Here is a 230686-nt window from a genome sequence, read left to right on the forward strand (position 1 = left end):
CTGACCGATCATATTCATGACTCGCAAGATACTTCAGAAACTAATCGCTGGGTTAAGATATTGCCTTGAATTCTATGCCCTGCGATTCAAGTTTGAGCCGAGCCATTATCCTCAAGAACTCATAGTTACTGAACCAAGCAAATAGTCATTCAACTGTTTTCAGAAATTTAAGTATAATAATTAATTTGTACCGGTATTTAAATTGCGAATATATCGTCTTAAAAGAGCATAAATGGTTAAGCCTTGAAGTCACGATCGCCTTTTTCCGATCCCAAATAAAAATCCGTTAGGGTTTCAGCTTATGAGACACTATTAATTACTACAAGGAATTTATGGGGGAGAATTGTCCATTTCGAAACTTGCTGAAATTACTTCAGAAGATGACATGGACGACGCAGTAAAAAGTTTGCACATTTTTGTGTAGGGTATAGTAGTTCAATTAGTAATCGTAAGGTTTATGATACGTTGAACGACCTTCTTAAAGTTGAGGTCTCGCTTGAGAGGATGGAAGAAGGGGATGTTTATGAACAAATTCGGCATCTTGAATCGCTTAAGGAAAAAATGACGAAATCTTTAGCTAATAATCTAGTGGATTTAATCGGAGAGCTTGATCTTCAAGACGAATCTAATCATATTGATGATACGATTGATGAGGTTGGAATTTCAACATTTCATGCTGCCAAAGGTTTGGAGTATAAGGCTGTCTTTATCATCGCTTTGGAAGATGATATTATTCCCTCTAGGAACGATGAGGCTGAGGAGCGACGTGGACTTTATGTTGCAATGACCCGATCGGAAAGCAAATTGTTCCTGTCTTCTTCACAGCAACGTGAAAGTCGCCGTGGGGGCAATGATATCGAAAAGCAACCCAGTCGATTTCTTAGTGAAATATTATTGTAAGTGCAATAAAGTCTTCGAATTAGGCCCGGTCTCGAATCTCATCGAAGTATGCTGCAGTATCGAGGGATTGAAACTAGAATAGATAAAAATTTAATACTATTTATCTTCATTATATTGATTTTATTTGATCAAGCATCTAGGAGTAGTCATCAAAAGGTCACTCAGGGGTCACCAGAAGATCACCCAAAGGTCACTCGTGGGTCATCAAAAGGTGACCCTTATCACTTAAGTGACGAGGACTTTTCTATCCCTCCAACTCTTTGCTAACCCACACAATATGAGTTTGTAGTAATGATGCAGAAATTGACGGATAAATTTTTGGGGTAAAGGGATGGTTGGTATTGTCAAACGGAGTTCAATCATAAAAGATTGCTGTTGGAGTGAGTATAGCTAATCTTATGTTATAGTGCTGCTACCGGTAACATAAAGATAAGACGGCTTACGGATGATACAACTCTAAAAATTGCAGAAGTTTTTCTTTTTCCACATTTGCCATAGCCCCTATTTTCTTTTGAATCATTACACCTGCAACATCTGAATCAATTGTGTCCGAGTTGTAAGGTATCATCTTGAAAAATTCAACTAAGGTCAGATTCAAAACTGAGGTTATCTTCTCTAGGCTTTCAACGGATGGACTTATTTCTCCACGTTCGATTTTTCCAATATGAGTAGAGTGTAGTCCGCAAAGATGTGCTAACTCTTCAATAGTATAACCGCGATGTTTTCTTATAGTTCTAATAATATTTCCAATAGTTTTTTTTGATGTTTTCATGAGTCTTACACCTCGGGATTAACATAACGTAATCAAGATGTAGCACCAAGAGATTAAATGGTATATGGATATACCAAATATGGTTTATTTTCTACGAGATATAGTCTATATTAGGAAAAAGAAGAAGTACTCTTTAGGTAAGTGTCTAGGGTAATCGGTTCTTTGTCGGTACTGCTTATATTGGGTAACTCGAGATTGAATAAATGATTGGGGAATGATGATGAGAATTGTACTTAGAGACATACCATCAAGTGCACTCTTTTATAGTGAAAAAGATGGGTCATATACTGTCTTTTTGGAGATGGAGAACGGATGTGTAAAGGATCCCATTACGTGTTTGCGCCAGAACTCTAATGGAGATAAAGAATTTATGGAAAAATATTACGAAGACATGCTTCCGTATATTGATGATGTAGTAATTAAACGATTGTTAATAGAATCAATGATTATTGATACTAAAATCGCCATTGAGCACTACATAGACGCAATAAATGATGCAACGCCGGAGGAATTAAATCGAAAAATCGGAGAGATTGACCCAACAAAATGGTGGACATCGCTTTATCCTACTCGATTAGAGTTATATACCGAGCATATTTCTAATGAAAAGAAAGCACTGAAAAAATACAAGGAAATGTTAAATAAGCTAAAGGGGAAAGAGGAGTCGGTTGATAACAACAATTTTAAGTTTTCTTAGCTAGGCAAGAGAAAGCACTCTCGGTTAAATTTTTATTAATGTAAAATGAAAAAACGCTTCCGCTTATGTTAAAATGTCTAATGGGGACTAAGCGTGGTCACCGGAAACAAGCGATCTACGAGAGGGCGGTTAAACCTTTATCTCGACAGGTCGCTTGTTTTTTAGAACTAAAGTAGGAATTCAATTTGAATCTTTGATGGAACACCACTAAGGAACAGAACAGTTGGTACACTGTTTTAATCAATACCCGATCCTAAATAATATTTACGTATTTTTAGAAGTTCAGTTTTAAAAAAGCAGTTGCCAAAGGAGATTGTGGGATGATTTTTGAGATAACTAGGGAAATGGCTGAGAAGATAAGAAAGTGGGACTCATGCCTAGCAGTTGATGTGTCAGGAGGGAAATTTGCTTATATATTCATCCCGACGAGTATTGGACTAGTCATCAAGGTTCGATGCGACGTGTGCAACAGGGAATTGGATCTTACGGAAGATTGGGGGTAAACTTTTTTCAACTGTTCATGCCGAAATAATGCTAAAGAGTTTCGAACAGAAATTAGAAATACGGGGATTGAAAATGATAATTTACTTATCCGAACTTGTTGAAAACGTGTCGAGAGTAGTTTGATGACAATTTAACAACAACTGCATATGGGTGTAGAATTGGTAAGCGTTATCCTTTGTGTGATATCGAAAATTTCTTAATAAGATAGATATTCATAGCCTGTCTTATTGAAAAAGAAGATGTATGCTGTATAATAAGGTGAAGGGTTTAGCCTCGATGCGAGGCGGAACTTTGCAGAATGAATTAAATCAATTAATCTCATATGGAAGTAGCTATGGTCATTTTTTACCCTATGGGAGACTTTAGCGGTACAACTTCAAGTCACGCGACGCATGAAGAAAATAAGAACGGAACTCGTGAGAGACCGTCTTTTTCCTCATGCGTCTTTTGTTTTTAACTTTTGGAAGTTTCGAAAATACCGAAGCATTCGACGAGATGGCGATCCGAGATATTCCGCTATTGCAAAGTAAGTAGGTTAAGTTGACCTTTTATGTACCTACCTGAACAAATGGACTAAACTTTAAAAATATTTAGGGGGGAAGTGGCTATTAATGAAAGTTCAAACAATCCAAACCGGTACAGGCAAGCGATATATAGTACTGGATAACAACTATAAAGTTATTGAACCAGTATTGAAGTATCTTAAGTATTTGGACTCTTTGGAAAAATCGCCATATACTTTGAAAACTTATGCTCATTTTTTGAAAATATTTTGCGAGTATTTGGAGGAAAAAAGACTTACCGTTTATTCAATATTTGATGCAAAACAAGGAGTTATTGAAATTCTTGTTGATTATATTGGATGGCTTAAAGGTAGTAACACCCAATCAAATATTAAGGCTTTTCAACGTAATAGAAAGACAAGATCGAATGCGACTATTAACAATATGATGGTAGCAGTACAGGGTATGTACACATTTCTAGCTAATAACAAAGAGATACCTAAGGTGGAATTTTACAGAGAAAAGATGAAAACTATTACAAGTTATAAAGGCTTCTTACATGAGACTACTAAGAAATCTACAATACGCGAAAATATTCTGAAACTAAAAACAGTTCAAGATGAAAGCTATGAGTTTATTACACGGGAACAATATAATAGTTTATTCAGAGCTTGTAATAACCGTAGAGATAAATTGATTATAGCATTGATGTTTGAGTGCGGATTAAGGATTGGTGAAGTGATAGGTTTACATATTGAAGATTGTAAACCACAGGATGGTAGCATTTACATCAGACATAGGGATAACTTACCCAATGATGCGAGAGTGAAAAACCATTCTGAAGGAGTAGCGTTTATGCCGGATTACGTTATAAGTTTATTGATAGACTATTTGACAGAAGATATCCTGAATATCAGCAATGATATGCTATTTGTAAACCTTTATCGCGGAAATATTGGTGAAGCAATAAAAGTAAATACAGTAGAGGATTTATTTAAACGTTTATCGCTGAAAAGTGGAATAAAAGTACATCCACATATGCTGAGACATGGTTTTGCAACTGAACGTAAAAAATCTGGTATGGACATGATAAGCTTGAAGGAACTGTTGCGACATGATCAAATACAAAGCACAATGATTTATACACATGTAACGAATGAGGAAAAACGGGATATGGCAATTGAGTTTTACGAATCTAAGCAAGAGTCTGCAGAATACATGAAGAGATTTACTCAAGGGGTGTCTGGATGATAGAGAAAAAAATTATTAATCTTGAAAATGAGCGGTTTTGGAAACAAGATATTCTCAAAATGTCGGAATGCCCCCAAAATAATGTGCGAGTGTATTTTTGTGATCCAAGGTACATCGAGTTATCAACATTTGATCTACAAGGATTAATAAGCGAAGAACTAAAAAAGGAGATTAAAGGGTATTTAAAATCTGTAACCACTGAATTAGATATGTCTAGTAAAAATAATAGAAGAAAATATATATATCCGATTCGCCATTTGATTGAATACTTTAGCTATAAAGATATTTTAACAATCAAGAACATATCAGGGGAAGTCATCAAAAAATACGAAGACTTTTTAATAAAAATTGGTGTTGAAGATGGATATAGGGATAAGACAAACAGAGCTTCGAATAATCAAAAGATTATATGGCGTGTCTTTAGGTTTGCGTTAATAAGCTTGTCTGAGAAAGAGCAATTTACTTATGATAGATGGCTTATTGACAAGCAAAATGTATACTTGGGAAATGATAGCGGCATAGTTTCTTTTGCGGGTCTATCGGAGAGCATAAAAAATGATCTCAAAAATTTTTTCGTTCGATTCGAAGAAAGATATACACAAAAAAATACATTTAAAGCTCGAATTTTGTATCCAATTAGACTTTTAATAGATTACTGCATAGATTATGAAATAAATGAGATTAATAAAATAAACATGGACCATTATAAAATATATCTAGAGCGAAATGGTAGGGAAGTTTACCTAAGTAAATCAGACAGAAAGAAAATCGGGCCGAATGTTAATATTCTAAATTTATTGTGGGTTTTTCAAGATGAAAAAATTAACCCATTTTTTTATGATCGTGATTTTTGGGATCTAACAAAGTTGAAAATAGAAGAGAGCAGGATTAATCTGATTTCTCTAAAGGAAAGCATTTCCTTTCGTGACATTACAAATGAAAAAAATAAAAAATTACTGCAGATATACATTAGGCATCTATTAGAAAATACCTCACTCACATTAAGCACCATTCTAAAAAAGCACTACATGGTTAAACGAATTATGGTTAATTTCGAAAATGGGATCGAACTGCCAAGAGAAGAAATAATTAATTTCATTAAAACGGAATATGGGGAAAAAATGCAAGGGTCAATTTTAAATGATCTTAAGGATATGCTTTTCTATTTATATGAAACAGGTAATATTAATGATCCGATACTATACCAAACGGATTTAATAAAGGCTAATAGAAAGCATGTGAACCGGACTGTCGATGAATATGTTGTTAACCAAATTTTTAATATTCTAGACAAGATTCCAGACGATCTAAGGTTAATTTATTTAATTATTTATTGTACTGGGGTCCGTGTCAGTGAAGCTCTAACAATTAAATCAGATGCATTATTCATTAATTCGAAAGGATGCTTACTAAAAACTTATTCTACAAAAATGAAAAAGTGGCAGTTCAGTGCTATACCTATTGAATTGTATGTCATGATAGATTCCTATATAAAAGAAAACTGTTATGAAAATAACGTGGAATACGTTTTTAAGTCAAAAAGGAATCCTGATTTGCCAATGAAATCGGGTTATTTTAGGGAGAAAATACACAAGCAATTTGAAGATCATGAAATAAAATCCTCAACTGGGGAGCGCTATAGAATCGATATTCACGGATACAGGCATAGGCTAGGAACAGAGATGCATGAACATAGAATTTCACCGTTTATTATCCAGAAAGCATTACATCATGAATCAATTGAAATGACTATAGCATATATCGATATTATAGAAAATGAAATTAAAGAAAGCTACAAAGACTTTTATGACAAAAATGGTGATAAGATAGTTCCTGATCCTGAAAGTGAAAGGATTGTTTTGAATTATTTAGACAAAGCGTTTAATATGCAGGCCCTTCCGAATGGAATTTGCACACTCCCAGTAAAATTAGGCAAATGTGAACATGCAAATGCATGTCTTACTTGCAATTATTTTGGTACAAATGAAAAATATTTGGATATCTTAAGACAACAATTAATAGAAACAGATCATATTCTTGATGAGTCATATAAAAATGACTGGGTAATGCAGATAGCTACAAATGAAGAGGTGAAAAAGAACCTCGAAAATTTAATTGCAAAGTTAGGGGGATAAGCTTTGAAGACTGCGGTTAATAGCAATGGGGATATATCGTTTTTATACGAAAAATTGATGGATAGTTTAGAATGTGAATCGTACCTTAAAAAAGATACGTGGATATTTATGGAAAGTGATGTATTAAAAAAGAACATGAAAAATAATGAAAGAATTATTACCATCAGCAAAAACAGATCTTTTGATTTTACTATAATACAAAACGATAAAATTAGAGATGAAGTAAAATTCTTTTTTGCAAAACAATTGATGCAGGACAAAATGTGCCCCGAAATAAATTATCTTTATAGTGAGTTCAAAAGAATTTTTCAATACCTTTCAAATGAAAAATTTTCGCATGCACAGAGCTTACTTAACTATGACAAAGAGGAACTGCTGAGCGATTTTAGAAATACTCTTGAAAGAAATCAGCAATCAACCACGACAATCGCTAAAAGGATAAATAAAAATATTAAAATGGACATTTATTTTGTAGACTCTGGAATTTTGAGATCACTAAAAAAAATGTATGATTATTTATACCAAGAAATAGTTGAAAATAAGAAAGAATACTTTGAGCGCGATAAGTGGGTATTTTCAGAAATGCCTTTTAAGGTTAATTTGGAAGACTTCTCTGCAAATAAAAGCATTTCTTTTACTAAAATAGCCCAACCAGGAATAAAGAAGATGATTAAGAAATTGTGCTGGCATGAACTAAAAATGACAGTAGTTCGTACGGCAATAATGCGCGTTTATTCTTTTACTAGTTTTTCTAGATATTTAACGAAGAAGTTTCCGTTTGTAAACAACGTAGAAGATATTACTTATGACATGCTGCATAATTATGTAGCGTATTTAAAAACAGAAACTGGGCTAGGACCTGCAACAATTAAAGGGAGAATAGAGGCTGTCCATAAACTATTTGAAACGATTAGGTTTATGAAGTGGGCCGAAATAGATCCTAATGTAAGGATAAAAAGCGACGATATTGTAAAAGTGATAGATAAAACTGGTGACCCATATACAGAAGAAGAATTAAGGGAAATAAATCGTCATTTAGACCAAGTTCCAATACAGATTGCAAGATTACTATGTGTTCTTCAATACACTGGAAGTAGAATTAGCGAAATATGTTCATTTAAAATTGAAAATCTCAGAAAGAGTGAAGATGGAAGAGATTATTTGACTTATAGACAGTTCAAAACAAATAAATATAATGTTATTCCCGTAGAAGGAATAGTTTTGGAACTATTAACGGCGGCTATAAAGACCTCTCGTGAGTATCACGGAGATAGAGCTATATATATTTTTTCATTAGAGAACAACAAAATCATTAAACCAAATTTAATTGATCAAAAACTAAAGCGTTTATCGTATAAGTGGGAACTAAAAGACAAGAGTGGAAAGCCTCTTAATATTAAAGCACACAGGTTTAGAGATACGGTTGCTACTAACTATGCTGAACTTGGAATTGATCCAATTGCGATTTCAAGATTGCTTGGTCAAAAAAGCGTAGGTGTTTTAAAACATTATGTCGAGATTCACAACGATATATATTTAGATGCTATGCAACCGCTTTTGGAAAAACAAAGCCAAATGATTAAAAATATTGGACACATTGAAGATGTGCCTAAAGCTGAGGTAGAAGACACTATCGCCATTCCATTGCCGAATGGTTCATGTTATAAGCCCGCAAGCAGTGGATTATGTCAGCATGCAAATTGCTGTTATAATTGCAAGATGTTTCAACCGGATTCTAAGTATATACATGTCTATAAGAACCACTTATTAAGAGCGAGACAAGATTTGGATATTGCGAAGCTTAATGGCTACGATAGGATATTGCAAATAAATCAGGATCTTGAAAAATCCCTTATTAGAATTATTGAGAAAGTAGAAGAGGAAGGAGTATTATGACGAAAAGAAACACTTCTGCTATAGTAGCAATGGCAAAAGATAAAACATCTAAAAAAGTAGAATTGGTATTACTGGAAATTAATAAGATGCAAAAGAAAAATGAGAAGGTTACAATCTATTCTGTATCAAAAAAAACAGGTGTCTCTCGTTCCTTTTTGTACAATAACCAAGTTTTGTTTAATAAGATTGATTCAATTCGTAACAATGACACAAGATCCGAAGATACAATTCAAACTATTGTTGAGGCACAGAAGCTTAAAATAACAAAGCTTGAAAAGGAAATTGCTGAATTAAAAAAGAATGAAAACTTCAAAAAAAAATACGAAGATCTTTTAGCCCGAAATAGGGAATTGAAAAAACAACTGGAGGTTGCTTACTCATACTAAGTCAGCGCTTTATCTTTATAATAATAAATCTAGGTGGATGAAAAAATGTGCGTGAGCAAATTATGGCAGGGTAGTTGAAGAATTCGCATATAGTAATTAACAGAATAACGATACTGAATTAACTCAAAAGGCGGGTGATAAAATGAGGATGTTTAGCAAGCTTTTTGGGAATAAAAAACAAGAAAAGCAGAATGATAGTCAAAAAGTTTTAAAAGAAAAAAAGGAATCACGAAAACGGGATAATAAACCAGTTAATGAAGTAAACGATGTTGGCATAGGTATGGGATTATCTTTTAATATCTCATCTGACGAAAACGAAAAATATGGGATCTCTATTTCTTCATCGCCTGTGGGCGTTTCTACTGATAGTACAGCCACAGATTTTTATGTATATGAATGGTTTATCAAAGATACCGGTGAAATCTTTTATGTCGGAAAAGGGCGTGGCAATCGCTATAAAACGTTCCACGAACGAGCATACGAAGCTGAAAAAATTCGTAAAATGTATGATACTGCCTCTCGCTTTATTGGAACGGGATTAACTGAAGAACAAGCAATAGAATTAGAGAGCAAAGAAATAACGCGAATATTAAACGAAACAAACGATAGACTAACTAACCGCATAATCCCGCTCTTCACTAAAAGGGATAACGGATACGGTCGCAGTCCTAAAACACCTGAATTACAATTTGAAACAGCTCCCCATTTTTACGCAAGTGAGATAGAAGAACATTACTTTGGAATAAAACCCCGATCATTTGATGAAGTTAAGTGTGAAAATTTAAAAGCGGTAGTCTTCATCACTCGAAATGTAAGAGATGAAATTAGTATTATTTATGGCGGGAAGTTTGACAAATACCAAGATGAAACAAAGGCATTATTGTCAATAAACGGCAGCAAAATACTTAAAAGCAAATTTGCGAAATCAGTTACTGCTTGGGTATACATTGGTGATGATTACGTGATGAATTATGAAAACGACCAAGAGCAAGCATTAGAAAAGCTAGGGCGGAACATACCAACTTATCATTTAATTGATGTTTGGAAGTTTTTAAAAGAAAACTTTGGCGAAGTTAATACAGTTTTAGAAGAAGAGAACCCGATTATTCCAATCCACAATAGGGTTTCACTAAAAGAAATAAAGAACCTATACGATTGGGAAAAGGGATTTGACGAAGGGATGCCATATTGGGAAAAAGGCGATAAGGAACGAAAAGCCGGCAACCTTGAAAGAGCTATTGAGTTATTTGATATAGCACGATACAACGGCTACAATGCCCCAGCATTATATACATCGTATGCAATGGCATATCGAAAACTTAAAGACTACGAAAATGAAATTGCTATCATTGACGAAGCGATTGAACGTTTACGGTCAGAAAAAATTAACGCAAATGAAATTACTATTATGGGATTAAAAGAACGTCGGGCAAAAGCTCTCGTATTAAAACAAAAAAATAGTTCGGAACGTTAAAAGAGTTTCTTCAAATAAGACAGGTCGCTGAAAAACCAGCGCCATTTGCTTTTGGTGAAAAGAATTAAGAAAAAACAAGACGGGTCTGTATTCTTGGTAAATAATATTGAGTATTCCATTAACGGGCGCGACTGCGGAATACCAAGAGCCTAATTACTCATCCAATTCAGCAGGGATTAGGCTCTTCTATCTTTCAAAAATCCTAACGTTGTAAAATCCGCTGCATTTTCCTGATGATACTCCTATAGGGGGCTATTGATGCTATAATTTCATGGGAGAAGGGAGAGAATCTCTATGTCTTTAATTTTTAATATAACAAGTTTTGAAGGCTCGCTTAATTTTTTGAAAGATTATTTGGAGATAGATCCTAAAAGTGTGATTGAGTACGTAAAATCAGATGACAATGATGTTGATGTAGATGATTTTATTGATATATTTAAAATTTCATTAGATAAGTTAGAACATGAGAATATAGAAGCCGTAGCACTTCATGTAACTTCTAATGATGACGATTGTAAGTCTATAAAAAATACCGGTTTACTAAATTTACAACAGGCATTAACTATGAATACACCAATAAAGAAGTATCTAGGAGAATTTCAAATTGAATTTGATGTGTCTAATAAAATAATGTGGGTTAAGGGTAATCAGTTCGATATTACTTATAGCAGCAGTTGGTCTGATGATAAGGATGAAAAATTAGACAGTGTTGCTAGAAAAGTGTATTTTGATCACCAAATAAACGGCTTCTTTAGTATACAAGATGCTAAAGATTATGGTGGAAGAGTTCATGAGAGACCAGAAATATTGCATAATCTGAAAGAATTATTTAAAGCTGATGTTTTAGAAGATCGCTGGAAACAGATTTGTAAACCATATGTTATTAAATATAAAGCACCATTAGATTACTTTACTTACTACTCCTTTTATTCAGAAAAGCACGAGTATGAGGAAGACTATGCAGAAAAAACAGCTTTGAAGGTCTGGTTAATTAATAAGGCGCTTTATGTTGTTTGGAACATGGCTCACAAAAGAATGATGCCAAAAATATTTGCTTACATGAAGCCAGAGGTTAGTATTATTCCGAAAAACTTATTAGGGATTATTCCACTTGATGTTAGTAATTAGATGGATAATTTTATAAACTAGGGTTTATTAAGTAAAGAATGAATCGAATGAATCGATCATGCCGGAGTGAGCAATTTGACGATGCTTTAAGTGTGGAATATTCAATAACGAGAGAAATTCGAAAAAGGACCGCGTAGCGTAGCCGGTAGTATAATTAAATTATACTATGAAACAATAAGAAACTCATTTTCCACAATCGGGCCCGGTTGGATTATGACATTTTATCTTTCAAAATCCTTATTAACGTATACCTGCATTTTCCAAGCGTAAAAAGCTCAAATAGCAAGAAGCTTAAAGAAGGACGTGCTAGAAGTCCGTGCTTGCCAACATATTCTGGGCTTCTATATGATATTAAAAGAAACGCTTTCCATGTGAAGACGAATCTCAGGTCTAACTATTCGTTTAATTTTTGGTTTGACTTTCTTTTCCCCGCCAGTAAAGTCGCCCGAAATCTGCGATAACCGCATAAGGTGGTAAAAATCATCCGCCGTATTCATTCATTACTAATACAGTGAATACATGTATTTAAGGATACTATGCCGGTTACATTTGATTTCTTAGTATGTGACCTATATATAACGATAGATCTTTATTTCGCATAGAGGGAGTCTCCGACATTTCGTCATCACCTGAGGAACATGGCTGGCATGAGGAAGGCTGTGGTGTGCCAGGCGGACAAATATGGGGCACTTATCTGCATGGTTTGTTTGACAATGATCTGTTTCGCAGAGCCTGGTTGAACGGGATTCGCATGACCAAAGGCCTGCCCGCCGTTTCCGTTTCCTTCAACGCCAGGGAGCGCAAGCAGCAGGAGTTTGATCGTGTCGCCAACATCGTCCGCGAGCATCTGGATATGAACCGGATTTATGAGATTATCGGGATGAATAAAGCGACCTAACCTTTGAAGGATGCCGAAGAGCAACGCGCTTGGGCATTCTTTTTTGTTGCATTTATATGTGGAGAATGATAGTAAAACTTGTTTATATATAGGATAGGGGGGTATACTGTGTGATGTAAAAGTGCTATTTCGTAGCGAGATCAGGGCGATAACAGCACGAGAACAGTATTGATAGGGAGGTCGCAATGATAAAAAAATTAACGCTCATGGCAGTCGGTTTTTTACTTGTTTCTGGTTTGTTGACGGCATGCAAGGGGCCGGGCACGAGCGACGATCATGCCGAAGGGCATGTCGGATCCGATCAGGAAAATACGGCGGTCATATCACCAACGCATGACGATGAACATGAGGAAGGCTCGGCAGATCATAAGTCTGGCAGTCATGGAGACAACAGTCATGCCGGGCACGATAGCCACTCGGATATGCACAGCGCTGCGGGCGACAATTACACGGTGGATTTTTCGTTCAACGGGCCTGTCAGAGCAGCCGAGAATGCGGAGCTGACGCTGGAGGTAACTGACTCGGAGGGGAATCCGGTTCAAGATTTTGATATCAGTCATGAGAAACTGATGCATCTGATTGTAGTCAATGAGGACCTGTCGTTTTTTGAGCATATTCACCCTGATTATGAGGAGAACGGCAGATTTACGGTGACAACCGAATTTCCGTATGGAGGAAGGTACAAGCTGTTTGCCGATTTTGTACCGAAGGGCCAAGGTGGCATGACCGTCAGTGACTGGATGGAGGCGGATGGAGAAGTAGCGGAGCTGCAACCGCTAATGGCTGACGAAAGCCTGATCGCAGAGGTCGACGGCAAGGAAGTTGAGCTGACGCTCAGCAATACCCTCTCGAATGAGGAAGTAATTCTGACCTTTGATATCCGGGATGCGGCAACTAAGCAAGGAATCCAGGATCTGGAGCCGTATCTGGGCGCAATCGGGCATGTGGTCATCCTATCCGAAGATGCGGAGCATTATCTCCATGTGCATCCGCTTGACGGGCAGGACACCGGGCCTAAAGCCGAGTTCGTTACTTCGTTCCCAGAGAGCGGTGTTTATAAAATATGGGGGCAGTTTCAACATAATGGTGAAGTGTTCACCGTATCATTTGCAGTGGAAGTGCAGTAACGAATAGCAGCATCCGGAAATTATACAAAAGCCTCCCTCGTCTATGGCGTCACAGCCATGGACAGAGGGAGGCTTTTTGTACCGCAAGAAGCTCGCCCGCAAGAAGCTCGCCCGCCTGCCTATGCGTCAGCGGGCCCTATGCATGTTCACGCGGCAGCTCCAAGATCTCCACGCCATATGGCGGAAGGGTCAGCTCCCGCCCGCTAACCTCACCGGTCAGCAGGCTCGGATACGCTGCTTCAAGCTCGACAACAGCTTCCTCTCGGCTCAAATTGAGCACGAATAGATAGGATGCTTGTTCACCTGTACGCACGGTGAGCTGCACGCCTTCCGGGAGCTCCTTGTCGAAACAGCTGAGACCGGCGACCGAGGCGGCTTCACGGAGAAGCCGAATCAGGTATGCTTCCTCCGGCTGGGTTCCGGTATAATACACCGTTCCTTCTCCGAAGCGGTTGCGCGTAACTGCCGGAGTGCCGCAGTAAAAGTCATCGTTGTACCATGCAATCGGTTCAGCGGTCTGCGGCACGAGCAGATCATTCCACTGTGAGCAAGCATAAGAAGCATCACCGGTCGTGATGATATGGGCATCCTTGCCAATGGGGTCATACTCGGAGACGGTTACCCCGGCACAGCGCGAGAGGAGCGCAGGCAGCTGCTCCATATGACAAATATTGTTCATCTGCTTCACCCCGGATCGCGTGGTCAGAATGACGGTGCCGCCCGAAGCGGCGTAGGACTCCAGCCGCTCGGCCAAGGCTTCGTCCATCAAATAGAGATGAGGGGCAATGACAAGCTTGTAGCTGTCCAGCTGGGCATCGGTATGAATGACATCGACCCCGATGCCAAGCTTGGTTAGCGCCTTGTGCCACTGCTTTATATTTTCATAATAATCGAGCCCCTCGGACTGTTTCTGAATGCCCATGGAGAGCAGCTGGTCGCTTGCGTACAGTATGGCCGCCTCGCTCTGTACGGTGGTGCCTGACAGATTAGCCGCGGCCTTGTTGACCTCCTCACACAGCTGTGTGAACTCCTCGAAGCGACGTCCCGGCACGTTGCTGTGGTCGATCAGGCCATGCCAGTACTGTTCAGCCCCTTGAAGCGCGCTCCGCCAGCGGAAATGAACGACGGTGTCCGCGCCTCTGGCGATCGTCTGCCAGGCAAAAGCTCTAATAAAACCGGGCTGCGGCGTCCGCCACATCGGGAACCAGCAGCCGGGAGGTCCGCTCAGCTGCTCCATAATCCAGAAGCCCCGTTGTTTGATCCCGCGCGTCAAATCCAGGGACAGCGCGCCGCTATAAGGGCCAGTAGAGGTCTTGTCCGGCGATGTATTCGGATAATAATCGAAGGAAGCAAAGTCCAGCTCTTCGCCAATTTGATGCAGATCGAGCTTCTGCGGATAGCTGTGGAAGTTATGCGTGATGTAATGCTCCGGTGCAAGCTTCCGTATCAAAGCGATTTGCTCCTGTTGGAATTGGGCAGCCGAAGCCGACTGAAACCGGTAATAATCCAGCAGGTAAGACGGATTCTGGAATGGAGATCCGCCAAGCGGTGTCGTAATTTGAGTCCAGTCATTGAACTCGCCGCTCCATACGACCGTTCCCCAGGAACGGTTCACCTCGTCGAGTGTTTCATATTTCGCTTTCACCCACTCGCGAAAACGTTCATTACAGGCGGTGCAGTGGCATTCCAGCAGCCAGTATTCATTGTCGATCTGCCATCCCTCCACGGCCGGGTGGCCCGCATAATGTTCGGCAAGCCTGTGCACGATGCGGCTGGCATACGTGCGCATGGAAGGGCTGTTGAAGCAGCGGTGGCCGCGGACTCCCGCATGTACAGGCTGTCCGCTGGCGGTGATCGGCAGCACGTCCGGGCAGGAATCGGTTAACCACCGCGGAGGGGTGTTCGTGGGCGTGCCCAGGACTACCCCGATGTCGTGATGATGAAATAGATCTACGGCCTGGTCCAGCCAGGTGAAGTCAAATTGACCTTCGGCAGGCTCCAGACGGCTCCATGCAAATTCGGCTAATCGCACAATTTTGACACCTGTTCTCTTCATTAGAAGAGCATCTTCCTCCCACATTGACACATCCCAGTGCTCGGGATAATAATCTACACCCATTCGAAGACGGGACCAAGGTTGCAAATCCGGCATATGATCATAGCTCCTCTCGCGCTTTATTCGCGCCTGTTCTGTCTCTTTTATTGTATCGGAACGAAGCTTGTGGACCTAACAAGATTTTGTTGCTTAATAGCACAATATTGCGGTTTAGGATAAAAGGGGGACATCCTTTATCATCCTTGCGCTGGGGCTGCTCCTTCAAGAACAAGGAATGGGGCAGCCGTTTATGAAGGTTCGCCGTTATTTAACCCAGCCTCTAACTCCAGTGGTTGTTTATGTTATGTGAATAACAGGACCTGATGGTGGGATCAGGAAATGATTTTAATGAGAATCATAATTATAAAATGAATTTCAGGGTCTCCGTCGTAAGCAGTTTGCGCGGAAAATTATCATTTTTGTAACTAATTGAGACACCCATTTCATCACTGAAGAAACAGGTTCCTAAAAAAATAGGCGATACTTACCACTTGAACGCGAAGGTCGTTGTTTTAAAATAATACCCATCCCGGTACGGGACTCCCTTCTTATTTTGATCAAAAGGCGATTTGTGGAAACCCTATGCAGGACGCGGTTTTCCCTCGTTTCTCTGTATGACTTTGGTATCAATTTTGTAATATATATGGATAATGATGTAAAAACGACCGTAACTTTAGAAATTTTCTTGCGTTTAAATAATCGATTCGCTTCCGTCCGAGCGTGTTCATATGCAAGCTCGCAATACGGGCCGGCCCTTACATGTTCTGTCATCCATAGCCTTTTAAACTTACATAAGGGGCCAGCGCTACAGACGGCGTTAGAACGGTTTCAAGCGGACGAATACAGAAGAATAAGACGAGCAGACGCCTTTTATGAAAAAAGAGTGGAAAATTCCATATTCGATTCTTTATGACTATTATTGTCAAAATAAAAGTTGGTAAAGAAGGAATATGGCAACGGGACGATATCGGCTATAGAATGGCGATGTAGCTCAAACGTCGATTCAGCCGGTATGTGGCCATGAACATGTCACAGAAGGAGAAGGTGAAAGACGAGACGATGAGCAAACGTAAATGGATAGTCGCAGTATGCTTGCTTACGGTGATGCTTCTCTGCGGTGTCGCTGTAATATTCGGATGGATGCGTCCGTCATTGCCCGCTTATGCGGATGCAGATGGAGTCCAGATGAAGTTCAAAACCGAAGGCACAGAGTTTCAGGTGTATGACGAACATGGAAACTGGCAGACGATGTTTGCCAAGGGCGTCAACCTGGGAGCGACGGTACCGGGGCATTTTCCGGGCGAGATGCCAATTCGTGAGGAGGACTACCTGCGCTGGTTCCGGCAGATCGATGAGATGGGAGCGAATGTGATCCGAATTTACACGGTCCATAACCCGGTCTTCTACAAAGCGCTTGTGAAGTACAACCATGATAAGGGAGAAGACGCCCTCTATTTCATGCAGGGCATCTGGTCCCCGGAGGAGCAGCTGATTGAACGTCAGGATGCCTATGATCCGGAAATTGTCGAGATGTTCAAGCAGGAGATTGAAAAAGCAGTCGCAGCGGTATACGGGGACATCACATTGGAGGAGAAGAAGGGCAGCGCCAGCGGCAAATACACGGTAAACGCAGGCAAGTATTTAATGGCCTGGCATATCGGTACCGAATGGGACCCGGCGATGGTGGACAATACGAACCGGCTCCACGAGGATATGCCGCGTTATGAAGGGGCCTACTTCTCGGCCGTGGAAGGAGCAAGTCCGTTCGAAAGCTGGCTTGCCTCGATGCTGGACCACACCGCTGCCGCAGAGCGGAAGTACGGCTGGGAGCACCCGATAACGTTTACGAATTGGGTGACTACCGACGTGCTGGAGCATCCCGGAGAGCCGCTGTTTGAAGAGGACATGGTGTCCGTGGACGCCAGACATGTACAGCCGGTCGACTGGGAAGCAGGTTATTTTGCTTCTTATCACGTGTATCCGTACTATCCGGATTTCTTCCGGACAGATGAGACGCTTTGGACGATCCCGGATGACAAAGGGGGCTACAACACCTACAAAGCGTATCTTCGCAGACTGAAGGCCGAATTCACGGACATGCCGATTATGGTTACCGAGTACGGGGTCCCATCCTCCATCGGAATTTCCCATTATGGGCCGGGAGGACGCGACCAGGGCGGTCATGATGAAATCGAGCAGGGCAAGGTGAATGTATCCTTGACTGAAGACATATATGAGGAAGGTTATTCCGGAGCCATCCTGTTCATGTGGCAGGACGAATGGTTCAAAAAAACATGGAATACGATGCCGTTTGAAATTCCCGATGACCGGCGTCCATTCTGGCTCAATGTGCTCACCAATGAAAAGATGTTCGGCCTGCTGGCCATGCAGTCCGGCAAGGATGGGGACATCGTCATTGACGGTGATTTGTCCGACTGGGACCAGCTTCCCGAGGAGGAGGTGCAGCTATGGGGCGGAGAGGCGCCAGGCATTCGCAGCATGCGCCTCACCCATGACGAAGCTTACCTGTATATCGGCATGGAGCTGGAGCAGCCCTTTGATCCGCAGCGGTCCAGATTATTCATCGGTGCCGACACCATTGAGGGCGGGGACGTGCCTGAGAAGGAGCTGGGCGGAATCCGGATGGACGGCGGAGGCCTCGAGGCTTTGATCCAGCTTGGCAAGGACAGCGAGTCCCAGGTTGCGATTGCTCCATCCTATGATTTTCACCAGCGTCTGTATGGCAAGGAAGGATACTGGATGCTGCCGGAAGATCCGGCAGAAGGGTCCAAGGACGACCCGAAGGTGCCGGGCGGAAGCTTCCATTCCTGGAAGCTGGCGATCAGCCTGCTGATGAATCCGCCGGATACCCGCTTCTCCCATCCCTTCCTGGATGAAACCGTAGGCCTGCTCAAGCGGGGCATCAGCGATCCCGGCTCGCCGGAATTCAATTCGCTTACGACGTGGCAGTATGAGGGAAATACCGTGGAAATGCGGATCCCTTGGATGCTCTTGGGCTTTGGCGATCCAAGCTCGCTGCAGGTCATTGACTACAGTCCGCTTGGGGACAACCGGGAATTCACCACCACAACCGCGGAGGGCGTACGGCTGATTCCGTGGATTGCAGAGAGAGCCGCCGATCCGGCGGGCGAAGAGGTGCCGGACATCCCGTCAGATGCCGAAAGCACCATAAATTTACAGCATATTCCACTGTACACATGGGAGCCTTGGGAAACGGTTGGATATCAAGAGCGGCTTAAGAAAAGTTATTACGAGATGCAGGAGCTGTTCCAGCGGCTGCCTTAACGCCTATACCTAACGCTGCACCTAGATCCTATCAAAAGGAGGAAGCATCCGGATATGTTTTCAAATATAGCCTTGGCTTATGGATTTATCTATATCTGTCTGGCGATGATCACAGCAGGCATTATTCTGTTGTTCTGCATGAAAATCAAGCATAATGCAGCCCTTCGCAAAATAGAGGCATACACGGCGAAGCATCGCGACTATTTCGTATACGTGCAGATGCATCTGCACGATGATGTCAAACTGCAGCTCCCCCCCGGCAGGCTGGACCGCATCGAGGCCGACGTCATCCAGGCCAAGCTGATGGAGTGGATTGAGCAACTGAAAGGGGAAGCAAGAGAGAAGCTGCTGCTGTTGTGCCGGGAAGCCGGTTTTGTTGAGCGGGACATTCGCAGCCTGTCCAGCTTCCGGAAGGGCAAGCGGATTGAGGCGGCCTACCGTCTTGGCGGGATGCGGGCATCGGAGGCGGTGCCGCAGCTGCTCAAGCTGCTCGCCCGCACGAACTATGGCCCGCTGGCGATCATCATCGCCAGGGCGATTGCGAAGAGCGCCGATCAGCCGGAGCAGATTCGGGACATGCTGCTGCAGCTGCTGGCCAGCGGCAAGCCGATTCACGCGCTGGCGGCTGACATATTGCTGGAGACGAGGCTGGATTCGGCAAGTCTGCTGCGGCGCTTCCTTGACGACCCAGAACCAGGGCTGGTCAAGGTGGCGCTGGTGGCGATGTGGGGGCAGGCGGTGCCAAGCGCCGTCCCTACCCTGGATCGGCTCGTCGGATCGAGCGAGAAGGATGTGCGGGCCGAGGCGGTCAAGCTGTACCTTAGCTCGAATCCGGTGCTCAAGGATGCGACGATTGCCCAATTGATGAACGATCATGAATGGGAGGTTCGGGCCGCTTGCGCGCAAGCGCTTGGCCGTCTCCATGCGGCAGGCAGCATTCCGCTGCTGGCAGAGGCGCTGAAGGACGACAATTGGCATGTGCGCAACTATAGCGCAGAGAGTCTGGCCCTTCTCGGTGAGCAGGGATTTGAGACATTATGCCAGGCGGCCCTTCACGGTACGGGCCCGGCGAGGGAGACTGCCCTGTACCGGATCGAACGGATCATGGCGAAGGAAGGGAACCATGAGGAAGTGGAGCAGATGGTGGATTTCAACAAGAAAAAGCTGCTGTATGACCGCTATTTCGGCGGGGCGAAGCCGAGCAAGCGCATCGGCAAAATGGCAGGGGTAGGAGGCGATTACACTGCTTAGGGACATCCTGCTCGTTTATGGCATGACGGCAATTTATTACGTCATGATCGTTAGTGCACTTTATTTTGTAATTATGATGCTATCTTTCAGAAATATTTGGAACATTTCCAGACGTGCTGCCTATTCGGCATACAACACATTATCCGGCTCCGAGCTCGTTCCGTCGGTGTCGCTGCTGGTGCCAGCCTACAACGAGGAGCTGACGATCACCGAGAACGTGCGGTGTCTGATGACACTCAATTATCCGAATTACGAGGTCATTGTCATCAATGACGGCTCTTCTGATGACACGCTGGACGTGTTGTTGAAGGAATATGAGCTAGAGGCTATTCCGAACCCTGAAATCCGGGGGCGTCTGGATACGCAGAGAATTCGCGGCGTTTACCATAATCCGCAGTATCCGCATCTGTATGTGATTGACAAGGAAAACGGCGGCAAGGCCGATTCGCTGAACGCCGGCATTAATCTGTCGCGCTATCCGCTCATCTCGTCGATTGACGCCGATTCTTTGCTGGAGAAGGATGCTTTGATCCGGATGGCGAGAATGTACATGGAAAATCCGGAGGAGACGGTGGCGATCGGAGGAGACGTTCGGATTGCCAACGGCTGCATCATTGAGAACGGAGCGGTCAAGGAAGTTTCGCTTCCCCGCAAGATGTGGCCCATGTTCCAGTCCATTGAGTATTTGAAAGCTTTTCTGGGCGGCCGCATCGGCTGGAGCCATATCAACGGTCTCATCATCGTCTCGGGAGCGTTCGGCATGTTCCGCAAGGATTATGTCATTGCCGTTGGCGGCTACCGTGGCGGATATCCGGGTGAGGATATGAACATTATCATCAAGCTTCACCGCTATATGCTGAAGAATAAAATTCCGTATCGTGTAGCCTTCTGTCCGGAAGCGGTGTGCTGGACACAGGCGCCAGACTCGTATCATATTCTCTCGAACCAGCGCAAACGCTGGGGCCGGGGAAACCTGAAGAACATGATCGAGAATCGCGACATGCTCTTCAACCCGAGATACAAGGTGATGGGCTGGCTTACGATGCCTTACAACGTCATTTTTGAAGCGCTGAACCCTTACTTCAGAATTACGGGCCTGCTGGCTCTGCTTGGATATGTGTTGATGGATATGACCAACTGGCATGTGCTGCTTGTATTCGGACTTGTCAATTTCCTGGGCGGCTACCTGCTCAGCATCGGGGCGCTGCTGCTGGAGGAGATGGCGTTCAGACGGTACAACAAGCTGTCAGATCTGGTGAAAATGCTGCTGTTCTCGGCGCTCAAGTTTGTGGGATACCACCAGCTGGGCGTGCTGTGGAGAGTGCAGGGCCATATTCAATATTTGCAGAACAACAACACATGGGGCACGATGACCCGGCAGAGCTGGAAAGAGAAGTCCAAGACAGCTTAGACCGCAGCCAGGCCCGGTTCAATAAGATATACATTCAATAATTAAAGAGAGGTGGAGTGGATCATGTCTCAAGCTACATTGCAGCGTGTACAGTCAACAGATTTATACGACGAGCTGGAACAAGAAGCTCGCCAGCATCGAGGCAGCGGTTTTGCGCTGATGTTTCTGTACAGCGCCGACCGTCTGAGCGAGATGAAGGATGCTGTCCGCGGTTATGTGGAGCAGCTGTCCGCATCAGGCGCACAAGTTCGGGAGGATGCGGCAATGCGGACGCTGGCGGTGACGCTGCCGGGCTATTCTCTGGATGCTGCCCATTATGAGGCGCTTCTGCTGAAGCAGCTGCTGGAGGAGCAGAGGTTGGGCGAGCCTCGGATTACGCTTGCTGCCCTGACAGAACCGCCAGCTTCGTCTGTGATCAAACAGATGGCGGAAGCGACTCGCCTGAGCACCAGCTCGGATATTTATATTTATACAGAGCAGGAATCTGAAAGGGGCCGCGGCCGGATATTGATCGTCGATCAGGATGCGGCCGTGCGCGATTTTCTGCATATTCGGCTGGCGATGCAAGGATATGAAACGCTGCAGGCTGCAGATGGCCTGGAGGCGCTTGACCTGATCGTGAAGTGGGAGCCGGATCTGATGATTACGGAGCTGAACCTGCACGGGATCGACGGGCTGCCGTTCATTCATCATATCCAGCAGCTTGCGGTGAAGCATCCGCCCAAAATTGTGGTGCTGACCGAAAAACGGGTGGAGCAGACGATAAGCCAGTGCTTTGAAAGCGGCGTGGACGATTACGTAACGAAGCCGTTCTCGCCCGTCGAGCTGGACGCCCGCATCCGCCGCTGCTTGCAATAAATCGATAAGAAGCTTGTTGTCGCTGATGCTGGAGCTGGAGCAACAGACTATACACATCCAATGGAGGTTGAGTGCTTGTGAATGAGGAATACAAAACGTTATTGAACGCAATTGAAAGCAAAAAGGCTGTTTTGGGTGTCGTTGGCTTGGGGTATGTCGGGCTGCCGCTGGCCGTAGAGATGGTGAAGCAAGGATTTACCGTGGTGGGCATTGATCTGGACGCGGATAAAATCGAACGTATTTACCGTGGCGAATCCTATATCACCGATATTTCATCCGAAGAGCTTGCCGCCTGCATCGATACCGGACGTTTCAAGCCGACGACCGATTACAGCATGCTCGCGGTCATTGATGCGGTCAGCATTTGTGTTCCTACTCCGCTGAGCGAGAATCAGGACCCGGATACCTCTTACATTACGATGGTGGTGGACCAGCTGAAGCGGTTCATGAAGCGGGGAGCGCTGATCACACTCGAGAGCACGACCTATCCGGGCACAACCGAGGAGCTGATTCAGGGCGAGATGGAAAGGCTTGGATACAAGGTTGGCCAAGACTTCTTCCTGTGCTTTTCGCCGGAGCGTGTCGACCCGTCCAACAGCCGGTTTAATACGCGGAACACGCCGAAGGTGATCGGCGGAACGACCGAAGCATGCCTGAAGCTGGGCGAGGCGCTGTACAGCCAATATGTGGAGACGGTGGTGCCGGTGAGCAGTCCGAAGGTTGCGGAAATGTCCAAGCTGCTGGAGAACACGTTCCGCAGTGTCAACATCGCCTTTGTGAATGAAATGGCGATGATGTGCGACCGCATGGGGATTGACGTGTGGGAGGTGATCAACGCAGCGGCGACGAAGCCGTTCGGATTCATGCCGTTCTATCCGGGACCGGGCATTGGTGGCCACTGCATTCCGCTTGATCCAATGTATCTGTCCTGGAAGGCGAAGGGCTATCGCTTCTACAGCAAATTTATCGAGCTGGCCCAGTCGACGAATGACAACATGCCTTATTATGTCATCAATAAAACAGCCACCATTCTGAATGAATACGCCAAATCGGTCAAACGATCCAAAATTTTGCTGCTCGGCATGGCGTACAAGCCGGATATCAGCGATCTGCGGGAATCACCGGGGCTTGAGGTCTATGAACTGTTCAAGGAGAACGGAGCTGCGGTGGATTATTATGATCCTTACGCGACCTCCTTTATGAACAAGCAAGGGGAGACGGTCCGCAGCATTGAATACGATCTGTCGGCATTCAGCCGGTATGATTGCATGGTGCTTATCACCAACCACAGCCGATTTGATTATGGCACCATCGCTTCCCTTGGGGTTCCGATCCTGGATACGCGGAATGCGTTTAAAGCACATGCCAAGCCGCATATTTATAAAATCGGTCATTCCGTCCAGCACATCCCTGAGCCTGGCGAGGCGGTATTAGCCTAAAAGAATGGAGGCGAGGAATGAAGAACGTATCGGCAAGGGCAAGGTTGTTCATCTTGGCAGGGCTCACCGGACTTTTGCTGCTCGTCCTTCTTCCTCTTCTTCTCCCTTCGCCTTCGGTGAATGAGAACAAAGCGACCTGGGTGTGGGAAGCGAAGCTGATCCGCAGCCAAGCCGAGGAGATCGTCTCCTTCAGTATGAATGAAGGGATCACGACGATCTTTCTGCAAATTCAGCAGGAAGTCCGGGATGAGGACTATCGCCGTTTCAATGCGCTTGCGCATCAGGCTGGCATTGAGGTTCATGCGCTGGACGGGCATCCCGAATGGGCCTATTCGCAGGGACTTGATGAGGGGATGAAGCTGCTCTCCTGGCTGGAGCGATTTCACGCGGCATCCCGGCAGGAGGAACGGTTTGACGGCATTCAGTTTGATGTGGAGCCCTATGTGAGAGAGCGATGGGAGCAGGAGCAGCAGCAGGTCGTCGCGGAATGGAGCATCAATATGTCGGCATGGGCAAGGGAAGTGTCCCGGCAAGGGCTATATATCAGCGCCGCGGTTCCATTCTGGCTCGATAGGATTCCTGGCCCGTCCGGTTCCGGATCGTTCAGCCGCTGGATCATATCCAGAATGGATGCCATTGCCGTCATGGCCTACCGTGACGATGGGGAGCTGATGTACGAACTGTCCCGCCAGGAGCTTGAACAGGCGGATGAGCTTGGCAAGCAGGTATGGATTGGCATGGAGCTCGGCAACACGGACGAGGGCGACCATCTGACCTTCTATTCCAAAAGCGAGCAGGCGATGGAGGAGGAAGCACAGCGGGCGGCAACGCTCGGCAGCGGGCATCCGTCGTTCGCCGGTCTGGCCGTTCATCACTATCAGGCGTGGATGGATCGAAGGATGTCCATGGCGGAAGAAGAACGTTGATGTCAGTTGTGGACCCTTTGCTGCACCGTACTGAACATCACAAGCATACAAGAAATGTACATTGTTCATAAAAAAAACATAAAAGGCCGAAGACTGGCTCTTACCGAGCTGGTTTTCGGCCTTTTTTTGCGTGTTCACGGGCTTTTTCGCGCATGGGCATGAAATGAAAATGAGCACCTTTATCATTTCTGCATCAATGACCCCTGACAGCATGCTGTCAGGCTGTATAGGAATTGTAGAGAAGCCGGTCGTATACTATGAGTCGCTATGTCAAACTTCCTAGGCTGGAAAGGCGGCTCCGGTTACATTGACAGCATAGCAGGTGATTCTTTGGCGGTATATTCCATTTCTGAAATAAGTCAAAAGACGTGGTTATTGGTTGAGAGAGAGGCGTGGAAATGAAAGTTAAAGTAAAAGAGACAATGTTTTCAGGATTCCGGTTTTTAATATTGCTAACCATTATTCCGGTGTTTGGAGGATGCAGTCTGCTGGGCCATCCATCAGGCACGATCAAGGGCGAGGTCAAAGCGCCGGCCCCGGCAGTGGAACGGTATGAAGGGGATAAGAGCAGGGAAATTTCCTATGTGTACACCGCCCGAAAGGAGCTGTCCCTTACCTTTAATGGCATGGGGGACCAGAAGACGATGACAGCGCTGTTGGATGAGCTGGATGCACACGGGGTGAAGGCGACGTTCTTTCTCCCGGGCGTCAGGGTCGCGGAGGAGCCGGATATCGCCAAGGAGATTGCGGCCCGCGGGCATGAAATTGAGAATAATACGCTGAATCAGCTCGATATGAGCACGCTTGATTATGACGGCATATATAAGGAGATCCAGCTGGCTAACGAGGTCATTGAGCGCGAGACGGGCGTGAAGCCCCGCTATGTTCGCACACGATCTGGAGACTACCCAGAGGACGTTCCGCTAGCGGCTGCACATCTGGGAATGAAGGCTGTGGTCAGCTATAAAATTAATCCGCGGGACCGTGACATGCAAAGCGCAGAGGAGATCGGGGAATATGTCGCCCGGTATATGACCCGGGGCGGTATTATTTCCATGAACACGGACATCAATCCGGAAGTTGTGGCCGCGGTGAAGTATATTGCTCAGGCAGCGGAAGACATCGGATACCGGCTGATCACACTGGATGAGCTGGTTGAGAATGGCGGCGAACGCAAGCCGCTTGCATCCATTCCGGGTTATGATGCGGCCAAGATCAACCCGGACTATCACGATGCTGCTTATGAGCTGGTGTATAAAGCGAGAACGGACCGCAAAGAAGTCGCGCTTACGTTTGATGATTTCGGAAGCGACAAGACGGTAACGCAGATTCTGGATATTTTGGAGGAGCATGATGTACAGGTAACCTTCTTCCTTCGGGCAAAAGGGGTGGAGGACAATCCGAACCTGGCCCGGGCGATGCTGGAGGGCGGCCATGATGTAGCCAACCATACCTACAGTCACCCTGTTGTCACAACGCTGACTCCCGAGGAACTGCAGGAGGATGTGGTCAAGGCCCATCAAGTCATCACCGAAGCGATACAGGAGCAGCCGGTCATGCTGTTTCGGCCGCCAACCGGCGTGGTCGATGATTTGCGTGCCAAGGCCATTGCGGCAACCGGCTATCCGATCATGGCCATGTATGACGTGACTACGCTTGACTGGGATACGAGCAATACAGCGGATGACATCGTGAACGGCATTATGACCAAGACGGAAGAGGGAAGCGTCATTCTGCTGCATATGCTGGATGGCCTTCATACGATTGAAGCGCTGCCGCGCGTGCTGACAGGACTGAAGGATAAGGGATATACCTTTGTGAAAATGGCGGATATGATCGAGCATCAGAGCGGTGCCAGGGAAAGGAATTAGGGATGGGACTATACAACAATATTGTGAACCGTACCGACAAGGTTGCGGTGGTGGGGCTTGGCTATGTCGGGCTGCCGCTGGCCGTTGCCTTTTCGAGAAAGGTGGATGTTATCGGTTTTGATTTGAGCCAGGAGAAGATTGCGCTCTATCAGCAGGGCATTGATGCTACCGGCGAGCTTGGGGTGGAGCTGGCTGATAGCACCGTGGCGTTCACCTCCGATCCGGACAAGCTGAAGGAGGCCCGCTGCTTCATCGTCGCTGTTCCGACACCGGTGAAAAGCGGCAATGTGCCGGACCTGAAATTTTTGCGCGGGGCTAGCCAGATGGTCGGTCAAGCGCTGACTCCCGGATCGCTGGTGGTATTCGAATCCACGGTATATCCCGGGGTCACCGAAGAAGTATGTGCGCCGATTCTGGAAGAGGCGTCCGGGCTGCGTCTTGGCGAGGACTTCAAGGTCGGCTATTCGCCGGAGCGCATCAACCCGGGGGATCAGGTGCACCGTTTGGAGAATATCGTGAAGATTGTGTCTGGCAGCGATGGGGAGGCGCTGGATACGGTGGCCCGGCTGTACGAGCTCATTATCGAGGTCGGTGTTCACCGGGCGGAGAGCATCAAGGTCGCGGAAGCGGCCAAGGTGATCGAGAATGCCCAGCGCGATATTAACATCGCGTTCATGAACGAGCTGTCGATGCTGTTTCACCAGATGGAGATCGATATGAACGCGGTGCTGCGTGCGGCGGAGACGAAATGGAATTTCCTCAAGTTCAGGCCCGGCCTGGTGGGCGGGCATTGCATCGGGATTGACCCGTACTACCTGACCTACAAGGCAGAGGATCTCGGATATCATTCCAAAATTATTCTAGCCGGGAGGCACATCAATGACGGCATGGGTAAGTATGTGGCGCAGCAGGCGATCAAGCTTGCCGTGAAGTATCGCCTGGATCTTCGAAACGCCAAAGTGGCCGTCATGGGGCTGGCTTTCAAGGAGGATTGCCGCGATATTCGCAATTCCAAGGTCATTGACCTGATTCGGGAGCTTCGGGAATACGGAGTTCAGCCGCTGGTAGTAGATCCTTATATCGAACCGGCACACGCGTATGAAGAGTTCGGCATCGAGCTGTCGGAGATGACCGATCTTCACAGCCTGGACATGGCCATTATGGCGGTGCCGCACCGTCAATTCAAAGCTTTATCCCTCGCTGATGTGGAGCGGATGTTCGGCTCGGCGGACGAACGGATTCTGGTTGATGTGAAGGGTGCCTATAACCGGGCGGAATGCGAGAGCAGAGGCTTCCGCTACTGGAGCTTGTAAGCTGATAGATTGGAGAAATTGCTGTGATATTTAATAAACGACGCCAAAAAATGAAAGAGGTTCTGACACAGCCGCGAGCCGACCGGAGACGGTTGTCCTATGTTCCGGACCCGGAGCAGATTCGGGTGTCGGCAGATCGAAGAGGCCGACATGTCCTGGATGCTGATCTGTCCGATACCGAATACTTGGAGAAGCTCCGGATGCTTAGCCTGCGGTATGCCGCCGACTTTGACGTGCTGGTGCAACGTGAAGGGCAGTGGAGGCGGCGTGAAGGCATCCGCGCACAAGCATCGGATATTTCGGCCACCGGGCTTCTCCTGAGGCTGCCGTCCGAACATCCGGAACTGAAGCCGGGGGACAAGATCAGGGCGAGGTTCAACATTCCGCCAGGCGCAATGCCGGAGGGCTTCGAATCCGGGGTGAAGATCGACGCGACGGTCGTGCGCAGGTTCGAGGCCCAGGGCGAGGCGGGACAAGTGGAATATATGCTGGCGATGGAGTTCGCGAAGCCGCTCACGGAATACATGCAGCGCAAGCGCTGGGGATACTCGGTGTATTCCGCCAGTGCGCTTCTGCTCGGCACCGTGCTGTTCATTATGCTGCTTCGGACCGAAAGTCTGATCTATTTCAAATATAATATGGTGCTGTACTTGTACAGCTTGATTGCGGCGGCCTTTTTGCTGACTCGCTACCTGTTTGGCGCATTGTACCGGGATGTTCCGATTAACCCGAGCTATACGCCCGGCGTATCGATCATTATCCCATGCTTCAATGAAGCGGAATGGATTAAGCGAACGATTCTGAGCTGTATGAACCAGGATTATCCGGTCGATAAGCTGGAGGTCATCGTGGTGGATGACCGCTCGACAGACCAGTCGGTGGAGAGAATCAGGGATATGATCGAGACGATCCACAACGAGGCAGAGCGCTATGCAACGAAGGATCGGCTCTTCTATACAGTGCTGCCTGAAAATGCGGGCAAGCGGGCCGCACTTGTCAAAGGGGTAGAGATGGCGAAGCATGATCTGGTCGTGTTTGTGGATTCGGACAGCTTCCTGGACCCGACGGCGATCCGCCATCTGGTCCAGCCTTTCCAAGACCCGAAAATGGGCGGTGTGGCCGGACGGACCGATGTGGAGAACAAATATACCAACTCCATTACGAAGCTGCAGACGGTCCGGTATTATATCGCGTTCCGCATTATGAAGGCTGCGGAATCGTGGTTTGACAGCGTCACTTGTCTGTCCGGGCCGCTGTCCTGTTACCGCAAGGATCTGGTGCTGAAGTATGCCGACGACTGGCTGAACCAGAAGTTTCTTGGCAAGCCGGCGACATTCGGTGATGACCGAAGCATGACCAACTTTATATTGAAGGAGCATCGCACAGGCTATCAGGATTCCGCGGTCTGCTCGACAATCGTACCTTCGCGGGTCGACGTGTTTCTGAAGCAGCAGATGCGCTGGAAACGCTCCTGGCTGCGGGAGTCGCTTCGGGCCGGCGGATTCATATGGCGCAAGGAGCCGTTCATGGCGCTGTTCTTCTACGTCGGCCTGATCGTTCCGATCGCCGCCCCGATCGTTGTTGCCTACAACCTGATGTATGTGCCGATTGTGCACGGCATCTTCCCGGGAACGTTCCTGCTGGGGCTGTTGATGATGGCGATGCTGATGAGCCTGGCCCATCTGCTGCTGCGCAAGAGCAGGCTGTGGATATTCGGTTTTGTATTCTGCCTGTTCTATGAGTTTGTGCTGCTGTGGCAGATGCCGGTCGCCTGGTTTACGTTCTGGAAGTCCACCTGGGGGACCCGGGACACGCCGCAGGATGTGGAAGCCAGACTGAAGAAAGAAGCGCGCAAGCGCAAAGGCGGATTAACCGGATAACGGCATCAACCGGTGTCCGAGGATATTGAAATGAGGATGACGGTAATGGATAACAAGCGCAATCCGGCGCTCAATGTGGATAGAAAAAATCGCAGGAAAAAAATGAAGGTCGTTGTGCAGGTATTCCTGCTGGTGCTGCTGACCGCTATTTTGGTCAATACCGTATTTGATTTGAAAACGCTTGACCAGGGGATGAACAATCTGGTTCGGGACGCCAATGTGTCACAGATTGAAGATTTGTTCAAGCTGAACTTCAGCCGCGAAGGGAGTGCCTGGAACACGAAGGACAGCGGACCGCACAACCTGACGCGGGTCCAGCCTGCTCCTTACTGGTCGACCAATCATCTCCTGATGAAGCTTCGCAAGGATACCGGCGAGCGTCTGCAGTTCGTTCGCGGTGATGAAGCGCTCGCGGAGAAATGGAGCCTGCTCGACGGAGCCGCCGAGTTCGCGGGCAGCCAGATCATCGTCACTTCGCCTCCGTCCGGCAAAGGGACGGTGTATCTGAACGGCAGCGAGCAGGCGGCGTTTGATGCGACAACAACCGTCTCGGCAACGCTGCTCGGCAACGTCGTTGGAAAGCAGTCGATCTACATCCGGCATGACAGAGCAAAGTCATCATATCTCCGCGTACTGCTGGACAATAACGTCATTCGGCTGGAGCAGAAGAAGGAGGGCGAGCTTCCGAAGGAGCTGTTCACCTACAAGCTGTCGGATGTGAAGTGGGGCGAAGAAGATCTCCGATTTGATAAAGCGACGGTCTATTCCAAGGCACAAACCCAGTCCGGCGCCCGTCAGGATGAGCCGGAATACCCGATCAATATTCCGGGCAAGCGGCAGCTGGAAGTTTCGGTTACCGGCAATTCCGTACGCATTATCGCGGATCAGCAGGTCATTCTCGAGCGTTTGTCCATCGACCCTTCGATCCGCACTGGCGGCGTAGCCCTTGAAGCGCAGTATCACGAGCAGAATGAGAAGGATGACATTTATGATGCGATATTTGATCAGGTGACGGTGACCACGGAAGAGCTTCCGGATCACAAGCGTACCGTGCTGTTCACAAGCAAGCAGACCGGGATGAAAGGCGCGGCGGTGAAAGCAAGAAACATGTTTGACACCGTAGTGGATTGGGCCATTGATAACTTCTGATAAGCAGCGCGAAAGGAATGGTCCGATGAGCAAGCAGGCTATACGATGGGCTGTTGCCGCAGCTGCTCTGGCAGTGTGCATATTGGCCGTGGTCTTTGTCATATGGGGTGGAGAACAGCGAGGAGACGCCGGGGAGCCTGTAGGCTCATCGGCAGCTTCGATTTCGCTGTCCGCCTGGGTCACCGACTGGCAGTGGGAGGCAGGTGCGGAGGATTTGCAGCTTCTAGGCTCCCAGCTGGAAAGTGTTCGTTTTTTTGCGGCTTATTATGATGCGTCGGATGCGCTCCATTTTACGCCGGCATTTGCAGAGGGGCTGCCCCGCGTGCGGGAGACGGCCGTGGAGGCGGGAATACATGGCATGCTGCTGACGATTGTCAATGATTACTTCCAGGACGGCGGTGTGATCGTACAGAAGGACCCCGGGCTCGTATCCCGCCTAATCTCTTCGGAGGAGTCGCGCAGCCGCCATATCGAGGAGATCGCTGCGACAGCGGTAAGGTACGGATTCTCCGGGGTGGAGATCGATTACGAAAAGGTGCAGCCGACAGACTGGAGCCGCTTGTCCCGATTTTATAAGGAATTGTACGAGCGTCTGCGGAAGGAAGGACTGAGCCTGCGGGTGGTGCTTGAGCCTGGCGCAGATCTGGATGCAATGCGGTTGCCGGAAGGGCCGTCCTATGTCATGATGGCCTATAATTTGTATGGCGGTCACAGCGGGCCCGGACCGAAGGCGGATCATGAATTAATCCGGAAACTGGCGGGCAAGCTGAACGGTCTTCCGGGGGAGCATGAACTGGCGCTGGCTACAGGCGGGTTTGCCTGGAGTGAAGACGGCAGCGTTGTTGCCGTCACCGAGAAGCGGGCAGGAGAGCTGGCGGAGCTGAGCGCAGATGATCCGAAGCGGGATCCGGATAGCGGAGCGCTGTTTTTTGAGTACAACGATGAGCAGGGGGCGAAGCACACGGTATGGTATGCCGATGGTATTACGCTTGCGGGATGGATCAAGCAGGCGGAGGCTGCGGGCATTTCGGATATCGTGTTGTGGCGGCTGGGTGAACTGGACCCGGAAACGCTGCGGATACTGGCCGAGGACTCGTCAGGATGGCACGAAGCGGGTGATGAAGGAATGTAGCGTTAACCGAATGACACCATTGCTCGGTTACACGCCAGCCTGGACAAGGCATCCCGGACAAGACATCCGTTTTAAGGGTGGAGTTGTCCTCCGCCTTGAGGCTGTGACAATAACATATGTGGTGCTACACGCCCCGATCCTTTCTGCCTGAGCAGGAGTGAGCGGGGCGTTTTGTTATATCATCCGCTATCCATTAGGCCTGTCGCATGGAGCTGTTCAGGTAGTGAATTATGCCTATAGCGTACTGGAGCTAGATCGGATTTCTGTCGAAATTCGGTTTATCCAGCCATATCAGCCCAGGTTCATGTCGTTATTTGTCATAACAAATTTCGGGAGAATGATACTAAAGTAACGTTTTTTCAAGGGATATTGACGGTAAAATGAGTTCTCACTAGAATGTGTTATAACAAATATGAGAGTCGCAAAAAAATGGTAGTACAAATTAAGAGGCGGAGGTGATCGCGCATATGGTGGATAAGGATGCGTTGTTCTTCCCATAGAAACCATCCGGTCACAGGAGATTGGCCTGCTTGAAGGCAGGCGGTCGATTTCATGATTCCATGCACAAAGGAGGTCAAATTCTGTATGAGCGTCCCGCTAAAACCGTTAAACTCGGCGTCCGCGGAGCCGGCAACAAGCCCGGGGAGATGGACATATGCGAAGAAGCAGCTGAAACGAAATCTCGGGCTGTACATCATTATTACACCGGCGGTGCTCTATTTTCTGATCTGGCATTACTGGCCGATGTACGGCGTGCAGATCGCCTTTAAAGATTTTATGCCCGGGTTAGGCATCTGGAACAGTCCATGGGTCGGCTTCGATCATTTCGAGCGGCTGTTCAATGCTTATTACTTCTGGACTATCTTAAAAAATACACTCGGGATCAGCTTGTACGGGCTGCTTGTCGGCATACCTGCACCGATTCTGCTTGCGCTTCTGTTCAACGAGCTGCGCAGCCGCAAATTCCGCTCCTTCGCCCAAACGATCTCCTATGCGCCTCACTTCATCTCGGTCGTTGTTGCGGTCGGCATTCTGTTTTTCTTCATCTCTCCAACCAACGGTGTCTTTAACTCCATTCTCGTTGCACTCGGCGGTCAGCCGAAAGATTTCCTGGCCGAGCCTTCAAACTTCTGGCATCTGTATGTATGGTCGGGCGTATGGCAGGGCATTGGCTGGTCCTCGCTCATCTACAGCGCGGCGATCTCCGGCATTTCTCCAGACCTGTATGAAGCGGCCTATATGGACGGGGCAAGCAAGCTCCGCCGCATCTGGCACATTACGCTTCCCGGCATCATACCGACGATTGTCATTCTGTCGATCCTGAGTGCCGGCGGCATTATGAGTGTTGGCTTCGAGAAAATTCTGCTCATGCAGAACGCCATGAATCTGGAAACCTCGGAGGTCATCTCCACTTATATGTACAAAAGCGGTTTGCTGAATACGCAGTACAGCTTCTCTGCAGCCGTCGGGCTGTTCAACAACATCATTAACTTTATCATTCTGATCATCGTGAACGCGGTGGCCCGGCGAGTGGGCGAAACAAGCCTGTGGTAGAAGGCAAAGTTCATTCAAGAAGGGAGTGTGAGCCGTGCTGCTGAACATCAAGCGCACACCGGGGGAGAAGCTGGCCGATGCGATCCTCCTCGTGCTGGCGATCCTCATTACAATTGTTATTTTGTACCCGCTGCTGTTCGTGTTGTTTGCCTCGTTCTCCGATCCGCGTCAGCTTTGGGACAAGCCGCTGCTGCTGTATCCCGCGGGCTTCAACCTGGACAGCTATGCCAAGCTGTTCGAGAACAGCGAAATCTGGCGGGGCTATGGAAATACGCTCCTGTATGCGCTGACCGGGACCGCGATCAATATTGGGATGACGGTGCTCGGCGCTTATCCGCTGTCAAGAAAGCGCTTTTATGGGAAAAGGCTGTTTACGATGCTGTTTGCTTTTACGATGTTTTTTGGCGGAGGCCTCATTCCGCTCTATCTGGTCAACAAGCAGCTTGGCCTGCTGAACACAATGTGGGCACTTGTTCTGCCCGGCGCGATCAGCGCCTACAACATGATTATTATGCGCACCTACTTCCAGACCCGGATTCCGGATGAGCTGGAGGAGAGCGCGTATGTGGACGGGTGCAATGATTTTCAGATGCTGTACAGGATTGTGCTGCCTCTGTCGATGCCGATCATTGCCGTCATGATTCTGTTCTACGGTGTAGGCCACTGGAATTCCTATTTTGATGCGATGATTTATTTAACGGACCGAGAGAAATTTCCGCTTCAGCTTATTTTGCGGGAAATTCTGGTCCAGAACGATTTCAAGGAGATGGCCGGGATATCGGTGGGCGCGGAGTATGCGGACCAGATGATGGTGAAGGAAGGTCTGAAATATGCGATTGTGGTCATCTCTGCGTTGCCGCTCTTGTTGCTGTATCCGATGCTGTCCCGTTTTTTTGAGAAAGGCATTATGGTGGGTGCAATTAAAGGCTGAGGCCGGATTCATCACCGCCGGTGCGCCAAGGCTGCGCTTGCCTTATGATCATGAACGAAAGAGGGGTTAAGAGAATGATGAGAACAAGATGGTTTGCTTTGCTTGCCTGGACAATATCGTGTGCTCTGCTGCTTGCGGCATGCAGCGGCTCGGACAATACGGCAACGCCGGAGCCGGGAGAGACGGACGATCCAGGAACGATTACGCTGAAAATGGTCAAGCGCGGATACACCGACGTCCATCCGCCTGCAGACCAGCTGTGGATGTGGCAAAAGTATGAGGAGATATCCGGCATCCATGTCGAGTTTGAGGAATTGGCTGGCTCAGCGGTCACGGAGCGAAAAAATGTGATGCTCGGCTCGAATGATCTGCCCGACGCCTTCTACCGGATTGCCTTCGGCACAGACGAGCTGATGAAATACGGCAAGCAGGGGCTGTTCATCCCGCTTGAGGATCTGATCGAGGAGCATGCGCCCAACCTGCAAAAGCTGCTGAATGACAATCCGGACATTAGAGGCGCCATCACGATGTCGGATGGGCATATCTATGCCCTGCCTTATGTTGATTTCTCGAAGGCGTTCAACTCTGTCCGCCTGTATATCAACAAGAGCTGGCTCGATGAGGCCGGGCTGCCGGTGCCGGCAACGACGGAGGAATTCCGTCAGGCGCTAAAGACCGTGCGGGAGAAGGATCCGAACCGCCTCGGCTGGGTTCTCGAAACGCAGTATTGGACATTCCTGGAGAGCTTCCTGGCCGGCAGCTTCGGCATGGGCGAGGGAGGTGCCAAGGCGTTTGGCCAGTATCTGTATAAGGATACGGACGGTCAGGTGAAAACGACGTTTAATGATCCGAAATACAGGGAGCTTCTGCGGTATATGCATGAGCTGTATCAGGACGGCTCGCTGGCGCAGCAGAACTTCACGACCGGCTATGATTACGCCAAATGGTCCACCGACGGCGCGAATAACCTGATCGGCTCCTTCGTATGGGAGGGACCGGGGTATATCGGCAAGGAAGCGTCCGAGCACTATGTCGGCATCAACGCCCTGGAAGGTCCGAACGGGGATAAGGTGGCCAGTACGCTGGGGCCGCCGGCCAAAGGCATCTTCGGTTTTATTATCACCAATAAAAACAAGTATCCAGTCGAAACGATCAAATGGATTGACTACTTCTACGGGGAAGAAGGGATTAACTTCGGCACCTTCGGCCTGGAAGGGGAAACGTATGAGATCGTGGACGGCAAGCCGAGATACAAGGATGAAATTTTGAACTACAAGGGCGGTGTGCAGCTAGGGGCATTCCAATATGTAGACAATGTATATGGCGCTTATTATCCGTATGTCGAGCCGGACGACGACTTGCGGATGGCTGCAAGAGGCACGACGGTGGAAAATGAGATTAAGGCCGATCCTGCCGAGCTGGACGAGCTGGCGCCGAAGGAGCTGTGGCCGGATTTTGTGCCAACCGACGAGGAAGCGGGAACAACGAGCGCGATTCTCACCGACATCAACAAGTATATTGAAGAGATGCGCGTGAAGTTCGTGACCGGCAAAGCGAGCCTGGATACGGATTGGGACACCTATGTCTCCACCTTGGAGAGGATGGGAGCAAGCAAATATTTGGACATCAAGAGAGCGCAGTATGAGCGGTATATAAATGTAAAGTGAGCCATGATTGCAGGGAGGCAAGCTGCCCCTCAGTTTACACGGCAATGCGGAAAACGCTATAATTTACTATAACAAGGATGCAGCGTCGTCCGAATTTTGCAAGTGTTAATACCGGGAGAGATACTGAAAAAGAGAACCGTAGATGGGATGAGAACGAAGTTGACTAAAGACAATAAACCGCTGTACAGCGTGATCATGGATCAGTTGAAGTCGGAAATTTCATCGGGCCTGTATCGTCCTGAATCCCAGCTGCCGACCGAGGCAGAGCTGAGCTCTAGATTCGGAGTCAGCCGCATCACGACGCGCAGAGCGCTCGATGAACTGGAGCGGGACGGATACATTTACCGGATCAAGGGAAGCGGCAGCTTCGTCAAGCCCAGAAACCGGGGACAGGAGAACAGAGCTGAGGGAACCGGGAAGATGATATCGCTGATCCTGCCGTCAGAGGATGACCGGGGGACGATGGGGTATATTCGCGGGGCCTCGGACTGGCTGAACGCTAACGGCTACTATTTGAGCATCCATCAAAGTGATTACGATTCGCAGAAGGAGCGCGATCTGCTGGAGATGCTGACCCGAAAGGGCATCGCGGCCATCATTTTATATCCTCGGAATGACCAGACGAATTACGATATATTGCACCGGCTCTGTCTGGACGAGTATCCGATCATCACGATAGATAAATATTTTGAAAGCTTGCCGCTCGGGGCTGTCGTATCCGACAATTTTAACGGCTCTTACCAGGCGGTTTCGCGGCTGATAGAGCTTGGCCACCGCAAGATCGCTTTCCTGACCGCGGTGACGATTGAATCGACCTCCTCCGTCAGAGACCGGTATTTCGGTTACTGCCAGGCGCTGAAAGACCACGGCCTTCCGATTGACAGCCGCTATATCCGGCTCAATATGAAGGGATATCGGGAGCAGGTCGGAGGGGAGCGGTTCTATAAGGAGCTGCTGGACTCGTACAGCGCGGATGGCGTGACGGCGGTCCATACCGAAAATGATCTCATTGCCGCATCGCTGCTCAATTTATGCCTGGACAGAGGCATCCGGATTCCGGAAGAGTTCTCGATTATCGGCTTTGACAATAATCCGGTAACCGAGCATGTGCTTATCCCGCTCACGACGATTGAGCAAAATTTCTATGAAATCGGGCGTCAGGCTGCCGAAATCATTGTCGAGTGGCTGGAGAAGGGAAGACAGACGCCAGGCCGCGTGCTCGTTCCGGTCAAGCTGGTGGAGCGAGGAACCACGGCCTTGGCCCCGGAGGGCAGCGTGGTCGAATAGCGATGGAGCGCCATGCTGCATAATGACTGCTGATAGCGGATGTCCCCGCTGTCAGCAGTCTGTTTGTGTTCCGGGAGACACTTGGTTCATGATGTGATTCATCATAAGATGAATCCAGATCGGCTTCATCTCGGCCCATTCCGCGACAAGGCTGCACGTGAAGCCTCGGCACAAGTAATGGGCTTCTATGCCATAGGCACACCGCTCTTCACGATACAGCCGAATGCCGTGCCGGCGAAGCTGCAGCTGGATGCGGCGTCTGTGTTCCGTTATGTCCTTCTTCACTTCATCCAAGCTGTGGATATACAGGCTGGACAGCTTCAGATCGAGGGTGCGCAGCGTCCGGAGATCCCGGTTCGCACAAGCGAGCAGCACCGAGTAAGTGACATAGTCTCGAACCAGGGCGGCGTCTTCCTCCGATGGAGGGGGAGGCGTCTTGGATAGTCTTGTCATAGCGGCACATCCTTGATTCAAGTGATGTAGATGCAGCGTGATACCTTATACATATACAGGAACATACGTTCCTTTTCTTTCATCTTAGAACTTCATCCATTGAAAAACAATCCACAAATTCTGGTTCTTCCAGGGATGTTGAGCGCATTCATCTGTTATAGTTACGGTAATCGCATTGTGTGATTCATGGCTCCATATCGTTATGGAGAATTTCGTTGTCTTTAGCATAAACCTACGCGACAAAGGAGTGTGATCGGGAATGAGACTGAACAAGGGAGAAATTTTGTTTCGGCAAGGGGATAGCGGGAAGTATTTATATCGTATCGAAAGCGGTCTGTTCAAGGTCACGCGTCTGCACGAGAATGGCAATATGGTTCTTTTCAACATTTTATATCCGGGTGAAACGGTTCCTCATCATTCGCTCATCAGTCCGAAGGAAACGCATGGAACCGCTACGGCGCTGATGCAGAGCGAAGTGGAAGTGATCCCGGCGGAGACCTGGTACCGAGAGCTCCGGGAAGATCCGGAGAAACCGCTGGAGGTGGCGCGTCTGCTTCAGGAGAAGCTGCGCTTTATGCAGACCCGGCTGGACCACTTGACCGTGGGCACGCCGCAGGAGCGGCTGACACTGCTAATGCGCTGGCTAGACGAGCACTCCGACGGCAGGCATCTGACCGAATATTTGACCCAGGAGGAAATCGGACAGCTGATCGGCGTACGGCGGGAAACGGTTAATCGGCTGCTGCGTTCACCGGAATTTAACGAACGGGGCTAGGCAGGCTTATGCTGAATCATAAAGAGGCTGCCATCCCAGCGCGCAGATGCTATGTACGCTGAGCGGAGCCTCTGAAGGAAAACAGATTATTGCTCGATCGTTCCGGCAGGTCCAAAAAATTCGTAATGCGCCCGATCCGCAGGCACGCCCATCGCTTTCAGGTGGCTGTATACGGCGCGCATGAACGGCACCGGTCCGCAGAAGTAGAAGTCGGAGCCCGGATCGGTTGTTTCCTGCAACAACTCAAGGTCAATGTAGCCTGTCTTATGGCACTGGTCTTCCTGCTCTGGAGATTCATAGATCACGTAAGAGCGGAGCTGCGGATGCTGGACAGTCAGTTGCTCAATATGATCGCGCATCGCATGCTGGCTTCCACATTTGGCGGCATGAATATATACGACTGGACGGGAGGGCTGCTTGGTGAGCGCCGTTTCCAGCATGCTCACCAACGGGGTCAATCCAACCCCGCCGCTAATGAGAACCAGGGGCAACTCCGAATCGGAATTTAAAGTGAAGGAGCCGGCTGGCGCGCTGACTTCAACGACCGTTCCTTCCTCAGCCTGGCGGTGAAGCCAGGTGGATACGACGCCGGCGCCTTCGCCATTCACCCCGTCCTCGCGTTTGACTGTAATGCGGTAGTAAGGCTTTCCGGGAGCCGTGGACAAGCTGTAATGCCGCAGATGAGAATACGAGTCTCCCTCTGGCTTCACCCGCAGTGTAATATACTGTCCGGGTTCGTAGCTCGCGATTTCCCCGCCATCCTCCGGCACGAGATACAATGAGGTGATCAACGGGCTTTCCTTCACTTTCCGATTGATGACAAAACGCCGAAAGCCGGACCAGCCGCCAGGCACACGGGCTGCCTTCTCGTACATTTCCGCCTCCACGCTGATGAACGCATCAGCAATCACCTGGTAGGCATCCGCCCAAGCATTCAAAATTTCAGGTGTCGCCGCATCTCCCAGCACTTCCTTCATTGCCGCAAGCAGGGTTGTGCCCACGATGGGATAATGCTCCGGCAAAATGCCGAGCGCGCGATGCTTCTCGCCGATCTGCTTGACGACAGGCACAATCTCCTCCAGGCGGTCAATATGCGCTGCGGCGGCATATACGGCGTTGGCCAGCGCAGTTTGCTGACGCCCTTGGCGCTGGTTCGCATGGTTGAATATGTTCAGCAACTCGGGATGATTGTCGAACAGTCTTGTGTAGAACACAGACGTAATCTCGGTCCCGTGAACTTCGAGTACCGGCACGGTGGATTTGATGATCTCAATCGTTTCTTTGTGCAGCATAACACGGCCTCCCTTTTTTCCAGATACTGTTTCTCGTGAATAAGCATTGTAAATCATTCGTATGTGTCAAGTATAGGGATGGCCCGAACATCCATTTGTGATTATCGTCACACTGGATTTTTCGAATATGTGAACGATGCTGGTCGTATACATAGAGGGAGCATGAGCCAATGAGGGGGAGCCGGCGTGTATTTTACTGCTTGATTGCCCAAATATCTCCAGCCCCTGTTTAGTCGGCCTTCACTTTGTGGTATAATACAATTGGAACTTGGCAAACAACTAAATAAAGAAAGGATCAGGATACCATGTGTCCCCGAAGGACAATTCCCCAAAGGACGATTTGGAAACGTTATGATCTGTCATACACATAGCTTCCTCCGTAGAGCGATGTCGGACGTCTGAAGACAAGGACGGTCTCTACGAAAGGAAGGATAGGATGATTATCCGAAGGATGAGCTCCTCCAGGATGCCTGTGCGTAGAGATGGGCCTTTGTCTGACCAATCTACTACGACAAGAGGGATCCTGTATGAGGAAAAGACAAGACTTCATTATTGAAATGTCAGCGATGTTATTTGGTACGTTATTAATGGCTTTTACCTACTATCATATTAATTTTCAGAACCATTTATCCGAAGGCGGATTTGTAGGCCTGGCACTGCTGGGCAAGTATGTGCTGGACATTCCGCCAGCGCTCGGCATGATTTTGCTGGATATTCCGGTGCTGCTGGTTGCCCTGTTTTTGAAGGGAAAGAAGTTCATCATTAACACGGTCGTGGCAGCGGCGATGTTCTCTTTGTTCTATGCGTTGATGGAGCGTTATTCGACCCTGGTGATCGATCTTCACCATAACCTGCTGGTTGCGGCTCTAATCTCCGGTGTGCTTACCGGCTTTGGAGCGGGAATCGTTCTGCGTTATGGCGGTGCTACGGGCGGGGATGATGCGATCTCCGTACTGATCAGCGAATGGAGCGGACTTAAGGTCGGTACGGTCATTCTGATCATGGATGCCGCGGTGCTGCTTCTGTCGCTGGCGTATCTGCCGCTGATGGAGACCATGTTCACCATTCTGGCGGTTACGATTGCAGGGCAGGTCATTTCGATGACGGTCGCTTATGGCCGGGAGAAGCAAGTCGCGAAACCGAAGCCGCTCAAGCCGATATTCAAACGTGCATCGGCCCGGCGAGCTGCTGTTGCCGCCAAGCCTGGCAGCGCCCATCCCGTGAGCGGGAGGTCGGTGTAACCCTTGAATCATAACCGAATCGGAAATAACAATAAGCGGTCACTCGTGAGTCTTATCACGAATGACCGCTTTTGATTATTCAAGCTGCGCATGGTCGTAAGTCAGCAGCCGCTTACGCATCTGGTCCCCCGTGCGGGTACTCGCGTTTGTCTTGGTATAATCAAGATGAATCCCGGTTATTCCTCGTCCTCCGGATGGTTCTCGTCCCATTCCTGGGCTTTGGCAGTGGCGATGGCAATCGCTCTGCCTTCCTCGTAGTTTTCCTCGAGCAGCGCGTTGGCGATCTCAACCGCCTTTTTGCGGACACGCGGCTTCAAGTATTTCATGGACGGCGGATAATCATTCGCACTCCAAGGCATGGATATCCCTCCATTTCAGCATCGATTTCAGCAGCTGCTTCGTTACAGACCTATTACCCGTGAGAACATGGGCTTAACCGACCTAAGCCAAACTTCGGGCGACCGAGGATAAGAAAGCATCCAACAGCAAGTTAGAAGGCGAGCGCGGCATACACAACAAAAAAAAGAAGGGGAGTTATCCCCTTCTTCAGCCGAATATCAGGCAGTTGTAGAATGGCTCCGCCTTTATTCAAACAGCATTAAATATTGTCCATAGCCTTCCTTCTCAAGGTCTTCCTTCGGCACAAACCGCAGCGCGGCAGAGTTAATGCAGTAGCGCAAGCCGTCCGGACCCGGGCCGTCGTCAAAGACATGACCGAGATGGGAGTCGGCGCGGCGGCTGCGAACCTCGGTACGCACCATCATGTGGCTGAGGTCGATCCGCTCTTTAATGACATGATCCTGAATGGGACGGGTAAAGCTCGGCCATCCGCATCCGGCATCATATTTATCCAGCGAGCAGAACAGCGGCTCGCCGGAGACGATGTCCACGTATATTCCTTCGCCTTCATGATCCCAGTATTCGTTCCGGAATGGAGGCTCGGTAGCACTGTTCTGGGTTACCTCATATTGAAGGCGGGAGAGACGGCGTTTCAGCTCGTTCTTGTCAATCGGCTCACTCCAGTGGGATTCGATAAAATCCTCGCGCCCGGAGCCTTTGCGATACCGCTTGTAGTGAACGGGATTTTTCTTGTAGTAGTCCTGATGGTATTCCTCTGCCTCGTAGAACGTGCTGGCCGGCAGGATCTCGGTCACGATCGGCTTGTCAAAACGTCCGCTTTGTGCCAGCGCCTGCTTCGATTGCTCCGCCAGCTCGCGCTGTTCATCGGTATGATAGAAAATTGCGGTGCGGTAAGAGGCGCCCCGGTCATAGAATTGGCCGCCTGCATCGGTAGGGTCGATCTGCTGCCAGAACAGCTCCAGCAGTCGCTCATAAGGAAAAATGTCCGGATTGTAGGTGATCTGGACAGCCTCGTAGTGGCCGGTAGTATCGGAGCATACCTCTTCATAGGTCGGATTCTCGGTATGGCCGCCAGTGTAGCCGGATACGACCTTCACGATGCCGGGCAGCTGATCGAACGGAGAGACCATACACCAGAAGCAGCCTCCGGCAAATGTCGCCAGTTCATTCGTTGAGTGATTCATATTATCCCTCCATAATAGGGTTAGAATTTAAACGCTGTGCATTATATTATAAATCATTTGGTTCCATGAAGCCAAAAAGGCAGGAGGAAAGTTTCATCTTCGGCTGCCTTTCTTTTGATAGGCGATCATGAGCAGTGTGGACAGCAATATGATGATGGCGGCCACAGTACCGAACAGCGCGGGGTTCAAGGACAGGCCGTGACCGAGGTAGGCATAGATGAGAATGGACGGGATTTTGCCAATGCCAGAAGCGATCACATAAGTCCAGAAAGGGACAGGCGCCACCCCGGCATAGATGTTGACGGCCGTCTGCGGGATGACCGGCAGCAGCCTCGCGATGATGACTGCCCGAAATGGGTAGGTCTGCACCGCCTTGGTAAACGAGGCCAGAGCCGGATACCGCTCGATCAGCCTGTGGCCGGAGTCGCGGTACACCACTCGGGCTACCGCATAAACCACGATGGCTGCGATGGTGGTGGCGACCCAGGCGATAACCGCTCCCCCCATCGTCCCGTAGGTATACCCGAGCACGGCGATGACCGCCTTGTACGGCATCAAGGGAAACAGAGCGAACACCGTTGCAAGCAGCATCATCAGTGGAAATGCCGGGGACTGCTCCAGCCAGATGAAGATGTCTTGCCTGTATATAAAGGCGATAACGAGCACACAGAGATAGACTGCAGGAACGAGCCATTTCATGATCATAATTTCCTTTCTTGCTGAGCTGGCGAATATATCTATCATACCAGAAAAGAGCCGCTGCCGTCCGTTTACGTACGGGTTGAAAATATGCAGTCCTGGCCCCAAGAAAGAAGTGGTGCTCATGTCAAAACTTATATATACAACATGTTGGTCATGTGCTATAATGTGTCCAGCCGAATAGTTCCCAAAGGGGAGTAGCTCCAGCAGTAAAGTCGTCATTACGAGTTCACCGAACTCCGGCTTTACTGGCAACGAACCAGTTGTTTAGCGAGACCTTTGCCTGCATTTATTTATTGATGAGGTAAAGGTCTTTTTTGCGCTTATAAAACGTTGTTGAACTGCTTAGAAAAAGGAAACAACGTTTTTGCATGGTGGACGTCGGTATCAGGAAAACATATCGATATCAAGAAAGAAGGAGTGAAGAAGCATGGATATCATGTCAGTAGAATTTTGGACCGCGCTGTTGTCCATTATCCTCATTGACCTGGTGCTGGCAGGCGATAACGCGATCGTCATCGGTCTGGCTGCACGCAACGTTCCGAAGGAAGACCAGAAGAAGGTCATCATCTGGGGAACGGTCGGCGCCATTGCCGTTCGTGTCGTTGCGACGCTGCTTGTTGTATATCTGCTGATGATTCCAGGCTTGCGACTTGTTGGCGGTCTGGCATTGCTATGGATTGCCTACAAGCTGATGGTGGATGAGAAGGATCATGAAATTTCGGCAGGGAACCAGATGTGGGCAGCCATTCGGACCATTATTATCGCGGATGCGATGATGGGTCTGGATAATGTGCTTGCGGTTGCCGGTGCAGCGGGCGAGAGCTTCCTGCTCGTTATTCTCGGTCTGGCCATCTCGGTGCCGATTATGGTATGGGGAAGTACAATTATTTTGAAGCTGACCACACGTTATCCGGTAGTCATTACGATCGGTGCAGCCGTTCTGACATGGACCGCTTCCAAGATGATCGTAGAAGAGCCGCTCATTCATCACTGGTTTGCAAACAACGTGTTGAAGTATGGATTTGAAATTATTGTCGTTATCCTTATTATCGGTCTAGGCTTGTGGACGAAGAAAAAGAATGATGACAAGCAAAAACGCAAGCCTGTGCAAGTGAAGATGGCGGATTAATCCGCGGGTTTTGTCTCCTGGCGAAGATGCCGTTATAATGTGCTCATGAGGAAAGGGTCAACATGCGGTTGATGCTGGGTCAATCCGCATCCTTCCCTGCGCGCTTGGAGCTGCACGCGGGTGAAGCCCTTGGATACATGAGGAGGAGACCGATCATATGGATTCAGAATCAAAATCCCTAGAAGAGCGGATTGTGGAAAGCTACAGGCAGGATGAGGATATGATGATCCTGGTGTTCGCCCAGTGGTGCGTGAATCAGGGGCTGGACCCTGCGGAGCTTTACCGCAAGGCATATCCCGATCAGCCGGTGAATGAACCGTTGGCCAGAGCGCTTGCGCTGACTGTGCCGAAGGAGGAAGCCGGGGATATTGCGGATCATACCGTTCTTGGCGTTTTGTCCCTCTACGGGAATGACGATCTGGCCGCGGTGGTTACCGAGGCGATGGAACAGATCGCTGCCGCCCGCAAGAGCGGTACATAGAAGGCGGACGGCTTGCAAAGACTGTGGGTAACAGTCGCTTGCGAGCCGCTCTTGTATTCTGAGGTAAAGCATGCTGTTGAGGCATGTCTGGATTCTTCTTTAAAAGGATCTTTGTAAGGAATATGGAGATATGGAAGTGAAGGGAGCGCGTTAGAGGATGCTAGTCTTTGACCTGTTAAGCTGGTGAAGCGTCATCTGAACTATCGCGTGAATCCTAACAAGCCCGGAGGAAGGAGTGGATCCTTGCCCGGGCTTGTTTAGTAATAACAGTCTGATGCGGTTCACTCCACTGTTGCCTTTGGAACTGCTGCCTACGCCTATGCGATTATCGTCCGAAGCGGCATTCGCACAGCGGCAGACACAGGCGCTGTTAGAATGTGCAGCTAAAGTCAGACTCTAAGCATCAGCTGCTCAGGTAGGCGTGCGGCTGGCCATGCGGTATTGTTTGGGCGATACGCCGAATCGGGACCGGAATACCCGGTGAAAATAAGTATAGTTGGCAAAGCCCGACGTCTCCGCCACATCTTCAAGCGAGAGCGGGCTGAATACGATCCGTTCCTTGGCCATGTTCAGCCGCACTTCCATCGTGTACTGCATGATGGTGGTGCCAAACGCCTCTTTGAACAGATGCACTGCCCGGGAGACGCTGATGCCGACATGCCCGGCGACATCCTCCAGCTTGAACATCGAGGAGGCGTTCTCTTCAATATAGTTCTTCATGCGGTATGCCAGATAGGTCTTCGGCGTTGTGGATGGCTGCTCGGACAGCAGCCGGTCCACCTCAAGACACAGAATCCGGACCGTATAGTCGGCGATCTGGGGATAGGGGTTGGTGATGCGCCGCTGCTCCAGCACGAGCGAGCGAAAATGGCTCAGGTAGCGTTCTTCCAGCGGCATCCGGATTTTGGCCGGGCGCTTTAAAGCGTTCCACCATGCATCAACCCAATCGCCTTTGATAAAGATATGATAATCGCCGCTTTCAATCGTCAGTTCTCCATGGGCGTTAAGTTCATCGTCAATCTTAAGCTCGTAAGGCTGACCGGGACGGCATATAAGCAGATCGCCGGGCTCGATATGGACAAGTTCGCCGTCGATGATCGCACGGCAGCGTCCGTTGGTTTGAAGCCGCATTAAGTAGGAGTCAAAACCGTCGGGGAGCGTCATCTCAAAAGGCTTACGGTGAAAGGAAAAATCTGCTGCGACGACTTGGCTTGTAAAAGATGGTTCCATGACGAAATGTCTCCTTCAAAAAAGAAAATAATGACCAGATAGTTCATGTTTCAATCATATTATTCATTTTAAACGAAAGCGTTTCAGAATACCATGGTTACTAGACCGGGCATATCCAATGGGTCAAGGAGTGACAACGATGACAAAAATGAAAGCAGGCATTATCGGCTGCGGCAATATTAGCGGCATATACTTCACCAACCTGAAGAACAGCCCGTGGGTTGAAGTGATCGCGTGCGCCGATCTGGTTATGGATTACGCAGAAGCAAAGGCCAAGGAATACGGCATACCGGGCGTATGCACGGTAGAAGAGATGCTGGCGCGTCCTGACATTGATCTGATTATTAATTTGACGATTCCGGCCAGCCATGCAAGTGTCGATGTAGCGGCGCTTGAGGCCGGGAAACACGTATACAGCGAAAAGCCTCTGGCGATCACGCTTGAAGAAGGACGAGAGGTGCTGAACAAGGCAGACCTGAAAGGGCTGCGCGTCGGCTGTGCGCCGGATACGTTCCTCGGCTCCGGCGTCCAGACAGCCAAGGCAGCCATTGAATCCGGGCTGATTGGCCGTCCGATTGCGGCGACCGCATTCATGATGGGTTCCGGGCCGGAGGCCTGGCACCACAATCCTGAATTTTTCTATGCGCCGGGCGGCGGGCCGATGCTGGACATGGGGCCGTACTATCTGTCGGCTTTGGTCGAGCTGCTGGGTCCTGCAAGCCGGGTGAGCGCATCGGCAGGCATTCAGATTCCTGATCGCAGCATAGGCTCCGGTCCGCTGCAGGGCAAGCCGATTACGGTGCAGACCCCGACGCATCTGGCAGGCACGCTCGATTTCGAGAACGGAGCGATTGCCACGATGATTACCAGCTTCGATATTTTCGGCGGGTCGTCGCTGCCGTGGCTTGAGATTTACGGCACGCAGGGCACGCTCAGCCTCGGCGATCCGAACTACTTCAATGGTGAGGTTAAGCTGCGCAAGCAAGGATCCGATGAATGGAAAACGCTGGATCCTGTGTTCGAGTGCGGGCAGAATGAGCGCGGGCTCGGCATTAATGACATGATTGAATCGATCCACAGCAACAAGGATCATCGCGCAAGCGGACGCCTTGCGTACCATGTGCTGGAGATTATGCAGTCGTTCCAGCAGTCGTCTCTGGAGGGCCGCCATATCGTGCTGCAGAGCACTTATCATTACGGCAAGCTCCCGGCTCCGCAGCAGGCCGATTTGGGCTAATCCGCCAAGCAGAGGGAAGCATGACACAAGATGGTGTATATGCACGGCTGTTCAGTAAAAGATACTGCCTGATAACATCTCCTCGTGAAGCAGGAGCACAGGGAGTGCTTGTCGAAGAAAGTTACTGCCCGGATTTATTGTGGTAATTACAGCAAGGGAAGTTCCCGAATCAATTCGAATCAATTCATGGAAACAGGAGGAGATCCAACAATGAAACTTGGAGTATTTATGGTACTGTTCAGCGGGCGCAAGCTGGAAGATGCGCTTGACTACGTTGCAGCCAAAGGGCTGAAAGCGGTTGAAATTGGAACCGGAGGTTACCCGGGGAATGCGCACTGCAACCCGGCGGAGCTTCTTGAGAATGAAACGGCATTGAAGAATTTCAAAAATGCGGTGGAATCGCGCGGGCTGATCATCAGTGCGCTAAGCTGCCACGGCAACCCGCTTCACCCGCAAAAAGCGATCGCAAAAGATTTTCACGATGCCTTCGTAAAAACAGTTGAGCTTGCTGAGAAACTGGAAGTGCCTGTCGTTAACACGTTCTCCGGCTGCCCAGGTGACCATGAGGATGCCAAATATCCGAACTGGCCTGTAGCTCCTTGGCCGAACGATTACCAGGAAATCCTGGACTGGCAATGGGAAAACAAAGTGATTCCTTACTGGACCGAGTGGGGTAAATTCGCTGCTGACCGCAATGTGAAGATCGGTCTTGAGCTGCATGGCGGCTTCTCCGTTCATACTCCAGGCACGCTGCTGCGTCTGCGTGAGGCTGCCGGCGAAGTGATCGGGGCGAACCTTGATCCGAGCCATATGTGGTGGCAGGGCATTGATCCGGTACAAGCGATTCAAATTTTGGGCCGCGCCGGAGCGATTCATCACTTCCATGCGAAGGACACCAGCATTGATCCAATCAATGTTAACAAGCACGGTTTGACGGATATGCAGTCCTACACGAATATGCTGGATCGCGCTTGGCAGTTCCGCAGCGTCGGATTCGGTCATGATGTGAAGGAATGGGCAGATATGATGAGCGCTCTGCGTCTCGTCGGGTATGATTATGTGGTCAGCATCGAGCATGAGGATGGCTTGATGTCTGTAGAAGAAGGCTTCTCCAAAGCGGTGGATAACCTGAAACAAGTGCTTATCGAAGAGCCGCTCGGAGAAATGTGGTGGGTATAAGTTATTTGATCCGCTGTGCAAGCTAACGACTAAATGCATTTCTAGGGGGAACAGCTACATGCTTAATGTAACGATTTGGAACGAGTTCGTTCACGAAAATATTCATCAGGAGGTTAAAGCCGTGTATCCGACAGGGATTCATATGGCTTTGGCCGAGGGTCTGGCTCATCCGGATTTTATCATCCGGACGGCAACGCTGGATCAGCCCGACCATGGACTGACCCAGGACGTGCTCGATTCCACCGATGTACTGCTGTGGTGGGGACATATGGCTCATGACAAGGTTAGCGACGAGATTGTAGATCGAGTGGTAAAGCGCGTGCTTGACGGTATGGGGCTGATCGTTCTGCACTCCGGCCATTTCTCCAAGCCATTCAAAGCTCTGATGGGCACAAGTTGCGATTTGAAATGGCGGGAAGCCGGGGAGCAGGAATTGATGTGGAGCGTCAACCCGACGCATCCGATCGCTGAAGGAATTACAGGTCCGATCATTATCGATCAAGAGGAGATGTACGGGGAGTTCTTTGACATTCCAGCCCCGGATGAGCTGATCTTTATCAGCAATTTCTCCGGAGGAGAGGTGTTCCGCAGCGGATGCACATTCAAGCGCGGACATGGCAATATCTTCTACTTCCGTCCAGGTCATGAAACCTATCCAACCTACCGCAACCCTGAAGTGCTGAAAGTCATTTCCAATGCGATTCGGTGGGCACCATCCAAAGCGGGTAAACAGGTGTTCGGAAACAGTCAGCCGATCCGTCCGCTGCAGATTCCGGTCGTATAAGTTAGCTTCCGCATTCATAATAGCGGCAGAACCGGTCAAGGATTATATATTCTTGACCGGTTTCTTTGCATCTTAGGGTAATATAATGTATGAAAGGGTGGATAACCTGGAAGGAGGGGAACCGAATGCTGAGTGGAATCCGAAGCGCGCCGGTGGATCCATCCGTCATTGCCGTCTGCAGAGCCCGGCTGAGCGGGCACCCGGTGGAAGGATTTCTGCTTGGGGGAGGCACGTATCCGGCACAGGTGATGTTTGTCGGTGAAGCGCCGGGAGCGACAGAGATCCAGGAAGGACGGCCGTTTTCCGGTCAGGCCGGGGAGGAGCTGGACGGGTATTTACAGCGGCTTGGGCTTACCCGTGATGAGGTGTATATCACCAGCGTCATCCGCAGCAGACCGTATAAGGAGAAGCCGCTGACCCGGGCGTCAGGGGAGACGGTGATCAGCCGTTCCAACCGAACGCCTACCAAAACTGAAATCTTGGCGCATGCGCCCATACTGGATGAAGAGATTCGCTGGGTTCAGCCGCAGATCATTGTGCCGATGGGCAATACGGCGCTGCACAGACTGATTGGCAGTCACGAAACGATTACTTCACTGCACGGCAAGCTGATTGAAGGGCCAGTTCAGCAGGCGGCCGATCCGGCAATGCCGGATAAGGGCTATATCTTCTCAAGGGAAATCTATCAAATATTCCCTTTGTTTCATCCGGCTGCTATACTATATAACAGGAAGCTGACCGATATTGTTATGTCTGATCTGGATCATTTATCTCAAATTTTAAGAAGAAACAGCTGATTTTATGAGGAAAAAGGGCTAAAAGGTTTTCAGAAGCCTAAAAATATGCTAAAATGAAACATACTAACTAATCGTAAGTTTCACATGTTAGTGTTTACCCGTATAATGATGAGTACAAGGTGACTTCGCAAAGAGGTGAAGGATATGGGAGCTACAAACATCAAGCTCTGTCCCCGGTTTGAGTCGGCGTTTGCATGCCTTGGCAAGCGATGGAATGGACTGATCATTCAGGCGCTGATGAGCGGACCGAAGCGGTTTAAAGACATCTCCAGTGTCATACCGTCCATGAGTGACAAGATGCTGTCCGAGAGAATGAAGGACTTGGAATGTGAGGGCATTTTGGTACGACATGTTTACCCGGAGACTCCGGTTCGTATTGAATACGAATTAACTGAAAAGGGGAAAGCGCTTCGTCCCGTAATGGATGAAATCTCCAGTTGGGCGGAGCAATGGATTGAAAAATGACGGTGGTTCATTCGGCACTTCCACAAAAATAGACCCTGACCTGAGACATGTTCTCAGTCAGGGTTTATTTTCGTATGAATAATTAAATTTTTAACTATATTATGTGAAAAATATCACAAAAATAAAAGGGCTCAAACGATATAATTGACATGTAAGGGAAGAGATAAGCTGCATAACGAGCGGGGAGGAATGCATCGTGACGAATCGAAAAAAACAAAAATTAGTTGTCATAGGAAACGGCATCGCCGGAATTGGCACGATTGAACAAATTATTAAACTGGGCGGAGCCTATGATATTACGGTCATTGGCCAGGAGCCACACCCGAACTACAACCGGATCATGCTGTCTTACGTTCTGGAGGGCAGCAAAACGATCGATGATATCGTATTGAATGACTGGCAATGGTATGAAGACAATCAGATTACGCTTCACACCGGTACGGCAGCGACAGCCATTGATGAGGCAAACAAAGTGGTGGTCTGCGACAATGGCTTGAACGTGCCTTACGACAAGGTGATTATTGCGACCGGCTCGCGTCCGTTTATTCTTCCGGTTCCAGGCAGTGATAAGGAAGGCGTCGTTGGCTTCAGGGATATTGCGGATTGTACCCGCATGCTCGAAGCGTCCAAAATCTACAAGAAGGCGGCTGTCATTGGCGGCGGTTTGCTCGGACTTGAGGCAGCCAAAGGGCTGGTGAGTCTCGGTATGGAGGTCACTGTCGTTCACCTGATGGACGACTTGATGGAGAGCCAGCTCGACTCCCATGCGGCCCGGATGCTGCAGCAGGAGCTTGAGCGCCAGGGAATTCGTTTCCTGCTCGGGAAACAGACGACTGAAATATGGGGAGATACCCGGGTGAAAGGGTTGCGCTTCAAGGATGGGGGCGAACTGGAGGCCGAGCTGGTTGTGATGGCGGTCGGCATTCGCGCGAATACGGCGGTGGCTCAAGCGAGCGGCATTGAGACCGGACGCGGGATTGTCGTCAATGACTATATGGAAACGTCGATGCCAGATGTATATGCGGTAGGCGAATGCTGTGAGCATCGCGGCGTATGCTATGGCCTGGTGGCTCCGCTGTTTGAGCAGGGACAGGTGCTGGCCAAGCATTTAAGCGGGGTGGACACTAAGCCGTATGAAGGATCGGTGGTATCGACCAAACTGAAGATCAGCGGAGTTGATGTGTTCTCGGCCGGCGAGTTCCTGGAGCAGCCGGAGCATACCGTGATTACCGCTAAGGATGAGTGGAAGAAGACATACAAAAAAATTCTGATGCGGGACGGGCGCATCGTCGGAGCGATCCTGTTCGGCGACGTAAGCGAATCGGCCAGCTTGCAGTCTTTGGTCAGACAGAAGGCGGAAATGACGGATGAAATCTATGCTTCCATCATGGGAACCGGGTGCGGAGGACACGGGGGCAGCAAAGCCGCGATGGTGGAGAACATGCCGGATGACGAGATTGTGTGCGGCTGTAACGGGGTGACGAAAAAGGCGATTGTGGACGCCATTAACGGTGAGGGCTTAACGACAGTAGATGAAATTAAGGCCTGCACGGGAGCGACCCGCTCTTGCGGCGGCTGCAAGCCGGTGGTGGAGCAGATTCTCCAGAGCGTGCTCGGGGCCGGCTATACAGCCAGTGCCAAGCAGGGAATATGTCCGTGCACGACGCTCGACCGGGATGAAATTGTGGCACAGATCCGGGATAAAGGACTCACCTCCACGAGAGAGGTCATGCATGTCCTGGGCTGGAGCAATCCCGAGGGCTGCTCGAAGTGCCGGCCTGCCATCCATTACTACCTCGTCATGCTGAATCCTGAAACGCATCAGGAGGAGCGAGAGTCCCGCTTTGTGAACGAGCGGCTGAGCGCAAACATTCAGAAGGATGGCACGTTTACGGTAGTGCCGCGGATGTACGGCGGGGTGACGACACCGGAGGATCTGAAGAAAATTGCGGATGTATCGCTGAAATATAATGTGAAAGTCGTCAAGGTGACGGGCGGTCAACGTCTGGATCTGATCGGCGTGAAGAAGGAGGACCTGCCGAAGGTGTGGGAGGAGCTGGATATGCCGTCAGGCTATGCGTACGCCAAGTCGCTGCGGACGGTGAAGACCTGTGTAGGCTCCCAGTTCTGCCGCTTCGGCACACAGGACTCCATGAGCATGGGCGCCTTGATCGAGAAGAAGTTCGAGCGGCTGGACTTTCCGGCGAAATTCAAGATGGCGGTTAACGGCTGTCCGCGGAACTGTGCCGAAGCCTGCACCAAAGATATCGGCATCGTTGGCAATGACGGCGGCTGGGAGATCTTTGTCGGCGGCAACGGGGGAACGAAAGCTCGCCTTGCCGATTCTTTCTGCAAAGTGAAGACGGATGAAGAGCTGATTGAGATCTGTGCGGCGCTGATGCAGTATTACCGCGAGACCGGCAAATATTTGGAAAGAACATCGGAATGGGTGGAGCGTCTGGGCCTTGATTCTATCCGCGAAGCGGTGCTGAGCAATGACGGCGAGCGGAAGGCGCTGGTCGCAAGAATCGAGCTTGCCCTCAAGCAGGTCGAAGACCCTTGGAAGAAAGTGCTGAAGGATGAGACGCTGCGGGAAACGCTGTTTGAGGACGTCAAACCGGTCACGATGAGCTGATTTTATAAAACCTGAACGGAGGATGACACACATGGAGAACGGAATGTTTACACCTGTTGGCCGGCCGGAGGATTTCCCGACATTGCTCGGAAGGAAGGTGTCAGTATGCGGCGAGGAAATCGCCGTTTTCCGAACCTCGGATCATCGCTGGTTTGCACTGGAGAACAAAAACCCTAACCCCAAAGGAGGAACGCTGGCCGAGGCCATCGTATCCGGCCACTATATATATGATCCGCTGTACGACTGGAAAATTGATCTGACGACGGGCCTTGTGCAAGCGCCGGATACCGGCCACGTGCGAACGTTTCCGGTCCGGGAGGCCGATGGAATGATTGAGGTAGGCGTGGCGGCAGGCGGCCAGCAGACGGAGCACCCGGGAGGTGAGGTCCGTGTTCGCTGAAGATGTGGAAGCCGTCGTCCAGGCGGCGGTCAAGAAAAAGGAACAGATGAAGACCAATTTTCTGCGTTACTTCGTATCCGCGATGCTGGCGGGCGCTTATGTCGGAATCGGCATCATGCTGATATTCAGGCTGGGCGCTCCGCTTGCAGCGGAAGGTTCGCCGCTTCAGTCTCTCGTGATGGGAGCGGCCTTCGGGATTGCGCTCACACTCGTTGTGTTTGCAGGATCGGAGCTGTTTACCGGCAACAATATGTTTTTTACGATGAGCACGCTGTCCGGACGGACCACCGTATCGGATACGTTGAAGAACTGGGTGGTTGTGTTCATCGGAAATCTTGTCGGAGCCATTGTGCTCAGCAGTCTGATCTATGGCTCCGGACTGTTTAAGGGCATTCCGGCTGATCACCTGATTTTTACCGCGGCCGCCAAAAAGATGAACGATCCGTTTATGGAACTGTTTTTCCGGGGGATTCTGTGTAACTGGCTCGTCTGTCTCGCTTTATGGATGGGCATGCGCACCAAAGGGGAGACGGCGAAGCTCATTCTGATCTGGTGGTGCTTGTTTGCCTTTATTGCAACAGGGTACGAGCATAGCGTAGCGAATATGTCGCTGCTTACGCTGGCGGTCATGCTGCCCGGGCATCCGGAGACGGTGTCGATTGCCGGTTGGATCGGCAACATGGTGCCGGTGACGCTTGGCAACATTGTCGGGGGCAGTGTGTTTCTCGGGATGGCTTATTGGTTCATCTCTTCGGCGAAGACGAAGACAAGCACGAAGACGCAGGACAGCGGCCAGGAGAAGACGCTGGCTAAATAAACATAACAAGAAAGCGGACTTTACAGGCTAGCCAGCTGCATAAGTCCGCTTTTGTGACAAAAGAAAAAGGCCATCCTCGATATCGTTGATCTGAAGGATAGCCCAGCCGGGTGGGGGAGGCTCATGCTATGGTATTGCTCGCCTAGATCCTGCAAATTTCCTCCGGGCACAGCTCGCAGTGGCAAATATCCTGCAGCATCGTCATATCTTTGATCAGAATCATGCCTCCGATATATTCGATGGCGTCTTTTCTTCGCAGGTCGCTCAGCATCCGGTTTACGCTTTCCCGGGTTGCGCCAATCATGTTGGAGAGGTCGGTGTGCGTAATCTTTTTGTTGATCAGAACGGTATCGTCCTCTTGCTGCTGACCGTAGCTGTTGCTCAGGCGGATGAGCGTGGAGGTGAGCGCCCCCGGCTTGCCGTACATCATCAGGTCTCTGAATTTGGTTTGGGTGATGCGGTGATGGATGCCCATCCATTTCATGAAATCAATCGCAAAATCGCAGTGTTGGCAGATCAGCATTTCCAGCTCTTTTTGATCGATGACGCCGACCACCGTGTCCTCTACCACTTCGGCCGAGAAGCTGTGATTCGTTCCGAAGAACGGATCGGCCTGGCCAACCATGTCGCCGGGATGATACATATAGAGGATCAGTTCTTTGCCTTCATCGGTCGATTTCGTTAATTTGACACAGCCGCTCTTGATGTAATAAAGTTTGTCGGAAAAATCGCCTTCCCAAAACAGATGGGAGCCTTCAGGGAGCGTTCTATCTTTCATGGCAACGAGCAGACGGTTCAAGTTCTGCTCCGAAAAACAGCGTGTGTTTCCTTGGGCTTGCATTGTCAGTTCCATCGTTTTCATTGTTGGCATCTCCTAACATCCTATTTTTAATACATTCAATCTTTAAATACATTATAACGTGAAAAAATTCACTTGTGACGCGACAAAAGTGTCTAAATTTCAAACATTGTGATCATTTTCACTTAAAAGGGGTGATAAACGGGGAAGAATAGCATAGTGGGGCGGATCGTGATTGGAATGAAAAGGCACAGGTATAGGTGTTTTAACGAAATATTTCGTTATTTTTTATATTGTGAAAAAATTCACATGATTTTGGTTTGGCGCATGATATGATCAAACCGTAAGCAGCGTGAGGATGCGCTGAACATAGAAACGAATACCATTAGGAGGCGAAGAGAGATGGCTGTAACGAAAGAAAACGCGGATAACAAAAAGCAAACGGCAACCGGTTATATTGATCAATTGATTGCAAAAGCGAACCGGGCGCGGGAGAAGTTTATGGCTCTCGATCAAGAACAAGTAGACCGGATCGTGCAGGCGATGGCGATGGCCGGGCTTGAGCAGCACATGCAGCTGGCCAAAATGGCCGTGGAGGAAACGGGAAGAGGGGTATATGAAGACAAAATTATTAAAAACCTGTTCGCTACCGAATATATTCACAACAGCATCAAATATGACAAGACGGTAGGTGTCATTGAGGATAATCCGTACGAAAGCTATCAAAAGATTGCGGAGCCGGTCGGCATCATTATGGGCATTACACCGGTGACGAACCCGACATCCACCACGATATTCAAGGCGCTGATCTCGATCAAAACGCGCAATCCGATCATCTTCGGGTTCCATCCGTCAGCACAGGCCTGCAGCCGCGAGGCAGCCAAAATTTTGCTGGAGGCTGCAGTGAAGCATGGGGCGCCTGCCGATTGCATCCAATGGATTGAGGAGCCTTCCATGGAAAAAACAAATCTGCTGATGAACCACCCGGATGTGGCGCTCATCTTGGCCACCGGCGGTTCGGCAATGGTGAAGGCGGCATACAGCTGCGGCAAGCCAGCGCTCGGCGTCGGTCCCGGGAATGTGCCATGCTTTATTGAGAGAACCGCTGATCTGGATCAGGCGGTGTATGATTTGATCCTCTCGAAGACGTTTGACAACGGCATGATCTGCGCATCCGAGCAAGCGGTCATCATTGAAGAGCCGATCTATGACCAGGTGAAGAAGAAAATGATCGAGAACGGCTGCTATTTTGTAAGCAAAGAGGAAGCAGCGAAGCTGACGGCCGGGGCAATGGTTGCCGATAAATGCGCAGTGAACCCTGCGATCGTCGGACAGCCTGCGGTCAAGATCGCCGAGGCATGCGGCTTTACAGTGCCGGAGAACACCAAGATTCTCGTGGCCGAGCTGGCCGGGGTTGGACCTGGCTATCCGCTGTCTGCGGAAAAACTGAGCCCGGTGCTGGCCTGCTATAAAGTGAAGAATGCGGAAGAGGGGATCAAGCGGGCAGAGGAAATGGTTGCCTTCGGCGGGATGGGTCACTCCTCGGTCATCCATTCGAATAACGAAGAGGTCATTGCCAAGTTTTCCGATCGCATGCAGACCTGCCGCATTCTCGTGAATCAGCCGTCCTCCCAGGGAGGCATCGGGGATATCTACAATACGAACCTGCCGTCGTTGACGCTGGGCTGCGGCTCTTACGGACGGAATGCAACGTCTTCGAACGTAACGGCTGTCAACCTGATTAATGTGAAAAGGGTGAACCGACGTACCGTGAATATGCAGTGGTTTAAAGTGCCGAGCAAAATTTATTTTGAAAAAGGCGCAACGCAGTACCTTGCCAAAATGCCGGACATTCAACGTGTGGCCATCGTGACCGACCCCGTGATGGTGAAGCTCGGTTACGTGGAGCGGGTGGAGTATTACCTGCGCCAGCGCCGGACGCCGGTTGCGATCGAAGTGTTCTCGGAAGTGGAACCGGACCCGTCGACTACGACGGTCGAGCGCGGAACAGAAATGATGGCGCGCTTTCAGCCAGACTGCATCATCGCCCTTGGCGGCGGTTCGCCAATGGATGCCGCGAAAGCGATGTGGCTGTTCTACGAATATCCGGACACCGAGTTCAACAGTTTGAAGCAGAAGTTCATGGATATCCGCAAGCGGACGTTCAAATATCCGAGACTTGGCCAGAAAGCCCAATTCGTGGCGATTCCGACAACCTCGGGTACAGGCTCGGAAGTGACCTCGTTTGCGGTCATCACGGACAAAATCCAGGGCAATACCAAGTATCCGCTGGCGGATTATGAGCTGACGCCGGATGTGGCGATTATCGATCCGGAATTCGTATACTCGCTGCCGAAAACGGCGGTTGCCGATACAGGGATGGATGTGCTGACCCATGCGATTGAAGCTTACGTATCGGTCATGGCCAACGATTATACAGACGGCCTCGCCATCAAAGCGATCCAGCTGGTATTCGAATATCTTGAAGCATCGGCATTGACGGGTGACAAGCTTGCGCGGGAGAAAATGCACAACGCCTCGACCCTGGCGGGCATGGCCTTCGCCAACGCCTTCCTCGGCATCAACCACAGCCTGGCGCATAAATGGGGCGGTCAGTACCATACCGCGCACGGTCGTACCAATGCGATTCTGATGCCGCATGTGATCCGCTACAATGCCAAGAAGCCGACCAAGCATGCCGCATGGCCGAAATACAAGTCGTTCGTGGCGGATCAGCGGTATGCAGAGATCGCCCGCATTCTCGGACTGCCAGCGCGCACGACCGAGGAAGGCGTGAACAGCCTGATCCAGGCCATTCGCGATCTCAACCGCAAGCTGGGCATTGAAGAATCGTTCCAGCAGCTGGGCTTCGATCCGGCCGATTTCGAGAGTCGGGTAGAACAGCTCGCTGACCGGGCATTCGAGGATCAGTGCACCACGAGCAATCCGAAGCTGCCGCTGGTCAGCGAACTGGCAGACATCTATCGCAACGCCTTCTACGGCCGGTTCTAATCGGCTGCGGCGGGCTCCCGAGGCGGATGTCAGACGGGGGTCGGCACCGCAAGGCGAGGCGAAGCTTGAATGATGGCGGCTAGTGCGTTTCGAGGAGCGGAGTCACAGGTGATAAAAATCACGTTCAGGCCATGATTTGTGATCATTATCACAGATTGAGGCTGGCAGCAGGTCTACAATAAAGGTGTAGCAGGATTTAAGCATTCTGGAGTCCCAGATCAAGTGAAGAAAAACGGAAGCTTGCAGCTTGTGAGCGGGATAGCAGCATCCACATTTGTGAAATATGTCACATAAGCGGATCTGGGATGTCGCCCGTGGATTTCCCGCTCCGGGCTCAAGTTGCCTAAAAAAATATTGGAGGGATTCAATATGTCGGTGATTACACAGGAAGTCGGCTGGAGAAGCTTCACGACCGGTAAATGGGCGAAGGCTGTTGATGTCAATGATTTTATCGAGCGCAACATTACACCTTACTATGGGGATGAGCAGTTCTTGGCGGGTCCGACGGAGAACACCAAGGCGCTGTGGGAAATTATATCCGAGCTGAGCGTGAAAGAGCGCGAGCGCGGCGGCGTTCTGGATGTGGACGTCAACACGCCATCCACCATACTGTCACATGGGCCAGGCTATCTGGATAAAGACAAGGAGCAGATCGTCGGATTGCAAACCGATGAGCCGTTCAAACGCTCCATTCAGCCGTTTGGCGGTATCCGGATGATGATCGACGCATGCAATGCTTACGGCTTCGAGCTTCCGCAAAGCATCGTGGACATGTTCACTCACATTCGCAAGACGCACAACCAAGGGGTGTTTGATGCCTATACCTCCGAGATGAGAGCAGCGCGTAAAGCGGGCATTATCACCGGTCTGCCGGATGCTTATGGCCGCGGCCGCATTATCGGCGACTATCGCCGGGTGGCGCTGTACGGCGTGGATTTCCTGATCCGCGATAAGCAGCGTGAACTGCAGGAGCTTGAAGTGGATCATATGGATGAAGCGGTCATTCGTCTGCGTGAAGAGGTGTCCGAACAGATTCGAGCCCTTCAGGAATTGAAGGAAATGGCCAAGATGCACGGCTATGACATTGCCAAACCGGCCAACAATGCCAAGGAAGCATTCCAATGGCTGTACTTCGGTTATCTCGCTGCGATCAAGGAGCAGAACGGAGCGGCGATGTCGCTGGGCCGGGTATCCTCCTTCCTCGACATTTACGTACAGCGCGACCTGCAAGAAGGAACGCTGAACGAGCAGACAGCCCAGGAGCTGGTCGACCACTTTGTCATGAAGCTGCGCATCGTGAAGTTTCTGCGCACCCCGGATTATAACGAGTTGTTCAGCGGGGATCCGACTTGGGTAACCGAATCGATCGGAGGCATGTCCGTCGGCGGCGAAACCCGCGTGACCAAGAACAGCTTCCGCTTCCTGCACACCTTGTACAACCTGGGACCTGCACCGGAGCCGAACCTGACTGTATTGTGGTCTGAGAAGCTGCCGGAGGCGTTCAAGAAGTACTGTGCCAAAGTATCGATCGAAACAAGCTCCATTCAATATGAGAACGATGACCTGATGCGTCCGATTTATGGCGATGATTATGGCATTGCCTGCTGCGTATCCGCCATGCGGATCGGCAAGCAGATGCAGTTCTTCGGCGCTCGGGCGAACCTGGCGAAGGCGCTGCTGTATGCGATCAACGGCGGCAAGGATGAGAAATCCGGCGCCCAGGTTGGACCGGAGTACCCGGCAATTACGGCAGGGGTGCTGAATTACGACGAAGTGATGAACCGCTTCAAGCCGATGATGGAATGGCTGGCGAAGCTGTACATGAACACGCTGAACGTCATCCATTACATGCATGACAAGTACAGCTATGAGCGGATCGAGATGGCGCTCCATGACCGCGACATTCTGCGCACGATGGCCTGCGGCATTGCCGGCTTGTCCGTTGCTGCCGACTCGCTAAGCGCGATTAAATATGCGACGGTGAAGCCGATCCGTAACGAGCAAGGCGTTGCCGTTGACTTCGAGATCGAAGGCGATTTCCCTTGCTATGGCAACAACGATGACCGGGTAGACAGCATAGCCGTTGAGCTTGTGGAAACCTTCATGAGCATGCTGCGCAAGCATAAGGCGTATCGCGACGCGCTGCCGACCCAATCGGTGCTGACGATCACGTCGAACGTTGTATATGGCAAAAAGACCGGCACCACGCCGGATGGCCGCAAGGCAGGAGAGCCGTTCGCACCGGGCGCGAACCCGATGCACGGTCGTGACCGCAAAGGCGCGCTCGCCTCGCTGACCTCGGTAGCGAAGCTGCCGTACGAGGACAGTCTGGACGGCATCTCCAACACCTTCTCCATCGTGCCGAAGGCGCTTGGGAAGGAGGAAGACGTTCGCCGGAACAACCTCGTTTCGATGATGGACGGATATTTTGGCAGCAAGGCGCACCATCTGAACGTGAACGTATTCAACCGTGAGCAGCTGATCGATGCGATGGAGCATCCGGAGAACTATCCGCAGCTGACGGTGCGTGTATCGGGTTATGCGGTCAACTTCATCAAGCTGACCCGCGAGCAGCAGCTCGACGTCATTAACCGGACCTTCCATGCCTCGATGTAACACGGCAGACCAGTACAGCCAATAACAAAGCGGATACAGAAAGGATGACTTCCTATGATGAAAGGCCATGTCCATTCCCTAGAAACTTTCGGTACGGTTGACGGTCCGGGTATCCGCTTTGTACTCTTCATGCAAGGCTGCCTGCTGAAATGCCAATACTGTCATAATCCGGACACCTGGGGACTGAATGAAGGACGCGAGATGACGATCAATGAGGTGCTGAGCGAGATCGAATCGTATCTGCCCTACTATCGTTCATCCGGCGGCGGGCTGACCGTGTCTGGCGGCGAGCCGACGCTTCAGTATCCGTTCGTAACCGAGCTGTTCCGGGAGGTTAAGCGCCGGTGGAATTTGCACACTGCCCTGGACACGAACGGCTACAACGAGCCGGAGAAAATTCGTGAGCTGCTGGAGGTCACAGATCTGGTGCTGCTGGATCTGAAGCATATCGACGATGAGAAGCATATCGTTTTGACCGGCAAATCGAATGAACGGACGTTAAAGACCGCGCGCTGGCTGTCTGACCATGGCCGGAAAATGTGGGTCCGGCACGTCTATGTTCCGGGCATCCATGAAGATCAGGAGGACCTGCACCGGCTGGGCCAATTTATCGGCACCCTGCAAGGGGTGGAGAAGTTCGAAATTCTTCCCTACCATCAGATGGGCGTCTATAAATGGGAGGCTCTCGGCAAAGCCTACCCGCTGGAAGGCGTGCCTTCGCCAACCGAAGCCGAGGTGGATCGTGCCTACCGGCTGATCGAGGAAGGCAGGGCGCTTGCGAGCGTATAGCCTGGAAGTAGCGGCAGAGCCGCGCACGGAAGATGCGCCACCACGCGGGGAGAATCGGTCATTTGTTTTCTGACAATCCAATAAGCCATGATGAGCACTTAACCACAAGCTTGATCCCTGTTCGGGCTAGTCCGTACAAGGGGAGCTTCGGTTAAGTGCTCTTTATTATGTGCAAGGCCGTCGTCCTGCAACGAGCGACTTGACGACTGACTGGTGCTTGACGCCCGTACCGGTCTTCTTCGGGCTCTGCAGGCAAGCTATCACGTTAGAGCCCCTACCGGAAGCAGGCAATGGCGCGAGAGCTGTGGACGATTTTATCCCTGCTATAGCCAAAAGTGACCTTCCGCAAACCGAAATCGCTTTCTATAATGGGATATAAACAGAGAATCAGGGGACTGAAAGCTTACAAAATACCGGTTATTGTTGAAGGGGTCATGAACGATGAACGATAAACGCGCCGCGATCTGGATCGCTTGGTGGCTGGCAGCCTCCATACTTCTCGTTTCCTGCAGTGTTCCCGGCGGCGAGCCTGCACAGCCTGGGGAAGAAGCAGGCAGCGTCAGCTCCGATCCGTTTGAAATGACCGTCCGTCATACACAGGTGGGCGACTCCAAGAAGTTTCGCCTCGCCCTGCTTAATGAGGTAGTACGCAAAACGGAAGCGGCCGTACCTGGCCTGACCATCCGGCTGGATGCGGTGGATGCCGAGGTGAACCGCAAGGAGAAGCTGAGAGGGGAGATGGCTGCGGGCAAGCCACCGGACATCTTTGATGTGTTCGGGAGCCCGGAAGCCGGACTGTATGCCAAGGAAGGGCTGATGCTCGATCTGACGCCGATTCTGGATGAGCTGGAGCTGAGGGACAAATTCACGACGCTGGACCCGTTCACCCATGACGGGAAAATTTACGGCTTGCCGATCGGAAGCACGATTGAGGGCATTTATTACAACAAACCTTATTTCGAGGAAAAAGGATTCAGCGTTCCCCGTACGCTTGCGGAGCTTGAGCAGATTGCCGATGCGATCAAAGCGGACGGGAAGGTGCCCTTTGCCCAGTCTTCCAAGGATGCCTGGATTCCGCTCATGCTGACCAACAACCTGTGGAGTTACTACGCCGGCCCCGGGGTCACCTACGGCTTCAAGACCGGCGATACGAAATGGACAGACCCGCAGGTGGTCGAAGGGGTAGAGAAGCACCAGGAATGGGTGGAGAAGGGATATTTCAAAAAAGGGGAGCTTGGCCTTGATTATGCCGACATGAGAGAGCAGCTCATCTCCGGCGAAGCGGTGATGATGATGGACGGCTCCTGGGCCAACTCCATCTTTCGTGATCCGGAGCAGGCGGGTGAGCTGGTGGGGCAGATCGGGTACTTTAACCTTCCACCGGTCCATGAAGACGACCCGATTGTCGTGATGCAGGATGCGAATAACGGGTACGGTTTTTCTGCCGCCGTTGCCAAAGACCCGCGGAAGCTGCACGCGGTCAAGCTCTTTATCAAGCAGATGTGGAATGAGGAGATGCAGCTTAGAGGATTGAAGGAGGACGGCGTGCTGCCGGCGATGAAGATGGACCTGGCCGTGATGAATTCCACCTCGGATGATCCGTTGCTGCAGGACATTTTCAAGGCGTTGAACGACATCGACAAGTCGTACCCGGCCTTTGACGCCCTCGTCCAAGCTGAGGTCAATACGGAACTGAGCATCGGCATCCAGCAGGTGATTGGCGGCAAGATCGGGGCCAGGGATATGCTGATGCGGGTTCAGGAGGTACAGGAGGCAGCCAATGCGGGAAGGGAATGAGTGGATGCGGTTAGTCATGTTATCCGGCAGCAGCATTGTTCCGGCAGACGGAGTGGATTTCACCAATCGTGGCGTGGGGCTGGCCCGCTATAACTTGAGCATTACGGGAGCAAACACATGAATCTAAGGAACAAGCTGTTTACCGCATTTTTGGGATTGATCATCATTCCGTTATTTGCGCTTGGCTTATTTACATTTTTCATCACCTACAATTCGATCGAGAAAAAATACAGCCAGCAGGCCGAATATTCGCTAAAGGCGATCAGCTACAGCATATCGAGCGTGTTTAAGGAGATGGAGTATGTCACCGACAACGGGATTGCCACCTCGGTGTTTGCGATGGCGCTCAGCGCCAAGGATCCGGATTCCCAGAACCTGATCACCGATTCGGAGCTGCTCAACCTGAACGAGCGGCAGCGCAGCTTCCGCAACCTTCTGTACAATCACCCAGCGATCAACTACGCTTTTTTGTACCATTTCAACCGCGAGTCCGCGCCGATTCCGATTTTCAGCAAAGAAAATTTCCAGGCGCTTCCGTTTGATGATTTCAAGAACAACCGGCTCTATCATGAAGTGATCGAACTGAACGGGATTCCGAAGTGGCTCGCGCCGCATGAATTCCCGGAACTGACCGGCACGGAGCCGGTGTTCACGCAGATCCGGCTCGTCAAGGATGTCAACACGCTGCGCAAGCTCGGTTTTCTCGTTGTCCAGATCAAGACCTGGGAGTTCGAGGATATTTTTCGCAACTTGACACTTTCCAACAATCATCAGAACACCTCCTTCATGCTGGTCAACAACGACGGGCTTATCCTTTTCGACCCGGGCGGCACGATGGACGGGCAGAACATTCGACAATATTTGAGGCAGAATGTGGAATTCAGGGAGGGATACCAAAGTTTCAAGGCGAATTTTAACGGAGAGGAAAATATCGTTTCCATCTATCATCTGGATGATTATGCCTGGAATCTGGTGTCTTTCACGGACTGGAATTCCTTGTCTCAGGAAGTCACCTCATTTGCCAAATGGTTTTTGGTCATTATCGGCGCTTGCCTTGTAACGGCAATTGTGTTCAACCGCTTGTTCATGAACCGGATTACCGGCACCATTGCCGTCATCGTCAGGTTTATGCGCCGGGTTGAAGACGGGGACCTGAATGCCCGGGTGGAGGAGAAGGGCGAGGATGAGCTGCTGCTGCTGTCCAAGGGCTTCAACAATTTAATGAACCGGATCAACGGCCTGTTTGCCCAGATCAAGCAGGAGCAGAGGCAGAACACCGAAGCCCAGATGCGCCTGCTCCAGGCCCAGATCAAGCCGCATTTTCTGTTTAATACGCTGGAGTCGATCAACGTTCTGGCTGTGCAGAATGAGGGGCGCAAGGTGAGCGAGATGGTGTACCGGCTGGCCAGCATATTGCGGATCAGCATCCAGGAGCGGGAGGAAATCACACTGGAAGAGGAGATCAAGCATCTGGTGAGCTATCTGGAGATCCAGAAATTCCGTTTTGAGGACGTGTTCGATTACGAGATTGATATCCCGAAAGAGCTCAGAATGAGCCGAATATTGAAGCTGACGCTGCAACCGCTGGTGGAGAACAGCATCCAGCACGGGTTTGAAGGCATCCCGTACAAGGGTATGATCCGGGTCACGGCCTGGAAGGAGCGGGGCAACGTCATCATACGTGTGGAGGATAACGGACTCGGGATGGACGCCGAGCAGCTGGCGGCTTTTGAATACATGGCGAGCGATGATCCTGTGGACAATCACGTTGATGAAGCGCCGGATCATGTGATGGAGAACCGGGAACAGCGGGGGCTGGGCATAAGGAGTGTTGCCGACCGCATAAGGATCCAGTACGGCGATTATTACGGGCTGTACATCTGCTCCAGCCGTCCTGGCGGCACGGTCATTCAATGCGTAATCCCTTATCACGATGGAAGGCGGTGGGAACATGCTGAAAGTACTGCTGGTTGACGATGAAGCTCCGATTCTGCGCAACCTTCACCAGGTATTGCCGTGGAGCGAGATGGGGATGGAGGTGTCCGGACTGGCGCGAAGCGGTATGGAGGCGCTGGATCTGGCTGCCCGGTATACGCCCGATCTCGTGCTTAGCGACATACGCATGCCGGTCATGGACGGCTTGACGTTTATAGCGAAGCTTCGGGAGCAGGGTTGCCATGCGGAGATCTTTCTGCTGACCGGTTATGAGGAATTCGAATATGCAAGAGAAGCGATCAAGCTTCGTGTGAAGGATTATATCAGCAAGCCGATCCATTACGGGGAGCTTGAGATGAAGATTCGGGAGACAGGCGAGGAAATTCGCATCAAACAGGCGAAGGAACGATATTACGGCCATCTTCCTCTATTCGACGATACGCCGGAGCCGGATGACACGGGCAAAAGAACACCCGAGCAGATGATGACCGCCGCTCTGGAATATATCAACACGCATATGGGCCAGGACCTTGGCATTGAGGAATTGTCAGAGCTGCTTGGCATCAGCCCGAGTTATTTCTGCCTCCTGTTTAAGAACCATGTCGGGCAGACATTTGTGGAGTACTTGACCGGCAAACGGGTGGAGGCAGCCAGGTTCCTGCTGGAGAACAGCGATCGAAGCATTACCCAGATCGGCGCATACGTCGGTTATCATGAACGGCGATATTTCACGAGAGTGTTCCAGAAGGCGACCGGAATGACGCCATCCGAGTACCGGGAGCTGACGGGGAAGAGCCATATAACCAAATCGACTATAGGAAAGCAGGTGCCCAATTGATGAAGTGGACGTTGCAATCGTTGAGCTTGGAGCAAAAGGTAGGACAGTTGTTTATATGCGGCTTTGATGATATTGAAGCTAATGAGCATGCCCGGGCACTGGTGGAGCAACATCAGGTAGGCGGAATCATCTATTTTCGCCGCAATGTTCGTTCGTTAAGCCAGCTGTCGGCCTTATCCGATTCCTTGCAGGAGCTGGCGGCCGCCGGCGATCAGCCGCCGCTGTTTATCGCGATTGACCAGGAAGGCGGGATGGTGGCGAGGATCGACCAGGACGGAGTCAGCCGGGTTCCGGGCAGCATGGCCCTGGGGGCGTCCGGCCGCGAAGAGGATGCGTACATCGCCGCCCAAATCTGTGCGCGCGAGCTGCGATCGGTAGGCGTCAACATGAATTTTGCGCCATGCCTTGATGTCAATAACAACCCTCGCAACCCGGTGATCGGGGTGAGATCCTTCGGCGAAGACCCTGAAGCGGTTGCCCGCCTTGGCTGCGCCGTTATCCGCGGCTACCAGGAGGAAGCGGTGTCGGCAACAGCAAAGCATTTCCCGGGACATGGAGACACAAGTGTGGATTCCCATCTGGGCAGAGCCTCCGTGCCGCATGACCGGGAGCGGCTGAACCGGGTGGAGCTGGTTCCGTTTGCACAAGCGATCCGCGAGGGCGTTGATGCGATTATGACCGCCCATGTTAGCTTCCCGGCGATCGAGGACAGCGGCTATCCTGCTACATTGTCGCGCCCGGTATTGACCGGCCTGCTGCGTGAGGAGATGGGATTCCAAGGGCTGATCGTTACCGATTGCCTGGAGATGCATGCCATCTCCAAGCAGTATGGCGTGGCGGAAGGCGCCGTGCTCGCAATACTGGCGGGAGCCGACTGCGTGCTGGTCAGCCACACCTATGCGGAGCAGGACGCAGCCATTCGGGCGGTTGTGGAAGCGGTCCGGAGCGGAAGAATTCCGGAGAGCCGGATCGACGCATCGGTGGAGCGGATTCTCGCTTTGAAGCAGCGGCAGATTAAGCAGCGTGAGCAGCTTCCGCTCTCGGCATCCGGTGTGCCACAGGAGGAAGTACAGCAGCTTCTGTATGCCATCGCCGGAAGAAGCCTGACACTGGTGAAGGATGAGGGGCAGCTGCCGATCCGCAAGGATGTGGATACGCTGGTCATCTGGCCGGAGCTGCGCCAAGCGACCCAGGTCGATGAGGCCTGGAGCAAAAGCTACACCCTTGGTGACGCCCTGAAGGACTATGGCGTGCCCGTGCGCGAGCTGCGTATCAGCACTGATATGACGGACGAGGAAGTGGCGCAGGTCGTCCAAGATGCCGACGGGTACAAGCAGATCATCGCCGTCACCTATACAGCCGAGAGCAGATTGCCGCATGGCCAGCAGCAGCTGGTGAACAAGCTGGCTTCACTGCAGCGCGGGTCTCTGGTTGTGCTGGCTTCGCGCAACCCGTATGACATCGAATTTCTTGAAGGAATCAAAACCTATCTGTGCAGCTATGAGAACACGCCGCCTCTGATGCAGGCGGCAGCGGCCGCCTTGATTGGGAAGCTCAAGCCGAAAGGCAAGCTGCCGGTGGCGCTTGGCGAAGAGTACCCGCTCGCTCATAGCTCCTAACCTATCCATAGATATGGACATACGGATGTGAGAACCCATGCCCCTGTAGATCTGATAAAGCGTTTCAAGCAGATGCAGGGGCATATGTCCGTTTTTTTGACATCATCATTCACATCTTCGACATAAACATTCCACGTGTGGTTACCGATATATAGATGAACAGAATACCATTGCCTCTCTGACGATGAAGTCCCCTCTATCGATTTCTCACCATTGAACGTCCCCGCAGACCGAGTGCTGGTCTATGACTTTCGATTCAGAATAGGATATCCATGGATTCTCTCAGATTGCTATTTTCGACATGATAATAGCAACTTTTTCGCATTTTCTGCGTCTAATGATATGATTTCGCAGTTATTCTTAGCTTAAGTCAACTATAACGTGCAATAAAGGAGCAAATGATGAATTTTAGAAGATTTACGATGATTACCGTGCTTGCTGCGGCCCAGGTCATGAGCACTGTACCCGTAGTAGCAGAATCACAGGATTGGACAACAACGACGGTATCATCAAGCAATACCGTGCCTTCATCTCTTGAAGAAGATCCGAGCAGCTTGACCGGGGAGTCCGGCCTTGCGGATGGTGTGTCAGCAGATATGGAGTCCCCGGCCAGTGAAGGGTTCACGGCTGTCGATGGAGCAGAAGTTGTGTCACACGATGGCGATCTGTCCGGCGGAGAAACGGATGAAGCATCTGTGAGCCATTCGGACGCTACGGAGCAGGAGTCGATCACCTCGGAGCCAAGCGAAGGAGAGCCTGCAACGGAGTCCGGTCAAACGGAAGGGACCGCGGCGAATTCTCAGGCAGTGGCCACAAGCTCTGCAAGCGGTTTAGCGGCAGCGTCTGCCCCTAATAGCCTGGTGCTGCTGATGAACAGCGACGTCATGTACCACAATGGTGAGAAGTTTACGGCCGGCCAGCCGATGGCAGTGAAGAACGGCGTATCCTATGTAGCGATCCGCGCGATGGTAGAACGGGCCGGATTGACGTTAAGGTATGATAACCAGACGAAAGAAACAATCATTCTGAAAAATGGCAATGAGCTTCGCTTCACGAACGGAAGCAGCAACTATAAAGTGAACGGCGAGACCCGTGCGATGAGGGGCACAGCCTATATGTCGAACAATGTGTTCATGGTGCCGCTGACGGCGATTACGCAGGCACTTGGCATTCCGTACTCCGTTGATCAGCCGGGCAAGCGGGTCATTCTGGACCTTGCGCGAATGGAAAGCGGCAGTGGACAGCCTGGGGGAGGCACGGCCAACCCGGGAACCGGAACGCCGAATATTCCGGGCGTTGGACCGCATGATTTGGTTCTGTATATGAACAGTGCCAGAATGGTGCAAAACGGCCGGGAATACACCGCCGGTCAACCGATGGCAGTCACAAACGGCGTGTCCTACGTGGCGATTCGGGCGCTGGTGGACCGGGTTGGCTTGCGGCTAACCTACGACAACACCACGAAGGAAACGATCATTACACGCGGCAATGACGTGCTGCGCTTTAAAACGAACAGCAATGTGTACACCGTCAATGGTCAGCAAAGAACGATGAAAGGCGCAGCATACCAATCGAACAATGTGTTCATGGTGCCGCTGACCTCCATCACGCAAGCGCTGGACATTCCGTATCGGGTGGATCAGCCGAACAAACGGGTCATTCTCAACGTTTCTACCAAGCCGATCGCCTCCTTTACGGTTCAGCCGGGCGGGATTTTTGCCGGACAGACCCGGGTGCGGTATTCCACTAGCGCACACTCTCCAGTCGGCTTGGATATCGTGGATGAGCGCTGGGAAGGACGTCAGGACCTGTTTCATGAACCGGGCCTGCATACCGTTTCCTATTCCGTTCAGGATTCGAGCGGACAGTGGAGCGATCCGTACTATGTGAACATTGAAGTCAAGGCGCCGAATACACCGCCTGTCGCCATGTTTATGACAGACAAGAAAGAGTATAAAATCGGCGAGAAAATTACGTACATCAATCAAAGCTATGACCGCGATCCTGGCGATGAGATCACCTACCGCTGGGAGAATAACGAACCAGCCTTCTTTACGGCTGGACGTCATACGGTAACGCTTGTCGTCACCGACAGCCATGGAGCGACCTCCAGCTATCAGCAGGTTATTCAGGTCTCCAGCGAGGTGATGTACACCCGCGATGAATTCAATCATATGTTTACCGAAATCGGGGACAAGTTCACATTCAACGGGCTGGAGGTTCCGTCGATGAATCTCGTGCCGATTACCCGAAGATCGGAGCCTGCGCTTCTGATCCGAAGCAATTCGCCTGAAACGGTGTACCGGGAGGGTATCGTGTACCGTGAGGTTGGCGTTGGCAACACGCGGTTCATGATCCACCATTTGAACGCTACAGGCAAGCGAATGAAAATGTACGTGGTGGCCACCAACATCAACAACACCCCAGCACGGATCACTACCCAATACACCGGCATGGGCGGTCCGATTGATATTCCGACGGCTACTGGGCGGGCATCCGTTCAGCGCTATCTCGAGTCGATGCAGTCCGCGGACAGCTTCAAGACCATCTCGCTGGCGCCGGGTGAGAGCAGAGTTATCCTGGATGATTTGAGCAGACAGTCGCTTGCGAACGGACATGTGGTCTCCATGTTTGCCGATCTGTATACCGACTCGCCGATCCGTTACGATGTCATTATGATCGATGAGGCGAAGGACCCGATCCAGAAGCTGCCTCATCTCATTTTGCAGCCGGTTGACGGCGTGCATAACAGAGGAACCTATGCGGATGCAACGCGCATCATTGAGACTTATGAACGGGTGGGCGATACGCCGGCCAGAATTGCGATCGGCGATCGCGTTAATGATCCGAACCTGGAAGGCTTTGATGGCATCACTGGCGTTCCGCAGTCCAATTCCGGCAACTTTGGTGTGCTGTACAAAATCAAGCTCCATCGCGTCGCCCCGAACACGCTGATCACGCTGAATCCGCGTGGAGGCAGATACATGGGCGCAGTGATGGTCAACGGCAACATTATCAACGTGCCGAACAGCGGGGCGGTAGCCGCACCGCATGAAGCAACCGTGCTCTATCGCACAGGGGATTATGAGCGGAGCGTAGAGATTCTGTTCACTGCTGCCCCAGGCAGCAGCTTGCCGGTCAATCTGCTGCTCCAGCCGCTTCCGGAAAGCAAGTAAGCGCTGGTAGGTATGAGCCGCCTGCGGTGATAAGAACTGTACGCATGCCCTTTTACCTTTATCCTAGGATAGAATTCCGCACCCTCCGTTACAGAACGGGGGGTGTTTTCGTATTTTCGAGATGCCCGGCCATCAGGCAATAAGGCCGTTCATTGACGATACTATCATTTTCAGGCATTATTAAGGGAGAATTGTGCACGTCTTTTGGTGCGGCTTTCTACTTGTAATTGAGCGTTCATGCCGATTTGGTAGACGGGTTGCTTTAAAAATCGGAAGAGGCCGGTACCGAAATTGATAATAGTCTGAAAGAACGAGCATCGACAGAAATGGAGGTCAGCCGCGTATGCTTACGACAGATCAGATCATCGAAGCCATGTCGGAACACGGGCTGCGCATTACCGATCAGCGGAAGACGCTCGCCAAGCTGTTTGGCGAACATTCGGGATATTTGACGGCCAAGGATGTATATGAATATATGGGGCAGAAGTACAGCGGGCTCAGCTTTGATACCGTCTATCGCAATTTGCGCGTTTTGAACGATCTGGGAGTTCTGGAGCAAGTCGTCTTCGAAGAAGGGGTCAAGTTCAGAGGTCGCTGCAGCGAAGATCATCACCATCATCACATGATCTGCCTGCAATGTCAGAAGACGTATCCGATTACGTTCTGTCCGATGCAGCTGACAGACGCTCCGGATGATTTCCAGGTTGTACAGCATAAATTCGAGGTGTTTGGCTACTGCCGCGAATGCGGACAGGAAGAGGGGGGCAAGCCGATGTCAGGCGTCGGCGCGGCCAGACGGGATGAGCGGGGATGAAGGCGGCGCGCAGGGTGGTTCAAGTTCCAATCCATGTATACCGGAAATACATTTCGCCGCTCAAACCGGCGACCTGCAGATTTTACCCGACCTGTTCGGCCTATGCGCTGGAAGCCATTGAGGTGCACGGAGCGCTGAAGGGCTCCTGGCTGGCGGCCAAGCGAATCGCCAAATGCCATCCATTCCATCCGGGCGGAATCGACCTGGTTCCACCGCCCGGCGGCCAGAAAACACGGGTGGAAGCGGAATAGTACGGCATCGCTTGACATCGTGGATAGAGCTTTAATAAAATAAATATAATAAAAATATCGATATCCGAGGAAGAGATAAGTACGAAACGACAAGCCTTGTACAGAGAGCCGGGGAAGCTGCAAACCGGTCTTGGCTGATTTCGGAAAATGGTCTTGGAGGATCCGCTTTTGAGCGCTTGCAGCATCTGCCTGAAGCTGCCGTAAAGGAGCGGCGTGATCCAGCGTTAATGGACAGCCGTTATGCGCGGCTGATGAGCCTGCGGTCTGTCAAGGACGCAGGGAAATTGGGTGGTAACACGTGAGATCAACTCTCGTCCCATAGGGGGCGGGAGTTTTTTGCTGTTCTGCAGCAAGCAGGTCAAATTTCACAATCAATTCAATTCAGCGCAAAGGGATGGTGCCAAGTGACAGACAAGAAGACGTTTTATATTACGACGCCGATCTATTATCCGAGTGACAAGCTCCATATCGGGCATGCTTACACAACGGTGGCGGGGGATGCGATTGCCCGGTACAAGCGTCTGCGCGGCTATGACGTCCGTTATCTGACGGGGACGGATGAGCATGGACAGAAGATCGAGCGCAAAGCGCAAGAGGCTGGCAAGACACCGCAGCAGTTCGTGGATGACATCGTGGCTGGCATCAAGGAGCTGTGGAAGAAGCTGGATATTTCGAATGAAGACTTTATTCGGACGACGGAGAAGCGTCATACGAGCGTCGTACAGGACGTGTTCGAGCGGCTTCTGAAGCAGGGCGACATTTATAAAGGCGAATATGAAGGCTGGTATTGTACCCCGTGTGAATCGTTCTTTATGGAGCGGCAGCTTGTGGACGGCAAATGCCCGGACTGCGGCCGCCCAGTAGAACTGGTCAAGGAAGAAAGCTATTTCTTCCGGATGAGCAAATATGTCGATCGTCTGCTGCAATATTATGAAGAGAATCCGGACTTCATTCAGCCGATTTCCCGCAAGAATGAAATGATCAACAACTTCATCAAGCCGGGGCTGGAGGATCTCTCGTTTTCCCGTACAACCTATGAATGGGGCGTCAAGGTCAAGAGTGATCCGAAGCATGTGATCTATGTATGGATCGATGCATTGCTGAACTATGTGACGGCGCTTGGCTACGGTTCAGAGGACAGCTCGCTGTATGAGCGGTACTGGCCGGCGGATGTTCATCTGATGAGCAAGGAGATCGTCCGTTTCCATACGATTTACTGGCCAATCATCTTGATGGCGCTGGATATGCCGCTGCCGAAGAAGGTGTTCGCACACGGCTGGCTGCTGATGAAGGATGGCAAAATGTCCAAGTCTAAAGGCAATGTCGTTGATCCGGTCACGATGATCGACCGTTATGGCCTCGATGCGCTGCGCTATTACTTGCTGCGCGAGGTTCCATTCGGGGCGGACGGCACGTTTACGCCGGAAAGCTTTGTAGAGCGCGTGAATTCCGATCTGGCCAACGATCTGGGCAACCTGCTGAATCGTACAGTCGCTATGGTAGATAAATATTTCGGCGGAGAGGTTCCGGCTTTCCGCGCGGGAGTTACGGCGTTTGATGCGTCGCTGGAAGAAGCGGCGCAGGCTGTCTATGACAAAGTGGAAGCCGCTATGGAGAATATGGAGTTCTCCGTGGCCTTGACGGCGATCAGCCAATTCGTGAGCCGCAGCAACAAGTATATTGATGAGACACAGCCTTGGACCTTGGCGAAGGATGAGAGCAAGCGCGAGGAGCTGGCTTCTGTCATGAGCCATCTGGTGGAGTCGCTGCGGATTGCCTCGATTCTGCTGCAGCCGTTCCTGACCCGCACCCCTCGCAAAATTTGGGCGCAGCTCGGCATCGAGGAAGGCGAGCGGACCGCATGGGACAGCGGCCGCACATTGGGGGCTATTCCGGGCGGCACTAAGCTGCACAAGGGAGATCCAATCTTCCCGCGCCTTGACCCGGAAGTCGAAGTGGCCTACATTGCCAGCGCCATGACCGGCGGGGCGGCAGCTTCTGCATCCGAAGGTGAAGGCGGCAAGAATCCGGCTGCTGGCAGTGAAACAGCAGCGGAGCCAGTGGAGCTTAAAGAGGAGATCGGCATCGAGGATTTTGCGAAGGTGGAGCTGCGTGTCGCCCAGGTTATCGCCTGTGAGCCGGTGAAGAAGGCGGATAAACTGCTCAAGCTGCAGCTGGATCTCGGCTTTGAGCAGCGCCAGGTGGTATCCGGCATCGCGAAATTTTACAAGCCGGAGGAGCTGGTCGGTCGCAAGGTGATCTGTGTGACGAACCTGAAGCCGGTCAAGCTGAGAGGAGAGCTGTCTCAGGGCATGATTCTGGCGGCCTCCGAAGGAGAACAGCTGACGCTGGCTACGGTGCCGGACAGCATGCCTAATGGCGCGGTTGTTAAATAAACGGCTCATCGTGAAGCCTTATATGGAAGCGGAATGCCTTGGCCAAGGCATTCCGCTTTTTTTGCCGGAGGCAGCTCTGGCTATGAATGAGCATTAATAGTAACCGTTACGATTTATGTTGACTTGGCTCATGTTTGCTCTTATAATCTTGATAGTAATCATTACGATTAGTTGATGGGAGCGGAGTTTGAGTTATGAAGAGACAGAAAAAAGCAACATGGATGTCAGCCATCCTGCTGACGATTATCCTCGCGATCACCGGCTGTGGAAACAGCTCGGGAGGCATTGTGGAAGGCAAAGTCAACGTGATTACAACATTTTATCCGATATATGAGTTTGCCAAGGAAATCGGCGGCGAAGATGCGAATGTAATCAGTTTGCTGCCTACGGGAGTGGAGCCCCATGATTGGACGCCGAAGAGTCAGGACATCCTGAACACGTCCAAAGCGCAGCTGTTCCTGTACAATGGAGCCGGGCTGGAGGGCTGGGTTCCAGGGTTCCTGAAAGGGCTGAACAAGGATTCCGAGGTGAAGGCGGTTGAAGTCAGCCAAGGGATCCAATTGATTAACGCCGAGGGAGACGACGGTCATAATCATGGCGGAGCCGTAGAGGATCCGGGACATGAGGAAGATAACCACGCTCATGATGACCATGCTCATGACGATCACCAGCACGAGACTGGCGATCATGCCCATGAAGATGAGCATGATCATGAGCATGAAGGTCATGACCACGCTCATGAAGAAGAACATGCCGGGGATGATCACAGTCATGAGGCGGAAGCGGATCACGCAGCTGAAGAAGACACAGGCGCAGACACATCCGGCGACGGTCACAATCACAGCCATCACACCGACCCCCACACTTGGGTAAGCCCGAAATCGGCGCTCATTATGGCTGAGAACATCAAGAACAGTCTGATCGAGGTGGACCCTGCGAACAAGGAAGGCTATGAGCAGCGATTTGAAGCGCTCCAGCAGAAGCTGATCAAGCTGGATCAAGATTTTGAGACCGAGCTGTCTGCCTTGCCGAAAAAAGATATCGTCGTTTCACACCAGGCCTTCGGATATTTGGCTCGCGACTACGGACTGACACAGCATGCGATCATGGGCTTGTCACCAGATGCGGAGCCAAGAGCGCAGGATATTGTCAAGCTTGCGAACATCGTCAGAGACAACCAAATTCGGTACGTGTTCTTTGAGGAACTGGTGTCTGACAAGATTGCCAAAATGCTTGCTTCTGAAGCCGGCGTCGACACGCTGGTGCTGAACCCGGTGGAAGGCCTGACGAAAGAGCAGGCGGAGCGCGGGGAAAACTACTTCACACTGATGGAGAAAAATTTGCAAAATCTGAAGAAGGCTTTACAATAAATAAGATGGGGATTCTAATCCCCATCTTACACTTTTTTTAAGACATGCATTCGAATATTCGATTTTATCCATAGAAAGGCGGCCAGATTTATGGAGCCGGAAGTACAGGATTGCCATCAATCCATCATACAATTAAACAAGGTTTCTTTCAGCTATAGAGACCAGCAGGTCATCCGCGATCTGAACTTCTCGGTCAAGGAGCGGGATTTTGTCGGGATCGTCGGCTCGAACGGCGCGGGAAAAACGACGCTGCTGCGCATGATTGTCGGGCTGCTGCCTGCTGCAGAAGGGGCGATTGAGCTGTTCGGCACACCGATCCGCAAATTCAAGGACTGGGAGCGCATCGGCTATGTTCCGCAAAAAAACGCATTTAACCCCTTGTTCCCTGCCACGGTGCGGGAGGTGGTGATGTCCGGCCTCTACAATCGCAAAAGCCTGTTCAAGCGCCTGTCCCGTCAGGACCAGCAGAAATGTGATGATGCGCTTGAGGTGATGCGTATTCAGGATATTGCGGACAAGCGGATCGGTGCGTTGTCCGGCGGACAGCAGCAGCGGGTCTTTCTGGCCCGGGCGCTGATCAACCGGCCGGATTTGCTCATTCTGGACGAACCGACGATCGGGATCGATGCGGAGACGCAGGCAGGTTTTTTTGATCTGATTACCCATATGCACGCCCGCCATCACATGACGTTCCTGATGGTGACCCATGATCTGGATATGGTGAAGGATTATTTGGGAGAATCCCCGGTCTCGCAGAACGGCAAAATCCAGTTCTTTGTCCGGCACTCGCATGAAATAGAGAACTGTGCGGAAGAGGATCTTCAGCATTCTCTCGTTTGATTGAACATCGTAGGTGAAGGAGACGTTATCATTGCTTGATATATTGTTTAGCGATTTTTTTCAGCGGGCGCTTGTCGGCGGCGTGTTGATCGGCATTACGGCACCGCTCATCGGGATGTTTCTCGTGCTGCGCCGGCTGTCCATGATCGGCGATACGCTGTCCCATGTGACCATCGCGGGCGTGGCGCTCGGCTTTCTGATTGAGGTATACCCGATCGCAGCCGGCCTCGTGTTTGCGGTGCTTGCGTCCTTTGCGATCGAGAAGCTCCGCAAGGCTTACAAAAGCTATGCCGAGCTGTCGATAGCCATCATCATGTCCGGCGGTGTGGCGCTGGCCTCCCTCTTCTTCACGCTGGGAATGGGGTACAACACCGATGTCATGAGTTATCTGTTCGGCAGCATCTACACGCTGGACACAACCGATATCTATATGGTAGCCGGCGTAACCGTGGTTGTCATTGCTGTCGTTGCGCTGCTGTTCAAGGAGTTTTTCCTGCTTAGCTTCGAGGAGGATGCCGCCAGTGTAAGCGGCTTGCCCGTGAAGATGATGAACATGCTGATCACGGTATTGACCGCGCTTGTTGTCAGCACAGCGATTAAAATCGTCGGCGCCCTACTTGTGTCCGCGCTGCTTACGATTCCGGTGGCAATCAGTCTGCTGCTCGCCAGAAGCTTCCGGTCCTCCATCATTTTGTCGGTGATCATCTCGGAGCTGGCTGTCATCGGAGGCTTGATGATGGCCGGACTGTTCAATCTGGCGCCAGGCGCCACAATTGTGCTGCTGCTGATTGCACTGCTTGTCATTACGATGCTGGGCAGAAAAGGTTTTACGACGACCTAAGGAGGGCTGATAGTCATGGCCGATATTCATATTGGAATTGCGTTTGCCGCGGGGCTCGCATCCTTTATCTCTCCCTGCTGTTTGCCTCTGTACCCTTCCTACCTGTCGATCATTACGGGGATGTCCGTCAATGATCTGAAGAATGAGCAAAGCCGCAAAGATGTCCGCTTCCGTACGATGACCCATACGCTGGCGTTCATCCTCGGCTTCTCGGCAGTGTATTACTCCCTCGGATGGGGCGCCGGACTGTTCGGCGAATTTTTTATCGAATACCAGGGACTGATCCGTCAGCTCTCCGCGCTGCTTATCGTGTTGATGGGACTTATGCTGTTAGGTATTTTTCAGCCGCGGATGCTGATGAAAGATTTTAAATTCAATTTTAAAGGCAAGCCGGCAGGATACATAGGCACCTTTTTGTTCGGGATCGGCTTTGCCGCAGGCTGGTCGCCTTGCGTCGGACCGATTCTGATGGCGATTATTGCGCTTGCTGCTACCGATCCGGGGACGTGGTTCCCGCTCATTACCGCTTACTCGCTGGGCTTTGCCGTGCCATTTTTTGTCCTGGCGTTTTTCATCGGATCCACCCGCTGGATTCTGAAGTACTCCCAGACGCTGATGAAGGTCGGCGGCGCATTGATGATTGTGATGGGGGTGCTGCTGTTCACGAACCAGATGTTCCGGATTACGATCTGGCTCCAGAGCATTACGCCGGAGTGGCTTAAATTTTGACAGATTGATGTCATTAGCATTTTACAAGTTTTAGCGGGCGCTGCAGCAGCGTTGTTTCGGACAAGAAATGGGCTTGCTTTCAGCCAGAAAAAGGTTCCGGGACTTGCCAACTAGTCTTCAAACCATGTATCATTACAGGTGCGGGTAGAACGGTTTTGAAGGGTCACGTAATTATAGAAAAGAGGGAAAAGGATGCCGACACCTAGCATGGAGGATTATTTGGAGCGCATCTACAAATTGATCGACGAGAAGGGATATGCGCGCGTTTCGGATATCGCCGAAGGCTTGGAGGTTCACCCCTCATCCGTCACGAAAATGATTCAAAAGCTGGATAAAGATGAATATCTGATCTATGAAAAATACCGCGGGCTGGTATTAACGAACAAAGGTAAGAAGATGGGCAAGCGGCTTATGGAACGGCATCATTTGCTGGAGGAATTTCTGGAGATGATCGGCGTTCAGGAGGAAAATATTTACCGTGATGTCGAAGGAATCGAGCATCATTTGAGCTGGGATTCCATTATGAGAATTGAAACGCTTGTCGAATATTTCAAGCGTGACGAGAATCGACTTCAGGAATTGCGTGACATTCATAACGAATTAGTCAACGAATCGTAATGTGGCATCTGTCGCCTGTGACAGGTGCCCTTTTCCTAACATGACGGAAAGTGCTTTCTAATGCAGCGGCTCATGCCCGGTTCCTTAGAGAGGTCGCCTTGGGGGCGCCTTTTCGTTCACTCTCTGCACTCTTCATCCACCTGCAAATTTTGTTTTGAAAGGAATTTATATCATGAGGCTTCGAAGATGGTTATTGGTACTGATGATGTTGTTATTATGTATCCCTTCTGTAATTCCGACTGCACAAGCACAGTCAGCAGGCATTAGCATTTATCTGGATGGACAAAGATTGAACAGCGATACATCCCCCTACATACTTCCTAAAGTATATGTAACCATGGTGCCGACCCGGATAATCAGCGAAGGCATCGGTGCGAGCGTAACTTGGAATCAGGCTTCGAAAACCGCAATGATCCGCAAGGATGGCTCGGTCATTACGTTAACGTCAGGCAGAACGACAGCTACCGTCAACGGAGCAGCGGTGCCGCTTGACGCATCGGTGGAGATCCGAAACGGAAGAATCATGGTGCCGATCCGGTTCATCAGTGAGAATCTCGGCTTGAGGGTATCCTGGAACCAGGCAGCTCAGCGCATCGATCTGTACAGCAGAATCGTTAGCCCGCCCGTACAGCCGGTACAGCCAGGACAACCGGGAGAGCCCGGGGCGCCAGCTTCGGATGAAATAAGAGGCGCATGGATATCCACGGTGTACAACCTGGATTGGCCCGTGGCTGGAAGCAGTGTGCAGCAGCAGCAAGCGGATTATATTCGCATGATTGACGAGCTGCAGCGCACGGGCATCAATACCGTCTATGTGCAGGTTCGTCCTGCAGGGGACGCTTTGTATCCGTCAGCGCTGGTGCCTTGGTCCAAGACGGTCAGCGGCACTCAGGGCGTCGATCCGGGCTATGATCCGGTGGCCTTTATGATCGAAGAGACGCATAAGCGAGGCATGGAATTTCACGCTTGGTTCAACCCGTTCCGGGCGAACACGGCTGCCAATGTGACGGGGCTTGACCCGAGGCATGTCGCGGTTGCACATCCGGAGTGGATTGTGAATACAGGCAATCAGCTGTATATTAATCCCGGCATTCCGGCAGCAAGACAACATATCATTGACGTCATTATGGAAGTGGTCAACCGCTATGATATCGACGGCGTTCACCTGGATGATTACTTCTACCCGTCGAATACGGTGTTTCATGATGAGGCAGCTTACCAGACTTACAATCAGGGGGTTTACCGCAACATCGGCGACTGGCGCCGGGGGAACATCAACCTGTTTGTAAGCGGACTGAAGGACAGCATCCATCATGTCAAACCGGATGTGAAGTTTGGCATCAGTCCGTTCGGCGTGTGGCGCAATCAGTCCACCGATGCAAGCGGATCGGAGACCAGTGCAGGCGTCACCGCCTATGACAGCATGTATGCTGACGTTCGGGCCTGGATCCGCAACGGATGGGTCGACTACGTGGCTCCGCAGATCTACTGGAGCATGAGCAACCCGGCGGTCGATTACGATGTGCTTGTCGACTGGTGGGTGAGGGAAGTGAGCGGAACCGATGTCGATCTGCTGATCGGGCATGCGGCATACAAGCTGGGCACCTCGGAGATTGGCTGGCAAAGCGCGTCAGAGATTATCAATCAGCTGCGTTATAACCAACAATACAGTGAAATCAAAGGCAGCATCTTCTTCAGAGCAGAAAATATACTAAGCAATTCTTTGGGACTTAAAGATCAATTGCAATCATATTACAGATCATCGGCACGTCCTTGAGGTATGAATACTCCCCCGTTCTCATACATAGTCAATAGACTATGTGAGGCGGGGGATTTTCATATGCAAATAAACGCTGTATTTGAAGGCGGGGGAGTCAAAGGAATCTCGCTTGCAGGAGCTGTCAAGGCAGCAGAGACTGCCGGGATTCAATTCAGCAGGGTGGCAGGCACGTCTTCAGGCTCCATCGTTGCCTCAGTACTGGCCGCAGGGTATACAGCGGATGAGATGAAGCTGATCATTGAGAGCACGCCTTTTCATTCCTTGCTGAAGCGGGCTCCGATTTTCAATGCCAAAATCGTAGGCCCGGCGCTTCGGGTGCTGATCAAGAGAGGCCTGTATTCCGGTGAGGCGCTGGAGAGCTGGATCCGCAACATTTTGCTGGAGAAAGGGATGTTGACCTTTTCAGATATACCGTCCGGGAAACTGTACATTGTCGCTTCGGACATTACGAATGGCAGACTGCTGGTGCTGCCTGATGACTTGCGCCATTACGGCATTAATCCGTCCACGTTTCCGGTCGCCAAGGCCGTGCGCATGAGCTGCAGCATACCGTATTTTTTTGATCCGGTGATTCTTCGGCTGCTGGGACGGGCGGCGAAAGGCAAATCCTTCAACGAGCAGTTTGTTTACGTGGTTGACGGGGGCTTGCTCAGCAATTTCCCGCTGTGGCTGTTTGATAAAGATTCGCTGGGCGGACCGAAGCCGCTGCCGGTGATCGGCTTTCAGATGGTCGGGAAGAACAGCAATAAGCCGCGCGTCATTAACGGCCCGTTCAGCATGATGACGGCCATGTTCGAAACGATGCTGTCCGCCCATGATGAACGTTATATCGAGCAGAGGAACCGCAGCCGGACGATCAAAATACCGACGCTTGGCATCAGCACCACCCAATTCGATCTGACAAAAGAGGAAAGCGAAAGCCTGTACGCATCGGGGGTGCGCGCAGGGACGCAGTTTTTCTCCCGCTGGAAGGCGGAAGGAAGGCTATAGCGTCAACGAACCGGCAAGCGTATCGTATGACCACGCAACAAAAGAGGTGTCCTCAAGATCTTAGGATCTTGATGGACACCTCTTGCGGCTGCAGGGCCAGGATATGTTAATGATATTTCGGGAGATCGTCGGACGGATCGGATTTCCCTTTCTGGCCCTCGATAACCTGGAACGGATATTGCTTCCGTTTGGATGGCGGACTGCTTTTCCGGACACCGTTGTTTTTGGCAGCAAGCTTGGCGGCAGTACGCTTCGATGGCTTTACCTTCGGATGCCGTTTCGTTCGTGGAGGAAACTTGTAGAGCAGGTATACCACCCCGACGACAATGACCGGGATCAGAACATAGTTCCTCGTACTTGGGTTGAACAACATACTGATAATTCCGAGCGCTGCAAGCGTAATTGCAGTCCAAAAAATAATGGCATGCCTTCTCATGGATTACTCATCCTTTCGCGGGATCCAGCACACTCCCTGTCACAGATTGCGGAACGGTAACGTTCTCTTTCTCGTACTGAGCATCCAGTTCACGCATTCTGTTAAAGGATGCGATGGATACTTCAACTTGGTCATCGGTAGGCTCTTTCGTGGTCAGAAGCTGAAGCCACAGACCGGGATATCCAAGGTAGCGGAGCACTGGGACGTCTCTGAGCGCATTGGTCAGCTTGAGAAATTCGAAGGAAACGCCAAGCACGACCGGAAGCAGAACGATCCGCTGAACAATCCGTTCGGTCATATTGTCCCATGGAACCAGGGAATATACGGCCACGCCGAGCACGATGGTCAGCATCATGAAGCTGCTGCCGCAGCGGTAATGGAGGCGCGTATATTTTTGCACATTTTTCACCGTGAGCTCTTCACCGGCTTCGTATGCGCTAATGACCTTGTGCTCCGCACCGTGATACTGGAACAGTCTCTTGATGACAGGCGTTTGCGAGATGATCCACAGATACGCCAGCAATAAAATCAGCTTGATGACGCCTTCTATCAGATTACGCACAATGTAGTTGTCTAATGTGTTGCCAAATAAAAAATCCTCTACGAAAACAGGGACCAAGGTGAACAGAAGCTTGCCTAATATGAAGGACAGCACACTGACGGCGGCAACGCCGATAATCATGCTGAGGCTCCAGCCCGATTCTTCCTTCTCTTTCTGCTTTTCACGCTCCTCAGGCTCCAGCGTATCGTCAGCATAAGCATCAGCAGAGTAGTTCAAATGCTTGGAACCTTTAATGGAGGAATCTATGAGACTCACAATACCGCGGAGAAACGGAATCTTTCTGAGCTTCAGGACCCAAGCCTTGTCTTCGCGAGGAACCTCCAAAAATTTAATCTCGTCGTTCTTTCTCCGAACAGCCGTAACGTTGACATGCTTGCCGCCGAACATAACACCTTCGATGACAGCCTGACCGCCGTAGCTGACCGGGGTTGATTTTTGGGACAACCGGCTCACCCTCCTGAAATTCAATCTATGAAACCTATTGTAGCGAATTTTGAAAGTAATTTCTAGTTGGATTAGGCTGGGCGCGATCGGAGCATACTATAGCTTATTTCCATGAAAGAGCATCTTCCGGTAGTGGAGCCGGGAGTGCGGATGCATAGAGGAGGATGAAGCGACATGCATGAACGCCTGTTTCGACAGCAGTATCCGCATACGAATCCGATCGCTTTTGCGCTGGAGCTGGGCTACTATGCCGGGCTGATCTGGGGGGCGATCCGGTGGGTTTTTTATACGCTGAACTTTACGCAGGTGCTGCCGGGATTTCTGCTGGAGCCGTATTTCAAACATCGTTTCCTGAACAGCACAGCGGGACATTTGGCCGGATGGCTTGGCTTCATTGCCTTTTCGGTCATCGCCTCGCTGCTGTACGTATTTCTGTTTCGCAAGCTGAAGGGGCCTTGGCCCGGCATTGCATATGGGGCGGTCTGGTGGATCATGCTGTTCATCGTATTAAACCCGTGGCTGCAAATGACAAGGCCGGTCAAGCTGCTGACCTGGGATTCGAATATATCGGAGTTCTGCGTCTTTATTCTATGGGGGCTGTTTATCGGGTACACGACAGCTCAGGAATATACGGATGAAAAGCTGCGAGAGCCGAAGAAGATGATCAGCTAGAGAGGGCTCCCGCCTGCCCGAACAATAAAAACTTCTCAAGGCGATGCCCGCTATGGTAAAATAGCTTTTGGTTATTTGACGAAAAGGTGGGAAACCCTATGAAGTCCATATGGGTGATAAACGGACCGAATTTGAACCTGCTTGGCGTTCGGGAACCGGGAATCTACGGTTCGCTCAGCCTGCAGGCGATCGAAGAGTCATTGAGCAAACAGGCGGAACAAGCCGGTATCGGTATTACCTTCTTTCAGTCGAACCATGAAGGAGCGATCATTGACCGCATCCATGAAGCGATGGGCAAGGCCGACGGCATATTGCTGAACCCCGGTGCGCTGACCCACTACAGCTATGCGGTTCGCGATGCGATCAGCTCGGCGCGAATTCCGGTTGTGGAAGTTCATTTGTCGAATATTCACGCCCGTGAGGAATTTCGTCACAAGTCGGTCATCGCCCCGGTCGCTGTAGGGCAGATTGCAGGCTTTGGTGCAGACAGCTACAGTCTCGGACTGACGGCGCTGCTCCAGGTGCTGGATCGGCAGGAGGCCAAGTAACAGGCCTATTGATACGATCTGAGAGAGGAGATAGAAAAGATATGAGCAATCATCGAGTGACCAAGCTTCGCGAGAAGCTGCAGCAGGATGGATTGTCGGCCGTCTTGGTTGCAAGTCCGATCAACCGCCGTTATTTGTCCGGGTTTACCGGATCGGCCGGCTATGTACTCATCACCTTGAACGAGGCGTATCTGCTTACGGATTTCCGCTACATGACGCAGGCTCCCCAGCAGGCCAAAGGATTCAAGGTCGTTGAACATGGACCGAAGGTGATGGAGACGGTGAAGGAGCTTCTCGCTTCGGAGGGCATCACTTCCCTGGGCTTTGAGCAGGATCATGTTACATACGGCGTATATTCTACATACTCCGAGCAGCTGAATCCGATTCAGCTCGTAGCTACATCAGGCCTGGTGGAACAGCTGCGCATATTCAAGGACGCCGAGGAACTGCAGGTGATGCAGCGGGCGGCGGATTTGGCAGATAAGACGTTCAGCCATGTGCTGGGCATTCTGAAGCCGGGCTTAACCGAGCGTGAGATCGATCTGGAGATGGAAATGTTCATGCGTCAGCATGGCGCGACCGCCTCTTCGTTCGATACGATCGTGGCGTCCGGGGAACGCTCCGCGCTCCCTCATGGCGTGGCCAGCGAACGGGTCATTCAGGGCAATGAATTTGTCACTTTCGACTTTGGCGCGCTGCTGGACGGATACTGCTCGGATCTGACACGTACCGTGGCACTGGGCAACCCGGATCCGAAATTAAAGGAGATTTATGACATTGTGCTGGAGGCGCAGCTGCATGCGCTGGCCCATATCAAGCCGGGCATGACAGGACGCGAGGCCGACGCGCTTGCTCGCGATATCATTGACCGTTATGGCTATGGCGAGTATTTCGGTCACAGCACAGGTCATGGCCTTGGCATGGAAGTGCATGAGTCGCCGCGGCTGTCCAAGCTGAGCGACGATGTGCTGCAGCCAGGCATGGTGGTTACTGTAGAGCCTGGCATTTATCTCCCTGGACTCGGCGGGGTCCGGATCGAGGATGATATCGTCATCACGGAAACGGGTATACAGATCCTGACAAGCTCCAGCAAGGATTACACCGTACTTTCATGATGTGACCGCAGCTATTTATTTAACTATCCTTAGGAGGGATCTTCAGTGATTTCAGTTAACGATTTTAAAACAGGATTAACCGTAGAAGTGGAGGGCGATATCTATACCGTTCTCGATTTCCAGCATGTAAAGCCGGGTAAAGGTGCAGCGTTCGTTCGCTCCAAGCTGAAAAACCTGCGCAATGGCAACACCGTTGAAAAAACATTCCGCGCAGGCGAAACGATCGGCCGCGCTCAAATCGACAACCGCGGCGTTCAGTACCTGTATGCAAGCGGACAAGAGCATGTGTTCATGGATAACGAAACCTATGACCAGTTCAGCTTGACCAGCGAACAGCTGGAATGGGAACTGAACTTCCTGAAAGAGAATATGAATGTAAATATCATCAGCTATCAAGGCGAAATCCTCGGGATCAACCTGCCAAACAGCGTTGAACTGAAGGTTGTAGAAACCGAACCAGGCATCAAGGGCAACACAGCGACAGGAGCAACGAAGAATGCCCAGGTAGAGACGGGTCTGAACGTTCAGGTTCCGCTCTTTATTAACGAAGGCGATGTGCTTCTGATTGATACCCGTGACGGCAAGTACATCTCCCGTGCATAATGAAGACTTGGAAACCGCAAGCGGCGGCTTCCAGGCATCATGACGTGAGAGACTCCTGTACAGTGTACAGGGGTTTTTTGCGCAATTCCCGGAGGTCCTGCTGTCGTCCTTTCCAAGGGACGAACGGACGCCCAATTTATAACAGATAGCCGTCATTCATGCGAAAAACCTTGACGGAACAAGTCACTTTCGTATTATACTGTTTTAAAGTGAGAAACTGATGTGAGCAGATACAGATTCTATGTGGGGAGTGAAAGAAGCGTTGTCACTGTACGTCATGAAATTCGGAGGCAGTTCTGTAGGGGATACGGAACGGATGCAGCGCGTCGCCAAACGAATTGTAGAGAAGCAGGATGAAGGTCACCAATGCGTTGTCGTCGTGTCCGCCATGGGGGATACAACCGATGATTTGATCGATCAGGCGAAGCTATTAAACGACAATCCGCCGGCTCGGGAAATGGATATGCTGCTGACGACAGGGGAGCAGATTTCGATCTCCCTGTTGTCGATGGCGATTCACAGCCTCGGGCGCAAGGCGTTATCGTATACCGGCTGGCAGGCCGGATTCCTTACCGATTCCGTCCACAGCAAAGCGCGTATTGCCGACATTCATCCGGAGCGCGTGCTCAAAGCGCTGGATGAAGGGAACATCGTCATCGTAGCCGGCTTCCAGGGCATGTCCGAGGAAGGCGAAATTACGACGCTCGGCCGCGGCGGCTCGGATACGACGGCGGTTGCGCTTGCGGCGGCTATTGACGCTGACGTTTGCGAGATTTACACCGATGTGGACGGCGTGTACTCGACCGATCCGCGCGTTGTCAAATGCGCCAGAAAGCTGAATGAAATCTCCTATGACGAGATGCTGGAGCTTGCCAATCTCGGCGCTGCGGTCCTGCATCCGCGGGCGGTGGAGTATGCGAAGCACAATCAGGTGAAGCTGGTCGTCAGATCGAGCTTCAATTATAACGAAGGAACGGTTGTTAAGGAGGAAGCAAGCATGGAGCAGGGTGTGGTAGTCAGTGGAATTGCCTATGATAAGAACGTCGCCAGAATCAGCATTCTGGGGGTAGCCGATGTTCCGGGCGTGCTCGCCCAGATGTTCGGTGCCCTTGCCACAGAAGGGATCGACGTGGATATCATCGTGCAGAGCGGCGTGCAGAACGGAGAGGCGGATTTTGCGTTCACCGTCTCGCTTGAGGATCGGGAGCGGGCGCTTGCGGTCATTGAGAAAATCCGCGATCAGCTGCCGTACCGTGACGTGACCTCCGAGGATAACTTGGTGAAAGTATCCATCGTTGGCGCCGGCATGGTCAGCCATCCGGGCGTGGCCGCCCAGATGTTCGATGTCATCTCGAAACAGGGCGTCAGCATCAAGATGGTCAGCACGTCGGAGATCAAGGTGTCCTGCGTCATCGAGAGCGGCAATTTACAAAATGTCGTTCAGGCGCTTCATACCGCGTACGGACTGGACACGGATCAGCAGGCGGTTGTCGGCGGGCCTCAGGTACGCCGATAATACGCACCTCTAACCATAACAGCGGGCCGAGCAAGGAGAAATCCTTTGCTCGGCTCGCTTTTTTTATACTCACCTGCCGTGGGAAGCCAGGATATCCCGGAGATCTCTCGAATCTTGAACGCCCCGCCCTGCATTGTCGAGCCTAATAGGGCAGCAGTTTCGCTGCCCCTTCCCGCAAGTTCCCTCCATTTCTGTCTATGATATTGAAAAAAATAGAGATATTCCGAGAGAAGGCTGCATATTTTTAAACATCATAACAAGCAGAAGGAGGTTTACTGATGCTGGACAAGTTTGTCACGAGCATGGCCTCGCTCCGATTTTTCTCCGGCAGCCTGGAAATTGTCGCAGCCATTATTATGCTCCGGTTGAACCAAGTGGACAAGGCCTTGGCGGTCAACTCGGCGCTTGCGTTTATGGGGCCGCTCATCCTGATTGTGACGACCACGATCGGGCTTGTCGGAATGGCCGACAAATTGTCCTGGGGCAAGATTGGCTGGATATTGTGCGGGGTGTCCTGTCTCTTATACGGGATCTTAAAAAAATGATAGATTCGCGGCATAAAAGTCAGGTACAAGCATACACATGGGAGTAAGAAAGTTCTTTTATATGAGGTAGTTACCATGAGGACAGGTAGGTTGGGGGAAATGGATATGACACTGGATTGGTTAGGGCTGTTTCCCGAAAGCATCAGGCTCATCCTGCTGAAGCTGCCGAAGGCGATGCTGGACCATCTTGAGGAGATTCGAATCCGCGAGGAGCGTCCGCTTGAGATCAATGCCGCTGGCCGGCATCATTTTCTGGACCGGGACGGCGGCTTGAGCTTGCACCCCGGCGAAGCGTACAAGCCGACCCGGGAGGATACAAGGCGGCTGCTGGACCTGATCAGCAACCACTCCTTGTACACGATGGAGGAGGAGCTGCGAAAAGGCTTCATTACGATTCCCGGCGGTCACCGGGTTGGGCTGGTCGGCAGAACGGTGCTGAGCGGCGGCAGGGTGGAGCATATACGGGACATCAGCGGGTTCAACGTCCGGATAGCAAAGGAAATTCGGGGCGCAGCGGATGAGATTCTTCCTTTTCTGCTTGACCGAAAACGGGGCAGGGTGATGCACACCTTGATTCTCTCCCCTCCCCAGCAAGGGAAGACGACGTTGCTGCGAGACTTGGCCAGACAGATCAGCTATGGCAGCTGGGGGAACGCCCAGCTTCAATGGCCCGGACTCAAGGTTGGCATTATTGATGAACGGTCCGAAATCGCCGGCTGTCAGCGGGGCGTGCCGGGGTTCGATGTCGGGCCGCGCACCGATGTGCTGGATGGATGCCCGAAGGCGGAAGGCATGATGATGATGATTCGCTCGATGTCGCCGGATGTGCTCATTGTGGACGAGATCGGGCGGCCGGAGGATGCCGAGGCTGTCAATGAGGCGCTGCATGCCGGAATCAGTGTCATCGCTACGGCACATGGCTCCTCGATACAGGATATTGGCGGGCGGCCTGCGCTGTCGGCGCTGGTGCAGCAGCGAAGGTTTGAAATGTATGCGGTCCTATGCCGCAAGGGACATGAACGGTCTTACAAGCTGTACGACGGCGGGCAGCGCACGCTGCAAACCGCCGGCGCAGGTCCCCCGGGCGGTGATGCCTATGCTTAATCTGATCGGGGCCATTCTGGTGCTGGCAGCGGGAACTTTAGCCGGTTTTTATCAAGCTCATCAGTTTGCGCTAAGGCCCAGGCAGCTGAGGGAACTGATTCTGGCCCTTCAACGTCTGGAGACCGAAATCAGCTACGGTTTCACCCCGCTTCCGGATGCGCTGGAGCGAATTGGAGGCGGGCTCAAGGAGCCGCTGAAAACGTTGTTTATCGCTGCATCGGATTATATGAGCCCCGATTACGGACTCTCGGCCGAGGACAGCATCAGAAAGGCGCTGAATATGCACTGGAGACGAACCTCCATGAAAACTGCGGAGAAAGACGTGTTAGACCGGTTAAGCGGTGTACTTGGCACCAGTGACAGGCAGGACCAGATCAAGCATATAGCCCTGGCCGTCGGCCAGCTACAACACGAGGAGGCCGCGGCAAGGGAAGACCAGGCCAAGTACGAAAAGATGAGCAAAAGCCTGGGTCTGCTTATTGGAGCATTGATCGTCATATTGATCTTTTAGCGAGGTGCCAGGGAATGAACATTGAAGTGAACGCCATTTTTCAGATTGCAGGAATCGGCATCATCATCGCCATGATTCATACAGTCCTGAAGCAGATGGGAAAAGAGGATATGGCACACTGGGTGACGCTTATCGGGTTTGTCGTTGTGCTGTTTATGGTTGTCAGGCTGCTAGATGATCTGCTTAAGGAAATCAAAAGCATCTTTCTGTTCCAGTAGGTGGAGTTATGGAAATTATCCAGGTGGTCGGCTTTGGTCTGATTGCCACAATACTGATACTCGTTGTCAAGGAACAAAAGCCGCTGTTCGCTTTTCTGATTGCGGTAGCCGCCTCGCTCATGATTCTGCTGGTGCTGGTAGACCGGATCGGCTCGATCATTCGAATGCTGGAGAATATGGCTCAGAACGCAGGGGTAGAGCTGATATATTTGAAGACCGTGCTCAAAATTATAGGCATTGCTTATGTCGCGGAGATGGGGGCTCAAATTGTGCGGGATGCAGGCCAGGAGTCCATCGCTTCGAAAATAGAACTGGCGGGAAAAGTGCTCATATTGGTGCTGGCGATACCGATAATCGGGATTATCATCGAGACGGTCCTGAAGCTGCTCCCGGTCTGATGAAGGTGGGGGGTGTCATGACGCGTTCAGCATATCGGCTGCTGCAAGTTCTTGGATGGATGATCGTGATGTTGTTGATGATGGGGCTGTTTTCCGGAACCGTCCATGCCTCTTCCCCAGCGGAGGATTGGGTCAGACAGCAGACCGAGCAGCTGCCGACAGAGCAGGTAGAGAAATACTGGGAACAGCTGATGAAGGATTATGGCGGCTTCTTCCCGGAGGGCAGAACGCCCTCCCTGATGGATATGCTTCTGCCGGGAGGAGACGGATTATCGTTTACGTCGGTGCTCTCCGGGCTCGGCAAGTACATGTGGCACGAGGTGCTGTTTAATGGCAAGCTGCTGGTCAGCATCGTGATGCTGAGCATCATGAGCATGATCCTGGAGCAGCTGCAATCCGCTTTTGAAAAAAACACGGTCAGCCGCGTCGCCTACGCCATCTGCTACATGGTCGTGCTGATCCTTGCGGTCAACAGCTTCAGTGTCGCCATCGGCTACGCGAAGGGCGCGATCAGCAGCATGGTTGACTTCATGCTGGCGATGCTGCCGCTCCTGTTCGCTCTGATGGCTTCGATGGGAAATGTCGTCACCGTCTCCGTCGCCCATCCTCTGGTCATCTTTATGGTTCATACCGTGGGCACGCTGATCAGCACGATCGTATTTCCGCTTCTGTTCTTCTCGGCGATGCTGCATCTGGTAAGCTCGCTGTCCGATAAGTACAAGCTGACCCAGCTTGGCAATCTGCTGCGGGGTGTCGGTATGGGGGTGCTGGGGGTGCTGCTAACCGTTTTCCTCGGCGTGATTTCCGTGCAGGGCATATCCGGCTCGATTACGGACGGCGTTGTCATCCGGGCCGCCAAATACGTGACCGGCAACTTCGTGCCGGTCGTCGGCAAGATGTTCGCGGATGCAACGGACACGGTCATATCCGCATCGCTGCTCGTGAAGAATTCGATCGGTCTGGCCGGCGTCATCATCATATTGTTCCTGTGCGCGTTTCCCGCGATCAAAATATTGATACTGGCGCTCATCTACAATGTGTCCGCGGCAATCATGCAGCCGCTTGGTGACACTCCGATTGTCACCTGCCTCCAGACGATTGGCAAAACGATGCTGTACGTGTTCGCAGCGCTGGCTGCGGTGAGCATGATGTTCTTTCTGGCGATCACCATCATGCTGACGGCAGGCAACATCACCGTCATGATGAGGTGAGGCGGAGGGGTAGAGCTGCAGATGAAGCTTCCCGTTTGAAGGAGAACCGGATCGCTGCCGCTTATCTGAGCCCGAAGGGGAGTGAAGCGAAGAATGGACTGGCTGGGACAATGGCTGAAAAGCGTCATCATGATCGTGCTGTTTGCAGCCTTCGTGGATATGATCCTGCCGGGAAAAAAGATGGAACGCTACGCCAGAGTCGTGCTCAGCTTTCTCATCCTGTTGACGCTGCTCGGACCCATCGTCAGCCTGCTGACGGATTCGCCGGAGAATAAGCTGGCCGCAGAGCTGAGGCAGCTGGAGAGAGGGAGCGCTGACGAGGCGCAGCTGGACGCCATCCTGGCCCAGGCCGAGCAGTTCAAGGAACAGCAGCGGAACCAGAGCCTGCAATGGGCAGGCGAGGAGCTGGCCCGGGTGATGAAGGAAGACATCAGCCGGGAGACGGGGGAGCGTGTACAGAGCGTGCAGGTTGTCCTGGCGCTTGGCAAATCGGAAGAGTTGTCGGAAGCAGTCATTCAGTCGGTCAGTGTCAAGCTCGTGCCGGATCAGTCGAAGCCGGCGGAGCCCGACTCCAAGATCACCCATAAACCAATCGGTATAACACCCGTTGATGCTATAGATGTGAACATTCAATCAACGTCACACCCGAATAAGGATAATCCGGAGAACGAGTCAGGCAGCGTCCAGGAGGCGAGCTCGGCAGAAGCGAAGGCAAGGGTTCAGCCGGTTCGCGAATTGCTCAGCAGCCAGTGGGATTTGAAACCGGAGCAAATCACCGTCGAACTGCCTGGCGTGGAAGGCGATACGACATTATGAACGGAGGTGAATCGGATGGGGAACTGGCTAAAGCGGTTGGAGGAGTGGCTAGGTGGCGGGGCGGGCGGTGCTAAAAAGGTTCAAACCTTACGCTGGCTCATCATACTTGGGCTCGTCGGCGTGGCCATCATGCTGTTCAGCTCCTTCATCAATGTGAAGAAGATTGATCAGGACAATGTCAGCCGCGAGCCGCCGGACGCCTCGGTAACAACATCCGTGCCAACGGATGCGGATAACGCGGCCGGCGAATTTGAAACGATCGAGCAGGACTTCGAGATGCGCACCAAGGCGATGCTGGAGCAAATTGTCGGCGTCGGCGAGGTCGACGTCATGGTGACGGTGGAATCTACGGAAGAGCTGGTCGTCCATAAAAACATCAGGGATACCCAGGAGCTGACAGAGGAAACCGACGCGAACGGGGGCAAACGTCACATTACCAGCTACACCCGCGACGGTCAGATCGTCACTTACGAAACTTCCGGAGACCAGGCTCCGATCGTGACGAAGCGGATCAAACCGCAGGTCAGAGGCGTGCTGGTTGTGGCCAAGGGCGCCGAGAACGAAGTGGTGAAAGGACTGATTGTGGATGCGGTGCAGCGAGGTCTGAATGTTCCAACCTATCGCATCTCGGTCGTGCCTCGCAAGCAGCAGTAGCAGGGTGAACGAGCCGATCGTTCCCGCAGGTTCTCAATTAAAGGAGGAAGCGTGCATAATGAATAACAAAAGACAAACCATTTGGTTAGTATCGATGCTCAGTTTGATGGTCGTCCTCTCGGCCTACTACTTGTTCACGGATGATCCGGGCTCAACGACGCCGCCGGTAGCGGACAGCACCCAGGCCGATGGAGCGGGCCCAGGCGTACAAGGCGCAGACGGTACAGGCAATCCGGATGAGCTGGTGATCAACGAGATCGTGGAAGAAGGAGCTTCCGAAGAGCCGGGAACGGCGCCGGAGAATGCGGAAAGCACAGGCACGGAAACCGGGGAGGCTGATGCGGATTCCGGTGCTGCCGATGCCGATACGTCGGCTGCTGAAGGCAATCAGAATTCCGGACAATCGAACACCGGAGCCGAGCAGCCGAAGACCGAACCTTCAGGCGAGGACAAGTCGAGTGAAACGAGCAGCACAACCGGAGCCAAGACAGAGAAGGAAATTTTGGAGGAAGTTGCCGCCCAGGCGGGCACCAGCGAATCCAAAATCGAAGCTTACAAAATGGAGCGCACGGAAAAAAATATGAAGCTGTATGATGAATTGATGGCCAGAATCGGCAATCAGGACAGCACGCCGGAAGAATTGGCGAAGGCCAGCGAGCAGATGCGAGCTGCCGAGGAAAGAGAAGCGGTCATCGAGAGCATTGAGGTAGAACTCCAAGAACAGTTCGGAAATGCAGTTGTCAAAGAAGAGAATGACAGATATAATGTCGTGGTGCTGACAAACGAGCTGGATGCCAAGGGAGCTGCTGGCATTGTAACCCTCGTGATGAAAGAGCTCAAGGTAAGCCCGGATAAAGTTACGGTTCAATACGTATCGCCATAATCGGTATCGGCAAAATTCCGCAAAATGCGGCGAAAAACGCCAAATATCAAAGAGCCCGGGATTTTTTCGGGGCTCTTTCTATTTCTTATGTTTGTGATATAATACTTTAAGCTATTGACTGACTTGTCCTATGATGGGCTTTCCAGAATATGAAGGAGTGAGCGTCGAGAATGTTTAAATTGGATGAAATTAAGGAACTGATTAAACTGGTGGATGAAACCTCTGTTCAGGAGCTTGAGATTGAGAACGAAGGCACCCGCCTGTCTATTAAAAAGCCTAGCACCCAAGAGGTGGTCAGCCTGCAGGCAGCCCCTCAGACGTTTATACCTGCGCCTCAAGTTGTGGCTCCGCAGACCGTTCAGACCGGACAGGCACCAGCCCAGGCGTCGCAGGAAGCTGCAGCCGTGGACAGCAACAGCGCATTACATAAGATTGTGTCTCCGATGGTCGGAACCTTCTACCGTTCCCCATCTCCAGAGGCGGGTCCATTCGTCAGCCCTGGCGACCGTGTGGATGAGAAAACAACGGTGTGCATTATCGAGGCCATGAAGCTGATGAACGAGCTGGAAGCCGAAGTGAAAGGCCAGATCGTTGAAGTGCTTGTGGAAAATGGCCAGTTGGTCGAGTTCGGACAGCCTCTGTTCCTGGTAAAAGCGGATTGATCCGCGGGACATTGCTTACGAACGAACGCCATACGAGTTCGAAGGAGGTTACTTCATGACATTTCAAAAAGTGCTGGTTGCGAACCGCGGGGAGATTGCTGTCCGCATCATTCGGGCCTGCCGTGAGCTTGGCATATCGACCGTTGCGGTGTACTCGGAACCGGATCGGGATTCACTGCATGTTAAACTGGCTGATGAGGCTTATTGCATCGGTCCTACCTTATCCAAAGACAGCTATCTGAACTTTACTAATATTATGAGCGTAGCCACGCTGACGGAATGCGACGCCATTCATCCCGGATACGGGTTCCTGGCTGAAAACGCTGACTTCGCGGAAATTTGCGAGTCGTGCAACATCACCTTTATCGGCCCCTCTGCCGATGCCATCAACCGCATGGGTGACAAGGCTGTCGCCAAACAGACGATGAAGGATGCCGGCGTGCCGGTCATTCCAGGCTCGGACGGTCTGGTCGAGGATCTGGACGAGGCGGTGATGCTGGCCAGAGATATCGGCTACCCGATCATCATTAAGGCGACCGCCGGCGGCGGCGGCAAGGGCATTCGCATCGCAGAGGATGAGCAAGCGCTCATCAAGCAGATTACAACCGCTCAGCAGGAAGCGCAGAAGGCGTTCGGCAATGCCGGCGTATATCTGGAGAAATACTTGACGGGCATGAAGCATGTGGAGATCCAGATTATTGCCGACAAGCACGGCAATGCGGTGCATCTGGGCGAGCGTGACTGCTCGGTGCAGCGCCGCCGCCAGAAGCTGGTGGAGGAAGCGCCTTGTCCGGTTCTGACGGAAGAAGTCCGGAGCCGAATGGGGGAAGCTGCTGTGCGCGCGGCCAAGGCCGTTCAATATTCCGGTGCCGGAACGCTGGAATTTCTGCTCGGTCCGGACGGTCAATTTTACTTCATGGAAATGAACACGCGAATCCAGGTTGAGCATCCGGTAACCGAAATGGTCACGGGTGTGGACCTGATTCAGGAGATGATCTCGGTTGCCGAAGGCAATCCGCTCTCCTTCAAGCAGGAGGATGTCAAGATCAACGGCTGGTCGATTGAATGCCGCATCAACGCGGAGAACCCGGACAAGGACTTCATGCCTGCGCCGGGGACGATTCAGTTCTATCTGCCGCCAGGCGGTCCGGGTGTTCGCGTGGACAGCGCGGCTTATCCTGGATACACCATCAGTCCGTATTATGATTCGATGATCGCGAAGCTGATCGTATGGGCTCCGACCCGCGAGGAGGCGATTGCGAAGATGAGACGCGCGCTGATGGAATTTGAGATTGAAGGAATTTATACTACAATTCCGTTCCATCAAAAGCTGCTGGAGCATCCGACCTTCCTGAAAGGTGATTTTGATATTAAATTCCTGGAAGAAAATGAAGTTTGATCCATATGGCCAAGTTTGTCATAAACTTGGCCAAATGGTATAGTATGTGTAATAAGGGCGCATGCCTTGAGCAGTCCGGGTGCATCCGCAAACTTATACGAAAGGGTGTTTAGATCATGGTAGAATCTTTGCCAACAGAATTTGAACGTACGGATATCGGTGAGATTCAAATTGCTCCGGAGGTCATCGAGGTCATTGCAGGACTTGCAACGGTTGAGGTTGCCGGTGTTGCAGGGATGAGCGGCGGGTTTGCCGGCGGAATCGCCGAGCTGCTTGGCCGGAAGAATTTGTCCAAGGGCGTAAAGGTTGAGGTTGGCCAGCGCGAAGCGGCTGTTGACGTATCCGTTATTATCGAATACGGTCATCGCCTTCCTGAAGTGGCTGGGGAGATCCAGCGCAATGTGAAGCGCTCGATCGAGAATATGACCGGGCTTAACGTCGTGGAGGTAAATGTACATATTCACGATGTACAGTTTGCGAAGTCAGCAGACAAAACCGAGGATCTGGACCTTGTTCAGCGGGTGAAATAAAACGCAGAATATAGAGATCATAGAGCCCCCGACAGCAATGTCGAGGGTTTAATCCAATTTTAAGGAGGCTGTGCTTGCGTGGCCAAAATCATGGACAGACTGCTGCTGTTTATTTACAGCATCAGCATTGGTGTAATATCCGTTATTGCCATCCTCCTCCTGAGCGGGGCAGTTCCTTATGAAGTGACTCCCGCTCAGGAACAGCGTCTGTTTCTAACCGGGATTATCATCGCCGGGATATTGCTTCTTATGAGCATCCGTTTCTTCTACATATCGGTACGGCGTGACCGCTCGAATCTGAATTCGATCGATCAGCGCACCGACTTCGGTGAAATTCAGATCTCGGTTGAGACGATTGAGAATCTGTGCCTGAAGGCAGCCTCCCGCGTTCGCGGTGTCAAGGATCTGAAGTCTCGGATCAAGGTATCCCAGGCCGGACTTGATATTGCGATTCGTGCCGTGGTGGACGGAGAGGAATCCATTCCTCAGCTGACGACCGAGGTTCAGAAGCAGGTGCATGATTTTGTTGAGGATACGACAGGAATTCCAGTGGCCTCTGTATCCGTGTATATTGCGAATGTGGTACAGGCGCCAAGCTTCAAGAGTCGTGTGGAATAGAGGTGAACTTCCCGATGCCTTGGAAAGAGATATGGGAAAGTCACAGAGGACGGATTGTCGGTGTTACCGGAGGCATTGTTTGCGGACTGATTTACTTAATATCCGGTTTTTGGGATATGCTGTTCTTTGCATTAGTGGTTTTTATCGGCTATGTGTTTGGGAAACGCAAGGACCTGAAGCAAGGCTCCCTGTTCCATTGGCAGGAATGGGGGCGCTGGCTGTCGGAGCGTTGGCGGCCGTTTAAATGAACCCGTGATAGCTTTCTCCGAAAAATGCTGGGACAGGCTGCAGGCTCGCCCTTTTTTGCGGAGTGGCTGTCTACGGGTTTTTTTAGTTTAAGGAATTGATCATACTAATCAGAAAAATGGATTTGGATTTTACAAGGTCCACAGGAGGAACAAGATGAAGAGACGTGTAGCTAGAGAGATCGCCGTTCAAAGCCTTTATCAGATGGAGATGAACGAAGTCGACAGCATGGAGGCTGTAACGATGCTGCTCTCGGAGGCGGCCGAAGAAAATGAGACCGAGCGGGTCATCGGTGATGAAGTGCTGCTGAAGGAGTATGTGCTGCAGCTTGTAAACGGAACATGGAATTCCAGGGAAGCCATCGATGAACTGCTGGCTCATTATTTAAAAGGCTGGCAGGTGAGTCGTCTTTCCCGTGTGGATCGCCAAATATTGCGTCTGGCTGTCTATGAGCTGACCCAGGCCGAGGATGTGCCTGGCAAGGTGGCCGTCAACGAAGCGATTGAGCTGTCCAAGCATTTTGGCACAGAGGATTCGGGGAAATTCGTGAACGGGGTGCTTGGCCGGATGATCCAGGAGCTGGATCGCGTCAAGGAAAAGCTGCAGCAATTGTAATGTCAAACGCATAGCATCACTATGGATCAGCGGTTTCATTTATTTGAAATGGAGGAGAGATTAGGATGACAGCAGCAACGATTATTAGCGGTAAACAGGTTTCCCAGGAAATTCGGGAGGGCATTGCTCTAGAGGTTCAGGAATTGTCCAAGCAGGGGGTTCGCCCGGGCTTGGCGGTGATTCTTGTCGGCGATGATCCGGCTTCCCATGTATACGTACGCAATAAGGAAAAAGCATGTCATGACCTCGGGTTCTATTCGGAAGTCCATCGCCTCTCGGCAGATTCCACCCAGGAAACCGTGCTTGCCCTGGTGGACAAGCTGAACAAGCAGTCTTCCATTCACGGCATTCTGGTTCAGCTGCCGCTGCCGAAGCATATTCATGAGAAGTCCGTTATCGACGCGATTGCGGTGGAAAAGGACGTGGACGGCTTCCATCCGGTGAACGTCGGCAATCTCGTGATCGGCGACGACAGCCTTCTGCCGTGCACGCCGGCTGGTGTGATTGAGCTGATCAAACGCACCGGAATTGAAATTTCCGGCAAGCATGCGGTTGTCATCGGCAGATCGAATATCGTGGGCAAACCGGTATCGCTGCTTCTCCAGCGGGAGAATGCGACCGTGACCATGTGCCACTCCCGCACCGCCAATATGGCTGAATTGACGCGTCAGGCGGATATTCTTGTGGTGGCTGTCGGCCGAGCGAATATGATCGACGCCAGCTATGTCAAGCCGGGAGCCGTTGTCATTGATGTCGGCATGAATCGTCTTGAGAACGGCAAGCTGGCCGGAGACGTTGACTTTGAGAGCGTGAAGGAGGTATCCGGTCCGATTACGCCGGTGCCTGGCGGCGTAGGTCCGATGACCATTACGATGCTGATGCAGAACACTTTGATTGCAGCCAAAAAATTGAACGGGCTGGTTTAAGATGAGCTCTATGGATCAATCCCGAATACTGACAGTCAAAGATTTGAATCGCTATATCCGCATGAAAATGGAAGGCGATGCGGTACTGTCGGACGTATGGATTCGCGGGGAGATTTCGAATTTCACCCATCATTCCAGCGGCCATATGTACTTTACGCTGAAGGATGAGGGCAGCCGGATTCGCGCGATTATGTTCGCTACCCACAACCGGCGGCTGCCGTTCATTCCGAAGGAAGGCGCGCGCGTCATTGCGCGCGGCAACGTATCGGTCTATGAACGGGACGGGCAATATCAGTTCTATGCGGTCCAGATGCAGCCTGACGGAATCGGCAGCCTCTATCTGGCGTATGAACAGCTGAAGCAGAAGCTGGAGGAAGAGGGACTGTTCGCTGCCGAGCGCAAGCGACCGCTCCGGAAATTCCCGGAGACCATCGGGGTGATCACCTCTCCGACCGGGGCTGCCGTGCGGGATATAATGATTACGATTCGGCGCCGGTACCCGCAGGCGCGAGCCGTGCTCTATCCTGTGCTGGTACAAGGAAAAGGCGCAGCCCCTTCCATCGTCCAGGCGATCCGGACAATGAATGAGATCGGTGAAGCGGACGTGCTGATCGTCGGCAGAGGCGGCGGCTCGCTGGAGGAATTATGGGCTTTCAATGAGGAAATCGTCGCGCGGGCCATATCCGAATCCGAGATTCCCGTCATTTCGGCGGTCGGGCATGAGACCGACTTTACGATTGCAGACTTTGTGGCCGATCTGCGCGCGGCGACGCCTACCGCAGCCGCCGAACTGGCTGTGCCGAGCAGCGCCGAGCTGGCGGCCCGGCTGAGGCAAAGGCAGCGCCAGCTCGGACAAGCTCTGCAGCAGCGGCTGAAGACGAGCAAGGAGCGGCTGGCGGCGCTGCAGCGATCGCCGGTGCTTGTCTATCCGCGCCGCTACATGCTTCAGCATGCCGAACGGCTGGACATGCTCAGCCTGCGGCTCCAGCGAACGATGAAATCGAAGATGTCGCTGCAGCGCCAGCGCCAGCTGTCCCTGAAGCAGGGACTGATCCGGTTTAATCCCCGGACCCAGCTGGAGACGGCGGCGCAGCGCAGGGAAGCGTCCACGCGGCAGCTGGTCTCGGCGATGCAGTCCATGATGAAAGAGAAGACATCCAAACTGCAATCTGAAATCCGGCATCTGGATGCGCTGAGTCCGCTGAAAATTATGTCCAGAGGTTACAGTCTCGTATACGATGAACAAGAGAAGCATCTCGTGAAATCGCTGGACGACGTGCAGCTCGGCGATCTGGTTCATGTCCGGGTCAGCGACGGCCGGCTTCAGTGTCAGGTGTGGGGAATGAAGGAGGAGAACAGTCGTGACAAGTGAGAAGGAAGTAAGCTTTGAAGAGGCGATGATGCAGCTGGAGGAGATCGTTGAACAGCTTGAAGACGGTGATGTTCCTCTGGAGAAGGCGATCGATTTGTTCCAGAAGGGAATGAAGCTGTCCCAGATGTGCAGTCAGAAGCTGGAGCAGGTCGAGCACAAAATTGAGATGATCATTGAGGAAGGCGGGGAGCTGAAACGCAAGCCGTTTAAAGGGGCTCTCGATGAGACAGGTGATCTTGGTGAATAACGGCAGACCGTTCTTTAACCAATATATGAGCAGCATTTCAGACCGGGTTGCAACCGAATTGACGCATGTCCTTCCCGGGGCCTGGGATGTACCGGACTCTCTACGCGAATCGATGACATACTCCTTGATGGCCGGCGGCAAGCGTCTCCGGCCGCTTCTGGTCGTGGCTGCTTGTGAAGCAGGAGGAGGCAGTGCGGAAGCGGCGATTCCGGTGGCTTGCGCTGTGGAGATGGTGCACACTTACTCGCTCATCCACGATGATCTTCCTGCGATGGATAATGATGATTTCCGGCGGGGCAAGCCGACCAATCACAAGGTGTTTGGGGAGGCGACAGCCATTCTAGCAGGGGATGCGCTGCTGACCCATGCTTTCTATATGGTGGTTCAGAGTGCGAGGAAGTTCGGGGTTCCGGCAGAGCGTGTGCTGTCCATCGTGGAGGATCTGGCGGAGTATGCAGGCCCAAGGGGCATGGTCGGCGGGCAGGTGGCCGATATGGAAGGGGAGCAAGGCATCACGAAGCTGGAGGAACTGGAATACATTCATCTGCACAAAACGAGCGATCTGATCATGTTCTCCCTCATCGCAGGAGGCAGAGTGGCCGGCTGCTCGGAGCGCCAGATTGAAGCGCTGCGCGCATTCGGTCAGCGAATCGGTCTTGCCTTTCAGATCCAGGATGACATTCTGGATCTGATTGGGGATGAAGCCAAGCTTGGGAAGAGCACGCAGAGTGATGTGAAGCAGCAGAAGGTTACATATCCTTATTTTATCGGCCTCGAGGCTTCCAGGCTTGAAGTGGGGCGGCTGACAGACGAAGCGAAGACGCTGATTAAGGAAGCGGGACTTGAGGCTCCGGACAGATTGCTGGAAATCGCCGATTTTCTGATGTCGCGCGATCACTGAGGCCGCTTTACATGCAAACGGTTTTTTTGTGATATAATGTCTTTATGTGATTTTACAATATTGCAAAATTCGATTCCGTGTTTGCAATGCGGTACGATAGCATATGGCATCTGAATTCGAAAACTTATTTAGAAGGAAAGCGGGGGGATTCTCGTGCTGCTTCCGAATATCAATCATCCGAAACAACTGAAGAATTTGACTGTAGACCAATTGAATGATCTGGCTGGGGAAATCCGCCGGTTCCTGATTGAGAAGCTGTCAGTGACCGGAGGGCATCTCGCGCCGAATCTGGGAGTAGTTGAGCTCACGCTGGCTTTGCATTACTGTTTCGACAGCCCTCAGGACAAGTTGATTTTTGATGTGGGGCACCAGGCTTATGTTCACAAAATCTTGACCGGAAGAATGGACAAATTCGATACGCTGCGCAAGAAGAACGGCCTTTGCGGCTTCGTGAAGCGCTCTGAAAGCGAGCATGACGTATGGGAAGCTGGCCACAGCAGCACCTCACTGTCTGCTGCGATGGGCATGGCGATGGCCAGGGATTTGAAAGGTGAGGACAACCGGGTCATCGCGCTCATCGGCGATGGTGCGCTTACGGGCGGCATGGCGTTTGAGGCGCTGAACCATATCGGCCATGAGAAGAAGAAGCTGATGGTTGTACTTAACGATAACGAAATGTCCATCGCGCCGAATGTCGGTGCGATGCATAATTACTTAAGCAAGATCCGTTCGGACCGCACCTACTTGCGGGCCAAGGATGAAGTTGAAATGCTGCTGAAGAAAATTCCGGCCATCGGCGGCAAGCTTGCCAAAACGGCGGAGAAGATGAAAGACAGCCTTAAATTTGCGATGGTTCCGGGCCGATTGTTCGAGGAGCTTGGGTTCACGTACCTGGGGCCAGTCGATGGCCATGATGTGGGCAAACTGATTGATACGTTTAATCAGGCGGACAACGTGGAGGGGCCTGTGCTGGTTCATGTTGTCACCACCAAAGGGAAGGGCTACAGCCCGGCCGAGTCCGATTCACACAAGTGGCATGGCATTACGCCTTATAAGATTGAGTCCGGGAAGGTGCTCAAGGCAGTAGGAAATCCGATGTACACCGAGATTTTCGGCCAAACGCTGGTCGAACTGGGCGAGCAGGACGAGCGCATTGTCGCTGTCACACCGGCGATGCCGGGCGGTTCCGGGCTCATTCCGTTCGGGAAGACATTTCCGGAACGGATGATCGACGTCGGCATTGCCGAGCAGCATGCGGCCACGCTTTGCGCTGCGCTTGCCATGGAAGGAATGAAGCCGGTGTTTGCCGTGTATTCAACCTTTATGCAGCGTGCCTACGATCAGATCGTGCATGATATTTGCCGTCATAACGCCAACGTGATGTTCGCGATTGACCGGGCAGGATTTGTCGGGGCGGATGGCGAGACGCACCAAGGCGTATACGATATCGCCTTCATGCGTCATATTCCGAATATCGTGCTGATGATGCCGAAGGACGAGAATGAGCTGCGGCATATGATGAAGACGGCGCTGGATTACGATGACGGTCCGATCGCCTACCGCTATCCGCGCATTCATGGTCGCGGCGTCGAGCTCGACAAGGAGCTTGTCCCGATTCCGATCGGTTCATGGGAAACGGTTCGCGCTGGCGAAGGCTACGCGATTCTGGCAGTCGGGCCGATGGTTCAGCTGGCGGAAGAGGCGGCTGAACTTCTCAAGCGGGAAGGGCTATCGGTGCAGGTCGTTAACGCCCGGTTCCTGAAGCCGCTGGATGAGACGATGCTGAAGGAGCTGGCGGCTAGCGGCACTTCGATGCTGGTGCTGGAAGAAGCATCGCAGGCAGGCAGTCTCGGAAGCGCGGTGCTGGAGTTTTTTGCGGAACAGGAATTGTTTGATACCGTTGTTTCACTTATGGGCATTGAAGACCGCTTTATCGAGCACGGCAGCATTCCGGAGCAGCGCGAAGAGGTTGGGCTAACGCTTGAGCAGGTATGTAACAGAATTCGCAGCTTCAAGACTTCGCGGGCATCTACCTTGGGGAAGCGAAGCCTGATGTCTTAGGCGGTTTAGGAGATATAGATGGATTCAACACAAAAGGAACGCATTGATATATTGCTTGTGGAGCAAGGATTTTACGATAGCAGGGAGAAAGCGAAGGCCGCGATTATGGCCGGGCTGGTCTATGCGGGAAGTGAACGCATTGAAAAGGCGGGCACCAAGCTGCCGAGAAACACAGAGCTGCGGGTAAAAGGGGCGGTGCACCCTTATGTCAGCCGGGGCGGGCTCAAGCTGGAGAAAGCGCTGAAGGAGTTTGGCATTGCGATGGACGGGCGGACGATGCTGGACATCGGCGCATCCACCGGTGGATTTACCGACTGCGCCCTGCAGCATGGCGCCGGATATGTATATGCCATCGATGTCGGGTACAACCAACTGGACTGGTCGCTGCGCAATGATGAGCGGGTATGTGTCATGGAGCGGACCAATTTCCGGTACATGACACCCGAGGACCTGAAGGGGCCGGCACCGGACTTTGCGAGCATTGATGTGTCGTTTATCTCGCTGCGGATTATTCTGCCGCCACTGAAGGCGCTGCTCGGCAGGCCTGGTGATGTGGTGGCGCTGATCAAGCCCCAATTCGAGGCGGGACGCGAGAAGGTTGGCAAATCCGGGGTTGTTCGCGATCCGAAGGTGCATAAGGAAGTGCTGACCGAGGTGCTGACCTTTGCCAGTCAGATCGGCTTTGCACTGCAGCATTTAACCTTCTCTCCGATTACCGGAGGGGAAGGAAATATCGAATTCCTGGCCCACTGGCGATTAGAGCCGGAGGGCCCTGAAGTTACGGAAGAACCGCTTCAGGAATCCGGACAAGCGCCGGCGGATTTAGCGGAACGGATTGCAGCCGTTGTGCAGCAGGCAGCTCATACTTTCACAGGAAACTCATCGAAATGATGGGTTTCTTTTGCTGAAAAAGAGGAATTTATGTTCCCATTCTCGAATACAAAAGTCGAGGTGAGGGGATGAGTGAAAGTTACGATTGGTTGTTAATGATATTGCTGGGCATCATCATCTTGCTGCTGATTGGCTATCAGCTGAACCGCTGGCTGATGTCGCCTGAGCCTGATCATTTGCCAGGTGTGCCGATCAACGAGCGAATTCCAGATCACCCAGCGATTGCACTGCTGGAGCAAGAGGGATATGAAGTCGTAGGGGGAAAAGTAAAAATAAATCTTACCTTCGATACGGACGAGCGTCCAATCCACAGTCGGCTGTTTATCGATTATATCGCTTCCGGCGAGAACGGAGAGCTGTATTTGGTCAAGCTGGCACGTGAACGGCTGCCTGTCGATTGGACGGGGGCAGGGATTCGAGACCGATTAATGCCGTTCCTTCTCCTGTACCCGGAATGTGAAGGGTTGCTGTATGTGGACACCCACGCGCACAGCGTCCATCGGCTGAACATGGAGTGGTCAGATGAGGAATGGGCAGGCAATGAGGATTGACGATGACCAAGTTTATTTTTACAGGAGGATTTTTCGGACATGAAAGGACAACGACATATCAAGATCAGGGACATTATTACACATCAGGATATTGAAACCCAGGATGAATTGGTGGAGGCGCTGCGGGCCGAAGGGTTCCAGGTGACACAGGCTACGGTGTCGCGGGATATTAAGGAACTGCTGCTGATCAAGGTTCCGACCGATGATGGGCGTTACAAATATTCCATGCCGACAGATCAGCGGTACAATCCGGTGCAAAAGCTGAGGCGGGCGTTAGTCGACAGCTTTGTATTTATCGATCGGACCGGCAATTTGGTTGTGATGAAATGTTTGCCGGGAACGGCGAATTCCGTTGCAGTGCTGCTCGATAATATGGAATGGTCTCATGTGATGGGGACGATCAGCGGAGATGACACCATTTTGCTCATCTGCCGGTCTGAGGAAGACGGGAAGCAGGTAGTCGAGCAAATTAACAGCTATATTTCTTGATGGATGCAGTTACGATTTGGAGGTGTTAGCGATGCTGGTTACGTTGTCCATTCGCAATCTCGCCGTTGTGGAAGAGGTGGACGTGCATTTTTATCCGGGATTTCATGTGCTGACAGGGGAGACGGGTGCGGGGAAATCGATTGTCATCGACGCGCTCGGTCTGATTGCCGGAGGCCGAGGTTCCGCGGATCTGATTCGTTACGGAAGTGAGAAGGCGGAGATCGAGGCGTTGTTTGACCTGCCTGCTGCTCATCCGGTCTGGGATACGCTCGGGCGGCTCGGCATTGAAGCGGACCCGGCGGAGCATTTGCTCATCAGAAGGGAACTGACCTCCCAGGGGAAAAGCACCTCTCGGATCAATGGTCAAATGGTCAATCTGAGCATGCTGCGGGAGGTGGGCGAGAAGCTGATTAACATCCACGGCCAGCATGAGCACCAAAGCCTGCTTCGGCCGGAGCAGCATATGACCTTGCTGGATACGTATGGGGAAGCGGTGATCGGGCCTGCCAAACGGAAGTATCAAGCGCTGTTCGCTGAATTCAGCAAAGTGGAGAAGGAGCTGAAGGAGCTTCAGGAAACGAGCCAGAAGGCGTATCAAATGCTGGATATGTATCGCTTTCAGCTGGAGGAGATTGCGGCCGCCAAGCTGAAGGTCGGAGAGGATGAACTGCTGCAGGAAGAGCGGCTGAAGCTGTCCCATAGCGAGAAAATGATGGATGCTGTAGCCGGTTCGTATGATCTGCTGTACGGCCCGCAGGGCCTGGAGACGATCAGCAGGGCGATCACCCGCCTGCAGGATGTCGTGTCTTATGATGAGAAAGGTCTCAAGCCGGTTGTTGAACAGCTGCAATCTGCTTATTATCAGCTCGAGGATGCGGTGTTTCAGCTGCGCGACTATCGGGATGACATTGAATTCAATCCGGAACGGCTGGATGAGATAGAACATCGCCTTGATATGATTACCGGTTTGCGGCGAAAATATGGGGATAATGTGGAGCAGATTCTGGAATACTACGGTAGAATTCAACAGGAGACCGAGCTTCTGGAAAACAAGGATGAGGTGCTGCAGGGTCTTGAGAAGCGGCGGGATGAGCTGCTGAGCGTACTGCTGCAGGCTGCCAGAGAGCTCAGCACGGCTCGGAGGGAAAGCGCGAGAAAGCTGGCCCGAGCGGTTGAGCGGGAGCTGAAGGATCTGCAGATGGAACGGACTTCATTTGATGTGCGGCTCGAACTGGTTCAAGATGCGAACGGCTATGAATACGAAGGACAGCGCATCCGCCTGACGCGTCAGGGAATGGATAACGCTGAGTTTTTGATTTCAGCCAACCCTGGCGAGCCGCTCCGTCCACTCGCGAAAATTGCTTCCGGCGGGGAAATGTCGCGTATAATGCTGGCGATGAAGAGCATTTTTGCTCGACATGATCAGATTCCGGTCCTTATCTTTGATGAGGTGGACACCGGTGTGAGCGGCAGAGCGGCGCAGTCGATTGCGGAGAAGCTGTTTGTGCTGGCCAAGACATGCCAGGTGTTCTCCATCACTCACCTTCCACAGGTGGCGTGTATGGCGGATCATCAGTATTTAATTGAGAAGAAGCTGGAGCAATCCCGAACGCGAACCCAGGTCGAGCACTTGAGCGATCAGGGAAGAGTGACCGAACTTGCCCGTATGCTTGGAGGCGTGGAAATCACGGAGAAGACACTTCATCATGCCCAGGAAATGCTCAATCTGGCGGCAGCGCAAAAGGCTTCCAGAACGGCTTCGGGTCAATGATTAACAGTTATAAAAGCTTAGGGGCAGGGTAACTTAAAGGTACGCAATTGGCGACCACCTTTTCGTCAAGCGAAAGAAGAAAAAGGGAGCGTGACAGCCATTGAAGCCTAACATCAGGAAAAAACTGCTCGGTTTCCTTCTTGCTTTCCTTCTCTGTTTCCTTGGCACTGCCGAGCCTGTCCAATCTTTTGTTTCTTTGCCCGATGAAGTGAGACTGTTTACCGGCCAGCAGGCCCATCTGGATGTGGATATGCCGGTGCAGGCACTTGCCTCGGTCGACAGGCCGGATATCCTGCAGCTGAATGGTTCCGGCAAGACATCTCTCCTTGCATCAAAACAACCGCTTCACCTGCAGCCCCAGCAGATCGGCAGAGCTGCGGTCACCCTGAAATTATTTGGCAAGATCCCTGTCAAAACTGTTCACGTGGATGTAGTGCCTGAACTGAAGGTCATTCCTGGGGGACAGACCATTGGCGTCAAAGTCAAATCATCCGGTATTATTGTTGTCGGACATCATCTGGTTCATGCCGAGAATGGCGCAAGGGTATCACCCGGGGAGTCAGCCGGATTAAAGCTGGGCGATCTTCTGACCCATATGGATGGGAAGCCGCTGAATGATGTAACCAAGGTCGCCGACATTGTGGAGAAAGCAGGTAAAAACAAACGGCCTCTTGATATTACATTTAAACGCAGCGGGAAAGTCATGAAGACAAAGCTGAACCCGGCCTTTGATGAAGAGGACAAATCGTGGAGACTTGGTCTGTACATCCGCGATTCAGCCGCTGGTGTAGGGACGCTGACCTTTTATGATCCAGAGCACAAGGTTTACGGTGCGCTTGGGCATGTGATCACAGACATGAACACCCAGACCCGCATTGAGGTAGGCAGCGGAAATATTGTTCAGTCGAACGTCACCTCCATCTCCAAGAGCGAGGAGGGTGATCCTGGGGAGAAGCGGGCTTCCTTTGCTAAGGATGGAAAAGTGCTTGGCAATGTTGAACGAAACACCCAGTTTGGCATCTTCGGCAAAATGGATGAAAAACCGGCGCAAGGCGTGTATAAGGAGCCGATTCCGATTGCGTTTGCCCATGAAGTGAAGCCTGGACCGGCCGAAATTTTGACGGTAGTGGAAGGGGAGCAGGTAGAGCGCTTCTCTGTGGAGATTGTTCATGTATCCAAGCAGGACGCCCCGGCAACCAAAGGGCTTGTACTGCGAATTACGGATCCGAAGCTGTTACAGAAGACAGGCGGAATCGTGCAAGGGATGAGCGGCAGTCCAATTGTTCAGGACGGCAAGCTGATCGGAGCAGTGACCCATGTGTTTGTCAACGATCCGAAATCGGGGTATGGATGCTTTATCGAATGGATGCTGCAGGACTCCGGCGTCCTTCCGTCTCGCGAAACATCAGTTCACCAAAATCTTGAGGCAGGTTAATGCCTTGAGATTTTTTTTGTCGTAAAAAGACGAAAATGATCCTAATTTGACGCAAATAATAAATTATAAATCAAGATTAAAAAAAAATAAAGAAAAATAATTTTCGACAGAAGGAATTTAAATGTGGCTGTCGAAAGTTTAAAATACAAGAAAAGAAAATCAAAATGACTACTGATCAGATAAAGGAGGAGCAAGAATTGCAAAAAATTGAAGTTTTATTAGCAGACGACAACCGTGAATTCACGAATTTGCTTGGCGAATACATTTCGGATCAGCCCGATATGGTTGTATCTGGTATTGCCTACAACGGCGAGGAAGTATTGAATATGATCGAGGAAGCCGGTAAGGTTCCGGATGTGTTGATCCTTGATATTATCATGCCTCATCTGGACGGTCTCGGTGTGCTTGAACGCCTTCGCGATATGAACTTGTCTCCTCAGCCTAAAGTCATTATGTTAACGGCATTTGGTCAGGAAAATATTACGCAGCGTGCGGTTCAGCTCGGCGCTTCCTATTACATCCTGAAGCCGTTTGACATGGAAGTGCTCGCAAGCCGTATTCGCCAGCTGGTGGGCGCTCCGAGCGGTCTGTCCTCCAGCACGCCGTTCACCTCGGCGAACAAATCCAATGTGGTACCGATGGGCAAAGGCAAAAATCTGGATGCCAACATTACATCGATCATACATGAAATCGGTGTGCCTGCGCATATTAAAGGATATCAGTATTTGCGCGAAGCGATCACGATGGTGTACAACAACATTGAAATTTTGGGCGCCATCACCAAAACACTGTATCCGGCCATTGCCGAGAAATTCAAAACAACTCCGTCTCGCGTAGAGCGTGCGATCCGACATGCGATCGAGGTGGCCTGGACACGCGGCAATATCGACTCAATCAGCCATCTGTTCGGCTACACCATCAACATCAGCAAATCCAAGCCAACCAACAGCGAGTTCATCGCGATGGTGGCAGACAAGCTGAGAATCGAGCATAAAGTGTCGTGAAAGGGTGATGGGACGCGGAAATCGGATGATGACTAGCACGCGGTTTGCGTAAAATTATAGGACGGACACATCGAAGTGATGGTGCTCGGTCTGCGATTCATTGGTTATCTAGTCGATCTCATGTTTCTGTGTTTATTATCAGAACTTTCATTACGCATATTTGCTGCTGAAATGATACCAAATAACGAATAGCGCCATCTCTTCGAGGTGGCGCTTGTTTGTTATTTCATACAGCAGCAGAATCATTTTAACTACTGTCTACTTGGACGAGAGTTTTATTCTTCGAACAGCTGCTACAAATAATATAGCTTAAACACAATATCCTGATTGTGATTGCCGAATTTCTTGCCGAAGAGGGTGGCTCCGCCAACGTGCTCGGCATCTTCTTTCACTTCGATACGAAAACTCCAGCGATCACAGGTGGTGTCCAAATCATTGACGGAGACCGGAGACAGCGGGTCGCCGTCAATATAGGTGCCGTGGCTGGTAATCCGGATCGTCTTGAGCAGGCCGTACTGGTTAATGTTGCTTGGCCACCATTCGGGGGTGAGTTTGCCCCTCGTATCAGCGAAATCACCGGGACTCGTCCATGTGCCGAGCTCTATACCGTTCAGGGAGAAGGTGATGTCCGACGGCCATACATCGTTGGCAAACGGGAACTCGGAAGCGATCTCCAGGCTGATCTCAAACTGCTGCAGTTTCTCGTCCTTCTTCAGAAAGTTGGTCACGTTATACTCCACATACCCCTCTGTAAACCATAAAATCTCCGCATCCACCCGCTTCGGGTCCATAAAGTATTTCGGCTCGTCCACCGGGCCGACAAAATCCTTCTCCGTTGCCAGACCGCAGGTTGGCTTCAGATCATAATCCGTGTAGTGGCCGATCGGCACCGACGTTTCATAGGACGCATAGGAATGGAATATTTTCTTCGGAAAATTAATTTCGATATGATCGACCTTCAGAATCGAAATTTTTTGCCGCCCCGATTTCCCCGGGACAAGCTCTGTCTTAATAATGCCCGCATCCTCCAGCTTCTGGATATGCTTCGTGACAATCGCGCTGCTGATCTGCAGCTCCTTCGCCAAATCTTTGATGTTCATTTTATTTTTGGAGAGCAATTGGATGATTTTCAAACGCACTTCACTGGCCAGCGCTTCATAAACGATAAGCGAGGATTGATCAATTTCAAGCTGCATACGATCACTTCTTTCTCTAGGATTACTTGTGGCGTAACACCATCTATGTATAAGTTAATCATAACACAAATTTGATTAACTAGTATATAAATCACTAGTTGATAATCATCGATTACAACTCATTTTAGTTAACTAATATGTTAATTATAATAAAATAAACATGATTAAGTTTACAAAAACATTATTGACAACGCTTTCAATATGCCTGTATACTGAACCAAAAGTTGTTTTATATCTGCTTTGGTGTTGGCTTTTGTTAATCCAGAACTAAATCAATGACTGGAGGAGAGCAAATTGAAAAAAAGATGGGGGATCACCTTGGTGGTTTTGGCCATATCGGCCATGCTAACCGCTTGCGGCGGAGATGACAAAAATACGATTACATTCTGGACACCGCTGACAGGAGAAGACGGCAGTTATATGGATCAGCTTGTTAAGGAATACAACGATACCAATCCCGAGATCAAAGTGAAACATGTCATTACGTCCGATATGTACACGAAAATTTCGACGGTGCTGAACTCCGGCAAAGGCGTTCCGGATCTGGCCATTATCCACGCAGACCGTGTGCCGGGATTTGTCAGACAAGGGGTGCTGGAGCCGATGACCGCGGTGATGGAAGCCCAGCCGGAATTGAAAGAGGACAATTATCTGCCTCAAGCCTGGACGACCGGCAACATCGATGGCGTTCAATACACCGTCCCGCTCGATATTCACAGCAATGTGATGTATTACAACAAGGATCTGTTGCAGAAATACAACGCTGAGAGCTTTCTGGACGACAACGTGGTCACCATTGATGAAATGCTATCCCTGCAAGGCAAGCTTGAAGAGGGCGATTATGTGGTGAACGATGCGCTGCTTGGCTGGGTTATTATGGCCCAGATTCAGAACCTGGGCGGAGACATTCAAGAGAACGGGCAGCCTGCGGTCAATACAGAAGCGATGAAGCAGGCGTTTCTGGAAGTGAAGAAGATTGCAGACGCCGGGTTGATGACGCCATTTGGCGAGGATGGATATCTGATGTTCCAGGCGGGGAATGTCCTGTTTTCCACAGACGGCACCTGGTCTTCGACAGCCCATGCGAGTGTGGAGGGTTTAAACTTCGATGTGACGAACATCTATTCTACCTCTGCCGACAAATTCACCAACCGCGCTTCCTCCCATCTGTTTGCCATGCTGAAGAATGACAACCGCACGGACGAGAAAGAGCAAGGGATCGGGGAATTTCTAGAGTTCATTCGCCAGAACTCGATGGAATGGGCCAAGGCGGGCCAGATTGTAGCGAGTAAACAGGTCATTGAAAATCCGGAATACGAGAACTACATTCAATCCTTCTTTACCTCGAATGAGGACGAGATTAAATCGCTGTATATCTACACCTACGAATATTATCCGTATGTAGCCGAAGCGGTGGATACGTATGCTGCCGACATCGTTCGGGGGAACGTAGACCTGGATGAGACGCTGCAGACGATGCAGAAGTTTGTGGAGGATAAAATTGCTGAGGGCAACACTCAAGGGGAATGAGTAGCTGCAGATGACATGAATAGCATGAGCAGGAGTGCCGCTCCATCAGAGCGGTGCTCCTCCACTAAAAGGAGAAATGTCAGGTTATGAATAGGAAATCCTTTGCACCTATTTTCTTTGTAGGACCTCATTTCATATTGTTTATCATTTTTATCTGTCTGCCGACCATCTATGGGATATACGCTTCGTTTACCAAATGGAATCTGATTAATGATCCGGTATGGGTTGGCCTTGATAATTATCGGACGATATTGTCAGACACGAGCTCGACCTTCTATACCCAGTTCTTTAACGGCTTGAAGAATACGTTGATTTTTGTAGGCCTGAGCGTGCCGATACTGATTGCATTGCCGCTGATGATTGCGGTTGCGCTGGAGCATAAACAGGTGAAGCTGAAGGGCTTCATCCAGGCTGTGCTGTACATCCCTGGGCTTATCTCGATTTCCGCTGCGGCGCTCATCTGGCTGTTGATCTTTAACAAGCAGCTTGGCATTACGGGCAATGTGTTCGGCTCAGAGACAGTGTGGGCAGCGAACCAGCCTTACGCCTGGATTATCATCATCGTCATTACGGTGTGGGGCGGCGTCGGAGGCAACATGATCATCTATCGCGCCTCGATCAGCGGGGTATCCAAAGAGCTGTATGAGTCAGCCGAGATGGATGGCGCGGGTCCGATCCGCCGCTTTACGAGCATTACCCTGCCCTCGATTCGCTTCCCGCTCATCTATACGTTTGTGATGACGACCGCCGGCGCTTTCAACGTGTTCGGTCAGCCGCTTATGATGACGGACGGGGGACCGAGACAGAGCACGACCGTGCTGATGATGTATATTCGCCAGCTGGCCTTTGGTCATGGGGAATCGATTGCCGGCATGGCGTCTGCGATGGCGGTTCTGCTTGGCTTGGTCATCCTGGTCATCTCGGCGCTGCAGTACTATGTGATGAACCGGAATGCTTCGTAAAACTTGCGGCGGCAGTTATGTGGATTTTGCAAAATGCTGAATAAGTGAAAGAAGGCGGTGCAAGTGAATGTCCAACCAAGTGCTCAACAATACAGGGGCTGAAGTGCAGATCAAATCTCCCGTACAACAACCGCTGCAGGGCAAGCGTTTTCCGATATCCCAATATATCGCTTATCTGTTTCTCACTGTCCTGTGCGTGATCTGGATCATTCCCGTCATCTTCGGGATTACGACATCCTTTCGTTCCCAGGCTGAGGTGGTATCAACCGGCTTCAGGCTGCTTCCGGTGAACTGGATCCTGGATAACTATGTGACGATCCTGAATAACACGTCAACGGCACCTATCCTGCGGTGGCTGGTTAACTCGATATTCATTGCGACAACACATACGGCACTGGTCATCGTGATCATATCCATCACCGGCTATGGTTATGCGCGGATGAATTTTAAAGGCCGGGATACGCTGTTTTTTACCCTGCTCGGCATTTCTTTCTTTCCAGGAGTCGTGAACCTGATTCCTTCCTACAAGATCATTGATGCGTTCGGCTGGGTGAATACGGCATGGGCGATGATTATACCCGGTCTGGCTGGTATGGGTAATATTTTTCTGGTCAGGCAGTTCATGAAGGGCATTCCGAAGGATCTGGATGAATCCGCCAAAGTAGACGGCGCGGGAGATTTCAGAATTTATTTCTCGGTCATTTTGCCTCTGATTAAGCCGGTGCTGATCGTGTGCGGACTGTTCTCGTTCACAGGCTCCTGGAACGACTTCCTGTGGCCCGTCATCGTCTATACCGATGTTGATAAAATGCCGGTAACGGCGGGACTGCTGCTGCTCCAGGATATTTACGGCAATTACCGGCTGATCGGCCAGCTGATGGGCTCCGCGATTCTGGCAATCATCCCGACACTGCTGCTGTTTCTGTTCGCGCAAAAATATTTTGTACAGTCGATTAACCTGAATGCTGGCATCAAGGGCTAGCCGATCTATAGAACAAGAAAATAGGAGAGAACACCATGATCCATGAAAATAAACAAATCAATATTCAAAATCCGCTCATTGAACAGCGGGCCGATCCGTGGATATACAAGCATACGGACGGATATTATTACTTTACCGCTTCGGTTCCGGAGTATGACCGGATTGAGCTCAGACGCTCCTTGACCATTCAAGGGCTAGCAGAAGCACCGGCCGTCACGGTCTGGAGAAAGCATGAATCGGGCTGCATGAGCGCTAACATCTGGGCGCCGGAACTGCATGCTGTGGATGGGAAATGGTACATTTATTTTGCGGCTGCCCATACGTCGGATACACGGGACGGGCTGTTCGACCATCGCATGTTCGTGCTGGAAAATGCGGCTGAGAATCCGCTTGAAGGCAACTGGCTGGAAAAAGGACAGGTCAAAACAAAGTGGGAATCCTTCTCGCTGGATGCGACAACGTTCGAGCACCGAGGCGTCCGGTATTATGTTTGGGCCCAGAAGGACCCGAACATTCCGGGAAACTCGAATCTGTACATTTCGCGGATGGAGAACCCGTGGACGCTTTCAGGGGAGCAGGTATGCCTGTCCATTCCGGAGTATGACTGGGAGAAGATCGGCTTCTCTGTCAACGAAGGAGCAGCGGTGCTGAAGCGAAATGGCCGGATTTTCATGACCTATTCCGCAAGTTCTACCGGTGAACATTATTGCATGGGGATGCTGACCGCGGATGAGAACAGCGATCTGCTCGATCCATCCTCATGGAGCAAGTCGCCGGTGCCGGTGTTTGCCACCTCGGAGGTGAATCGTCAATACGGGCCGGGGCATAACAGCTTTACGGTGTCGGAGGATGGCTCGCTCGACCTGCTGGTCTATCACGCCAGAAGTTACAAGGAGATTGAAGGTGATCCGCTCTACGACCCGAACCGCCATACGCGCGTGCAGGCGATAAGCTGGAATGAAGACGGGACGCCGAACTTTGGTGTGCCAAGACCGGATACACGCTAAAGCCTATCATCTGACGGCAACGCCGTTGTCTTCGCTCATTGACGAAAGGTCAGTGGTGTGGACACGGCGTTTTCCTTTGCTTGCGTGAACGTCATGCTTTGGATTTTTGAACCAAATGGGAGTATGATAATGAGGCATGGATAACACGGAGGAGGGACGGAGATGAAGAATGTGCTGGTGCTGGGCGGCACCCGTTTTTTTGGCCGCAGATTGGTGAGTCGGCTGATCGAAGCGGGAGCCGATGTGACGATATTGACAAGGGGAGTTAGTGAAGATCCCTTTGGGGATAAGGTACAACGGTTACAAGCAGACCGGACCGATCCGGATGCGCTGCGTCAAGCGGTCGAGGGGCAGCAGTGGGATGTTGTGTATGACAACATCTGTTATACCCCGGAGGAAGCGGAACAGGCAGCGGAGATTTTTGCAGGACGGACCGGACTGTATGTGCTGACCTCGACGTTGGCCGTGTACGATAACGCAGACCATCCGCTGCAAGAGGGCGATTTCGATCCATATAACTATCCGGTTCAGACCAATCCTGAGCGCAAATACAGCTACAAGGAAGGCAAGCGGCTGTCCGAAGCGGTGCTGTTCGGTAGAAGCAATCTGGCGGTGGCAGCTGTCCGATTCCCGATAGTACTCGGGACAGACGATTACACGAAGCGGCTCTGGTTCCACATTGAGCATGCTGCACAAGGCGAGCCGATCGGACTTCCGGCACCGGATGCGCAAATATCGTTTGTTCATGCCGAGGAGGCAGCTGCATGTTTGCAGTGGATTGGCGAGGTTAAACTGGAGGGGCCGGTCAATGCTTGCTCTGACGGGACTGTTTCAGTGCGTGAAATTATGGGTATGATCGAACTGGAGATTGGACAGACAGCATCGCTGGTGTCGGAGGCTCCCCAAGAGCATCAATCACCGTTTGGCGTGCCGCAAGATTGGGTGATGAGCAACGCAAGAGCGGCTGAGACCGGCTTTACTTTCTGGAATGTGAAGGCATGGATGCCCGAGCTGATCCGGGAGCTGGCAGCCGATTTGAAGAAGCGTCCGTGATTCTACGAGCGTCCCTGTCGGACGCTTGCGGATGGCAAGTTGAAAGGAAGGTAGGCATGATGGACAAGGCGGAGATGTGGGAACAGCGAATTCAGGAGCTTGCGGCAGCCGGAGCGCTTACGGCAGAGGCACGCGCGCTTCTGCATGAGATGCTCGAGGAGCTGAAGCAGGTTGCCCGGCAGAACATGAATTTGAGAAAAGCGGTACTCAAGGCAAGCGGGAAAGAAGCCCGCATGTCCAGTAAACTGAAGGATGCGTTGATGGAATAGAAACAGCCAACCACATGCGCGAAGCACGCGGAACTGGACAAGTACTGCATCGGCTTGGCGCGGTTGTGGCGGATCGGGGCAAGTCTGGCGGTATCGTTGTAACATACAAAAAGGTCGAAGATGCCGCTTTCGTAAGTTCTAGCGGATGTCTTCGACCTTTTGCTGCACCTGCTTCGTTTTCGAATATCCGGATAAGCGAAGTGTCAGTTGCCGGATGAGCTTCCCGGCTTGGCGGCAGGACGTTTCTTCTTGAATCTTGGCCCTACATAATTGCGCTTCCGGTCACGGAACAGAATCCATCCGCCAAGGAAGCCGATGCCGATGACAAACAGCGCCAGGCCGCCGAGGAACGAGAGCCATTCGAAGGTCGGATTGAGCACGCTGTCATCACCGTGTACGGCGATATATAGGAAGAATGCATCCTTCATCATCAGGAAACCTTTCATCGCCAGAAATCCGGGGATGACGAGAATAAGAATGGCGATAAAGCGGGAGATCAACATTTTCATAACCAAATTTCCTTCCATCCTGTAAGTGATACTCAACTATCGATTATCATACCGTTTTCCGAATTCGATGTCCATTTCGGCGCTTCCTGTTTTCTTACAGGTTGTCAATCATTATGCGTAAATCGGGCATGAGTATCCACTACTAATACAATATATAGATGAGATTTTGCGTGCAATACTATATATTGATCAAACGAAATGCTGGCTATTGATTTTGGTCTAAATTCTCGCTATTTTGTAATACGATTGAAAGAGAGTACAATGATAGAGAATGAAGAACCATTATGGATTATATTGTGGAGGTGCCGTTTGTGGCCATAACATGTGATGTTGCAATACTTGGAGGAGGTACAGGGGGGTATGTCGCTGCGATTCGGGCTGCCCAGTTGGGAAAGGAAGTTGTCATTATTGAACAGGATAAGCTGGGCGGTACCTGCCTGCATAAGGGGTGTATTCCCAGCAAAGCGCTGCTGCGCAGTGCCGAGCTGTATGCCGACATGAAAGAGAGCGAGCAATACGGGATTGAGACGGGCGGGCTCCGGCTTGCTTTTGACAAAGTGCAGAAGCGGAAGCAGGGCATTGTGGACAAGCTGCACGACGGCGTTCAGTATTTGATGCGCAAAAATAAAATTACGGTGATCCAGGGCAAAGGCAGGGTGATCGGGCCCTCGATCTTCTCGCCGCGGAGCGGGGCGGTTGCCGTTGAGCTTCCGGGTGGGGAGATGGAGACGGTCGTGCCGGGCCACCTTATCATAGCGACAGGCTCAAGGCCGCGCCAGCTGCCGGGGCTTGAAGCGGATGGAATACATATACTGACGAGTGATGAAGCGCTCCAGTTGGAGCAGCTGCCGGCGTCGATGCTGATCGTAGGCGGAGGCGTGATCGGGGTAGAATGGGCGTCGATGCTGAATGATTTTGGCGTGGACGTGACCTTGATCGAGGCGACCGCACAGCTGCTGCCAACCGAGGACGAGGATATCGGCAAAGAAATGCGGAAGCAGCTTGAAAAAAGAGGCGTGAAGGTGTATACCGGCGCCAGATTGATTGTGGACAGCTATGCGGTGGTGGATGAGCAGGTGACCGTTTCCGTGGAGGCGGGGGGCGAGCAGCGGACGCTAAGCGCAGACAAGCTGCTGGTGTCTGTAGGCCGCGTAGGCAACGCGGAAAACATCGGGCTTGAAAATACGGATGTGCGGGTTGAGAACGGGCTTATTGCCGTGAACGAGCATCTCCAGACGACCGAGCCGCATATTTATGCCATCGGCGATGTGATCGGCGGTCTTCAGCTGGCCCATGCCGCCAGCCATGAAGGGATTGCAGCTGTGAACCACCTGGCCGGCGAGAAGACAGCGCCGTACCCGAAAGCGTGGATTCCGCGCTGTATATATTCCCGTCCCGAAGCGGCGAGCGTAGGGCTGACGGAGAAGGAGGCCGCAGAGCAGGGACGCCGGATCAAGGTGGGACGTTTCCCTTTCCAGGCCATCGGTAAAGCTTTGGTGCAGGGGGCGACGGAAGGTTTTGTGAAGGTGATTGCCGATGAGGACAGCGGCGATATTGTCGGCGTACATATGATCGGCCCGCATGTGACCGAGCTGATCGGCGAAGCGGCGCTGGCCCAGGTGCTGGATGCGACGCCATGGGAAGTCGGGGCGGCAGTTCATGCGCATCCAACCCTGTCCGAAGTGCTCGGCGAAGCCATGCTGGCCGTGGATGGACGAGCTATCGGCCTCTAGGCAGATCATCAGTTGGATAACCTCACTATGCAATCCCTCATTTCTTTTTGCCGGAAAAGGGATTATAATAAGATTAAGCCAAGTCTTAGTACCAGGTTTTAATACTTGATATGAGGTCGCTTGATCGGGGAACCGAATCGGTCAGGAGGCTTGACTGGCTCATGAAAAAGGAGGGATCTCCATGAAAGAACAAGATACGATGACATCGAATAAGCTTAGGCATGAACAGCTTGGACTGACTGACGGACAAGTGATTGACATGTACAAATATATGGTGCTCGCGCGAAAATTCGATGAGCGCAACCTGCTTCTGCAGCGTGCGGGAAAAATCAATTTTCACGTTTCCGGCATCGGGCAGGAGACTTGTCAGGTAGCTGCGGCGTTTGCCCTTGACCGGGAGAAGGATTATTTCCTGCCGTATTACCGTGACTACGGCTTTGTTATGGCTGTTGGCATGACGCCTCGCGAGCTGATGCTGTCCGCATTCGCCAAGGCCGAGGATCCGAACAGCGGCGGGCGCCAAATGCCGGGCCATTTCGGCTCCAAGCGGCTGCGCATTGTGACCGGCTCCAGTCCGGTGACGACCCAGGTGCCGCATGCGGTTGGCATCGCACTCGCGGCCAAAATGCAGAAGAAGGATTTTGTATCGTTTGTCACCTTCGGCGAAGGCTCCAGCAACCAGGGCGATTTCCATGAAGGGCTGAATTTTGCGGGGGTGCACAAGCTGCCAGTTGTTGTTATGTGTGAGAACAATCAGTACGCCATCTCTGTACCTTTGCACAAGCAGATCAGCGGCAAGGTGAGCGACCGTGCGCTGGGCTACGGCTTCCCAGGCGTCCGCGTTGACGGCAATGATGCGCTTGCGGTGTACGCAGCGGTGAAGGAAGCTCGTGAGCGCGCTGTGCGCGGAGAAGGGCCAACCTTGATCGAGTCGGTTATGTACCGCTTGTCCCCGCACTCCACTTCCGATAATGATCTGGCTTATCGGACCAAGGAAGAAGTGGAGGAGAACTGGAAGAAGGACGGCGTGGCGCGTTTCAAGACGTATCTGATCGAAGCGGGACTCTGGGATGAGGCTCGTGACGAAGATCTGGTGGCACAGCTGAATCTGGAGATCAAAGAAGCGACGGAATACGCGGATCGTGCTCCGTTCCCGGAACCTGAGGATACGCTTCTTCATGTGTATGCGGAAGACGAAGGAGGAACTGAAGGATGGCGGTAATGGAGTATATTGATGCAATTCGCCTCGCGATGAAGGAAGAGATGGAGAAGGATGAATCCGTCTTCGTGCTTGGCGAGGATGTTGGCGTGAAGGGCGGCGTATTCACGACCACGAAGGGGCTTATCGAGCAGTTTGGCGAGATGCGTGTGCTGGATACGCCGCTGGCGGAATCGGCGATTGCCGGGGTAGCGATTGGAGCGGCCATGTACGGTATGAAGCCGATCGCGGAAATGCAGTATTCCGACTTTATGCTTCCGGCGACGAACCAGATCATTAGTGAAGCAGCGAAAATCCGCTACCGCTCGAACAACGATTGGAGCTGTCCGATCGTCGTCCGCGCGCCGATTGGCGGCGGCATCTTCGGCGGGCTGTATCATTCCCAGTGTCCGGAATCGATCTTCTTTGGCACGCCGGGTCTGAAGATCGTTGCTCCGTTCTCGGCGTACGATGCCAAGGGGCTGCTGAAAGCAGCGGTTCGCGACCCGGACCCTGTCCTCTTCTTCGAGAACAAAAAGTGCTACAAACTGATCACCGGCGACGTGCCGGAGGACGATTATGTCGTTCCGATCGGGAAAGCGAACGTCCTGCGCGAAGGCAGCGACATCACGGTGATCGGATACAGCATGCCGCTGCATTTTGTCATGCAGGCTGCCGAAGAGCTGGAGAAAGAGGAAGGGATCAGCGCCCACGTCCTCGATCTGCGCACACTGCAGCCGCTGGACCAGGATGCCATCATTGAATCCGCGAGACGCACAGGGAAAGTGCTTATCGTTCATGAAGACAACAAAACCGGCGGTGTCGGTGGCGAGGTTGCGGCAATCATCTCGGAGCACTGCCTGTACGATCTGGACGCGCCGATTATGCGTCTGTGCGGGCCGGATGTGCCGGCGATGCCGATCAGCCCGCCGATGGAGAAGTTTTTCATGTTGAACAAGGACAAAGTCAAGGAATCGATGCGTCAGCTGGCGCTTTATTAAGAACAGGGAGTTGTGAGCATGACCGATAAATATACGATGACCGACGTTGCGATGCCTCAGCTGGCAGAATCCCTCGTGTCTGCAACGATTGCCAAATGGCTCAAAAAGCCTGGTGATCCGATTGAGCAATATGAGCCGATCTGTGAGGTGATCACGGATAAAGTGAATGCAGAGATCCCGTCTACACTTGACGGGGTTATGGGCGACATTCTTGCCGAAGAGGGCCAGGTTGTCAGTGTAGGTGAAGTCATCTGCCGTATTCAGACTGCAGGAGCAAGTGACGGGACGGTGGCGTCAGCTGGTGGTGCATCGGAACCTGCACATTCCCCGGGTGCAGCGATATCTGGCGATACGTCGATGCGTTCGCGGTATTCCCCGGCGGTACAGACGCTTGCTGCACAGCACGGGATCGATCTGAACCGGGTACAGGGAACTGGCCTGGGCGGAAGAATTACGCGCAAGGATGTATTGAAGTATATCGAGCAGGGCGGATCACAAGGCGCAGCGGCGCAGCCAGCTGTTACCGAACCGGCCCGGGCAGAGAGAAGGGAGCAGTCCGGATCAGCGGCCTCCCCGTTTAGCGGCCTGAAGCAGCAACCCGCTACCCCATTGTCGAAGGAGGATCTCTTCACACCGATCCCGGATGTGCGTCATTCCGGACTGCATTTGACGGAGACGCCGAAGATTCCGACCATTGAGGTGGAAGGCGGCGGCCGCTCGGACTATTTCATTGACGTAACTCCGATACGAAACACCATTGCCAGAAACATGCGCCAGAGCGTTACCGAAATTCCGCATGCCTGGACGATGATCGAAGTGGATGTAACGAACCTGGTGCTGCTTCGGAACAAACTGAAGGATGAATTCAAACGCAACGAGGGTGTTAACCTGACCTATCTTGCCTTTCTGTTGAAGGCGGTCGTGAACGCCATCAAGGATTATCCGATCATGAACTCGTTCTGGGCGGTGGATAAAATTGTGGTCAAGCGGGACATCAATCTGTCGCTCGCTGTAGGGACCGAGGATTCCGTCATGACGCCGGTCATTCATCGTGCGGATCAGAAGAACATCGCGGGCCTTGCCAGAGAGATCGACGAGCTTGCGCGGAAGACGCGTGAAGGCAAGCTGACGCTCGACGATATGCAAGGAGGCACATTCACGGTCAACAATACCGGTTCCTTCGGATCGATCTTGTCGTATCCGATCATCAATTATCCGCAGGCGGCCATCCTGACGTTTGAGTCGATTGTCAAAAAGCCGGTTGTCATCAATGATATGATTGCTGTTCGCTCGATGGCTAACCTGTGTCTGTCACTGGATCATCGGATTTTGGACGGTGTCATCTGCGGAAGATTTTTGCAAAGGGTCAAAGACAACCTGGAAGGCTATACATTGGATACCAAGCTGTACTAGAAACGGTATGGATACAAAGATTGGCCATCGGCATCGGCATTACTCTTAGGTGAAAGAAGGCGCTGCAGATGAATAGACAGTTGGATGTAACGTACACGCCGATGATGAATTACGGAGATGCCTGGGAGCTTCAGAAGGAGATCGTGGCAGGGATTGATGAGGGGAAGCGTTCAGAGCAGCTGATGCTTCTCCAGCATCCTCCTACGTATACGATTGGTTCCCAGAGACATCCCGAGCATTTGTTGCTCAGCCGGGAAGAGCTTGAGAAGCGGGGCATAGGCCTGTTCGAAATTGATCGCGGAGGAGACATTACATATCACGGGCCTGGGCAGCTTGTCGGCTATCCCTTGCTGATGCTGGATGCTGGAAAGGGGCTTGACCTTCACGCTTATCTCCGAAACGTGGAGCAGGTCATTATAGATTATCTGGCTTCGCACGGCATTGAATCCGGAAGAAAACCGGAATATACCGGAGTGTGGGTCGGAGACCGGAAAATTTGCGCCATCGGCGTGAAGTTTAACAAATGCCGGCATCAGCGAGCCTTTGTCACGAGCCACGGCTTCGCTTTTAATATCAAGGCAGGCATTGCCGAAGACGGATTTGCGGGAATTATACCGTGCGGAATTCAGGAATACGGAGTAACCTCACTGGAGGATATTACGGGGAACACCTTTGAGGTGGAGGAAGTAGCGCGTGAGCTGTTGCCTTTTTTCACCCGTATATTTCCTTATGCACCTGTGTGGCGTTAAAGTAACGGACGCTCCCGCTACACCTGCTTGGGTGGCAACGGGAGCGTTTTTTCCGGATTGGACGGTATTCAGCCTGAATCCGGGAAGATGAACGGAACCTCATGTCACTCAATGGGCAGAACATGTCCGATTAACGGAACAAGAGAGGCTCGAGGACAATCATCAAGGTCGAGCAGATCATGGCGAGCAGCATCAGATAAATGACAAATTTAAACCACTTTTTTCGTTGCATGGTGTTGCTCCTTTAATTTAAGTTTAATAATGTACATTGCTAGCATGCCTGATATCGAAATAGGCCATTCTTATAAGACATTGTAACGTATATGTGAAAGAGAGGGAAGTCCAGTGGTCTCTAAAGAGCGAATCGTGAATGAGTTTATGGAACTGGTCCAGATTGATAGTGAAACGAAGTTTGAGGAACAGATCTCCGGCGTGCTGAAGCAGAAATTCGGCAACCTCGGGCTTGACATTGTGGAGGATGACGCCAAGGAGAAGACAGGACATGGTGCAGGCAACCTGATCATTACCTGGAAGGCGGAGCAGGCTGAGGAGGCGCCGAAGCTCCTGTTTACCTGTCATATGGATACCGTGACCCCGGGCAAAGGCGTGAAACCGACGCTGGGAGAGGATGGTTGGATTCGCAGTGACGGCACGACCATTCTGGGTGCGGACGACAAAGCGGGGATCGCAGCTCTGCTGGAAGCGATTCGTGTCATTCAGGAAAACAACATTCCGCATGGTCAAATTCAATTTGTGATCACGGTAGGCGAAGAATCGGGACTCGTAGGCGCAAGAGCGCTTGATCCGAATATGCTGGATGCTGATCTGGGCTTTGCGCTTGACTCCAACGGAGATATCGGCTCCATCGCGGTCGCTGCGCCGACACAAGCAAAAATTAAAATGATCATCAAGGGGAGATCCGCGCATGCGGGTGTCAATCCGGAGGATGGAATCAGCGCGATTCAGGTTGCAGCCAAGGCGATTGCCAAAATGAAGCTGGGCCGTATCGACCATGAGACGACCGCTAATATCGGTCAGTTTGCCGGCGGTGGTCCGACGAATATCGTGTGTGACTATGTGCAGCTGGAAGCGGAAGCCAGAAGCATCGTGCAGGAAAAGGTGAACAAGCAGATCAGCGATATGCGTGAGGCGCTGGAAACAACGGTGCGCGAATTCGGCGCTGACTCGGAGTTTATTAGCGAAATCATCTATCCTTCGTTCAGCTTTAACGAGCACGATGAAGTTGTGCAGCTTGCCAAGCGGGCGATTGGCCGCATCGGTCTGAACGAGCGGCTGTTTGCTTCGGGCGGCGGCAGCGATGCCAACATCTTCAACGGTCTGGGCGTGCCGACTGTGAATCTGGCGGTGGGCTACAAGGAGATCCATACGACCAAGGAACGTATTCAAGCTTCAGATCTCGTCAAAGCGGCTGAACTGGTCGTTGCAATTGTACAGGAGAATGCGAAGGCATAAGTGGGTAAAGGTTCATAGCATGGTTATTGCATGATTGAGACATAGCAAAAGGGGTGTTTCGGGATGAGAAGCCCGGACACCCCTTTATATATAAAGAGCGATGAAATGAAGTCACAAGCGTTTAGTTAAGCAGAACAGCGCATGGGGCTTTTCGTTTGTTATCAACCCGCTTCTGGGAGGGTGTCCAGCTTGTGTGCCAGCCAGAGCTGTCAACGAGGTTGAGGGCGGCGACGATGTTGTCGATATGCTCCATAATTTCCTGCTGCAGCTTAGGGGAGGAGAAGCTGGTTTCCAGTCTTCGGGACAACGACAGCAGCGCCGATTGCAGATGACACGCCGCTTCTCCGAATCGGGCGGCCGTGCAGGATGGCCAGGCTTGGCGGATTTGCTGAAACTGGGACGAGGCCTCCTCGTACTTGCCCTGATCATACAAGACTTCGGCAGCAATAACACACAATTTCTCGCTGTAGATGCCAGCGTCTCCGATGGGAAGCTGCCCCAGCATCTCGATATGGGAAACGGCCTCCGTAATGTAGCCTTCATTGTATAACAGGCAGATCAAAGCATAACCGGCATCGATCCCGTTCAAGGAGAGCAGCCATTCTGCCTCCGGAATCAGACCGACCGATACAGCGGTTTTCGCCAGCTCCAGCGGATCGGTCAGCGTCAGCGTCGATTGGGAATTACCTGCAAGCTTCCATCGGCACAGCAGCTGTAAATGGCGCAGATCTTGTTGCCATGCATTCCTGTTACTGCTGCCGGAAGGGACCTGGCAATTCTCCAATTGCTCCAACAGCCGCAGCGCTTCCGACGTTTGCTGCAGCCGAATGAGCGCCTTGGCATACATGATGCCGCCGCTTGGTCCGAGGGAGTCAAGGCATCCTCTGAAGCACTCCGCAGCCTCGCGATAAGCGCCGATATAAAACATCGCGCAGCCGATCATCTCCGGCGAAGCAGCGAGACCGGAGATTCTGCCGGAGAGATGCTTGTATATCTCCGGATCGCTTAACCCTTGCGTGAGAAGCAGGGCAGCCCATTGGTTCAGCGCATGCTGTGCATAGGCATTGCTGCTCTGAACCACATGCGCATACGCCGACTCTGAATTGGAGAAGGAGCGCAGACGCATGCTGAGCTTGCCGTATTGCAGCCAGATGAGTGCCGTATCCTGACCAGTGGACCGCTCGACGTCCGGCGAGCGCGAAGTGGCCGCACGGTAGCTCTCCAATGCTTCCTTCAGCAGCCCGCGCCGTTCATACCATTGTCCCCGCTCATAATCATTCCATATGAGATTCGCTGTTAAATCGATTTCATTAAGCATGATTTGTCGCATATTCGAAGCCTCCCACTGTAACAACACACGAAACGATGCATAAGTCGTGAACTTTTTTTGAAAAAACACACCAAACGTCGCAAAATGATTCTAAAGTCCTATAAACTACGGTTAATATTTACGTTATTTTCTCGGTTTTGGAGGCATAATGACATCCAGTACCGTTGCGTCCTTGCCCCATTCTTTTTGCCATTGCTTCAGCATAATCCGGATTTGCCAAGCTTGTCCCACCATATGAAAGGAATTTGTTCCTTTGTAGCTCTTCATGGCTCGTTCCTTCTTTCTCGCGAAATTTGATATAATACACCTTATGCAATAGCATGGACAAAGATGCCACGTATCAGACAAAGGAGGCCATGATATGAGCGATATCGGCAGCAAGAACGGGCACGTCCCGAACGCAAGGCTGGAGGAGACCACACTGTCAACGAACAACATCTTCAGCGGAAAGATCATCTCACTTCAGGTGGACACGGTTCGTCTTCCGAACGGAAATACAGCGACCCGTGAAGTGGTGAGACACCCGGGAGCTGTGGCGGTACTGGCCTTGAAGGATCAAAAAATGCTTGTTGTTGACCAATACAGACAGCCGCTGGGACGCTGCGAGGTGGAGATCCCGGCAGGAAAGCTGGAGCCTGGCGAAGACCCGCTGGAAGCGGCCAAGCGCGAGCTGGAGGAAGAGACGGGGTATACGTGCGGCTCGATTCGAAAGCTGCATTCTTTCTATACATCCCCCGGCTTTGCGGATGAAGTTATTCATCTCTATCTGGCCGAAGATTTAACGCGAGGCGACATGAATCCCGACGAAGACGAATTTCTGGAAATGGCCGAGATCACACTTGAGGAAGCCTACCAGCTGATTCAGGAGGAGCGCATCAGCGATGCGAAGACGATCCTCGCGGTATATGCCTGGAATATGTACAGCCTGACGGGAAAGATCTGATGATGAGCACGGACAATACAGCTTCTCACCAGCAAGAACTTACGCAATTTTTCTGTGATCTTCATATTCACATCGGCCGGGCAACCAACGGACAGGCGGTCAAGATCAGCGCCAGCAACAATCTGACCTTCGAGAACATTGCAGTCGAAAGCTCGGAGCGCAAAGGGATCCAGATGACCGGAATCATTGATTGTCATTCTCCCTCCGTTCAGGAGGATATTATGGCCTGCCTGGACAGCGGGATTATGAGGGAGCTGGCCGGAGGCGGCATCGCCTACCGGGATACGGTCATTGTGCTGGGCAGCGAGATCGAGGTTCGGGGGCCAGGCCGGGGAGCGGCGCATGTGCTGGCCTATTTTCCATCCCTCAACATGATGCAGGACTTTACAGGCTGGATGGCCCGTTATATGAAAAATATCCAGCTCAGCTCGCAGCGCATCTATGTCTCGCCGAGAGAGCTTCAGCAAGAGGTGACCGACCGGGGCGGGATACTTATTCCCGCCCATGTGTTTACGCCTCATAAAGGGCTCTACGGCAGCATGACCGATCGGCTGGCCGACGTGTTTGATCCGGGTGGCATATCCGGCATCGAGCTTGGATTGAGTGCGGATTCCGCGATGGCCGGATTGATCTCGGAGCTGGACTCGTATTCCTTTCTCAGCAATTCCGATGCCCACTCCCTAGGCAAGATTGGCCGGGAGTACAACCGGATCGCGATGAAGGAGCCGTCCTTTGCAGAGTTCAAGCGGGCGCTGGAGCGAAGAGACGGCCGCAGAGTAACCGCGAACTACGGATTGAACCCGAGGCTCGGTAAATATCACCGGACCTATTGCTCGGGGTGTGAGAGCATTATGGACGAGGCGGATGCGGCCTCACAGGAAGGGCGATGCCCTTATTGCGGCAGCACCAAGCTTGTGGGTGGCGTGCTCGACCGCATCCTGAGCTTCGCAGATCGCACCGAGCCGATCATTCCTGCGTTTCGTCCGCCCTATCATTACCAGATTCCGCTTGAGTTCATTCCCGGACTCGGGAAATCGGCGATGAAGAAGCTGCTGGACGCCTTTGGGACGGAGATGGCGATATTACACCGAGCTTCGGAGACAGAGCTGGCAGCCGTGGCTGGAGAGGCGCTGGCGGAGAGCATTATACAAGCCCGAAACGGGACGCTGCAGTTAGCATCCGGTGGTGGGGGGACATACGGGAAAGTGATGAAATGAAGCGGCGTTACAGCATCCGGGTGGTGTCGCTTCTTGGCGACAAGGGATGACGAGTGGGCTATACGAAGAACCACACGCTCGATTGATATAAGAAAGTCATAGAAAAGAGACCGTCTTCATAGAGTAGAGTAGACCCATGAAAGGAGACGCTACTCTATGCATTCATTCCGCAAAGCCTTCAAGGATCAGGCCCCGCTCTATGTTTTTGTTGCCGTCTTGTTTTTGGTAGGCGTGCTGTTCGGAGCGATGATGGTCAGTGCGCTGTCACTGGAGCAGCAGCAGGATATCGCGCGATACTTGAACCATTTTTTTGTTAATCTTCATGAAGGCGGCCCAGCGAGCGGACAATCCAGTTTCTGGGAGATTGCTTCCCTTCATCTGAAATGGATCGGGTTGATATGGATATTAGGCTTGTCAGTGATCGGGCTGCCGGGCATTCTTATATTGGACTTTTTGAAGGGTGTGCTGATCGGGTTTACCGTCGGATATTTGGTCGGCCAATATTCATGGAGCGGACTGCTGTTTGCCCTCGTGTCGGTCGCCCCGCAAAATATGCTGATGATCCCTATCGTCATGATGTGCAGCGTGACGGCCATCCATTTCTCCCTTTATATGATACGCAACCGGCTGCTGGTGCAGCGGGGCGGAAGCTTGGCTAAGCCGCTGATGTCCTATGCGATAACGACCGGGGTTATGGCTCTGGCGACGCTGGCAGCAGCCTCGTTTGAGATGTGGGTGACCCCTAGCATGATGAGGTGGGTGACGCCGATGCTGGTTCAGGCCACGAATCTTGCCTTCTAGCAAAACCGATTGACTTTGTTTGTAAAGTCCCCCTATAATGAAGGAAGTGACCATTTTACGTGGTGTGATTTCCAAGGGGGAGGGAAACGATGGAAGCGCGGATCGACAAAATTAAACAGCAGTTACAATCCCAAGGCTATAAACTAACGCCCCAAAGGGAAGCCACGGTAAGCGTATTGTTGGAGAATGAAGACGACCACCTTAGCGCCGAGGATGTGTTTATGCTCGTTAAAGAGAAGGCTCCTGAGATCGGTCTGGCTACCGTGTACCGTACCCTTGAGCTCCTGAGCGAGCTGCATGTTGTGGAGAAAATCAACTTTGGCGACGGCGTCGCCCGCTATGATCTCAGAACCGATACCTCGAAACATCATCATCATCATCTGATATGTACTCAATGCGGAAGCATGGACGAAATTCGTGAGGATTGGCTTGGACCATTAGAGGAGCGGCTGGAGCGCGAATTTAATTTTACCGTATACGACCATCGGCTTGATTTCCACGGGATATGCTACCGTTGCAAGGAAAAGGGCAAGAATGATACGGATAAATCCTAACTCATAATCGATCACCTGCAGTGATTCCTAACGATCACGGCGAGCCCTCATCCGGCGATCCTTCCGGGAGGGCTTTTTATATGAAGATAGGATTCTTGTACATATAGAAGGGATTAGGAGAGTAGACTCCATAAGAACGTATACGCTAGCGGACGGTGCGAAACAGTGCGAACGGTCATATTTGTGCAGGACGGGACATAGTTTGGGAATGATCAGGTATTTCACGAAGGTGAGGCGCTGCCAGTGATTATATCCATTCGCAAAATGATCTCCTTGATTCGCTTTGTTGCATGTTTTGCCGTGCTGACGGTGTTCTTCTATTATGTACTGGACTGGGTGGGCGATTGGGTCAATCCGTCCAATCCGTACCAGGTGCCAAGCGGACAGGCTGTGAAGGCATTTCAGCCCGAGAGCACGATGGACAGCCAATATTCACCGGCGATGCGGCTGAAGCTGTTCTATTGGTATGGGGAATAAGCGGCATACTAGCGGAACCGGAACAGGAAAAAGCGGGGATAACAGATGGAACCATATTTGGGAGCCTACATGTCTTATTTGGAAGATGAAAAAGGACTTTCGAAGAATACAATCGAATCCTATAAAACAGATATCGCCGGATTTATCGCGTTTGCTGCCGAGCGGGGCATCGTGCATCCGCAAGAGGTGAACCGGGCGCTGCCCAGCCTCTATATCGGAAGCCTCAAGCAGCAGGGACGCGCATCGTCTTCCTTGCTGCGGTGCATGGCGGCGCTTCGCTCCTTCTTCCGGTATTTGGTGCGTCAATCGGTCATTGTGCAAGACCCTACGCTGTTTATGGACACGCCCAAGCCGGAGCGCAAGCAGCCGCGGGCGCTGACGACGGCCCAGGTGGACAAGCTGCTCTCCATGCCTGATCCGGGGACGCCACACGGCGCAAGGGACAAGGCGATGCTGGAGCTGCTCTATGCATCGGGCATCAAGGTGTCCGAGCTGGTGTCCCTGAACGTCGGGGATGTCGATACAAGCATGCGGTTTATGCGCTGTGTCGGCAGCGGAGGCAAGGAGCGCATCGTTCCGATCAGCCCGGGGGCTGCGCATTCGGTCGAGGTTTACCTGGACGGCATGCGAGGCCGCATGCTGAAGCCGGACCGGGAGGCAGAGGCTTTATTTTTGAACAATCTGGGAACACGAATGACAAGGCAGGGCTTTTGGAAGATTATGAAAAAGCATGGCGAAGCTGCCGGAATCGAGGAGGAAATTAACCCGCATACGCTGCGCCACTCCTTTGCACTGCATCTGCTGGAGAACGGTGCAGATCTGAGGTCCGTTCAGGAGTTGCTGGGTCATTCTGACTTGTCGACGACCCAGATGTACCAGGCGCCCAAGAAGAGCATGAAAGAGGTCTACGATCGCTTTCATCCGAAATCGGGCGAATAGATATTGTGCCAATTGTGTTCGGACTCCGGCCGATTGGGGTAATCTATAATTATATAGAAGAAATTAATACATTTGTGAGGAGAACTATAATGACAACAATAAATCAAGAAACGATCAAAGCAGCTGCAGCATACATAGCGCAGCAAACGACGATCAAGCCGGAAATCGGACTCATTCTCGGATCAGGTCTTGGCGTGCTTGCTGATTTAATGGAGGATACGGTATCGATCGCTTATACGGACATTCCTCATTTCCCGGTATCCACCGTGGAAGGGCATGAAGGCGAGCTGCTGCTGGGCAATATCCAGGGACGCCCTGTCGTCATGATGAAGGGCCGCTTCCATATGTATGAAGGCTATGGTCCGGAAGTAACCGCATTTCCTGTCCGCGTCATGAAGGAGCTCGGGGTCAAGAGCCTGCTGGTTACCAATGCGGCGGGAGGCGTGAACCTGTCCTATCAGCCGGGAGATCTGATGCTGATTTCGGATCATCTGAATCTGACCGGGCGCAATCCGCTGGTCGGGCCGAATGATTCGGCGCTTGGCGTTCGCTTCCCGGACATGTCTGAAGCCTACAGCCGCAGATTGCGCCAGGTAGCCAAGGAGGTGGCTGTCAGTCAGGGCATCGTTCTTCGCGAAGGCGTGTATGCCGGTCTGCTCGGTCCGACGTATGAGACGCCGGCTGAAATTGTGATGCTGCGCACGCTCGGAGCCGATGCGGTCGGCATGTCCACGGTATCCGAAGTGATTGTTGCAAGGCATGCAGGCATTGAAGTGCTTGGCATTTCCTGCATCAGCAACATGGCGGCAGGCATTTTGGATCAGCCGCTGTCTCATGAAGAAGTGATGGAGACCGCAGAGAAGGTGAGAGAGAAATTTTTGGGACTGGTCATGGGCATCATCCCGAACATGTAACAACGCATCAGGTTTGCAGGTTGATGAGATTTTGACGCCTGTGCGGCCTTTCAGTGATAGACCAATCGGAGCAACTTCCGGTTGGTCTATTTTTAGTTGTGCCCGATTGGAATAATTTGCTTACATCCTGACGACAATGAATAGAGACCCGTATGTGAACGGGATGATCTATATTTCAGGAGGGGACGGATTGTGAAAAAAGCGTTGTTTACCGGGATACTGGCCGCGATTGTCGGCTTGGTTGGCGGGACATCCCCTGGTTATGCCGCGGATGACAAGAGCGCAAATGCCGGAAGCACACAGGAGCTTGCACCGAGCGCGCGTTCTGCCATATTGCTCGACGCGGATACCGGAACCATCATTTATGAGAAAAACAGCCATGATAAGCTGCCTCCCGCAAGTATTACCAAAATTATGACGATGCTGCTGACGATGGAGGCGATTGAGGACGGACGGCTGAAATGGACAGACAAGGTCCGGACCAGCGAATATGCAGCGTCGATGGGCGGATCACAGATTTTCCTCGAGCCCGGGGAAGAGATGACCGTGGAAGAGATGCTCAAAGGAATTGCGATGGCTTCCGGCAATGATGCCTCTGTGGCCATGGCTGAGAAGATCGCCGGCTCTGAAGAAGCATTCGTGCAGATGATGAATGACAAGGCCGCCGAGCTCGGCATGAAAAACACCCATTTCGTGAATTGCAACGGTCTCCCGGCGGCGGATCACTACACAACCGCGCATGACATTGCTCTCATGAGCCGTGAGCTGCTCAAGTATGAGGAAATCACGAAATATACGGGAGCCTATCAAGATTATTTAAGACAGGATACGCCGAAGCCATTCTGGCTCGTCAATACGAACAAGCTCGTGCGGTTCTATTCGGGCGCTGACGGCTTAAAGACCGGGTATACGTCGGAGGCGAAGTTCTGTCTGTCGGCTACGGCCAAGCGGGACGGGCTGCGTGCAGTCGCGGTCGTGATGGGCGCCCCGGACACGAAGACGAGGAACAGCGATATTTCCCGGATGTTTGATTACGCTTTTTCGCAGTACAGCATGCACTCGATCTTCAAGACGGGGGAAGTGCTGGGCACCGTCAAGATTCAGAAGGGGAAAGTGCCTGAGCTTGCGCTCCAGGCCGAGAAGGATTATAGCGTCCTTGTGAAAAAAGGAGGCAAAACGACCGAGCTTCGGCACGAAATTCATTTCGTGGAGGATCTGAAAGCGCCGGTGGACAAGGGGCAGATCATTGGCAAGCTGTCGGTTTATCAAGGCGAGCAGCTGGTCAAGGAGTTTGAACTGGCCTCCCCGGTGTCTGTGAAGAAGGCCGGCTTCTGGAATCTGTTCAAGCGTACGACAAGCAAGTTGTTTGATGTAGATTGATAGCAGTTTTCTTCTAGTTTTGTCGCGGGGCAGGAATGTCTTTTCACCATGTAGAAATTGTTGTTCAAGTCAGGGAGGAGAGTGAGCAAACATGAATCTGCATGTGGATATGGAGCATCACAGACATGTCCTGATCGTCCGTTTGTCCGGTGAACTGGATCATCATACGGCCGATCATGTCCGAATCATGCTGGATGATGCCATCACAAAACGTCAGACGGAGCATCTGGTGATGAGTCTGAAGAATCTGGAGTTTATGGACAGCTCCGGCCTGGGCGTCATCCTGGGTCGGTATAAATCGATCAAGCATAAGGGCGGCAAGATGGCGCTCTGTGACGTCAAACCGCAGGTATACCGCCTGCTGGAGATGTCGGGGCTGTTCAAAATTATGCCGATCTACGAAAACGAGGGGACCGCACTCTCGGGTCTGGAGGTGGTGTCATGAGTGAGGCTCAAGCACAGCACAATTTCATGACGCTGGAATTTGCTGCAAGGTCGGAGAACGAATCTTTCGCCCGCGTCGCTGTGGCTGCCTTTGTATCCCAGCTGGACCCGACGATGGACGAGCTTAGCGACCTGAAAACCGTAGTATCCGAAGCGGTGACCAACTGTATCATCCATGGCTATGACAGCAACCCCGAAGGCGTTGTCCGAATCGAGGCAGGGATTGACGGGGATATGATCACGCTGCTGATCGAGGACAAGGGAGCGGGCATTGAGGATCTGGAGATGGCGAAGCAGCCGCTCTATACCTCCAAACCTGAGCTTGAGCGCTCCGGTATGGGCTTTACCATCATGGAGAACTTCATGGACGAATTTGAAGTGGTCAGCGAGCCCGGCAAGGGGACGTCGATCAGAATGAAGAAGAGGATCGAATCCAAGAAAGCTTTATATAATTAGGGGTTGGACAAATGGATGCCGATGTGAAGAAGACTTCGCAGACCTTTTTGGACGACGCGGAGGTTAAACGACTCATTGCACTTAGCCAGAGCGGGGACACGCTTGCACGGGACACGCTCGTCAATTGTAATATTCGTCTCGTCTGGTCGGTTGTACAAAGGTTCATGAACCGGGGCTATGACCCGGATGACCTGTTTCAAATCGGCTGTATCGGTCTCCTGAAGTCTGTTGACAAGTTCGATCTCAGTTATGATGTCAAGTTTTCCACGTATGCCGTTCCGATGATCATCGGTGAAATTCAGCGGTTCCTGCGTGATGACGGCACACTGAAGGTCAGCCGCTCGCTGAAGGAAATGGCCAATAAGGTAAGGAAGAAGCGCGATGAGCTGTCCAAGCAGCTGGATCGTCTGCCTACGGTTAAGGAAGTGGCGGAGGAGCTTGGGGTATCACCGGAGGATGTGGTGTTTGCCCAGGAGGCCAACAAGCCGCCGACTTCAATTCATGAGACGGTATTTGAGAATGACGGAGATCCGATCACGCTGATGGACCAGATCGCGGATGATTCACAGGAACGGTGGTTTGACAAGCTGGCCTTGAATGAAGCGATCGGCGGTTTGTCCGAGCGAGAGCGGCTTATCGTATATTTGAGATATTTCCGGGATCAAACCCAGTCCGAGGTAGCCAGTCGCCTTGGCATATCCCAGGTGCAGGTATCCAGGCTGGAGAAAAAAATACTGCAGAGCATACGCAACGAAATTGCACAATAGTTAGTTGCGGCTAACAGTTCGTTTATGCTTGCAAGCACAGGCGTCTTCCGGTGGAAGGCGTCTTTTTGCTGCGCTTTGATCGCCTTTAAGTAAGGGGGGGCAGTTTTCTCAAGGGAGTCAAAAAAGTTGGGGGGAATCGAGTAGAAACGAGCGGGATTTACCATACTAACAGTAATTTAGCAGTAAAGGAGTGTATCGGATGAAGGTGAGTCCCACTCCAATGGTGTTTCTGCAGCTGAAAAGCCGGGTTCGTTTACCCAGAGAGAGCGTGGTCAAGCTCCGTGACGTTGCCTTTATCGTCTGCGAACCTGCTGCGTGGGAGCAGAAGCTGCTGGATATGCCTCTTGCCAAGCCCAGGGACAAAGACGGCAATCGCCTCGTCATTGATTTAATCCAGATTATTCCGAAAATCCAACAATTCGTGCCCGGCGCTCATATTGAGCCGATGGGGAATCATCATACGCTTGTCGAGCTGGTCGGTCCGCCGAATCGGTCCTCCCGCTACTGGTTTCCGCTCGTCTGGCTTTTGCTGTTTTTTGGCTCGATGCTGACGATTATGAATTTTCATGCCGATGTGAATATGCTGGAGGTTCAGATCCGGATTGTGGAGATCTTGACCGGCAAGCGGGACGAGCAGCCGTATTTGTTTCAGATTGCCTATTCGCTTGGCCTCGGATTTGGCATGACGGTGTTTTTTAACCATCTGTTCAAGAAGAAGTGGAATGAAGAGCCGACCCCGCTGGAGGTCGAAATGTACCTGTATCAGGAAAATCTCGACCAATTCGTCGTGGCGGAGGAGTATCGCAAGATGAGCAGCAAGAATGAGCCGGCAGGCAGGAAGCCATGATAGCCAGCATCGCGCAGGGCATCTTCATCTGTATTCTGGGCGCTGCCGGCGGGATTGCGGTGGGAGGCGGAGTGATTGCCCTGATTATCGTGCTGGACATTATTCCGAGGCTGTCACAGCTTACCTCGACCTATCACCGCGTGCACTGGTATGAAGGCGCGTTAATCAGCGGAACGTTTATCGGGACGATGGCGGACTTCTGGAAGTGGTCGGTTCCGCTCGGGCCGCTTGTCAGCACGTTGATTGGGCTATTGTGTGGCACATTTATCGGCATGCTGGCTGCCGCGCTGACCGAGGTGCTGAACGTGCTGCCGATTCTGGCCAAACGGCTGCGGCTGACCGGGTATTTGTTCGGATTGCTGATGGCGATGGTGGCCGGCAAGGTGGCTGGCTCGCTGTTTGACTGGTTTGTTTTCAACAAATGATGACTAATGAAGACTGGGGGAGATTGGCGTATGGCGGATGAGACGCAGACAACGGTCGGGAATAATGAAGCCAAGGAGCGCGAGGAGGCGCTGTTTCGCAAGCGGAATGCCGAGCGGTCAGACAGCACGGAGGAATCGGTGCTCTACTGGCAGGAGAGAGACGAGATTCCGGATCATTTCGATCAGCTGAAAGATACGCTGAAGGAAGTGATGGGGCTGGACGTTTCCTACGACATCATTTTTCGGGAAATGACATTTGCCGGAAGGCGGGTCGGCCTGTTGTTCCTGAACGGATTGACCGATGGGGCCAGCGTAACCGAAATATTGAAAAGGCTAAGCTACCTGAAGCCGGACGACATCGAATCCGATGCGGTCGACGTTATGGTCAATCATTATATTCCGCATTTTCAGGTGGAGGAAAGCGACAAGCTGAGCAAGGCCATCGACAAGGTGCTGACCGGGGAAAGCGCGCTGTTCGTTGAGGGAGAAGGCAAGGTTATCCTCATCGACACCCGGGTCTATCCCGTCAGAGGGATGGAGGAGCCAGCGGTTGAGAAGGTGGTCCGTGGCGCGCGAGACGGTTTCACGGAAACGCTCGTTACGAACGTCAATCTGGTGCGTCGGCGTGTGCGTGATCCGGGACTGCATTGCGAAATCATGAAGGTGGGTCGCCGGACACAGTCTGATGTTTGCATTTTGTATGTGGATGACATCGCCGATCGTTCACAGGTTGAAGCCATCCGGGATAAAATCAAGGAGATTGACATCGAGGGGCTTCCGATCGGAGACAAGCAGCTCGAAGAGGCGATTGTGAACAAAGGCTGGCATCCGTATCCGCTCGTCCGGTATTCCGAGCGTCCGGATGTGGTTGCCTCCCATCTGCTGGAAGGGCGAATCGTGGTGATGGTGGATACCTCGCCGAGCGTCATGATTATGCCGACGACCTTTTTTGATCTGTGCCAGCATGCGGAAGAGAACCGGCAGACGCCTTTCATGGGAACCTATTTGCGCTGGGTGCGGTTCGGCGGTATCTTCGTTTCGATGTTTCTGCTCCCGCTCTGGATGCTCCTTGTCGTCCATCCTGAGCTCAAGCCGCCGTTACTAACGATTCTGGGCCCCCAGGAGAACGCCAAAATTCCGCTGATCGGCCAGTTTCTCATGGTGGAATTTGGTGTTGACCTGCTGCGGCTGGCTGCCGTTCACACCCCGACGCCGCTGGCTTCCGCCATGGGCTTGATCGCAGCCATTCTGATCGGGGAAATGGCGGTCGAAACCGGATTTTTCGTGAACGAGGTTGTGCTGTACATGGCGATTGCTGCCATCGGCATGTTCGCTACGCCGAGCTATGAATTGGGACTTGCCAATCGCATCGTCCGCTTGTTTCTGTTGATTGTCACCGCGATGTTCAGCGTCAAAGGATTGGTGATTGGCACGACACTGCTCATCCTGGCTCTGACGACACATCGCTCTTACAATTCGTCGTATCTGTGGCCGTTTATACCATTTAGTGCAAAGGCGATGGGGGAGGTTTTGGTGCGCAAACCGCTGCTGTTATCTACCAGACGCCCGGCGCTGAACAAAACAAGAGACCATACCAAAATGGGGTCCGAAATGAACCCGAGAGATGGACATTGATAATTAACACAAATGTTCTGTTGAAAAATCCATTTTGAAAATGATAATGCGTCTGCTATACTGTGAACAATTACTCGATTCAAATGATGCATACCTAGATCGGAGGAATTGTGACCATGTTTTTACACGGTACTAGCAAAATTAACGAACAAGGCCATTTGGAGATCGGCGGCTGTGATACCACCGAATTGAAGGCCCAATACGGCACCCCACTTTATATTGTAGACGAGCAGTCGGTGCGCAACCGCTGCCGGGAATATATTGAAGCTTTCAAGGCTTCCGGTTTGAAATTCCAGGTCGCTTATGCCAGCAAAGCTTTCTGTGTGATGGCGATGTGCCGTCTTGCTGAAGAGGAAGGCATGTCCCTTGACGTTGTATCCGATGGCGAGCTGTACACGGCGCTGCAGGCTGGGTTCCCAGCGGAGCGGATTCATTTCCACGGCAACAACAAAACGATCGAAGAAATCGAGATGGCGCTTGATGCGAAGATTGGCTGCTTTGTGGTTGACAATGCAGTAGAGCTTCACATGCTGCAAGCCATTGCGGCTGACAAAGGCGTGAACGTGAACATTTTGCTGCGCGTGACACCAGGCGTTGAAGCGCATACGCATGAATATATTTCCACAGGTCAGACCGACTCCAAATTCGGTTTTGACATTGGCAACGGTTCGGCCTTCGAAGCGGTGAAGCTGGCTTCGGAACAGCCTAACATCCAGCTGATGGGTATTCACTCGCATATCGGATCGCAGATCTTCGAGGTGGAAGGCTTCCAGATGGCGGTTCAGCGCGTGGCTGATTTTGCTTCCAAAGTGAAGAGCGAGCTTGGCGTAGTGTTCACGGTAGTCAATTTGGGCGGCGGATTCGGCATCCGCTACACAGAGGGAGACACACCGCTGCAGGTTTCCCAATATGTCAAAGCGATTACGGATGCTGTGAAGCAGCATTTCGCCGACATCGGTTCCGAGCTTCCTGAAATTTGGGTTGAACCGGGCCGCAGCATCGTGGGCGATGCGGGCACCACGCTGTACACGGTAGGTACAAGCAAGGATATTCCTGGCGTTCGCAAATACGTGGCTGTAGACGGCGGAATGACAGACAACCCGCGTCCGGCGCTGTATGAGTCGAAGTACGAGGCGATTCTGGCCAACCGTGCAAACGAGAAGGTCGAAGAGACGGTATCCATTGCCGGTAAATGCTGTGAGAGCGGCGATATGCTGATCTGGGATCTGGATCTGCCGAAAGTGAACACAGGCGATCTGCTCGCGGTATCCTGCACAGGAGCGTACAACTACTCCATGGCCAGCAACTACAACCGGATCCGCAAACCGGCGGTTGTGTTTGTAAAGGATGGCCAAAGCGAGCTGGTCGTTCGTCGTGAGTCGCTTGACGATATTGTCAGCCATGATGTCGTTCCTGCGCGCTTGCACAAAGAAGCGGTATCCAGCTAATATAATCTTAGGATGACGGAACAGGACCTGGAGAGGCGCATGCCCTCCGGGTCTTGTTTACTTTCGATGGATGCATCCTCCTTCACACCGGACTGCGGGCGAAAGAGAGTCGGCGGTTGGGATTCGATCTTTGCTGCTTGCGATTCTCGATGCACTTTGCTTAAAAATGGTTTTCATAGTACACTAGTCATTGTATTGTCTGAATACAGAAATATCGATCATAGCACTCACGAAGGGAGTTACCCAATATGGCAAAAAAAGCGAAAATTACATTGGAAAACGGCAAAGAGGTGCTGCTTGAGCTGTTCGATCAGGACGCGCCAAACACCGTAGCCAACTTTGAGAAGCTGGCAAACTCCGGATTCTACAACGGTCTGGTGTTTCACCGCGTAATCCCTGGGTTCGTAGCGCAAGGCGGATGCCCTAACGGCACAGGTACCGGCGGCCCTGGATACACGATCAACTGTGAGATCAACCCAAACAAGCACGAGCGCGGAAGCCTGGCGATGGCGCATGCCGGACGCAACACAGGCGGAAGCCAATTCTATATCTGCTATGAGCCGCAGCCGCACCTGGACGGTCAGCATACCGTATTTGGCAAAGTGGTTGAAGGTATGGAATATGTGGACGAGTTCAAAGGCCGCGACAAAATGGAGAAAGTGGAAGTATTCGAAGCATAATTAAAGATACATTCATCCCAAAGGATCTCACATTCCGCGGTTTCGTGGAATATAGAGATCCTTTTGGCTTATGTTCATACCTGAAGGAGATTGATATGAAACGGTTATTATGGATCGGGTGTTTATCGTATTTCTTAATCGGTCTGGCGCATGTTGTGCTGGGTTCGGTGCTGCCGGTCATGCTGGAGCATTACGGCCGGGAATACAGTGAAGGCGGCATGCTCATCTTCACCCAATTTGCCGGCTTTCTGGTGGGCGTGCTTGTCTCGCCGCTGATCAACCGCCGCTTTGGCAAAAGAGGGGGACTGCTGATCGCTGCCGGTTTGCTGACGGCAGCCGAGTTTCTGTACACGCTGCTGCCGCCATGGGAGTGGCTGTACGTGATTGCTGTCGCCGCCGGCTTCGGCTTCGGCATGATTGAAGCGGTCATCGGAACGATTATTATTGCGGCCATTAAAGACAAGACGGCGGTGGCTATGAGCCGGCTTGAGGTGTTCTTCGGCGTTGGCGCCATGGTGATGCCGATGATTGCGAGCGGATTCATTACGCAGGAATGGTGGAAGTTTTCGTTTTTTGTCGTGTCCCTGTTTTCCTTTGTGACGCTGCTGTTCTGGTCCAGAAGCTCCTTTGGTGAAGCTGACGCAGTGCTTGACACGCGGGGCGATACGGCTTCGGCTGAAGGCGAGGAGCCGGTTGGCAAGGCGGCGTATAAGTATCGGGGAAGCGCGTTTGGCATTCTGGCGCTGTTTATCGTATTTTTCTTTCTCTATGTAGGAACCGAGATGAGTCTGGCCAACTTCATGCCAGCCATTCTGATTGAGAAGCTTGGGGTAATGAAAGAGACGGCCGCCCTCAGCATTACCTGCTTCTGGGTGGCGATGTCGGTCGGCCGGATATTCGCCGGAACGCTGGCCGAGAAGATCCACTACCGGGTCTATGTGCTGCTGAGCTGTCTGCTGACATTGATGATGTTGATCATCTTTCCGTTTGCGGAGCAGGTGTGGGCCGCATTTACGATCATATTGCTGCTGGGGCTGTTCATGTCCGGGCTGTTCTCCATCGCGCTCGTATTTGCGAGCAAGCTGCTGGAGGGGAGCGAGGAATCGACGCCTAGCATATTGATCGCCTCGGGAGGCATAGGCGGTGCCATCCTGCCGCTCGTTACGGGCTGGAGTCTGGATCATCTCCCGCTTCACCAGGCCGTTTGGTTATTTGCGATTTTTGCCGTTGGTCTGGTGGTTCTTAGTGTGGCTGCGTATTCATTGCAGATTCGACAGCCGAGCACCGGGCCAGGAGCCCGGCATGAGGAAGGGAAGGCTCTCCTGTGATGGGAATCAGAGCTCTTACCCGCACCGTTAATTTGATATCAGGACCAAGGTGAACATGAAGTGAAGGAGCGATAGAGGGAATGAAATTGAATAGTTCCGTGATCACAACGTTACAACAGGAACGTTCACAGCATGAGGTATATCCGCCTGCAACCGAAGCTGATATTATGGAAACCGAAATTGCTTTGGGGGTGCGTCTGCCGGAATCGTATTGCAAATTCGTATCCGAGTTCAGCAACGGTGCATACTTATATCGCTGTCAGGAAATATCCGCTGTGGGACAAGGGAATCAACAAATCGGCGCCCTTCAACATACCTACAGACCATGGACAGCGGGGCCTCATAAGGTCGATGATGGTCAACCTATTCCAATTCGTGAAGGTGGATATGTTACGGTGGACCAGCTCATTCCATTTGCTTATGACCATAATGGGAATATGTGGTGTTTTATTATCGAGAAGATGCAAGATCATGAATATCGGGTCGGCTATTATGATACGTTCCAGCCTAAATTATATGGAGTGATGGACAGCTTTCACGATTGGTTGAACGTATGTGTTTCGCATCGGGAAGAGGTGATTCGCGCGATCTTTGATGATGATGTGATCGTACACGAGCTGGGACTGGGGTAATGATAACAGTGCCATTAGCCAGTCTGACACCGAATCGACATTTGCGATGCTTGCATTTTTGCAAGGTGAGTGTTATTTTTATAAGCAACAGTAAAGTTATTTACTGAGAAAACTTCATAACATGTTATCCTTCGGGGTCGGGTGCAATTCCCAACCGGCGGTGATGCACGTGTCATAATCAGCGTAGGAAAGTAAGAGCTGTAGACGCGGGCTTAGTCCGTGACCCGGATGCGTGAAAGTGCGCGCATACGGTGGACCTGGTGCAAATCCGGGACCGACAGTATAGTCTGGATGGGAGAAGGATGGACGAAGCTTGGCATCTGTTTAATCATGTGGCTATGCCGATTCTCGGTATGCCTATCTTCAGGTTAAACATTGTCAATGTCCGATAACAGAAGCAATGCTTCAAGCTATGTGCGGTTTTTCACAAGTGAATCCGGATGGTTGGATGTGTCCATCGGGGGTTGAATGTTTATTTGTGATGCTTGGATACGCATAGTCTTGTTTATTGCTATCTTTTGAATACTCCCATGAGGCCCTGTTTGGATTTGAGAATCCGGACAGGGCTCTTTTATTTCTTGCAGAAATTTGCTTCGTCCATACGTCACGCGGGGCATCCTTACCCTTAGCTGCCCGCATGACGAAACATAATGCTGAGGAGGGGCAAAATGGACATTATGAATGATGAATACTACATGTCGCTGGCGCTGGATATGGCGGAACGAGCACAAGGCCAGACGGGCATCAATCCGGTGGTCGGCTGCGTGGTTGTTCAGGATGGAGCGCTGGCCGGTGTGGGGACCCATCTTGCCCGCGGGACGCCGCATGCGGAGGTTCACGCCTTGAACATGGCTGGCAACAAAGCGAAGGGCAGTACCGTGTACGTCACGCTCGAGCCGTGCAGCCATTACGGCAAAACACCACCCTGCAGTGACCGGCTGATTGCAGAGGGTGTCAAGCGTGTTGTCGTTGCCTGCGAGGACCCGAATCCGCGCGTGGCTGGAACCGGCATTGAGAAGCTTCGGGCTGCGGGCATTCAAGTGGACACAGGCGTGCTCCGGGACAGGGCGCTCCGGTTGAATGAGCGGTTTATCAAATACATTACGACAGGGCTGCCTTATGTCACATTGAAGACCGCCAGCACGCTGGATGGGAAAATTGCCACCCGGACCGGAGACAGCAAATGGATATCGAATGAAGCATCCCGTGAGATTGTTCATACGCTCCGGCATCGGCATCAAGGTATTATGGTCGGGGTGTCGACGGTCATTGCGGACAACCCACAGCTGACCACCCGGCTTACGGTGGATGGCCTGCATCCGGCCAGAATAGTCGTTGATTCAAGGCTTCGCATCCCGATGGATTGCCGGCTGGTGACAGATAAAGCGGCGCCGACGATCATTCTGACGACGGAGCTGGCCGACCGGGAGAAGCAGAATGCACTGGAGGCAGCCGGGCTGACGGTGATCCGGTGCGGAGACGGTCCGCGTGTGGATCTCAAGGCGGGCATGGCACGCCTCGGCGAGATGGAGATCGGCTCGGTTCTGCTTGAGGGCGGGGGTACATTAAACGGGGCCATGCTGGAGGAACGGCTGGTTGACCGCATGATGCTGTTCTTGGCTCCGAAGATTGTTGGCGGGCACAATGCGCCTGCTAGCTTCAGCTTCGATGGTTATGAGCGCATGAGCGATGCGGTGGAGCTTGAACAGCTGGAGGTGGAGCGGATTGGGGACAATGTATGCATTACAGGCGTTCCTGTCTGGAAATAACGAAGCTGGGAGGAAAGGAGGCGAACCTAAACGATGTTTACCGGATTAGTGGAAGAGATCGGGGAAATGCGCCGCATTAGCCGCCAGGGAGAGGCGATGGTGCTCAGCATTGCTGCCTCGCGCATTATGGATGACCTGAAGCTGGGCGACAGCGTATCGGTTAACGGGGTATGCCTGACGGCAACTTCGATCGATACGGGCATGTTCACGGTGGATGTGATGCCGGAAACTTACAGGAATACGACTCTGAAGGCGCTGAAAGCCGGGAGCAAGGTGAACCTGGAGCGGGCGATGGCGGCAGGCGGACGTTTTGGCGGGCATATTGTACAGGGTCATGTAGATGGGGTAGGCACGATTCGAAGCGTCCATGCTGATCATAATGCGGTCGTGTATGAAATCGCACCCGAGAACAAGGAGCTCTTTAAATACATCATTCCGAAAGGGTCGGTTACGCTGGATGGAATTAGTTTGACGGTCGTCAAGACGACCGCATCCTCCTTCACCGTTTCGATCATTCCGCACACGCTGGGCGAAACCGTACTCGGATACAAGAGGGCTGGCGATACGATCAACATTGAAACCGACATTCTGGGCAAATATGTGGATCACCTGCTGCATTACCGCCCGGATGAAGGGCAGGACGGCGGAAGGACAGAAGCCGGCTCGGGGATCAGCCGGGAATATTTGGCCGAGCACGGTTTCATATAGAACAGGTACACAAGAGATAGAGGATCGCATCAGCACATTTATGGATAAGGAGGATGGAACGATGGAGGAACAGTTTTCATTTCATTCGATTGAAGAAGCGCTGGATGACCTGAAGCAAGGGAAAGTCATCATCGTCGTTGATGACGAAGACCGTGAGAATGAAGGGGATTTCATCGCATTAGCGGAAATGGCAACGCCGGAGGTCATCAATTTTATGATCAAAGAGGGCCGCGGGCTCGTCTGCTTGCCAATGACCCAAAAGAGAGCGGAGGAGCTGGATCTGAAGCCGATGGTCGCCCAGAACACGGATTACCACGGCACTGCGTTCACCGTGTCGATCGATCACAAGGATACGACGACGGGCATTTCCGCGTATGAACGCTCGCTCACCGTTCGGGGCATTATGGATCCGGCAGCGACCGCAGCGGATTTCCGGCGGCCGGGCCACATGTTCCCGCTCATCGCCAAGGATGGCGGCGTTCTGCGCCGGGCTGGACATACTGAGGCGGCCATCGATCTGGCACGGATGTGCGGCTCATATCCAGCCGGCGTCATCTGTGAGGTGATCAAAGAAGACGGAACGATGGCCCGATTGACTGATCTGGTGGATATTGCGGAGAAGCATCAGCTCAAGCTGATCAGCATCAAGGATCTAATTCATTACCGCAACGCCAAGGAGCAGCTTGTTCATCGCGAAGTGGCCGTGCGCATGCCGACAGACTTCGGGGTGTTCCAGGCGGTAGCCTACACCAACGATGTGGACAACAAGGAGCATGTGGCCCTCGTCAAGGGAGAAATTGACGGTGAGCAGCCGGTCCTTGTGCGCGTTCACTCCGAGTGCCTGACCGGCGATGTGTTCCACTCGCATCGCTGCGACTGCGGACCGCAGTTTGAGGCTGCGCTTCGCCAGATTCATGAGGCGGGCAGCGGAGTGCTCCTGTACATGCGTCAGGAAGGCCGCGGCATCGGACTGATCAACAAGCTGAAGGCTTATAAACTCCAGGAAGAAGGGCTGGACACGGTGGATGCCAATCTGAAGCTTGGATTTCCAGCCGACCTGCGCGACTACGGAATCGGGGCCCAAATTCTGAAGGATCTGGGTGTCCGCAAAATCCGTCTGCTCACCAACAACCCTCGCAAAATCAAGGGACTGGAGGGTTACGGGCTGGAAGTGGTCGAGCGGGTGCCGATTCAAATGCCGGAAAATGAAGACAACACCGCATATCTTCACACCAAGCAGGCCAAGCTCGGACACATGCTGGAGTTTGATGACATCGAGCAAAACGAAAGCAGCAAAATATAAATCCTAAATTCTAATTCGAAAGGTTGATGACAAACATGGCACATTATTTTGAAGGTAATCTGGTTTCCGAAGGACTTCGGTACGGGATCGTCGTGGGACGTTTTAACGAGTTTATTACAAGCAAGCTGCTGGGCGGGGCACTTGACGCGCTGAAGCGGCATGGGGTGAAGGACGACGAGGTGGATGTGGCCTGGGTACCGGGCGCTTTCGAAATCCCCCTCATCGCCCAGAAAATGGCGGAAAGCGGCAAGTACGATGCGATTATTACGCTCGGGACCGTGATTCGCGGCTCAACGACCCATTATGATTATGTGTGCAACGAGGTGGCCAAAGGGGTGTCCGCCATTAACCTGAAGACCGGCGTGCCCACGATTTTTGGCGTCGTCACAACCGAGAACATCGAGCAAGCGGTCGAGCGTGCAGGAACGAAGGCGGGCAACAAGGGCTGGGATTCCGCGATGGCGGCCATTGAAATGGCAAACTTGACGAAACAGCTAAAATAGTGCTTATTTAATGTAGTGTTCTTTTTTAAGGACACTGCATTTTATTTTTGGCGGGAGGATTCACCGTGACCGTATTGTACAAGCTGGAGACGTTTGAAGGTCCGCTTGATCTGCTTCTGCATCTCATTGATAAAGCGGAAATTGACATCCAGGATATTCCCGTCAGCGAGATTACCGATCAGTACATGGCCTATTTGCAGAGCATGCAGGAGCTGGAGCTGGAGATTACCAGCGAGTTTCTCGTGATGGCGGCAACGCTGCTGTCCATCAAAAGCAAGCTGCTGTTGCCAAAGCCCCCGGTTATTGAAATGGACGAGTTCGATTATTATGAAGATGATGATATTGACCCAAGAGCCGAGCTCATTCAGAAGCTGATAGAATATCGAAAATATAAAGGCATCGCTCGCCACCTCCATGAACGGGAATGGGAGCGCAGCCAGATATATTCCAAGGAAGCCGAAGATTTAACGCCTTATATGCCTGTGACGCCGGAAAACCCGGTTGAAGGATTACATATTTCCGATTTGATTGCCGCCTTTCAGCGTGCCCTTAGCAAAGCGGTGAAACGGACGTCTTACGCCCGCATTGAACGGGATGAAATCTCGGTCAAGGACCGAATTCGCCAAGTGGTGGACACGCTGCAGAATGTTGGACGCGGAGGGCGTGTGCTGTTCTCGAAGCTGCTGCATGAGGAGATGGAGCGGCATGAAATTGTGGTGACATTCCTGGCCATTCTGGAACTGATGAAGATGAAGCAGATCTGGTGTTATCAGGAATCCTTATTCGGAGATATCGTTATGGAGTGGAGAGGGGAAGAAAGACTTGATGGAATATCCGATGCTGAAATCGATTATTGAGGGACTGCTGTTTCTTTCAGGAGAAGAGGGGCTGTCGGTGAAGCAGCTCTCCGAAATTACGGAGCAGAAGGCGGAGCTGATCACGTCCGCACTGGAGGAGATGAAGGAGGACTGTGAGCGTCAGCATCGCGGGATCCAGATCGTTCAGATTGCCGGAAACTACAAGCTGGCTACGCTGCCTGAGCATGCGCCGTATTTTGAACGGCTGGCCTATTCACCATCCCGGTCTGCGCTGTCCCAGGCGGCGCTGGAGACGCTGTCAATCGTTGCTTACCGGCAGCCGATAACCCGGGTGGAGATCGAGGAGATTCGCGGCGTAAAGTCCGAGCGGGCGATTCACACCCTGGTGAACAAAGGCTTGATCGAGGAGGTCGGCAGAGCCGAAGCGATCGGCCGCCCGATTCTGTACGGGACGACCAAGGCGTTTTTGGATTATTTTGGCTTGGCCAGCATCAAGGACTTGCCGGAGCCTTCCCAGTTTGAGGATACGGATCAGCTGGAGGAGGAAACGCAGCTGCTGTTCGACAAGCTGGACGGTCGGCAGCTTACGATTGATGATGTTGATTGAGATGGCCTGTTTGAGTTTACGTCATCGCTATATAAAACACGGTGCGCCAGACAAGCGGGGTTATCCCGCTGGATCAGGCGTACCGTGTTTTTTAGTATCCGCATCTTTTTACGATCGAATTGCCATACTAAGCCAACGGGTATATTCATTGTCTGGAGGTAACGTGTGTGAGCATCTGGGTCTTACTGGCGATCGGGCTGGTCTTGTTGTTCGTCATCCTGCTGCTGATCGTGCTGAGCTCGATGATTACGATGAGCTTCGGCATACGTCTTAGCACCAAAGAATGCAAAGTAAACATACGCATCACCATGTTGTTTGGGCTGCTGCGCCGGGAATACGACATTCCGGTTAAGGTGGCGAACGGGGCGGTTGAACTGGAGATCAAGGAAGTGCCGGACAAGGAGGAGCAGGAGGAGGACGGGGACGAACCGGCCAAATCGATTCCGATGTCCTTCCCCTTGCGAGGCTTGAACGGCGGCCTTACCAAATCGCCGAGCTTCAAGCGATGGATGAAACGAACCTTGACCCGGATACGCCTGAAGGAACTCAAGTGGACGACCAGGGTAGCGCTGGACAACGCGGCCGAAACCGCGGTTGCCACCGGACTGATGTGGAGCATCAAGCATACGCTGCTTGGATGGGTATCGTACAAGCTGAAGATGGAGCAAATTCCGCAGCTTGACATATCGCCCATATTTAACGGACCGCCGCAAATTTCCACCGAAATGCGCTGCATAGCGGAAATCTCCTGCGGTAAAGCTATGTATGCTGGACTGGTACTTATGGTTCGCGTGTTAAAGATGAAAGGAGGAATTAAATCATGGCAGAACACCCAATTCAAGGCTTGATGCAAACCGCGATGGAGAACATCAAGGGCATGGTGGACGTCAATACGATTGTCGGTGACCCTGTAAACACACCTGACGGCAGCGTCATTTTGCCTATAAGCAAGGTGGCCTTTGGTTTTGCGGCCGGGGGCAGTGATTACAACGTCGAGGCAGGCGGGGATCACCGGTCTTCCGCTGATCATTCGTCCATGGATCACAACGGACTTCCGTTCGGCGGCGGCAGTGGCGGCGGGGTGACCATCAGTCCCATTGCTTTTCTCGTCGTCGGAAAGGATGGCGTTCATATCGTGCCGCTGGACAACCAGACGCATCTGTTCGAACGCATTATCGATGCGACTCCGTACCTGCTGGAGCAGGTTCAGTCCATGTTCCAAAGCGGGGGCGGTTCCTCATCCGCTTCGGCTTCCTCGTCTTCAAGCGAGCCAACGTATTCTTAAACGTCCAGCTGCTTGCTAACGGAACATTGATGTAACGTCCATGCTTCAAACATAAAATGACGGTGCAGGCGTCTGCCTGACCCGTCATTTTATGTTTCTGGACCACATTATCTTGAATATGGACATACCTCATTAGACAAGTACATATACTTGTACAAGATTTCCGAACACCGGAGGATTATAAAAATGAACATGTTCAATCGGACTGCCTGCAGATCGCTGCTTGCGATCATGATGACCGTCGTATGCTTCGCTTATACCGCTCTTCCGGCCTATGCGCATCACGAGAATGGGCCGCCCAATCATGCTCAGGCTGCTGCACTCATTGACGTCACGTCAGGCCGGCTGCTGTACAGTAAAAACGGGGATGACCGCCTGCGAATTGCCAGCCTTACTAAAATTATGACCGCGATTGTGGCGATTGAGCAAGGGAAGCTGAGCGACAGGGTTACCGTATCCAAAAATGCGTTTGCCAAGGAAGGCTCATCGCTGTTCCTCAAGCTGGGGGAGGAGATGACGCTGGAGAACCTGCTGTACGGCTTGATGCTTCGTTCGGGCAATGACGCTGCCACCGCCATCGCCGAGCATGTCGGCGGAACAGAGGAAGGGTTCGTGCTGCTCATGAACGAGAAGGCGGCCGAGCTCGGACTTTCCAACACCCACTTCATGAACCCTCATGGCCTGGATCATGATGAGCATTACTCATCAGCCAATGATCTCGCGATGCTGACCGCCTATGCCCTCCAAAACCCGATATTTAGCGAGATTGTGAAAACTCCGACCAAGCGAGCGCCGAATCCGAATGCTTCATGGGACTACAAGTGGGACAACAAAAACAAGATGCTTCGGTTCTACGAAGGGGCTGACGGCGTAAAGACCGGATATACGAAAAAAGCGTTCCGCTGTCTTGTCAGCTCTGCAACCCGGGGCGGGCAGCAGATCGCCGCAGTCACTTTGAACGACGGCAACGACTGGAACGACCATGCAACCATGCTGGACTATGGCTTCGAGCATTTCCCGCTGAAGCAAATTACGGTCAAGGGCCAGAAGATTCAAGGCCAGAGTCTCGTAAGCGGCCGTGATTTCATCTACCCGTTCGCTCATGGTGAAGAGGAGAAGCTGGTGAAGAAGCTGGTGCTCCGCAAGCCTGGCAATCCGGATCTTTCGTTCGGCATGCGCGGTTATATCGAGCTGTTGCTCGAGGGTCAGAAGATTGGGCAGGTTCCCGTTTATGCTGAAGGCAGCCCAATTCCCGATATTCCACAGCAGAAGTTAAGACAGCGCACAGCGTCCGCCTCGGCTCCATATGGCGCACTCAGCCTGTGGGAATCGGCCCGTGAAGTGCTGAAATCGCTGTTTGGCGGGGAGCGGAACTGATTTCTTCAGCAAGCACAACGCCGCATCGTTACGAGGGAGGAGCATAGTTCTATGATCAATTGGATATGGATGGGGATGCTTGTCATTGGCTTTGTCTTCGCCGCCGTGAACGGGAATATCGACAGCGTAACCAAGGCGGCCTTCGATGGCGCTCAGACCGGTGTGACCGTCTCCTTCGGCCTGATCAGCATCCTGGTGTTCTGGCTCGGGATGATGCGTCTGACGGAGGAAGCAGGCCTGCTGAAGAAGGTGGCGAAGCTGCTTAGTCCTGTCGTGCGATTCCTGTTTCCAGATGTGCCGAAGGACCATCCGGCGATGGGGTATATCTTGTCTAACATGAGCGCGAATTTGTTCGGGCTTGGCAATGCCGCAACGCCGATGGGGATCAAGGCGATGCAGGAGCTGCAGAAGCTGAATCCCGACAAGGAAACGGCGACGCCGGCGATGTGCACGCTGCTTGCGCTGAATACGGCCAGCATTACGTTGATTCCAACGACGCTGATTGCGATCCGGCTCAATTATGATTCTGCCAACCCGTCCGAAATCGTAGGCACGACACTTCTGGCCACGGCGATTGCTACCGCAGCTGCCATTGCTGCGGACCGCTGGTACCGGTTCAGGACGTTTGACAAGGCGAAGCCGCCAGGGGCTGGGGCCGGTCTGAGTACGGATGCGAAAGGGTGATGAACATTGCTGTCATGGTTAAACGTAATTTCGGCCTGGTCGATTCCGATCATCATAGCATTCATCCCTCTGTATGCTGCCACGCGCAAGGTACCGGTCTACGAATCCTTCGTTGATGGGGCGAAGGACGGATTCTCCACGGCGATTCAGATCATCCCCCATCTCGTTGGCATGATGGTAGCGATCAGCGTATTCCGCGCTTCCGGAGCACTGGAATTTCTTGTGGGCTGGACAGGCCCGTTTCTGCAGTCGCTTGGGGTGCCGAGCGAGGTGCTGCCGCTCGGCTTGCTCCGCCCGTTGACCGGGACGGGGTCGCTGGCCTACACCACCGAGCTGATTCGCGCCTATGGCCCGGACTCCTTGATTGGTCGCATCGCCTCCACGATCCAGGGAAGCACCGACACGACGCTGTATGTGCTGACGGTCTATTTTGGCGCAGTAGGCATCCGCAACGGCAGATATGCGCTCAAGGTCGGTCTTTTCTCGGATATCGTCGGGTTTATTGCCGCTATTGCCGTATGTTTAATCGTGTTTGGCTAATAAAATCGATGCAGGAGTACATTCGCCCATACTTGCAATCCATCGCTGTCATATACTGCTTTCAAGCCCGAGCTGAAGGAGTGATGGCATGGAATTCGAAGGATTCATCATTCATCATACCGTCTGCGGGAAAGACGATGGAAGCTGGGATTTCCTGATTCGCGCTGACGGTACGGTGACGCCGAGCCCCGCACCTAGCCGTGCGGGGTATATTTGCATTGCGCTCGAAGGGGATTTTGACCGCGACTACAACCTGATGACAAGCGCCCAGAAAGAGCAGCTGTTCACCGCCAGCAAAATCATTATGGAGCTTTCCCGGCTCTACCAAATGTCTCCGCTATACCTGATTCCCCACTCCAGCTCCTGCCCGGGAGCGCAATTTCCGTGGAACTCGCTTGTGATTTATCCCGCCGATGGTTATCATTAGGGATGAGGTGACCTAAAAGACATGGAGAGATTACAGAAAATTATGGCCCAGGCCGGAGTAGCTTCCCGCCGCAAGTGCGAGGAACTGATTCTTGAAGGCAAGGTGCAGGTGAATGGTGAGACCGTAACCGAGCTGGGCACGAAGGCCGATCCCGAACAGGATATCATAACGGTTTCCGGGAAACCGATCAAAAACGAGAAGAAAGTATATTTGATGCTGAATAAGCCGAAGGGTGTCATTACGAGCTCCTCCGATCCGGAGGGACGCAGAATCGTATCCGATTTCCTGAAAGGGGTCAATGAACGGGTATACCCGATCGGACGGCTTGATTATGATACCGAAGGATTGCTGCTCTTGACCAACGACGGCGAGTTCGCCAATATGCTGAGCCACCCGAAATATCACGTGCCCAAAACCTACTTGGCAACCGTGAAGGGGGTGCCTCACGGCACGGACCTGGACAGGCTCCGTCAAGGGATCATGCTCGAGGACGGGATGACAGCGCCGGCTGAGGTGGAATACAAGGATGTCGATCCGGACAACAAATTCGCCGTCATCACGATCACGATACATGAAGGGCGCAACCGTCAGGTGCGGCGCATGTTTGACGCGATATCCCATCCGGTGACCCGGCTCAAGCGGATTGCCTACGGTGATTTGCTGCTGCAAAACTTGAAGCGCGGCGTGTACCGTCATCTGACGCCGGATGAGATCAACCATCTGAAGCAGATGGCCAAAGCGGCCAAACCGATGGCGAATCCCAAGGCGAAGAGGCAAAAACCCGACACATAATATTCAAAATGGCGAGCGGCGCTTGTGACATTTTTCGTTATAATGTTCATAGGATGTTCACAACCCGCTCAGGGTCCATATGATGAAAGTCATGGAAAGGGAGCTATCGCACAATGGGAAAGTCTAAAAAAAGCGTACAAGTAGTCATTCTGCTGGCGATTGTTCTGATCGGAATATACGCTGTAGCCACCGTGGTGTTCGGTTCCGACGGCGTGCCCAAGGAAGGGGAACGCGCCCCGGATTTTCAGCTCCTGGGCATGGACGGCGAAGTACATACCATGAGCCAGTACGATGGCAAGGCCAGAGTGATCAATTTCTGGGGCACATACTGTCCACCGTGTGTCCGGGAAATGCCTGCCCTTCAGGCACAGTGGGAGAAGTGGAGAAGCCAGGGGGTGGAAATCATCGGCATTAACGTTGGCGAGAACAACATGACAGTCGAAAATTTTGTAGCCAAAACCGGTGTCGAGTTCCCGATACTAAGGGACCCGAAACGGGAAGCGGTGAAGACGTTCGGGGTTGGCCCCATGCCGACAACCTTCTTCGTGACGGCTTCCGGAAAAATCAACCATATCCGGATTGGCGAGCTTGATTTGAGCACCCTTGACAAACAAATCGAACAGTTGGTGAACGCAAAATGAGTCAAGGTCCTAAATCACAATCTTTGATCCAGAATACGAAATGCGAGTGCGGCCATCAGAATCCGGTGGGTACGGTGCTGTGCGAAGCATGCGGCAAACCGTTGACGGAGGAAGCGGAGGCACAGCCTATTCTGGAGATGCGGTATGACGGGGTTGCGCGCAGGTCGCAGAAGGCCAATCCCGGTCTGATTGACCGGGTATGGAACTTCTTCTCCTCTGTCAAAGTGGCGATCTACCTGATCCTGATTACATTGATCGGATCGTCGCTGGGCACTATTTTTCCGCAGGAGAGCACCTTCCTGAATATCGACGGGTCGGTTTATTACAAGCAAGAGTACGGAACGATAGGGCATATCTATTACTTGCTCGGATTGTCGAATACATATACGTCCTGGTGGTTTGTCCTGCTGCTGATTATGATCGGCGCATCGCTGGTCATTTGCAGTCTGGACCGGGTCCTTCCGCTATACAAGGCGCTAAGCCGCCAGCGGATTCCGAAGCACATGTCGTTTTTGACGCGGCAGAAGGTCGTGTATCAAGGCGCTGTTGAGGAAGATGGAGCTGCATGGGTCGAGCGTGTGAAGCCGGTCATCCGCAAGAAAGGATACCGTGTCCGTACAGATGGAGGCACTCTCCTGGCCGAGAAACAGCGTTTCAGCCGGTGGGGGCCTTATATTTTGCACATTGGGCTTATCGTATTTCTGCTGGCGGTACTGGCTCGGAATTTACCCGGCCTGCATATGGACGAGCATATGGCTTTCCCGGAAGGGGAGCCGGTGCATATCAAGAATACGAGCTATTATTTGATGAATGACGGATTCGAAGTTGAATTCTACACGGAGGATGATTTGCCGAATGAATTCAAGGGACGGGGAAAGGTGCTGCCCAAAAGGTTTGAAACGCAGGCCATACTGTACCGATGCGATGCTAATTGCGACAACCCGGCTGCAGAGCCGGAGCTGGTGGAGGTAACCCGTCACAACATCGAAGTAAATAAGCCTTTGAATTATGAAGGGCTGAAAGCGTATCAATTCGATTATGACCTGACGCCGATCCTGCGTTCAGTTTCACCGGTGCTCATAAACCGTAAGACCGGCGAGGAATACGGCAAGATCGAATTGTCGATCGGTGATCCTGTCAAGGAATATGAGGCAGGGGAGTACCGCCTGACACTGAGAGAGTATTATCAGGATTTCGGCCTTGGCGATAACGGAGAGCCTGTCAATCTGTCTTCACGTCCGAATGCGCCGGCCTATCTGTTCCAGATCGAAGGTCCTGATCTGCCGGGCGAGGGCATCCGATATTTCTACTTCCCGAAGCAGGTGGACAAGGAGCGCTTCCAGCAGGACGCCATTAACGCCCAGCTGGCCGGCGGCGAAGTTCTGTTCGACCTGGATGTGCAAGGCATGGAGGATGTGGATTTTGCCGCATCAACAACTTATTTGAACATACGCGTGGACAAAGCGATGCCGTTCATATGGGTTGGAGCTTTCATCGGCATGGTGGGCCTTGTCATGGGCTTTTACTTCCACCACCGCCGAATCTGGCTGCGGATTGATGAGGGTACTCTGACGCTCGGAGCGCATACGAACAAGAACTGGTTCGGACTGCGACGCGAGGTATCGGCCATTCTGAAGCAGATGGGGATCGATGTCGATGAAAAGTCACTGGATAATAACAGGGGGAGTCAATCATGACGCTAGTTGAAATCAGCAGCGACGCGTTTATAGCGGCCTTTTTTCTATACTGTGCTTCGTTTTTCATGTACACCATCGCTGTGATGGGACGCAGATTCCGCAAGCGGGATCCGGAGGCGCATTTGGCGAAATGGGGCAAAATCGCGTTTATAACAGGCGTTCTCGGCCTGGTCGGTCATCTGATCTATTTCTTTACCCGCTGGGCCGGCGCTGGGCATGTTCCGGTCAGCAATATGTATGAGTTTATGTCGTTTATGGCGCTGGCCATCATGATCGCTTTTCTTATTCTGTATTTCATTTACAAAAAATCGCTGCTCGGCTTGTTCGCGCTGCCGCTGACGATTCTGATCATGGCCTATGCGGCGGTGTTTCCACAGGAAGTGCAGCCGCTCATTCCATCGCTGCAGTCCTATTGGCTCGGCATTCATGTCACGCTGGCTGCGCTTGGCGACGCATTCTTTGCCGTCGGTTTTATCGCTGGTCTGATGCACCTGCTCAGAACGGTGGATTTCAGCCAGAGCGGCAAAAGCTCCCGCAGGGAGCAGCGGTGGCTGGAGCTATGCATGTTCCTGATCGTTGTGCTGATCGGCTTTATCGTATCGGTATACAGCTTCCGCGCTGGTGGCTACGAAGCCGTCTTCAACCAGCCGCAAGTTGACCCGGAGACAGAAACAAGTACAATAGTAAGAGTGGAATACAGCATGCCGCCACTTGTGGCGCCTTACAACAGCGAAACCGAGAGCATGACGTCTTTCCTCGGCATGAAATCGCCGCTGTTTGAAGCTCCGTCCTGGATGGAGGGTGTCAACGCGGGCCGGAAGTTCAATACGGTGCTGTGGTCCGTGCTGAGCGGTGCCATTTTGTATGGCCTGTTCCGTCTTATTTTGCGCAAACCGATCGCCTTGTTTATTCAACCTGCTTTGAAGCGGCTCAATCCCGATGATCTCGATGAGATCAGTTACCGGGCGATTGCCATCGGCTTCCCGGTATTTACACTTGGCGGGTTGATCTTTGCGATGATATGGGCTGAAATTGCCTGGGGCCGATTCTGGGGCTGGGACCCGAAAGAGGTATGGGCGCTTATTACCTGGCTGTTCTACAGTGTTTACCTGCATTTCCGGCTGTCGCGCGGCTGGCAGGGGAAGTATTCCTCGTGGCTGTCCGTCATCGGATTTATCGTTGTCATGTTCACGCTCGTTGGGGTGAACTTGATTATTGCAGGCTTGCATTCGTACGCAGGTACGGATTAAGCTGAAACATCAATAACCGAATAGCATTGAAAGGCAAATCAGAAGGGCCCTCATACAGGTGTGGAGGGCCGCTTCTGATTTTCCCTATCCTATATGAAGGAGTTGTCGCGGATGTCAGAGCATGAAAGCCGGATTCTGGTCGTGGATGATGAGGAGCGGATTCGCCGGTTGCTGAAGATGTATCTAGAGAAGGAAGGATATGAAATCGAAGAGGCGGAGGATGGTGAAACCGCTCTGCGCAAGGCGACGTCCGAAGATTACGGACTGGTCATTCTCGATGTCATGCTTCCCGGCATAGACGGCGTGGAGGTATGCTCCCGTTTGCGCCAGGTCAAGTCTACGCCGATTCTGATGCTTACGGCAAAAGGAGAAGAAATCAATCGCGTTCAGGGGTTTGAGGTCGGTGCAGATGATTATGTTGTCAAGCCGTTCAGCCCGCGCGAGGTGATCTACCGGGTGAAGGCAATTCTGCGCCGTTCGTCGGCGACGGCCTATCTGACAAAGGAAACGGCACCGAGCAACAGCATTGTGTTTCCGCATCTGGTCATTGAGCATGATGCGCATCGCGTCACGGCAGGCGGGCATGAAATCAGCCTGACCCCGAAGGAATATGAGCTGCTGCATTATCTGGCTTCTTCGCCGGACAAAGTGTTTTCCCGTGAAGAGCTGCTGAAGGACGTCTGGAATTATGAGTTTTTCGGCGATTTAAGAACGGTGGATACCCATGTGAAGCGGCTGCGTGAGAAGCTGAATAAAGTGTCCACAGAGGCGGCCGCGATGATTACCACTGTGTGGGGCGTCGGCTACAAGCTGGAGGTTCCGAAGTAACGTGGGCTTCCTGAGATCGCTTGTCGGCAAGCTGTGGCTTACGATTACCTGTCTGGTCGCCTGCGTGCTGCTGACGCTTGGCGTATTCCTGCTGCCGTATATTGACACGATGTTCACCAATTCAATGGCAATCAAGCGGCTGTTTACGTACGTATCCATTATCGGTTTTTCGATGACGACCTTTTTCGGACTGTTTCTGCTGACCAAAATTACGCAGCCGATGCAGAAGCTGATCGAAGCGGCAAACGAAATTCGCAGAGGGAACTATGGCACGCGACTCAATCTGGTGACCAGTGACGAGATCGGCGAACTGGCCAATACGTTTAACCATATGGCCGCGGAGCTGGAGACGAACATTCGCAACCTGAATCATGAGAAGGAGCATCTAGCCAGCGTGCTGCGCAGCATGAGCGATGCGGTCATTACCTTTGACAATCATGGGCAGGTCGTGCTGGCGAACCCGCAGGGGCAAGAAATCATGAAGGCATGGCAAGGCCTGGAATGGGATGAGGAGCTGCAGGGAGGCGGCTGGGCTGCCGATGTGCTGCCCAAGCCGCTTACCGAGCTGTATTATAGCACCGTAAGGGATGGCGAGGATAAAAGCGCGGACATTCATGTCAAGCACGGCATTTGGTCTGCGCATATGGCGCCGCTCTATTCAGAGGATGTCATTCGCGGGGCGGTCGTTGTCCTCCGCAATATTACCGAGCAGGTGAAGCTGGAGAAGATGCGGACCGATTTCATCGCGAATGTGTCCCATGAAATCCGCACGCCGCTGTCGATGATGCAGGGCTACAGCGAGGCACTTCTGGATGGGATGGCCGCCTCGCCTGAGGAGAGCCGGGAGTTGATTCAGGTCATTCATGAAGAGTCGCTGCGGATGGGACGACTGGTGAAGGATCTTCTCGATTTGACCCGCATGGAGGCTGGTCACGCGGAACTGATGCTAAGAGAGGTCGATGCCGGTGAGCTGTGCGAGAGAGTCTACCGGAAATTCGCGGTCAGGGCCAAAGAGCGCGGCATTGAGCTTCACCTGAACAAGCTGCATGACCATCTGATGCTGGAGTCAGCGGATGAAGACAGGCTGGAGCAGGTGCTGACCAATTTGCTCGACAATGCGTTTCGTCATACGCCGACTGGCAAAGAGGTTGCCATTAACGTCAACCGAGTGTCAGTGCAAGCGGAGGAATGGCTCGAAATGGTCATCTCCGATCAAGGGGTAGGCATCCCTTCAGAGGACCTTCCGTTTGTGTTTGACCGCTTCTACAAAGCCGACAAGGCCCGTGTCCGCGGAGAATCTGTCGGAACAGGGATCGGGCTGGCGATCGTTCAGAACATCGTCACGGCGCATAAAGGGAATATTCACGTCGATAGCGAGGTAGGGAAGGGCACTTCCTTTACAATCACGATTCCGGCAAAAGCGCCAAAATGATAGATGATATGCTCTAGAATGGCAAAAAACACGCTCATCCCGAGCGTGTTTTTTGTTGAAGATTTGGAATTAATCTTGTTGTTCGTGAAACAGTTGGGGCTCTGTTAGCCAAGGACAATCTGCTGGGCAGTGTTCAGCTCGGACAGGCCGGCCAGCTTGATCAGCACGTCGCTAGGCACGTCCTTATCCACAGTCAGCAGCATAATCGCTTCACCGCCAACCACTTTACGGCCAACCTGCATCGAAGCGATGTTGACGCCGTTCTCGCCGAGCAGCGTACCGACACGGCCGATGATGCCCGGTTTGTCATTGTGGGAGATGAGGATCAGATGACCTTCGGGCGAGATATCGACCGGATATTGATTCAGTCTGACAATGCGCTCTCCGTAACCGAGCAGCAGCGTACCGGCAACGGTCTGCTCCGTGCCGTTCTGGGATTTCAAGCTGACGGTGACGAGGTTGGTGAAGTCTTTGGTTTTCGGCGTCTGGGAGACCACGACATGCAGATCGCGGCTCTTGGCCAGATGCATGGAGTTGACGATGTTCACTTCACTTCCGAGATGACGCTCCAGTACCCCCTTCACAATGTAGCGGGTAAGCGCCTGCGTATCCACCTCGGCAAGCTCACCGGCGTAGTCGACATGGATTTCTCTTACGGCATGGGCTGTAACCTGCGCTGCAACGCTGCCGAGCTTTTCGCCGAGGGAGAAGTATGGCTGCAGCTTGTTCATGACGCTTGCGGCCACGAGCGGGAAGTTTACCGCATTTTTGAACGGCTCGTTGCGCAAAATATGAAGCACTTGTTCGGACACGTCAATCGCAACATTCTCCTGCGCTTCAATCGTCGATGCACCCAGATGCGGGGTCACGATGATTTTCGGATGGCCGAGGAAAGGGTGATCCTGCTCCGGCGGCTCATGCTCGAAGACGTCGAAGGCGGCGCCGGCGACGATCCCTTCGTCAATGGCTTCCACGAGCGCTTTCTCATCAATGATGCCACCGCGAGCGCAGTTGACGATGCGCATGCCGCGCTTCATCACTTCAAATTGCGGTCTGGCGATCATGTGGCGGGTTTGAGGAGTAAGCGGCGTATGGACCGTAATGAAGTCCGCATGGCGGATAATATCATCCACGGAAGCCAGCTTTACGCCGAGCTTGTCAGCCCGCTCTTCGGTCAGGAACGGATCGAAGGCCAGGATGCTCATGCCAAATGCTTTTGCCCGCTTGGCAACTTCGCTGCCGATGCGTCCCATGCCCATCACGCCGAGCGTTTTGTTCCGCAGCTCGACGCCGACAAAGGTTTTGCGGTCCCAGGTGCCGCCGATCGTTTTGGCGTATGCCTGCGGAATATGACGGGCTAGCGCAATCATCATGGCGAACGTATGCTCAGCCGTTGTAATCGTGTTGCCGTCCGGCGCGTTGATCACGACGACGCCCCGCTGGGTGGCCGCCTCCAGATCAATGTTGTCAACGCCGACACCTGCACGGCCTACAACCTTCAGCCTTGCTCCTGCGCTCATAATGCGCTCGGTTACCCGGGTCTGGCTGCGAACGAGAAGCGCATCATATTCACCGATGATGGCAACAAGCTCGTCCTCTGTCAATCCTGTGTTCTTGTCTACCTGCACATCCGGTGCATCCATCAGCTGCTGAATGCCCAGATCACTGATCGGGTCGGATACCAATACTTTAAACATGGATAGTCAAGTCCTCCTTCTAATCCTTCGCATGATGATATATTTGAATAAGGAGCACGCATTGCTGCGTATTCCGTTATGCCAGAGGGATGCGCCTATATGTGTTGACGCGGTGGTGTGACAGAGAGTCCGACATGTAAAAAACTCCCGATCCGCATACTACTTCCGTAGTAAGGGACGAGAGTTATTCGTGGTGCCACCCTTATTCGCTGCCGATGATAAGGCAGCCTCAAGCGGTCTGATTGACCATGATTGGTAACGGAAATCATCCGATTTGCGCCTACTTACAAGTTCAGCGAAATAGCTCAGGAACGCTAAAGATTACCTTTCGCCACCGATTTCCACCAACCATCGGCTCTCTGAGGACGTTACAGCATCTTCTTTCCATCATCGGTTTCGTCGCGATTAATTTTTTCATAATGTATCATGGTCCTGACACTGTGTCAATAGGTCAAACCCAATCGGAAACGGGTTTATTTCAACGGATTAAGAAACTTGTCGCCTTGAATATCGTATAAATTATTTGCTATGATGCTTATGCCTACCTTGGACGCCACTCACTTGATATTTGACTGTCCCAATCGACCTCATGCAAGATGGATCCATAAAATCAAAGACGAAAGACAGGCTAATTATTCATGAAAAAATTCAAAATACGTGTCAAACGAATCGAAGCCCATCAGTTGAATGACCGCTTGCTGCTTATCAATCTGTACTTGACGCAGGCGATCACGCTGATTGTCGGAGGCATATGGATTCTGCTGCAGAACAGAAACCCGCTCGGACTGCTTGCATTTCCTGCAGATTTGAATTTTCTGTATTGGGGACTCGGACTGGCAGGCACGATGCTTGTGGCAGATTTCGTCCTGTCGCGAATTTTCTCCTCAGAGGATATGGATGACGGGGGCATCAATGAGATGCTGTTTCGCGCAAGGCCGGTGTGGCACATCTTTGTGATTGCCCTTGTCGTCTCGATATGCGAGGAACTGCTGTTTCGGGGGGCTATCCAGCATGCATTCGGCCCCTATTGGACGAGTATTTTGTTTGCACTCATTCACGTTCGATATTTAAGGCATTGGCTGCCGACGGGTTGGGTGTTTCTGAGCAGCTATGGACTTGGATATGTGTACATCCACACGGGAACGCTGTGGGCGCCGATCCTGTGCCATTTCCTGATCGACTTTATATCAGGGCTGCTGATTCGATTTCGGAGGAAAGAGGACCATGAAAGAGCTTAGCAGATTGGAAAGACATCGGAGCCGCAATAAGGGCCGGAACAAGAAAACATCAGACGCTTCGCCCCATGGGTTGTCAGCAAATCACGCACCAAATGCACAAGTTGCATATGATAAAGAAGAGGTTGCCGCATCATCCGAAGGGTCCACAGCGTCCGGCGGACTGAGCAGGCGCAGCCGCTATCGGGGAAATTCCTCGGAAGCTGTGCCGAAGTCTGCGTCAAGCAGAGCAGCTGTGGAAGGGGAGGCGCTTGATGAGCTGCCGATGCGAACGAGGACCTATTCCTCGTATCGTGTCCGAATGAGCAAATGGTTTGTGAACTCATTGATTATTTTATTTGTATTGTTGATGGCTGCGCTGGTATGGTGGGGAGTAAAAGGCGCGCCTCCTTTGAAGGAGCTGCTGTAGATGTGGGAGTGGATTGCAGGGTCAGCCGCGGCTGCAGCAGGGCTGCTTGGCTGGATGAGCAAGGAAGCTTACGGGTATCGGTTGCGAAGGGAAGAGGTATGTTCGCCCCGCATTCCGGATGCTTTTAACGGGTACAAGATTCTGTATATGACAGATATACATCGCAGACAGTTGTCCGAGCGCAAGCTGCGAGCTTGGCTTGAAGAGGCGGACTGCGTCTTTCTCGGGGGAGATATTACGGAACGGGGCGTGCCCTGGGAGCGGCTAAGAAGCAATATGCAGCTGCTGCGCAAGTATGCGCCGGTCTATGCAGTGCTCGGGAATCATGATCTGAAGGCCGGTAAAGAACAGGTGCGCCAAATCCTGCGCGAGACGGGTGTCGTTCTTCTGAGCGACAAAAGCGTGGAGCTTGTAAAAGGGGCGCATCGAATCGTGCTGAGCGGTATTCAGCAGCCAGCCTCAAAATACCATCCCTATACCCGGTATCGGGGACGCAACAGGGAGGGGCGATATCATATAGTCCTCGTTCATGATCCGAGATGGGTGAAGGACAGAACTGATTATCCATACGATCTCGTGTTGGCAGGCCATACGCATGGCGGCCAGATCGTGCTTCCGCTTGCAGGTGCGGTGAAGCTGGAGAAGTTCTATCAGAGCTACAAAGCCGGCTGGTATGACCTCCCCGGCAAGGAGGACGGGGCGACTGCCGGGCCGCCTTTCCTGATCAGCAAAGGGTTCGGTACATCGCATCTCCCGCTGCGTTTAGGCTGCCCCGCTGAGCTTCATCTCATAACGTTAAAGCAAAAGCCTTGATTTCTTTCACGCCGGATGGCGAGAAGAATCAAGGCTTTTTGTTGCTGGGAGCCGGCACGCTTGAAGCGAACATAAGATAAGCTCGAGGTGCGTTAGCCGATCGTTACCTGATAGTCAATTCAATGCTCTCGGGGTGAACGAAATGGTATCCTTGCTGCTCAAGCTCAGTCAGCAGACCGTCCAGCGCGTCTGCCGTCCAGGGCAGTTCATGCATCAAGATGTTGCTGCCCGGATGCAGCTGATCCAGCACATTTTGGATGATTGCCTCGGGCTTGTTTTTATACTTGCTTTCCCAATCGAGGGAGCCGTTCGACCAGGTCATGTAGAGCATGCCGTTCTCCTCGACAATCGCTTTGACCGCATCGCCGCCTGATCCGAAAGGCGGTCGGAAAAATTTCGGTTTTTCACCGATCGTCTCCTCGACGATGTTCTGAACATCGACAATTTGCTGTCTGACGACCTCCGGGCTCTCCTTCTTCAGATCGATGTGATCCCAGCTGTGGTTGCCGATGATCTGGCCCCGTTCGTGGATGAGCCGGAGCAGTTCAGGATTTGCTTTCACGCGGTATCCGTTCACGAAAAAGATCGCTTTCGCATCATGCTTGTCCAGAATGTCGATCATACGATGGATCAATGCTTCGTCCTTCGGGCCATCGTCAAACGTAAGCAGCACCGTGTTCGCAGGCACCGATTCCTCATTCGGGACGATCCGGTAGACGCTGTTCATGTGGTACTGCGGCTGAATGGATGCGATTTCAGAACCCGGCGGCGCGGGATCGGCAGGCTGCTGCTCAGCCTCCTGCATCTCGTTCGGCTCGCTTGGGTTTTGCATTTGCTCCTTGCTTGCTGCATCTTGGTTCACGTTCATGTTCAATTCTTTCTCCTTTTCCATCTGTCCAGGAGATGACTGCTCCTGCTGGGCTTCTGGCGATGGCGCCGGGGCGCTTCCCTTGCCGGAATCCGCTCCGCAGGCGGTAAGCAGTAGACAGGCTGCCAAGAGCAGCACGGATGATTTCATGCCCATGAATTACATCTCACTTTCCTGTTTTTATGTCGAATGAGTCCAAGCCTTCGCGTCAACACTAAATCCGAGTTTATCATACGAAGGAGGTATTATTGTGAAAACTTCGTCATTTCTATGGGGAGTTGCCGTGGGATGCGCTGTAAGCCGGACGATGTCCCGCCGAGGCATTTCCCTCACGTCAATGATGAAAAACATGAACTTGGGCAGCTTCGCCAGCACAGCAATGAACAAGGTTCAAGGAATGAACAACAGCTCAGCGAGCGGTAAAGCATCCGCAAGTTACGGCGGCTCCAGCAGCCGTCAAACATCTGCACAGCACTACAGTCCACAGGCATCAAGCCATTCGAAGGCGGCAGATCTGAGCCAGATCAAGGAATTCATCCGCAAAAACCCTGATGTGAAGCATGAGGTGGAGGAAATCCTGAAAGAAACAGGTACGGTTGTACCCGGTTTGTAACCGTTAAAACCCTCGTTTGAATCATTCCCGGGGGGATATCCTATCCCGGTGAATGATTCTTTTTTCTATTGCTACATATTTACGTGCATTTGTGGTTATTAAATGATAAAATCAATTATATAAAACCATTTTTATCACGTCATATTGCAGGGATCATATTTTGTTATAAACTTTTGTTTACGTAAGGAGGATCCTGTCATGAAAATAGAACGTTTGAGTCAAGATAAGATACGGATTTTCCTCACGTTTGACGATCTGAGTGAGAGAGGGATCCAGAAGGAAGAGATGTGGCAGGAGATACCGAAGGTATACGATCTGTTCACGGAGATGATGGATCAGGCGTACAGCGAGCTCGGATTTGATGCAACTGGACCGCTGGCCGTCGAGGTTTTTGCCCTGCCTGCTCAAGGTATGGTCGTTATTGTAACGAGAGGAAAGTACGATCATCATTTCGGTGGCTTGTCCGAAGATGAAATGCCTGATGAAATTTATGAAATGGAAGTCACGCTGGATCATAGCGATACGCTGGTTTACGTGTTCCAGGATTTCGAAGTGCTCATCGAAGCCGCTCATATGCTAAAAGATTTGGTGAATGGAGCAGGAAAGCTTTATCACCATATGGATAAATGGTTTTTATATCTGGAGCCGGAGGAGCTCGATAGCGACAAGCTGCCAGCAGCCGTTGCGGTGCTTGCCGAATTCGGTGAATCCTCTCCGATGACAGAAGCTGTTCTGGAAGAATACGGGAACAAGATCATGCCACAGCATGCAGTGGACACGATCTGCGCCTACTTTCAGCGTCAGAAATAACGATGTGGGCGTGCGTGCCGGAACACAGGCGCGCAATTAACGGAGGGGAAATACATTGCTGTTGTTCTCGATTATTGCGTCAGCCGTGGCGCCGGGACTTGCACTGCTCACGTATTTTTACCTAAAGGACAGGTATGATCAGGAGCCCTTGCACATGGTAATCAAGGTATTCCTGCTCGGGTTCTTGATCGTGCTTCCCGTCATGATTCTTCAACGGGGGATGATCCTGTGGCTGGGTGAAAATCCGATTGTCGAGTCATTGCTGGTGTCATCCGGCGTTGAGGAATTTTTGAAATGGTTTGTTCTGTATCATATTATGTTTAATCATATGGAATTTGATGAACCCTACGATGGCATCCTGTACGCAACGGCCATTTCACTGGGTTTTGCAACAGCCGAGAATCTGCTTTATGCCTGGTACAGCCAGGCTGCTTTCGGCCCGATGATGATCCGGGCTTTGCTGCCGGTATCCGGCCATGCCATGTTCGGCGTTATTATGGGCTATTACATGGGCAAGGCCAAGTTTATGAAAAGCAAACGCAGCCGGCGTTTTCTGGCATACTCCCTTTTACTTCCTTGGTTTTGGCATGGTCTGTATGACATCATCTTGAACACGATGACCCACAACTGGCTGTGGTTTATGGTTCCGCTGATGGTGCTGCTATGGTACGGAGGAATGGGGAAAATCTCGCGGGCGAACAATCGCTCTCCTTTCCGGTTCATTAATCGCGAAGAAGAGATTATAACACATAACAAATAAGGGCACACTTCATCTTGAAGCCTCTGACTGCAACGTCAGGGAGGTATCAGGAATGGAGGTGCCTTTTTTGCGCGTAAAAGTGAGAATCCATTGCAAGGATTGCGGAGAGCGTTTCATTCTGCGCGGCAGAATGGAGCGCGGTCGCATTGAAACCGGATTTAAGCAATGCTTGTGCAATAACCGCGACCACTTTGAAATTGAAGAAGAACATTAGCTGGGAAAAGATGAATAAAGCTTCTTTCTTCTAGTCACAATAACGTCAGTGAGTAGATGAAAGGAGACAACGCATTATGTACAAACGTTTAAGCGCTGTTCTGTTTCCAGTTGCCACTGTATTGTTGATCGGGGCGCTGGTGTGGGGCTATCAAGAGAATAAAGAGAAGAATGCTGTTCTAATCAATGCGGAAAACCAGTACCAACGCGCTTTTCATGATTTGTCATTCCATTTGGATAAGCTTCATGCTGAACTGGGCAACACGCTTGCCGTCAGCTCGAAGTCACAAGGAATGCACCGCAAAGGCTTGATGAATGTATGGCGTATTACAAGCGAAGCGCAGAACGAAATCAACCAGCTTCCGCTCACACTGCTGCCGTTCAACAAGACGGAGGAGTTTCTGTCGCGCATTTCCAATTTTGCATATAAAGCAGGGGTTCGTGATTTGACGAAGGAGCCTCTTAGCGAGAATGAACTCCAGACCCTCAAGACGCTGTATTACAATTCCGGAGAAATCACGAAGGATTTGCAGGAAGTGCAGGAGAGGGTAATCACGAGCCGTTTGCGCTGGATGGATGTTGAAACGGCGCTGGCTAACGGCAGCCCGGAGGACAACTCGATTATCGACGGATTCCAGACGGTGAACAAAAGGGTGGAAAGCTATCCAGAGCTGGACTGGGGGCCGTCGGTGAGCAGCATGTACAGCAGACGGTCTGTCAAAATGCTCTCGGGTTCTCCAATTACCGAAGAGGATGTCAGACGGAAAGCCCTGAAATTTACGGATGCGGGCGAGCAGGCTGACGTTCAGATTACGCTGAACGGCCAAGGCACAGATTGGCCTTCCTATACGGCGAGGGTGAATAGACCAAACGGTGCAATCAGCATGGACTTTACGCAAAAGGGCGGCCAGGTCATCTCCTATACGGATGAGAGAGAGGTCGGTCCTAAGCAGGTATCCGTTCAGCAGGCGATCGACAAAGCTCAGGAATTCCTGAGCCTAAAGGGGTACAGCGATATGACGGTCGTTGCCGCTGACCAATATGACAATCTGGCCAACTTCTCGTTTGTACATGAGAAAGATGGCGTATTGATCTATCCGGAAAAGGTGACCGTCCGCTCCGGGCTGGACAATGGCGAGGTGCTCGGTTTCCAGGCCAGCGATTACGTGTATGAATATCAGGAAGACCGTGAAATTCCGCAGCCCAAGCTGAGTCTCGCCGAAGCCGAGAAAACGCTGAATACCGAATTGAAGGTGCTGTATCACCGGAAGGCTCTGATCAAGAATGACAGCAATGAAGATGTATTGACGTATGAATTTGGCGGACGTATCAACGGGTCCCAGTATCGGATATACATTAACGCAGATACGGGACTTGAGGAGACCGTGGAAGTTGTTAAGGATGCTCAGGCCGGAGTAGAATAATTGCAATGGGATGAGCCCAGCATGGCGGATAAGGGAAAGAGCCTGTCCGCCATGCTTTTTTTGCGTTGTTAACGTGACCATAATTATAGCTTCGGAGTCACCGTCAGACGTCAATGTCCTAAAAAGGACTAGAAGACAAGATTTGGCATGATATAATGAAAACAAAGTCGATATGAGTAGGTGAAGCCGGTTTGTTTCCGAAAATCAATGATGTCCTTTACATTTCAATGGACACGGAAGATGAAAATGAAGCTAAAGCGATCTATAAATCCCGCATCGCGGACCTTGATGACAATGCCATGCTCATTGAAGTTCCCATTGCGGACGGAAGCGGGAGACTGAAGAAGCTGTATATCGGAGACGAGCTGTCCGCTTCCTTCACGACAGAGGGCGGCATGAAACATTACTTCAACTCGTATGTGCTCGGCTACCAGGAGGATGCTGTCCCGCTTGTGCGCATTCGCAAACCGGAGAAAGGTGACATTACAAGTGTCCAGCGACGCGGATATTTGAGGGTGACAGCCGAGCTAGAACTGTCGGTGACAACGAAGGGCAGCCCGCCGTTCCTGACCAAGACGGTTGACGTAGGAGGGGGCGGCGTATCCTTCCATCTGAATACCGATGTTGGACAGCGGATGGAGGAAGGCATGGTTGCTTCCTTCTGGATATTGATCCCGTACAAAAACGGCGCGCTCGAGCATGTGCCGTTCGAGGGGGAGGTCGTGCGCGTGCAGAAGCTGAGCAGCAGCCAAAGCGTGGCCATGGTCAAATTCGTTCAAATATTGGATGTGGAGCGGCAGAAACTCATTCGGTTCTGCTTCGAGCGCCAGTTTGATTTACGCAAGGTGTAAGCCCGAATATGGGAGATTTCGGCCTGAATCCTGAAAGAAAGTTGGCTGGTACAGGATGCCATGCATCAAATGATAAGAGCCAGGGCATACTAACCCCAAAATTTCGACGGGAAAGGAAGCCATGTGTTGATGCGGGACAAGCTGGAAACTACGCGAACGACGATGGATGACGAGAAGGATAATCGCCTGCTGGACAAGCCTGCATCCGAGCTGTTTGACCGCTTTGGCAGCGTGCTGCTTCGCATGCTCGTATGCTTGCTGGTCGTCCTGATCAGCTTGCAGCTGCTTTTGCATTACAAGCCTGCCAGGCCTTATGTGTCACCGGTCGATCAGTTGGAGGGCGTCCCTTTGGACGAACAAAATGTAAAGGATTGGATGATGGGAAACATTCCTTCTCTTTTGCATCACTCTAGCTAGTGTGGTATAATTTTGACGTCGCAGGCAGGGCGCCTGCTTTTTTTTGAGGCTTATGTTTGAGGAGGAATGCCCCGTTGGTTATGCAGGGGACAGGTTATCGGGACAAAATTAACATCGCCATCGATGGACCTGCAGGGGCGGGCAAAAGCACGGTTGCCCGTATGGTTGCGAGCAAGCTTCAGTACATTTATGTGGATACCGGAGCCATGTACCGGGCGTTAACCTGGTTTATGCTGAAAGAAGGAATTCCTTCGGAAAATTCGGAAAATGTGCTTCAAAAGGCACAAAACATGGTGATTGAATTAAAACCGCATGTAAATGGCCAGAAAGTTTTGCTGAATGGGGAAGACGTCACGCCGTATATTCGGTCAAGCCAGGTGAATAACGTGGTATCGAAGTATGCGCAGATTGAGGGCGTCCGCACCAAGCTTGTTCACCTGCAGAGGCAAATGGCACTGGAAAAAGGCGTGGTCATGGATGGCCGGGACATCGGAACGACGGTGCTGCCTGATGCCGAAGTTAAGATTTTCATGACAGCCAGTGTGAAGGAACGCGCGCTCCGCCGCTACAATGAATTAAGCCAGACGGAAGACATATCGCTGGAGCAGCTGGAACACGATATCGCCGAGCGGGATCGTCTGGACCAGCAGCGGGAAGTATCCCCGCTTCGACGTGCAGAGGATGCCATCTTCCTCGATACGACAAGCATGAGTATTGAAGAGGTTGTCGATGCGATTGTTTCTTACTGCGTAATTCATTGGGATGGGGAGAAATAGGACATGATTTATGTTTTTTGCAGAGCCGTAGTTCGCGGAGTATTTGCAATTCTGTACCGATTTGAGTCAGTGGGCGTACATAACATTCCTGCTGAGGGCGGCGTGCTGATCTGTGCCAATCACATCAGTGTAAGAGACCCGATCTCGGTTGGCATTCACGTCAAACGCCAGGTGAAATTCATGGCGAAGGCCGAGCTTTTCAAAATCCCGGTTTTCGGATGGCTGATCTCCCAGCTGGGTGCATTTCCGGTTAAGCGCGGCGGCGTCAGCAAAGACTCCATCAAGATGGCACTGACCATTCTGCGCCAAGGCGAGGTGATGGGGATCTTCCCTGAAGGCACGCGAAATTCGGATGCCGCAGCCAAACGCGGGGCAGCAAGCTTCGCGCTCCGAAGCGGTGCAACGGTCGTGCCGGCAGCGATTGTCGGGAATTACAAGCCGTTTCGCAAGATGAAGATCATCTACGGTGCGCCGGTGGATCTGTCCGCATTCGAAGGCGATAAGTCTCCGGAAGCGCTGGATGCCGCTACGAACCTGATCATGGAGAGAATTTATGAGATGCGGGAGAGCGGGAAGCCGACTGTGAATTGATTTTCCAAGGATGTGCATAAAAACGATGCGCGGATTGGAAAGATACTACAACGAATAATGTTTTGAACTTCGCGATATGCGGGTTTAAATAAATGGGGTTTGAATTGAGGAGGTTATTGACATGTCGGAAGAAACAAGAAATCAAGAAGCTGCTGAAGTGCAAAGCCAGGAGCAGCTCGACCAAATCGTATCCTTGAAAAAAGGGGACACCGTGAAGGGAACGATCGTTAAACTGGAGGATAACCAAGCTTATGTAAGCATTGGATATAAATATGACGGTGTAATTCCTGTTCGCGAGCTGTCTGCGGTTCAGCTTGACAACGCATCCGAAGCGGTGCAGGTTGGTCAAGAGGTGGAATGCAAAGTAGTCAGCATCAATGACGACAAGGAGAGCCTGGTGCTGTCCAAGCGTGCGGTTGATTCCGAGAACGCATGGGAAGATCTGGAGAAGCGTTTCGCAGATCAAGAAGTGTTCGAGGTTACCGTATCGGATGTTGTGAAGGGCGGCCTTGTGGCTAACGTCGGCGTTCGCGGCTTTATTCCGGCTTCGATGGTAGAGCGTCATTTTGTTGAGGATTTCAGCGATTACAAAGGTCGTACGCTTCGCGTGAAAATCAAGGAGCTTGACCGCGAAAACAACAAGCTGATTCTTTCCCAGAAAGATGTGCTTGAGGAAGAGTTCGAAGCGAACAAACAAAAGGTAATGTCTGAACTGCAAGACGGCCAAGTGCTGGATGGCACGGTGCAACGTCTGACCCAGTTTGGCGCTTTCGTTGATGTGGGCGGCGTGGATGGACTGGTGCATGTGTCCGAAATCGCTTGGAACCATGTTGAGAAGCCTTCCGATGTGCTGTCTGAAGGTGACAAGGTTACGGTGAAAGTGCTGAAGGTTGATCCTGAGAAGGGCAAAATCAGCCTGAGCATCAAAGCAGCTCAGCCGGGTCCTTGGGAAACTGCTGGTGAGCAATTCAACACAGGCGACGTGGTTACGGGTGTTGTGAAGCGTCTTGTAACCTTTGGTGCATTTGTTGAACTGGCGCCTGGAGTTGAAGGCTTGGTGCATATCTCTCAAATCTCTCACAAGCATATCGGAACTCCGCAAGAAGTTCTTAAAGAGGGGCAAGAGGTTCAAGTCAAAATTCTGGACATTAACACATCTGAACAACGCATCAGCCTGAGCATCAAAGAAACAGAGGAAGCTCCTGAGCCGGCTCCAAGAGCTGAAAAGCCTTCCAAAGGTCCAAAAATCGACCTGAAGGACAACCCGAACGTTTCCCTGAACAACCAAGGGATGAGCGTTACGCTTGGCGAACGCTTTGGCGACAAGCTGAGCAAACTGAAGTAAGTCGGGAAAAGTAATGCTCGGTCGCGAATGACCTTCCATATAAGCGGCGAACCCAGCTTTGGGTTCGCCCTTTATTTTTGTACGGGGAATGGTGTCTGTGGGATGCAGAGCGCTTCTTGCGAGCATAATAGATGAAAGGTTAGCCAATTGTAGCGTTTTTTGCTATGATGATAAGCGTAAGAATGGACAGGAGGAGTGAATATGGCAAGACCCGTAGTGGCTATCGTCGGACGACCGAATGTCGGGAAATCAACGATTTTCAACCGGCTTATTGGGGACAGACTGGCCATTGTTGAAGATAAACCGGGGGTTACCCGAGACCGGATTTACGGAACGGCGGAGTGGAACGGTCGTGCGTTCAGTGTCATTGATACCGGAGGTATCGAAATTGACGGGGATGACATGATATTGAAGTCGATTCGGATGCAGGCTGAGCTTGCGATCGAAGAGGCGGATGTGATCGTGTTTATATGCGATGCCAAAACTGGCGTCACCCAGTCGGATGAAGAAGTAGCCCATATTTTGTTCCGTTCGGGCAAACCCGTCATTTTGACGGTGAACAAGGTGGACAACCAGCGGAGAGCGGAGGACATTTACGAGTTTTACAGCCTCGGATTCGGCGACCCTGTCGGCATTTCCGGAAGCCACGGCACCGGGATCGGCGATCTGCTTGACGTTGTCGTGGAGAAGCTGCCGGTGCTGGAAGACGACGGCTATGACGAGGATGTGATCCGGGTTGCCTTGATCGGGCGTCCGAATGTCGGAAAGTCCTCGCTCGTGAACGCCATATTAGGCGAAGAGCGGGTCATCGTCAGCGACATTGCCGGCACGACTCGCGATGCGGTGGATACCCCGTTCGAGAAAGACGGGCAGCGGTATGTATTGATTGATACAGCCGGGATGCGCAAGCGGGGCAAAGTATACGAAACGACGGAGAAATACAGCGTTATGCGTGCCATGCGTGCCATTGAGCGGGCGGATGTTGTTCTGGTGCTGATCAACGGGGAAGAGGGCATCATCGAGCAGGACAAGCATATTGCGGGATATGCCTATGAGGCGGGTAAGGCTTCTCTATTCGTCGTGAACAAATGGGATGTTGTGGAGAAGGATGACAAAACGATGCAGACGTTTGAGAAGAAGATTCGCGATCACTTCTTGTTCATGACGTATGCTCCGGTTGTATTTTTGTCAGCCAAAACAAAGCAGCGTCTGCACAAGTTGTTACCTGTCGTCAAGCATGTGGCTGAGCAGCACTCGCTGCGTGTGCAGACACATCTGCTGAACGATGTCATTTCCGATGCGGTGGCCATCAACCCGCCTCCGACGGATAAAGGGCGCAGGCTGCGCATTAACTATGCGACACAAGTGGCGGTTAAGCCGCCGACGATGGTCGTGTTTGTCAACGATCCGGAACTGATGCACTTCTCATATGAGCGGTATCTTGAGAATAAAATCCGGGCCGCATTTGACTTTGAAGGTACGCCAATCCGCATATTTACGCGGAGAAAGTCTGATGAAAGTTAGGGGAGAGTAGCTTGTTTCTGGAGACGTTTGCGATCATCATTAGTTATTTGCTGGGCTCGGTGAGTTTCAGCGTATTGCTGGCGAAATTGCTCAAGGGCATCGATATTCGTCAGCATGGCAGCGGCAATGCCGGGGCGACCAACACATTGCGTGTTTTAGGCAAAGGCCCGGCTATTTTAGTGCTTGTCCTGGATGTTCTGAAAGGTGTTGCCGCCGTTTGGGTCGGCCGCTGGCTTGGGACGGAGCAGGAATGGCTGCCGGGGCTGTGCGGACTTGCTGCAATTATGGGCCATAACTGGCCGCTTTACTTCCGCTTTCGGGGAGGTAAAGGCATTGCTACCGCCATCGGCGTGCTAGCGTCACTCTGCTTTCTGCCTGCGCTGTATGCCGGGATCATTGCGATTCTATCCATCGTTTTCACGAAATACGTATCTCTCGGATCACTGATCTTTGTGGTTCTGACCCCGATTTTTCTTATGATCGGGGGTTATCCGTGGCCGATTTTCTGGACCAGCCTTTTGATTTGTATATTTGCGATCTGGCGCCATCGCACCAATATCAGCAAAATCATAAAAGGCAATGAGAACAAGCTGGGTTCAGGAGGCAAAGGAAAGGATAAAGGAGGGAAGCGCGTTGTCTGACAAAATTGCTGTGTTGGTGGCCGGCAGTTGGGGAACCGCTTTGGCAAGTGTTCTAGCCTCCAATCAGTTAGATGTGGCGCTATGGACAAGAACGGAAGAGCAGGCAAAGGAAATCAATGAGCGACATACGAATGAGCGATATTTGCCGGGGGTAGAGCTGTCGCCGCGCATCCGCGCAACCTCCGTCATGGAGGAAGCGGTCTCCGGCTCGTCGGCTGTCATTATTGTGGCTCCGTCTTCAGCGATGCGTGCGGTGAGCAAGCAGCTGAAGCGCTGCTGGAATGAGCGCATGCTGGTCGTGCATGCGACCAAGGGTTTCGAACTTGAATCGCTGAAGCGGATGTCCACGGTAATCTCCGAAGAGCTTGGCTGCGATGAAGGACGGGTTGTGGTGCTGTCTGGACCGAGCCATGCGGAAGAGGTCGTCCGAAGATGCCCGACAACCGTGGTCGTGGCTTCATCTGATGAGCAAGCAGCCGCGGCGGCCCAGGATCTGTTCATGAACGCCTATTTCCGTGTCTATACAAATCGGGATATGGTTGGCGTGGAGCTGGCCGGTGCGCTTAAAAACATCATTGCGCTTGGAGCAGGCATGTCTGACGGCCTTGGCTTTGGCGACAACGCGAAGGCGGCATTATTGACGCGCGGCCTGGCGGAAATCTCCCGCATCGGAATTGAGCTGGGGGCCAATCCGCTCACCTTTGCCGGACTTGCCGGCATCGGCGATCTCGTCGTGACGGCAACGAGTCAGCACAGCCGCAACTGGCGTGCCGGTTCGCTGCTGGGACAAGGGAAGAAGGTCGACGAAGTGCTGGAGTCGATGGGCATGGTTGTCGAAGGCATTCGCACAACGAAGGCGGCTTACGCCATCTCTGAAAAATATGGCGTGCAGATGCCGATTGCGGATCAGCTGTATCATGTGCTGTTCAAGGATCGCGCTCCCCGCAGCGCCGTCGAAGCGCTCATGGGGCGGGACCCGAAAACCGAAATGGAAATGATGCCGCTTCAGACCTGGAAGCAGTGGCATAACACCTAGCTTATTCACCTTTCTTGCGGCCCTCTCATATAGTAATGTGAGGAATTGCCGGAGGAGGGTGGATATGAACAAAAGCTTTCACAAGGAAGTTCTAAACGCCATTAACAAGAAAAGCGGAAAGAAAATCTCATCAGGCGCCGTGAACAAGCTGGCCAGCACGGTAAAACCGTCTACGCTGCAAAATGAAGCCCAGCTCCGAAAGTTGATCAAGCAGGTATCTGCGATGGCCAACATTCCTGTCAGTGAAGAGACAGTGAAGGAGATTGTGGCAGCTGTCAAGAAGAGCGGGATGAACCCGAACAACATGGAATCCTTGATGAAAATGATGCTGAATAAATAATGCCTGATTGCTGTTTGGTTTAGTGAAAAAGCCGTTGGTCCATCCTGGACAGCGGCTTTTGTATTTATAAGAAACAGGGGGCTTCGCCTCTTGCATGGCGGTGAATTTGTTCAAGGAATGTTAGACAAATCCGAAGGTGAGGCGGCAGGAGTTTCATGCTATAATAGGTTGAATCATTTTGAACAGAGATGGGAGAGTTTGTGACATGGATCCGATGCAAAAGATGTGGCTATCCCTTGTCGCTTTATTGATTATGGCTCTATCCGTTGTCGTGGTTACGCTTGCACGAACGAAAACCAAAGGCTTTATTCGGGGAATTCTGTCGGTTGCGGCGTTCATGATGATGATCATCGGCTTTATATTGGGACTTGCTTCTATCATTTAGACAGGATGGGTGATCATATCCTGCGATGAGGCTAGCTTCAAGCGGAAGAGGTGTAGCATGACAATAAACGATATTCAGCCAGAGCTGAGCGAGGCGCTGAGCATCGTTACCCGGCAGCTGAACCAAGCGGGTCCGAACTGGCTGCTCGGAGGCAGCTGTGGCCTGCTGCTGCAAGGCGTAACACTGGACAGACCGCCTCGGGATATGGATGTATATGCCGATGCAGAGGGGATTGGCAAGCTTCATGATGTGCTTAGTGACCATACGCTGGACAAGCCTGCCGTGGATGAAGAGGAGATGTACCTGTCGATACGGGGTCACTATGAGGTGAACGAGATTCCGCTTGAGCTGATCGGGGGCTTCAAGATCCGTGTGGGTGGCTCTGTCTATACGACCGAGATTGACAACCTTCTGTATCCGGCAGCTCCAGCAACGGTTATAAACGGGCACAGCGTCCATTTAATGCCGCTGGCGCATGAGCTTGTCTTTAACGTCCTTCGAGACAGGCCGGACCGGTATCTCGCGATATCGGAGTCAATCCGGCTTCAGCCGGAAGCCCATCGGGGCATCCTGGAACGGATGATGGGCAGCTATACATTTCATGCCGGGCACGTGGCCCTCATACGAGAGCTGACAAGTTAGGGGCGATAGCTTTGCGGGAGGAACGGCTGTTGAGGCAGCCGACTACATAGGATTTCCGTACATGAAAGGGCGCGAGTCACGTTGAGTTACGAGATTACGTTTCTGCCTGATGGCAAAACCATAACCGTCAGACCTTATACCACGGTGCTCGATGCCGCCAAAAAGGCAGGCGTGCGCATCCCGACACGCTGCGGAGGCAAGGCGGGATGTCTGATGTGCAAGGTGACGATTGAGGAGAGCGAACGTGCGAACTGCTTGCCTCCTGAAGACAAGGAGCGACGCAAGCTCGGAGCGGCCTTGCTGGAGCGGGGCAGCCGGTTATCTTGCCAGACGAAGGTGACCGGACCGCTCACGGTGGTCGTTCCCGAAGACCCGCTCAAGGCAGCGGTTCGCAAACAGCTCGAAGCTGCAAAACAACGGGAATCCGATGATTGGATCTAGTTCCCGTTCTATATTTTATAGAGAAGGATGATGTAACGTTGAAGAAAATCACTTGGATGACCAAAGCTGTCAAAGCGGGCAGAACGCTTCCGGCCGCGGCGATCCTGGTGCTGTTGTCCGCGATTCTTAGCGGCTGTTTATATCCCGACAATCAGGCACAGAACAACAGGGTATCCTATGTGGAGAGCGTAAGAAATTTGCAGGCAGCCGTGGATGATTATTATCAACAAGAGGGTGTGCTGCCGATCATAACGGCAGGGCCTGAAATTCCCCGCTATGAGAAATTCAGAATTAACCTGGAGCAGTTGAAGAACACGGGCTACATTGACGACATTCCGGCAACCGCCTTCGAGAAAGGCGGCAGCGCTTATTTTCTGATCATCAACGAAGAGACGGAGCCAACGGTCAAAGTCATGGATCTGGGCACCGTACAGAAAGTAAATGATGTACAGATGTCTGTAAATCGCTACATGACCCAGCTCGGCGAGCTTCCGGCAGGAGAGGAGCTTTATCCGGGCTACTGGACAGTGGACGTTTCGAAAATTGATGCCCGCTCGACCGAACTTCGAAGTGTGTATTCCGGTCAGGACATGAGCTATATCATGGACGAAGCAGGCACAGTGTACGCGGATTATGCGTTTGACATCATGCAGGCATTGCAGAAGGATGACATTACACCGGCAGAGGATGAGGATTTGCGGATCTACCTGGAAAAGGCGTCCTTCTACGTGCCGGTCAAGTCTGTGCCTTACCGCTGGATCAACGGCGCCCCGCAAGCTCAGCCGGCTGAATAGGCGCAAGGCCTGTATTCCTGAAAACGCATCATATCTCTTAACTGAAGCAGCGACGATGCAAGGTGAGCTACCTTGTATCGTCTTTTTTTGTTTGGATGAAATTTGGGTCTCAGCAGGGCAAACCTATCAATTTTCCACATATGATTTTTCCGTGCAGAGGAATATCTATCAATTTCCGCGCATAAGTTTATCGAGGAAAGAATTGTGCGGGCGCTAGCCGGTTGCCCGGGCGATCATGCAGCAAAAAATTAGGACGAATGACATTCGGGCAACCGTCATATTTTCAAACCCGGTACATATGATGTTACTAGTCCAAATGCATGTACGAGTTACGCCGCTTTGCCGTTTCCATTTACAATCTACCGGATACCGGCGGCGGACTGCTGGCGACATTGTAAAGGCTGCTCATCTGTTGCAATGACTTTGCTATGAGTGGAACACGAAGCGGATGCTCTTAAAGCATTTTTCCTTCGGAGTAATTTGAGGAGGGGATCTCTCTTGGAAAAAGTGGACATTTTTAAGGACATTGCCGAACGAACCGGAGGGGACATTTACTTGGGTGTCGTTGGCGCTGTCCGTACGGGAAAATCAACGTTTATTAAGCGGTTTATGGAAACGGTCGTTCTCCCGAATATTACGAACGAGGCTGATCGTGTTAGAGCAGTCGATGAGCTGCCGCAAAGCGCAGCCGGGAAAACGATTATGACAACCGAACCGAAATTTGTGCCGAACAACGCGGTGCAGATCAAAGTAACAGAGGGGCTTGAGGTCAATGTTCGCCTTGTGGACTGTGTAGGCTATGCCGTGGAAGGAGCCAAGGGCTATGAAGATGAAAATGGCCCGAGAATGATATCCACGCCATGGTTTGAAGAGCCGATTCCATTCCAGGAAGCGGCTGAGATCGGTACGCGCAAAGTGATTCAGGAGCACTCCACGCTCGGCGTTGTCGTGACGACAGACGGCTCGATTGCCGAGATTCCGCGCAGCTCGTATGTAGAAGCCGAAGAGCGTGTCATCGAGGAGCTGAAGGAAGTCGGAAAGCCGTTTGTGGTGGTGATCAACTCCACCCGCCCGCGGAGCGAGGAAGCACTGCAGCTGCGCAGCGAACTGGCTGAGAAGTATGACATTCCGGTCATGACCTTGAGCGCAGCATCGATGACCGAAGAGGATGTTACCGGCGTGCTCCGTGAAGTATTATATGAATTCCCTGTGCATGAAGTGAATGTGAACCTGCCGAGCTGGGTGATGGTGCTTAATGAAAATCACTGGCTGCGCAGCAACTACGAGAACTCGGTACGTGATACGGTGAAGGATATCCGGCGCCTGCGCGATGTGGATCGGGTAGTCAATCAGTTCATGGAGTATGACTTTATCGACCGCGCCGGTCTAAGCGGCATGAATATGGGGCAAGGCGTGGCGGAGATCGACCTCTTTGCACCGGACGAATTGTATGATCGCATTCTGATGGAAGTCGTTGGTGTGGAGATCCGGGGCAAGGATCATCTGCTTCAACTGATGCAGGATTTCTCCCATGCCAAGCGAGAGTATGACCGCTTCGCCGAAGCGCTGGAGATGGTCAAAACGACCGGTTATGGCATCGCTGCTCCGTCGCTGGCCGAGATGGCGCTTGACGAGCCGGAGCTGATCCGGCAGGGTACCCGCTTCGGCGTCCGGCTGAAGGCGACAGCGCCTTCCATCCATATGATCCGGGTCGATGTGGAGTCCGAATTCTCCCCGATCATCGGCACCGAGAAGCAAAGTGAAGAGCTTGTCCGCTACCTGATGCAAGACTTTGAGAACGATCCGATCAAGATTTGGGAATCCGATATTTTCGGTCGCTCTCTGCACTCCATCGTGCGGGAAGGCATCCAGGGCAAAATCGCCATGATGCCGGATAACGCTCGCTACAAACTGCAGGAAACACTGGGTCGTATCATCAATGAGGGCTCTGGCGGCCTGATTGCCATCATCCTGTAGACTCAATTTAATAAGAAAAGTTAAGGACAACCGTGAATGGGTCAATATACCTATTACGGTTGTTTTTTCATTTTCAGGTCGGTTCATGAAGGAAAAGCGCTTGAAATTATGAGATGGCTGTATTACTATAAGTTTGTTCCGCGTCAAGCATTTTATCGCGTGGATACGGGTAAAATACCCGATTGTACGTATATTTTGCGGCAAAACGGAAACAGTGAATAGCAAGTAGAGCACATTCCTGCTAGGGAGGTGAAAGACAATGAATAAATCTGATCTGATTGCACAGGTAGCTGAAGCTACAGAGCTGTCCAAGAAGGATGCAACGAAAGCAGTTGACGCTGTATTCGACGCGATCTCTGAAGCTCTGCAGAACGGTGATAAAGTACAATTGGTAGGTTTCGGCAACTTCGAGGTTCGCGAGCGTTCCGCACGCAAGGGCCGTAACCCGCAAACAGGTGAAGAAATCGAAATCCCTGCGAGCAAAATTCCTGCATTTAAACCTGGTAAAGCGCTCAAAGATGGAATCAAATAAAGATTTCTACATATTACCTACAGCAGAGGGTCGTGAATACGTTCACGGCCTTTTCTTTTAGCTTGAGGCGAGGAGGTCTCGATCATGGAAAATGTGCAGAACGGGGAATATTTTATCGTCAAAGCGCTGGATCATGGCGTGCAGGTCATCGGCCTTACGCGCGGTCAGGATACCCGCTTTCATCATACGGAGAAGCTGGACAAAGGCGAGGTCATCATCGCCCAGTTCACGGATCATACGTCCGCGGTCAAAATACGCGGCAAAGCCGAAATTGTAACGAAGCACGGCAAGATTGAATCCGGCTCCTGATTTCCATATTGCGTTTCAAGTCCCGCCGGATTGGCGGGGCTTTTTTTGCGTTACAGTGTTTCTACAATAGGAATAGGTGTTAACCCTTTGTTAAAGGTACTCTTGATGGATTGGCCGGAGTTGACTATACTAGCACAAATGAATAAAAATACGAGAGGATGTTTGATCATATCATGGCAAAACCATTCAGAGAAGGCCAGTATGTTGTTGTCCCCGAAAATCCGGTATCCCTGTTTCTGTTCAGCAGCACGCGTTCCGCTTGGATCTGGCTCTTTGTAAGACTGTATCTCGGTTACGCCTGGCTGTCGTCAGGCCTCGGCAAACTGACGGCAGATGCCTGGACGGGAAGCGAAGCTGGCGCGGCGATCCGGGGATTTGTCGGGGGCGCGCTGGCGAAGGCGGAAGAAGGGAAGGACGTTACCGGATGGTATGCTTCCTTTCTCGAAGGATTTGTGCTTCCGAATGCCAAGCTCTTTTCGTATATGGTCGTCTACGGCGAGGTGCTGGTCGGACTCGGGCTTATTCTTGGATTGCTGACCGGAATTGCCGCATTTTTCGGCGGCTTAATGAATGCCAGCTTTTTATTCGCAGGTACGGTAAGCACCAATCCATTACTGTTTATATTGGCTACATGGCTGGTCCTGGCCTGGAAAGTAGCAGGGTGGTATGGACTCGACCGCTGGGCGCTGCCGCTGCTGGGTACGCCTTGGAGCCGCAGAAGAGGCTCTTAGGTACTGCTGAATAAGACTGTTCTCACTCTAAAAGTAACATTCATCACTTTTACAAACGAATTTGTCAAGTACAATTCGAACAGACGACGGCCCTGAAATCCTGTAATCTGAAATCAGATCAAAGGGATAAAGGATGATGGGTATGGGAATCCGGGCTTTTATCAAACTGGTGGAGATACCGACGAAGGTTGCCAGCATGATACCATTTCTGTTCGGAACGTTGTACGCCCTGTTTCGGTTTCAACAGTTCGACGGATACCATTTTGCACTGATGCTTGTCTCACTGCTGTCGTTTGATATGGCAACAACGGCGCTGAACAACTATTACGATTACAAAAAGGCGATTAAAAAGCATGGCTTCGGTTACGAAGAACACAATGCCATCGTCCGTTATAACATGAAGGAGCCGGCGGTCGTGTCCGTTATCCTCGTGCTGATCCTGACCGCTGTCGGGGCGGGAGTTCTCCTTTTCTTGTCCACGGGCTGGCTGATCCTGCTGCTGGGCGGAATGTCTTTTGCCGTTGGGATATTGTATTCGTTCGGGCCTATCCCGATCTCGCGCATGCCGCTTGGCGAACTGTTCTCCGGGCTGTTTATGGGATTTGTCATCATCTTTATTTCGACCTGGATTCATGTGGCGGACAGCCATCTCGCAGTACTGGCGCTGCATGGCGGCGTGCTGTCCCTTCAGGTAAATCTTCCGGAGGTACTGCTGCTGCTCGTTGTCTCGATGCCGGCCATCCTCGGGATTGCCAACATCATGCTGGCCAACAACATATGCGATATGGAGGAGGATCTGGAGAACAAGCGGTATACACTGCCTGTATATATCGGGTTCCGGCCGTCATTGAAGCTGTTCCGGCTGCTGTATTTCCTTGCCTATCTGGACCTTGCAGCCCTTCTTCTGATGAAGGTGCATCCCGTGTTAATTATGCTGGTGTTGATCACCCTCGCCCCGGTATACAAGAAAAGCGCCATATTCACGGCCGATCCCTCCAAGAAGAGAACATTTGTGATCGCGGTGCAAAACTTTGTGTTTATGAATGTGGCGAGGATTGTCGCGCTGGCGGTCACCGTGGCCTGGACATCCCCCACATTGTTCTGAACTGAATACGGATGGAACTTGCGTAAAAAGCAGGCATAGCCTGCTTTTTTTAATTGTACAATGAGGTATGGAGCTTGCCAGGCTTGAGGAAACTAAAGCAGAGGAGGGAGTTTCATGAAATATTGGAAGTCCGTTCAGGCTGTTGTGCTGCCGGCCTCAGCTGCGATGCTGCTGCTGATACTATTACTGGGACTGTTTACATCCGTGCGTGCCGACTCCGGGGCTGCGCCCGCTTTCTTCCCGCGTCATGTCCGCAATATGAGCGATGAGATTCTGGTGGACGCATTATCGAGCGTGCCGCTCCATTTGAAGATCAGTCGTGCTGACTGGGATGGCGGGGCGCTGATGGTCGATTTGCAGATGCCTGAACGCAATGTTGCTGTCCGGGATATCTATGAGGATGTCACCAGCCTGTTCTCTTATAGCTTTGAGGGCACCGACAATGTCGAACAGCTCTTCCTTCGCGTCATGGCCGTCGACCGCTGGGGCGGCAAGCGGTATTTGCTGCTGGCCTCGGACATGAGAAGATCGGAGTGGCAGACCTCTTACGAGGAGGCGCTGCTGAATTTGGAAGATGGCAGGATTCCGGAGCCGGTCTTGTCATCGCTGCATCTTACGGTCACCAATCTGTGGGAAAAGCAATTCATAGGCCGCTGAAACGGGTAAATTAGTACAGGAACAGGCATGTACGTGCCTGCATGATGTGTTATAATAGATTGGATTGAGAGCTTAATCGGATAATAGAACATCAAGTTGCACGGAGGCTGAGCATGAAACCGTATCGCGTACCCCAACTGGCAGAGAAATATATGAATTATGATATGATTCAAAATCATACGCAGCTTCCGAGCTTTCCGGATGCGCGCGTTCATTTGCTATACATATTTTTGAAGAACTCCGGGCGGAATACAGCGGATCAGGAGGAGTTGTATGCCCTCGTAACATCATTGGTTCAGCTGGGGCTGGATACGCACGAGAGCATCGATGCGACGACGGGCAGCCGGGGGGAGAGCCAGATGCGCTCCTTGCAGCTGAAAGTGCTGGCAGGCGATTATTTCAGCGGTCGCTTCTATCAGCTGCTGGCACAAAGCGGAAGCATTTCTGTCATCTCGCTGCTGGGCAGAGCGGTGAGCGATGTCAATGTGATGAAGATGAATCTGTACAGCAAGATGAGAGAAATGAAGCTGACGGCAGAGGAATACTTGAAGCACATGGTGCAGCTGAATATGCAGCTGTTCCTTTCTTTTGCATCCCTGCTGGAAGAAGCGGTGCAGGATAATTTCAAGGCCTTGCTGACCCAAGTGAGCCAATGCGAGACCCTCATTCGCGAAATGGATCGCTGCAGTTCTCCGGAGACCGGCAGGCAAGGGTATGGCTACTGGTATTTGCTGGAGCAGGTCAACGATGAAGAGCGAAGGCTTCTGACGGGTGACAAAAGCGATGCCAAGGACTGGAGAAAGCTGGTGCTGAAGCATAAGGTGATGGAGCGGCTGCTGGACAAGCTGAGGGAGTCTGTCCAGGCGGCGAGGCAGCTGATCCCGGGTCGTCATCCGGAAGGTCAATTTGAACTTATGCTGGAGCCGTTCCTAAAGCGTCTCGGCACATATCGCACCGTCGTTAGTGAAGGGTAGGGGGAACGCAAGTGGACAACGAGATTTCTAATGTGAAGCATGACGGGCGAAGCCCGAAGGAGAAATACGTTCACTCCGTATTCGAGAGCATTGCCGGAAAATACGATATGATGAACGATATTTTAAGCTTCAGAAGGCATAAAGCCTGGCGCAAGTTCACCATGAACCGAATGAACATGCGTCAAGGTGATACGGCCATCGACCTGTGCTGCGGCACTTGTGACTGGACGATCAGCATGGCCAAGGCAAGCGGAACCGGCGAAATCGTCGGCCTTGATTTTAGCGAGGGCATGCTGGAGGTTGGCCGTGGCAAGGTGGTCAAGGAAGGGCTGCAGGACCATATCCGACTGGTCCAGGGGAATGCGATGAGCCTTCCTTTTGCCGACAATCAATTCGATTACGCCACGATCGGCTTCGGGCTACGCAACGTGCCGGACTACATGCAGGTGCTGCGCGAGATGAAGCGGGTTGTGAAGCCGGGCGGGATGGTAGTATGTCTGGAATTGTCCAAGCCAACCTGGCAGCCTTTTAAATTCCTGTATTATTTTTATTTCGAAAAACTGCTTCCTCTTCTGGGAAAGATGTTTGCCAAGCGGTACGAACAGTATAAATGGCTGCCCGAGTCGCTCAAGCTGTTTCCCGGAAGGGAGGAGCTTGCCGAAGCTTTCCGTCAGACCGGGCTTCAAGAAGTTCAGGCCTTTTCCTTGACCGGTGGCATCGCGGCATTACATATTGGGATCAAGGAGAATCTGGATGTTTAAGAAAATACGAACTTATCTTGAAATGATCAAAGTGGAGCATACCCTGTTTGCTCTGCCTTTCGCATTTATGGGAGCCATCCTTGGCTCTGCAGTTGTGTTCGACCACCTTCCGTCTTGGGGGGATATCGGATGGATCTTCCTGGCCATGTTTGGCGCAAGAAGCGCCGCCTTCGGTCTGAACCGGATCACCGACAAGAAAATAGACGCCAAAAACCCACGAACCGCCAAACGGGCGATTCCGGCAGGCCTGCTCAAGCCTAATGAAGTCATATTATTTATTATTGCATCATTCGCTGTATTTTTCTGGGCCACCTACATGCTGGACCCGTTTGCGTTCCGGCTGTTGCCGATTGCGATATTCATGCTGATCATCTATTCGTTTACGAAACGCTTCACCTGGCTGTGCCATGTTGTGCTTGGTTTCACGACCGCGCTGGCCCCGCTCGGTGGCTGGGTAGCCGTTACCGGTCAGGTGGACTGGAAGGCGCTGCTGTTCTACGTGGCACTGGCTTTCTGGACGGCGGGCTTCGATGTAATCTATGCCTGTCAGGATCAGGACTTTGACAAGAAGGAAGGGCTGTACTCCATCCCGTCCCGGTTCGGTCTTCATAAAGCGCTCTGGTTCGCACGCGGATTCCACGTCATCACCGCAATTGGCTTCATTGTTTTATTTTTTGTGACGCCGCTGAACTGGTGGTATTTGATCGGTATGCTGATTGCATGCGGCATTCTGTTCTATCAGCATTACATTCTGTCGCCGAATGATATGAGCCGGCTGCAGACCGCGTTCTTCACGATGAACAGCACGCTTAGCATCGTTCTGTTTGTTTTTACTCTGATTGATTTGGTGGTGCGTTATCGCTGATGGAAGACATTCGCGCAAAAAGCTGGGTAGTCGGTATTACGGGGGCTAGCGGCAGCATCTACGGCGTGCGACTGGTCGAAACGCTGCTGTCACTTGGCTACCATGTCGATTTGATCATTACGAACGCCGGATGGCGTGTATTGTCTGAGGAACTGGGATGGGGAGCTTCGCAGCGCGAGGCCGTCATGCACGAGAAGTTCGCCGGATACGAAGACGCGCTGACCTATCATCCGATCGGTGATATTGGAGCGACGATTGCCAGCGGCTCCTATCGGGTGGAAGGCATGATCATCATGCCTTGCTCGATGGGCACGCTGTCCTCTGTCGCGCACGGCACTTCGGACAACCTGATGGGGAGAGCGGCGGACGTCATGATGAAGGAAGGGCGGCCGCTCGTGCTTGTTCCGAGGGAAACGCCGCTCCATGCCATTCATTTGGAGAACATGCTGAAGCTGGCCAGGCTGGGGGTCAAGATTATTCCGGCTATGCCGGCCTTTTATTTTCATCCGCAAAGCTTGGATGATCTGGTTCATTTCCTCGTGGGCAAAGTTCTCGACAGCTTGAGAATCGAGCATCAATTGTATAGAAGATGGGGTGAGTAACATGCCGGGGACGAACAAAACAACCGTCATTGGCAAAATCAGCTACACCAATGCATGGCCGATTTTTCATTACGTGAACCCGGAGCTTCTGGCCACGGAAGCGGAGATGGTCACGAAGGTTCCCGCCGAGCTTAACCGGGGGATGAGCCGGGGAGAGATTCAGATCGGCGCGCTGTCATCCTTCGCTTACGCAGAAGCAGCGGACAAGCTGCTGCTGCTGCCGGATTTGTCTGTCAGCGCCGACGGGCCGGTCAAGTCGATCCTGCTGTTTTCCAGACAGCCGCTGCACGAACTGACAAACGCGACCATTGCCATGACCAACACCTCGGCCACTTCGGTGAATCTGCTGAAGATTTTGATGGCCTTAAACGGCGGTTCGCACACCTATATGACAACCGAGCCGGTGCTTGAGGATATGCTGGAGGTCGCGGATGCGGCCTTGCTGATTGGCGACAATGCCATCCGGGCATCCTGGGACAGCAAGGACTATTATGTGACCGACCTGGGGCAATGGTGGAAGGAGTTGACCGGTTGCAGCATGACCTTTGCGGTATGGGCCGTCAACCGGGAAGCGGTGGAGCGGAACGCCGAAGGGATGGCGGAGATTGCGGCGATGTTCGAGGACAGCAAGCAGCGAAGCCTGCAGGATCTGTCGCCCATTATCGCGGAAGCGGTGGACCGGATCGGAGGGACAGCCGCCTATTGGTCGAATTACTTTACGAACCTGTGCTATGATTTTAATGCGCGGCATCAGGAAGGGCTGCGTTTATATTTGAAATATGCGCATGAGCTGGGGCTCTTGCAGCATGAAGTGACGCCAGAGCTATGGAACGAGAAATTGAGTTTGCGGGTGAAGAAATGAAACGATTTGACATTTTCGGAACACTCAAGAAGGATATGGACGTTATTGAGAAAGAGCTGTACCTGAGCGTGGAAGGAGACAGCCCCGAGCTGACCGAGACCTCTCTTCATCTGCTGCGCGCCGGAGGCAAGCGGCTTCGCCCCGTGTTCGTGCTGATGGGCGGGAAGTTCGGGAGCTATGATATCGAGCGGCTGAAGCTTGTGGCGGTTCCGCTTGAACTGATTCACAGCGCTTCCCTGGTGCATGACGATGTCATTGACGATGCGGAGACCCGGCGCGGCAAGCCGACGGTGAAGGCCAAATGGGACAACCGGGTCGCGATGTATACCGGGGACTATATTTACGGCCGGGCGCTCGAGCTGACAACGAAGCTGGAGGAGCCTGAAATTCACCGTATTTTGGCCAAGGCGATGGTCGAGATGGCGATTGGCGAGATGGAGCAGATTCGGGATTTCTTCAACACCGAGCAGAATATCCGCCGCTACCTGCTGCGGATCCGCCGCAAAACCTCCCTGCTGATTGCGATCAGCTGCCAGCTGGGCGCGCTGGCTGCCAATGCTGACCGACGGGTAGCAAGCGGGCTATACCGTTTCGGCTATAACGTCGGCATGGCTTTTCAGATTCAGGATGACCTGCTGGATCTGTGCGGTACGGAGAAGCAGATCGGCAAACCGCCGGGAAGCGATATGCGGCAGGGCAACATCACCCTTCCGGTCATATTCGCCCTTGGCGATCACCATGTGAGCGAGCCGCTGCGGCAAGAGCTGGATCGCATTCAGGCGATGAACGGCCAATGCGACGTATCGGAGGCAGTTCAGCTGGTGAGAGCGAGTTCTGGCATTGCCAAGTCGGAGGCGCTGGCAGACCGCTATATCCGCAAAGCGCTGGATGCGCTGGATACGCTGCCTGATATTAAAACAAAAAAACATTTGAGAGAGATTGCCCATTTTATAACAAAACGTTCATATTAGGCTTAACCCGAACCAAGCTTTCTGTTAAAATACGGTTACAACATGTCATGATAGATCGCAAAAGCAGCTGACAAGATGATCCTGTATTGAGAGAGGAAGAGTGACAGGTCTATGGAACGTACTTTTCTAATGGTAAAGCCTGACGGTGTACAGCGCGGCCTTATCGGGCGCATTATCAGCCGTTTGGAGGACAAGGGTTTCAAGCTGGTGGCAGGCAAGTTTTTGCAAATCTCGGATGAACAGGCAAGAAGGCATTATGCGGAGCACGAAGGCAAGGATTTCTATCGCAACCTGGTGGATTTTATAACGTCCGGGCCGGTATTTGCGATGGTGTGGGAAGGCGATGATATTATCGCGCTGTCCAGACAAGTCATTGGCAAAACCAATGTGAAGGAAGCGCTGCCGGGCACGATCCGCGGTGACTTTGCGGCTCACACGCCCCACAATCTCATTCATGGCTCCGATTCGCCGGAGAGCGCGGAGAAGGAAATCGCCAATTTCTTCGAAGCCCATGAGCTGGTCCGTTATGAGAAGACGCTGGCTCCGTGGCTGTAAGAGGCGGCGTTGACCATGTATAGAACAATATATGAAAGCACGGGAATGATAGGATGACGGAACAGGTGACATTACCAGAAGATAAGGATTATATCGATTTTGTCCATAATATCGAGCGCAGCACGGGCATTAATCTCGCTGAATACAAGGAAGCGCAGATGAAGCGCAGACTGACTACGCTGCGGATGAAGAAAGGCTTTGATTCCTTTACCGTCTTTTACGAGGCGATGATGAAGGACAAGGCGTTGTTCCATGAGTTTCTGGACCGGATGACCATCAACGTATCGGAGTTTTGGCGCAATCCGAATCGGTGGGAAGTGCTTCAGGACAAAATATTGCCGGCACTAACGAGCCGCAACAGCGGGCAGCTGAAAGTGTGGAGCGCTGCTTGCTCCACCGGGGAAGAGCCTTATACGCTGGCGATGATTTTGGCGGAGAAGGGGTTGCTCGCCAGGACGAGCATTCTTGCGACCGACATCGATGACGGGGCGCTGAGCAAAGCGAAGGAAGGCATGTATCTGGAAAGATCGCTCAAGGATGTGCCGCCGGCTGTAGCTTCACGCTATTTTACCGAGGAGGGTCATCTGTACCGCTTCAGTGACAGTCTGAAGAAGGAAGTCAACTTCCAGAAGCAAAATTTGCTGACAGACCGTTTTGACTCCGGCTTTGATCTGATCGTTTGCCGGAATGTAATGATTTATTTTACGGAAGAGGCTAAGCACAAGCTGTATACAAAATTTGCAGCGAGCTTGAAGCCGGGGGGCTTTTTGTTCGTCGGAAGCACGGAGCAAATTTTCAATTCGATCCAGTACGGTTTGGAGAGCAGCGAGACGTTCTTCTACCAGAAAACGATCGCGGCTTCATAGGTTGGAAGCGAGCCTCGTGCTGGCGATGGCATCATACATAGAATGTTGATTGAACATGAAGAAGCGGCGGCTTTTTGCACATGGATTTTGAAGTTAGAATAACGAGAAGCGCTTTTCAATCCGTCGGATGGGAGGCGCTTTTGATTTAGACTGAGGTTTCTTGTCAAAGCTTACGACGTATACTATAATATCAGGAGATATTTACGGATTTTAGCGTTTTAACGCTTAAAAGTTTAAAGGGGGAAAAGCATCATGAGCCTACGCTATTTGACGGCAGGAGAAACGCATGGACCGCAACTGACTGCGATTATTGAAGGACTTCCCAGCAATATGCGCATTGATTTCGAGGCGCTTAATTTTCAATTACACCGGAGACAGAAGGGCTACGGCCGTGGACGCCGGATGCAGATCGAGAAGGATACGGCCCAGATTGTGGGCGGCGTGCGCCACGGATATACGACAGGAGCACCGGTGGCCTTGGTGGTGGAGAACAAGGATTTCACCCATTGGCGCAATATTATGAATGTCGAGCCGATTGAGGGCAGTGACGAAGAGAAGCGGCGGGTATTTCGCCCTCGTCCGGGGCATGCGGATCTGAACGGCGGCCTGAAATATAACTTGAAGGACCTGCGCAATGTTCTGGAGCGTTCGAGCGCAAGGGAAACAGCGGTGCGGGTAGCATGCGGAGCCATCGCGAGACAGTTCCTGGAGCAGTTCGGCATCAAAATTGCAGGGCAGGTCATCCGTATTGGGGAAATCGAGGCCCCGCCCCATAACCTCCCGATCGATGAGCTGATTGAGCGGACAGAAGCGTCCTCGGTGCGTGTGGTCGATCCGGAAACGGAGAAGAAAATGGAGGCTTATATCGATCAGATTAAAAAGGAAGGCGACTCCATCGGCGGCATCGTGGAATGCATTATTGAAGGCTTGCCCGTCGGCCTCGGCAGCCATGTCCAGTACGACCGCAAGCTGGACGGGCGCATTGCACAAGGGGTGATGTCGATCAACGCCTTCAAAGGGGTGGAAGTCGGCATCGGTTTTGAAGCGGGACGGCTTCGCGGCTCCCAGGTGCATGATGAGATCATGTACAACAAAGAGCGCGGATACCACCGTGCCACGAATCGTCTCGGCGGCTTTGAAGGCGGAATGACCAACGGCATGCCGATTGTCGTGCGCGGTGTCATGAAGCCGATTCCGACACTGTACAAGCCGCTGCAAAGCGTAGATATTGATACGAAAGAGTCGTTCACGGCCCAGGTAGAGCGTTCGGATGCCTGCGCGGTTCCAGCGGCAAGCGTGGTGATGGAGCATGTCGTGACCTGGGAAGTGGCCAAGGCATTTCTTGAGAAATTCGGCGGAGATTCCATGGAGGAAATTCGCGCCAACTACGAAAACTACCTGTCCCAGCTGGAGAATTATTAAGATGAGGACGCTGCATGTAGAGCTCGGCGAGCGCTCTTACCCGATCTACATCGGGTCAGGGCTGCTGGAGCGGCTCGGAGAGCTGAGCATCGCCCGGGGCATTAACCGTAACAGCACACATCTGATCGTGACCGATGACAAGGTGGCGCCGCATTATTTGCAGCAGGCCGAGGAGACACTGGCCGCTGCGGGCTATTCGGTCATCTCCCATATCGTTCCTGCCGGGGAATCCTCCAAGTCGCTGCAGACGTTCGAGGAAGTGATGACAACGGCGATTCAAGGGGGGCTGGACCGCAGCTCAGCCGTGTTCGCTCTCGGTGGCGGCGTGGTTGGCGATTTAGCCGGATTCGTTGCAGCTACATATATGCGCGGCGTAACCTTCGTGCAGATTCCGACGACCATTCTGGCGCATGACAGCAGCGTCGGGGGTAAGGTAGCTGTCAATCACCCGCTGGCAAAAAACATGATCGGCGCCTTCCATCAGCCGGTGATGGTGCTGTACGATGTCAATACGCTGCTGACATTGCCGCCGCGCGATATATCGGCCGGCCTGTCCGAGATGGTGAAGCACGGGCTCATTCTTGACCGTGACTTTGCATACTGGTGCCGGGATCATGCCGCAGATCTGCTGCGTCTTGATCCGGAGGCGCTGAGCTATGGGCTGGAGCGCGGATGTGCGATCAAGGCCGATGTTGTCTCCAAAGATGAGCGTGAGGGTGGCCTGAGGGCTATTCTTAATCTCGGCCACACGATCGGGCATGCGATTGAAGCTGTTGGCGACTACGGTAGATTTCTGCACGGCGAAGCGATCTCGATCGGCATGGCCGGCTCGGCGATGCTGGCCGAGAAGCTTGGACGGGACAAGGGGATCTATGAGGAGACGGTCAGCATGCTGAAGGCGCTGAACTTGCCGGTGACGCTACCGCCCGACGTGTCGGTCGATGATATCATGGCTGCGATGCAGCATGACAAGAAGTTTACGGAGGGGCGGATGGTATTTATCGTGCCAGAGGCCATCGGCGCCGTCAGCATTGTGAAGGATGTGCCGGTAGATGCGGTTCGTTGCGTCGTTGAAATGTTGAAGGGGGAGAGCGTATGATGAACCGTGGCATCCGGGGAGCAACAACAGTGACCCGGAACGATGAACAGGAGATTATGCAGGAGACGCTTCGTCTGCTCGAAGAGATGGTCAAGCGCAATGACCTTCATCCGGAATATATCAGCAACATTTGGATTACGATGACGCAGGATCTCGATGCGGCATTTCCGGCTAAAGCGATCCGCCAGCTTGAGGGATGGGATCTGGTGCCGCTGATGTGCTCGGTGGAAATTCCGGTTAAGGGCAGCCTGCCGCGCTGTATTCGTTTTATGGTGCAGGTGAATACAGAGAAGTCCCAGAGTGAAATCAAGCATGTATATTTGAACGAAGCCAAGCGGCTTCGGCCCGACTTGTCGGAATCGGGTGTGCAGCCGTAAAATATTTGGGGTTGCGTGCCATCGTATTTTTCTTGTATAGTGGATACAGAATAGCTGAGTAGAGTTTCGTATTTAGATGAGTTGAGTTTAGAAGAGCTGAGTTGAGAAGAATTACGTTCATAACAGGTTCAGAATCCGATGCTGCGGGCGATCGTCTGCTCATACATGCTCATGCGGGTAGGTTAGTTGTACCATTCGTATAACCTTTTTCCTGTGGAAGTGTGATTGAGTGAGAGGCTGTGCCCGGAGGAAGACGCAACAGGCGGCTTTCGAGGTAACGGCAGGCATGTGCACAGGCTTGTTTGTGTTATGCTGTGTTCGCGTTGAACCTTGCTCTCTTCAGACATATACTTATCTGGTCTTTTACAAACCTCTACGTCAGTAGAGGTTTTTTTGCATTTAAATCATGTTCAGGGAGGGATTATTATGGCTAGTCCATCAATGGAGCAAGTGGTTTCTATGGCGGGCACATACAATCTGATTCCGGTAGCGATCCGGCTGCTGGCCGATATGGAAACCCCGATTCGCATTTTCCAGCGTTATGCGGAGCGGAAGCGGGCATTTTTACTGGAAAGTGTAGAGGGCGGCGTAAGGTGGGCTCGCTACTCCTTTATCGGAACTGATCCCTTCCTTATGATCTCGGGAAAGAAGGGGCATATCGAGGTAGAGATGGAGGGCAAGCGAAGCAAGCTTGAAGGCAAGCCGGTGGAAGAGCTCAAGGCGCTGCTTCGCCGTTACAAAAGCCCGCAGCTCAAAGAGATGCCGCCGTTTACGGGCGGGGCGATCGGATTTTTCGGCTATGATCTGCTGCAATATTACGAGAAGCTGCCGGCACACGCAATGGATGATCTCGGCATGGACGATATCCGCTTCATGTTCTGTGATCAGATCATCGTGTTCGACCATGTGAAGCAGCACATTCTGCTGGTCGGCAATGTTCATGTGAAGCCGGGAGCTACCGATGAGGACATTCGCTGTGAATACCGGAACGTATGCGCCAAGCTGGAACAGACGGCAGAGCGGCTTCAGGACCAGGGGCCAAGTGAGAATGTGAACTCACGGGGGATACCGGCAGATGTCGAACTCGGGGATATTCAGTCCAACATGAGCAAAGAGCGGTATATGGCCAACGTAGAACAGGCCAAGGAATATATTCGGGCCGGGGATATTTTTCAGGTGGTGCTGTCCCAGCGGTTCCACATCGAAACCGAAGTCTCCCCGCTGCATGTGTACCGTGTGCTGAGAGCGATGAATCCTTCGCCGTACATGTATTATCTGAAGATGGATGATGACATCATTGTCGGCACCTCGCCAGAGGCGCTGGTCAAGGTAGACGGACGGCGGGTGGAGACGAGGCCGATTGCAGGAACGAGGCCGCGGGGAGCCGACGAAGCCGAGGACAAGGCGCTGGCTGAGGATCTGCTGCAGGACGAGAAGGAGCGGGCAGAGCATCTGATGCTTGTGGATCTCGGACGCAACGATCTGGGCCGGGTATCGGAATTCGGTTCGGTCAAGTGCGACAGCTTTATGGAGATTGAAAAATATTCGCATGTGATGCACATGGTGTCCGGCGTCTCGGGAACGCTGGGCGAGAACAAGGATTTCTTTGACGCATTTCTGTCCTGCCTTCCGGCAGGCACCGTATCGGGGGCGCCGAAGCTTCGGGCGATGGAAATTATCGCGGAGCTAGAGCGCGAGGCCCGCGGAGCCTATGCCGGGGCGATCGGCTATCTCGGTTTTACCGGCAATATGGACTCCTGCATTACGATCCGGACGATTATTTTCCGGGGCGGCAAAGCGTATGTTCAGGCCGGGGCGGGCATCGTATGGGATTCGGTGCCGGAGAAGGAATATGAGGAGACGGTAAATAAAGCGAAGGGCATGCTCAAGGCGATTCGGGTCGCGGAAGCGATGTTCCCTGCTGTGCAGGATACAGGCGACACGATCAATCAGGATTATCTGTACGAATACACACCTTAAACTGGAGGAGGAATCAGGATGAACGGAATGGAACAGGTGCAATCCGCCATAACCAGGCTGATCGATGGGCGCGATCTGAACCGTGAGGAGGCCCGGCAGGTGATGCAGTGCATGATGGAAGGGCAGGCAACGCATTCCCAGATCGGCTCGCTGCTGACCGCCCTGCGCATGAAAGGCGAAACCGTGCAGGAGATTACAGGCTTTGCCGAGGCGATGAGAGCGGCCGGCGGGCGCGTGCTGACAGAAAGAAGCCGGCTGCTGGACACATGTGGAACCGGCGGGTCCGGCATTCACAAAATCAACATCTCCACCGCTTCGGCGATCATCTCCTCCTCGGTATCGGTGCGCGTCGCCAAACACGGCAATCGTTCGGCATCGGGCCGTGCGGGCAGCGCGGATGTACTAGAGGCGCTCGGGGTGAATATTCATCTGACGGCAGAGCAGGCGAAGGCATGTCTGGAGGACATCGGCATATGTTTCTTGTTCGCCCAAATCTATCATCCGTCAATGAAGCATGCGGCCGCTCCCCGGAAGGAGCTGGGTATTCGTACGGTGTTCAATATGCTCGGGCCGCTCACCAACCCGGCCGGTGCGGATCGCCAGATGCTCGGCCTTTATGATAAAAGCAAGACCGAAACGATCGCCCAGGTGCTAAGCGAATTGGGACTGAAGCGGGCGCTCGTTGTATCTGGCCATGACGGGCTGGACGAAATCAGCATCTCCGGCCTGACCCGAATTTCCGAGCTGCGCGGCGGTGAGGTGCGGACCTATGATATTCATCCGGCGGATCTCGGACTCAAGGTTCATCCCGTTGAAGCCATACTTGGTGGAGACGCGAAGGAGAATGCCGCGATTATTCGTTCCGTGCTGCAGGGAGAACGCAGCGCGTATCGGGATATTGTGCTCGCGAACAGCGGAGCCTGTATCTACGTATCCGGCCTTGCGGACAGCATCGCCGAGGGTGTGCGAATGGCGGCAGAGGCTGTGGATACAGGATTGGCGGAAGCCAAGCTGAAGCAATTGATTACGAGGACGGGGGAACTTAGCTATGTATCTTGATCGGATTGTGGACACGAAACGAACGGAAGTAGCCCGGCTGCACGAAACTTTGCGCATCCCGGAAGCCGAGAGAAGAATCGCGGATATGCCGCCAACCAAAGGGTTTGAACGCGCGCTGGCGAAGGGAAGAAAACGCAGCATGGGGCTGATCGCCGAGGTGAAGAAGGCATCGCCTTCCAAAGGGTTGATCCGTCCCGATTTTGACCCGGTTCAGATTGCGATAGCCTACGAGGCGGCGGATGCCGACTGCCTGTCGGTACTGACGGATGTTCAATATTTTCAGGGAAGCGGAGAATACTTGACGGCTGTTCGGGAAGCGGTAAAGCTTCCGCTTCTGCGCAAAGATTTCATCATTGATGCTTATCAAATCTATGAAGCGAGACTATTGGGTGCGGATGCGATTTTGCTCATTGCCAGCATTCTGACAACTCAGCAAATGTCGGAGTTCATGTTTCTGGCCGCAGCGCTGGATCTGGATTGCCTGATCGAGGTGCACGACCGGGATGAGCTGAACCTTGTGCTGGAGCTTGAGGGAGCGAGTCTGATCGGAATTAACAATCGAAATCTTCGCACATTCGAAACGTCGCTTCAGACCACGGCCGAGCTGGCTGCATTCGTACCGGACGGGGTGACGCTGATCAGCGAAAGCGGGATTACCAGCGCGGCGGATCTGTCCTATCTGCACTATGCCGGCGCACAGGGGGTGCTGGTCGGGGAGCATTTCATGCGCCAGGCGGATATTTTCCGGGCGGTGTCGGAGCTGATGGGGCCTGCTCCCGTTCGCCAGGAGCAAGATGTTAATGGGGTGGGATCATGAGTACAACCGCAGTAAAAATTTGTGGACTTCAAAGCGTTGAAGTGCTAAAATCAATGATAAACTTACCTGTGGATTATATCGGATTCGTATTTGCCAAGAGCCGCCGTCAAGTGACGCCGGCACAGGCTGCCGAACTGGCAGCTGTCTTGCAGGATTGGGAGGCTGGGCCGCCTCCTGCTGCGGTCGGCGTGCTCGTGAACCCTGATATGTCGTCGATTGGAGAGCTTATGCGCACCGTGCCGCTTCAAGTGCTGCAGCTGCACGGTCAGGAATCGCCGTCATTATGCCGGGAAGTGAAAGCGAGCTTCCCGGCTTCCATATTTAAGGCGCTGTCGGTCCGCGGGGAGATGTCCCGGGAGGAGCGTCTGGCGCAGCTGGATTCGTATGCCGGCTGCATCGACGGATTGCTGCTCGATACGTATGATCCGGTCTATGGCGGAGGCTCCGGCTTAACGTTTGCCTGGGAGCTGATCCCCCCTTATATGGCCTGGGCGGAGTCGCAGGGAATCCCGCTGTTTATTGCGGGCGGCCTGGAGCCGGGCAATGTGAAAGAGCTGATCGCGCGTTATGCGCCGGACGGCGTGGATGTATCGAGCGGTGTGGAGCGGGAGCCGGGCGTGAAGGATATACAGAAGATACAAGCATTCGTAGAAAGGGTGAAGGGATATGACACAGCAGCTTCCAGACAATAACGGACGTTTTGGCGCTTTTGGCGGGCGCTTCGTACCCGAAACGCTGATGAATGCGCTAATCGAGCTTGAACAGGAATACAACCGGTATGCGGAGGATCCTGAATTCAAGGCGGAAATTGCCTATTTACTGAAACAATACTCCGGCCGGGAGACCCCGCTCTATTACGCGGAGCGGCTGAGCCAACATCTCGGCAAGGCCAAAATATACCTCAAGCGTGAGGATTTGAACCATACAGGCGCTCACAAGATCAACAATGCCATTGCTCAGGGCGTGCTGGCCAAGCGCATGGGCAAGGAGAAGGTGATCGCCGAGACCGGAGCGGGACAGCACGGGGTGGCAACGGCTACGGTCGCTGCGCTGCTCGGACTTGAATGCAAGGTGTTCATGGGCGAAGAGGATACCAAGCGCCAGCAGCTTAACGTTTTCCGCATGAAAATGCTCGGTGCGGAGGTGATCCCGGTTACGTCCGGCAGCCGTACGCTAAAGGATGCCGGAAATGAAGCGCTGCGCTACTGGGTAAGCAACGTGGAGGACACCTTCTACGTTCTCGGATCGGCGGTAGGTCCTCATCCGTACCCGATGATGGTCCGCAACTTCCAGCGCATTATCGGGGATGAGACGCGCAGGCAAATATTGGAGAGCGAAGGACGCCTGCCGGACACGATTCTGGCGCCGGTGGGCGGTGGCAGCAATGCAATCGGCATGTTCTACCCGTTCCTGGAAGACACCGAGGTTCAGCTTGTCGGTGTTGAAGCGGCCGGCAAAGGTGTGGAAACCGAGTATCATGCGGCTACGATGACCAAAGGAACCCACGGCGTATTCCAAGGCTCCATGAGCTATCTGCTTCAGGATGAATACGGGCAAGTCAAGGAGGCGCATTCCATCTCGGCCGGTCTGGACTATCCGGGCGTCGGACCCGAGCATTCCTACCTGAAGGATATCGAGCGGGTCCAATACATGCCGATTACCGACCAGGAAGCGCTGGAGGCATTGCAGCTTCTATGCCGGACCGAGGGCATTATTCCGGCGCTGGAATCCGCGCATGCGGTTGCCCAGGCCGTCAAGCTTGCGCCCTCCTGGAGCGAGGACAGCATCGTAGTGATCTGCCTGTCCGGACGCGGGGATAAAGATGTGGAGTCGATTATGGCCTACACGGGAGGGAAGACGCTATGAACCGGATGGATGCAGTATTTGAACGTTTGAAGCAGCAGAACGAGACGGCGCTCATCCCTTTCCTTACAGTCGGTGACCCGGATCTGGAGACGACGCTGGATATTATTGACCAGCTGGAAGCAGCGGGGGCGGACATCGTTGAGCTTGGCGTCCCATATTCCGATCCGCTGGCCGACGGTCCCGTTATCCAGCGCGCTTCGGAGCGTGCCTTGAAGGGCAAGGTGACGATCCGCTCGTGCATGCAAGTTGCCCTTACGGCGCGGGAGCGAGGAAGCCGGCTTCCGTTCATCTTGTTTACGTATTACAATCCCGTCCTTCAAATGGGGCTGGACCTGTTCTTTGAAGAGGTTGTGGCCCATGGGATCAGCGGCTTGATTATCCCTGACCTGCCGATTGAAGAGGCGGCCGAGATCAGGCAGCGCGCGCGGCAGGCAGACGTCCATCTGATTCCGCTGGTCGCTCCGACCTCCCATGAGCGGATCGCCAGCATCGTGAAGGATGCGACAGGCTTTATTTATTGCGTATCCTCGCTTGGCGTAACCGGGGAGCGCGCCGATTTTTTTGCGGGCATCGAGGATTTTTTGAATACGGTCAAAACCTACAGCAATGTCCCGATTGCCATCGGATTTGGCATCTCCTCGCGTGAGCAGGTGGCGCGATTCTCCTCAATCTGTGATGGGGTTGTGGTCGGCAGCGCGATCGTGCGCCAGATCGAATCCAACATTCCGCTGCTGGAGAAGCAGGAGAGCCGGGAAGAGGGGCTTTTGCAAATCCGCAAGTTTGTGGCACAATTAAAAGGAACATCAGATTCCGCATAGGATTCAAGTTTACTAGTATATGAAAAGCGAGGCGAATGAGCGGATGAAACCGAAAGCGCATATCGTGAACCTCCCGGTGTACCAGCCGGGTAAACCGATAGAAGAGGTGAAGAAGGAGTACGGGCTGGATGAAGTGATCAAGCTGGCCTCCAATGAAAATCCATACGGCTGCTCACCCAAGGCTAAGGAAGCGATTCTGGCTGAACTGAATGAAGCCAGCGTCTATCCGGACGGGGCAGCAGCAGAGCTGAGCAGCGAGCTCGCGGATTTCCTTGGCATCAACAGCGATCAGATCATTTTTGGATGCGGCTCAGATGAGGTGATCGCCTTGATCGCCCGGGCATTTCTACAGCCTGGCGACGAGACGATTATGGCCGATCAGACGTTCTCGGTCTACAAGAGCAATGCGGACATTGAGGGAGCAGTCAGCATTGAGGTGCCGCTCGTGGACGGCACTCATGATCTGAACGGCATGCTGGCGGCGGTGAATGACCGGACGAAGATCGTCTGGGTATGCAATCCGAACAACCCGACGGGCACGATTGTATCCGAATCCGAGCTTGTGAAGTTTCTGGATGCCGTCCCTTCCCATGTCATGGTGGTGCTGGACGAGGCCTACTACGAATTCGTGACCGATGCAGCTTATCCCGACAGCATCAAGCTGATGCAGAAGTACCCGAATCTGGTCGTGCTTCGCACGTTCTCGAAGATTTACGGGTTGGCCTCGCTGCGAATCGGCTATGGCCTTGGTGAGCCGGAAGTGGTGAAGCTGATCAACCAGGTGAGAGAGCCGTTCAACACGAGCCGGTTGGCACAGGCAGCCGCCAAGGCCGCGCTCCAGGATCAGGAATTTGTGGCGAACTGCCGCCGTTTGAACGCCGAGGGGATCGCTTATTTGCAGCAGGAATTTGATCGCCTGGGCCTCTCTTATTTTCCGGCACACGGCAATTTTATTCTGGTTAACGTCCAAAGACCGGGACAGGAAGTGTTCCAGTCCTTGCTCAGACAAGGGGTTATCGTTCGTCCTGGATTCAGCCGGTATCCGGATTGCATCCGCGTCAGCGTCGGCACGCCGGAGCAGAACCGGACCTTCATCGGCTTTCTTGAAAAAGCGCTGGGAGACGTAGTCGCCCCTGTGTAATTTCTGATTATCACTACTACTAAATGCAGCTTGAAACGAGTGAGTATACATGTCTATTCATATATCCATATTTGGCGTCGGCCTGATTGGCGGATCGCTCGCTTTATGCTTCAAAGGCAAGCCGGGCATCACTGTAACCGGATATGCGCATACGGAGGAGTACGCCGCACAGGTCATCGCCAAAGGCGTCGTCGATCATGTTACTTTGTCGGCGGCAGAGGCTGCGCAGGATGCGGATGTTATCTTTTTATGCGTCCCGGTGGGCAGCCTGGAAAGCTACATCCAGTTGTTAAGCGAGATGACCTTAAAGCCCGGCTGCATTATTACAGACGTGGGCAGTACGAAGGCCAGCATTACAGCATGTGCTTCTGCGCTTGCACTTAAGGACGCCTGCTTCATCGGAGGTCATCCGATGGCAGGGTCCGAACGTTCTGGCGTTGGAGCGGCATCCTCGCTGTTATTTGAAAATGCATATTATGTGCTGACACCGCCGGATGACGTTCCGGATGATAAGCTGCAGAAGCTGATCGACCTTCTAGCGCATACGAGAGCGCATATCGTCCAGGTTGAGCCGCGGCTGCATGATCAGATTGTCGGAGCGATCAGTCATCTGCCGCATATTATCGCGGTTGCGCTTGTGAACCAAATCCGCACCTACAATGACGACAACCCGCTCTACCGGATGCTCGCTGCCGGCGGGTTTCGCGACATTACGCGCATCGCCTCAAGCGATCCGCTGGTGTGGCGCGATATTTTATTGAATAACCGGGACGTGCTGCTGCCGCTGTTGCGGGACTGGAACGAGGAGATTCAGGGCTTTATTGCAATGCTCGAGAACAACAGCGGCCCGGGGATTGAGGAAGCGTTCCGCAGAGCAGGTGAATTCCGCAGCGAGCTGCCGGAGAGACGCAAGGGCAGCATTATATCCCAGTATGATCTGTATATTGATGTGCCTGACCATCCGGGTATTATCGGCAGCATTGCCACAGAGCTTGGCGCCCAGGGCATCAACTTGAGCAATGTGCAGATCATTGAGAGCCGGGAAGAGGTGCCTGGTGTCATGCGACTGTCTTTCCGGAACGAGCGGGAGCAGGAGCGGGCACAGCAGCTGCTTACCTCGCTGGGACACGCTGTATATCATTAAAATTCCCACTAATAAAAAATAAGCGGAAATAATTGCGTTTTCATGTTGACAAAATGAAAACGTATACATATAATAAAAGTACAGTATGGTTTCTCTCCACTCCTATCCAAACATTGCACTTTGTGCGACCGCCTTCCATGAGGAAGGCGGATTTTTTTTGTTGTATTGGGGATTCCCGGATATTTCACTGGCATAAACCTGAACTTTTCTCCATATTGTGCTATAATGCTAGAGTGCTAGTGTTGAAGATTTGGGGAAAATGCCAAATACATAGAATAGTCAGTCACCAAGAGGCGTAATTATATATGGTTTACGGAGGTCACACCGCTTGGGGTGAGGAGGAACACAAAATCATATGACGGATTCCCAGCTGATTCAAGAGATCAAACAAGGCAATGTGGAATTATATTCGGAATTGATGCGTCGTTATCAGAGGAAAATTTTAGCGTTTGTTTATCATATGTTGAAGAGCTCCGGGATGGAGGTAATGGCTGAGGACTTGTGTTCGGAAACGTTCTACAAAGCTTTTCGCAGCCTGAGCTCCTTTCGGGAGGTGGATGCCTCCTTCTCGACATGGCTTTATACCATCGCACGCAATACGGTGCTGAGCGAGCTGCGCAAGCAGCGCAGCGGCACGCTATCGCTTGAGGAGAGCGGCGTTGTACCGATCGCGCCTAACGAAGGGGCGCCAGAGCAGGCGATCCTGCGCAGTGAACGTGTACATATGGTTAGAGAAGCGATTAAGAAACTCCCGGAAAAGCAGAGATCAGCCTTGATCCTGCGGGAGTATGATCAATTGGATTATCAGGAAATTGCCGACATTCTCGGGCAAAGCGTCAGCTCTGTCAAGTCGCTGCTGTTTCGTGCGCGGGGCAGTGTGAAAATTCAGCTTGAACCGTATTTCTATGAGCCGGATTTCGAGGAGCTGAAAGGGATGAAAAGCAGATGACTTGCGAAGAAGCCCAGCAGCTGATGGAGATTGTCTGGGATTTGCCTGAGCATGATCTGCGGCGAAGACGGCTGCAGGATCATCTCCAGGGCTGCCGGTCATGTGCGGCTGAGTACGAAATGTGGGTCGAGAGCATGGAAATGGTTCATTCGCTGAAGCATGAGGTGTCCGATATCGAGGCAGAGAACGTGAACCGAAACGTGATGGATCGAATCTATCGCGATTTCCCGTGGCTCGTTGAGGAAACTTCGAAGAGCAGTGCCATCAGCCGGGTGTTTCGAAAGCGTCTGATCATATGGATTGCCGGCTTCCTGGCGCTGTTCGTGTCCAGCCTGTTGTACTTCGCCTTGACCGGCAGCAGCAGTGAGCCACAGCCGGAGGCTGCCCCGACGGGCATTATTCCTACAGGCGTGGCCGGGAGCAACTACGGAAGCTATAACATTCCGAAAACGAACAGTGGGATTATCGATCCGTTTGTCGCCGGGATGAAACCGACCGAGCCTGAATACTGGATGGTTCTTTCCATACTCGGTGTCGGGCTGGCCTTGATCTTCTTACGGAGGTTGAACCGGGTACGACGATAGATATAGAATAGGTGGAAAAGGAGTGAGGCCGCTATGCTGATTGGATTTGTTCGCCATGGACTGACAGATTGGAACGCACAGGGCAAAATTCAGGGACAGACGGATATTCCTCTCAATGATGAAGGACGCAACCAGGCGCGTCTTCTGGGCCAGCGGCTTCAGCAGGAGCCGCATTCCTGGGACTTCATCGTCAGCAGCGGATTATCGCGGGCCGAAGAGACGGCGCAGATCATTTCATCCTTCATCGACGTGCCGCTGCACGCTCCGGACGCCCGATTGCGCGAGCGCTCCTACGGCCAGGCCGAAGGCTTGACGGCAGAGCAGCGGGAAGAGCGCTTCGGTCCGGACTGGAGCCGCCGGGATGTCGGGCAGGAATCGGACGCCGCGCTGCAGGAGAGAGGGCTTTCCTTCTTGAAGGATATGCAGGATGAGCACCCTGATGCTCACATTCTGGTTGTGAGTCATGGCGGCTTTCTGGCTCAGCTGTACAAGGTGATATGCAGCGATTTGCAGCATGAGCGAATTGGGAATCTGTCCCTGACGATTATGGAAAGCAAGGGAGAGAACTGGTCGCCGATTCTGTACAACTGTACCCGCCATTTAATAACGAGCCAGTCTTGAGTTTTTTTCCGACACGGAGAAGATTAGGGAGAAGGTATATCCACAGGCAGTGCTGCCTGGCGGATTGCCTTCTTTTTTGTTTTAGTAGAAATTGTAGATGATCCTTCGGATGAATCATGATAGACGAGAGTTTGACATAAGCTGGTAACAGAAGGGTTGTCCCGCTAACATTCTACCGAACGATGCGATATGTTATAGCTCCCTGAAAAATTTAGCGTGAATGTTTATACGGCGCCATTTTCGTTAAAAATGGGAATCAGGACAGCGAGAGTTGAAAGAGTAGGGTGCCGGAGGCTGCCAGCTTGATTTATTCAAGACCGGTCAGGTATCAAAACATTCAATCCATCCCATAATGGAATTAAAACCATACCTGGAACCCGGGATGGATAACGGCGAGGCGATGGTAGATGAATCTAGCGGATATGCTGACGTATGCCGACATCGGACAATTGAGCAATATTGCCAACCACTATCAGTGTGATGCCAAAAGAAACTCGAAGCATGAACTGATTCAGAGCATTTTGTCCAAGCTTGGGCGCAGGGATTTTGTCGAGGAGCAGGTACGTGTGTTATCGGCAAAGGATTTGCGCTTTCTGAACAACCTTGTGTTTGACGCCCGCAGCGGATACAGCCTGGAAGAACTGATTGCAGCCATACGTCATTCTTCCGTTGAGGATGAACCGAAGGCTGCCGGAGAGGAAAGTCCCCGGGATGCTGTTGCCAGGTACCGCCGCAGCGGCTGGTTATTTAACGGCTTCACGCATTCGACCAAATACTTGTTTCAGGTGCCGGCCGATTTAAAGGAACGCTTCCGGGAGGTGCTCCGGGAAAAACTGCTGGAGGATCTCGAATATGCAGCGCAGGAGCCGGAGGCTTACCGTGACGAGCAAGGGCTTGCGGCCGAGGACATGCTGCTCTTCCTCCGGTTCGTCGAGCGGCATGATATTGAGCTCAATCAGGAAGGCTTTATGTACCGGCGGCATCAGCAGCAGCTGATGGCAGCCTTGCATATACCGGAGCCGCTCATCACGAAGGGGGCGTGGCGCTTTGGGTACGGGCGTTCCTGCATCGAATACCCGGACCGGTTCTCGCTGCTGTACGACTATGCATACGCACGTCAGTGGGTTCGGGAGCAAGGCGCAAGGCTGGTGCTCACCGATCGCGGGAAGGCTGTCCTGGATGAAGGAAATCAAGTTAGCGTGTTGCAGATATTCCGCTTTTGGTTAAGACTCTATAAAGGGGCTGTCCCCAACATTACCTCGCTCGTATACTGGATCAGCCAGTGTGCACAAGAGTGGGTGACGGCGGAGTCGATGCAGAAATCGCTCTGCTGGTTAATCCGTCCCTTCTATTACGATTCGCCGCATAACATTTTGCAGCTGCGTGTTATCCGGATGCTGATGCATCTGGGCATGCTGAGAATCGGAGAGAGCGAGCGGGACGGAACGGTGATCCGAATGACAGCCCTTGGGATGAAAGCGGCAGAAGCGAGCCTGCACATCGGGGATTCCAAAGATTTTATCCATTGACAGAACAAGGTGCGCATTGCTACAATCACTCCCACCAAATTAAAGGAGTGATCGGTAATGGAGATCGGGTATTCGGGGGCTTTCCCTTCGGTTCACTCGTCGGTATTTGTCGCTGAAGGTGTCAAACTGATCGGCAATGTTCGGGTCGGGGCTGATTCGAGCATCTGGTTTAACGCGGTGCTGCGGGGCGATCTGGCACCTATCACCATCGGCGAACGCTGCAACATACAGGATGGCGTTGTCGGACATGTCAATGCAGGACAACCGCTACTGCTCGAAGATGAAGTATCGGTTGGACATTCGGCGATTATTCACGGCTGCACCATCGGCAAAGGCTCGCTGATCGGGATGGGCGCCATCCTGCTGAACGGAGCGGAGCTCGGTGAGTATGCCTTGATCGGCGCAGGTTCTGTCGTCACGGAGAACACCAGGATTCCCCCGTATACATTATGCCTTGGCACACCGGCCAGAGTGGTGCGGGAGCTGACCGACGCGGATCTGCAAAGGATGAAGGTCACGATGGAAAGCTATGTGATCAAAGGGAAGGAATACAAGACATTGTAAAATTCAGTTTGGAGGTGCATCCTAATGGATAAGATGAAGGTTACTTACGAAGTTATGTTAAGTCTGGCTGCTGAGATGGTATGGGACGAAGCTTTGCGCAAGCATCGGAGCGAGGAGCTGTATAAGGAAATAGACGCAGCCCTGGCTTCCGGCGACGAAGTGGCTTTCCGAACCCTGACGGATGAACTGAAGACTTTGAACTAAGGATTTTTGCATACAAAAGGGGAGCGCTAGGATGGCGGCCGCAATAGATAGAGCAAGGTGATCAACTGGGTCTGTCTATATGTTTTGTCACAGGTGCGGACAGAGGCGAAGTTTGCAAAACCGAAGAAATGCCGATCGGCATTTCTTTTTTTCTTTTTTTGCACTATAGATCATCTACTCTTATAATGTAAGAAAATATTGCAGGTTATAGAAAGGATGCATCAGCAGTGAAATTCAGCGAAGTGGAAGAAGCGTCATGGCCAGGGCTGGCCCTCTATTTTGATACGTGTCTGATCCCGTATACCGGGCTGTCAGGCGGAGAGAGCCCTTGGGAGGTCACAGCTGCACTGGAGCGGCTCCGAGATTTCATGGATCTTGTTGAAATCCCCTTTAAAGGAAGAATTGTTACATATCCTGCCGTACAATATGGCAATCCTAATGATATGAAGCTGCTTAACGAGGTTTGTCGAAATGTCAAATCCGGCGGTTTTAAATATGTGGTGGTTGTGTCGGCAGATGTGGCGATCTCGGAAGAGGATGTACCTGAAAGCGCACTCGTCCTGTCCCGGCGCAGCATTGACATTCCAGAGGGCAAGCCGCTTGCGGCGGTTGTATCCCAAAAAATCAGCGAGATGTGGATGGGGGCAGCCCAAAGCTAAATGTGACGAAAATTCAACAATTTATTGATGGACTATTGGAAGCGAACCCAATTTTGGGCTTCAAATTCTTGACGGTCTGGGGTGCCTAATATATTATTATTATGTCCTAGTAAGTCGTGTGATTTAGATCATTGAGAACACATGAGAACGGTTGACAAAGGGGGTTGAACACAGAATGAGCAGCAACCACATTGACGAGCATGAAGAGTCGCACAATCCACCCCGTCTGAAAGAGATGTCCCGCAGACAATTTCTTACATACACATTGGGCGGTGCCACGGCTTATATGGCAGCGGGCGTAGTTTTGCCGATGCTTCGCTTCGCCGTGGATCCGATTCTTCAGAATAGGGAAGATGGATCATTCGTTAAGGTCGTTGAGGAGAGCAAAATTACGAGTGAGCCACAGGAATTCCATTTTGAACTCCAGCAGCAGGACGGATGGTACAACAGTACAGCTACGCTGACTGCGTGGATTCGTAAAAACGACGAGGGTAAAATAGTAGCGCTTTCACCGATTTGTAAGCATTTGGGATGTCTTGTTGGTTGGAACAACAACCAAAACTTCGCAAATGAGTACTACTGCCCTTGCCACGGTGCAAGATATACGGCAGACGGAAAGAACCTGGCGGTTGCACCGAAGCCGCTGGACGAGTATATGACCAAGATCGATAACGGCTGGATATACCTCGGCGAAATTGTACCTAATACTGTAGTAGAATAGGAGGCGTAGATTCGGATGTTGAAGAATGTCTACAACTGGATTGACGAACGTCTTGATATCACGCCGATCTGGAGAGACGTTGCGGATCACGAGGTTCCGGAGCACGTGAACCCAGCGCATCATTTCTCCGCATTTGTGTACTGTTTCGGCGGGTTGACGTTTTTCATCACAGTCATCCAGATCTTGTCAGGGATGTTCCTGACGATGTATTACGTTCCGGATATCATTAACGCATATAACAGTGTTGAATATTTGCAGACCCAGGTTGCCTTCGGACAAATTGTTCGCGGGATGCACCACTGGGGAGCGAGTCTGGTTATCGTAATGATGTTCCTGCATACGATGCGCGTGTTCTTCACAGGCTCTTACAAAGCGCCGCGTGAAATGAACTGGGTTGTCGGCATGCTGATTTTCTTTGTTATGCTGGGCCTTGGCCTGACAGGCTACCTGCTTCCATGGGATAACAAAGCTTACTTTGCAACAAAGGTAACACTGGAAATTGCGAACTCCGTACCATGGGCCGGACCGGTAATTAAAGAGTTGCTGCAAGGCGGTACGATTGTAGGTGCCGAAACGCTAACCCGTTTCTTCGCCATTCACGTATTCTTCCTTCCAGCGGTCCTTCTTGCCTTATTGGTTGCGCACTTTATTATGATCCGCAGACAAGGTATTTCGGGACCACTATAAGAAGAAGGGAGGCGCATCTTTATGGCACACGGTCATAAATCTGATGAAAAAGTAGTATACGTTGGCGATTCGCGTGTGAAAAAGGGCAACGGCTGGGTTGTGCCACCGGATTACACGGCATATCCAGGCAAGTCAGAAGCGTTCATTCCTAACTTCTTGCTCAAGGAATGGATGGTTGGTGTAGTTGTGCTTGTCGGCTTTTTGGTGCTGACGATCTCGGAGCCTGCTCCACTCGGTTATCCAGCTGATCCGGGCGCTACGGTTATCCCGATGCCGGACTGGTACTTCTTGTTCCTGTACGAGTATCTGAAGCTGCCGTATGCATCCGGGGACTATGTCGTGCTCGGAACGATCGGCGTAACGGGTATCGCATTTGGTGCGCTGCTGCTCGTGCCTTTCCTGGATACAGGGAAGGAGCGCCGTTTCTATAAGCGGCCGATCACTTCCTCGCTGATGATTCTGTCGCTTCTGGCGATCGTGTATCTGACCAACTCTGCATGGACTCACTATGTTCATGAGCTGGAAGCTAGCGGTCAGAAGCCGGAGCATATCCAGCGGGAAGAAGAAGCGCATGAACGGCATGCTGCTGGTCTGCCGACCTCGAATGCGAAGCAGCCGCAAGAGCAAGAGGTTGCCATTGTGGATCCGGATAATCCGGCTATGGAAATTTATAAGAAAGCTACCTGCATCAACTGCCACGCTGCAGATCTGAAAGGGCAAGGCGCTCCTTCCTTGCGCGGTGTCGGTGATACGCACTCGAAGGAAGAAATTCTGGCGATTATTCATAATGGTCAGGGCAACATGCCTCCGATGACGCAGGCTGCGGAAGCTGCTGGCGTAACAGAGGAACAGCTTGATCAGCTGGCAGAATGGCTGGCAAGCCAGAAATCCAATACGGAGTAATAGGATGAACATCCCTAAGAAACCTGATCGCAGTTAGCGGTCAGGTTTCTTCTATTGTAATAGAAGCTTCATCCCATCAGGTCCGTGCAAGACATGGCTGGGTAGAGCATGCCGCGATAGGGCGCATACAGCTGGCAGGGCCGCTGACCTTGTGTGCCTGGTCTGGATATCCAAACTTTTGCATAGCCGACCCGGCGTGGTAAAATAAGACTTGCATTTCCGAAATCATGAGAACGGGAGGCTTTTGCTTGTCCATCAAACAACTTTGGAGTCGCAAATTTCTAGGCAATCGCTACATATTATGGTTATTGTTCATCACGAACCTGTTAGGCACCGTTTACGGTTACATATGGTATGGCAATCAGTTGAAATATACCTGGCAGGAAGGCCTCATATGGCAGCTTATCTTTGTACCGGATAGTCCGACAGCGAGTCTGTTCTTTACGATTGCGCTGTTTCTGCTGCTGTACCCGCCCAGAAGAATGCTTGGGATGCTGGCCCAGCAGCTGATTGAAGCGCTTGCGGTCGTCACCTCTGTCAAGTACGGGATCTGGGCGGTTGCGATCATCTTTGCCGGACAGTGGCAGGGGGATGTGCTCGTATGGCAGGACTGGATGCTGGTCGTCTCGCATACGGCCATGGCGGTGGAGGCGCTGCTGTATGTGCGGCTGTTCCATTTCCGCAGAGCGGCTCTGGCGGTGGCCATCGCCTGGACGCTGATCAACGATACGGTGGATTATACGTTTGGGGTATACCCTTGGTTGCCATCCGTCCTTCAGGACGATCTGGGCGCGGTTGAAATCTTCACCTTCTCGCTTACGCTATTCAGCGGCCTGCTGGCCTGGATCGCCTGGCGATTCGCCCGCAAGGGCCATGCGCTGCGCTGATCCGCCCGCTATGCTTGTTCTATCGGCATCCCTTCTGCCATACAATACGGTAGGAGGGATGTCCTGTGGTTCGAGTTGGTATCACATTCAAAATGGGAGCAGCACTGCTGCTGATGTTATGCCTGGTCTTCCCAACCGCCGAGCTGTCAATTTCATCAGCAATGGGGAAGTCGGTGCCGTCTGACGCATCAGCCATCCAGGCTGACGCGTTCAACAAACAGGTGGAGCAAATGTACCGCCATGTGCAGGACGGCCATATGCAGGCCGTTCAGGAGGATCTGCGCCGGATATCCAGCTTGTTCGAAGCTTCTTCCTTTGAGGGGCTGACCGGGGTGGAAGGCATTCATATATTGGCAGAGTGCATTATTGAGATGAAGGAAGCGACAGCTAGAGCCTCGGCGGAGCCGCAGCATTGGATGCTGGCCGCAGGCAAGCTGCGGTTGGCGGCGGACAGCCTTGTCCATACGCACGATGCGCTGTGGCTGCAATATTTTAAATTAATTCGCGAAGATTTGCAGTTGATGGATCAGCATGCCGCTAAGGGCGATGCCCGCTCCGTGAAAACCGCTTATGAAAATTTAAAGCAGCGCCATGAGCTGATCCGGCCGGCGATGGTCATCCAGCGCAAGCCGGAGGAAGTGAACATGCTGGATTCCTGGTTATCGTATGCTGGCGGTGTCACCGCCTCCTCGGATCTGGAGCAGGTACGGAAGATCGTTCCGCAAGGGGAGGAGCTGATCAATATGCTGTTCGGCAAGAAGAAGGATGAGCCAGCTCTGGCTCCGCTCAGCGAAGCCAAGGACCCCTGGGCCTGGCAGCTCGTGCTGGCCGCATTCATTGTTGCTGCACTCACGTTTGTAGGCTACCGCAAATACCGGGGGCAGCAATATACCTCGAAGCCGATTTTTCCTCGTAAAATGTAACAAGAAGAGCCATCCAGTCCGGCTTCTACCGGCAGATGGCTCTCTTTGTTGCGTTATTCTTCTCTAAATCCTTCGCCGTGCACATCATTGACATCATTAATAATAATGAACGCTCTCGGATCGACCGATTTGGCGATGCCGGTCAACCGGCGAATTTCATGTCTGGACACCACGCAGTAAGCCATATGCTTGGCTCGCTTCGAGTATACGCCGATGGCGGGAATAAGGGTTACCCCGCGCTCCATCTCCACCGTGATCCGGTCGGCGATTTCCGGCGCGTGATCGCTAATGATGGTGAAGGCCTTGGCAGCGTACGCCCCTTCCTGGATAAAGTCAATCACCCGCGCTGCGATAAAGACGGCAACCAGCGTATATAGAATCTGTTCCAGCTCAATGTAGATCAGCGACAGCCCGATAATGATCACATCGAGTGTCAGAATGATCTGTCCCATGCTGAATCCGAATTTCCGGTTCAAAATGCGGGCGATGATGTCGGAGCCTCCGGTCGTTCCTCCGAAGCGGAATACGATGCCAAGTCCGGCTCCCAGCGTGACGCCCGCATATAAGGAGGCCAGGATGTAGTCGTGCTCGGTTTGAAACGGAATGATCCAGCCCCGGTCGATCAAAGTCTCAAACAGCCACAAAAACAGGGTCAGAGCAGCGATCCCGATCCCGGTATAGATGGACTGCCTGGCTCCCAGAATTTTAAATCCGACCAGGAACAACGGAATGTTCAGCACGAGCGTCGAGATGGACGGCGAAATCTCAAACGCGTAGTTCAGCAGTACCGTAATCCCGGTTACGCCGCCTTCCATGAGATGATTCGGAATAATGAAGTAGAGCAGGCCGAATGCATAAATTGCGGTGCCGACCAAAATCGGAACAATCGTTTGAATCTGTTTGAACCAAAGTGACGTTTTCATAGTACCCCTCGCATTTTCGAATAAATAACAATTTGTTGTCCATCATCTGGCGCTGACTTTCTTAGTATATACCGATATCGGGATTGAATAAAAAATTATTTGTTTTCAAAACCGCTTTACGATAACATAGGTGTAAAACACGCTCATATATTCAACAGCATGCTGCGTTTGTGTGAAAGGAGTCTTGACGTGTGAGTAAATCATTGGCTGACATGCAGCAGGAAGTGGATCAATACATATCTCAATTTAAAGAAGGCTATTTCAGCCCGCTGTCGATGATGGCCCGCATGTCCGAGGAAGTCGGCGAGCTGGCCAGGGAAGTGAATCACCGCTATGGCGAGAAGCCGAAGAAGGCTGACGAAGCGGAGAACTCCATCGAGATGGAGCTTGGAGATATATTGTTTATTACGATTTGCTTTGCCAATTCACTCGGTATTGATCTGACGGAGGCGCATAACAAGGTGATGCACAAGTTTGCTACGCGGGATGCCGACCGCTGGACGAAAAAGGACACCGATTGATCCCGAGCTTCATATGCTGTACCATAACCCGCTGCAGGGGAGGGACAGCCCGTGAAGTCGGAAGAATACATTCAAAACGCATATCAATGCATCCTCCAAAATGATTTTGAAGAAGCGATTCGCTGGTTTGAAGCTGCGATTGCAGCCAATCCCGGTGATGCGGAGGTGCATTATCGATGCTCGATCACCTATGGCAGAAGCGACAAGCTGGATATGGCCATTGACCATGCGGAGGAAGCGGTCAGGCTGCAGCCGGACAAACCTGAATATCGCCTCCATCTCCAGCATATTAAAGCGATTGTGCTTGTCCAGCAGGTGCGGGCAATGGTGGAAGGCAGAAGCGATATCACGCCGGCAAAGCTGTATGAAGCTGTTGCTCTGCTGAAGTCGGCGATCGCCATGGACCCGCTCTATCCCCAGGCATATGTATGGCTGGCACTGGTGTATAGCGAGCTTAACGAGCATTCACTCGCGATCTCAACGCTTAAGAAAGCGATTGGGCTCTATCCGCAGGAAAGCGGCCTTCAACACATTATGGAGGAATTGAAGCAGCGATTGAAATCCTATCTGTACGAATCAAACGAACCATCTACGGAGTGAAAGCGAGGATATTAGATATGACAAATCCAATTTCAGTAGCAGTTGTAGGTGCCGGGGGCCGTATGGGCCGAGAGGTAGTCAAATTGGTGCTGGGCGACAGTGAGCTACAGCTGGCTGCAGCTGTAGGGCTCAGCGATGCCGGCAAAGATGCGGGGACGATGGTAGGTCTGCCTGCCTGCGGAATCGAAGTGACCTCGGATCTTGAAATGGCGCTGGTGGAAACGAAGCCCGACGTCATGGTCGATTTTACGACTCCGCAATTTGCTTATGCCAACACGGCAACGGCCATTAAGCATGGAGTTCGTCCAATCATGGGGACAACGGGCTTCACCCCGGAGCAAATTGAAGAGCTGGACAAGCTGTGCACCGAGCGCGGGATCGGCGGTCTGATTGCTCCGAACTTCTCCATCGGCGCGATTCTAATGATGAAATTTGCCGCGCAGGCTGCCAAATACTTGCCGCATGTCGAGATTATTGAAACGCATGGAGACCAGAAGCTTGACGCGCCTTCCGGCACCTCGATCAAAACGGCGGAGATGATCGCAGCCAACCGTGAGGAAATCCGCCAGGGAAATCCGAAGGAGGAAGAGGTGATTGAAGGGGCGCGCGGCGGCTACTACAACGGTTTCCGCATTCATAGCGTACGTCTTCCGGGGGTGTTTGCCCAGCAGGAGGTTATTTTCGGCGGATATGGTCAAAGCCTGAAGATCCGGCATGATTCCTACGAGCGGGCTGGTTACATGCCAGGTGTGAAAATGGCGATTGAAAAGGTAATGGGATATACAGGGATGATTTATGGGTTTGATCATTTTATAGACTAAGAGCCTGGGGGTTAACACATGATGAATATTGCATTTATCGCGCATGATCGTAAAAAAGACGAGATGGTCAATTTTGTAACTGCTTATGAACCGGTGTTTAAAGAGCATAAATTGTTCTCAACAGGAACGACTGGCACGCGGATTATGGAAAATACGAACCTGAACATTCATCGGTTTGAATCGGGCCCCCTTGGCGGCGACCAGCAGATTGGCGCGCTGGTGGCTCAGAATGAAATGGACCTGATCATATTCCTCAGAGATCCACTGATGGCGCAGCCGCATGAGCCGGACATCAACGCTCTTCTTCGTCTGTGCGATGTGCAGGGCATTCCGCTGGCAACGAATATCGCCACTGCTGAAATTCTCGTCAAAGCGCTGGATCGCGGCGATTTTGCCTGGAGAGAGCTGGTACATAAATATAAACCGGGCGTTGATCTTGGATGAGTGAGAAGCTGGATATTTTAATATTCGGCGCTCATGCGGATGACGCTGAAATCGGCATGGCCGGAACCATTGCCAAGCATACGGCGGCCGGTTTGTCCGTAGGCATATGCGATCTGACGCAGGCCGAGCTATCCTCCAATGGGACGGTGTCCCTACGCAAGGAGGAAGCGGCGGCGGCAGCTGAAGTGCTGAATTTGACCGTCCGCACCAATCTGGGTCTCCCGGACCGCGGATTGTTTGTCACGCCCGAGCATGTGGAGCGGGTTACAGAAGTCATTCGCAAGCATGCGCCATCGATCGTGTTCGCGCCTTATTGGGAGGATCGCCATCCTGACCATGTTGCATGCAGCCGGCTCGTGGAAGAGGCGGTGTTCAATGCGAAGCTGCGCCGTTATATGCCGGACCAACCGGCAGTGAAGGTGGACGGGCTCTATTTTTATTATATTAATGATATGGGACAAGCAGATCTGATCGTGGACGTTACGGACGTCTATGATATCAAGGAGCAGGCGCTCTCCTGCTATCGCTCGCAGTTCGAGAAATCAGCAGACGATGCGGTGTCTACACCGTTAACGGAAGGATACATCGAGCGCGTTCGGGCCAGAGACGCCCTTCTTGGCGGACGGAAGCTTATTCCGTACGCCGAAGGCTTTGCAACGAAAAGTCCGTATGAGGTTCATCTATTTGGCTTCTAACCGGCATAATATAGACAGAAGTGAACATAAAGGAGGCCTTACCATTGAATCAACGACCGTTAAAAATCGGGATCACCTGCTATCCATCATTGGGGGGGTCCGGTGTGGTGGCGACGGAGCTTGGCAAGCTTCTGGCAGAGCAGGGTCACCAGGTTCACTTTATTGCACATAGCATTCCGTTTCGGCTCGGATCATTTCATAAAAATATTTGCTATCATGAAGTAGAAGTGAACGATTATTATGTGTTCCGCTACCCGCCTTACGATCTGTCGCTGGCCAGCAAAATGGCGCAGGTAGCCAACATGCAGCAGCTGGACGTGCTGCATGTCCATTATGCGGTTCCGCATGCGGTGTGCGCGTTCCTGGCCAAAAAAATGGTCGGCGATCAATTGAAAGTCGTCACAACGCTCCACGGGACCGACATTACCGTTCTGGCACAGGATGAATCGCTGAAGGATCTGATCCGGCTGGCGATTAATGAGAGTGATGCGGTGACGGCGGTATCCCAGGATTTGATCTCGGAAACACGTGAGCTGCTCGATATTACGCGAGATATCGATTTAACATATAACTTTGTGGATCCGCGGGTGTATTATCCGCGCGATGTGGACGCCCTTCGTCTCGATTATGCACAGCCGGGCGAGAAAATATTGATGCACATCTCCAATTTCCGGCCGGTCAAACGTGTCGGTGACGTCCTTGAGATTTTTGCACGGGTAAATGAGGAAGTGCCGTCGAAGCTGCTGCTGGTCGGGGAAGGCCCGGATCTGCCGAAGATCCAGTGCCGCATTCAGGAGCTTGGCTTGAACGACCGCGTGTTCTTCCTGGGCAAGAAGGATGAAATCGCCCACGTCATCTCGATGGCCGATGTGCTGCTGCTGCCGTCGGAGAAGGAAAGCTTCGGACTCGTCGCATTGGAAGCGATGGGATGCGGCGTCCCGACCGTTGGCTCGGAGGCCGGCGGAATTCCAGAGCTGGTAGCCCACGGCGAGACCGGTTTTCTGGCGCCGATCGGGGACACCGATGCGATGGCTGAATATGCGATTCGGATATTGAAGGATGACGGGCTGAGAGACAACCTGCGCAAAGCCTGTCTTGAGCGGGCGACAACGATGTTTTCCAACGACCGGATTCGTAAAGAATATGAACAGATCTATTATCGCGTGCTAGGGCAGGAGGTTGGCGAGCTGAATCCGGTGTGCGGATGAGGCTGGCTCTGCTGTCTGTTATGTCAGTATAAAAGGAACGGTATTTACAATGGGCAACAACCATGAACATACGGTGGCGTGGCGCCATGCGCATCCCGATATGGCCAGACGAAGCGGCGAAGTCATTCGTACGCTGCTTCGTCATGGGCATGAAGCTTACTGGGTAGGCGGATGCGTGCGGGATGAATATATGGGGAGGCCGGTCCACGATATGGACATTGCCACTTCGGCGCGTCCGGAGATCACCGCCGCGTTATTCCCGAAGGTCATCCCGACCGGGATGCAGCACGGAACGGTAACGGTGATGCATGAGGGCGAAGCCTTCGAAGTGACGACCTATCGGACCGAAACGGGATACGATGATCATCGCCGTCCATCGGAAGTCACCTTTGTGACAGATATTGAAGAGGATTTGCAGCGCCGGGATTTCACGATGAATGCAATGGCCCGCGGTCTCGACGGAGCCTGGGTAGACCCCTACGGGGGACGTAGGGATATTGAAGCGCGGCGCATTCGGTGTGTGGGCGATCCGAGGCTTCGGTTTCAGGAGGACGGGCTGCGAATGGTTCGCTGCATCCGCTTCGCCTCTGTGCTGGGCTTTGCGATTGCCCCCGGCACCTGGAGAGCGATTAAGTCCGAGCAGAAGACGCTGCGCTGGATTGCGATGGAGCGGATTCGCATCGAAATGGACAAGGTGATGGCCGGTCCGCATCCGCGGCGAGGACTGGTTCTGTTCGTACGCAGCGGGCTTTATGACCATATGAAGGTTCCATTTCCTTATACGGGTCATGAAGAAGCCTGGATGCGTGCCATCGACCATGTGGATTCGTGGCGCCTTGATGTTCGATGGGCGCTGCTGCTGCTCGGCTGCGGACTTGCATCCGCAGCGGCGGATCCGCTGCTGCGGGCCTGGACGTTCTCGAACAAGGACCGGGAGGCCATAAGTGCCATCCTGCGGTTCCAGGAGTTCTGGTTGCGGCTGAAGGATGAGGGGCGCAGTCAGGATCGCTTGGCCTGGATCAGGCTCGTCCTAGACTTCGGCGGCGGCGTTGCGGCGTCCTGGCTGACGATGCAGCATGCGCTCACAGCTGCGGGAGCGGAGGAAACTGCCGATACCGCTAAACTGGACGACTGGCTGCAGCAGATGGTGGTATACAGCTTGAAGGAGCTGAATGTTACGGGCAATGAGCTTCTGAGCGCCCTGGAGAAGCGCGGCGGGCCATGGCTTGGCGAGCTGCTGAATCAGTTGCTGATGCAGGTTGCCGCCGGCATCGTGCCCAATGACAAGAGCGCCTTGATTGATGAGGCGAGACGGGTGGTAATACATGAAGAAGGATGATGAGAAAGATTATACGCTGCTGGACATGTTTCTGGAGAACCCGGGCCAATTTCTATCCGGGGAAGAGATCAGCCGGAGGCTGTCCATCAGCCGTACGGCGGTATGGAAACAAATCAACAAGCTCCGTCAGGCAGGCTATGATTTTGAAGCTGTACCCCGGATGGGCTATCGGATGACCGATGCCCCGGACCAGCTGAGGGCGGAGGAGCTCATAGCGGGTCTATCGAGTGAACAATTCGGCAGGAACGTCGTGATCCTCGAGAGCACGACATCGACCCAGGAGGAAGCGCGCCTACTGGCCGAACAAGGCGCCGCCGAAGGCACGCTGGTCATCTCGGAGGAGCAGACCGGGGGCCGCGGCCGTATGGGGCGCAAGTTCCACTCGCCGCGCGGTAAGGGCATATGGATGAGCCTCATCCTTCGCCCGGAGCAGCCCCTTCATCTGACCCAGCAGCTGACATTGCTGACCGGGGTGGCGGTATGCCGGGGGATCCAGAAGGCAACGGGTATCCAGACGGATATTAAATGGCCGAACGACCTGCTTTTATCCGGGAAAAAGGTGTGCGGCATTCTGCTGGAATCGGCAGCAGAGGACGACCGGGTGCGCTATTGCATTGCCGGAATTGGCATCAGCGTCAATCTGAAGGAAGAGGATTTCCCGGAAGAGCTGAGGCCGATTGCAACCTCGCTGAGGCTTGCGGGCGGACAAGCCCTTAACCGCACGGTGCTGATCCAGCATATTATGTATGAGATGGAAGTGCTCTACAAGCTGTACAACGAGCAGGGCTTCCAGGCGATTGCTTCGCTGTGGGAGGCATTGTCCGGCACGATCCAGCGCGAGGTGAAGGTTCAATCGCAGCGGGGTGTCGTAACCGGAGTGGCCATCGGCCTGAATCCGTCAGGCGCGCTGCTGGTCAAGGTTGACGGCGACATCGTTCCGGTCTATTCCGGTGACGTGGAGTTCCATACGAGGTAAATGGATCATAGTGAAAAAATGAGGGAACTTTGATATACTACAGACAGAGGCGGTATCGAGGATGCAATCGAGCTGCACTCTGATCTGTGACAGCGAGGGATACAACATGTGGAACACCTTCATAACTGTTATGCCGGTTACGTTGGATTCTGCTCTGAGCCGAAAGGACCGAGACAGAAGGGACGATCGCAAGTGACTCTTTTTTGCCTTTCGGACCTTTTTAGCTGTAATGCTAAAAGGTTTTTTTGTTGTGCTGACAAACGATGAAAGGAGCTCATGTCACATGGCAGGCAAACAGCCGCTTAATATTGTGAAAATGAAAAAAATGAAGCAGGATGGCGTGCCGATCAGCATGCTTACTGCCTATGATTATCCTTCGGCCCGGTTGGCCGAAGAGGCGGACATCGACATGATTCTGGTCGGGGATTCACTCGGCAACGTGGTGCTCGGTTACGACTCCACCATCCCGGTGACCCTGGATGATATGGTATATCACACCCGCTCCGTCGCGCGCGGGGCTGAGCATACGTTTATTGTGGCAGATATGCCGTTTATGACATACCACGGCAGTGTGGACGAGAGTCTCAAAGGCGTGCGCCGCCTCATGCAGGAAGGCCACGCACATGCCGTGAAGCTGGAGGGAGGCGCGGAGATCGCCGACACGGTCAGACGGATCGTGCAGGCGGGCGTGCCGGTGCTCGGTCATATTGGATTGACGCCGCAGTCGGTTAATCAGATCGGCGGCTACCGGGTTCAGGGCAAGGATCAGGCGGACGCCGAGCGACTGATGAGGGATGCGAAGGCGCTTGAAGAGGCCGGGGCGTTCGCTGTCGTGCTGGAGCTGGTAACGGAGGAGAGTGCGGCGGAGATTACGCAGGCGCTCAGCATCCCTACAATCGGGATCGGCGCTGGCCGCTATTGCGATGGTCAGGTGCTTGTATACCATGATATTTTGAAATACGCCTCCCCTTACCGGGAGAAGCGCTTTGTGAAAACCTATGCCGATATAGGCACGGCCGTTCGGGAGGGCATTGCCCAGTACGTGAGGGAAGTGAAGGAGCGCGCGTTCCCGGCAGAGGAGCATATCTTCACTACTGCTCAAAAAACGGCTGCTGCCGGCCCTGTATATGGCAGCGGGAAGGAAAAGGTGCCAGGTTCATGAAAGTGATACGCACAATAGAGGAGCTGCGTTCCGAGCTTCGCGAACGCACACGTTCCGGACACGAGCCGGTCGGGCTCGTCCCGACGATGGGATATTTGCACGAAGGTCATGCGAGCCTGATGCGCAAAGCCCGTGAAATGACGCAGACGGTCGTTCTCAGCATTTTTGTCAATCCGATCCAATTCGGGCCGGGCGAGGACTATGAGACCTATCCGCGTGATGAAGCCAGGGATCTTGAGCTGGCTCGTGCTGAGGGGGTGGACATCGTCTTCATTCCAACGGTAGAGGTGATGTATCCCCAGCCGATCAAAACGAAGGTAAGCGTGGCTGACATTACATCGCTGCTGTGCGGCGCATCCCGCCCGGGGCATTTTGACGGTGTGACGACCGTCGTAAGCAAGCTGTTTCATATCGTCAAGCCGGATTACGCCTTCTTCGGGATGAAGGATGCGCAGCAGGTGGCGGTCATTGAACAGATGGTCAGGGATCTAAGCATGGACATTACCATTGTTCCTTGTCCGATCGTCCGCGAGGCGGACGGCCTGGCGCTTAGCTCCCGCAACGTTTATCTGAAGCCGGAGGAAAGAAGACAGGCGCTTGTACTGTCCCGCTCGCTTCAGAAGGCGCGTGAGGCGATTGCAAGCGGCCAGGCGGAAACGGCCGGGCAGATCCGGCAGCTCCTTCGGGATACGATTTCCGAAGCTCCGCTGGCCGATATCGATTATGTGGAAGCTGCGGTATTTCCGGAGCTTGATCCACTGCAGGACGAAGACAAAATAAGTGACGCCGAGGGACGGGTGCTGCTTGCGCTGGCTGTCCGGTTCGGCAGAACACGATTGATTGATAATACGCTGATCTGAGCGAAAAGGGGTGGAAAGAGTTATGTTTAGAACGATGATGAAATCGAAAATTCATCGCGCAACGGTTACGGAAGCGAACCTGAATTATGTCGGCAGCATCACCATTGATGAAGATTTGATGGATGCGGCTGATCTGCTGGAGAATGAAAAAGTCCAGATCGTAAATAATAACAACGGTGCCCGTCTGGAGACTTATGTGATTAAAGGCGAGCGCGGCAGCGGCGTCATCTGCCTGAACGGAGCCGCGGCCCGCCTCGTTCAGCCTGGCGATAATGTCATCATCATATCTTATGCCATGATGTCCAAGGAAGAATATACCAACCACAAGCCTACAGTCGTGATTGTGGATGCTGATAACAAGCCGGTGACCGCTGATTACCACGAGGTGCACGCAACGGTTCTCTAAAGAGCCAAAATGTAACGGATGGCCAAACGGATGAAAAGCACGGGTTCTACAGAAAATGAGATCAGGTCGTCGCACTGATCTCATTTTTTACGCTAAGGGTGGGATGCACGCTATGTTTCAACATGTATTCGCTGAAATGAACAACATGTTAGATGAAATTGTGAAGCATTACCCTTCTGCCAATGGTCCCCAAAAGCAGGCGCTGATCCAAAACTGGAACATGCTGAAAAACATGAGCGAAGGCATCATTGAAGAATGGCTGCATTTTGAAGAAAAGATGGCCATTTTTCGCGAAAGTGCGATCTCGCCTCCTGTTTTTCCGTCGACCGAAGCGCCGGAGCTCCAGCTGGACGAATTCGTCCGCGGTCAAGGTTATTACAAGCTGCTGATGTTTCGTCCGGCCATTGCACAATTTGAGCTGGCTGCCGCGATTTATCCGGACAGTCTCCTGATCCGGCTCTACATCGCCATGTCCTATCTTCATCTGGGCGACACGTCCAGGGCGTTCGAGGGGCTCAAGTCGCTGTTGCCCCTTGCCGACGACAAGCGTCTGAAAGCGATGATTTACAACGCTCTCGGCTGCGTCCAGGCCCTGAATGGTTGTACAGACAAAGCGGAAGAATACTTTGCGCTGGCGATCCACAGCGATCCGACCCTGCCGGATCCGCTGATCAACCTGGAGGTATGCCACAAGAAGGGCGGCGAGCTGCAGTACGGAAGTCAGCTGATTTCGCTGCTGTAACCCCATATTCTGCACAAGGAAGCGATGCCAAGGAGACATGGAAGCCATGCCTTTGGCATCGTTTTTCATATCCGTGGAATGTTCAAAAACCCAAACTTCTGTTATGCTGAATATTAGTCTGGAAGAAAGGGATTTATACGAACATGAAATTTGCCGTATTGGATTTTGAAACTACGGGCAACCAGTCTGCCGATGAGATCATTCAGGTAGGGCTGGCCATCATAGAAGAAGATCGAAGCATATCCCGCGTGTACGGCACGTACGTCAATCCCGGGATACCGATCCCGCCTTTTATTACCAGTTTGACAGGCATCACGGACAGCGACGTTGCCGATGCTCCAGAGCTGGAGGATATGATGATGGAGCTGGTGCCGATGCTGGACGATGTCGTGCTGGTCGGCCATAACGTGGCATTCGATTTCAACTTTTTGCAAAATGCGCTGGACCGCTGCGGATATTTGCCGTATAGCGGACGCATTCTGGATACGATGCATTTCTTGAAAATTTGCTTTCCGTCGTTGCCTTCGTATCAGCTCGGGATGGTGGCCTCGCATTTCGGCCTGGAGCATGACCGGCCGCATCAGGCGGACAGCGATGCACTTGCGACCGCGCAGGTGCTGCTGAAATGCCTGGAGGAGATCGATGATCTTCCGCTGCTGACGATCCAGCGGCTGAGCGATTTGTTTGCCGATGAGGACAGCGATCTGGCCTGGTTTTTTGACGGCATCCGTACGGAGCGGGAGCATCAGTCGATTCAGGACCTGGATACGTATACCTATTTCAGGCAGTTCGCACTTGCTGTGGATGACTGGACGGAGATCGCGCCAGTGCGGAATGAAGAGGAACCGAATCCGCTCGCCAGTGTCAGCTTTGATGAATATATGGAGCAGGTGCGCGGGCGTCTGCGGGACATTTTGCCACAGTACGAAACCCGGGAAGCGCAGGATATCATGATTGGTGAAGTGGTGAAAGCGCTGGACGAGGACAAGCACCTGCTGATCGAGGCAGGAACAGGAACGGGCAAGTCGCTCGGATATTTGCTGCCCTCCATCTATCAGAGCGTCAAGCAGGAGCAGAGGGTGATGGTGAGCACGCATACGATCAACCTGCAGGAGCAGTTAAGAGAGCGTGACATCCCACTGTTGACCAAGGCTGTTCCCTTCCCGTTCAAGGCTGCTGTCTTTAAGGGCAGGGGGCATTATTTGTGTTTGAGAAAATTTGAACATAAAATAAATAGAAGAGACTTCCATACGCCGAAGGAGGATGTCATCACCGCCGCACAGATGATCGTCTGGCTGACGCAAACGGAAAGCGGCGACGATGAAGAGCTTAATCTGGGAGGACGCGGGGGAGATTTCTGGGATACGGTGGCCAGCGATTCGGACTCTTGTCTCGGACGCGCCTGCCCGTGGTTCAGGAAATGCTTCTACCACCGGGCGAAGCATGAAGCCGGGCTGGCAGATGTCGTCATCACGAATCACTCCAAGCTGTTCACGGATGTGAAAGCGAATCATCAGCTGCTCCCGTCCTATGATCGTCTGGTTATCGACGAGGCGCATCATCTGGAGGATGTGGCCGGTAAGCATCTGGGCTTGTCGATGAAGTATTTTACCGTCACGCACACCCTCACCCGCTTGTACAAGGACAGCCGCAACGGGCAGCTGCCGGCTCTGCGCCAGATGCTCTCGGCCTCGGCCGAGGAGAAAGCGACCCAATGGATTGGCGTCATCGACCGCTTGTATCCGGATCTGATTACGGTGAAAGAGAACTGGGACCGGCTGAACGAGCTGCTGTTCGGACTGATTCCGGACCGGGGGGATTCAGGCGAGTCGGGGCAGCTAACCATGCGCCTTTCCCCTGTCAAAAAGCCCAAGGATTGGGATAGTTTGGCCGAGATTGAGCGTCAGATTTATGTCACGCTGGGCGAATGTATTCGCAAAGGCGAGCAGCTTGCAGCTGAAATCAAGGAAGAGCTGGACGACTATGGCGCGGACAGTCTCATTACCGACATCACCGGCTTATTCAAGGATCTCGCTTCTCACCGTGAAGGGCTGCACCAGTTTATGGCTTTGGATAATGAAGGTATCGTATACTGGATGGAGGCAAGCTCGAATTTCAAGAGCAAGTCGCTTCAGATGTATGCCGTTCCGGTGGATGTCAGCGCGCAGCTGAAAGAGCTGTTTTTTGATAAAAAGCGGAGTGTCATTCTGACCTCGGCCACGCTGTCGGTAGATAAATCGTTTCAATTCATGATCGACAGCCTCGGTCTTCAGGAAGCAGCTGAAGAAGGGCAGCTGCATACGGTTCAACTGCCTTCGCCGTTTAACTACCGGGAGCAGGCGCTGCTTGTGATTCCGCGGGATTTCCCAAGCGTGAAGGGGACGGTGGGCGATCCGAAATTTGTGGATACGCTCGTTCAATCGCTGGCGCAAACGGCAGAGGCGACGAAAGGGCGGATGCTGGTGCTGTTCACTTCTTACCGCATGCTGCGTCAAGTGTACGAGCCCTTGAAGGAGGCGCTCTCCTCAAGCGAGATCGCTGTGCTGGGACAAGGGGTTGACGGGGGAAGCCGGACCAAGCTGATTCGCCGCTTTCAGGACAGCAGTGCATCTGTGCTGCTTGGCACAAGCTCGTTCTGGGAAGGGGTCGATGTTCCGGGCGAAGCCTTGACCTGCCTTGCGATCGTACGTTTGCCGTTTCAGCCGCCGAGCCATCCGCTGGTGGAAGCCAAGAGCGAACTGCTTCAGCAGCAGAAGAAGAACCCTTTTATGAAGCTGTCTGTGCCGCAGGCGGTCATCCGCTTTAAGCAGGGCTTCGGCCGGCTCGTACGGACCGCGCAGGACAAGGGAATCGTGATCGTCTTTGACACGCGTGTGATCGAATCCTACTACGGGAAATATTTCTTGTACTCGCTGCCGGGCCCGAAGATGGAGCATATGCCGACCGATCAGATGGTGCCGAGAATTGCCGAGTGGCTGAATCATAACAAGAAGAATGAAATCACCAATGACGAATCGTTATTACAATAGGAGCAAGCCGCAACATTTAATAGCCTGTTAATAGGGGGAGCATGCATGAAATCGGATAAAATTTCAGAGGCTGTCGTTCGCAGATTGCCAGTATATCTGCGATACTTGAATGAGCTTCACAAACGGGAGGTTACAACGGTATCCTCCCAAGAGCTGGGGCAGAAGCTCGACTTGAACCCGGCGCAGATCCGTAAGGATCTGGCGTATTTCGGCGATTTTGGCCGCAAGGGCATCGGTTATGATGTTTCTTATCTGATTGAGAAGATTCGCCAGATTCTGAAGCTGGACCAGAGAATTAATGTCGCGCTGGTCGGGGCAGGTAATCTCGGACATGCGCTATCCAATTACAATGCATTTCTTAAGGATAATATGAAAATCGTAGCCGTCTTCGATGCGCATCCGGCGAAAATCGGAACGAGCATCAACAATTTGACGGTGCAGCCGATGGAAGAGCTTGAGCGTACCGTGCGCGACAATGCGATCCGGATCGGGATCATTACCGTTCCGGATTTTGAGGCCCAGAATGTGGCGAACCAGCTGATTTCCGCCGGCATTGAGGCCATATTGAATTTTGCGCCTATTATTTTGAAAGCACCGGCACATATCCGAATCCATACGGCAGACTTTACGACAGACCTGCAAAGTCTGGCCTACTATTTGGATAACGGGAAGGAGGAATCGGCTCATGAAGAAACACAAGTGGATGGTTGAGAACGGCACCTTTGCTGTGTTAGAAGGCAACCAGTCGGTTATCAAGGGCTACATGGTGGTTGAGGATGACCGGATTACGTATATAGGGGAACAAAAACCGCAGATCGAGGAGCCGATCGAGATCATTGACGGAACCCATCTGCTGTTCCTGCCGGGACTGGTGAATACGCACGGCCATGCGGCGATGTCACTGCTCCGGGGCTACGGCGATGATCTGGCCCTGCAGGTATGGCTGCAGGAGAAGATGTGGCCGATGGAAGCCAAGATGAAGGCAGAGGACATTTATTGGGGAGCTTCCCTGTCAGTAGTCGAAATGCTGAAGGGCGGAACGACGGCTTTCGTTGATATGTACGATCATATGGATCAAGTCGCTTCGATTGTGGACCAGTCGGGAATGCGCGGCGTGCTAATGCGCGGCGTGATCGGCCTCTGTCCCCCTGAAGAGCAGCGTCAGAAGCTGAATGAAGCGATTGCGTTTGCGAAGGCGTGGCATGGGAAGGCCGATGGCCGCATCACATCGATGATGTCGCCGCATGCACCGTATACATGTCCACCGGAGCTGATCGAGATGTTTGTGCAGGCTTCTGAGGATCTAGATTTGCCGCTGCATACGCATATGTCGGAGACAAAAGCCGAAGTTCAGCAAAATGTGGATGATTACGGGCTCCGCCCGGTCGCGCATCTGGAGCGGCTCGGAGTATTCTCCCGACCGACACTGCTGGCGCATGCAGTTCATCTGACAGATGAGGAGATTGACATTCTTGCCAAGCACAACGTCGCGATCTCGCATAATCCGGGAAGCAACCTGAAGCTGGCAAGCGGCGTCGCGCGTGTCCCTGAACTGCTCAAGGCGGGCGTCACCGTCTCTCTCGGCACGGATGGTCCGGCGAGCAACAACAATCTGGACATGTTCGAAGAAATGCGGCTGGCTGCCCTCATTCATAAAGGGGTGAGCGGTGACCCGACAGCTGTACCGGCATCGGAAGCGCTGCGCATGGGTACGGAATATGGCGCGAAGTCCGCCTTCTTGAATGAGGTGGGCAGACTTGAAGTAGGCATGAAGGCTGACATGATCGCTCTGAACACGGATCAGGCCCATTTCCTGCCCCATACTGATTTCATCTCGCATGTCGTTTATTCGGCAAGCGCTAAAGATGTTGAGCATGTATGGGTGGACGGCAAACAGCTGGTTAAGAACGGGGAATGCCTCACCGTGGATGAGGAGCGCATTCGCCGTGAAGCCCAGCGCACGTTCGAGCGTCTGACGGCGCAGTAAGCATATTGACGTGGGAGCGGGGATGGCGGATTGAAAAAACGAACCAAGTGGATATGGCTGAGTGTATCCGGCGTATTGCTGCTGCTGTTAGGCATTCAAATCTATTATTCTTATGTGATGACAGATTCATGGAATGAGGAAAGACTGGCCATTGGTGCGGCCAGACAGTATGGGAACCTGGTGACGGCGGACAAATCATACAAGTCGGTATGGGGCGAAGATAATACATACTGGGTTGTTACCGGTCAGGGGCCGGATCAGCAGGAGCTGATCGTCTGGGTCAAATTCACCGAGGATAATGTGCCTGTGGAAGGTGCGGAGGGTGTTCATGCCGAGCCTTTGAGCAGCGGGTTGTCCGAAGAGCAGATGCGGGCGCAAATCCTCCAGGAAATGCCGAATGCCGTCATTAAACGATTGGTGCCCGGCATGTATGAAGGGGAGTACGCCTGGCAGCTGTTGTATGAGAATAGCGGCCAGATCGGCTACCGATTCTATCGCTTTCAGGACGGCAATCAGATCGGAAACGACATTATTTTGCCGAACCAGTAACACAAATGGCAGTGAAATCGGATGAATATGAAAGATCTGCGCCGATGTAAGATCGCGGGTGTAACGTTATCCGGTATTTTTTACAACATAAAAAGGTCGAAAACAGTGCGCTCACGCTGTTTTCGACCTTTTTGTATTGGCATTGTGTACGAATTTCTGCAGAAGTTTATAATATATTCACAGGTTTATATGAAAAAGTATATAAAATGTGATATACTCTAATCTGTACTTAAAAGTATATTGTTGATATTTCGTTGTTTTGTGCTCTCGTATATATTGAAAGATATCACATTTTATATAGAAAGATAGAAGGAGGAACTTCATGAAACTACGTATTGTTCCTATTGCATTGACGGTTGTTCTGTCGTCAGTGGTCCTCTTCGGCGGTTGGTTTCTATATCAGAAGTTGGCGGTTCAAAGCCCGCTTCACCAAATTGTCTCTACGTATGATGGCGTGAAGAACGCTCATATTGATATTAAACAGGATACGGTGAACTTGAAACTGGATTTGGAGCCGGACACGAATCTTCAAGGCCTCGTTCAGAAAATCCAGCAAGAAGGAACATCCGTGATCGGGAGTAAAGAATTAAAGATCGACGTGGAGGATCATTCCTCCGAGGAACTGAATGAATGGTGGGATCGTGCGATGCTTTCGGTCGCGGAGGCGATGGATAACAGGCAGTATACGGGAATCCAGACTTCGCTGGAACAGCTCGCCCAGGCTTCGCCGCATTTGCAGGCGAAGGCTTCCATTGATGATAAGAATGTATATGTAAGTCTGTCCGACGGCAAGTCGGCCAAATTTATTATCCTTCCAAGACAGGGCGGTCAGATGGGGGTGTGGAACCATGTCTAAGCTAGCTAAGGAAATTGTCATCGGGTTTATCCCCGTCCTTATTGTGTTTCTGGCTTATATCGGCGTGAACATCGTTCCGCTGCTTATTGCAGGCGCGCTGATCGGAGGGCTGCTGCTGGTGGCCAAGCTGAAAGGCGGCATCGCTGTGGGCGCTGGTCAGGAGCGCAAACGGAAGAAAAGCGGGCCGGCCAAGCTGACCTTTGAAGAGATCGGCGGGCAGGACAATGCCAAGCAGGAGCTGCGCGAGGCGCTCGATTTTCTGATTCGGCATGAAGATATTAAGAAATTCGGCATTCGCCCCTTGAAGGGCATTTTGCTGACAGGGCCTCCGGGAACAGGAAAAACGCTGATGGCCAAGGCGGCGGCGCATTATACCAACTCCGTGTTTGTAGCAGCATCAGGCAGTGAGTTTGTTGAAATGTATGTCGGTGTAGGTGCCGGGCGAATCCGGGATTTGTTCAAGGATGCTCGTAACCGAGCGGCAAAAGAAAACAAGCAGAACGCGATCATCTTCATCGACGAAATTGATGTGATCGGCGGCAAGCGTGAAGGCGGACAGCAGCGTGAATATGACCAGACGCTGAACCAGCTGCTGACCGAGATGGACGGTATCTATTCCCAGGACACCCCGCGGATTCTTGTCATTGCAGCGACGAACCGGAAAGAAATGCTCGATAGCGCGCTTCTTCGTCCCGGCAGGTTCGACCGACTAATCCAGGTGGACCTCCCGGATAAAAAGGGCAGAGCGCATATTTTGAGGCTGCATGCGGATAACAAGCCGCTCGCACCGGATGTCGATCTGGACAAAATCGCGGAGGAAACGTACGGATTCTCCGGCGCACAGCTCGAAAGCGTCATGAATGAAGCGGCGATCTATACGATGCGTGAGGAAGCCAGCATGATCACACAGCGCCATCTGTCCATGTCCATTGATAAAGTGATGATGGGCGAGCGCTCTGACCGGGAGTCGAATACCGAAGAGAAGCGGCGGGTGGCTATCCATGAGCTTGGACATGCCATCATGGCAGAGCTGGTTCGTCCGGGAAGCGTGAAGCAGGTTGCGCTCAGCCCGCGCGGCAAGGCGCTCGGCTATGTGCGGCACAATCCGCAGCAGGAGCAGTACTTGTATACCAGGACATTCCTGGAAGAGCAGATCATGATTGCGCTTGGCGGGGCAGCTGCCGAAGAAATCTATTACGGCGGGCGCAGTACCGGCTCTAGCAATGACTTTGAACAGTCGCTGAACATCGTGGAGACGATGATGAAATCGGGCCTCACTTCGCTCGGCATTATCAATATGAATATGGTGACGACTGAGGAGCTCATGAGAGAGAACAATAAGATTTTGGAAGCGTTGATGGGCCGCACGAAACAGATGCTAGAACAAAATCGGCCGATTTTCGACAACTCACTTGATATCCTGATGAAGGAGGAACTTCTCTCCGGGGAACAATTCCGTTGTCAATTTCGTGAAAATACAATTTTACCAGCATAAAATGTTATGCTGGTTATTTTTTTTTACTTTTTTCTCGTGCTAAGATATTATTATAGTTTGTCGTCTAATAGTATGTATTTTTCGACAAATAGGGGTACAATAGAGCAAGAGATACAGAAAGGATGGAGAGAACAACCATGCATTTCAAAAAAATCGGCGTCATCGGCGGCGGAACCATGGGGCAAGGAATTGCCGAAATGTTAGCTGCCAAGGGGCTTGACGTGCTGCTGGTGGAGAAAACACCGGAGAGACTGGACTATTCGTATAGCATGATCGAAACCAGCCTCGATAAGCAGCTCGAGAAGTGGGGAATTACACAGGCGGAGAAGAAGCTTATTCTTAGCCGCATCCAGAAGGTGACACATTTTGCAGAGCTCAGCTCCTGTGATATGGTCATCGAAACGATCATCGAGGATCTGGATGCGAAGAAGAAAGTATTCGAGAAGCTGGATGAAGTATGCCCGAGCCATATTATACTCGCCAGCAACACCTCCACGCTCAGCTTGACCGAGCTTGCAAGCTCGACCAAGTATCCGGAGCGTGTCATTGGCATGCACTTTATTCACCCTGTATCCAAAGTAGATTTGGTTGAAATTATTCGGGGTCTTAAAACTTCAGATCATACATTTACAGAAACGAAGCATTTCGTTGAAGAAATTACAAATAAAAAAGGGATTATGGTATACGAATCCCCAGGCTTTGTCACAACGAGAATGATCACGCTCTTGATCAATGAAGCGATGCATCTGCTTCAGGAGGGCGTAGCTTCGGCCGAGGATATCGATGATGCCATGAGAATCGGTTACAACTTCCAGCACGGCCCGCTCGAAATGGCAGACCGCTTCGGTCTGGATTCCATTCTCGCAGCGCTGGAACGCATGTTCCGCGAGTACGGGGAGCTGAAATACCGTCCGTCCATCGTGCTCAAGAAGATGGTGCGCGCGGGACAGCTCGGCGTGAAGACGGGAGAGGGCTTTTTCAAGTACGACAAGGATGGTGACCGCATATGAACATTCTCGTAATTAATGCCGGCAGCTCGTCGCTGAAATACCAGCTGTATAATATGAGCGATGAATCCGTATTGGCCAAAGGACTTGTAGAACGCATCGGTATGGACTCCTCCATTCTTACGCATAAACCGACTGGCAAGCAGGAAGTAACCGAAGTCAGCGAAATTTTGGAGCACACTACGGCGATCCGTAAGGTTCTTGGCATGCTTACAGATGCAGAGCATGGCGTCATCAGCACAATTCATGACATTCAGGCAGTAGGACACCGCGTCGTGCACGGGGGCGAATCCTTTAAGGAATCGGCGCTTGTGAACAGTGAGGCCAAGTCGGAAATTCGTCGTCTGTTCGATCTTGCGCCACTGCATAACCCGGCTTCGATGATGGGGATTCAAGCGGCAGAGACCAACATGCCAGGCATTCCGCAGGTCGTTGTCTTTGATACGGCGTTCCATCAGACGATGCCTGAAAAATCTTATCTGTACGCTATTCCTAGAGTTCTTTATAATAAGTATAAGGTGCGTCGCTATGGCGCTCACGGCACCTCCCATGCTTATGTCAGTCAGGCGGCTGCAGAGTTTCTGAACCGTCCGATCGAGGATTTGAAAATTATCACCTGCCATATCGGCAACGGCGCTTCGCTTACTGCGGTACAGGGCGGAAAATCGGTGGACACATCGATGGGTATGACGCCGCTTGAA

Annotated in this window: 231 protein-coding genes, 1 pseudogene, 1 riboswitch and 1 other annotated feature (1 of these 234 cut by a window edge); of the genes and pseudogenes, 213 read left to right on the forward strand and 19 right to left on the reverse strand. The window is 52.1% G+C overall.

The window, feature by feature from the left end:
* Positions 1-420 precede the first annotated feature (420 nt).
* Positions 421-900 (forward strand): annotated as a pseudogene (locus CHH75_RS09145) (3'-5' exonuclease); the annotation flags it as partial.
* Between the two features lie 439 nt (positions 901-1339).
* Here CHH75_RS09145 and CHH75_RS09150 read toward each other — a convergent pair.
* Positions 1340-1672 (reverse strand): helix-turn-helix domain-containing protein, encoded by a 333-nt coding sequence (locus CHH75_RS09150; RefSeq protein WP_095398013.1) that lies wholly within the window; start codon positions 1670-1672, stop codon positions 1340-1342.
* Between the two features lie 214 nt (positions 1673-1886).
* On the opposite strand from CHH75_RS09150, the gene CHH75_RS09155 reads away from it, so the two are divergent.
* The 9 genes from CHH75_RS09155 to CHH75_RS09200 all read left to right on the forward strand — a co-directional run bounded on the left by CHH75_RS09155 (position 1887) and on the right by CHH75_RS09200 (position 13671).
* Entirely contained in the window at positions 1887-2369 is a 483-nt protein-coding gene (locus CHH75_RS09155; RefSeq protein WP_141235823.1) for a hypothetical protein, read from the forward strand.
* A 1115-nt stretch (positions 2370-3484) separates the two neighbouring features.
* Positions 3485-4627: a tyrosine-type recombinase/integrase gene (locus CHH75_RS09165; protein ID WP_095398016.1), complete on the forward strand. Its 1143-nt coding sequence runs from the start codon at positions 3485-3487 to the stop codon at positions 4625-4627.
* Positions 4624-6762, forward strand: a complete 2139-nt coding sequence (locus CHH75_RS09170) for a tyrosine-type recombinase/integrase (protein ID WP_095398017.1) — start codon at positions 4624-4626, stop codon at positions 6760-6762. Before CHH75_RS09165 ends, CHH75_RS09170 begins: the two co-directional genes overlap by 4 nt.
* 3 nt (positions 6763-6765) lie before the next feature.
* A complete protein-coding gene (locus tag CHH75_RS09175) occupies positions 6766-8658 on the forward strand; it encodes a tyrosine-type recombinase/integrase (RefSeq protein WP_095398018.1) in 1893 nt (630 codons plus the stop codon).
* Positions 8655-9044, forward strand: a complete 390-nt coding sequence (locus CHH75_RS09180; RefSeq protein ID WP_095398019.1) for a DUF6262 family protein — start codon at positions 8655-8657, stop codon at positions 9042-9044. Before CHH75_RS09175 ends, CHH75_RS09180 begins: the two co-directional genes overlap by 4 nt.
* Positions 9045-9192: 148 nt before the next feature.
* Positions 9193-10518 (forward strand): GIY-YIG nuclease family protein, encoded by a 1326-nt coding sequence (locus CHH75_RS09185; protein ID WP_255223003.1) that lies wholly within the window; start codon positions 9193-9195, stop codon positions 10516-10518.
* Positions 10519-10812: 294 nt separating this feature from the next.
* Entirely contained in the window at positions 10813-11646 is an 834-nt protein-coding gene (locus CHH75_RS09190; protein WP_095398021.1) for a hypothetical protein, read from the forward strand.
* 664 nt (positions 11647-12310) lie between these two features.
* Entirely contained in the window at positions 12311-12544 is a 234-nt protein-coding gene (locus CHH75_RS09195) for a cobyric acid synthase (RefSeq protein ID WP_176475511.1), read from the forward strand.
* Between the two features lie 185 nt (positions 12545-12729).
* Positions 12730-13671: a hypothetical protein gene (locus tag CHH75_RS09200; protein WP_255223004.1), complete on the forward strand. Its 942-nt coding sequence runs from the start codon at positions 12730-12732 to the stop codon at positions 13669-13671.
* A gap of 136 nt (positions 13672-13807) precedes the next feature.
* On the opposite strand, the gene CHH75_RS09205 is transcribed toward CHH75_RS09200, so the two are convergent.
* Positions 13808-15823 carry a beta-galactosidase gene (locus CHH75_RS09205; protein WP_095398022.1) on the reverse strand — a complete coding sequence of 672 codons (2016 nt, stop codon included), beginning with the start codon at positions 15821-15823 and terminating at the stop codon, positions 13808-13810.
* 1002 nt (positions 15824-16825) lie between these two features.
* Between CHH75_RS09205 and CHH75_RS09210 the strand changes: the two genes are divergently transcribed.
* The 15 genes from CHH75_RS09210 (at position 16826) to CHH75_RS09280 (ending at position 37741) form a co-directional block, all read left to right on the forward strand.
* Positions 16826-19072: a hypothetical protein gene (locus CHH75_RS09210; protein ID WP_095398101.1), complete on the forward strand. Its 2247-nt coding sequence runs from the start codon at positions 16826-16828 to the stop codon at positions 19070-19072.
* A gap of 72 nt (positions 19073-19144) precedes the next feature.
* A complete protein-coding gene (locus CHH75_RS09215; RefSeq protein WP_255223005.1) occupies positions 19145-20323 on the forward strand; it encodes a HEAT repeat domain-containing protein in 1179 nt (392 codons plus the stop codon).
* 22 nt (positions 20324-20345) lie between these two features.
* Positions 20346-21734 carry a glycosyltransferase family 2 protein gene (locus CHH75_RS09220; protein WP_176475512.1) on the forward strand — a complete coding sequence of 463 codons (1389 nt, stop codon included), beginning with the start codon at positions 20346-20348 and terminating at the stop codon, positions 21732-21734.
* A gap of 63 nt (positions 21735-21797) precedes the next feature.
* Positions 21798-22592, forward strand: a complete 795-nt coding sequence (locus CHH75_RS09225) for a response regulator transcription factor (RefSeq protein ID WP_095398023.1) — start codon at positions 21798-21800, stop codon at positions 22590-22592.
* A gap of 77 nt (positions 22593-22669) precedes the next feature.
* A complete protein-coding gene (locus CHH75_RS09230; protein WP_095398024.1) occupies positions 22670-24031 on the forward strand; it encodes a nucleotide sugar dehydrogenase in 1362 nt (453 codons plus the stop codon).
* A gap of 17 nt (positions 24032-24048) precedes the next feature.
* The gene (locus tag CHH75_RS09235) at positions 24049-24957 is read left to right on the forward strand and encodes a glycoside hydrolase family protein (RefSeq protein WP_095398025.1); all 909 of its coding nucleotides are present in this window, start codon (positions 24049-24051) and stop codon (positions 24955-24957) included.
* Positions 24958-25355: 398 nt separating this feature from the next.
* Positions 25356-26828 carry a polysaccharide deacetylase family protein gene (locus CHH75_RS09240; RefSeq protein WP_244908059.1) on the forward strand — a complete coding sequence of 491 codons (1473 nt, stop codon included), beginning with the start codon at positions 25356-25358 and terminating at the stop codon, positions 26826-26828.
* A gap of 2 nt (positions 26829-26830) precedes the next feature.
* A complete protein-coding gene (locus tag CHH75_RS09245) occupies positions 26831-28141 on the forward strand; it encodes a nucleotide sugar dehydrogenase (protein WP_095263353.1) in 1311 nt (436 codons plus the stop codon).
* 50 nt (positions 28142-28191) lie between these two features.
* The gene (locus CHH75_RS09250) at positions 28192-30021 is read left to right on the forward strand and encodes a glycosyltransferase (protein WP_155617462.1); all 1830 of its coding nucleotides are present in this window, start codon (positions 28192-28194) and stop codon (positions 30019-30021) included.
* 36 nt (positions 30022-30057) lie between these two features.
* A complete protein-coding gene (locus CHH75_RS09255; protein ID WP_141235824.1) occupies positions 30058-31170 on the forward strand; it encodes a hypothetical protein in 1113 nt (370 codons plus the stop codon).
* A 25-nt stretch (positions 31171-31195) separates the two neighbouring features.
* A complete protein-coding gene (locus CHH75_RS09260; RefSeq protein ID WP_095398027.1) occupies positions 31196-32302 on the forward strand; it encodes a glycoside hydrolase family 18 protein in 1107 nt (368 codons plus the stop codon).
* A 585-nt stretch (positions 32303-32887) separates the two neighbouring features.
* Positions 32888-33856 carry an ABC transporter permease gene (locus CHH75_RS09265; RefSeq protein ID WP_095263357.1) on the forward strand — a complete coding sequence of 323 codons (969 nt, stop codon included), beginning with the start codon at positions 32888-32890 and terminating at the stop codon, positions 33854-33856.
* A 34-nt stretch (positions 33857-33890) separates the two neighbouring features.
* The gene (locus tag CHH75_RS09270) at positions 33891-34787 is read left to right on the forward strand and encodes a carbohydrate ABC transporter permease (protein WP_095263358.1); all 897 of its coding nucleotides are present in this window, start codon (positions 33891-33893) and stop codon (positions 34785-34787) included.
* 77 nt (positions 34788-34864) lie between these two features.
* The gene (locus CHH75_RS09275; RefSeq protein ID WP_095263424.1) at positions 34865-36454 is read left to right on the forward strand and encodes a type 2 periplasmic-binding domain-containing protein; all 1590 of its coding nucleotides are present in this window, start codon (positions 34865-34867) and stop codon (positions 36452-36454) included.
* Between the two features lie 147 nt (positions 36455-36601).
* The gene (locus tag CHH75_RS09280; protein WP_255223006.1) at positions 36602-37741 is read left to right on the forward strand and encodes a GntR family transcriptional regulator; all 1140 of its coding nucleotides are present in this window, start codon (positions 36602-36604) and stop codon (positions 37739-37741) included.
* Positions 37742-37792: 51 nt separating this feature from the next.
* On the opposite strand, the gene CHH75_RS09285 is transcribed toward CHH75_RS09280, so the two are convergent.
* Positions 37793-38194: a YhjD family protein gene (locus tag CHH75_RS09285; protein ID WP_095263359.1), complete on the reverse strand. Its 402-nt coding sequence runs from the start codon at positions 38192-38194 to the stop codon at positions 37793-37795.
* A gap of 259 nt (positions 38195-38453) precedes the next feature.
* Between CHH75_RS09285 and CHH75_RS09290 the strand changes: the two genes are divergently transcribed.
* A complete protein-coding gene (locus tag CHH75_RS09290; protein WP_095263360.1) occupies positions 38454-38969 on the forward strand; it encodes a Crp/Fnr family transcriptional regulator in 516 nt (171 codons plus the stop codon).
* A gap of 86 nt (positions 38970-39055) precedes the next feature.
* Here CHH75_RS09290 and hmpA read toward each other — a convergent pair whose 3' ends face one another.
* Positions 39056-40261 (reverse strand): NO-inducible flavohemoprotein, encoded by a 1206-nt coding sequence (gene hmpA / locus CHH75_RS09295; protein WP_095398028.1) that lies wholly within the window; start codon positions 40259-40261, stop codon positions 39056-39058.
* 527 nt (positions 40262-40788) lie between these two features.
* Here hmpA and CHH75_RS09300 point away from each other — a divergent pair.
* A complete protein-coding gene (locus CHH75_RS09300; RefSeq protein ID WP_095263362.1) occupies positions 40789-41502 on the forward strand; it encodes a YitT family protein in 714 nt (237 codons plus the stop codon).
* A 176-nt stretch (positions 41503-41678) separates the two neighbouring features.
* On the opposite strand, the gene CHH75_RS09305 is transcribed toward CHH75_RS09300, so the two are convergent.
* From CHH75_RS09305 to CHH75_RS09315, 3 genes are all read right to left on the reverse strand, one after another.
* Positions 41679-41861, reverse strand: a complete 183-nt coding sequence (locus CHH75_RS09305; RefSeq protein WP_095263363.1) for a DUF2188 domain-containing protein — start codon at positions 41859-41861, stop codon at positions 41679-41681.
* 225 nt (positions 41862-42086) lie between these two features.
* Complete coding sequence (gene msrA, locus CHH75_RS09310; RefSeq protein WP_095398029.1) at positions 42087-43046, reverse strand: peptide-methionine (S)-S-oxide reductase MsrA; 960 nt, start codon at positions 43044-43046, stop codon at positions 42087-42089.
* Positions 43047-43139: 93 nt separating this feature from the next.
* Positions 43140-43751, reverse strand: a complete 612-nt coding sequence (locus CHH75_RS09315) for a TVP38/TMEM64 family protein (protein ID WP_255223007.1) — start codon at positions 43749-43751, stop codon at positions 43140-43142.
* A 424-nt stretch (positions 43752-44175) separates the two neighbouring features.
* Between CHH75_RS09315 and CHH75_RS09320 the strand changes: the two genes are divergently transcribed.
* A complete protein-coding gene (locus tag CHH75_RS09320) occupies positions 44176-44877 on the forward strand; it encodes a TerC family protein (RefSeq protein ID WP_095263365.1) in 702 nt (233 codons plus the stop codon).
* A 157-nt stretch (positions 44878-45034) separates the two neighbouring features.
* Entirely contained in the window at positions 45035-45358 is a 324-nt protein-coding gene (locus tag CHH75_RS09325; protein ID WP_095263366.1) for a hypothetical protein, read from the forward strand.
* 411 nt (positions 45359-45769) lie between these two features.
* On the opposite strand, the gene CHH75_RS09330 is transcribed toward CHH75_RS09325, so the two are convergent.
* Positions 45770-46588, reverse strand: coding sequence for a helix-turn-helix transcriptional regulator (locus CHH75_RS09330; protein ID WP_095263367.1), 819 nt, complete (start codon positions 46586-46588; stop codon positions 45770-45772).
* A 139-nt stretch (positions 46589-46727) separates the two neighbouring features.
* Here CHH75_RS09330 and CHH75_RS09335 point away from each other — a divergent pair, with 139 nt between their 5' ends.
* The 8 genes from CHH75_RS09335 to CHH75_RS09370 all read left to right on the forward strand — a co-directional run bounded on the left by CHH75_RS09335 (position 46728) and on the right by CHH75_RS09370 (position 54902).
* Complete coding sequence (locus CHH75_RS09335; RefSeq protein ID WP_095398030.1) at positions 46728-47825, forward strand: Gfo/Idh/MocA family protein; 1098 nt, start codon at positions 46728-46730, stop codon at positions 47823-47825.
* A gap of 210 nt (positions 47826-48035) precedes the next feature.
* The gene (locus tag CHH75_RS09340) at positions 48036-49004 is read left to right on the forward strand and encodes a sugar phosphate isomerase/epimerase family protein (RefSeq protein ID WP_095263369.1); all 969 of its coding nucleotides are present in this window, start codon (positions 48036-48038) and stop codon (positions 49002-49004) included.
* A 58-nt stretch (positions 49005-49062) separates the two neighbouring features.
* Positions 49063-49788, forward strand: a complete 726-nt coding sequence (locus CHH75_RS09345) for a ThuA domain-containing protein (protein WP_095263370.1) — start codon at positions 49063-49065, stop codon at positions 49786-49788.
* Positions 49789-49913: 125 nt separating this feature from the next.
* Complete coding sequence (locus CHH75_RS09350) at positions 49914-50585, forward strand: uracil-DNA glycosylase (RefSeq protein ID WP_230875556.1); 672 nt, start codon at positions 49914-49916, stop codon at positions 50583-50585.
* 144 nt (positions 50586-50729) lie between these two features.
* Positions 50730-51050: a winged helix-turn-helix transcriptional regulator gene (locus CHH75_RS09355; protein ID WP_095398031.1), complete on the forward strand. Its 321-nt coding sequence runs from the start codon at positions 50730-50732 to the stop codon at positions 51048-51050.
* 196 nt (positions 51051-51246) lie between these two features.
* Positions 51247-53685, forward strand: coding sequence for a nitrite reductase large subunit NirB (gene nirB, locus CHH75_RS09360; protein WP_095398032.1), 2439 nt, complete (start codon positions 51247-51249; stop codon positions 53683-53685).
* A gap of 31 nt (positions 53686-53716) precedes the next feature.
* A complete protein-coding gene (locus CHH75_RS09365) occupies positions 53717-54085 on the forward strand; it encodes a nitrite reductase (NAD(P)H) small subunit (RefSeq protein WP_095263373.1) in 369 nt (122 codons plus the stop codon).
* On the forward strand, positions 54075-54902 hold the full coding sequence (locus CHH75_RS09370) for a formate/nitrite transporter family protein (RefSeq protein WP_095263374.1): 828 nt from the start codon (positions 54075-54077) through the stop codon (positions 54900-54902). Before CHH75_RS09365 ends, CHH75_RS09370 begins: the two co-directional genes overlap by 11 nt.
* Before the next feature lie 142 nt (positions 54903-55044).
* Here the strand turns inward: CHH75_RS09370 and CHH75_RS09375 are convergent, their stop codons facing one another.
* The gene (locus CHH75_RS09375; protein WP_095263375.1) at positions 55045-55764 is read right to left on the reverse strand and encodes a Crp/Fnr family transcriptional regulator; all 720 of its coding nucleotides are present in this window, start codon (positions 55762-55764) and stop codon (positions 55045-55047) included.
* A 339-nt stretch (positions 55765-56103) separates the two neighbouring features.
* Here CHH75_RS09375 and adhE point away from each other — a divergent pair, with 339 nt between their 5' ends.
* The 19 genes from adhE to CHH75_RS09465 all read left to right on the forward strand — a co-directional run bounded on the left by adhE (position 56104) and on the right by CHH75_RS09465 (position 82112).
* On the forward strand, positions 56104-58713 hold the full coding sequence (gene adhE / locus CHH75_RS09380; protein WP_095398033.1) for a bifunctional acetaldehyde-CoA/alcohol dehydrogenase: 2610 nt from the start codon (positions 56104-56106) through the stop codon (positions 58711-58713).
* A gap of 369 nt (positions 58714-59082) precedes the next feature.
* Positions 59083-61329 carry a formate C-acetyltransferase gene (pflB, locus tag CHH75_RS09385; protein ID WP_095263376.1) on the forward strand — a complete coding sequence of 749 codons (2247 nt, stop codon included), beginning with the start codon at positions 59083-59085 and terminating at the stop codon, positions 61327-61329.
* Positions 61330-61383: 54 nt separating this feature from the next.
* The gene (pflA, locus tag CHH75_RS09390) at positions 61384-62118 is read left to right on the forward strand and encodes a pyruvate formate-lyase-activating protein (protein WP_095263377.1); all 735 of its coding nucleotides are present in this window, start codon (positions 61384-61386) and stop codon (positions 62116-62118) included.
* A gap of 441 nt (positions 62119-62559) precedes the next feature.
* Positions 62560-63915 carry an ABC transporter substrate-binding protein gene (locus CHH75_RS09395; protein WP_095263378.1) on the forward strand — a complete coding sequence of 452 codons (1356 nt, stop codon included), beginning with the start codon at positions 62560-62562 and terminating at the stop codon, positions 63913-63915.
* Positions 63899-64036 (forward strand): hypothetical protein, encoded by a 138-nt coding sequence (locus CHH75_RS24820; protein WP_176475513.1) that lies wholly within the window; start codon positions 63899-63901, stop codon positions 64034-64036. The genes CHH75_RS09395 and CHH75_RS24820 overlap by 17 nt, the downstream gene beginning before the upstream one ends.
* Positions 64033-65889: a cache domain-containing sensor histidine kinase gene (locus tag CHH75_RS09400; protein ID WP_095263379.1), complete on the forward strand. Its 1857-nt coding sequence runs from the start codon at positions 64033-64035 to the stop codon at positions 65887-65889. Before CHH75_RS24820 ends, CHH75_RS09400 begins: the two co-directional genes overlap by 4 nt.
* Positions 65867-66688, forward strand: coding sequence for a response regulator transcription factor (locus tag CHH75_RS09405; protein WP_095263380.1), 822 nt, complete (start codon positions 65867-65869; stop codon positions 66686-66688). The genes CHH75_RS09400 and CHH75_RS09405 overlap by 23 nt, the downstream gene beginning before the upstream one ends.
* Entirely contained in the window at positions 66688-68307 is a 1620-nt protein-coding gene (gene nagZ, locus CHH75_RS09410; protein ID WP_095398034.1) for a beta-N-acetylhexosaminidase, read from the forward strand. Before CHH75_RS09405 ends, nagZ begins: the two co-directional genes overlap by 1 nt.
* A 401-nt stretch (positions 68308-68708) precedes the next feature.
* Positions 68709-71483 (forward strand): stalk domain-containing protein, encoded by a 2775-nt coding sequence (locus tag CHH75_RS09415; protein ID WP_095398035.1) that lies wholly within the window; start codon positions 68709-68711, stop codon positions 71481-71483.
* Between the two features lie 343 nt (positions 71484-71826).
* Entirely contained in the window at positions 71827-72297 is a 471-nt protein-coding gene (locus CHH75_RS09420; protein ID WP_095263383.1) for a Fur family transcriptional regulator, read from the forward strand.
* Positions 72294-72548 (forward strand): membrane protein insertion efficiency factor YidD, encoded by a 255-nt coding sequence (gene yidD / locus CHH75_RS09425; protein WP_095263384.1) that lies wholly within the window; start codon positions 72294-72296, stop codon positions 72546-72548. Before CHH75_RS09420 ends, yidD begins: the two co-directional genes overlap by 4 nt.
* Before the next feature lie 404 nt (positions 72549-72952).
* A complete protein-coding gene (metG, locus tag CHH75_RS09430) occupies positions 72953-74944 on the forward strand; it encodes a methionine--tRNA ligase (protein WP_095263385.1) in 1992 nt (663 codons plus the stop codon).
* A 194-nt stretch (positions 74945-75138) separates the two neighbouring features.
* Positions 75139-76314, forward strand: coding sequence for a metal ABC transporter solute-binding protein, Zn/Mn family (locus CHH75_RS09435; RefSeq protein ID WP_095263386.1), 1176 nt, complete (start codon positions 75139-75141; stop codon positions 76312-76314).
* Positions 76315-76404: 90 nt separating this feature from the next.
* The gene (locus tag CHH75_RS09440) at positions 76405-77154 is read left to right on the forward strand and encodes a metal ABC transporter ATP-binding protein (protein WP_095263387.1); all 750 of its coding nucleotides are present in this window, start codon (positions 76405-76407) and stop codon (positions 77152-77154) included.
* Between the two features lie 31 nt (positions 77155-77185).
* The gene (locus CHH75_RS09445) at positions 77186-77995 is read left to right on the forward strand and encodes a metal ABC transporter permease (protein ID WP_095263388.1); all 810 of its coding nucleotides are present in this window, start codon (positions 77186-77188) and stop codon (positions 77993-77995) included.
* 15 nt (positions 77996-78010) lie between these two features.
* Positions 78011-78724, forward strand: coding sequence for a cytochrome c biogenesis CcdA family protein (locus CHH75_RS09450; protein ID WP_095263389.1), 714 nt, complete (start codon positions 78011-78013; stop codon positions 78722-78724).
* Positions 78725-78916: 192 nt separating this feature from the next.
* Positions 78917-79342, forward strand: a complete 426-nt coding sequence (gene mntR, locus CHH75_RS09455) for a transcriptional regulator MntR (RefSeq protein WP_095263390.1) — start codon at positions 78917-78919, stop codon at positions 79340-79342.
* A gap of 172 nt (positions 79343-79514) precedes the next feature.
* Positions 79515-81119, forward strand: coding sequence for a family 10 glycosylhydrolase (locus tag CHH75_RS09460; RefSeq protein ID WP_095398036.1), 1605 nt, complete (start codon positions 79515-79517; stop codon positions 81117-81119).
* 63 nt (positions 81120-81182) lie between these two features.
* Positions 81183-82112: a patatin-like phospholipase family protein gene (locus CHH75_RS09465; protein WP_095263392.1), complete on the forward strand. Its 930-nt coding sequence runs from the start codon at positions 81183-81185 to the stop codon at positions 82110-82112.
* Between the two features lie 106 nt (positions 82113-82218).
* Here the strand turns inward: CHH75_RS09465 and CHH75_RS09470 are convergent, their stop codons facing one another.
* Both CHH75_RS09470 and CHH75_RS09475 read right to left on the reverse strand, forming a co-directional pair.
* The gene (locus CHH75_RS09470) at positions 82219-82548 is read right to left on the reverse strand and encodes a hypothetical protein (protein WP_095263393.1); all 330 of its coding nucleotides are present in this window, start codon (positions 82546-82548) and stop codon (positions 82219-82221) included.
* Between the two features lie 7 nt (positions 82549-82555).
* Positions 82556-83554: a DUF1385 domain-containing protein gene (locus CHH75_RS09475; RefSeq protein WP_095263394.1), complete on the reverse strand. Its 999-nt coding sequence runs from the start codon at positions 83552-83554 to the stop codon at positions 82556-82558.
* Positions 83555-83728: 174 nt separating this feature from the next.
* Here CHH75_RS09475 and CHH75_RS09480 point away from each other — a divergent pair, with 174 nt between their 5' ends.
* The 31 genes from CHH75_RS09480 to spo0A all read left to right on the forward strand — a co-directional run bounded on the left by CHH75_RS09480 (position 83729) and on the right by spo0A (position 110066).
* Positions 83729-84226, forward strand: a complete 498-nt coding sequence (locus tag CHH75_RS09480) for a YqhR family membrane protein (protein ID WP_095263395.1) — start codon at positions 83729-83731, stop codon at positions 84224-84226.
* 98 nt (positions 84227-84324) lie between these two features.
* The gene (gene aroQ / locus CHH75_RS09485) at positions 84325-84774 is read left to right on the forward strand and encodes a type II 3-dehydroquinate dehydratase (protein WP_095263396.1); all 450 of its coding nucleotides are present in this window, start codon (positions 84325-84327) and stop codon (positions 84772-84774) included.
* Positions 84775-84815: 41 nt separating this feature from the next.
* Positions 84816-85889 carry a M24 family metallopeptidase gene (locus CHH75_RS09490; protein ID WP_095263397.1) on the forward strand — a complete coding sequence of 358 codons (1074 nt, stop codon included), beginning with the start codon at positions 84816-84818 and terminating at the stop codon, positions 85887-85889.
* A 45-nt stretch (positions 85890-85934) separates the two neighbouring features.
* Positions 85935-86492 carry an elongation factor P gene (gene efp / locus CHH75_RS09495; RefSeq protein WP_095263398.1) on the forward strand — a complete coding sequence of 186 codons (558 nt, stop codon included), beginning with the start codon at positions 85935-85937 and terminating at the stop codon, positions 86490-86492.
* A 262-nt stretch (positions 86493-86754) separates the two neighbouring features.
* The gene (locus CHH75_RS09500) at positions 86755-88008 is read left to right on the forward strand and encodes an aspartate kinase (protein WP_095398037.1); all 1254 of its coding nucleotides are present in this window, start codon (positions 86755-86757) and stop codon (positions 88006-88008) included.
* Positions 88009-88286: 278 nt separating this feature from the next.
* On the forward strand, positions 88287-88553 hold the full coding sequence (locus CHH75_RS09505) for a YqhV family protein (RefSeq protein ID WP_095263399.1): 267 nt from the start codon (positions 88287-88289) through the stop codon (positions 88551-88553).
* 105 nt (positions 88554-88658) lie between these two features.
* Positions 88659-89657: a stage III sporulation protein AA gene (gene spoIIIAA / locus CHH75_RS09510; RefSeq protein ID WP_095263429.1), complete on the forward strand. Its 999-nt coding sequence runs from the start codon at positions 88659-88661 to the stop codon at positions 89655-89657.
* On the forward strand, positions 89650-90168 hold the full coding sequence (gene spoIIIAB / locus CHH75_RS09515) for a stage III sporulation protein SpoIIIAB (protein WP_095263400.1): 519 nt from the start codon (positions 89650-89652) through the stop codon (positions 90166-90168). The genes spoIIIAA and spoIIIAB overlap by 8 nt, the downstream gene beginning before the upstream one ends.
* Positions 90169-90182: 14 nt before the next feature.
* Positions 90183-90386 carry a stage III sporulation protein AC gene (gene spoIIIAC, locus CHH75_RS09520; RefSeq protein WP_007129715.1) on the forward strand — a complete coding sequence of 68 codons (204 nt, stop codon included), beginning with the start codon at positions 90183-90185 and terminating at the stop codon, positions 90384-90386.
* Positions 90387-90394: 8 nt separating this feature from the next.
* Positions 90395-90784 carry a stage III sporulation protein AD gene (spoIIIAD, locus tag CHH75_RS09525; RefSeq protein WP_095263401.1) on the forward strand — a complete coding sequence of 130 codons (390 nt, stop codon included), beginning with the start codon at positions 90395-90397 and terminating at the stop codon, positions 90782-90784.
* Between the two features lie 68 nt (positions 90785-90852).
* Positions 90853-91995, forward strand: a complete 1143-nt coding sequence (gene spoIIIAE / locus CHH75_RS09530; RefSeq protein ID WP_413773585.1) for a stage III sporulation protein AE — start codon at positions 90853-90855, stop codon at positions 91993-91995.
* Positions 91996-92088: 93 nt separating this feature from the next.
* Positions 92089-92811, forward strand: coding sequence for a stage III sporulation protein AF (gene spoIIIAF, locus CHH75_RS09535; protein ID WP_095263402.1), 723 nt, complete (start codon positions 92089-92091; stop codon positions 92809-92811).
* 15 nt (positions 92812-92826) lie between these two features.
* Positions 92827-93465 carry a stage III sporulation protein AG gene (spoIIIAG, locus tag CHH75_RS09540; RefSeq protein ID WP_095263403.1) on the forward strand — a complete coding sequence of 213 codons (639 nt, stop codon included), beginning with the start codon at positions 92827-92829 and terminating at the stop codon, positions 93463-93465.
* 58 nt (positions 93466-93523) lie between these two features.
* Positions 93524-94348 carry a SpoIIIAH-like family protein gene (locus CHH75_RS09545; RefSeq protein WP_095398038.1) on the forward strand — a complete coding sequence of 275 codons (825 nt, stop codon included), beginning with the start codon at positions 93524-93526 and terminating at the stop codon, positions 94346-94348.
* 170 nt (positions 94349-94518) lie between these two features.
* On the forward strand, positions 94519-95010 hold the full coding sequence (gene accB / locus CHH75_RS09550) for an acetyl-CoA carboxylase biotin carboxyl carrier protein (RefSeq protein ID WP_095263405.1): 492 nt from the start codon (positions 94519-94521) through the stop codon (positions 95008-95010).
* 55 nt (positions 95011-95065) lie between these two features.
* A complete protein-coding gene (accC, locus tag CHH75_RS09555; RefSeq protein WP_095263406.1) occupies positions 95066-96409 on the forward strand; it encodes an acetyl-CoA carboxylase biotin carboxylase subunit in 1344 nt (447 codons plus the stop codon).
* A 116-nt stretch (positions 96410-96525) separates the two neighbouring features.
* Positions 96526-96939 (forward strand): Asp23/Gls24 family envelope stress response protein, encoded by a 414-nt coding sequence (locus CHH75_RS09560; protein ID WP_095263407.1) that lies wholly within the window; start codon positions 96526-96528, stop codon positions 96937-96939.
* A 78-nt stretch (positions 96940-97017) separates the two neighbouring features.
* A complete protein-coding gene (amaP, locus tag CHH75_RS09565; RefSeq protein WP_095398039.1) occupies positions 97018-97557 on the forward strand; it encodes an alkaline shock response membrane anchor protein AmaP in 540 nt (179 codons plus the stop codon).
* Between the two features lie 14 nt (positions 97558-97571).
* Positions 97572-97805 (forward strand): DUF2273 domain-containing protein, encoded by a 234-nt coding sequence (locus tag CHH75_RS09570; RefSeq protein ID WP_095263409.1) that lies wholly within the window; start codon positions 97572-97574, stop codon positions 97803-97805.
* A 154-nt stretch (positions 97806-97959) separates the two neighbouring features.
* The gene (gene nusB / locus CHH75_RS09575) at positions 97960-98418 is read left to right on the forward strand and encodes a transcription antitermination factor NusB (protein WP_095263410.1); all 459 of its coding nucleotides are present in this window, start codon (positions 97960-97962) and stop codon (positions 98416-98418) included.
* A gap of 65 nt (positions 98419-98483) precedes the next feature.
* A complete protein-coding gene (gene folD / locus CHH75_RS09580) occupies positions 98484-99344 on the forward strand; it encodes a bifunctional methylenetetrahydrofolate dehydrogenase/methenyltetrahydrofolate cyclohydrolase FolD (RefSeq protein ID WP_095398040.1) in 861 nt (286 codons plus the stop codon).
* 10 nt (positions 99345-99354) lie between these two features.
* Positions 99355-100716 (forward strand): exodeoxyribonuclease VII large subunit, encoded by a 1362-nt coding sequence (gene xseA, locus CHH75_RS09585; RefSeq protein WP_095398041.1) that lies wholly within the window; start codon positions 99355-99357, stop codon positions 100714-100716.
* Complete coding sequence (xseB, locus tag CHH75_RS09590) at positions 100706-100963, forward strand: exodeoxyribonuclease VII small subunit (protein WP_141235825.1); 258 nt, start codon at positions 100706-100708, stop codon at positions 100961-100963. Before xseA ends, xseB begins: the two co-directional genes overlap by 11 nt.
* Complete coding sequence (locus CHH75_RS09595; RefSeq protein ID WP_176475515.1) at positions 100938-101864, forward strand: polyprenyl synthetase family protein; 927 nt, start codon at positions 100938-100940, stop codon at positions 101862-101864. Before xseB ends, CHH75_RS09595 begins: the two co-directional genes overlap by 26 nt.
* A gap of 153 nt (positions 101865-102017) precedes the next feature.
* Positions 102018-103925, forward strand: coding sequence for a 1-deoxy-D-xylulose-5-phosphate synthase (gene dxs / locus CHH75_RS09600; protein WP_095263413.1), 1908 nt, complete (start codon positions 102018-102020; stop codon positions 103923-103925).
* An 18-nt stretch (positions 103926-103943) separates the two neighbouring features.
* Positions 103944-104816 carry a TlyA family RNA methyltransferase gene (locus CHH75_RS09605; RefSeq protein ID WP_095398042.1) on the forward strand — a complete coding sequence of 291 codons (873 nt, stop codon included), beginning with the start codon at positions 103944-103946 and terminating at the stop codon, positions 104814-104816.
* Positions 104817-104884: 68 nt separating this feature from the next.
* Positions 104885-105367, forward strand: a complete 483-nt coding sequence (locus CHH75_RS09610; protein ID WP_095263415.1) for a hypothetical protein — start codon at positions 104885-104887, stop codon at positions 105365-105367.
* A gap of 39 nt (positions 105368-105406) precedes the next feature.
* A complete protein-coding gene (gene ahrC, locus CHH75_RS09615; protein WP_095263416.1) occupies positions 105407-105856 on the forward strand; it encodes a transcriptional regulator AhrC/ArgR in 450 nt (149 codons plus the stop codon).
* Positions 105857-105887: 31 nt separating this feature from the next.
* A complete protein-coding gene (recN, locus tag CHH75_RS09620) occupies positions 105888-107627 on the forward strand; it encodes a DNA repair protein RecN (RefSeq protein ID WP_095263417.1) in 1740 nt (579 codons plus the stop codon).
* A 100-nt stretch (positions 107628-107727) separates the two neighbouring features.
* Positions 107728-109062, forward strand: a complete 1335-nt coding sequence (gene spoIVB / locus CHH75_RS09625) for a SpoIVB peptidase (RefSeq protein WP_095263418.1) — start codon at positions 107728-107730, stop codon at positions 109060-109062.
* Between the two features lie 197 nt (positions 109063-109259).
* Positions 109260-110066 carry a sporulation transcription factor Spo0A gene (spo0A, locus tag CHH75_RS09630; protein WP_095263433.1) on the forward strand — a complete coding sequence of 269 codons (807 nt, stop codon included), beginning with the start codon at positions 109260-109262 and terminating at the stop codon, positions 110064-110066.
* Between the two features lie 293 nt (positions 110067-110359).
* On the opposite strand, the gene CHH75_RS09635 is transcribed toward spo0A, so the two are convergent.
* Positions 110360-111262 carry an ArsR/SmtB family transcription factor gene (locus CHH75_RS09635; protein WP_095263434.1) on the reverse strand — a complete coding sequence of 301 codons (903 nt, stop codon included), beginning with the start codon at positions 111260-111262 and terminating at the stop codon, positions 110360-110362.
* 342 nt (positions 111263-111604) lie between these two features.
* Here CHH75_RS09635 and CHH75_RS09640 point away from each other — a divergent pair, with 342 nt between their 5' ends.
* The 6 genes from CHH75_RS09640 (at position 111605) to CHH75_RS09665 (ending at position 117065) form a co-directional block, all read left to right on the forward strand.
* Positions 111605-112792, forward strand: coding sequence for an extracellular solute-binding protein (locus CHH75_RS09640; RefSeq protein ID WP_095263593.1), 1188 nt, complete (start codon positions 111605-111607; stop codon positions 112790-112792).
* Between the two features lie 86 nt (positions 112793-112878).
* Positions 112879-113754, forward strand: a complete 876-nt coding sequence (locus CHH75_RS09645; RefSeq protein ID WP_095263435.1) for a carbohydrate ABC transporter permease — start codon at positions 112879-112881, stop codon at positions 113752-113754.
* 67 nt (positions 113755-113821) lie between these two features.
* Positions 113822-114736: a carbohydrate ABC transporter permease gene (locus CHH75_RS09650; RefSeq protein ID WP_095263436.1), complete on the forward strand. Its 915-nt coding sequence runs from the start codon at positions 113822-113824 to the stop codon at positions 114734-114736.
* Between the two features lie 35 nt (positions 114737-114771).
* Positions 114772-115743, forward strand: coding sequence for a glycoside hydrolase family 43 protein (locus CHH75_RS09655; protein ID WP_095263437.1), 972 nt, complete (start codon positions 114772-114774; stop codon positions 115741-115743).
* A 162-nt stretch (positions 115744-115905) separates the two neighbouring features.
* On the forward strand, positions 115906-116796 hold the full coding sequence (locus tag CHH75_RS09660; protein WP_095398043.1) for an NAD-dependent epimerase/dehydratase family protein: 891 nt from the start codon (positions 115906-115908) through the stop codon (positions 116794-116796).
* 56 nt (positions 116797-116852) lie between these two features.
* Entirely contained in the window at positions 116853-117065 is a 213-nt protein-coding gene (locus tag CHH75_RS09665; protein ID WP_095263439.1) for a hypothetical protein, read from the forward strand.
* Positions 117066-117268: 203 nt separating this feature from the next.
* On the opposite strand, the gene CHH75_RS09670 is transcribed toward CHH75_RS09665, so the two are convergent.
* Complete coding sequence (locus CHH75_RS09670; protein ID WP_095263440.1) at positions 117269-117574, reverse strand: DUF2627 domain-containing protein; 306 nt, start codon at positions 117572-117574, stop codon at positions 117269-117271.
* A 311-nt stretch (positions 117575-117885) separates the two neighbouring features.
* On the opposite strand from CHH75_RS09670, the gene lpdA reads away from it, so the two are divergent.
* The 5 genes from lpdA (at position 117886) to lipB (ending at position 123668) form a co-directional block, all read left to right on the forward strand.
* Positions 117886-119307: a dihydrolipoyl dehydrogenase gene (lpdA, locus tag CHH75_RS09675; RefSeq protein WP_095263594.1), complete on the forward strand. Its 1422-nt coding sequence runs from the start codon at positions 117886-117888 to the stop codon at positions 119305-119307.
* Positions 119308-119488: 181 nt separating this feature from the next.
* Positions 119489-120529 carry a thiamine pyrophosphate-dependent dehydrogenase E1 component subunit alpha gene (locus tag CHH75_RS09680; RefSeq protein WP_095263441.1) on the forward strand — a complete coding sequence of 347 codons (1041 nt, stop codon included), beginning with the start codon at positions 119489-119491 and terminating at the stop codon, positions 120527-120529.
* The gene (locus CHH75_RS09685) at positions 120520-121506 is read left to right on the forward strand and encodes an alpha-ketoacid dehydrogenase subunit beta (protein ID WP_095263442.1); all 987 of its coding nucleotides are present in this window, start codon (positions 120520-120522) and stop codon (positions 121504-121506) included. The genes CHH75_RS09680 and CHH75_RS09685 overlap by 10 nt, the downstream gene beginning before the upstream one ends.
* 18 nt (positions 121507-121524) lie before the next feature.
* The gene (locus tag CHH75_RS09690) at positions 121525-122919 is read left to right on the forward strand and encodes a dihydrolipoamide acetyltransferase family protein (RefSeq protein WP_095263443.1); all 1395 of its coding nucleotides are present in this window, start codon (positions 121525-121527) and stop codon (positions 122917-122919) included.
* Between the two features lie 68 nt (positions 122920-122987).
* Positions 122988-123668: a lipoyl(octanoyl) transferase LipB gene (gene lipB, locus CHH75_RS09695; RefSeq protein WP_095263444.1), complete on the forward strand. Its 681-nt coding sequence runs from the start codon at positions 122988-122990 to the stop codon at positions 123666-123668.
* Between the two features lie 130 nt (positions 123669-123798).
* On the opposite strand, the gene prli42 is transcribed toward lipB, so the two are convergent.
* Positions 123799-123900, reverse strand: coding sequence for a stressosome-associated protein Prli42 (gene prli42, locus CHH75_RS09700; RefSeq protein ID WP_095263445.1), 102 nt, complete (start codon positions 123898-123900; stop codon positions 123799-123801).
* A 113-nt stretch (positions 123901-124013) separates the two neighbouring features.
* On the opposite strand from prli42, the gene CHH75_RS09705 reads away from it, so the two are divergent.
* Positions 124014-125141 carry a tripeptidase T gene (locus CHH75_RS09705; protein ID WP_095263446.1) on the forward strand — a complete coding sequence of 376 codons (1128 nt, stop codon included), beginning with the start codon at positions 124014-124016 and terminating at the stop codon, positions 125139-125141.
* A gap of 121 nt (positions 125142-125262) precedes the next feature.
* On the opposite strand, the gene CHH75_RS09710 is transcribed toward CHH75_RS09705, so the two are convergent.
* Positions 125263-126471 (reverse strand): tetratricopeptide repeat protein, encoded by a 1209-nt coding sequence (locus CHH75_RS09710; protein ID WP_095263447.1) that lies wholly within the window; start codon positions 126469-126471, stop codon positions 125263-125265.
* A gap of 123 nt (positions 126472-126594) precedes the next feature.
* Positions 126595-126738 carry a Z-ring formation inhibitor MciZ gene (mciZ, locus tag CHH75_RS09715; RefSeq protein WP_095263448.1) on the reverse strand — a complete coding sequence of 48 codons (144 nt, stop codon included), beginning with the start codon at positions 126736-126738 and terminating at the stop codon, positions 126595-126597.
* A gap of 94 nt (positions 126739-126832) precedes the next feature.
* Between mciZ and CHH75_RS09720 the strand changes: the two genes are divergently transcribed.
* From CHH75_RS09720 to CHH75_RS09895, 36 genes are all read left to right on the forward strand, one after another.
* Positions 126833-127414 carry an NUDIX hydrolase gene (locus CHH75_RS09720; protein ID WP_095263449.1) on the forward strand — a complete coding sequence of 194 codons (582 nt, stop codon included), beginning with the start codon at positions 126833-126835 and terminating at the stop codon, positions 127412-127414.
* Between the two features lie 2 nt (positions 127415-127416).
* Positions 127417-128631, forward strand: a complete 1215-nt coding sequence (locus CHH75_RS09725; protein WP_095263450.1) for an endonuclease Q family protein — start codon at positions 127417-127419, stop codon at positions 128629-128631.
* A gap of 156 nt (positions 128632-128787) precedes the next feature.
* Positions 128788-129432 carry a stage II sporulation protein M gene (gene spoIIM, locus CHH75_RS09730; protein WP_095263451.1) on the forward strand — a complete coding sequence of 215 codons (645 nt, stop codon included), beginning with the start codon at positions 128788-128790 and terminating at the stop codon, positions 129430-129432.
* Positions 129433-129521: 89 nt separating this feature from the next.
* Positions 129522-129986 carry a ferric iron uptake transcriptional regulator gene (fur, locus tag CHH75_RS09735; RefSeq protein WP_095263452.1) on the forward strand — a complete coding sequence of 155 codons (465 nt, stop codon included), beginning with the start codon at positions 129522-129524 and terminating at the stop codon, positions 129984-129986.
* 243 nt (positions 129987-130229) lie between these two features.
* Positions 130230-130463: a YqzK family protein gene (locus tag CHH75_RS09740; protein WP_095263453.1), complete on the forward strand. Its 234-nt coding sequence runs from the start codon at positions 130230-130232 to the stop codon at positions 130461-130463.
* A gap of 45 nt (positions 130464-130508) precedes the next feature.
* Positions 130509-131402, forward strand: a complete 894-nt coding sequence (xerD, locus tag CHH75_RS09745) for a site-specific tyrosine recombinase XerD (protein ID WP_095263454.1) — start codon at positions 130509-130511, stop codon at positions 131400-131402.
* Between the two features lie 89 nt (positions 131403-131491).
* Positions 131492-132316 carry a purine-nucleoside phosphorylase gene (locus CHH75_RS09750; RefSeq protein ID WP_095263455.1) on the forward strand — a complete coding sequence of 275 codons (825 nt, stop codon included), beginning with the start codon at positions 131492-131494 and terminating at the stop codon, positions 132314-132316.
* Between the two features lie 192 nt (positions 132317-132508).
* On the forward strand, positions 132509-133696 hold the full coding sequence (locus CHH75_RS09755; protein ID WP_095263456.1) for a D-alanyl-D-alanine carboxypeptidase family protein: 1188 nt from the start codon (positions 132509-132511) through the stop codon (positions 133694-133696).
* A gap of 91 nt (positions 133697-133787) precedes the next feature.
* Positions 133788-134141: an anti-sigma F factor antagonist gene (spoIIAA, locus tag CHH75_RS09760; protein WP_095263457.1), complete on the forward strand. Its 354-nt coding sequence runs from the start codon at positions 133788-133790 to the stop codon at positions 134139-134141.
* Complete coding sequence (gene spoIIAB / locus CHH75_RS09765) at positions 134138-134596, forward strand: anti-sigma F factor (protein ID WP_095263458.1); 459 nt, start codon at positions 134138-134140, stop codon at positions 134594-134596. Before spoIIAA ends, spoIIAB begins: the two co-directional genes overlap by 4 nt.
* 11 nt (positions 134597-134607) lie before the next feature.
* Positions 134608-135363: an RNA polymerase sporulation sigma factor SigF gene (gene sigF / locus CHH75_RS09770; protein WP_095263459.1), complete on the forward strand. Its 756-nt coding sequence runs from the start codon at positions 134608-134610 to the stop codon at positions 135361-135363.
* A gap of 199 nt (positions 135364-135562) precedes the next feature.
* On the forward strand, positions 135563-136210 hold the full coding sequence (locus CHH75_RS09775; protein ID WP_095263460.1) for a stage V sporulation protein AA: 648 nt from the start codon (positions 135563-135565) through the stop codon (positions 136208-136210).
* Positions 136207-136635, forward strand: coding sequence for a stage V sporulation protein AB (locus CHH75_RS09780; RefSeq protein WP_095263461.1), 429 nt, complete (start codon positions 136207-136209; stop codon positions 136633-136635). The genes CHH75_RS09775 and CHH75_RS09780 overlap by 4 nt, the downstream gene beginning before the upstream one ends.
* Before the next feature lie 30 nt (positions 136636-136665).
* Positions 136666-138270 carry a spore germination protein gene (locus tag CHH75_RS09785; RefSeq protein ID WP_244908066.1) on the forward strand — a complete coding sequence of 535 codons (1605 nt, stop codon included), beginning with the start codon at positions 136666-136668 and terminating at the stop codon, positions 138268-138270.
* 116 nt (positions 138271-138386) lie between these two features.
* Positions 138387-139718: a diaminopimelate decarboxylase gene (gene lysA, locus CHH75_RS09790; protein ID WP_095398044.1), complete on the forward strand. Its 1332-nt coding sequence runs from the start codon at positions 138387-138389 to the stop codon at positions 139716-139718.
* Positions 139719-139966: 248 nt separating this feature from the next.
* Positions 139967-140398, forward strand: coding sequence for a peptidylprolyl isomerase (locus CHH75_RS09795; protein ID WP_095263464.1), 432 nt, complete (start codon positions 139967-139969; stop codon positions 140396-140398).
* Between the two features lie 95 nt (positions 140399-140493).
* Entirely contained in the window at positions 140494-141726 is a 1233-nt protein-coding gene (locus CHH75_RS09800) for an MFS transporter (protein ID WP_095263465.1), read from the forward strand.
* An 80-nt stretch (positions 141727-141806) separates the two neighbouring features.
* Entirely contained in the window at positions 141807-142358 is a 552-nt protein-coding gene (locus CHH75_RS09805; RefSeq protein WP_095398045.1) for an SMI1/KNR4 family protein, read from the forward strand.
* 123 nt (positions 142359-142481) lie between these two features.
* A riboswitch (FMN riboswitch) is annotated at positions 142482-142665 on the forward strand.
* 361 nt (positions 142666-143026) lie between these two features.
* Positions 143027-144127, forward strand: a complete 1101-nt coding sequence (gene ribD, locus CHH75_RS09810) for a bifunctional diaminohydroxyphosphoribosylaminopyrimidine deaminase/5-amino-6-(5-phosphoribosylamino)uracil reductase RibD (protein WP_095398046.1) — start codon at positions 143027-143029, stop codon at positions 144125-144127.
* A 33-nt stretch (positions 144128-144160) separates the two neighbouring features.
* The gene (locus CHH75_RS09815) at positions 144161-144835 is read left to right on the forward strand and encodes a riboflavin synthase (RefSeq protein WP_095398047.1); all 675 of its coding nucleotides are present in this window, start codon (positions 144161-144163) and stop codon (positions 144833-144835) included.
* A 61-nt stretch (positions 144836-144896) separates the two neighbouring features.
* Positions 144897-146138: a bifunctional 3,4-dihydroxy-2-butanone-4-phosphate synthase/GTP cyclohydrolase II gene (locus CHH75_RS09820; protein WP_095398048.1), complete on the forward strand. Its 1242-nt coding sequence runs from the start codon at positions 144897-144899 to the stop codon at positions 146136-146138.
* Between the two features lie 35 nt (positions 146139-146173).
* Positions 146174-146641: a 6,7-dimethyl-8-ribityllumazine synthase gene (gene ribH / locus CHH75_RS09825; protein WP_095263470.1), complete on the forward strand. Its 468-nt coding sequence runs from the start codon at positions 146174-146176 to the stop codon at positions 146639-146641.
* Positions 146642-146706: 65 nt separating this feature from the next.
* Complete coding sequence (locus CHH75_RS09830) at positions 146707-147498, forward strand: segregation and condensation protein A (protein WP_095398049.1); 792 nt, start codon at positions 146707-146709, stop codon at positions 147496-147498.
* A complete protein-coding gene (gene scpB, locus CHH75_RS09835) occupies positions 147467-148066 on the forward strand; it encodes an SMC-Scp complex subunit ScpB (protein WP_095263472.1) in 600 nt (199 codons plus the stop codon). The genes CHH75_RS09830 and scpB overlap by 32 nt, the downstream gene beginning before the upstream one ends.
* 167 nt (positions 148067-148233) lie before the next feature.
* Positions 148234-148914, forward strand: a complete 681-nt coding sequence (locus CHH75_RS09840) for a DUF2953 domain-containing protein (RefSeq protein ID WP_095263473.1) — start codon at positions 148234-148236, stop codon at positions 148912-148914.
* Entirely contained in the window at positions 148887-149351 is a 465-nt protein-coding gene (ytfJ, locus tag CHH75_RS09845; protein ID WP_095398050.1) for a GerW family sporulation protein, read from the forward strand. The genes CHH75_RS09840 and ytfJ overlap by 28 nt, the downstream gene beginning before the upstream one ends.
* A 186-nt stretch (positions 149352-149537) precedes the next feature.
* Positions 149538-150728 carry a D-alanyl-D-alanine carboxypeptidase family protein gene (locus CHH75_RS09850; RefSeq protein ID WP_155617390.1) on the forward strand — a complete coding sequence of 397 codons (1191 nt, stop codon included), beginning with the start codon at positions 149538-149540 and terminating at the stop codon, positions 150726-150728.
* Between the two features lie 51 nt (positions 150729-150779).
* A complete protein-coding gene (locus CHH75_RS09855) occupies positions 150780-151412 on the forward strand; it encodes a nucleoside recognition domain-containing protein (RefSeq protein ID WP_095398051.1) in 633 nt (210 codons plus the stop codon).
* A gap of 6 nt (positions 151413-151418) precedes the next feature.
* A complete protein-coding gene (locus tag CHH75_RS09860; RefSeq protein ID WP_095263476.1) occupies positions 151419-151952 on the forward strand; it encodes a spore maturation protein in 534 nt (177 codons plus the stop codon).
* Between the two features lie 88 nt (positions 151953-152040).
* Positions 152041-152379: a peptidoglycan recognition protein family protein gene (locus CHH75_RS09865; protein WP_095398052.1), complete on the forward strand. Its 339-nt coding sequence runs from the start codon at positions 152041-152043 to the stop codon at positions 152377-152379.
* 21 nt (positions 152380-152400) lie between these two features.
* Positions 152401-153171 (forward strand): pseudouridine synthase, encoded by a 771-nt coding sequence (locus CHH75_RS09870; protein WP_095398053.1) that lies wholly within the window; start codon positions 152401-152403, stop codon positions 153169-153171.
* A 113-nt stretch (positions 153172-153284) separates the two neighbouring features.
* Entirely contained in the window at positions 153285-153812 is a 528-nt protein-coding gene (locus CHH75_RS09875; protein WP_095263479.1) for a redoxin domain-containing protein, read from the forward strand.
* Positions 153809-155509 carry a cytochrome c biogenesis protein ResB gene (gene resB / locus CHH75_RS09880; RefSeq protein WP_095263480.1) on the forward strand — a complete coding sequence of 567 codons (1701 nt, stop codon included), beginning with the start codon at positions 153809-153811 and terminating at the stop codon, positions 155507-155509. Before CHH75_RS09875 ends, resB begins: the two co-directional genes overlap by 4 nt.
* Positions 155506-156759 (forward strand): c-type cytochrome biogenesis protein CcsB, encoded by a 1254-nt coding sequence (gene ccsB, locus CHH75_RS09885; protein WP_095263481.1) that lies wholly within the window; start codon positions 155506-155508, stop codon positions 156757-156759. Before resB ends, ccsB begins: the two co-directional genes overlap by 4 nt.
* Before the next feature lie 111 nt (positions 156760-156870).
* Positions 156871-157587 carry a response regulator transcription factor gene (locus tag CHH75_RS09890; RefSeq protein WP_095263482.1) on the forward strand — a complete coding sequence of 239 codons (717 nt, stop codon included), beginning with the start codon at positions 156871-156873 and terminating at the stop codon, positions 157585-157587.
* A gap of 1 nt (position 157588) precedes the next feature.
* On the forward strand, positions 157589-159019 hold the full coding sequence (locus CHH75_RS09895; RefSeq protein ID WP_095263483.1) for an ATP-binding protein: 1431 nt from the start codon (positions 157589-157591) through the stop codon (positions 159017-159019).
* A 104-nt stretch (positions 159020-159123) separates the two neighbouring features.
* On the opposite strand, the gene serA is transcribed toward CHH75_RS09895, so the two are convergent.
* On the reverse strand, positions 159124-160716 hold the full coding sequence (serA, locus tag CHH75_RS09900) for a phosphoglycerate dehydrogenase (protein WP_095263484.1): 1593 nt from the start codon (positions 160714-160716) through the stop codon (positions 159124-159126).
* Between the two features lie 170 nt (positions 160717-160886).
* Positions 160887-161116, reverse strand: a binding site (T-box leader).
* A gap of 238 nt (positions 161117-161354) precedes the next feature.
* On the opposite strand from serA, the gene CHH75_RS09905 reads away from it, so the two are divergent.
* The 3 genes from CHH75_RS09905 (at position 161355) to CHH75_RS09915 (ending at position 163173) form a co-directional block, all read left to right on the forward strand.
* The gene (locus CHH75_RS09905; protein WP_095398054.1) at positions 161355-161954 is read left to right on the forward strand and encodes a CPBP family intramembrane glutamic endopeptidase; all 600 of its coding nucleotides are present in this window, start codon (positions 161355-161357) and stop codon (positions 161952-161954) included.
* A gap of 70 nt (positions 161955-162024) precedes the next feature.
* Entirely contained in the window at positions 162025-162360 is a 336-nt protein-coding gene (locus CHH75_RS09910; RefSeq protein ID WP_244908067.1) for a hypothetical protein, read from the forward strand.
* Positions 162361-163173, forward strand: coding sequence for a metallophosphoesterase (locus CHH75_RS09915; RefSeq protein WP_095263487.1), 813 nt, complete (start codon positions 162361-162363; stop codon positions 163171-163173).
* A gap of 103 nt (positions 163174-163276) precedes the next feature.
* On the opposite strand, the gene CHH75_RS09920 is transcribed toward CHH75_RS09915, so the two are convergent.
* On the reverse strand, positions 163277-164197 hold the full coding sequence (locus CHH75_RS09920; RefSeq protein ID WP_095263488.1) for a polysaccharide deacetylase family protein: 921 nt from the start codon (positions 164195-164197) through the stop codon (positions 163277-163279).
* A 223-nt stretch (positions 164198-164420) separates the two neighbouring features.
* Between CHH75_RS09920 and CHH75_RS25250 the strand changes: the two genes are divergently transcribed.
* The 55 genes from CHH75_RS25250 to CHH75_RS10190 all read left to right on the forward strand — a co-directional run bounded on the left by CHH75_RS25250 (position 164421) and on the right by CHH75_RS10190 (position 210365).
* The gene (locus tag CHH75_RS25250) at positions 164421-164654 is read left to right on the forward strand and encodes a hypothetical protein (RefSeq protein WP_255223009.1); all 234 of its coding nucleotides are present in this window, start codon (positions 164421-164423) and stop codon (positions 164652-164654) included.
* Positions 164655-164852: 198 nt separating this feature from the next.
* Positions 164853-165464: a genetic competence negative regulator gene (locus tag CHH75_RS09930; protein WP_095263490.1), complete on the forward strand. Its 612-nt coding sequence runs from the start codon at positions 164853-164855 to the stop codon at positions 165462-165464.
* 55 nt (positions 165465-165519) lie between these two features.
* Positions 165520-166224: a glutamic-type intramembrane protease PrsW gene (prsW, locus tag CHH75_RS09935; protein ID WP_095263491.1), complete on the forward strand. Its 705-nt coding sequence runs from the start codon at positions 165520-165522 to the stop codon at positions 166222-166224.
* A 52-nt stretch (positions 166225-166276) separates the two neighbouring features.
* A complete protein-coding gene (locus tag CHH75_RS24825; protein WP_155617393.1) occupies positions 166277-166438 on the forward strand; it encodes a hypothetical protein in 162 nt (53 codons plus the stop codon).
* 76 nt (positions 166439-166514) lie between these two features.
* Positions 166515-167861 (forward strand): germination protein YpeB, encoded by a 1347-nt coding sequence (gene ypeB / locus CHH75_RS09940; protein ID WP_095263492.1) that lies wholly within the window; start codon positions 166515-166517, stop codon positions 167859-167861.
* Positions 167862-168052: 191 nt separating this feature from the next.
* Entirely contained in the window at positions 168053-168712 is a 660-nt protein-coding gene (locus CHH75_RS09945; RefSeq protein ID WP_176475516.1) for a flagellar brake protein, read from the forward strand.
* A gap of 129 nt (positions 168713-168841) precedes the next feature.
* Complete coding sequence (locus tag CHH75_RS09950; RefSeq protein ID WP_141235826.1) at positions 168842-169129, forward strand: DUF5359 family protein; 288 nt, start codon at positions 168842-168844, stop codon at positions 169127-169129.
* A gap of 74 nt (positions 169130-169203) precedes the next feature.
* Positions 169204-169905: a (d)CMP kinase gene (cmk, locus tag CHH75_RS09955; protein ID WP_095263493.1), complete on the forward strand. Its 702-nt coding sequence runs from the start codon at positions 169204-169206 to the stop codon at positions 169903-169905.
* 3 nt (positions 169906-169908) lie between these two features.
* Positions 169909-170496: a lysophospholipid acyltransferase family protein gene (locus CHH75_RS09960; RefSeq protein ID WP_095398055.1), complete on the forward strand. Its 588-nt coding sequence runs from the start codon at positions 169909-169911 to the stop codon at positions 170494-170496.
* Between the two features lie 121 nt (positions 170497-170617).
* Positions 170618-171841 (forward strand): 30S ribosomal protein S1, encoded by a 1224-nt coding sequence (gene rpsA, locus CHH75_RS09965; RefSeq protein WP_095263495.1) that lies wholly within the window; start codon positions 170618-170620, stop codon positions 171839-171841.
* Between the two features lie 201 nt (positions 171842-172042).
* Positions 172043-173365: a ribosome biogenesis GTPase Der gene (gene der, locus CHH75_RS09970; RefSeq protein ID WP_095263496.1), complete on the forward strand. Its 1323-nt coding sequence runs from the start codon at positions 172043-172045 to the stop codon at positions 173363-173365.
* Between the two features lie 11 nt (positions 173366-173376).
* Positions 173377-174006 carry a glycerol-3-phosphate 1-O-acyltransferase PlsY gene (gene plsY / locus CHH75_RS09975; RefSeq protein WP_095398056.1) on the forward strand — a complete coding sequence of 210 codons (630 nt, stop codon included), beginning with the start codon at positions 173377-173379 and terminating at the stop codon, positions 174004-174006.
* Positions 173999-175042 carry an NAD(P)H-dependent glycerol-3-phosphate dehydrogenase gene (locus tag CHH75_RS09980; protein ID WP_095263498.1) on the forward strand — a complete coding sequence of 348 codons (1044 nt, stop codon included), beginning with the start codon at positions 173999-174001 and terminating at the stop codon, positions 175040-175042. Before plsY ends, CHH75_RS09980 begins: the two co-directional genes overlap by 8 nt.
* A gap of 64 nt (positions 175043-175106) precedes the next feature.
* A complete protein-coding gene (locus CHH75_RS09985) occupies positions 175107-175382 on the forward strand; it encodes a stage VI sporulation protein F (protein ID WP_095263499.1) in 276 nt (91 codons plus the stop codon).
* A gap of 205 nt (positions 175383-175587) precedes the next feature.
* Positions 175588-175767: a DUF2768 family protein gene (locus tag CHH75_RS09990; RefSeq protein ID WP_095263500.1), complete on the forward strand. Its 180-nt coding sequence runs from the start codon at positions 175588-175590 to the stop codon at positions 175765-175767.
* Between the two features lie 57 nt (positions 175768-175824).
* Positions 175825-176409, forward strand: a complete 585-nt coding sequence (locus tag CHH75_RS09995) for a nucleotidyltransferase domain-containing protein (protein ID WP_095398057.1) — start codon at positions 175825-175827, stop codon at positions 176407-176409.
* An 81-nt stretch (positions 176410-176490) separates the two neighbouring features.
* Positions 176491-176850, forward strand: a complete 360-nt coding sequence (locus tag CHH75_RS10000) for a 2Fe-2S iron-sulfur cluster-binding protein (protein ID WP_095263502.1) — start codon at positions 176491-176493, stop codon at positions 176848-176850.
* A 38-nt stretch (positions 176851-176888) separates the two neighbouring features.
* On the forward strand, positions 176889-177644 hold the full coding sequence (locus CHH75_RS10005) for a DUF3939 domain-containing protein (RefSeq protein ID WP_230875560.1): 756 nt from the start codon (positions 176889-176891) through the stop codon (positions 177642-177644).
* Positions 177645-178142: 498 nt separating this feature from the next.
* Positions 178143-179621, forward strand: coding sequence for a stage IV sporulation protein A (spoIVA, locus tag CHH75_RS10010; RefSeq protein WP_095263503.1), 1479 nt, complete (start codon positions 178143-178145; stop codon positions 179619-179621).
* 259 nt (positions 179622-179880) lie between these two features.
* Positions 179881-180153, forward strand: a complete 273-nt coding sequence (locus tag CHH75_RS10015; RefSeq protein ID WP_095263504.1) for an HU family DNA-binding protein — start codon at positions 179881-179883, stop codon at positions 180151-180153.
* Positions 180154-180237: 84 nt separating this feature from the next.
* Positions 180238-180462, forward strand: a complete 225-nt coding sequence (gene mtrB / locus CHH75_RS10020; protein ID WP_095263505.1) for a trp RNA-binding attenuation protein MtrB — start codon at positions 180238-180240, stop codon at positions 180460-180462.
* A 173-nt stretch (positions 180463-180635) separates the two neighbouring features.
* Positions 180636-181193, forward strand: coding sequence for a DoxX family membrane protein (locus tag CHH75_RS10025; protein ID WP_095398058.1), 558 nt, complete (start codon positions 180636-180638; stop codon positions 181191-181193).
* Between the two features lie 142 nt (positions 181194-181335).
* Positions 181336-182298, forward strand: a complete 963-nt coding sequence (locus CHH75_RS10030; protein WP_095398059.1) for a 1,4-dihydroxy-2-naphthoate polyprenyltransferase — start codon at positions 181336-181338, stop codon at positions 182296-182298.
* Between the two features lie 114 nt (positions 182299-182412).
* Positions 182413-182955: a hypothetical protein gene (locus CHH75_RS10035; RefSeq protein ID WP_095263508.1), complete on the forward strand. Its 543-nt coding sequence runs from the start codon at positions 182413-182415 to the stop codon at positions 182953-182955.
* Between the two features lie 113 nt (positions 182956-183068).
* On the forward strand, positions 183069-183929 hold the full coding sequence (locus CHH75_RS10040) for a heptaprenyl diphosphate synthase component 1 (RefSeq protein ID WP_095263509.1): 861 nt from the start codon (positions 183069-183071) through the stop codon (positions 183927-183929).
* A gap of 11 nt (positions 183930-183940) precedes the next feature.
* Positions 183941-184690 carry a demethylmenaquinone methyltransferase gene (locus tag CHH75_RS10045; RefSeq protein ID WP_095398060.1) on the forward strand — a complete coding sequence of 250 codons (750 nt, stop codon included), beginning with the start codon at positions 183941-183943 and terminating at the stop codon, positions 184688-184690.
* Positions 184683-185555 carry a UbiA-like polyprenyltransferase gene (locus tag CHH75_RS10050; protein ID WP_095263511.1) on the forward strand — a complete coding sequence of 291 codons (873 nt, stop codon included), beginning with the start codon at positions 184683-184685 and terminating at the stop codon, positions 185553-185555. The genes CHH75_RS10045 and CHH75_RS10050 overlap by 8 nt, the downstream gene beginning before the upstream one ends.
* Positions 185555-186157, forward strand: a complete 603-nt coding sequence (locus CHH75_RS10055) for a UbiX family flavin prenyltransferase (RefSeq protein ID WP_095398061.1) — start codon at positions 185555-185557, stop codon at positions 186155-186157. Before CHH75_RS10050 ends, CHH75_RS10055 begins: the two co-directional genes overlap by 1 nt.
* A gap of 1 nt (position 186158) precedes the next feature.
* Positions 186159-187019: a menaquinone biosynthesis protein gene (locus tag CHH75_RS10060; RefSeq protein ID WP_095263513.1), complete on the forward strand. Its 861-nt coding sequence runs from the start codon at positions 186159-186161 to the stop codon at positions 187017-187019.
* Positions 187016-187990: a polyprenyl synthetase family protein gene (locus CHH75_RS10065; protein WP_095398107.1), complete on the forward strand. Its 975-nt coding sequence runs from the start codon at positions 187016-187018 to the stop codon at positions 187988-187990. The genes CHH75_RS10060 and CHH75_RS10065 overlap by 4 nt, the downstream gene beginning before the upstream one ends.
* A gap of 111 nt (positions 187991-188101) precedes the next feature.
* Positions 188102-188545, forward strand: a complete 444-nt coding sequence (ndk, locus tag CHH75_RS10070; RefSeq protein ID WP_095398062.1) for a nucleoside-diphosphate kinase — start codon at positions 188102-188104, stop codon at positions 188543-188545.
* Between the two features lie 53 nt (positions 188546-188598).
* Entirely contained in the window at positions 188599-189411 is an 813-nt protein-coding gene (locus CHH75_RS10075) for a CheR family methyltransferase (protein ID WP_095263516.1), read from the forward strand.
* Positions 189412-189663: 252 nt separating this feature from the next.
* Positions 189664-190833 (forward strand): chorismate synthase, encoded by a 1170-nt coding sequence (gene aroC / locus CHH75_RS10080; RefSeq protein ID WP_095263517.1) that lies wholly within the window; start codon positions 189664-189666, stop codon positions 190831-190833.
* 1 nt (position 190834) lies between these two features.
* Positions 190835-191932 carry a 3-dehydroquinate synthase gene (gene aroB / locus CHH75_RS10085; protein ID WP_095263518.1) on the forward strand — a complete coding sequence of 366 codons (1098 nt, stop codon included), beginning with the start codon at positions 190835-190837 and terminating at the stop codon, positions 191930-191932.
* Complete coding sequence (gene aroH, locus CHH75_RS10090; RefSeq protein ID WP_095263519.1) at positions 191929-192309, forward strand: chorismate mutase; 381 nt, start codon at positions 191929-191931, stop codon at positions 192307-192309. The genes aroB and aroH overlap by 4 nt, the downstream gene beginning before the upstream one ends.
* Before the next feature lie 426 nt (positions 192310-192735).
* Complete coding sequence (gene trpE, locus CHH75_RS10095; RefSeq protein WP_095398063.1) at positions 192736-194289, forward strand: anthranilate synthase component I; 1554 nt, start codon at positions 192736-192738, stop codon at positions 194287-194289.
* Positions 194290-194307: 18 nt separating this feature from the next.
* Positions 194308-195348 carry an anthranilate phosphoribosyltransferase gene (gene trpD, locus CHH75_RS10100; RefSeq protein WP_095263521.1) on the forward strand — a complete coding sequence of 347 codons (1041 nt, stop codon included), beginning with the start codon at positions 194308-194310 and terminating at the stop codon, positions 195346-195348.
* On the forward strand, positions 195338-196165 hold the full coding sequence (gene trpC / locus CHH75_RS10105; protein WP_095398064.1) for an indole-3-glycerol phosphate synthase TrpC: 828 nt from the start codon (positions 195338-195340) through the stop codon (positions 196163-196165). The genes trpD and trpC overlap by 11 nt, the downstream gene beginning before the upstream one ends.
* Positions 196162-196857, forward strand: coding sequence for a phosphoribosylanthranilate isomerase (locus tag CHH75_RS10110; RefSeq protein WP_095398065.1), 696 nt, complete (start codon positions 196162-196164; stop codon positions 196855-196857). Before trpC ends, CHH75_RS10110 begins: the two co-directional genes overlap by 4 nt.
* On the forward strand, positions 196832-198031 hold the full coding sequence (gene trpB, locus CHH75_RS10115) for a tryptophan synthase subunit beta (RefSeq protein WP_095398066.1): 1200 nt from the start codon (positions 196832-196834) through the stop codon (positions 198029-198031). The genes CHH75_RS10110 and trpB overlap by 26 nt, the downstream gene beginning before the upstream one ends.
* Positions 198028-198849 carry a tryptophan synthase subunit alpha gene (gene trpA, locus CHH75_RS10120; RefSeq protein WP_095398067.1) on the forward strand — a complete coding sequence of 274 codons (822 nt, stop codon included), beginning with the start codon at positions 198028-198030 and terminating at the stop codon, positions 198847-198849. Before trpB ends, trpA begins: the two co-directional genes overlap by 4 nt.
* 43 nt (positions 198850-198892) lie before the next feature.
* Positions 198893-199990, forward strand: coding sequence for a histidinol-phosphate transaminase (hisC, locus tag CHH75_RS10125; protein WP_095263600.1), 1098 nt, complete (start codon positions 198893-198895; stop codon positions 199988-199990).
* A gap of 49 nt (positions 199991-200039) precedes the next feature.
* Entirely contained in the window at positions 200040-201134 is a 1095-nt protein-coding gene (locus CHH75_RS10130; RefSeq protein WP_095263525.1) for a prephenate dehydrogenase, read from the forward strand.
* Between the two features lie 355 nt (positions 201135-201489).
* Positions 201490-202083, forward strand: a complete 594-nt coding sequence (locus CHH75_RS10135; protein ID WP_095263526.1) for an RNA polymerase sigma factor — start codon at positions 201490-201492, stop codon at positions 202081-202083.
* The gene (locus tag CHH75_RS10140; protein ID WP_095263527.1) at positions 202080-202667 is read left to right on the forward strand and encodes an anti-sigma factor family protein; all 588 of its coding nucleotides are present in this window, start codon (positions 202080-202082) and stop codon (positions 202665-202667) included. Before CHH75_RS10135 ends, CHH75_RS10140 begins: the two co-directional genes overlap by 4 nt.
* Before the next feature lie 33 nt (positions 202668-202700).
* Positions 202701-203288, forward strand: a complete 588-nt coding sequence (locus tag CHH75_RS10145; RefSeq protein WP_095263528.1) for a histidine phosphatase family protein — start codon at positions 202701-202703, stop codon at positions 203286-203288.
* A 407-nt stretch (positions 203289-203695) separates the two neighbouring features.
* Entirely contained in the window at positions 203696-204817 is a 1122-nt protein-coding gene (locus CHH75_RS10150; RefSeq protein ID WP_095398068.1) for a hypothetical protein, read from the forward strand.
* A gap of 57 nt (positions 204818-204874) precedes the next feature.
* A complete protein-coding gene (locus CHH75_RS10155; RefSeq protein ID WP_095398069.1) occupies positions 204875-205381 on the forward strand; it encodes a gamma carbonic anhydrase family protein in 507 nt (168 codons plus the stop codon).
* 24 nt (positions 205382-205405) lie between these two features.
* Entirely contained in the window at positions 205406-205585 is a 180-nt protein-coding gene (locus CHH75_RS10160) for an IDEAL domain-containing protein (RefSeq protein WP_095263531.1), read from the forward strand.
* A 227-nt stretch (positions 205586-205812) separates the two neighbouring features.
* Entirely contained in the window at positions 205813-206244 is a 432-nt protein-coding gene (locus CHH75_RS10165) for a DUF2487 family protein (protein WP_095263532.1), read from the forward strand.
* 175 nt (positions 206245-206419) lie between these two features.
* Positions 206420-206965, forward strand: a complete 546-nt coding sequence (locus CHH75_RS10170) for a Rieske (2Fe-2S) protein (RefSeq protein WP_095263533.1) — start codon at positions 206420-206422, stop codon at positions 206963-206965.
* Positions 206966-206980: 15 nt separating this feature from the next.
* On the forward strand, positions 206981-207652 hold the full coding sequence (gene qcrB, locus CHH75_RS10175; protein WP_095263534.1) for a menaquinol-cytochrome c reductase cytochrome b subunit: 672 nt from the start codon (positions 206981-206983) through the stop codon (positions 207650-207652).
* Between the two features lie 21 nt (positions 207653-207673).
* A complete protein-coding gene (locus CHH75_RS10180; protein ID WP_095263535.1) occupies positions 207674-208555 on the forward strand; it encodes a menaquinol-cytochrome c reductase cytochrome b/c subunit in 882 nt (293 codons plus the stop codon).
* 248 nt (positions 208556-208803) lie between these two features.
* Complete coding sequence (locus CHH75_RS10185) at positions 208804-209442, forward strand: DUF1405 domain-containing protein (RefSeq protein WP_095398070.1); 639 nt, start codon at positions 208804-208806, stop codon at positions 209440-209442.
* A gap of 65 nt (positions 209443-209507) precedes the next feature.
* Entirely contained in the window at positions 209508-210365 is an 858-nt protein-coding gene (locus CHH75_RS10190; protein WP_244908068.1) for a sporulation protein YpjB, read from the forward strand.
* Between the two features lie 53 nt (positions 210366-210418).
* Here the strand turns inward: CHH75_RS10190 and CHH75_RS10195 are convergent, their stop codons facing one another.
* Positions 210419-211288: a YitT family protein gene (locus CHH75_RS10195; protein ID WP_095263537.1), complete on the reverse strand. Its 870-nt coding sequence runs from the start codon at positions 211286-211288 to the stop codon at positions 210419-210421.
* A gap of 191 nt (positions 211289-211479) precedes the next feature.
* On the opposite strand from CHH75_RS10195, the gene CHH75_RS10200 reads away from it, so the two are divergent.
* From CHH75_RS10200 to CHH75_RS10295, 20 genes are all read left to right on the forward strand, one after another.
* Entirely contained in the window at positions 211480-211809 is a 330-nt protein-coding gene (locus tag CHH75_RS10200) for a nucleotide pyrophosphohydrolase (RefSeq protein ID WP_095263538.1), read from the forward strand.
* Positions 211810-211860: 51 nt separating this feature from the next.
* The gene (locus CHH75_RS10205) at positions 211861-212409 is read left to right on the forward strand and encodes a tetratricopeptide repeat protein (RefSeq protein ID WP_095398071.1); all 549 of its coding nucleotides are present in this window, start codon (positions 211861-211863) and stop codon (positions 212407-212409) included.
* Between the two features lie 17 nt (positions 212410-212426).
* Positions 212427-213230 (forward strand): 4-hydroxy-tetrahydrodipicolinate reductase, encoded by an 804-nt coding sequence (dapB, locus tag CHH75_RS10210; RefSeq protein WP_095263540.1) that lies wholly within the window; start codon positions 212427-212429, stop codon positions 213228-213230.
* Positions 213231-213248: 18 nt separating this feature from the next.
* Positions 213249-213674, forward strand: coding sequence for a methylglyoxal synthase (gene mgsA / locus CHH75_RS10215; protein WP_176475518.1), 426 nt, complete (start codon positions 213249-213251; stop codon positions 213672-213674).
* Complete coding sequence (gene bshB1, locus CHH75_RS10220; protein ID WP_095263541.1) at positions 213671-214369, forward strand: bacillithiol biosynthesis deacetylase BshB1; 699 nt, start codon at positions 213671-213673, stop codon at positions 214367-214369. The genes mgsA and bshB1 overlap by 4 nt, the downstream gene beginning before the upstream one ends.
* 44 nt (positions 214370-214413) lie before the next feature.
* Entirely contained in the window at positions 214414-215577 is a 1164-nt protein-coding gene (gene bshA, locus CHH75_RS10225; RefSeq protein WP_095263542.1) for an N-acetyl-alpha-D-glucosaminyl L-malate synthase BshA, read from the forward strand.
* A gap of 49 nt (positions 215578-215626) precedes the next feature.
* The gene (locus CHH75_RS10230) at positions 215627-216916 is read left to right on the forward strand and encodes a CCA tRNA nucleotidyltransferase (RefSeq protein ID WP_095263543.1); all 1290 of its coding nucleotides are present in this window, start codon (positions 215627-215629) and stop codon (positions 216914-216916) included.
* The gene (locus CHH75_RS10235; protein ID WP_095263544.1) at positions 216903-217892 is read left to right on the forward strand and encodes a biotin--[acetyl-CoA-carboxylase] ligase; all 990 of its coding nucleotides are present in this window, start codon (positions 216903-216905) and stop codon (positions 217890-217892) included. The genes CHH75_RS10230 and CHH75_RS10235 overlap by 14 nt, the downstream gene beginning before the upstream one ends.
* A 283-nt stretch (positions 217893-218175) precedes the next feature.
* Positions 218176-219054 (forward strand): 3-methyl-2-oxobutanoate hydroxymethyltransferase, encoded by an 879-nt coding sequence (gene panB, locus CHH75_RS10240; RefSeq protein WP_095398072.1) that lies wholly within the window; start codon positions 218176-218178, stop codon positions 219052-219054.
* The gene (panC, locus tag CHH75_RS10245) at positions 219051-219914 is read left to right on the forward strand and encodes a pantoate--beta-alanine ligase (protein ID WP_095398073.1); all 864 of its coding nucleotides are present in this window, start codon (positions 219051-219053) and stop codon (positions 219912-219914) included. The genes panB and panC overlap by 4 nt, the downstream gene beginning before the upstream one ends.
* 22 nt (positions 219915-219936) lie before the next feature.
* Positions 219937-220320: an aspartate 1-decarboxylase gene (panD, locus tag CHH75_RS10250; protein ID WP_095263547.1), complete on the forward strand. Its 384-nt coding sequence runs from the start codon at positions 219937-219939 to the stop codon at positions 220318-220320.
* Between the two features lie 112 nt (positions 220321-220432).
* Positions 220433-221062 (forward strand): tetratricopeptide repeat protein, encoded by a 630-nt coding sequence (locus tag CHH75_RS10255; protein ID WP_095398074.1) that lies wholly within the window; start codon positions 220433-220435, stop codon positions 221060-221062.
* 143 nt (positions 221063-221205) lie between these two features.
* Entirely contained in the window at positions 221206-224091 is a 2886-nt protein-coding gene (gene dinG / locus CHH75_RS10260; RefSeq protein WP_095263549.1) for an ATP-dependent DNA helicase DinG, read from the forward strand.
* A 45-nt stretch (positions 224092-224136) separates the two neighbouring features.
* Positions 224137-224802: a redox-sensing transcriptional repressor Rex gene (locus tag CHH75_RS10265; RefSeq protein WP_095263550.1), complete on the forward strand. Its 666-nt coding sequence runs from the start codon at positions 224137-224139 to the stop codon at positions 224800-224802.
* The gene (locus CHH75_RS10270) at positions 224777-226078 is read left to right on the forward strand and encodes an amidohydrolase (RefSeq protein WP_095398075.1); all 1302 of its coding nucleotides are present in this window, start codon (positions 224777-224779) and stop codon (positions 226076-226078) included. The genes CHH75_RS10265 and CHH75_RS10270 overlap by 26 nt, the downstream gene beginning before the upstream one ends.
* A 30-nt stretch (positions 226079-226108) precedes the next feature.
* On the forward strand, positions 226109-226627 hold the full coding sequence (locus CHH75_RS10275) for a cell wall elongation regulator TseB-like domain-containing protein (protein WP_095263552.1): 519 nt from the start codon (positions 226109-226111) through the stop codon (positions 226625-226627).
* Positions 226628-226949: 322 nt separating this feature from the next.
* Positions 226950-227483 carry a hypothetical protein gene (locus tag CHH75_RS10280; protein WP_095398076.1) on the forward strand — a complete coding sequence of 178 codons (534 nt, stop codon included), beginning with the start codon at positions 226950-226952 and terminating at the stop codon, positions 227481-227483.
* Entirely contained in the window at positions 227476-228978 is a 1503-nt protein-coding gene (locus CHH75_RS10285; protein WP_095263554.1) for an AAA family ATPase, read from the forward strand. The genes CHH75_RS10280 and CHH75_RS10285 overlap by 8 nt, the downstream gene beginning before the upstream one ends.
* A gap of 137 nt (positions 228979-229115) precedes the next feature.
* The gene (locus CHH75_RS10290; protein ID WP_095263555.1) at positions 229116-229988 is read left to right on the forward strand and encodes a 3-hydroxyacyl-CoA dehydrogenase family protein; all 873 of its coding nucleotides are present in this window, start codon (positions 229116-229118) and stop codon (positions 229986-229988) included.
* Positions 229985-230686, forward strand: the 5' portion of a protein-coding gene (locus tag CHH75_RS10295; RefSeq protein WP_095263556.1) for an acetate/propionate family kinase. 513 nt of this gene lie beyond the right edge of the window; only the first 702 of its 1215 coding nucleotides appear in the window; its start codon is at positions 229985-229987; its stop codon lies off the right edge, out of view. The genes CHH75_RS10290 and CHH75_RS10295 overlap by 4 nt, the downstream gene beginning before the upstream one ends.

Source organism: Paenibacillus sp. 7541 (assembly GCF_002276395.1).
GTDB lineage: Bacteria > Bacillota > Bacilli > Paenibacillales > Paenibacillaceae > Paenibacillus_AQ > Paenibacillus_AQ campinasensis.

Coding starts and splice junctions, on each gene's coding strand:
- CHH75_RS09150 (WP_095398013.1), bottom strand. CDS start 1,672: ATGAAAACATCAAAAAAAACTATTGGAAATATTATTAGAACTATAAGA.
- CHH75_RS09155 (WP_141235823.1), top strand. CDS start 1,887: ATGATGATGAGAATTGTACTTAGAGACATACCATCAAGTGCACTCTTT.
- CHH75_RS09165 (WP_095398016.1), top strand. CDS start 3,485: ATGAAAGTTCAAACAATCCAAACCGGTACAGGCAAGCGATATATAGTA.
- CHH75_RS09170 (WP_095398017.1), top strand. CDS start 4,624: ATGATAGAGAAAAAAATTATTAATCTTGAAAATGAGCGGTTTTGGAAA.
- CHH75_RS09180 (WP_095398019.1), top strand. CDS start 8,655: ATGACGAAAAGAAACACTTCTGCTATAGTAGCAATGGCAAAAGATAAA.
- CHH75_RS09185 (WP_255223003.1), top strand. CDS start 9,193: ATGTTTAGCAAGCTTTTTGGGAATAAAAAACAAGAAAAGCAGAATGAT.
- CHH75_RS09190 (WP_095398021.1), top strand. CDS start 10,813: ATGTCTTTAATTTTTAATATAACAAGTTTTGAAGGCTCGCTTAATTTT.
- CHH75_RS09200 (WP_255223004.1), top strand. CDS start 12,730: ATGATAAAAAAATTAACGCTCATGGCAGTCGGTTTTTTACTTGTTTCT.
- CHH75_RS09205 (WP_095398022.1), bottom strand. CDS start 15,823: ATGCCGGATTTGCAACCTTGGTCCCGTCTTCGAATGGGTGTAGATTAT.
- CHH75_RS09210 (WP_095398101.1), top strand. CDS start 16,826: ATGAGCAAACGTAAATGGATAGTCGCAGTATGCTTGCTTACGGTGATG.
- CHH75_RS09220 (WP_176475512.1), top strand. CDS start 20,346: ATGACGGCAATTTATTACGTCATGATCGTTAGTGCACTTTATTTTGTA.
- CHH75_RS09225 (WP_095398023.1), top strand. CDS start 21,798: ATGTCTCAAGCTACATTGCAGCGTGTACAGTCAACAGATTTATACGAC.
- CHH75_RS09235 (WP_095398025.1), top strand. CDS start 24,049: ATGAAGAACGTATCGGCAAGGGCAAGGTTGTTCATCTTGGCAGGGCTC.
- CHH75_RS09240 (WP_244908059.1), top strand. CDS start 25,356: ATGAAAGTTAAAGTAAAAGAGACAATGTTTTCAGGATTCCGGTTTTTA.
- CHH75_RS09245 (WP_095263353.1), top strand. CDS start 26,831: ATGGGACTATACAACAATATTGTGAACCGTACCGACAAGGTTGCGGTG.
- CHH75_RS09250 (WP_155617462.1), top strand. CDS start 28,192: ATGAAAGAGGTTCTGACACAGCCGCGAGCCGACCGGAGACGGTTGTCC.
- CHH75_RS09255 (WP_141235824.1), top strand. CDS start 30,058: ATGACGGTAATGGATAACAAGCGCAATCCGGCGCTCAATGTGGATAGA.
- CHH75_RS09260 (WP_095398027.1), top strand. CDS start 31,196: ATGAGCAAGCAGGCTATACGATGGGCTGTTGCCGCAGCTGCTCTGGCA.
- CHH75_RS09265 (WP_095263357.1), top strand. CDS start 32,888: ATGAGCGTCCCGCTAAAACCGTTAAACTCGGCGTCCGCGGAGCCGGCA.
- CHH75_RS09275 (WP_095263424.1), top strand. CDS start 34,865: ATGAGAACAAGATGGTTTGCTTTGCTTGCCTGGACAATATCGTGTGCT.
- CHH75_RS09280 (WP_255223006.1), top strand. CDS start 36,602: ATGAGAACGAAGTTGACTAAAGACAATAAACCGCTGTACAGCGTGATC.
- CHH75_RS09285 (WP_095263359.1), bottom strand. CDS start 38,194: ATGACAAGACTATCCAAGACGCCTCCCCCTCCATCGGAGGAAGACGCC.
- CHH75_RS09290 (WP_095263360.1), top strand. CDS start 38,454: ATGAGACTGAACAAGGGAGAAATTTTGTTTCGGCAAGGGGATAGCGGG.
- hmpA (WP_095398028.1), bottom strand. CDS start 40,261: ATGCTGCACAAAGAAACGATTGAGATCATCAAATCCACCGTGCCGGTA.
- CHH75_RS09300 (WP_095263362.1), top strand. CDS start 40,789: ATGAGGAAAAGACAAGACTTCATTATTGAAATGTCAGCGATGTTATTT.
- CHH75_RS09305 (WP_095263363.1), bottom strand. CDS start 41,861: ATGCCTTGGAGTGCGAATGATTATCCGCCGTCCATGAAATACTTGAAG.
- msrA (WP_095398029.1), bottom strand. CDS start 43,046: ATGAATCACTCAACGAATGAACTGGCGACATTTGCCGGAGGCTGCTTC.
- CHH75_RS09315 (WP_255223007.1), bottom strand. CDS start 43,751: ATGATCATGAAATGGCTCGTTCCTGCAGTCTATCTCTGTGTGCTCGTT.
- CHH75_RS09320 (WP_095263365.1), top strand. CDS start 44,176: ATGGATATCATGTCAGTAGAATTTTGGACCGCGCTGTTGTCCATTATC.
- CHH75_RS09325 (WP_095263366.1), top strand. CDS start 45,035: ATGGATTCAGAATCAAAATCCCTAGAAGAGCGGATTGTGGAAAGCTAC.
- CHH75_RS09330 (WP_095263367.1), bottom strand. CDS start 46,588: ATGGAACCATCTTTTACAAGCCAAGTCGTCGCAGCAGATTTTTCCTTT.
- CHH75_RS09335 (WP_095398030.1), top strand. CDS start 46,728: ATGACAAAAATGAAAGCAGGCATTATCGGCTGCGGCAATATTAGCGGC.
- CHH75_RS09340 (WP_095263369.1), top strand. CDS start 48,036: ATGAAACTTGGAGTATTTATGGTACTGTTCAGCGGGCGCAAGCTGGAA.
- CHH75_RS09345 (WP_095263370.1), top strand. CDS start 49,063: ATGCTTAATGTAACGATTTGGAACGAGTTCGTTCACGAAAATATTCAT.
- CHH75_RS09350 (WP_230875556.1), top strand. CDS start 49,914: ATGCTGAGTGGAATCCGAAGCGCGCCGGTGGATCCATCCGTCATTGCC.
- CHH75_RS09355 (WP_095398031.1), top strand. CDS start 50,730: ATGGGAGCTACAAACATCAAGCTCTGTCCCCGGTTTGAGTCGGCGTTT.
- CHH75_RS09365 (WP_095263373.1), top strand. CDS start 53,717: ATGGAGAACGGAATGTTTACACCTGTTGGCCGGCCGGAGGATTTCCCG.
- CHH75_RS09375 (WP_095263375.1), bottom strand. CDS start 55,764: ATGAAAACGATGGAACTGACAATGCAAGCCCAAGGAAACACACGCTGT.
- adhE (WP_095398033.1), top strand. CDS start 56,104: ATGGCTGTAACGAAAGAAAACGCGGATAACAAAAAGCAAACGGCAACC.
- pflB (WP_095263376.1), top strand. CDS start 59,083: ATGTCGGTGATTACACAGGAAGTCGGCTGGAGAAGCTTCACGACCGGT.
- pflA (WP_095263377.1), top strand. CDS start 61,384: ATGATGAAAGGCCATGTCCATTCCCTAGAAACTTTCGGTACGGTTGAC.
- CHH75_RS09395 (WP_095263378.1), top strand. CDS start 62,560: ATGAACGATAAACGCGCCGCGATCTGGATCGCTTGGTGGCTGGCAGCC.
- CHH75_RS24820 (WP_176475513.1), top strand. CDS start 63,899: ATGCGGGAAGGGAATGAGTGGATGCGGTTAGTCATGTTATCCGGCAGC.
- CHH75_RS09400 (WP_095263379.1), top strand. CDS start 64,033: ATGAATCTAAGGAACAAGCTGTTTACCGCATTTTTGGGATTGATCATC.
- CHH75_RS09405 (WP_095263380.1), top strand. CDS start 65,867: ATGCTGAAAGTACTGCTGGTTGACGATGAAGCTCCGATTCTGCGCAAC.
- nagZ (WP_095398034.1), top strand. CDS start 66,688: ATGAAGTGGACGTTGCAATCGTTGAGCTTGGAGCAAAAGGTAGGACAG.
- CHH75_RS09415 (WP_095398035.1), top strand. CDS start 68,709: ATGAATTTTAGAAGATTTACGATGATTACCGTGCTTGCTGCGGCCCAG.
- CHH75_RS09420 (WP_095263383.1), top strand. CDS start 71,827: ATGCTTACGACAGATCAGATCATCGAAGCCATGTCGGAACACGGGCTG.
- yidD (WP_095263384.1), top strand. CDS start 72,294: ATGAAGGCGGCGCGCAGGGTGGTTCAAGTTCCAATCCATGTATACCGG.
- CHH75_RS09435 (WP_095263386.1), top strand. CDS start 75,139: ATGAAGAGACAGAAAAAAGCAACATGGATGTCAGCCATCCTGCTGACG.
- CHH75_RS09440 (WP_095263387.1), top strand. CDS start 76,405: ATGGAGCCGGAAGTACAGGATTGCCATCAATCCATCATACAATTAAAC.
- CHH75_RS09450 (WP_095263389.1), top strand. CDS start 78,011: ATGGCCGATATTCATATTGGAATTGCGTTTGCCGCGGGGCTCGCATCC.
- mntR (WP_095263390.1), top strand. CDS start 78,917: ATGCCGACACCTAGCATGGAGGATTATTTGGAGCGCATCTACAAATTG.
- CHH75_RS09460 (WP_095398036.1), top strand. CDS start 79,515: ATGAGGCTTCGAAGATGGTTATTGGTACTGATGATGTTGTTATTATGT.
- CHH75_RS09465 (WP_095263392.1), top strand. CDS start 81,183: ATGCAAATAAACGCTGTATTTGAAGGCGGGGGAGTCAAAGGAATCTCG.
- CHH75_RS09470 (WP_095263393.1), bottom strand. CDS start 82,548: ATGAGAAGGCATGCCATTATTTTTTGGACTGCAATTACGCTTGCAGCG.
- CHH75_RS09480 (WP_095263395.1), top strand. CDS start 83,729: ATGCATGAACGCCTGTTTCGACAGCAGTATCCGCATACGAATCCGATC.
- aroQ (WP_095263396.1), top strand. CDS start 84,325: ATGAAGTCCATATGGGTGATAAACGGACCGAATTTGAACCTGCTTGGC.
- CHH75_RS09490 (WP_095263397.1), top strand. CDS start 84,816: ATGAGCAATCATCGAGTGACCAAGCTTCGCGAGAAGCTGCAGCAGGAT.
- CHH75_RS09505 (WP_095263399.1), top strand. CDS start 88,287: ATGCTGGACAAGTTTGTCACGAGCATGGCCTCGCTCCGATTTTTCTCC.
- spoIIIAA (WP_095263429.1), top strand. CDS start 88,659: ATGACACTGGATTGGTTAGGGCTGTTTCCCGAAAGCATCAGGCTCATC.
- spoIIIAB (WP_095263400.1), top strand. CDS start 89,650: ATGCTTAATCTGATCGGGGCCATTCTGGTGCTGGCAGCGGGAACTTTA.
- spoIIIAC (WP_007129715.1), top strand. CDS start 90,183: ATGAACATTGAAGTGAACGCCATTTTTCAGATTGCAGGAATCGGCATC.
- spoIIIAD (WP_095263401.1), top strand. CDS start 90,395: ATGGAAATTATCCAGGTGGTCGGCTTTGGTCTGATTGCCACAATACTG.
- spoIIIAE (WP_413773585.1), top strand. CDS start 90,853: ATGTTGTTGATGATGGGGCTGTTTTCCGGAACCGTCCATGCCTCTTCC.
- spoIIIAF (WP_095263402.1), top strand. CDS start 92,089: ATGGACTGGCTGGGACAATGGCTGAAAAGCGTCATCATGATCGTGCTG.
- spoIIIAG (WP_095263403.1), top strand. CDS start 92,827: ATGGGGAACTGGCTAAAGCGGTTGGAGGAGTGGCTAGGTGGCGGGGCG.
- CHH75_RS09545 (WP_095398038.1), top strand. CDS start 93,524: ATGAATAACAAAAGACAAACCATTTGGTTAGTATCGATGCTCAGTTTG.
- accB (WP_095263405.1), top strand. CDS start 94,519: ATGTTTAAATTGGATGAAATTAAGGAACTGATTAAACTGGTGGATGAA.
- accC (WP_095263406.1), top strand. CDS start 95,066: ATGACATTTCAAAAAGTGCTGGTTGCGAACCGCGGGGAGATTGCTGTC.
- CHH75_RS09560 (WP_095263407.1), top strand. CDS start 96,526: ATGGTAGAATCTTTGCCAACAGAATTTGAACGTACGGATATCGGTGAG.
- CHH75_RS09570 (WP_095263409.1), top strand. CDS start 97,572: ATGCCTTGGAAAGAGATATGGGAAAGTCACAGAGGACGGATTGTCGGT.
- nusB (WP_095263410.1), top strand. CDS start 97,960: ATGAAGAGACGTGTAGCTAGAGAGATCGCCGTTCAAAGCCTTTATCAG.
- folD (WP_095398040.1), top strand. CDS start 98,484: ATGACAGCAGCAACGATTATTAGCGGTAAACAGGTTTCCCAGGAAATT.
- xseA (WP_095398041.1), top strand. CDS start 99,355: ATGGATCAATCCCGAATACTGACAGTCAAAGATTTGAATCGCTATATC.
- CHH75_RS09595 (WP_176475515.1), top strand. CDS start 100,938: ATGAGACAGGTGATCTTGGTGAATAACGGCAGACCGTTCTTTAACCAA.
- CHH75_RS09605 (WP_095398042.1), top strand. CDS start 103,944: ATGGATTCAACACAAAAGGAACGCATTGATATATTGCTTGTGGAGCAA.
- CHH75_RS09610 (WP_095263415.1), top strand. CDS start 104,885: ATGAGTGAAAGTTACGATTGGTTGTTAATGATATTGCTGGGCATCATC.
- ahrC (WP_095263416.1), top strand. CDS start 105,407: ATGAAAGGACAACGACATATCAAGATCAGGGACATTATTACACATCAG.
- recN (WP_095263417.1), top strand. CDS start 105,888: ATGCTGGTTACGTTGTCCATTCGCAATCTCGCCGTTGTGGAAGAGGTG.
- CHH75_RS09635 (WP_095263434.1), bottom strand. CDS start 111,262: ATGCAGCTTGAAATTGATCAATCCTCGCTTATCGTTTATGAAGCGCTG.
- CHH75_RS09640 (WP_095263593.1), top strand. CDS start 111,605: ATGCTAACCGCTTGCGGCGGAGATGACAAAAATACGATTACATTCTGG.
- CHH75_RS09645 (WP_095263435.1), top strand. CDS start 112,879: ATGAATAGGAAATCCTTTGCACCTATTTTCTTTGTAGGACCTCATTTC.
- CHH75_RS09650 (WP_095263436.1), top strand. CDS start 113,822: ATGTCCAACCAAGTGCTCAACAATACAGGGGCTGAAGTGCAGATCAAA.
- CHH75_RS09655 (WP_095263437.1), top strand. CDS start 114,772: ATGATCCATGAAAATAAACAAATCAATATTCAAAATCCGCTCATTGAA.
- CHH75_RS09660 (WP_095398043.1), top strand. CDS start 115,906: ATGAAGAATGTGCTGGTGCTGGGCGGCACCCGTTTTTTTGGCCGCAGA.
- CHH75_RS09665 (WP_095263439.1), top strand. CDS start 116,853: ATGATGGACAAGGCGGAGATGTGGGAACAGCGAATTCAGGAGCTTGCG.
- CHH75_RS09670 (WP_095263440.1), bottom strand. CDS start 117,574: ATGAAAATGTTGATCTCCCGCTTTATCGCCATTCTTATTCTCGTCATC.
- CHH75_RS09680 (WP_095263441.1), top strand. CDS start 119,489: ATGAAAGAACAAGATACGATGACATCGAATAAGCTTAGGCATGAACAG.
- CHH75_RS09685 (WP_095263442.1), top strand. CDS start 120,520: ATGGCGGTAATGGAGTATATTGATGCAATTCGCCTCGCGATGAAGGAA.
- CHH75_RS09690 (WP_095263443.1), top strand. CDS start 121,525: ATGACCGATAAATATACGATGACCGACGTTGCGATGCCTCAGCTGGCA.
- lipB (WP_095263444.1), top strand. CDS start 122,988: ATGAATAGACAGTTGGATGTAACGTACACGCCGATGATGAATTACGGA.
- prli42 (WP_095263445.1), bottom strand. CDS start 123,900: ATGCAACGAAAAAAGTGGTTTAAATTTGTCATTTATCTGATGCTGCTC.
- CHH75_RS09710 (WP_095263447.1), bottom strand. CDS start 126,471: ATGCGACAAATCATGCTTAATGAAATCGATTTAACAGCGAATCTCATA.
- mciZ (WP_095263448.1), bottom strand. CDS start 126,738: ATGAAGAGCTACAAAGGAACAAATTCCTTTCATATGGTGGGACAAGCT.
- CHH75_RS09720 (WP_095263449.1), top strand. CDS start 126,833: ATGAGCGATATCGGCAGCAAGAACGGGCACGTCCCGAACGCAAGGCTG.
- CHH75_RS09725 (WP_095263450.1), top strand. CDS start 127,417: ATGAGCACGGACAATACAGCTTCTCACCAGCAAGAACTTACGCAATTT.
- spoIIM (WP_095263451.1), top strand. CDS start 128,788: ATGCATTCATTCCGCAAAGCCTTCAAGGATCAGGCCCCGCTCTATGTT.
- fur (WP_095263452.1), top strand. CDS start 129,522: ATGGAAGCGCGGATCGACAAAATTAAACAGCAGTTACAATCCCAAGGC.
- xerD (WP_095263454.1), top strand. CDS start 130,509: ATGGAACCATATTTGGGAGCCTACATGTCTTATTTGGAAGATGAAAAA.
- CHH75_RS09750 (WP_095263455.1), top strand. CDS start 131,492: ATGACAACAATAAATCAAGAAACGATCAAAGCAGCTGCAGCATACATA.
- spoIIAA (WP_095263457.1), top strand. CDS start 133,788: ATGAATCTGCATGTGGATATGGAGCATCACAGACATGTCCTGATCGTC.
- spoIIAB (WP_095263458.1), top strand. CDS start 134,138: ATGAGTGAGGCTCAAGCACAGCACAATTTCATGACGCTGGAATTTGCT.
- sigF (WP_095263459.1), top strand. CDS start 134,608: ATGGATGCCGATGTGAAGAAGACTTCGCAGACCTTTTTGGACGACGCG.
- CHH75_RS09775 (WP_095263460.1), top strand. CDS start 135,563: ATGAAGGTGAGTCCCACTCCAATGGTGTTTCTGCAGCTGAAAAGCCGG.
- CHH75_RS09780 (WP_095263461.1), top strand. CDS start 136,207: ATGATAGCCAGCATCGCGCAGGGCATCTTCATCTGTATTCTGGGCGCT.
- CHH75_RS09785 (WP_244908066.1), top strand. CDS start 136,666: ATGGCGGATGAGACGCAGACAACGGTCGGGAATAATGAAGCCAAGGAG.
- lysA (WP_095398044.1), top strand. CDS start 138,387: ATGTTTTTACACGGTACTAGCAAAATTAACGAACAAGGCCATTTGGAG.
- CHH75_RS09795 (WP_095263464.1), top strand. CDS start 139,967: ATGGCAAAAAAAGCGAAAATTACATTGGAAAACGGCAAAGAGGTGCTG.
- CHH75_RS09800 (WP_095263465.1), top strand. CDS start 140,494: ATGAAACGGTTATTATGGATCGGGTGTTTATCGTATTTCTTAATCGGT.
- CHH75_RS09805 (WP_095398045.1), top strand. CDS start 141,807: ATGAAATTGAATAGTTCCGTGATCACAACGTTACAACAGGAACGTTCA.
- ribD (WP_095398046.1), top strand. CDS start 143,027: ATGGACATTATGAATGATGAATACTACATGTCGCTGGCGCTGGATATG.
- CHH75_RS09815 (WP_095398047.1), top strand. CDS start 144,161: ATGTTTACCGGATTAGTGGAAGAGATCGGGGAAATGCGCCGCATTAGC.
- CHH75_RS09820 (WP_095398048.1), top strand. CDS start 144,897: ATGGAGGAACAGTTTTCATTTCATTCGATTGAAGAAGCGCTGGATGAC.
- ribH (WP_095263470.1), top strand. CDS start 146,174: ATGGCACATTATTTTGAAGGTAATCTGGTTTCCGAAGGACTTCGGTAC.
- scpB (WP_095263472.1), top strand. CDS start 147,467: ATGGAATATCCGATGCTGAAATCGATTATTGAGGGACTGCTGTTTCTT.
- ytfJ (WP_095398050.1), top strand. CDS start 148,887: ATGGCAGAACACCCAATTCAAGGCTTGATGCAAACCGCGATGGAGAAC.
- CHH75_RS09850 (WP_155617390.1), top strand. CDS start 149,538: ATGAACATGTTCAATCGGACTGCCTGCAGATCGCTGCTTGCGATCATG.
- CHH75_RS09855 (WP_095398051.1), top strand. CDS start 150,780: ATGATCAATTGGATATGGATGGGGATGCTTGTCATTGGCTTTGTCTTC.
- CHH75_RS09865 (WP_095398052.1), top strand. CDS start 152,041: ATGGAATTCGAAGGATTCATCATTCATCATACCGTCTGCGGGAAAGAC.
- CHH75_RS09870 (WP_095398053.1), top strand. CDS start 152,401: ATGGAGAGATTACAGAAAATTATGGCCCAGGCCGGAGTAGCTTCCCGC.
- CHH75_RS09875 (WP_095263479.1), top strand. CDS start 153,285: ATGGGAAAGTCTAAAAAAAGCGTACAAGTAGTCATTCTGCTGGCGATT.
- resB (WP_095263480.1), top strand. CDS start 153,809: ATGAGTCAAGGTCCTAAATCACAATCTTTGATCCAGAATACGAAATGC.
- ccsB (WP_095263481.1), top strand. CDS start 155,506: ATGACGCTAGTTGAAATCAGCAGCGACGCGTTTATAGCGGCCTTTTTT.
- CHH75_RS09890 (WP_095263482.1), top strand. CDS start 156,871: ATGTCAGAGCATGAAAGCCGGATTCTGGTCGTGGATGATGAGGAGCGG.
- serA (WP_095263484.1), bottom strand. CDS start 160,716: ATGTTTAAAGTATTGGTATCCGACCCGATCAGTGATCTGGGCATTCAG.
- CHH75_RS09905 (WP_095398054.1), top strand. CDS start 161,355: ATGAAAAAATTCAAAATACGTGTCAAACGAATCGAAGCCCATCAGTTG.
- CHH75_RS09915 (WP_095263487.1), top strand. CDS start 162,361: ATGTGGGAGTGGATTGCAGGGTCAGCCGCGGCTGCAGCAGGGCTGCTT.
- CHH75_RS09920 (WP_095263488.1), bottom strand. CDS start 164,197: ATGGGCATGAAATCATCCGTGCTGCTCTTGGCAGCCTGTCTACTGCTT.
- CHH75_RS25250 (WP_255223009.1), top strand. CDS start 164,421: ATGAACAAGGTTCAAGGAATGAACAACAGCTCAGCGAGCGGTAAAGCA.
- CHH75_RS09930 (WP_095263490.1), top strand. CDS start 164,853: ATGAAAATAGAACGTTTGAGTCAAGATAAGATACGGATTTTCCTCACG.
- CHH75_RS24825 (WP_155617393.1), top strand. CDS start 166,277: ATGGAGGTGCCTTTTTTGCGCGTAAAAGTGAGAATCCATTGCAAGGAT.
- ypeB (WP_095263492.1), top strand. CDS start 166,515: ATGTACAAACGTTTAAGCGCTGTTCTGTTTCCAGTTGCCACTGTATTG.
- CHH75_RS09950 (WP_141235826.1), top strand. CDS start 168,842: ATGCGGGACAAGCTGGAAACTACGCGAACGACGATGGATGACGAGAAG.
- CHH75_RS09960 (WP_095398055.1), top strand. CDS start 169,909: ATGATTTATGTTTTTTGCAGAGCCGTAGTTCGCGGAGTATTTGCAATT.
- rpsA (WP_095263495.1), top strand. CDS start 170,618: ATGTCGGAAGAAACAAGAAATCAAGAAGCTGCTGAAGTGCAAAGCCAG.
- der (WP_095263496.1), top strand. CDS start 172,043: ATGGCAAGACCCGTAGTGGCTATCGTCGGACGACCGAATGTCGGGAAA.
- CHH75_RS09985 (WP_095263499.1), top strand. CDS start 175,107: ATGAACAAAAGCTTTCACAAGGAAGTTCTAAACGCCATTAACAAGAAA.
- CHH75_RS09990 (WP_095263500.1), top strand. CDS start 175,588: ATGGATCCGATGCAAAAGATGTGGCTATCCCTTGTCGCTTTATTGATT.
- CHH75_RS09995 (WP_095398057.1), top strand. CDS start 175,825: ATGACAATAAACGATATTCAGCCAGAGCTGAGCGAGGCGCTGAGCATC.
- CHH75_RS10015 (WP_095263504.1), top strand. CDS start 179,881: ATGAATAAATCTGATCTGATTGCACAGGTAGCTGAAGCTACAGAGCTG.
- mtrB (WP_095263505.1), top strand. CDS start 180,238: ATGGAAAATGTGCAGAACGGGGAATATTTTATCGTCAAAGCGCTGGAT.
- CHH75_RS10025 (WP_095398058.1), top strand. CDS start 180,636: ATGGCAAAACCATTCAGAGAAGGCCAGTATGTTGTTGTCCCCGAAAAT.
- CHH75_RS10030 (WP_095398059.1), top strand. CDS start 181,336: ATGGGAATCCGGGCTTTTATCAAACTGGTGGAGATACCGACGAAGGTT.
- CHH75_RS10035 (WP_095263508.1), top strand. CDS start 182,413: ATGAAATATTGGAAGTCCGTTCAGGCTGTTGTGCTGCCGGCCTCAGCT.
- CHH75_RS10040 (WP_095263509.1), top strand. CDS start 183,069: ATGAAACCGTATCGCGTACCCCAACTGGCAGAGAAATATATGAATTAT.
- CHH75_RS10050 (WP_095263511.1), top strand. CDS start 184,683: ATGTTTAAGAAAATACGAACTTATCTTGAAATGATCAAAGTGGAGCAT.
- CHH75_RS10055 (WP_095398061.1), top strand. CDS start 185,555: ATGGAAGACATTCGCGCAAAAAGCTGGGTAGTCGGTATTACGGGGGCT.
- CHH75_RS10060 (WP_095263513.1), top strand. CDS start 186,159: ATGCCGGGGACGAACAAAACAACCGTCATTGGCAAAATCAGCTACACC.
- CHH75_RS10065 (WP_095398107.1), top strand. CDS start 187,016: ATGAAACGATTTGACATTTTCGGAACACTCAAGAAGGATATGGACGTT.
- ndk (WP_095398062.1), top strand. CDS start 188,102: ATGGAACGTACTTTTCTAATGGTAAAGCCTGACGGTGTACAGCGCGGC.
- CHH75_RS10075 (WP_095263516.1), top strand. CDS start 188,599: ATGACGGAACAGGTGACATTACCAGAAGATAAGGATTATATCGATTTT.
- aroC (WP_095263517.1), top strand. CDS start 189,664: ATGAGCCTACGCTATTTGACGGCAGGAGAAACGCATGGACCGCAACTG.
- aroB (WP_095263518.1), top strand. CDS start 190,835: ATGAGGACGCTGCATGTAGAGCTCGGCGAGCGCTCTTACCCGATCTAC.
- aroH (WP_095263519.1), top strand. CDS start 191,929: ATGATGAACCGTGGCATCCGGGGAGCAACAACAGTGACCCGGAACGAT.
- trpE (WP_095398063.1), top strand. CDS start 192,736: ATGGCTAGTCCATCAATGGAGCAAGTGGTTTCTATGGCGGGCACATAC.
- trpD (WP_095263521.1), top strand. CDS start 194,308: ATGAACGGAATGGAACAGGTGCAATCCGCCATAACCAGGCTGATCGAT.
- trpC (WP_095398064.1), top strand. CDS start 195,338: ATGTATCTTGATCGGATTGTGGACACGAAACGAACGGAAGTAGCCCGG.
- CHH75_RS10110 (WP_095398065.1), top strand. CDS start 196,162: ATGAGTACAACCGCAGTAAAAATTTGTGGACTTCAAAGCGTTGAAGTG.
- trpB (WP_095398066.1), top strand. CDS start 196,832: ATGACACAGCAGCTTCCAGACAATAACGGACGTTTTGGCGCTTTTGGC.
- trpA (WP_095398067.1), top strand. CDS start 198,028: ATGAACCGGATGGATGCAGTATTTGAACGTTTGAAGCAGCAGAACGAG.
- hisC (WP_095263600.1), top strand. CDS start 198,893: ATGAAACCGAAAGCGCATATCGTGAACCTCCCGGTGTACCAGCCGGGT.
- CHH75_RS10130 (WP_095263525.1), top strand. CDS start 200,040: ATGTCTATTCATATATCCATATTTGGCGTCGGCCTGATTGGCGGATCG.
- CHH75_RS10135 (WP_095263526.1), top strand. CDS start 201,490: ATGACGGATTCCCAGCTGATTCAAGAGATCAAACAAGGCAATGTGGAA.
- CHH75_RS10140 (WP_095263527.1), top strand. CDS start 202,080: ATGACTTGCGAAGAAGCCCAGCAGCTGATGGAGATTGTCTGGGATTTG.
- CHH75_RS10145 (WP_095263528.1), top strand. CDS start 202,701: ATGCTGATTGGATTTGTTCGCCATGGACTGACAGATTGGAACGCACAG.
- CHH75_RS10150 (WP_095398068.1), top strand. CDS start 203,696: ATGAATCTAGCGGATATGCTGACGTATGCCGACATCGGACAATTGAGC.
- CHH75_RS10155 (WP_095398069.1), top strand. CDS start 204,875: ATGGAGATCGGGTATTCGGGGGCTTTCCCTTCGGTTCACTCGTCGGTA.
- CHH75_RS10160 (WP_095263531.1), top strand. CDS start 205,406: ATGGATAAGATGAAGGTTACTTACGAAGTTATGTTAAGTCTGGCTGCT.
- CHH75_RS10170 (WP_095263533.1), top strand. CDS start 206,420: ATGAGCAGCAACCACATTGACGAGCATGAAGAGTCGCACAATCCACCC.
- qcrB (WP_095263534.1), top strand. CDS start 206,981: ATGTTGAAGAATGTCTACAACTGGATTGACGAACGTCTTGATATCACG.
- CHH75_RS10180 (WP_095263535.1), top strand. CDS start 207,674: ATGGCACACGGTCATAAATCTGATGAAAAAGTAGTATACGTTGGCGAT.
- CHH75_RS10195 (WP_095263537.1), bottom strand. CDS start 211,288: ATGAAAACGTCACTTTGGTTCAAACAGATTCAAACGATTGTTCCGATT.
- dapB (WP_095263540.1), top strand. CDS start 212,427: ATGACAAATCCAATTTCAGTAGCAGTTGTAGGTGCCGGGGGCCGTATG.
- mgsA (WP_176475518.1), top strand. CDS start 213,249: ATGATGAATATTGCATTTATCGCGCATGATCGTAAAAAAGACGAGATG.
- bshB1 (WP_095263541.1), top strand. CDS start 213,671: ATGAGTGAGAAGCTGGATATTTTAATATTCGGCGCTCATGCGGATGAC.
- CHH75_RS10230 (WP_095263543.1), top strand. CDS start 215,627: ATGGGCAACAACCATGAACATACGGTGGCGTGGCGCCATGCGCATCCC.
- CHH75_RS10235 (WP_095263544.1), top strand. CDS start 216,903: ATGAAGAAGGATGATGAGAAAGATTATACGCTGCTGGACATGTTTCTG.
- panB (WP_095398072.1), top strand. CDS start 218,176: ATGGCAGGCAAACAGCCGCTTAATATTGTGAAAATGAAAAAAATGAAG.
- panC (WP_095398073.1), top strand. CDS start 219,051: ATGAAAGTGATACGCACAATAGAGGAGCTGCGTTCCGAGCTTCGCGAA.
- panD (WP_095263547.1), top strand. CDS start 219,937: ATGTTTAGAACGATGATGAAATCGAAAATTCATCGCGCAACGGTTACG.
- CHH75_RS10255 (WP_095398074.1), top strand. CDS start 220,433: ATGTTTCAACATGTATTCGCTGAAATGAACAACATGTTAGATGAAATT.
- dinG (WP_095263549.1), top strand. CDS start 221,206: ATGAAATTTGCCGTATTGGATTTTGAAACTACGGGCAACCAGTCTGCC.
- CHH75_RS10265 (WP_095263550.1), top strand. CDS start 224,137: ATGAAATCGGATAAAATTTCAGAGGCTGTCGTTCGCAGATTGCCAGTA.
- CHH75_RS10270 (WP_095398075.1), top strand. CDS start 224,777: ATGAAGAAACACAAGTGGATGGTTGAGAACGGCACCTTTGCTGTGTTA.
- CHH75_RS10280 (WP_095398076.1), top strand. CDS start 226,950: ATGAAACTACGTATTGTTCCTATTGCATTGACGGTTGTTCTGTCGTCA.
- CHH75_RS10285 (WP_095263554.1), top strand. CDS start 227,476: ATGTCTAAGCTAGCTAAGGAAATTGTCATCGGGTTTATCCCCGTCCTT.
- CHH75_RS10290 (WP_095263555.1), top strand. CDS start 229,116: ATGCATTTCAAAAAAATCGGCGTCATCGGCGGCGGAACCATGGGGCAA.